We start from the raw sequence: 230,686 nt of genomic DNA on the forward strand, positions 1-230,686 counted from the left end.
CTCGTTGAGCTTTCAAATATGAAAGAAATGGTTATACAAAGAAAGGCAAACTTTCGAACACTTATGATCGCAGATCGGTTCTCTTTTATAGACACGGGTCGGCTATGCACAGGCCAGGCCTCAGACCCGCGCCAGTGGAGTGATCACAAAGTATAAAGCAGCCTTACTGAGAATAGGTTATTGAACTGGCCTTTTGTGCCCCAGCCATAGTTGTAGGGTACACGCTCTGCCGGGCGTATGGAGAGCACCGAATACTGGAAGCGCACATTGGCATGCAGGCGCTTGTATACATGCCTGCCCAGCCCGAAAACATAATTGATATCGGTGGTGTTGAAGCGGTTGTTGTCTTCGTGTATATACACCAGCGGATCTTGTATCCATTCGTTGGTGCGTACCAGTATGGCATAGGAGGCTCCTGCCTCGGCCGTGTACTCCTTGTAGGTGTAGCGGAACACCACAGGCGCTTCGATATAACCGAGACCTATGTGACACTGCGCGGTGTATGTACCTGTAAGGGGCGACCCCGTGACCGCAACACCATGGCTGCCCTTCTGGACATAGAGCAGTTCGGCCTGCAGGCCCAGTCGCTCTGTGAAATGCATGTTCACGAATGCGCCCACAACTATACCGGGCTTGTTGTAGCCAAAGTAGCGGTCGCCATCTACCTGCGCAAGGTTCAGCCCTGCTGCCAGGCCACCGGTAAATGTCTTGAATTCTTCATCGTAGCCGGTAGTGCGGGCAATAGCATGGCCGGCGGGTATGAGGCCAGCCATGAACATTGCCATGCAGGGTAATGCTGCGCGTATATGCTGTAAGAAGGACATTACTGCTCTTCTTTTTTCTCTACCTCTCCGGCATCGTTATAGTATTCCCATGTGCCTATCTTGCGCGGCACATATACCGACTTTGAGAAGGTGCTTTTCTTCTTGTCGCCGGTAACGGGGTCTTCTACGGTCTGGGTATCGGTGGTGCGGCGCCTGTCGGCAAGGTACAGGCCCGATGCCTTGATGGCGCCATCCTGGTAGTATTCGTTGTATTCGCCGCTCATGCAGGTATAGGTACCATCCTTATCGGCCAGTACAGCGTAGTGGTAACTGAGATGCCGGCGGCCATCGGGGTAGAACTCTTCCCACGCGCCTGCGGGCTTGCCCTTGAGGTACATGCCCGATGTACGCACTTTGCCATTGTTGTAGTAAAGCACACAGCGGCCATGCTGTACATAACCCTCACCCTCGGCCACTATGCCGCCCTCGGCTATCACTTTTTTCTTGTTGCGCCTGTTCACCAGCTTGTAGGTGAGCAGCTCTTCGTTTATGGCCACTGCAGCGCCCGTATCGCCGATGGCGGCATAGTAGCGCAGCGAGTCGTTCTCGGTGAGGAGCTTGTTATCGTCCTCGGACCTGTACCTGAATGGGATGAGCTCTTGCGCGGCAGCAGGCAGGGCCGCGGCGGCGAGTGTACATAGCAGCAGGAAACGATAGAGTGTGGTGTTAGGTATCATATATCAGGAGCGTTTTTTGGTAGGTTTGCCGGTAGCCACCAGAGCATAGGAATGGTCTATCTGTTCCAGCAGCATTTTTTTGTTCAGTGTGCCGTTCACCACTATGGTGTTCCAGTGTTTTTTGCTCATGTGGTAGCCGGGCAGTATGGTATTTTCGTACAGGCCGCGCAGCTCTATGGCCCGGTCGGGGTCGCACTTCACATTGAAGCTAAGAGGCGTATCGGTGAGGCTGAGCAGCAGGAACATCTTGCCGTTCACCTTGAATACCAGCGTATCCTCATCGAAGGGGAAGGTCTCTTCCACATTCTCTTTGGCTATGCAGTATTCGCGTATATCCTCTACGTTCATAGTGCAAAGATATAGATGGATGATATAGGCAGGTAAGAATGGTGCGGTGGCAGATATTTTGGCCTCTCCCCGATCATCTCTCAAGAAGCGGGGAGCACCAGTGTCCGCGCGGGATCAGGGGAGCAAAATTTGTACACTTTTCCCGCGATCTTAAATATATAATGGTGATTTTATTTGATAAAAGTCTTATTTTTATAGCTCCAAGACCGAACCCTTATGAGATACCCGCTATTTACCTTCCTGCTTTTTTGCAGTTTTTTGGGCAGCGCGCAAAGCTACCGCTGCGTTATACCCGGACAGATACCGTACTTCATCAATACCGATGGCTACCTGCGCGGTATGCGTATAGACTATATGGACCACATAGGAGGTACGTTCACCTTTTACCCCTATGAGACCCGCCGCGATATATATGGACCATCGACCAGTATGGGTAGCTGGTTCGGCGAAAGCATAGTGCAACTGGCAGATGGCACAACGCGTTTCAATACCATATGGAACGATACCGTAATGATAAGAACACAGGCCATGCCAGGCGATACATGGACCTTCTACTCTGACACCACTAGCCACTGGTACCAGGCCACTGTGCTATCGGAAGATACGATGACCTTTGCCGGCATAACAGACTCTGTGAAGACCATACGGATAACCTCTTATGCAGATACTACTATCGATACGGGGGATGTGATAAACGGTTTCGAGATAGTACTGAGCAAGAACAATGGCTTTGTACAAATATTCGACCTGCATCTTTTCCCCTACCACCCGCCTGCGGGCACATGGGCCGGCGACTTTTACCTGCGTCAACAGGACACCGCCAGTGCCGCTAACTTTATCTTCGGGCGTGTGGAATACCATGTGCCGCGCATTTCGGAGCTACACGACTTTGAGCCGGGTGATGTATTCGTAATGCATACATCTACATACAGGGAGTTCCCTGAAACATACAGATCGAGATATGACAGCATAATAAGCAAGACCGTATTGGCCCCGGGACATAGCGTATACAGGTGGCTGTCGGTAGAGAAGGTAACACAGGTATATCCGCCATCTGCCACTTCGCCGGGATCGAGTAGTACATCGATCTATGCAGGAGAGGGGGAAAACCTGGTAGGAGATACCTCTTATGCCTTTGCTACCAACATGATGCCCGAGGAAAAGATAGTGCCGAACAGGATATGGCGTTACAAACCGGCAGATACCGTGTGTGGCATAGTAAGCGCTTACTATAGTACAGACGATATAGTTCTTTTTGAAGGTGGGCCGAACACACATGTGTACAGAAAGGGATATCCTAAAGTGCTGGAGGCCACACATACGCCTCCCTGGCCCGATGATATGGGGTATCATTCTACAAGAACAACATCTCTTTCGTGCGCTAAAAAAGTAGGTGGCAGCTGCAGTGGCACATGTTACAGGCCTACTGCTGTAGAAGATGTGAACACACGCGTCGTGAACATAGCGCTGTGGCCCAACCCGGCCACTACCGATCTGCATGTAAGGTCGCCGCTACCTATAGCGCAACTGAACATAGTGGACATGACGGGCCGGGTAGTGTATACCTACACAGGCGGTAAGACCGATGTGGACATAGATGTACAAGACCTGCCGGGCGGTGTATATATGGTGCGTACACAAGATGCCGTACAGCGCTTTGTGAAACAGTAATGCCTTATAGCTCTTTGCGCAGGCGAGCCACAGGTATGTTCAGTTGCTCGCGGTACTTGGCCACGGTGCGGCGTGCTATGTTGTAGCCTTTTTCCATGAGCATATCCGTCAGGTGCTCGTCCGACAGGGGCTTGCGCTTGTTCTCGGCACTTATCAGGTCGTTCAGTATGGTCTTCACTTCGCGGGTAGATACTTCCTCGCCGTCCTCGGTATGCAGGGCCTCTGAGAAGAAGTATTTGAGTTTGTAGGTGCCATATTCCGTCTGCACGAATTTGCTATTGGCCACGCGCGATACGGTAGATATATCGAGGCTGGTGAGCTGGGCTATGTCTTTCAGTATCATGGGGCGCAGCATCGTTTCATCTCCGGTAATGAAGAATTCGCGCTGGAAGTCTATGATGGCCTGCATGGTATGCAGCAGGGTATGCTGGCGCTGCTTTATGGCATCTATGAACCACTTGGCGGCATCGAGCTTCTGCTTTATGAAAAGCACGGCCTCTTTCTGTGTCTTGTTCTTTTTCTCGCTGCGGTCGTATGCCTTCATCATTTCCCTGTAGCCTTCCGATACGCGCAACTCGGGCGCGTTCTTGGAATTGAGGGTGAGCTCGGGCACACCATTGTTGTTGAACACGAAGAAGTCGGGGATGATGTAGCTCTCGGCCTTGTTCACCACCGCAAAAGCGGCGCCCGGCCTGGGGTTCAGCTTCACTATCACACCTATTACCTGCTTCAGGTCGTCGCTGGTGAGGTTCAGGTGCTTCTGTATCTTATCGTAGTGTTTCTTGGTGAATTCGTCGAAGTATTTTTCCAGTATGGTGATGGCATCGCGCACGGGGCGGGTATCGGGCAGGCGTTTTAGCTGCAGTATCAGGCAATCCTGCAGGGTCCAGGCGCAAATGCCTGCGGGGTCCATCTGCTGTATCTTGTGTATGAGGGCGTTTATCTCCTCTACAGAGGTATCTATGTTCTGGCCGAAGGCGAGGTCGTCGGCTATGGCGCCGGCCTCGCGGCGCAGGTAGCCATCCTCGTCCAGGCTGCCTATTATCTGCTCGGCTATACGGTGGCGGCGCTCATCGAGCGCCAGCATACCCAGCTGATCGAGCAGGTGATCGTGGAAGCTGGTCTCTACGCGTGCGGGTGTTACCTGCATATCGTCGCCGCCGCTGCCGTAGTAGTCGTCGCCATGGTCGTAGCCACCGCCATCATCGTCCTCGTGGCGCAGAAAATCGTCCAGGTCCACCTTTTCGGCATTGTCATCGCTCAGTTCTACCTCCTCACCGGTGTTGCCATCACCATCCTCGTCATTGCGCGGGCCGTCCAGCTCATATGTATCGGTATCGTTGTTCACTATATCGTTACCTGCCTCCAGTGCGGGATTCTCTTCCAGTTCCTCCTTTATACGTTCCTCCAGATTGGCAGTAGGCACCTGCAGCAGCTTCATGAGCTGTATCTGCTGCGGTGATAGTTTCTGTAATAGTTTCTGCTGGTTCGCCTGTCTTAACATAGAATGCCCTTTATTATGCCCAGCACACCTCATAAAGACCCGAAGGCCATATGCGCCCGAACACACACGATGTGTACAAAAATAGAATTTAAAGCTACAAAACCAAGAGCTAAAACGGAAGCATCGGAACGAACAATTAATTTAAAGATGAGGGATCGTTAAAGTGTTTCTTTTCCACGAACTAATATCGTACATTGTCGGATATTTTCACATTGATCCCCGGTCGCGGGCATGAGTAAGAAACCATACATATCGCCATCATTCTCGTATGTGCCCCTGGAAGAGACACTGGAGATACCGCCAAGGCGCAAGCAGCTTTTCATAGGTATCCCGAAGGAGACGGCCTTCCAGGAGAACCGTGTGCCGCTGACACCGGATGCGGTATCGGTGCTGGTGAACGACGGGCATGATGTGGCCGTGGAACATGGCGCGGGCGATGGGTCTTTTTACTTCGATAACGACTACAGTGAGGCAGGGGCGCGTATAGTATACGACAAAACAGAGCTGTACAAGGCCACTACCATCATAAAGGCCGCACCGATATCGGAAGAGGAGGTAGCGCTGCTGCAGCCCAACCAGGTGGTGATATCGCCGATACACATGCCACTGCTGAAGGCCGAGATACTGGAGCAACTGCTGGCCAAGAAGATAGTGGCCATAGCTTTTGAATCGATAAAGGACGATGCGGGGGCCAACCCCATAGTACGCTCTATGAGCGAGATAGCTGGTAACTACGCCATACTTACCGCGGCCCGCTACTTGGGCAATACCGATAATGGCAAGGGTGTGCTGCTGGGTGGCATATCGGGCGTGGCGCCGGCACGGGTGCTGATAATAGGCGCCGGTGTGGTGGGCGAATTCGCGGCGAGGGCGTCCTTTGGCCTGGGGGCATCGGTGAAGATATTCGATAATTCGGTATACCGCCTGATGCGCCTGCAGAACAATATAGGCCGCCGTTGCTTCACATCGGTACTGGACCCCGTGATACTGGCCGAGGAGCTGCGCAGCGCCGATGTGGCCATAGGCGCGCTGAAACCGGTAGGCGGCATAACCCCCGTAGTGGTGACAGAGCAGATGGTGAGCAATATGAAAGCGGGATCGGTGATAATAGATGTGAGCATGGACAGGGGTGGATGCTTCGAGACATCGCGCCTTACATCGCACGAGAAACCTGTTTTCAAAAAATATGATGTGATACACTATTGTGTGCCCAATATAGCATCGGGGGTATCGCGCACGGCATCGAGGGCCATCAGCAATGTGCTGATGGGCATAATGCAGCAGAGCGCCGAGATGGGTGGGGTAGAGGGCATAATAATGGCCAAGAACGGTATAAGGCGTGGGGTATATGTATACAAAGGATGCATTACCAATGCGCCCATAGCCCGCCGTTTCGGATTCAAATACACAGACCTGGACCTGCTGCTGTCGTCGCACAGCTAAAAAAAACGACCATACTGCCTATGCCCAATAACCGAATGAACAAGACCATTGCCGGCTACCATCTGCTGATGATATTGTCGGCGGTGGACTTCAGGGTGAGCAGCAGGGAAGATATGGTGATACGCAACTACCTGGCAGAGGAATTCCCTTTTCATGTGAGCCTGGACAAGCAAATGGAGGTGATAAGCCACCTGAGGCCCGATGAATGGGAACGGCACTTCCGCAAGGCGATGGATGATTTTTATGACGATGCCACCCCGGCAGAGCGTAAAAAGCTGATACAGTTCGCCCTGCAACTGGCGAAGGCCGATGATGTGATAACCCGTAACGAGAACTATTACCTGGACCTGCTCTTTGAGCAATGGGAGGATATGGGCAATGCAAGGGGTTGATGCATGTTTGTTTCTATGGTCTATTCTTGTAAAGTGTGCGCCTGCAGATAGGTGCCCTATATTTTTTGAAAGCATTTCCGCTTATTTAATGAAATAGTAACCAATGACCTGTATACAGCATAGAAGCATGCGTGTATTTTTGAACTTGTATGGCGTACTAACAAAACTTCAGGAAAGTATGCCTAGTATTAACCACAGGTTGGTGCAAAAATGCATATGCAATAAAATGCATGTAAATATTATTTTTATTTGACATAGTTTGTGGGAGTCATATTATTTTTGTTAAATTTGCTTCCAAACTGTATTTTTATAACTGTACTATAACTATTTGAGTTAGAAAGAATAAGAAAACGAACGTTTCATGAGATACCGTTACAGCGGAGACAGGCTTATTTGTGCCTGTTATAGTTGTCTGTATATCAATGAGATGTAATTAAACCAGATCATTACGAAAAGTACCAATTTAAACACGAGTTTTATGAAGAGAACGTTTATTAGCTCTATTTCAGGATCACGATCTTTTGCAGGTGTGTCGCTGTTGCTTGCGCTGATGTTCGGCAGTATGCAGGCACAGGCCGTGGCCACAGGCACCTATACCTATGGTACGGGTGGTACCTATCCTACACTGGCCGCAGCTATAACCGCGCTGAACACTACGGGTATAACCGGTGGCGCCGTGATACTGAACGTGCAGCCCGGCTATACGGCAGAGACCGCACCGGCAGGCGGCTTTCGCCTGGGTAGCGCTATACTGAACGCCACCTTCAGCTCTACCAATACACTGACCATAAATGGTGCGCCTACCTTTACCATAACGGCGCAGGCGGGTACAGGTACATATGCAGCGGGCGCTGATGGTATACTGAACCTGGAGGGCGTGGACTATACCACGCTGAATGGGCTAAAATTGCAGGACGCCGTATCGAACAATACAGAGGTTCTGGCAATGGAATTCGGTATAAGCATGGTGAAAAGGAGCGCCGTATCTCCGTTCGATGGTTGCCAGAACAACACTATACAGAACTGTACCATAACACTGAACAGGAGTATACTAGCTCTGACCCTAGGTATAAACATGAACCACTGTACCTATGCATCTACTACTGCACTGGGTACGGTAACGCTTGCGGCGGATGCCAACAGCAACAATAAATTTTATTCCAATACCATATCGAACTGCCAAAGACCCATATATATACAGGGCTTCAATGCTGCTATTCCTTATACTTTCTACGACCAGAACAACGATATAGGTGGTACATCGGCAGCAACAGGTAATAACCTGACCAATTGGGGCGGGCTTACTACTATCCCTACTCCTTCGTTTTATTCGCAGGTATATGGCATTTTCGCATGGTACCAGAACAACCTGAACGTATCGTACAATATCGTAGATAATGTCGCGAATGGCGGTAGCATGGCATATGCAGGTATAATGGGTATATGGGTAAGTGCCAATAATGCCACATGTACCATCAACAATAATACTGTCAACATTGTAGAGACTCCGAACACTACAACGGCAGGATCGCCATCTGCATCTGCAAATGGTATCGTTCTGTCTGGTACCGGACAAATAAATACCTGTAACAATAACATTGTAAGTGTAACGACAATAGCCCCTAACAATAACACCAACCAGACATTTGGCATAATAAATCTTGGTGGTGGAAACTATACGGCGAACAACAATAATGTCACCATCAACCAGGGTGTGAATGTAATTACCAATGGTATGTATACCTCGGCAACTGGTGCTATAGTATTCAATGGTAATACAATAGATATATCAGCAGCAAGTACCAGTGCAGCTACCAACTGGATAATAAATGCTGCTACAGCGACATCGTTCACGGTTCAGAACTGTATCTTCAAATCGGCCACAGGTATAGCAACAACGAGCGGATCGGCCTTGATAATAAGCAATAATACAGGTACGCCTACCAACAACATACTTAACAACCGTACCCAAGGTACAATAGTAAAGAGTGGTAGCGGTGGCCAGATGTACGGTTACTTCAACTTTGGAACACCTACTACAAGCACAGAAACCATTACCGGAAACAACTTCTCTAACATCACAACTTCAGGTACTACGCAATTCATAGGTATCAGGACAGGTACGAATACCACTCATAACAGGATCATTACCTTCGATACCATCAGCAATGTGACATGCGGCTCTACGGCCTCTGCAGGTATAGCTGCAGATTATCTGTCATCTGCAAGCACAGTAAATAATAACAGGATAGTGAATGTAAGCGGTACAGGCAATGTATATGGTATACATTTGGGTAGTACCGCTACGCTGGGCACAGTGGGTAACTCTATAGGCGGTACCGTGCAGGGCAACTATATAAATGGCCTGAGCAGCTCGGGCGCATCGTCTACCATAACAGGTATATATAACCACCAGGCCAGCGGCACCATCACTACCAACCTGGACACGGTGCTGAACCTGACCTCTACGGGTGGTACATCACCCTTAGTGGTAGGTATACAGCAGCAGGCTGTAGGTACCAATAACGTTATCAGCCGTTGTATCATATCGGGCCTGGCCACATCGGGCGCCACCGGTAATGCTACCGTGAACGGTATACTGATGAACGGCAGCGTAACGCCATCTATATTCAAGAACAACATCAGCAACCTGAATGCGGGTCCGGGTACGGGTACTACACAGGTAGTGGGTATCAACCTGCTGGGTGCATCTACTGCATATAATGTACACAACAACTTCGTATCGGACCTGGTGGCCGGTTCATCGGCCAATGTGAACGGTATAGTAGGTATCAATGCGGCTACGACGGGTAGCAGCTGGGGCCTCTACTACAACACCATATATATAGGTGCAGGTACCCCGGTAGCGAGCAGCGGCGCCAACTTCGGCGCACAGGGTGTACTTTACCCCAATGGCGGTACCCTGCTGACGCTGAAGAACAACATCATCAATGTGAATGTTACCCCCAGCGGTACCGGTTTTGGTGCTGCGGTGGCCAGGAACTATGCATCTGCTACAGCATGTACGGCTCCTGCTACTACCAACTTCATAGCTGATAACAATATCTACTACACTAATCCGGGTACGAACAATTATCTGTATGTAGATGGTACCAACACAAGCAACCTGAAGAACGGTTTTGCACTGGGTGGTATCACTGCTAACGTGACCAACAACATAGTCGTAGATTCTGCATTCAACCTGACATGCAGCGGTTACAAGCTGTTCATGACCGCCAGCGGCCGTGAATCTATGACCTCTACAGAGAACAACCTTGTGGCAGGTTCTGTAGCCGGCACATATGCACCTTCGGGCGCTTCGCTGGCAGAGAGCAGGGGTGTTGCCATAACCAGCCCCAGCATAACCGATGACCACAGCGGTACTACCCGTACCGTGGCGGACATAGGCGCAATGCAGTTCTCAGGCACGGTGAACACTACTGCCCTGAACCCTGTGGTATCGGCCTTAGGCCCGCTCAATTTCTGTAACGGTGGTGATGTGACACTGGCTGTGTCGCCAAGCAGCCCTACACTGGGCTACCAGTGGCTGAAGGATGGCTCGGTGATACCCGGAGCTACGAACAGCACTTACTCTGCTACCCTGGCCGGTGTATACACTGCGTCGGTAGTGGTAACAGGTGCTTGTGCTGGTAGCTGCGCAATACTTTCCGGTAACAACGTAACAACTATCATAGACCCATCGCCTACAGTGGCCAGCCTTGGTGCGGTGCCATCTTCGGTGTGTGTGGGTACGCCTATAACATTCACTGCGGGTGCTATCGCAGGTCCCGGCACATTTGTTTCGTATAACTGGAGCGGTCCTGATGGTTTCAGCACTACAGGTACATCGAACACGGTAGGCCTGATACCTCCAAGCACCAGCGCTGCAGGTATATATAGTGTTACCGTTACTTATTCCGGCAGCGGCTGTACCAGCGCTGCAGCTGTAGCGAATGTGACCATAACATCGCCTCCCCCGGCCATAACAGGTTCATATAATACTTGTATAGGTACCACTACCACGCTCGGCAACGTTTCGCCAGGTGGTACATGGGCCAGTGCCAACACAGGCGTAGCTACCGTACATCCTTCTTCGGGTGCGGTAACAGGTGTATCTGCTGGAACGGTAGATATCACTTATACACTTACAGGCGGCTGTATAGCAGTGGCCAATGTGACGGTGAATCCTAATGCATTCGCAAATACGGGTCTGCAGTTCATGTGCGTGAATGCCGTGACCACACTGAGCAACCCCACTACTGGCGGTACCTGGAGCAGCAGCAATCCTGCAGTGGCCAGCATAGCCGATAATACAGTTGGCGATATACTGGGCGTGGCCAATGGTACTGCAAGAATAACTTATACCAATCCTACCGGCTGTATAGCTGTATCGGTAGTAACGGTGAACGGACTGCCTTATCCTATCGTAGGCCTTAACGAGGTATGTGAAGGTTATACCCTTTCCCTGACCACGGCAACGCCCGGCGGTACCTGGAGCAGCAGCAACCCTGCTGTGGGTACGGTATCTACATCGGGTACTATAACTAATATGGGTGGTGTTGCCAATGGTACGCTTACGGTAAGCTATACACTGTCTACAGGTTGCTACCGTACGCACGCAATGACGGTGAATGTGACCCCTACGGTGAACAGTGTGCCTGTTGCCGCGGCTGTGTGCGTGGAGTCGAGCATACCACTGACGGGTGTGCCTGCAGGTGGTACCTGGAACTCGAACGTGGCATTTGCCACTGTGGGAATAACAAGTGGTATAGTTACCGGTGTGAACGCCAGTTCGGGCACTACAGGTATCACATATACCCTGCCAACGGGTTGCCGCTCGGTGAAGATAGTAACGGTGAACCCCGTTCCATTCATCAGCACAGCACTGCCTCCTCTTTGTGTGGGCGCGAACAGCACGCAGACGGCCACGATAGCCGGTGGTGACTGGGTAAGCGATGATCCCACTATAGCCGATGTGACAATAGGCACCGGTTTTGTGACCGCTATGAGCCCTGGCACGACCACGATATCTTATATTCTTCCAACAGGTTGCTACCGTGCAAAAGTAGCTACAGTAAATGCAGTGCCTACGCCCATAACAGGTGGCAACACGGTATGTGTGGCGCAGACACTGGCACTGTCCAGCTCGCCTGCACTGGGTACATGGAGCAGCACTGTGACACCGATAGTGACCGTAAATTCTACTACAGGCGTGGTGACCGGTCTGAATGCCGGTACCTCTATAGTGACCTATACAGTGAACTATCCCGGCCCCAGCCAGTGCCGCACTACACTGCAGGTATCGGTGAACCCGCAGCCTGCCGCTATAACCGGTACTGCCAAGGCATGCCCCGGTACCACTACTACACTCAACTCTACCACTACCGGTGGTACATGGAGCACAAGCGATGCATCGGTAGCAGATATACTGGTACCTTCCTCGGGCGTTGTAACAGGCGTATCGGCGGGTACAGCTACCGTTACCTATACAATAGGCACAGGCTGCTTCCGTACGGTAACGGTGACCATCAACGCACTGCCTGCAGTAACTGCCGGCTCGCTGGCCATATGCCCGGGCACTACTACTGCATTTTCCAGCACTACCGGTGGTACATGGAGCAGCAGCAATACGGCTGTGGGTACCATAAATGCATCTACGGGTCTGGCAGCAGGTTTAACAGCAGGTACTACCAACATCACATACAAGCTGACAAGCACCGGATGTATGACGGTAACAGAGCTTACTGTTAACCCGACCCCTGCACCTATAGACGGATCGGCCGTATTGTGTGTAGGCAGCACTTCTGCCCTTTCCAATGTTGATGGCGGCGGTACATGGGTATCAAGCAATCCGCTTGTAGGTACCATAGATGGTGCAGGCGTTGTTACAGGTATCAACATGGGTACTACTACCATCACCTATACGCTGGGTACCGGCTGCAGGCGCACACTGCAAATGACCGTGAACGCTACACCGGGCCCGATAGGAGGCACACTGGAAGTATGTGAGGCGTCTACCGCTAACCTGATAGGCACGCCCGGCGGCGGTACCTGGAGCAGCAGCAATACTGCTGTAGGTACAGTTGGTTCCAGCACGGGTGTGGTGGCAGGTATAAGCGCAGGTACCACCGATATAACCTACAGCCTTGGCGGTGTTACCGGTTGCATGGCGATATCGACCGTGACCGTGAACCCACGTCCTCAGCCAATAACCGGCTTCCCCAGTGTTTGTATCGGTTCTGTGACCACACTCAGCAGCATTACCCTCGGCGGTACATGGAGCTCGGGTATGCCTACGCTTGCCACTGTCGATCCGTTCGGTAATGTGACAGGTCTGCTGAATGGTAATGCATCTATATCTTACACACTGAGCACCGGCTGTGCCAGGGTACAGGTAGTAGCGGTGAATCAACTGCCATTGGCTATATCCGGCGCCGATGTAGTGTGTGTCGGTTCTAACATAACTCTTACCAATTCTTCTACAGGCGGCACATGGAGCACGAGCGATGCTACCAAGGCTACTATAACTACCACAGGTGTGGTAACAGGTACCGGAGCAGGTACTGTGATAATGAGCTATATACTGCCTACAGGCTGCTTCCGTACAAAGGCATTGACGGTGAATGCGCTTCCTGCAGCTATATCGGCCCCGGCCACTGTGTGTGTGGGCTCTACGGTAACGCTTACCAGCACCCCTGCCAGCGTACCTGCGGGCACATGGAGCTCATCGGCAGCGGTGATAGGTTCGATAGATCCTGTGACGGGCGTACTGAGCGGCCTTGTAGGAGGAACTACAACAATATCTTATGTGAATGCCCAGGGCTGCCGTGTAACGAATGTGGTGACCGTATTGGCACGCCCAACTGTTATATCCGGCTCTGCTGTGGTATGCGTGGGGGGTACATCTACACTTAACAGCACACCGGCCGGTGGCTTGTGGAGCACAGATGATAATACCGTAGCAGATATACTGCCCGGTACCGGATATATGACCGGCATAAATGCAGGTACCACAGACATTACCTATACTGCGGTGAACGGCTGTACACGCAGTGTGACCGCTACCGTGAACCCACTGCCTGATGTGATAGGCGGTGTTACACACGAGGTGTGTGTGGGCTCGGCCATTATGCTTACGAACACTGTTGCAGGTGGTACATGGTCTACATCGCTGGCCACTGTGGCTACGGTGAACGCTACCTCGGGCCTTGTATACGGTGTGTCGGCAGGTACTGCCTACATCACATACAAGCTGTCGACAAGCTGCTTTGTTACCGACCTCGTAACAGTGAACCCACTGCCTACTGCCATAACAGGTTCTGCATCGGTATGTATGGGCTTCTCTACAGTACTTTCAACGTTGACACCGGGCGGCACATGGTCATCGGGTAATACCGGGGTGGCCACTGTGAGCCTGACGGGTGTTGTATCGTCTGTGGCACCAGGTACATCTACAATATCTTATACATCTACATCGGGTTGTATAGCTCTGAAAGTAGTAACGGTGCATGCGCTGCCAGCAGCCATAGCCGGCAGCCTTTCAGTATGCTCGGGTACTACTACCGTGTATACCAACACATCGGCACCTGGTACATGGAGCAGCAGCAATGTTGCTGTAGGTACCATATCGAGCCTGGGTGCATTCAATGCGCTTACAGCAGGTACCACTGCCATTACATATACTAATCCTACCGGCTGCTATACAGTAAGTATAGTAACGGTGAACACGCTGCCTGCCACTATAACAGGTGTTGCGATACTATGCTCAGGCGGTAGTACCAGCACACTGACCAGTGCTACTATGCCCGGTACATGGAGCAGCAGCAACCTTTCTGTAGCCACTATAGACGTTGGTACAGGTACAGTGACCTCGGGCGCTATCGGCACATCTACTATCTCGTATACCGGAGCCAATGGTTGTACCACTACCAGGATAGTGACAGTTGTACTCACTCCGTCTCCCATCGTTAGCCTGCCTAGTGTATGCCAGGGTTCCAGCATATCGATGATAAGCTCACCCGGCGGCGGTACCTGGAGCAGCACTGTACCTTCGGTAGGTACTATAACATCTACCACAGGCGCCTTCACAGGTGTTTCGGCAGGTGTTACCACAATATCATATGTGACATCCAATGGCTGCGGCAGAAGCACTACAGTTACCGTGTCTCCTACGGCTACGCTCACATCGGGCCCGGCGCTGGCATGCGTAGGCTCTACCATAACACTTACCTATGACCTGGCCGGTGGCTCATGGACAAGCGGTAGCACAGGTGTAGCTACAGTGGATCTTTCTACCGGTGTAGTGACAGGTGTGGCCGCAGGTGTAGCGAACATAACTTACCTGCTGCCAAGCGGTTGCCGCACTGTAACACAAGTGACCGTTAACGCACAGCCAAGTACTACAACAGGTACTGCTACCGTATGTCTGGGCCTTTCTACTACGCTTAGCAACAGCACTCCGGGTATAGTATGGAGCAGCGCTAATGCGGGTATCGCTACCGTTGGGTCGGCCACGGGCATCGTTGTAGGTACAGGTGTAGGCGCTGTGGATATAACCGCTACCAACCCACTTACAGGTTGTGCGCGTGTGACCACTGTTACCGTAAATTCTCTGCCTGCAGCTATCGCAGGTTCTCTGTCAATGTGTATCGGCAATACATCTACATTGTCTAACAGTGTACTGGGCGGTACCTGGAGCAGCAGCGCTACAAGCGTAGCTTCGGTAGGCATGCTGACAGGTGTAGTAACAGGTATAACTTCAGGTACCTCTACCATTACATACAAGCTGAGCACAGGTTGCCAGGCAACGCGCGTTGTGACGGTGCAGCCTGCGCCTACTGCCATTACCGGTGTGAACAATGTATGCGTGAATGGTACTACTACATACTTCACCCCCACACTGGGCGGTGTATGGAGCAGTAGCAACAATGCCATAGCCCAGGTAGGTACCAATGGTGTGGTGACCGGCTTCTCGCCAGGTGTTGCCAACATCAGCTATGTACTGGCCACAACATGTTTCGTTACCAAGACCGTGACAGTACTGCCAATGGTATCGCCGATAGCAGGTGTGACCGGTGTATGTGAAGGCTCACAGACAAACCTGAGCACCCTGACACCCGGTGGTACATGGAGCAGCGGCAATACGTTCGTAGCTATAGTAGGCCTGACAACAGGTCTTGTTACGGGCCAGGCCGCAGGTACATCCATCATTACCTACACTGCACCTACAGGCTGTACAGATACAGCACTGGTGACAGTGAACCCTGTGCCTAGCGCTATAATGGGTATACCCAATATGTGCCAGGGCTCTACAACTACGCTTTCTAACCTTACTATACCGGGCACCTGGAGCAGTGGCAACCCCATCATCGCATCTGTAGATGGCACTACGGGCGTTGTTACCGGCAACAGTGTAGGTACTGCAAGGATAACTTATACTATAGGCACAGGCTGCCGCACTACACAGATAGTATCTGTGACACCGCTTCCCGGTTCTATAACAGGTTCGGCCCAGGTGTGCGAAGGTTCTAACACATCACTCGGTATATCTACACCGGGTGGTACATGGAGCAGCGTTGATGAGACGATAGCCATCGTAGGAACGACAGGTGTAGTGAGCGGCATAGCTGCCGGTACCACTACCATAAGCTATACACTGCCTACAGGCTGTGCCAGCTCGGTGATAGTGACCGTGAACGCTGTACCTGATCCGATAGGAGGTGTAGCTGAAGTTTGTCTTGGTGCTACTACCACACTTACTGCTACACCAGCAGGCGGCGCATGGACCAGCGGCTCTATGACAGTGGCCACAATAGGGGTATCTACAGGCCTGCTTACCGGTACCGGTGTAGGTGTGAGTGTGATAACCTATACATTGCCTACCGGCTGCCGCGCATTCAAGATAGCTACTGTGCATGCACTGCCAGGTGCTATAGGCGGCGTGACCAATATATGCCAGGGCGGTTCTACCATCCTTACCAACCCTGTTCCGGGTGGTATATGGTCTAGCGACTTCATCAGCGTGGCCTACATAGACCCCGCTACCGGCGAGGTGACAGGTAACAGCATAGGCGTGGATACCATCAGGTATACACTTACCGGCGGTTGCTCTACCAAGATAACCATAACAGTGAACGAGGCACCGACCGCTATAACAGGCGACTTCGAGATATGCCTTGGCGAAACGACCACACTTACGCCGCCGGCAGTAGGTGGTACATGGAGCAGCAGCAACACTTCTGTAGCTACCATTGGTGCTACCAGCGGTATAGTTACGTCGCATTCTGCAGGTTCTACAGAGATATCTTACACTCTGGGTGCAGGTTGCATGGTGCATTCTACGTTCGTTGTTGACCCTTCTCCATCGGCCATCGTAGGTCCGCATGAGGTATGTTCGGGTCAGAGTATAACACTGCTGAACTCGATAGCAGGCGGTACATGGACAAGTACGAACTCGTCGGTAGCTACCGTAGACGGTACTACAGGTGTAGTAACGGGTGGAGCATCCGGTACTGCTACTATAGTGTACCAACTGCCCGGAAGCTGCTTCGCACAGTTCATAGTAACGGTGAACTCTCTGCCTGCGCCTATCACAGGTCTGGACAGCATATGCCAGGGCGCATCTGCTACATTCAGCAGCGTACCTACAGGCGGTATATGGACATCGAACGCACCTGCCATAGCCCCTGTGAACCTCGTATCTGGCGAGGTGACGGGTATATCGGTGGGTAATGCAGTGATATCGTATACCCTGTTGGGCACAGGCTGTTACCGTACGAAGAACGTAACGGTGAACCCTGTTCCGGCACCGATAACGGGTACATACAATACTTGCGTAGGTGCTACCACATTGCTAAGTACCACTACGGTGGGAGGTACATGGACCAGCAGCAATACCTCTGTAGCGCTGGTAGGTTCTACCACAGGCCTGGTACAGGGGCTGAGCGCAGGTACCGCTACCATAATGAACATACTGCCTACAGGGTGTTCGTCTTCGGCACTCATAGTTGTTAACCCGCAGCCTGCCAACATCACTGGTCCTTCAGAGATATGTGTAGGTTCGGCAGCCACTATGACCGATGCGACTCCGTTCGGCTCATGGAGCAGCAGCAATCCTTCTGTAGCAACGATAGATGCTGCAAGCGGATTGATAACAGGTGTGGTAAGTGGTAATACTACTATTACTTATACGCTCTTCGCTACAGGCTGTAGCGTTATCAAGCAGGTAACGGTGAACCCGCTGCCTCCGTCAATAACCGGTGTACAGTACATGTGTCTCGGCAGCATATCTTTCGTTGCCAACCCGATACCGGGCGGCACATGGAGCAGCAGCAACACTGCTGTGACCACGATAGATGGTTTCGGTAACGTGACGGCGACAGGCGTTGGTACATCTACCATCACTTACGAGCTCACTTCTGCATGCTACATCACCAGGATGCTGACAGTAGAGCCTACACTGAACCCGATCACAGGTCCGTCGACAGTGTGTGAGGGCGCTACCATCACCCTTGCCAATACTTATGTTGGCGGTAGCTGGAGCACAGGTACACCATCGGTAGCTACCGTAGGTACTACAGGTATAGTAACAGGTGTTACGGCCGGTGTTGCCAACATATCTTATGCTACACCGCTTGCTCACTGCTTTGTAGTGAAACAAGTGACCGTTGATCCTGTGCCTGCGGCCATATTCGGTGCCGATGAGGTATGCGTTGGCGCTACTACTGCACTGACAGTTAGCACACCGGGTGGTACATGGAGCAGCAGCGATGATGCTGTGGCTACAGTAGATGCATCGGGCGTGGTGATAGGTGTTGTTGCGAATACCGCAGTGATATCTTACATAGTAGGTTCGGGCTGCGCAGCTACACTGCCTATGACCGTGAAACCACTGGCCAATGCAGGTGCAGTGAGTGGTGCTACAGAAGTTTGCGTAGCGTCTACCATAGCGCTCACATCTTCGGGCGATGCAGGTGGTACATGGAGCAGCGCAGACATCACTATAGCTACAGTAGGTACATCGGGTGTAGTGACAGGTGTAGCAGTAGGTACTACTACCATATCTTATGTGGTAGAGAACGACTGCAGCATAGACACTGCTACCTATGTGGTGACCGTGAACCCACTGCCTGATGCAGGTACGCTGAGCGCGACAACAGCAGGCCTGTGTATCACATACACAACTACTGTATCATCTACCAAGACAGGTGGTGTATGGACAAGCAGCGCTCCTGCTGTGGCATCGATAGATGCGGCAGGTGTGGTAACGGCCCTCACTGCAGGTACTGTGACCATCAGCTACACTATGACATCGGGTTGCGGTGTGGATGTGGCTACGATAAACATCACAGTATACAGCAAGGCTCCTCATACCGCTATATCCATACATTCAGATTCGGTACTTTGTGCCGGTGCGATGTTCAGGAACTTTGGCGCTCAGGTGGCACCAGGCAGCGGCACATCGTTCATATGGACGGCAGTGAACGCCGAGATATATGCCCAGTCTGAAGGCAACAGGCAGAACGCCCTGGTGAACTTCCCTAACCCGGGTACAGCTATAGTGCGCCTCACTACGCAGATAACCAGCACCGGTTGCTATGTGGTAGATTCGTTCACCGTAGAGGTGGGTGCAGATACTGCCTTCACTCCTGAGGTGAAGTACTTCCAGAAAGAGTTCATCTGTACCGACAATACATCGAGCATGTACCAGTGGGGTTATGATGATGCCGCTTCGCTGGATTCTACAAGGATACCAGGTGGTATACAGCAGTCTTACTACCAGCCTAATCCTGACTTCACCAACAGGCGCTACTGGGTGATATCGGAGCACAATGGCTGCTTCCAGAAGACCTACTACAACGTGCCTACAGATGTAAGGCCGGAAGATGTGAACATGGTGGATGTACGCCTCTATCCTAACCCTGCCGATACAAGGGTGAACATAGAAGTAAGGGGTATCACCATGAACGACAACATCACCATCAAAGTGGTGGACATGCTGGGCAGGGAGATACAGAATGTGGCCCTGGTGAATGGCAAAGGCAGCATAGACGTTGCCAGCCTGGCCTCGGGTATGTACTCTGTCGTGTTCTTCAACAATGGCGACAAGGTAACTGCCAAGACCTTTGTTAAGAACTAAGCATTGAATAACTGATAGTACAGGCCGCCCCGGATATCCCGGGGCGGCCTTTTTTTGAGAGGATGCCGGGCCTGCAGGTTCCGCCAATGCCCTGGCCGGAATAATGGGTCGTATCTTTCTCTTTTAGACAGTTTTTTTATTATTTTGGCTGCGCATTGCTTTATCTTTACGATCACTGTACATAATACTGCACTCTATGTCTTTACCGAAAGGAAAAAACACTCTTAAGATCGCTGCCCTGCTGTTGACCACCGCCCTTGCCGGACCATTGTCGGCACAGGATAGGCTACCATGCAAGAACCAATATCCATGTGGCGATTGTGCTGTGCATGACAACAACGGTAACGACCTGGCGGGTTTTACCAGGAACTATGCCAAACAGTTCAACAGGAACGGGGACAAGGTGATAAGCAGCTCTAACGACGAGTGGGGGTACATGCTGATGCGCACGGCCAGTGTGCCCTCGGTAAGCAGCCGCTGGGAGACACAGGGCGAACTGAACTATTTTGCGGCCATACGCAGCGCACTGGCCATGGTGAAGACCAAAGATGCCAACGTGGCCACATGGTGGGCCAGAGAATGCAATATGGATAATGGGCCGCTGGTGCAGGTAAGGGCAAAATCGGCAGCTGGTAACGAGGAAGTGGAGATGACACAGCAGAAGTACGAAAAAGTGTTCCATGGCCTGGAGGCGAAGAAGATGACCCTGGTAGAGTACATAGATACCTTTAACATGAGGGACTATGATCACCTGCTGCGCAAGAACCACATAGTGGCCAAATGTGGTGGTATAAAAGATGAGGACTTCAAGAGCGTGGTAGATTACTTCAATAACTTCCTGGGCAAGTTCAGTTATACCGACGATCCGGTGCTGACGAAGATGTCTTTCATCACCTTTTGCACAGGCGCCAGCAACACCCAGTATATATGCTACTTCAATGTAGTGAACGACAAACTGTCGGGCACGCTGGAGCCGCTGAACATACAGTATGAGCGCGACCGCGACAGTGTAGTGAAGCACACCTTTGCGAAGCTGGCCACAAGAACGGTGTACATATATGGCGATGACAGCTACGGGCTGGACAAGACCATGATAAAGTATGCCAAAGCTAATGAGTACAAGCTGCGCCGCAGGCGTACCAATATCACCGGCAAGTTCAACGACGAACGCTAGGCCGTAAGGAGCATATCATTTGATGAGCCACACCATATGGTGTGGCTCTCTTGCATTAGGGGTGTGACAGCGAATGCCATTATCGCACTATCTTTACAGCAGACCCATGAAGGCCAAAAGAATAGTCTGCACCGTTACCAACGACCTGAATTACGACCAGCGCATGATACGCATATGCACCACGCTGGCAGAGGCCGGGCATGATGTGACACTGGTAGGTTTTCGCAGGAAGACGAGCAAGCCCCTCATAGACAGGCCATTCAAACAGGTGCGGCTGCCCATAATAGCAGAGCAGGGCAAGATCATGTATGCCCACTACTGGTTCAACCTTTTTTTCTTCCTCCTGTTCCGTAAAGCTGATGTCTTGTGTGCCATAGACCTCGATACCATTCTGCCGGTATATTATGTGTCGCGCATACGGGGGCTGAAGCGGGTACACGATGCGCACGAGATATTTACCGAGCTGCGCGAGGTGATAACACGCCCGGCAGTATACCGCATGTGGCACTGGATAGCGCGGCATACCGTGCCCCACTTCCCGGCAGGGTATACCATAGGTGAGTGCTATGCCGAGGATTTCAAGAAAAAATATGGTGTGAACTATGGGGTAGTGCGCAATGCCACAGTGCTGCGGCCCGTTATCATACCGGAGAAGAAGGAACGCTTTGTGCTGTACCAGGGCGCGGTGAACGTAGGCCGCTGCTTCGAGCAACTGATACCTGCCATGAAGCATGTGAACGCACGGCTGATAATATGCGGCGAGGGTAATTTCTCTGAACGGTCGCGGGAGATAGCAAGGGAACATGGTGTGGAGGATAAGGTGATATTCAAAGGGTATGTGCCACCTGCACAACTGGTGGAATATACCATACAGGCATGGGTGGGCGTGACCCTCTTCGAGGACACGAGCCTGAGCAATAGGTTATCACTTGCCAACCGCTTCTTCGATTATATGCACTCGGGCGTACCGCAGCTATGCAACAAGTACCCCGAGTATGAGCGAGTGAATGCAGAGTACGAGATAGGCACACTGGTAGCAGACCTGACGCCTGAGGCCATAGCCGCTGCGCTGAATCGCCTGCTGACCGATGATGCTTACTACTACCGCCTGCAGGAGAACTGTATGCGGGCGCGAGAAAAATACTGCTGGCAGGAGCAGGCAAAGACCCTGCTGGCCACCTACGAGAATTTGTAACAGTTACCGATGCCGTCACAGGATGGAAATATCGCTATCAGTGTCGTTATCCCGGTATACAATGGCAGGAATACCATTGGCCGGGCGCTGGATAGTGTATTGGCGCAAAGCCTGCCGGCGCACGAGGTGATAGTGGTAGATGATGCCAGCACCGATGATACGGTAAGCTACCTGCGGGCGCTGTACGGCGACAGGATAAAACTGATAGAAAGCAGGGTGAACAGCGGTAGCTCTGTGGCCCGCAACACAGGCTTGGATGCCGCCACCGGCACACACATAGCCCTGCTGGATGCCGATGATGCCTGGCACAAGGATAAGCTAGCGATAGCTGCCAGGATACTAAGCCAGGACAGAAAGATAGCCCTGCTGTACCACGACCATACACTGCGCGATATAATGCACGATGCGATCACCAAAAGCCCGCAGGTGCATGGGGTGTCGTTCGTGGGACTGGTGCTGCGCAATACCATATCAACATCATGCGTGGTACTGCGCAATGGGGCCGGTTTCAGGTTCGAGCGAACGATGCGGCATACCGAGGACCATGACCTGTGGCTGAGGATATGCTACAGGCACAAGGCGGCTTATATTCCTTACGAGCTCACAAGGCTTTTTCGCGGGGTGACAACAAAGGGCGGCGTGAGCGGCGACCGCTGGGCCATGCGCAAGGGCGAGCTACGCGCCTATGCACGGCTGGTGCGGCTGAACATACTATTTGCCCCGGTAGTGCCGCTGCTATGGGGGTATAGCCTGCTGAAGCATGTAGCGAAGCTGGCAGGTATACGCAAGTAAAAGACAATGTAACAATAGGTAAAACGAAAAATAGAAGCATATGATAAAGTATCTGGATAGTGCGCGGCGCCAGTTCGCTATGTATAAGCAACTGGGTGAAAAAGCAATGGCGCAGATGAGCGATGAGCAACTGCTATGGCAGGCCAACGAGGACAGCAACAGCGTGGCCGCCATAGTGAAACACATGTGGGGCAATATGATGAGCCGCTGGACGGACTTTCTGACGACAGATGGCGAGAAGCCATGGCGCCAGCGCGATGCGGAGTTCGATAACGACCTGGCCGGCCGCGAAGAGATAATGAAGAAATGGGAGGAAGGCTGGCAGTGCCTTTTCGATGCGCTCTCCATCATTACCGATAACGACCTGGACAAGATCATTTACATCCGCAACGAAGGGCATACCATACTGGAGGCCGTGAACAGGCAGATATCGCACTACTGCTACCATGTGGGGCAGATAGTGTACATAGCCAAGCTGCGCAGCACCGATAGCTGGAAGAGTCTTTCGATACCGCGCAATGCATCGGCACAGTACAATGCGGGTAAGTTCGCGCAGGATAAACAGGTGCGCCACTTTACCGAAGACTTGACGGATAAGACGGACGAACAGAAGTAACGAACGATATGAACAGGCGCTTCAACGTAAGGGTATACGGCATATGGGTACATGAGGGCAGGCTGCTGGTGAACGAGGAGCAGATACGCGGCCGGGTGGTAGTGAAGCTGCCCGGCGGCGGGCTGGAATGGGGCGAAGGCACCCGCGACTGCCTGGTGCGCGAATGGAAGGAAGAACTGGGGCTGGATGTGACCGTAACAGAACATTTCTACACCACAGACTTCTTTCAGCACTCCGCATTCGATGATTCGCAGGTGATAAGCATATACTACCGGGTGATGGCCAATGCTGTACGACCCATTGTGAACCATGTGCCGGGCGAGCGTACCTACTGGCTGCCGCTGGGCGAGGTGGGCGAGCATACCTTTACCCTGCCGATAGACAAAATAGTAGGCGGCATGATAGCCGCTGCCGGCAGGGTGCCGTTATAACCGATCATTATAGCGGTATCACAACAATAAGTACATACACGCATTACCTTTGCGGCTATGAAATTACTGATGCAGTACCTGTCGAGGTACAGGATGATGATAGTGCTGGCCATAGCGCTGGCCGCCATCAACCAGAGCTTTTCCCTGCTGGATCCCCTGATAGCAGGTAAGCTGCTGGACCGCTATGTGAACCATCCCCTCTCCTACGATAAGGACGGCCTGCTGCAGCGCGACCTTGGCGCATATATGCGCGGCGCGCTGGGGCTGATAGGCGCGCTGATAGGTGTGGCCATGGTATCGCGTATAGCCAAGAACTTCCAGGATTATGTGGTGAACGTGGTGATACAGAAGTATGGCGCGCAATTGTATACCGACGGCCTGCGCCATGCCCTGCGCCTGCCCTACCAGGACTTTGAGGACCAGAGCAGCGGCCAGACGCTGAACATACTGCAGAAGGTGCGTACCGACTGTGAGAAGTTCATACAGGCGTTCTTCAACGTGCTGCTGCCTACCATCATAGGTATAGTGTTCGTTATAGTATATGCTTTTGCCCTTAGCCCCCTGCTGCCCGTTATATATGTAGGTGGCGCCATAGTGCTTGCCCTCCTTACCAATGCGTTGAGCAAGCGTATAAAGACCGTGCAGAAGACGATAGTGAAGGAGACGAATGCACTGGCGGGATCGACCACGGAATCGCTGCGCAATATAGAGCTGGTGAAGAGCCTGGGCCTTACCCACCAGGAGATAAGGCGCCTCAATGCCACCACCATCAAGATACTGACACTGGAACTGAAGAAGGTTCGCAGCATACGCGCCATATCCTTTGTGCAGGGCACCTTTGTGAACCTGCTGCGCCAGGCTATTATCATGTGCCTGCTGTTCTTCATTTACAAAGGCACCATATCGGCAGGGCAGTACCTTACTCTTATCTTTTATTCGTTCTTCATTTTCGGCCCCATGCAGGAGATAGGCAATGTGATACTCTCTTACCGCGAGGCAGAGGCATCGCTGAACAATATGCAGGAACTGCTGAAGAAGCCCGTGGAGTATGTACCCGTGAAGCCGGAAGCGATAAACGATATAGAGAACATCCGTTTCGATAACGTGACCTTCAAGCACAGCAGCGCTACACGCCCCGCGCTGGATGGCATATCGTTCGATGTGCGCACGGGAGAGACCGTGGCCTTTGTAGGGCCATCGGGCAGTGGCAAGACCACACTGGTGAAACTGCTGGTAGGCCTGTACCAGCCGCATAAGGGCAGCATAGTGTATAACGGGCACAAGCAATCGGACATAGACTATGAGGAACTGCGCAGGCAGATGGGACTGGTGACACAGGACCCGCAACTGTTCTCGGGCACCATAAAGGAGAACATGCTCTTTGTGAACCCTACTGCCACATATGAGCAGATAAATGCAGTGCTGCAGCAGGCCGCCTGCCAGAACCTGCTGGTACGCGCCGAGAAGGGTATAGACACCATGATAGGAGAGGGTGGCCTGAAGCTATCGGGCGGGGAACGCCAGCGTATATCTATAGCGCGCGCACTGCTGCGCAGCCCACGGATGATGATATTCGACGAGGCCACCTCTGCGCTGGATTCGCTGACGGAGGACGAGATATCGCAGACCATACGCAATATTACATCCAAACGGCAGCACATCACCATCATGATAGCCCACAGGTTGTCTACCATCATGCATGCCGACAGAATATATGTACTGGAGAAAGGCAATGTGGTAGAGACGGGATCGCATGAGACCCTGCTGGAAGAAAAAGGACTTTACTATGCCATGTGGCGCCAGCAGATAGGGGAGCGCAAGGATGCACCCGCCGGCAAGGCAATGGCATAAAACGAACCAGAAAAGAGAACATAGAACAGGCCCCGCACATAGCGGGGCCTTTCTTTTTCGCCACGCCTGTGTAAGAGAATGGAGCCGCAAAAATGCTGTACCTTTCCCCACCGGCACAAATGGACCTTTACCGCATCATACCCGTACTACTGCACGCCATCGTACTGCTGCGAATAGGTGTAGACCTCTACATGCTGCATAGCGGCGTTATGACCAAAGCCGATATGGCAGGCATCAATCCCCTGTACGACAAGTTCTTTTACCTGGTGATCTTCAGTACCCTGGCATCGCTTTTCATAGGCGAAAAGAGGTTGCGGCTGTTCTCGGTAATAACGGGAGTGGTGGCCTTTGCGGCAATATGGTTCAGCGCGCCTGTTTTCACACCCGAATACCATACCGATCCCATGTATGGCCCCGTCAAGCAGGGCGACATGGAAGAGGAGCAGGAAGAAGAGGTGGAATAACTACAGTATCAGCTCAGGAAGGGGTTGTCGGCCTTCTCATCGCCTATGGTAGTGGCAGGGCCGTGACCAGAGAGTACCACCGTGCCATCGGGCAGTGGAAAAAGCTGTGTGCGTATGGACGATATGAGGGTATCGAAATTGCCCCCCGGCAGGTCGGTGCGGCCTATGCTGCCGTTGAAGAGCACATCGCCGGCTATCACCCAGTTGCCGGGTGCGTAGTAGAATGATATGCTGCCGGGCGAATGGCCGGGCGTGAGCAGTACCTCTATGGTATCGTCGCCCAGTTGCAGGGGTATGCCGTGGGGTATGTAGTTATCGGCTACAGGCACGCCAGAAAGCTGCATGCCGAACATGGCTGCCGTATCGGCCCCTCTTTGCAGCACAGGCAGTTCCTGCCGGTGTATGCCGAAGGGTATGTTGTACCGCTCCTTGAGGGCATTTACGCCAAAGATATGATCGAGGTGGGCATGGGTATTGATGATGCCCCTGGGGCGTAGCTGCTGTTTCTCGATGAATGAAATAAATTCGTCCGTTTCCCGTTGTTCATACATGCCGGGGTCTACTATCCAGCAGTCTTTCTTGTGATCGCTGATGATGTAGGTGTTCTCGGAAAAGGCGTTGAACGTGAAAAAATGGACATTTAACATACCGGATAGCTTTAATTTGTGTAATTTGTAGAGCAAATGTAGCGAAACCCGCTCACCCTATCCGGGTGGCGGAGCGGACATACCTGCCTTATCAGTAAAAGAAGGGAATTAGATGACGATAAGAAAGTTGCTGCGGGGACGTTTGCTGCCACTATTGGCAGCTATATGCGTTTGTGGAATGACAGAGCGGGCAGCAGCGCAGTCGAACATAGAGATCTTCGGGCAGAACAGGGTACAGGAGCGCAAATTCAGCTGGAAATTCTTCGATACGAAGCATTTCCGTATATACCACTACGACAAGATGGGGGTGCAACTGGGCCGCTATGTGGCCGAGGAGGCCGAATACGATATGGGCGTGGTGGAACGGCGCCTGGGCAGCCAGTTCCCCCAACGGTTCAATATCATACTGTATAACGACTATGACGACTACCGCCAGACGAACATAGGTCTGAAGGACCAGTCGCCCACAACGGGCAATATGCGGGCGGGATCGCTGAAGATAGTGGACGACAAGCTGGTACTATACTTCACCGGCGAGCACTCTGACCTGCGGCGGCAGATACGTTCCGGTATGTCGCTGGTGGTGATGCAGCGCATGCTGTTCGGCGAGAACGTGAAGAAAAAAGTGAAGAACTCGCTGACCATGAACCTGCCGGCATGGGTGAGCGATGGCTATATAGCCTACCTGGTAGATGGCTGGGACCAGAAGAGCAACAGCATGTGGAAGGGTGTACTGGAAGCAAACCCCGGCAAAGGCTTTTACGAGCTGGCCGAGGACCATCCGGAACTGGCCGGCAAGGCGTTCTGGAAGTTCATAGCCAACCAGTATGGGCCCGGCAAGGTAAAGACACTGCTGTACGACATACAATCGACAGGCAACCTGAACAAGGCCACCAAGGAAAGGCGCAACCTGAACATGAAGGTGACAAAGGCCTACGACTCGTGCATCAACTACTACAAGGTAGTGTACCGCTCGGACGAACTGCACCAGGAAAGGCCCGATAGCACCAGTGGCATACTGACGCTGAAGGTACCGAAGGACAAGAGCGTGCTGCGCAACATTCGCGTATCGCCAGATGGCACCAATGTGGCCTTTGTGATGTGGAAGAACGGACAATACAAGGTGATGCTGCAAAAGTCGGGCAGCGATGAGGGCGATGCCACCGTGCTGGTAGAGGGCGGGCAAAAGGATTTTGCCGACCAGGTGGATCCTAACTACCCTATGCTGGCATGGTCTAAGACAGGCAGCAGGCTGGCCGTGCTGTATATGAGAAAGGATGTGCCCCAGTTGCGGGTATACAACAATACAAAGGGGCGTGTAGAGAACTATGTGATACCCAAGAAACGTTTCGACAGGTTGCTGTCCATGTCATTTGCGGGAGATGATGGTACGTTGCTGTTCTCTGCCATAAAAAAGAGCCAGACCGACCTGTACCAGTTCACCATAAAGGGATCGAAGATGGTGAACATAACCGATGACGTATGGGACGACCTGTCTCCCGAATACGTTATCAGCCCCGAGTACAACGGAATACTCTTCGTATCGAACAGGCCGCGCCCCAATTTGAAGGTGCAGCAGCAGGTGAACGAGCTGCCCGTAGGGCCGCTCAATATGTTCTTCTACGATCCGCGCAAGGGTGGAGAGATGGTACAGTGTACCTATCTGCAAAAGGGCTTTGTATCGCAGCCCATACAATATGGCGATGATGCCTTTGCCTACCTGCACGACAGTAATGGTGTGAACAACCGCTATGTGGTGATACACAAGCATAAGGATGATGGCAGTGACTCGCTCTTTGTGCGCCCGGTGACCAACTATGCTACCAGCATACTGAATCACCAGTACAGCTACCTGACAGGTAATGTGGCCGATGTGGTGCTGCAGGGCAAAAAATATGTGGCATACTTCCACGAAAGGAAGATGCCTACCAATGACAGCAATGTGAAGGTGCTGCGGCCCACCATACTGTCGGAGGACAGAACGGAGCCTGCAGCGCCTGCGGCAATGGGAGATACCACAGCGGCAGCAACGCCTGCCGGAGCATGGCAGGACGATGCGCCTGAACCACCCAAGCCCGAGATAAAGGGAGGTAATGCGTTCCAGTCGGAATTTTCGGATAATGAGGACCAGCCAAGACCCAAGCCAAGACAGCGCAACAAGGCGGCAATAGCGAGCGAGGAGAACGAGGTGGATAATGGCATAGTGGCCGCCGATAGCTCTGTGCTGACAGTGATGACGGATAGCGCCTACCTGAAGATGAAGCCCGCACCCTACCGCGGCTGTTTCAAACCCGACTACCTGTCTGTGAAGCTGGATAATAGCATACTGTTCAATCAGTACCAGTCTACCGATGCCAATGGTGGCCGTTTCGCCAATCCTACATTGGGGGCCTTGTCTATGATAAACCTGAATGAGCTGTTCGAGAACCACAGGATAACGGGCGGTTTCCAGCTGCCGCTGCAGTCTCCATACTCGGCCTATTTTGTGCAGTACCAGAATTTTACCAATCGCTGGGACTGGGGCTTTTTCGTGTTTCGCAGGCAGCAGAAAGAGAGCCTGGGAGTGGGCTATACCGACCAGGCCGGCAATGTGCTGTTCGTGAAGGAGCAGCTTTTCAAAAGCACATCGGATATGGCACAGTTCGACCTGAGCTATCCCATAGACCGGCTGAAGAGCGTGCGCTTCCATACAGGGGTGAGGCACGATAAGATGGTGCAGAAGATAACCGATACACTGAGCCTGATCATAGACCCGATATCCAATAACGGGCCCGTGTCGTCCTTCAACAGGCTGGAGTTCGTGTTCGACAATACGATAAGCCCCACGATGAACATACTGTATGGTACCCGGTACAAAGTATATGCCGAGTATATGAGCGACCTGAGGAATACCGGTAACTACTGTTACAACATAGGCCTGGATGTGAGGAACTACCAGCGGCTGCATAAGCACTTCATACTGGCCACAAGGCTGGCCTATGCACACTCTGACGGTACCAAGAAAGTGCAATACCTGGTAGGTGGCGTGGACAACTGGCTGAGCCCCAAGGCAGGCCCGAAATCGCTGCAGGGAGCAGGCCCCGAATATGGGTTCCAGATGCTGGCCACATCGCTGCGCGGGTACAAGCAATATGCGCGTGTAGGCAACAACTTCTCTGTACTGTCCAATGAGCTGCGCCTGCCATTAGTGACCACCTTTGTGAAGCGCCCGGTACGGTCGGCCATATTGAAGAACCTTCAGGCCGTAGGCTTTGTGGATGTGGGCTATGGATGGACCGGCTTCCTGCCAAAGGATAAGGATTATGAATACAGGCTTCCTTTGATGCCTACCAGTAAGACACCCATAAAGATGACCCTTGTAGAGACCAACAATGTAGCTGCGGGATATGGTATAGGTATGCGTACATTGCTCTTCGGCTATTTCCTGCGGGTAGACTGTGCGTGGGATGTAGAAGAAGGCAAAATACCCATGTGGCACTTTGCCCTGGGTACCGATTTCTGATGATGTACCTGCAGGCTGCTTTCTTTTTGTTACTTTACACCCCTTTCGCGATACTGCTGCATGCGCGCTTTGCTGAGAACCGACATAGTTGTGGCCAGGCTGCTGGTAATGTGCATCTTTCTGCCAGACAGGCTGCAGGTGCTGGCATCGGTAGGCGCCTGTGTATACTTCGTGTTCCGTACGCTGGGAAGAAAGGAATGGCCGCCTAGGCAAAACTTCATAGCGGCCCTTGCGCTGGGTAGCAGTTTCCTGCTGTATATAGGTGCGGCTCTTATAACGCCCGCCTCGCACAGGCGAGAGGCTTTTTCGCTGTGCGAGCGTATGCTGTCCTTCCTGCTCATGCCGTTCGTGTTCGCCATTATGTCGCAGTACTTCAGGCAGCTCATAGCAGGGCAGCTGCGGTACTTCGTATATGGCTGCATCATAGTGAGCGCTATGGGCATAGCCGATTTTTTCTACCATCATTTCATAGTGAATGGTGGTAAAGTGCCTATGTCGCATGTAGAGCTCCGCAACATCTTTGAGAACTTCACCGGCATACACCCTACATATATGGGTGTATATCTTGGTTTTGCCATATGCATCACGGGCATCATGTGGGAGCCTGCTTCTAAAAGGCAGGCCATGCTGAAGAACGTGACCATATATACCCTGCTGCTGTTCCTGCTGTCGCTGTTCGCCAAGTCGCCTATCATAGCGCTGGGTATCATAGCCATACATTTCCTGTACGAGCGGCGGGGACAGTTGCGGCGTTTTGCAGTGCCGGGCGCGGTGCTGGCGGGTGTGGTAGGGGCGGCATGTGCCTTTATCCCCTTTGTACGGCAGCGTGCCGGCGAAATGCTGGGCCTGTTCGGTGAAAATACGGAGGACGACCTGATACAGAACTCGGTACACATGCGCCGCCTGATATGGAATACCGATGTGACCTTGCTGAAGCATTACTGGCTTACGGGCATAGGGCCGGGCAGGTTGCTTGAAGCCCTGCATCTGCGGTACTTTTTCCATTCGCTGTACAGTGGCTACTGGGTGGGTTACTTCGATCCGCACAACCAGTACCTCTCTCACTGGCTCTCTTTTGGTATACCGGGTATATTGGTTCTGGTCATCACCCTTATCATACACCTGCGCAGGGCAGTGGCCGCGGGCAACAGGCTGTATCTATACCTGCTGTTCATCATCGTCATCACCTTCTTCACCGAGACCATGCTTGCCCGCCAACAAGGGGTATTGTTCTACTCCATCTTCACGGCATTGTTCTTCTTTTTGTATAGCCCCTCGCCGGCTCTGCCTACCGGCAGGCAGGCTCCCCCGAGGAGAGGAGGTAAGTTTTGAAGGTGTTCTTCTATCATCAATATATTCGGTAGTATTTGCCGGGCAAGGCTTTTATTACGCCTTGCAGTTCCAGTTGCAGCAGCGTACCGGCCAGCATGGCGGTAGGCATGCCTGTGTGGTAGGATAGCTCATCTACATGGGCATTTTCGCGGGCCTGCAGCAGGTCTACTATCTTCTGCTCTTCGGGGGTCAGGTGCAGAAACAGTTGCGGCTGCACAGCGCGCGCCTTCATTTGCCCGTCCCAGTTCATGAGCTGCAGCAGGTCTTCGGTATTGGTGATCATGGCGGCCATATTGGAGCGAATGAGTGCATTGCAACCCGCACTGCGGCTATCGGTGACACGGCCCGGGAAGGCCGCCACCTCGCGGTTGTAACCTGCTGCCAGCGAGGCTGTGATGAGCGCCCCGCCCGATGCATGACTCTCTACTATGACCGTTACATCGCACATGCCGGCCACTATGCGGTTGCGCATGGGAAAGTTGCCCCTGTCCAGCGCAGTGCCGGAGGGGAACTCGGATAGTATGCCGCCGTTCTCCATCATCTGCGCGGCCAGGTTCTTGTTCGATGGCGGATATATCGTATCTACCCCATGGCCCAGTACGCCTATGGTGGGTATACCCGCCTGCACACATTTCTTGTGCGCTATGGCATCTATGCCCAGTGCCAGGCCACTTACTACCAGCAGGTCATCGAGCTGGCGCAGGCCGTCTACCAGTTCTTCGCACAGCTTCTGGCCATAATCGGTGTTCTTGCGGGTGCCTACTATGGCCACGGTCTTCTTTGCCTCGGGCCTTGCAGTGCCCTTGCAAAAAAGCAGCAGGGGTGCGTCGGCACAGGCGGCCAGGCGGGTGGGGTAGCCTTCGGCCTCTATGCTGTATACTTTTACATTGTTCTTCAGGATGAAGTCCAGCTCGGCCCCGGCCTTTTGCAATATGTCCGGCTCGCGAAAGGCTTTGGCCCTGGCATCAGATACACCGTCTATGGTGGTCAGTTCTTTCAGCGGGGCAGAGAAAACGGCTTTGGCACTTCCGAAGCGTGCCAGCAGCGCCCTGCCGGTCCTTACGCCTACGCCGGGTATGAAGCTAAGGGCAAGCAGGTAGAAAAGTTCTTCATTCTCAGTGGCAGGGTGCATGTATCATTCTGGTCTATATCGCCCGATACTATTATCTTTGGCACGCGTAAATTAAATAAAATGAAGAAACTCACCCTGCTTATTTTGATGCTTGCTGCCGTGGCAGGAGTACATGCGAAGACCGTTAAAAAGAAGAAAAAACAGGCCACATCGAAAGAGATAGTATCGGTGAGCATACACCGTACCGTATGCTTTGGCAAGTGCCCCGACTATATAGTAGAGATAAACAAAGATGGTACGGCCACCTATACGGGCAGGATGTTCGTGCAGGATACAGGCATCTTCAAAAAGAACATAGGCAAGCAGAAGGCAGGCGAGATAATAACCCTCTTCAAGACCTACAGGGTAGATACCTGCAGCGAAATGTACGAGAACCGCATACCCGACCTGCCGGGCCTGAACATGGTCATCAACTACAAGAAAGGCAAGAAGCAGATATATAACTGCAAATGGGGCCCTGCCTTCCTGGAAGAGATAGCTACCGCTATGGAAGAGGCAGGCAAAATGCCCGATGAGAGCAAAACGGGCTGGAAGAAAACAGGCATGCCCAAGAAACCATAAAGTATGCCGGGAGCACCCGGAAAGAGAAGAGGCTGTTCTGCCTACCACATGGTAGCCGGAACAGCCTCTTGAATATTGCAGAGTGCCTGTCTTAAAGGTGCATCTTATCTTTTTTTGCCAGCAGCTCATCTACTGTTTCGCGGTACATCTCGTCGGGTACACAGCAGTCTACGGGGCAAACGGCGGCGCACTGGGGCTCTTCGTGGAAGCCTTGGCACTCGGTACACTTATTGGCAGTGATGTAGTAGGTATCTACGGCAAGGGGCTCGTGGCGGGTGTTGGCATCGGTAGTAGAGCCGTCCATAAGAACGAAAGCGCCTTTTACCGAGGTGCCATCGGCAATGGCCCACTCCACGCCACCTTCATAGATAGCATTATTAGGACATTCGGGTTCGCAGGCCCCGCAGTTGATGCATTCGTCGGTTATCTTTATAGCCATATCAGGTCGTGATCAGTTAACGTATTTGGCTGCTAAGTTACAACTTCACTGCCAAATACGATAGAAGACCATGCATAGTAAATAGTAATAACTGCATAATGCGGGCGAAGACCGCTGCCATATGCGTCACCCCAACAGGGACATATTTGCAGAAAAGATCGCAACTTCGCACTCTGAAACTTATACATAGAATGGAACAAGTGCTGACACTGCAAAGACGCATAGAACTGATGGAGGATATGGGGCGATATATGCTGAGCGATGAGCCCGCCTGGCAGGAGGCCATGCAAATGGCCGGCCACAGGAACGCATGGTTCACCGCAGAGCATATAGCCCATGCAGTGGAAAGCATAGCCCGCCAATACCTGGCGCCCGGCAAGCTGCCCGCATGGGTAGGGCAGTACAAACTGCCCGCCGAGGCGTGCACTGTGGGTATAGTGATGGCGGGTAACATACCGCTGGTGGGGTTTCATGATATGCTGTGCGGCTTTATGAGCGGGCACAGGCTGATGCTGAAACTATCGACCAAGGACGAAGTGCTGATGCGCCACCTGCTGCACCGTATGGTGACACAGGAGTCCCTGGTAGCGGAGTGCATAACTGTGGCAGAAAGGCTGAACGGCTGCGATGCCTATATAGCCACAGGCAGCAATAATACGGCACGCTACTTCGAACAGTATTTCGGGAAGTATCCGCATATCATAAGGCAGAACAGGACATCGGTGGCCATACTGGATGGCAGCGAAACGGATAAGGAACTGGTCGCGCTGGCCGATGATGTGTACCTGTACTATGGCCTGGGCTGCCGCAATGTGACACAGGTATGTGTGCCGCACGGCTACGACTTCGAGCGGCTGCTGCGCATCTTTGCCCGGTACGACCACTATGCCGACCTGAACAAATACAAGAACAATTATGACTACCACCTGGCCCTGTACCTGCTGAACAGGGTACCCTATATGAGCACCCCGGCACTGCTGATGGTAGAGAACGAATTGCCGTTCTCTGCAGTGAGTGTGCTGCACTACAGGCACTATACCGATAGGGAACAACTGGTGCAGGAGCTGCAAGGCAGTACCGATATACAGGCCATAATAGGCCATGGCCTCATACCCTTTGGCAGTGCGCAGGTACCTACCCTCACCGACTATGCCGATGGGGTAGATACTATGGCTTTTCTCTGTAGCTTATAGGCTTACCACAAATGTACGCGCAGGCTGTCGGCAAGGTACATCTTGTCGCCGGGCTGTATGTTGAAGGCCTCGTAGAACTCAGGCACATTGGGGAAGGGGCCGTTCACCCTGTATTTGGCAGGCGAGTGTACATCGGTCAGCAGCTGGTTGGCCAGTACTTCGGGGCGCATCACCAGTTGCCAGCCCAAGGCATAGCCCAGGAAGTAGCGCTGCATCGGTGTATAGCCTGCTATCTTCTCTCCTTTCTTATATGCCTCTGTCTGCTTGAAGGCATCCAGGCCTATAAGTATACCGCCAAGGTCGGCCAGGTTCTCGCCCAGTGTAGCGCGGCCATTGATGTGTATGGTATCTATGGGCACCATTTTGTTGAACTGCTGTACCAGCACATTGGCCCTCTTGTTGAACTCTGTAGTGTCGGTAGGTACCCACCATGCGCTCAGGTTGCCCTTCTCATCGAACTGGCGGCCTTCGTCGTCGAAGCCATGCGTTATCTCGTGGCCCACGGTAGATGCTGCCATGTAGCCGTATACAAGCGCATCGTCCAGCTCTTCGTCCTTGTAGCCCGGTACGGTCATCATGGCCGCGGGCAGCACTATCTCGTTGTTCGATGGGTTGTAATATGCGTTGTAGGTCTGTGGCGTCATGTCCCACTCGGTGCGGTCCACGGGTTTGCCCAGCTTGTTCATGCTATAGTTATACCACCACTCGGCGCCGCGCATCACATTGGCAGCATATGGGCCGCGGTCTATCTTCAGCGATGAGAAGTCTTTCCATTTGTCGGGGTAACCTACCTTTTTGGTCATCACCATCAGCTTGTGTATGGCTCTCTGCTTGGTGTCGGGGCTCATCCAGTCCAGCTTTTCCATGCGGGCCTTATAGGCATTGCGCACATTCTCTACTATCTGCTCGTAGCGGGCCTTGGCCTTCTCGCTGAAGTATTCCTTTACAAAGAGCTGGCCCAGCACCTCGCCTATGAGGGTCTGCTCGGTCTCCAGCGCGCGCTTGGGGCGTGCCTGCTGCTCCTGCGCACCACGAATGAGCTTTTTGTAGAAATCGAAGTTGGCATCTACGAAGGGCTTGCTCAGGTAGTTGGCATACTCATTCACCAGGTGAAAGCTCATGTAGTCTTTCAGGGCTTCCATATCAGTAGTGGCCACTATCTTGTCCACGGCTTTGTAGAATTCAGGCTGGCCTACTATCACGCTGTCCACATGCTGCACGCCCAGCTTCTGCAGGTATACGGGCCAGTCTATGCCGGGTGTCAGTTTCTTCAGGTCTTTTATCGCATACTTATTGTAGTTCCTGTATGGATCGCGCAGGTCTTCCAGCTTGCGCGATGCCTTTGCCAGTTCGGTCTCTATACGCAGCACATTAGCGGCCTTCTTCTCGGCGGTCGCAGGGTCGCTGCCCATCAGGCCGAACATCTGTTTCAGGTAAGAGGGGTATTGCGCCAGTATCTTAGCCGCGCGCGGGTTGGTATTGAAGTAGTAGTCGCGGTTGGGCAGGCCCAGGCCGCCCTGCTCCATATAGTATGCCTGCGCATCGCTGTTCTTGGCATCTTGCGCCACATGCCCGCTGAAGAACACGCCCACACCGCGGGTATGCAGCAGCATGCTCTGGGCCAGAAGGTCCTCGCGCGTTTTTATACCTGCTATGGCCTCCAGTATGGGGCGCAGCGGGGCTATGCCTTGCTGCTCTATGTTCACGGTGTCCATAGCGCTGTACCAGAAGTCGCCTATGAGCTGCTCATTGCCGCTTTTAGCCGCTTTTTTCACGGCATCGTTGTTTATGGCCAGCAGCTTTTCGCGCAGCTCTTTCTCTACCAGCTCGCCTATGCCGTACGTCACTTCGTCGGCAGGTATGGGGTTGTTCTTTATCCAGGTGCCATGGGCATATGCAAAGAAGTCGTCGCGGGGGCTTACCGTGGTATCGGTATGTGCGGCCAGCACATCTTCTTTCTTGTTATCCTGTTGGGCAGTGCCACTGCACGATGCCAATGCTGCCATACAGGCAAATGAGGCTATGAACCGGCTATTCATATGGTATAAGTGAATTTTAAGGGACAAAAATAATTGAATTACAGGCGCAGAAAGGGTGATTTATTATATCTCTATCTTTTCGCCGTAGTATTTGGCCTGTTTGTTCAGCAGCAGGTCCAGCATCATTTTCACGCGGGCCAGCTTTTCGCGCAGTGTCACTTCTACATACATATCGCCGTCCTCGGCATTGAAGGCCACGGCCTGTATGCGTTTGTGGCCGGCTATGTATAGTGCCCGCTGGTTGTGCCAGCGCTGCGATATGATGGTGAAACTGCTCTGCCCGAAGACATCGCGACAGCGCAGTATGCTATCCAGCGTGCGCAGGCCTGCATTGTCCATTATGATGCGGCTGGCTGGTACGCCGCGGGCTATGAGGTCCTGCTTCATCATCAGGGGCTCGTTGTAGTAAAGGGTACTATTGTCGCCGCTCACTATTATGTAGTCTATCTTGCGGGCCATGTACAGGGCCACGGCAGCATCTATTCGGTTCTGGTAGTACAGGTTCACCTTGTTCCTGCCCTTGTCCTTGTATTTGGAGGTGCCCAGCAGCAGGCCCACCCTGTTGCGGGGTATCAGCTTCACGTCGTCGAACACGGAGGTGGCCGTAGCTTTTACCACGGCACGGTCTGCACCCCATATCACTGCAGCGATGAGCAGAACTGCTGCAAGAAAGATATAACGTAGCCGGGTTTTGCGCATTTCGCTAATAATAAATGCAATATAGCTTATTCTGGGTTATCTGCGTTGGGGGCCTTAATGCCGTTCTTATGTCGGATTTGTACAATGGCGCAATGACCGGCATAGCTATTTTTGCACCCAAAAAACGACAGAACAAATGAAGATGAACATCTTTTCGCGTGCTATAGCAGCCGTATCGGTGATGGGGATGATGGCCTGCGGCAGTAGCGCCGAGCAGCAGCCCACAACAGCAACAGACAGTGTACAGGCCGATGCGCCCCCGGCCGCAGCCAGCCTGAAAGACCTGCAATGGCTGAACGGCTGGTGGCAGAAAGTGACGCCTGATGGCATAGTATTTGAAATATGGAGCGCAGCAGGTGAGACCATGGCAGGCAAAAGCGGCTTCATAAAAGGCAAGGATACCATGCTTGCAGAGACCATGGTACTGGAGATGCGCGGTGCGGATATTTATTATATACCCACCGTAAAGGACCAGAACAACGGCCAGCCGGTGCCCTTCAGGCTGACCACTGCTGCGGCCGACAGCTTTGTGTTCGAGAATCCCGAGCACGATTTTCCATCGAAGATAGTATATCGCAAAACATCTGAAACAGCCCTTATAGCCACTATCTCGGGCAAGATACAGGGTAAGGACCAGGCCGAATCTTTCGAGCTGGCAAAGACCCAATAATATTACCCTTACTGCTGATATACACAGCGCCGGCCTGATCAGGCCGGCGCTGTGTACTTTATTCAGTGTGTGGATGATGCAGTAGTTATGCCTGGCGCTTTAGCATATGATCGTAGGCCAGCTTAGACAGGTCGCTCATTATAGCTGCCAGCCTCTGCGAATTCTTGCCCCTTGTCATTATGGTTATGAGGTATGGGCGGTCGTTGAGGTACACAATGGCCGACTCGTGCAGCTCCATCTTGCCCGGTTCGCCTGCCTCGCCGAACTTGTGTGCCACGGTGAGGCCACGGGGCAACTGCTTGGTAATGCCCTGGGCGAAATCGGACTCGCAGAGCAGCGATATGGCCGACTCTGATGCAGGCAGCGACAGATAGCCACCCTCATACAACACGCTCACAAAGCGCGAATACTCCTTTACCGAAAGCTGGTAGGTGGGGTCGGGTACGGATGCGGGCCTTTTGAGGCCAAGGTCTGAGAACACTTTGGTGAACACGCCCTTATCTATATGCTCGTGCAGCAGCAGTGTAGCATCATTGTCGGAGTACACTATCATGCGGTATATGAGATCGCGGATGGTGTACCTGGTGCCGGGCTTTATCTCTTGCGAGCGGAAGGTCTGCGTGGCTGTGGGAGTGGCATTTTTCGGATAGAGCACTTCCTTGCTCAGCAGGCTGGGCTGCGCCTCGGCCATACGGAAGAAGGATATCATGGTAATGACCTTGAAGAGCGAGCCGGGATGATAAGCGACCTCGGTATTATAGGCCATCCAGCCATCGCTGCTGAAATCTTTTATGTATACCGATGCGTTCTCTATATCTCCTGCGGCCTTCACCTTGTTCAGCATGGCGTCCATCTGGCCTTTCAGGGGAATGTAGAAGCCCGATTCGCATTTGGGTTCGGCCAGGTAAAGGGGTTGTACATATTTGTACCCTTCCAGCCGTGAGTAGCTGTACTCGCAGTTCTCTGAGGTATCGGGCAGGGCCGATACGGTGGACCGGTGATCGCGCACGGGCGACCGGTTGATGTAACCTACCGCTACTACGCTGGCCACGCAGCCCAGTATGATGGTAATGACCATGTAGATGACCGGTATCTTTCTCTTGAGCATAAAAATGGAAATTCTCTGCTTACTCTACGAAGTTAAGTACATTTTCTATGTGGATAAAATAAATGTGCTAAATGGCTTAACAAATAATGGGAAATTAGGCATATGTATTATTGAATGGTTAATGCAAATGGTTCTGAGGATGAATAATGATATTCCGAACATGTAATATCTGTTTGCCGGGCAGTATGGTTATCCCCGTGTTCTATAAGCTATAAGTTTCATTAATTAATATGTATATACATGCATGTACTAATGCAAGGCCGGCGCTGTGGCATGTTATAAAAAAACGGGTACTTTGAAGGCAAGGCAGTAATTTTGGAGGTGTAAAACAATTATAAAGCAATGTCGCAGAGCAAATTGATAACCATGGATGAGTTCACCATCCAGGAAACACGGAAATTCCCCCAGGCCACAGGAGACCTGTCCGCACTACTGAGAGATATAGGTCTTGCCGGCAAGATCATCAACAAGCAGGTACGCAAGGCCGGGCTTGTAGATATACTGGGCCAGCATGGCGCTACCAATGTGCAGGGCGAGGAGCAGATGAAGCTGGACGTGTATGCGAACGACACCCTTATAAATATACTGAAGAACTGTACCGAGTGTGCAGGTATAGCATCGGAAGAGAACGACGACCATATGTCTTATGAGGATACATTCTCGTTCAACTCGAAATATGTAGTGCTTTTCGACCCGCTGGATGGCTCTTCCAATATAGATGTGAATGCATCTATAGGTACCATATTCGCCATATACCGCCGCGTGAGCGAGCTGGGCAAGCCCTGTACCCAGGCCGATTTTCTGCAGCAGGGCCGCAACCTGGTGGCCGCCGGTTATATCATATACGGATCGAGCACGATGATGGTGTATGCCACACGCCTGGGCGTGAACGGCTTCACGCTGGAGCCATCGATAGGCGAGTTCTGCCTGTCGCACCCCAATATGAAGTGCCCTGAAAAAGGCAAGATCTATTCTATAAACCAGGGCAACAGCGTGAAGTATGACGATGGTATGCTCTCTTACCTGAGCTACTGCATGGAGAGCAATAAGGAAGAAGGCCGCCCCTACTCGCAGCGCTACATAGGCTCTATGGTGGCAGATATGCACCGCACACTTATAAAAGGTGGTATCTTCATATACCCCGGCGACAAGGGTGCGCCTAATGGCAAGCTGAGGCTGCAGTACGAATGCAACCCCATGGCCTTCATCATAGAGGCCGCAGGTGGCCGCGCCGTGAACGGCAATGGCGAGAACATACTGGACATTCGTCCCACAGAGCTGCACCAGCGTGTGCCGGTGTTCATAGGCTCAAAGAACATGGTAGATAAGGCCATGGAATTCGTAAAGACCAAAGAGACCGTAGCCTGATAGGGTAGGGTACTAAATATATATACATACCTGCCCTTGGCAGGTGCCACAGGCCGCTCCCCGAGCGGCCTGTATGAACTAAAGGAGATATTATGCTGCAATTCGAACGATCTGTATTGAACAATGGCCTGCGTGTGCTGGTGCATAAAGATACATCTACACCCATGGTGGCCGTGAACGTGCTGTACGATGTAGGCGCGCGCGATGAGGAGGCCGGCCGTACAGGTTTTGCCCACCTTTTCGAGCACCTGATGTTCGGCGGAAGCGTGAACATACCCGAGTATGACGAGCCGCTGCAGATGGCAGGTGGCGAGAACAATGCCTATACCACCAACGACCTCACCAATTACTACATTCAGCTACCGCTGCAGAACATAGAAACGGCCTTCTGGCTGGAGAGCGACCGCATGCTGTCGCTGGCCTTCAGCGAGAAGAGCCTGGACGTGCAGCGCAAGGTAGTGTGCGAGGAGTTCAAGGAGCATTACCTGAACAAGCCCTATGGCGATGCCTGGCACCTGCTGCGCAAGCTGTCTTACAAAAAGCATCCTTACCGCTGGCCTACCATAGGCGAAGACCTGCAGCAGATAGAGACCGCGCAACTGGAAGATGTGCGCAATTTCTTCTTCAAGCATTATACCCCCGCCAATGCCATACTGTGCGTGGCAGGGAATGTGACCACAGAGCAGGTGATGGCGCTGGCCGAGAAGTGGTTCGGCAATATACCAGCGGGCAAGCGATATGTAAGGGCCGTACCTACAGAGCCCCGCCAGGAAGAGGCGCGCATGCAGGAGGTGTCCGCCGATGTGCCGCTGGATGCCCTCTACAAGGCATGGCACATGGCCGGGCGCGGCTCTGATACCTACTATGCCGCCGACCTCATAACCGAGATAATGGGCAGCGGCATGTCATCGCGGCTGTACACGCGGCTGGTGAAGGAAGAACAGCTTTTCAGCAGCATCAGTTGCTACCATGTGGGCAGTATAGACCCCGGGCTGCTGGTGATAGAGGGCAAGGTGGTAGCGGGCCGTACCATAGAAGAGGCCAATGCCGCCGTAGAGCGCGAAGTGGCGCTGCTGGTGCAGGATGGGGTGACGGACATGGAGCTGGAGAAATCGAAGAACAAGATAGAGTCCCTGATGACCTTTGAGGAGATGGGCCTGCTGAACCGGGCCGAGAACCTGGCCTTCTACGAGCTGCTGGGCGATGCTGCCCTCATCAATAAGGTGTGGGACGACTATAACGCTGTTACTACCGGGCTGCTGCAGCGCACCGCTGCCCACATCTTCAGGCCCGGCAACAGCAATACACTATTTTACAGGAAGAATACCGATACGCAGATCAGCTAATGACAAAAATCACCGATACGGGTTTCGACAACCGTATAACAAGACTCTTCGGGGTGCGATACCCCATAGTGCAGGGAGGTATGATATGGGCCGCAGGCTGGCGGCTGGCATCGGCCGTGAGCAATGCCGGCGGGCTGGGCATGCTGGGCGCCGGCAGCATGTACCCCGATGTGCTACGGGAACACATAAACAAATGTAAGCAGGCCACAGACAAACCCTTTGCGGTGAACCTGCCCCTGCTGTACCCATCTATAGAGGAGCATGTAAAGACCATACTGGAAGAGAAGGTACCTATAGTGTTCACCTCGGCGGGCAATCCTAAAACATGGACACAAACACTGCGTTCGCACGGCATAAAAGTGGTGCATGTGGTTTCGAGCGCCAAATTCGCGCTGAAGAGCCAGGACGCAGGTGTGGATGCCGTAGTGGCCGAGGGTTTTGAGGCAGGTGGCCATAATGGCCGCGAGGAGACCACCACTCTGTGCCTGATACCCGCGGTACGCCAGGCGGTGCATATACCCCTTATAGCTGCAGGTGGCATAGCTACCGGCAGGGCCATGTATGCTACCATGGCGCTGGGCGCCGAGGGGGTGCAGATGGGCAGCCGCTTCGTATGCACGCCGGAGGCATCGAGCCACATGGCCTTCAAAGAGCGTATAGTGGCAGCGGGCGAGGGCGATACCATGCTGGCGCTGAAGAAGCTGACCCCCGTGCGCCTGATAAAGAACGACTTTTACCGCCAGGTAGAGCTGGCCGAGCAGGCAGGCGCTACCGATGCCTCCCTGAACGAGCTGCTGGGGCGCGGACGGGCAAAAAAAGGCATGTTCGAGGGAGATATGGCCATGGGCGAGCTGGAGATAGGGCAGGTGAGTGGCATCATCAACGACATAATACCTGCGGCACAGGTGGTAGATAACGTTTGGAACGAGTTCGTAGCGGCGCATAAGGCGCCGTTCTATGAATTATGAAATTAAATATTTTGTACGCCGCCAACATTGATGTTACTTTCGTCGTCTGTGAGTGTGTAGATAGTCATAAGTGTATGTTGCACAATTTGAAATGTGTGCAGCTAAATAAACTTTTGACTGTCGGCGTCTTTTGATATATTTGTATATTGTTTTTGTCCTTAGCTCATAATATTTTATGAAAAGACATTTATTTGCCCTGTTATTGATATTGGGAGTATATGGTGCGTTCGCGCAGGCGACAGCTCCCAAGCCTCGTTTTCCGGATAATACCTCGCTGGACCAGTGGTGGCCCTTTTGCAGCGCCACAGACCTGCTGGACCGTACCTTTACCGGTTTCGACCTGATAGGGTCGTCCGTAACCCCTACATCCGACCGTTTCCTTGTACCCAACAGGGCATACGAGTTCAATGGTTTCAACAGTGAGCTGCACTATACCACCACCCTTATCATACCCATGTTCGGTATAGCAGACTTTACCTACTCATGTCACATATTCCCTACTGCTGCGCAGCATGCCATCATCATGTATAATGGCGATCCGTCGAACGATGGCCTGGGCCTTATAATGACCAATGCCGCAGGTACCGGCGCCGGTACACAGATAGGCATTCTCTTTGGTGGCCTTACTACATATGTGCCCGCAGGCTCTACCGTTACCCTGGGGCAATGGCACCACCTGGTACTGAAGAGGAATGGTAACAGCTATATGCTTTATATAGACGGTACTTTTGTAGGTCCGGCCTACATTCCGGCAGGTTTCCCTGCCAGCGGCTATAATACACCTACTACTGTGTTCCAGCTGGGTCTGGACCTTACTGCCGGGGACAAGGCCTTCTCGGGCAAGATAGATGATGTGGCCACATACAGCAGGCAGCTATCGAACCTGGAAATAATGGCGCTTTATAATTTCGATCCCAATATCGTTTTCACCCTGGGCCCCGATACTGCTATATGCCCCAATGCCATACTGATAGGCGGCGCGCGCGATACCACCAGGCTGGATACCGTTCAGTACCCCAACTATGAAGTGAACTCTACTTATGGTTTCGATTATACATGGTCCAATGGCGATACGGTGAGCACCAGGCAGAACATCACCTTCCCTACTACACCCGTGCCACCTACCATACGCACCCTTACACTCAGCCGCAGGTATTCATGCCCGGCATCCAGTACCATACGCATCACGCACATCATACCTACGGTATACATAGGCCCCGACACTTCTATGTGCGATGGCGAATCTTTCCTGCTGAACCCCACACCCGGTACCGGGCTGATGAGGTACCTGTGGAATACAGGCGCTACCGTACCGTCTATAATAGCCGATACCACGGCCAGCTACTGGCTGCGGGTAGATAGCCTGGTGCCCTTCGTGAACCCAATAACCAACCTCAATGATACCACGCATTGTATAGGTACCGATACCGCACATGTGACCGTGACGCCCGAGATATTTGTGCATGTGGCAGAGTTCGATACCTCGTGCGATGGTACTCCTATCATACTGTACTCTTATGACGATACTGCCTATACGGCCCCCACATATTCCTGGGACGATGGTATCAATCCACCGGTGCTCACCCCGTCGCTGACGGTGACCACAAGTGGTGTATACACACTAACGGTGACGGATGGGGCATGTATACGATCGGACGTCTCTACCATCACTATCGTGAATGTGGCCACTACCGTACTATCGAACGATACGGCCATATGTAAGGGGGCATCGGTGCTGGCCAATGCCACGGGTACGCCGGGTGTACAGTACCAATGGACGCCATCGGCGGGTATAGCGGTCTCCAATATACCTACGCCTACCATCATCCCCGATACCTCGGCATGGTATGTGGTGACGGCCACCATATTGGACCCTGTATCGGGCGGGTTGCTGAATTGTGCCTCGCGCGACTCGTTCTTCATAGATGTGCAGCCGAACCCGACAGTGAAAATGGGAGGCAACCGTATGGTATGCCAGTACGACTCCATACGCATCAGTCCGATAGTAACGCCTTATTGGTATACGAATTATATCTACGACTGGACACCGGGTAGATACCTCGATGATTCTACTACATCTACAGTTATCTTCACCGCGGGCGATACCACCAAGCTGATATTGGTAGTGTCTACACCTGCCGGTTGCAAAAGCTCCGATTCGGCCATCATATACACCTTCAATGGCGACTTTATGACCATGGCCTCCGATACGGCGTTGTGCCCGGGAGACTCTGTACTTATTGGTGCTATATCTTCCGAGCCGGGTGTTACCAGCTATAGCTGGCAGCCGCCTACCTATGTCAATTACCCGGAAGCCACTACACCTATCACCATCAAGCCTATCAACAGTATCAATTACAAGCTCATAGGTACCAGTATGTATGGGTGTAGAGATACGCTTACCTATTCTATAAAGGTATTCCCGGCCGCCGTCGTCACGCTGGAAGATTCTGTCTCCATAAACCCGGGAGCATCTTACAACATAGAACCTATTACTAACTGTACTTACTTCTCGTGGTTCCCGCCTACGGGTCTTGATGATACTACCGCATCTACGCCTGTAGCCACGCCACCGGTAAGTACCCGATATGTGCTCACCGCCAGAACACAGGACAACTGTATCACAAAAGACTCCATCAGCATACGCCTCAATGATAACGCTATAATAGGAGTGCCCAACGCCTTTACCCCCGGTGGCGATAAGTACAATGTACTGAATGTGGCGCTGAAGGGTGTGGCCAGGCTCAGGTACTTCAGGATATACGACCGCTGGGGTAAGGTGGTATACGAAAGCAGGGACATCAATGCGGGTTGGGATGGCACCATAGGTGGTACGCCACAACCAATGGGCGTATATGTGTATGAGGTAGAGGCCATTACCGATAGAGGCAAGATATTGCACAAGCAAGGCAACGTGACACTGCTGCGCTAATAGTCATTTGTCATACCAAAAGAGGCCTGCCGTGAATACGGCAGGCCTCTTTGTATATACCTGCTATCCCCTGTTCTTTTAACGTTTGGATAATATGCACTATGTTATGTTAATGTAAATGTCGATAATTAATATTTCTTAATTATTGTTAATGTTCCATGCAATGCCGTTCGTGGTATATAAATTGCGGCAGATTTAAGAGAGTTACATGCTCTACACCCCCTTAGTAGAAACGGTAATTATGTAACATAAACAGTAACGTATGTTCACAGAATACCTTAACCTCATCAAGAACGATTTTGTACTGCTGAGCTTTATCACATTTGCTGTCCTCTATCTTGTATACATGGTGGTGATAAAGATGCATGTAGCCAAGTATGAACGCAAGAACAGCAAGCCTCCTATGCATTACAAGATGTTCAGGCTATACAGCAAGAACCTTGTGAACAATGCACCCTCCAAGAAGGAGAAGCAGTTCTATATAGCTACCAACAAGATAACCTGGTTCTTTAATACGCTTACTCTTGTCTTTTTCGTTGCCTACCTCATCATAGTGTTCAGGTAAAATGTGGATATAACTGTTGGCGCAGTATGTTTCGATCATATATATTTACATATGGCCGATAGCCCCATTATGAACGAAGCCCTCCTGTTATTTATCTGGCAGCACAGCCTTTATGATACTGTAGCGCTGCGCACTGCCGCCGGCGAACCACTGACCGTAATAGCGCCCGGCCGGGTGAACACCAATGCAGGCCCCGACCTTTCGGATGCTAAGATAAAGGTGGGCGATACCATACTTGTAGGCAATGTAGAGCTGCATGTGCGCACCAGCGACTGGTACAAACATGGCCACCAGCACGATGCCGCTTACCGCAGCCTGGCCCTGCATGTGGTGTACGAGCACGATGCACCTGCCATAGGCGGCAACATTCCCACACTGGAGCTAAAGGATCATATACCTGCCGGTATGATAGCCCGGTACTCTGGCCTGATGACGGGGCCCGGAAAGCTGCCATGCGGCACACAGCATAGCATAGTAAGGGACATAACAAAAGAAGGCTGGATGAGCCGCCTGCTGGCCGAACGCTGGGAGCAGAAGCTGGCCGAATGGGATGTGATGCTATCGGACTCGGCCGATGACTGGCGCAACCTGCTGTACTGGCGTATGGCGGCCAACTTTGGCTTCAAGACGAACGCCACTCCCTTCCTGATGCTGGCGCGGTCGCTGCCGCTGAATGTGGCCACCCGCCACAAGGACGACCTGATGCAACTGGAAGCTCTCTTCTTTGGCCAGGCGGGTATGCTGGATGGCGACTTTACCGACGATCATCCGCGCACGCTGCAGCGTGAATATGAATACCTGCGTAAGAAGTACAAGCTACACCCCATACCGGCAGAACTGTGGAAATTCATGCGCATGCGGCCGGTGAACTTTCCCTCTGTGCGCATAGCGCAGTTCGCGGCGCTGGTACACAGGTCGGTACACCTGTTCTCGCAGGTGATAGAAAGCCATACCGTGGCCGATATACGCACCCTGCTGGATGTAAAGGCGGGCGAATACTGGGATACGCATTACCGTTTCGATGTGCCGCAGGACAAGCCATCGGTAAAGACCCTGGGCAAGACATCTGTAGAGAACATCATCATCAACACCATAGCGCCCATACAGTTCCTGTACGCGGCACGGCAGGGTACGGCGGCCTTGCAGGAGCGCTCGCTGCAGCTATTGGAGAGCGTACCTGCCGAGCAGAACCACATAACTGCCCTGTGGGAAGAGAACAACTGGACCGTGCAAAATGCGGCAGGCTCGCAGGCGCTCATACAACTGTACAACAACTATTGCAGCCGTAAGCGCTGCCTCGACTGTACCATTGGCCTCGGCATCATGCGCCGCAAATAGTGTTTACCAACCATTAACATTACATGTACGTACCTTTGTATGATGCAAGTACATGAAATAGCAGAAATGATACCTGCGGGGTTCCCCGACAACGCGCGTGTATGGGTGTACCAGTGCAGCAGGGCATTCATAGAAAAGGAGGCAAGAGAAGTGAATGAGCAACTGCACCATTTCTATGCCGGCTGGCAAACGCATGGCAGCCCCGTAAAGGGCTGGGCCGGCCTGCTGTTCAGGCAGTTCGTGGTAGTGATAGCCGACGAAACGGACGAGCAGGTGAGCGGCTGCAGTACAGATAGCTCGGTGCGCGTTATAAAAAGCCTTGAGCGGCAGTATAATGTCAATTTCTTCGACCGCATGATGATCACTTTCCTGGTAAAGGGAAAGGCAGAGATGCTACCCTTTGCACAGGTGCAGTATGCTATAGAAAAGGGCTATATAACGCCCGATACCATGCTTTTCAACAATGTAGTGACCAACAAAAAAGAACTGTATACCAAATGGATGGTGCCGCTAAAAGATAGCTGGCTGGCCGGTAGGGTATCGTTCGGCAACGTGCCTGCCCAGAGGTAAGAGACTAGTTCTCCATTATGCGTATCTCTACGCGCCTGTTCTTATCGGCATCTTCTTCGGTCTGCTCGTTGGCTATCACAGGTCTGCGCCTGCCAAAGCCTACATAGCTGAGGCGATCGGCCTCTATACCCTTGTCCACAAGGTATTTGTATATGGCCTTGGCCCTGTTCACTGATAGGAATGGCTCGTAAGTATCTATATCCAGCGCATCGGGCGCATCGCGTATACAGCATACATGGCCCTCTATGCTTATCTTCATTTTGGGGTTGTTCTTCAGCACTGTATACAGTTTCTCCAGCGTCTCTTTCGATTCTTGCTTCATCACATGCCTGTCGGCAGGGAAGTACACATTGTTCAGCTTGAAGACCGAGCCCACCCGCAGCGCTTTCATATCATCTATATCGGTCACTGTTACGCGGCGTATGGTATCTTTTTTGCCCGGCTTGGGTTTGGGCGCATTGTGTACGGTGGCGCTGCGGTTGTTCACCACAATGTCCACCCTGCGGTCTGTGGGCGATCCGTCCTGTCCGTTCATGTCCTTCCTGTTCACCTTGCCGCGGCCTACACATAGCGTTATGTCCTTTTCGTTCATGCTGCCATACTTCACCAGGTAGTCCTTCACGCCCTGTGCGCGCTTCATAGACAGGTCCTGGTTGTAGGTCTCGGTGCCCAGGTAGTCGGCATAGCCTACTATGGTCACTTTACTGCCGCTGATTATCTTGTCGTTGTATATGAGCAGGTCTATCTTCTTCTGCATCTTCTCGTTGAGCGTGGGTACGTCCAGGTCGAAGTATAGCTTGAAGGTATCTGTGGCCCTTTGGGCGAACACAGGGCTTATGAAAAAGATGGAAGCTATATATAGTACTATTCTATACATGACGAAGCAAAAGGAAGTATAAAGTAACAGAATTTTTCGATAGAACGTATGTCTTTTTAGCGGGGCAAATTCATTTTCACCCTCCATCATCGGTCTCGGGCACCTTTTCGCGCTTGAACTGGGGGAGTGATAACCTGTATTTCACCGCCACCACCCTGATGCCGAATATGACCGATACCGATACCAGCAGGCACATGTTCCGGCTCAGGTCCATGGTGTTCAGCGCCAGGTATACCAGCGCACCTGCCAGGCAGGCCGATGCATATATCTCTTTGCGGAAGATGACCGGTATCTCGTTCGTAAGCACATCGCGCATCACCCCGCCCATAATGGCCGAGAACATACCCATGATGGCCGCTATAAAGGGCGCCACATGGTAGGCCAGCGCCTTTTCGGTGCCCAGAATGGTGAACATGGCTATGCCCAGGCTGTCGAAGATGAAGAGTGTTTTGCGCAGCCGCAGCAGCACATTGAAGAAAAGACTGGTGAACACGATACCGGCTATGATGACGTAGATACGCTTTTCATCGGCCACCCACGACAGGGGGTAGCTGCCCAGCAGTATATCGCGTATGCTACCGCCCCCTATAGATGTGATGAAACCTATGAACGTGACCCCGAACCAATCGGGCTTCGACTTTTTATTGGCCGCTATCGCGCCCGATATGGCAAAGAGCCCTGTGCCGGTAAGCTCAAGCAAGTACTGTATCTGCATGGTAAGATGTGTTTTTAATGGTCTCGCTCCTGTTGATGAAAATGAAATAGCCCGTGCATATGGTAATGGTCTGCCGTTTGCTGGTGCGGGTGATGTATACCTGCACCTGTAGCTGCCGCCTGCCGGTAAGGGTGTATAGTGATGTTATTCTCAGGTTGTCGCCTAGTATGGCTTTGCCGGTGAGGTCCATGCTGTAGTGGCGCGCACGTATGTGCGAAAGCCCGCTGATACCGAAAGCCTCCATGATGGTGACATCATTGGTGCGGGCCACCATCTGCAGCATATTGCAGGTGGTGTATATGCCTTGTTCGTCCACGTCGTTGCTGCCCACACTTACTGTGTCGGTGCGCATGTGTTGTGTATATAGCTGTTCCATTTTGTTCGTTGTGTTTTGTGAAAGGTGATGTTGAAAAAAAGCCCCGCCAACTGATGTTGCGGGGCTATTACACTATGGTAAAAGACATCTCCTCAACATCGGGCCCGGGAGCTGATGCAGCAGCAGAAATGCTTCTTCGTATGTATGGCTATCAGTATCATAAATGGTCTTAAAACAAAATATCCTTCAGCGGGGGCTGAAGGATACACAAATGCGGTCATTGCTCCGTCCTTCAGCAGGTGCGTAGTGTATGGCAGCATTTATGTTTCAGTGTCATCATTGCAGCACAAAGGTGATGAAGAAAACGGGAAACGCAAAAATATTTTTTTGTACGGCAGTATAGGCTAGTTGAAATAGTTCACCACGGGCGGCCTGTGGCGCTCTACCATCATGGGGTTCTCCATCTTGCGCACCCATGGCCTGCCGCCATAGCCGCGGCGCATAGAGTAAGTGAAGTAATATGCATAGGTCTTGCCCGCCGCCATATTCACCTTGAAGAACACCTCATCGAAACGGGATGTGCCCACACTCATCAGGTATTCGCCGGGCGGCAGGTAGCACGATATATACCTGCGTGGGCCCACCGTACCTACGAACTTGCCATTGGCAAATATCTTGGTGCCTACGGCAAACCCCACTATGCCCTTGCGGTAAATGATGAGGCGGGCATCATCTCTTTCTACTTTTTTGTTGCTCTCTACCTGGTAGGTAGCAACGCAGGAGGGCAGCAGCGTGGTAGCCAGTAATGCGAATAAGAGGATGAAGAGCCTGTGGCGCATAACGAGGAATGATATGACGTATTAACGTCATCGCCGTGTATTTAGTATATGCGTAGTGGCGGTTTTGTGTTTTTATTGGCTTTTTCATCACCGGACCTACTTGGGCCGCTTACCGCATTTCGCTTACTTTTACACCCATGTATCCCGATTTCAAGTACCTCTTACAGTCCCTTACGGGCATAGAGATGCCCGAGTGGCTGAGCCTCTTCAAAACATTCGGCTTCCTGGTGGCCATGTCGTTCCTGGGGGCGGCATGGGCCACGGCCAGCGAGCTGAAGCGAAAGGCCAAGCTGGGACTGCTGCATGCCGAGATACGCACTATAGAGGTAGGCAGACCTGCCAGCATGGCCGAGCTGGCCATGTCGGCGCTTACGGGGTTCATCATCGGGTTCAAGATAGGGGGTATGTTCGGCAACTTCGCCGAGATATCGCCCGATCCTATGGGCTACCTTTTCTCTGCCAAGGGCAACCTGCTGGCTGGCCTTGTGGTAGCAGCCATAATGGCTTATACGCGCTATGCCGAGAAGAAGAAGCAACAACTGCCCGAGCCCGAGATGCGCAAGGTATCGGTATACCCGCACGAGCTCATTACCGAAATAGTGGTGGTAGCGGCAGTGGCCGGCCTCATAGGCGCCAAGGTGTTCAATGCGCTGGAGACATGGGAAGACTTCGTGGAGGATCCCATACGCAGCCTTACCTCATCGGCGGGGCTCACCTTCCTGGGCGGGCTCATAATGGCCACAGCGGCTTTCTGGTTCTATACGCGCAAGCACAATATACCCTTCAAGCATATGTGCGATGCTGCTGCGCCGGGCATCATGCTGGCCTATGGTGTGGGTAGGCTGGGCTGCCAGTTCTCTGGCGATGGCGATTGGGGCATCTTCAATACCGCCTATGTAGCCAACCCCGATGGAAGTATGCGTGTGTCTACCGCTGCCGATGGCGAAATGATAACCCACATGATAGGCAAGGCCGAACATGCACACGCTGCAGCGCCATCGTGGCTGCCCGACTGGCTCTATGGTATGACCTACCCGCACAATGTGGGCCATGAGGGTATGGCCATAAAAGACTGTGTGGGCGAGTACTGCAATGTGCTGCCGGTGAGTGTTTTCCCTACGCCCATATACGAGTTCGTGGCCGGGGTAACGCTGTTCTTTATCATGTGGGCGCTGCGCCACAGGCTGAAGGGTACGCTGCAGATGTTCGGTATATACCTGGTGTTCGCAGGGGTGGAACGCTTCCTGGTAGAGCTGGTGCGTGTGAACTATAAATACGACCTTGGCTTCATTCATCCCAGCCAGGCCGAGATAATATCGGTACTCATGGTGATAGTGGGCAGCTACCTGCTGTTCTTTTACAAAGACAAGGACCAGCAGCATACTGCGGCCATTGCATAAATGCACTTTCGCAGCGCTTGTTTATTTCAGGTAATTTTGCACAAAAACCTCCTGTACTTTGGGTGTTAAAGTATTTCTTGCTACTCCGCCGTTCACGCAGCTCAATACGCCCTACCCGGCCACAGCTTACCTGAAGGGTTTCCTGAATACAAGAGGCATACCTGCCGCCCATGCCGACCTGGGTATAGAGGCCACTCTGGCGCTCTACAGCAAGGGAGGCCTGCAGCAGCTTTTCGGCCATATAGCCGCAAATGGCGGCGAGCTATCGGAGAATGCGCGGCGCATGGTAGCCCTGCAGCAGGAGTACATAGATACCATAGACAGCACCATACTTTTTTTGCAGGGCAAAGACCCTACACTGGCGCACCGCATCTGTGGCCGCAACTACCTGCCAGAGGCATCGCGCTTTGCACAGACGGCCGACCTGGTGTGGGCCTTCGGAGCCATGGGCATGCAAGACCATGCACGCCACCTGGCCACCCTGTACCTGGAGGATATAGCCGACCTGGTGCAGGAGTGTGCCGATCCGCACTTTGGCCTCAGCAGGTATGCCGAGCGGCTGGGCCGCAGCGCCAGCACATTCGATGAGCTGTATGCCGAGCTGTGCAAACCTCTTACCTATATAGACAAGATACTGGTGCGACTGTTGCAACAACATATGGACCGCCAGCAGCCTGCTATAGTCGCGCTCTCGGTTCCCTTCCCGGGCAACCTGTATTCGGCATTCCGGTGCGGGCAGTGGGTAAAGCAGAATTGCCCCGGTGTACATGTGGCCATGGGTGGTGGCTTTGCCAATACCGAGCTGCGCTCGCTATCGGATGTGCGCGTGTTCGAGTTCTTCGACTTCATAACGCTGGATGACGGAGAGGCGCCCATAGAGACGCTGGTAGCATATGCCGATGGACAAAAGACCATAGGCGAATTGAAGCGTACACTTACACTGGCAGATGGCAAGGTGGTGTATATGGACAATACAGAAGTGGCCGACTATAAGCAGGGACAGGTAGGCACGCCCGACTATACAGGCCTGCCGCTGGACAGATACATATCGGCCATAGAGGTGGCCAATCCTATGCACAGCCTGTGGAGCGATGGCCGCTGGAACAAACTGACCATGGCGCATGGCTGCTACTGGGGCAAATGTACTTTTTGCGATACTACGCTAGATTACATACAACGCTACGAACCCCTCACTGCCGCTGTGCTCTGCGACCGTATAGAGACCATCATAGAGCAGACGGGACAGACGGGTTTTCACTTTGTAGATGAGGCCGCGCCGCCGGTACTGATGCGCTCGCTGGCGCTGGAGCTCATTCGCAGGAAGATAAACATAACATGGTGGGCAAATGTGCGCTTCGAGAAAGCCTTTACCCGCGACCTCTGCCTGCTGCTGCGGGCATCGGGCTGCATAGCGGTCTCGGGTGGGCTGGAGGTGGCATCGGACAGGTTGCTGGCGCTGATACAGAAGGGCATCACCGTGGCTCAGGTGGCCAGGGTGAACAAACACTTTACCGAGGCGGGTATAATGGTACATGCCTACCTGATGTATGGCTTTCCCACGCAGACCGCGCAGGAGACCATAGATTCTATGGAGATGGTGCGGCAGATGTTCGCCGCAGGTATACTGCGCTCGGGCTTCTGGCACAGGTTCGCTATGACGGCGCACAGCCCGGTGGGTATGTACCCCGACCAGTTCAATGTGCGCAAGGACACGAATGCGATAGGCTCTTTTGCAAACAATGACATCACCTATACCGATCCCACAGGAGGCGATCATGATAGTTTTTCGCAGGGGCTCAAGACATCGCTCTACAACTATATGCATGGCGCCTGCCTCGATCATCCGCTGCATAAGTGGTTCGAGCATAAGACGCCCAAGACCACGGTGCAGCCGGGTTACATAATGGACATCCTCAACGAGCAGGAGTATACACAGGCCCGCGATACGGCCAAGGTAGTATGGCTGGGCAATACGCCTGAGGTAAGCTACTTTACCAAGACCCATAAGGGCGACCAATGGGAAATGTGTTCGCTCACATTCCATGGCAAGCGTGCACCATTTACCATAAAGGTGAGCAAGGAACAGGGTGCGTGGCTGGCAGATATATTGCCAAGGCTGTCTGTACAGCACATGAAGCTGCTGACAATGCAAGAGGTACGCGAGCGCTATGAAGCGGTCTGCACCGACGACTTTGCCCTCTTCTGGGACAATAAACCAATGAATACGATGTACAAAGCAGGATTGCTGGTACTGTAGTGCTCTTCCTGTATATAGATGCTCTTATTGCGTAACGGCGGCGCTGTCCACTATCACGCGCGACAGCATATCTTCCAGCAGTTCGCCACGCAGGTTGCGGGCCACTATCTTGCCGTCAGGCCCCACCAGGAAGTTGCTGGGTATCGATTTTATAGAGTAGATAACGGCAGCATCAGAAGACCAGCCTTTCAGGTCGCTTACCTGTATCCAGGGCAGGCCATCCTCTTTTATGGCACGTTCCCACTTTTCCTTGTCGTGGTCCAGCGACACGGCATAGATGGTAAAGTTGTGGTCTTTATACTTGTTGTATGCGGCCAGCACATTGGGGTTCTCTGCACGGCAGGGGCCGCACCACGATGCCCAGAAATCTACCAGCACATACTTGCCCCGCAGCGACGATAGCGCTATGTTCTCGCCCTCGGGCGTGGTAAGAGTTAGCTCAGGCGCCATTGTACCGGTCTCGGTAGACTGTGGCCTTGCCTGCGGTGCATTGTTCCTCAGGTTCATCTTTGCGAAATAGTCGGCAAAGTCTTTGGTCATGCGTGTACCGGGGAACCTGCGTGCAAGACTTTGGGTGAACGCCTCCAGGAAAACACCCTCGCTCTGTGGGTTCAGTATGCGGGCGGCAAAAATGGCATTGGGTTCGTAGGGTGTGGTATCGGCATAGTTCTCTATTATCTGGGTCAGGTCCTGGTTCATATCCTGGTAGTTCTTCTGCGCCAGGGCCACAAGGCTGTCATTGCCACGGGCGCGCAGGGTGTCCAGTACTATGTTCATGGTATTGAAATCGCGCACCTTCTCGCGGAATATCATCAGGAAGCGCTGCAGGTGATCGGATGCCGGAGAGCCGAATATAGTATATTTCTCTATAGACCTCCAGTCGGAATTGATCTTGATATTACCCTTGTCTATAGAAAGCAGTATGAATTTGTTCTCTTCGAAGTGAAGCCTGTACAGACCGGGCTCGGGCGACATGCCCGAAAGTACGAAATGACCTTCCTCATTGCTGCGGGCGGAATCGACGATAGAAATGATATCGTTGGCGCCCAACTGCTCCAGTACCACCGTTTGCGCCGGCATATTACTGATCTCGCCCGTGATGTTGAACTTGCGGTCACCGCTTTTGCAGGCCGCCAGTAGAGATATCAGTATGTAATAACAGAGTAAACGTTTTGACTTCATCAAGGGATCTTTATGCTGCTAAAAACCGGCGGTTGCAATAATAGTTACAAATTTCATACCGAGATCGCATTCACGGCTGAAATTTCTATCATACACAATTCCCCGAATGGTCAAAATTAGGGCCCCAAATGTCAATAAATACATAAAATTCCCCCGGTGGGACCGGGTACATATAATAAAAGATCCCGGCGCCTGTATGTGCAGGCGCCGGGATCGTATGTGATACAGTAGCGGTACTATGTATTATTCGGGCTGTACCTGCAGGGCCGCCCTTATCTTGCCTTCTATCTCATCGGTCACTTCGGGATTGTCGAAGAGGAACTGCTTCACCGCATCGCGGCCCTGGCCTATCTTGCTGTCGTTGTAGGCGAACCACGAACCGCTCTTCTGCAGTATGCCCAGCTCTACACCCATATCTATTATCTCGCCCACCTTGCTGATACCCTCGCCAAAGATGATGTCGAACTCTACCTGGCGGAAGGGTGGCGCTACCTTGTTCTTCACCACCTTCACACGGGTGCGGTTGCCGCTGGCCACATCGCCATCCTTTATCTGGCTCACGCGGCGTATGTCCAGGCGCACAGAGGCGTAGAACTTGAGGGCATTACCACCGGTGGTGGTCTCGGGGTTGCCGAACATCACACCTATCTTCTCGCGAAGCTGATTGATGAATATGCAGCAGCAGCCCGTACGCGATATGGTGGCCGTGAGCTTGCGCAGGGCCTGGCTCATCAGGCGGGCCTGCAGACCCATTTTGCTTTCACCCATCTCGCCTTCCAGTTCGCCCTTGGGCACCAGTGCGGCCACAGAGTCTATCACTACCACATCTATAGCGCCCGACGAGATGAGACGGTCGGCTATCTCCAGGCCCTGCTCGCCATAGTCGGGCTGGGAAATGATGAGGTTGTCCACGTCCACACCCAGTTTGCGGGCATAGCTGGCATCAAAGGCATGCTCGGCATCTATGATGGCGCATATGCCGCCCTTTTTCTGTGCCTGTGCTATGGTGTGTATGGCTATAGTGGTCTTACCCGAAGATTCTGGTCCATATATCTCTACTATACGGCCGGCAGGGAAGCCGCCTACGCCCAGCGCTATGTCCAGTCCCAGCGATCCGGTGCTGGTCACTTCCATCTGGTCCTTCTGCTTGTCGCCAAGCATCATTACCGAACCCTTGCCATAGTCTTTCTCGATCTTGTCGAGCGTCAGCTTCAATACTTTTAATTTGTCGTCTGCCATTTTATCTTACGTTTTTGAGTACATTATTTAATGGTTCAAAAGTAGCGGAAATATGATACGACTTTCCCGTGAGGGGGTAAAAGATATCCACAATTGGAAATAAGAGGAAGAGAGATAATATGCCAGCGATGGCCTATGAAATGAATGGGTTCACGATTCTGAGCTTCTCATTTATCACAAGACCGTGGTGCATATCTTCCGTTAATAACACTTGGCACTTGCTCTCGAGTGCCGCAGCTACTATGAGGCTGTCCCAATAGCTTAGCTCATATTTCACAGAAAGGTCGAATGCACTAGTGATGGTAGATGAGTAAATATTTACCACTCGGAAGATACTCATCAGATCTCTGCCATGCGCATAAGCCTGATCCTTGTTAAGGCGTAGCTTTCTAAGGCAAACGTTCACATTCTCATTTACTACTTGTGTGCTGATAGTGTAATGAGAAGAAAGCAATGATGTCGCTATTCTTTTCTTTGCCTGATCGTTGGTAAAAAGATAAAGAAGTACATTACTATCAATGAAAGTGTGTTTATCTTTCATTGATCTCGTCCCTATTGAATTTTATCGCTGAAACGGGAAATTCATAACGCGAATAATCTATACTCGGTCCATGATCATCGGGTGCATTCTTCTTGTTGATCGAAGGAATATGCAAAAGAGTTTTGATAGTATCTAACAACGACCTTTTCTGCTCGTTGCCAAGCATTGAGACATACTTTTTTATTTCTGCGTCCAGAGTTGTCATTTGTACAAAAATACGACTTTATAAGCAAGCACTGTTATTTTGCCCATCAATAGAACTGCGTAAGATAAGGATACCGCTCTTCGTACAGCTTCTTCACACGGCTCAGTATGGTGTTGCGCAGGCCGTCTATGTTGCGCCGCTCTGTAGCCGATACGAATATGGCCGAATTGTTGGTGAGCGACTGCCAGCGTGCCTCCAGATCGGTAAGCATTTCCTTCTTTACCGACTCTTCCAGCCAATCATCAAAGGTGTTCTTTTCGTACAGATCCATCTTGTTGAAGATGGTGAGTGTAGGCTTGTCGAAGGCCTTCAGGTCTTGCAGGGTCTTGTTCACCACGCCCATCTGCTCCTCGTAGCCGGGGTGCGATATGTCTACCACATGCAGCAGGCAGTCGGCCTCGCGCACTTCGTCCAGTGTGCTTTTGAAGCTCTCTACCAGGTGGTGCGGCAGCTTGCGTATGAAGCCCACAGTATCACTCAGCAAGAAGGGTGTCTGCTCGTATACCACCTTGCGCGTAGTGGTGTCCAGCGTAGCAAAGAGCTTGTTCTCGGCAAATACATCGGCCTTGCTCAGTATGTTCATCAGGGTGCTCTTGCCTACGTTGGTATAGCCTACCAGGGCTACGCGTATGTAAGTGCCGCGCTCCTTACGCTGGGTCATGGATTGCTTGTCTATCTCGCCCAGGCGCTTGCGCAGCAGGGCTATCTTGTCCTTCACTATACGGCGATCGGTCTCTATCTCGGTTTCGCCCGGGCCGCGACTGCCTATACCGCCACCCTGGCGTTCCAGGTGTTTCCACATACCCTTCAGTCGGGGCAGTATGTACTGGTACTGGGCCAGTTCTACCTGCACCTTGGCCTGTGCCGTCTTGGCGCGGCTGGCAAAAATGTCCAGTATCAGGTCGCTGCGGTCTATGGTGCGTATGCCCGTGGCATCGGTTATATTGCCTATCTGAGAGCCGGTAAGCTCGTCGTCGAATATGATGAGGGTGACGCCGCGCGCCTGTGCGTATTCGCGTATCTCTTCCAGCTTGCCCTTGCCCACAAAGGTCTTGCTGTCGGGGCGGGGCAGCTTCTGCAGAAAGGTCTTTACGGTAGTAGCACCCGCGGTCTCGGCAAGGAAGGCCAGCTCATTCAGGTATTCTTTGGCCAGTGTCTCGGTCTGCTCCTTGTATATGAGGCCTACCAGCACCGCCTTTTCTTCCTGTTGTATCTTATTGTTCTTGTCTAGCAAATCGTGTTGAGTATTTAATTATGCAAATCTATGGAAAGGACAGCAAGGGAATTTATATACTTCATTTCTTGCCTGCTGCAAGTACATTCCCCCTGTTGCGCAGCAGGGCTATGAAGAACATCACAAAACAAAGGAACATAGGCAGCCGTATGAGCGATTGCGATGTGCTCATGCCCATCACATCGCACAGGTGGCTCACCTCGTCAGACCGGTAGAATGCCTTTATAAAGGCCCCGTGTGAGGGGAAGAACGCATATTCGGTGATGTAGGTGAGCGCCACTATGCAATAACCCGCTACCATCATCCTGCGCAGGGCAGGTGTGGCCCGGGTATAGTATACCGGCAGCAGGGGCAGGAACCACAATATATAGGGCGGCGAATAGCCCGGCCCGAAGGTAGGCAGGAACACCAGCAGGATAAGCATGGTAACAAGTACCTGCGCAGGCAGCAGGGATGCCCTGATCCGTACCCGCCATGCGCACAGCAGCATGATGAGCAGCAGCAGCCATGGCGCTATGGCTCCATATGCTTCGTTGCCGCCCTTTACGCCGGCCACGTTCAGCAGGCCGGTGATGCCGTACCAGCCACCCATAGAGCGGTAGCCCAGCACATGCTCGCTCACCCCCGCAGGCGCCAAAGTATATATCACACCCATACCTATGGCAACGGGGGTAAGCAGTAGTACGCTGCCGAAAATATTGGTAGTGATACTACGCCTGCCCACACCTGCCAGCAGCAGGGGCGATAGTATGAGCGGTATGGTCTTGGTGAATATGCCCATACCCAGGCAGAAGCAGGCCGCCAGCCATGTTTCGGCGCTATGGTCCTCGTCATAGCTTATAAGGCAGTAGGCGAACAGCAGTATCCACAGCCCGGCAAACACATCGAAGTTGCAGTGCTGGCAACTGAGCAATATGCTGATGGGGTTGAGCGCAAGAGCAGCTATAAGTACACCCGTAGACGCCGCCTTGAAGAACCGGGTAATAAGCGTGTAGCAAATGGTAGCCGTTACCACCTCTGCCAGTACCAGTGTGGCCTGTATGAGGTGTATGGCCGATACAGAGGTAAGTTTTGCCAGCTTGCCTATACCGAAGAGCACCTGCATCCAGAAGGGTGGCCAGTTGAGCACCGGGGTGTCTTTGTAAGGGTTGCCGCCGGCATCCAGCACATCTATCACATGCAGCCATGCATATAGGTCTTTGGAGTATACCTGCGGCATAAAGGCAATGAAGAGCAGGCGCGCTGCTACCAGCACTGCAAGTATCACAAATAGCCTACCGGTATGGCGAGGTCCTTTCAAAATAAGGTGTCGATAATTTAATTGACGGTAAATTAATGAAACTTTAGGCGTTTTGAAGCCTGTGATATTATGGCGTGTTCCGAACAGCTAAGCTCTATGCTACACACATCTCCGCGCATCTTTCGCCATCTATGGCCGCCGATACTATGCCGCCTGCATAGCCTGCTCCCTCGGCACAGGGGTAGAGGCCCTTTATCTGCACATGCTGCAGTGTATCCTTGTGGCGGGGTATGCGCACCGGCGAGCTGGTACGGCTCTCTGTGGCCACCAGTACTGCCTCTTCTGTATAGTAGCCCTTCATTTTTTTGCCAAAGGTCAGCACTGCTTTTTTCAGGGCGGCGCTTACTTCCCGGGGCAGTACCTCGGCCAGCGGGGCGCTGTGTATGCCGGGCAGGTAAGAGCAATCGGGCAGGGTCTTGGATAGCCTGCCGGTGGCAAAGTCGGTCATGCGCTGGGCCGGGGCCACCAGCCTGCCACCACCTGCGCGGAAGGATGCACGCTCTACCATCTGCTGGTATTGCATGGCCGCCAGCGGGCCTTTGAATTTGTATGCATCGAAGTCGCGCTCATCTACTGCCACTACCGTGCCCGAGTTGGCATAGGGGTTGTTGCGTTTCGATGGGCTCCATCCGTTCACCACCAGTTCTCCCGGTGCAGTGGCGGCCGGGGCTATGATACCACCCGGGCACATGCAGAACGAGAACACGCCGCGCCCGTTCTCCTGTGTCACCAGCGAATAGCTGGCAGGTGGCAGAAAGGGATCGCGTATGGTGCAGTGGTAACGGGCAGTATCTACCAGCGATTGCGGATGCTCTATGCGCACACCCAGTGCAAAGGGCTTGGCTTCTATGAGTATGTTCCTGCGGTGCAGCAGCTCGAAGATGTCCCTGGCAGAGTGGCCTGTGGCCAGTATCACCTTATCGCAGGTGATGGTGTCGCCGGTATGCAGTTTTACGCCCTTTATGGTATCGCCGTTCAGCAGCAGGTCGGTAAGGCGGGTGTCGAAGCGTACCTCGCCGCCGCAGGCTATTATCTGCTGCCGCATGGCTGTTATTATCTGCGGCAGCTTGTTGGTGCCTATATGCGGGTGCGCATCGAAGAGTATATCCTCCTCGGTGCCAAAGTGATGAAAGAGCTGCAGTATGCGCTGCACATTGCCGCGCTTGGTAGACCGGGTGTAGAGCTTGCCATCGCTATAGGTGCCTGCACCGCCCTCGCCAAAGCAGTAGTTCGACTCAGGGTTCACCACGCCCTCCTTGTTGATGGCAGCAAGGTCGCGGCGGCGGCTGCGCACATCCTTGCCACGCTCTATGATGATGGGTTTGCGCCCCAACGCTATCAGCCGCAGTGCCGCGAACAGGCCCGCAGGCCCTGCGCCCACTATCACTATATGCGGGGCATTGCTCACGTTCTGCAGTTCGGGGTCGAAGGGTGTGGCCTCCGGAACCTTACCATCTATATACACCTCTAGCTGCAATATATACCGCGCCTGGCGCGACCGCGCGTCTATAGAGCGTTTCTCTATGCGGTAGCCGGTCACACGTTTTGTGGTCACACCGCATTCCTCTGCCGCAATGCGTTTTATGGCCCTTTCATCAAAGGCATCGGCAGGGGAAACAAGTATGGAAACGGTCTTTGTCATGAAGTATGCGGGCCACAATGGTGTATCACAAGTGCGGGTTGTGGCTGTCGAAGCTCATTTTCAGGTAGCTGAAGGCCAAAATGAGGGAGGCGGCTATGCTGACAACGCCCAGAGCCGTCATGGTGCCTATGAAGGCATCGAACCCTACCTTGCCACCCCACGACAGGAAATACAATGTGCCGAATATGGATGCAGGAAGTAATATGATGCCCACTACCAGGTTGGTCATACGGTGGTTGTAGTATGCCTGTACGCAGAATATGGCGAATGTGAACAAAGCGGTATAATTCAGTGTATGGCTCTCGTACAGCGCCACCACGAACCATGCCAGCGACAGCAGCAGGAAAAAGCCGTAGGCGGCATAGACGAATTTGCGGTAGGTGAGCTTTTTCAGCATAGTACAAAGGTAAATAAAAAGCCCCGTGTGGTCATCTATGTCCTATAGCGGTCCCTGCGCTTTTGACAATATGCTATATGCGCTCTATTTTTGACATTAGTTGACATACATTCGCATCAATGGCAAACAGACCGAATAAGAAGACCAACAGCCAGCCAGTCCCACGGCCGCAACAACCGGCGCCACGCCCGGCCGCTGCTGCCCCTGTGGCGGCTGCTACGGCCCCGGGCAAAGACCTGTTCTCTATACGCAACCTGTGCATCATACTGGGCCTGGTATCGTTCGCGGTATATTTCAATACCATATGGAACGGCTTTGTGATGGATGATGTGATGGTGCTGAAGGAGAACCGCATGGTGCTGAAGGGCGCCAGCGCCATACCCGAGCTGCTCACCACCCCGCACATGCGTGGCTACCTCATTATCCCAAACGACCTGTACCGCCCGCTTTCGCTGGTCATGTTCGCGCTGGAGTATAGCCTGTTCGGCCTGTCGCCTGCCATGCACCACTTGTTCAATATCCTCACTTTCGCCGGTTGCAGCATCATGCTGTTCATCTTCCTGCACAAGTTCTTCGATGGTAAAAGGGTTGCGCTGGCTTTTATCTCTGCCCTCATTTTTGCCGTTCATCCCGTACATACCGAGGTAGTGGCCAACATCAAGAGCCGCGACGAGCTTATGTGCTTCTTCTTTGCCTTCTGGTCTTTGAATGTGTATATGAACTATATGCGCGATGGCAAGATATTGCAACTGCTGCTGGGGGCTTTCCTGTTCTACCTTTCCATCATATCGAAGGAGACGGTCATAGCCTTCGTGGGGGTGATACCCGTGCTGTTCTTCATTTATAAGAACGATGATAAGAAGCGTGCCATGCTCATTACGGCGGCTACCCTTGTGGCCTTCGGTATATTCATGGGGGTACGCTCATCGGTGCTCAATGCCTACGATGCCAATAACCCCGCTGCCAATGTAGAGTTCATAGACAATGCCCTCTCGGGCGCGCCCGATATGCCTCTTACGGCCGTGCAGGTCTTTACTACCAAGATGGTAGTGATGGGGCATTACCTGAAGCTCATGTTCCTGCCCTATCCGCTGGTGAGCACTTATTCCTACAATGCCATACCCTTTGCCGACCTTGCCGATATCCGTTTCTGGGCATCGCTGCTGGTATATGGTGCGCTCATTTATTTCATGGTCACCCGTTTCATAAAGGATAGGAAAGATCCCTGGGCATTTGCCATCATGCTATACCTGGCCACTATATTCCTGTTCTCCAACTTCCCCTTCCTTATGGGTGCCGAGCTGGCAGAGCGTTTCGCTTTCTTTGCCTCGGCAGGTACCTGCCTGCTCATAGGGCTGGCCATAGAGCGCTGGATAATAAAGGGCATTGCCAACGATGTGAGCCAGCTAAAGACCGGCAAGGTGCTGGCCATACTGGCGCCCCTGTGCCTGCTGTACGGTGGCTGGGCCGCCGCGCGTAATGCCGAGTGGAAGGACAATGTGACCCTTTACAAGGCCGATGTGCAGCGAGCGCCCAACGACTGCCGCCTGTACCACAATGTAGGATCGGCACTGGCAGAGGAGGAGTATGAGAAAGAGCCCGACTCGCTGAAAAAGAGAGCGATAGACGACGAAGCCATAGGCTACCTGCGCAAGGGTGCCGAGATATACCCCGGCTATGCCGACCTGTATGTGGAGATAGGCCGTATATACGACCGCCAGAAACGGTACGACTCTGCCATAAAATACAACTCTATGGCGCTGAAGATGAACCCTACCAACTTCACTGCCAACAATAATATGGGTAGTGCGCTGCTGACCGCAGGCCGTTACCGCGATGCCATACCTTACTTCCAACTGGCATTGCAATACAACCCTACTTTCAAGTATGCTTACCTGAACATGGCACGCTGCTACCAGCAGTTGCAGCGATTCGATTCGTCACTTATAAACTTCCGCCACATGCTGGAGTTCGAGCCGCAGAACATAGACCTGTACACAGAGATAGGTACGGCGCACTTCATGATGCAGAACTATGACTCTGCCAACTACTACTACCAGTTGGTGATGAAGCAGAAACCCGAAGACCCCAATATAGTGAACAACATAGGCGCCGTACTGCTGAACCAGAAGAAGTATGCCGAGGCCATACCTTACTTCCAGAAGGCGGTGGCCATGAGCCCCGGCTACTTCAATGCTTATACCAACCTGGCGAGGTCTTATTACTTCGCAGGCCAGTACCAGGCGGCCATAGAGACCATCAATAAGGAGATACAGATAGACCAGCAGCAGTCTATAAAGGATATACCATACATAGCCCTCTCTTACCAGAAACTGGGCAATATGGCCGAGGCCAAACGCTACGAGGCCATATCCAGGCAGTATTGGTCCAACTTCAAGCTAGAGTAATGGCCATGTTCAGGTATTTTCTTACCCTCATATCAGTATGTGTGGTGACAGGGGTATATGCCGGGGATACGGTATCTGCGCCTGCATCATTGCCGCCCAGGAAAGGTGGCGTGGGGCTGGAGGTGAACCTTATAAGCGGGCGCATCATTCGCCACTCTGCCAGCTTCACAGCGCCCGTACCTGCTATGTCCTACGCGCTGGATGTGAACATAGTATGGCAGAGCTATGGCCAGAAGCCCTGGCAGCAGCCACTGGGTTACCCACTATATGGCGCGGGCATCACCCTTACAGACTATCGCAGCCCCCGGATATTCGGCAAATGCGCAGGAATATATCCCTATGTGCAGATACCACTGGTAAGGGTAGGCCAGTTCGAATGGACGTTCCGTTTCGGGGTGGGGGTGGCCTATGTGACCAAGCGCTACAGCCTGGGCCCTGATATAGATACCATCAATACTGCGGTGAGCACGCATGTGAACGCCTTTGCCTGCTTGTATACCGACCTTCGCTACCGCCTGAACGAGCAACTGGACCTACAGGCCGGTGGCAACCTCACGCACATCTCTAACGCCCTATACCGCGAGCCCAACCTGGGTGTGAACATGGTGGGGGCGCATGTGGGTATCCGTTATTTCCCCGGCACATCATCGCCCGACCGTATAATGCGCAAGATGCCGCCCGTGCGCAAGCGCTGGCTAGCCGAGGCGCGTGTGGGTATATCGCACAAGGAAGCGCGTGCCGAGGGCAGCCCTGTGAAGGCCGCCTATATAGGCGCACTATCGGTAAGCAGGCGTGTGAACGGGCACAACAAGGTATTTGCAGGCATAGATGCGGCCTATCATAAAGATGTATTGGCTTTTCTCATAAACTATGGCATAGAGATAGGTCACGAGAAAAAACATTCCTGGGATGGGGGCTTTTTCGTAGGCGATGAGTTCATAGTGGGCAGACTGGGCCTGATGGCGGCGGTAGGGGTGTACTACCGGCAGACCTTCCTCGATTTCGACCCCATATACCAGAGAATGGGGGGGAAATATTACATCCTCACCCGCGAGCGCGGACCCGTGAAGGAATTGTTCCTCTCTGCCCTGCTGAACACGCATGGCGTGGTAGCCGAATATGCCGAGTTCGGTATGGGAGTGAGTTTTTGATGCCACAGAGGCTCTGTTACTTCTATAGGAGGGCTCTGGCTAAATGAGATAAAATTTACTACTTTTGTTCATGACCTTCTTTAATATGCGTAGCGGTAAACGATCACTGAAAGCACTGGGCCTGTTGGCGGTAGCGGCAAGTATATGTGGCCAGGCAAGTGCACAGATATCTTTTGCCGATGCCGGAAGAAGAGGGTCCGTTTACCTGAGCGTAGGTAATGGTTCGCCCTCGCACAAGCCATCTACCATCAGTATAGTGCAGGGTACGCCGGGCAATATCAGCAATTACAAGCTCAGCAATGTAGAGGGAGATAACAGTACCACCAAGGCCATCAGCGGCATTTACAATTACAATATACGCCTGGGCTATTTCTTCGATTACAACCAGAACTATGCTTTCGAGCTCTGCTTCGATCCTGTGAAATACCATGTGTCCGAAGGGCAGATAGTGAACATGACCGGCACGCGCGAGAATAAGGATATAGATACTTCCTTTGCCTTCTCGCCTGCCAATGGCTACTTCTACAATATAGATGGCGCCAACTTCCTGTCGGTGAACCTGGTGAGGCGCATACAGATATACCAGATAAAGAGCCATAATGTGCGCATAGACGGCCTGGCCAAGGTGGGTATAGGCCCCTGTATGCCGCACACATACAGCAGCATAGCCGGGAAGGAGATAGAGAGGCCATCCTTTCAGTGGGGTGGCTGGAATGCCGGTGGCGAGGCCGCACTCAGACTCACCCTTATGCGCCATATATTCCTCGAGGCATCTTACAAATACTCTTACGCTTCTTACAAGGATATAGCGGTATACAATGGCACCGCTGCGCAAAAGCTGGTAACATCGCAAATGGTGTTCAGCCTGGGCTACTGGTTCTCTACTACAAAGCACAACCCGCTTTTCGAGAAGCCCGATAACAGGCCTGCGCCGCTCACCATCAAGCCCATCTATCCGCCCGACCCGGAAGAGGATTCGAAGAAGATGATGCAGGGCCAGCCTATGATGAAGGCCCCGGCCGCTCCGGCACAGCCTGTTGTACCTACTGAGCCTGCGCCTGCACCTACAGAACCCGCACCCGGCGAACCTACCCCCACGCCCGATGCACCACCTGCCCCGGCTCCCGAACCTGAACCCGGAAAATAATAGCCTGAACATTATTGTGTCTTCACTGCTTTTTTAACAAAGCTGTAGTGAATTACTGCATATCCTTGCCGCATGAAACACGTTCTACTATCCATATTGGCTGCAACAACGGTAGCTGCGCAGCTCTCTGCCCAGGATGCCCCGCAAAAGAAAGCCATCAATGAGCTGAGGCTGGACCTGACCGAAGACGGATCGAAGTACATAAAGGCCACCCTGCTGAACCAGACATGGGTGCGCTGGAACCAGAGCAACCCCGGTACCACTGTGAATGGAGACCCCAAGGACAATACATTCGATATAGGGCTGCGCCGTACACGCATGCAGCTATATGGCCAGTTGTCCGATCATACCTTTTTTTATGCCCAGTTCGGCATGAACAATTTCAACTTCCTGTCGCAGAACGCAGGCAACCGCAAGCTGCAGCCCTTCTTTCACGATGTGCTGGGCGAATACAAGGTCTTTAAGGACAACGACAAGCTGAAGATAGGCGGCGGCCTTACCATAGTCACCGGCCTTAGCCGCTTTACGCAGCCCAGCATATCTTCTATACTCACTACCGATGTGCCCGTTTTCCTGCAGTCTACCGTAGACCAGACGGACGAGTTCGCACGCAAGCTGGCCGTATATGCGCGCGGCCAGGTAGGAAAGATAGATTACCGTGTGGCCATATCGGACCCCTTCCCTATACAGACCAACGGGCAGGCCGTGCCTACCCCGGGCGCCGATGCCACCTTCACCACCTTTGGGCATAGCTACCAGTACTCGGGCATGTTCATCTACAATATACTGGACAAGGAACCGCATACCACGCCCTACCTGGCAGGTACCTACCTTGGCGAAAAAAAGATACTGAACATAGAGGCGGGCGCCATATACCACCCCAATGCCACCTGGACGGTCATAGGGGCCGATACCGCCTTTCACAATATGCTGCACTATGGGCTGGCCGTATATGCCGATATGCCCCTGCAGAACAACAAGTATGCCTTATCGGCCTATGCGGGCTATTTCTTTACCGATTATGGTCCTAACTACCTGCGCAACAGCGGCCAGATGAACCCTGCCAACGGTACCACCAGCACTACCCTGGCCAGTGGCTTTGGGAACTCGTATCCCATGTTCGGTACGGGAAGCAATATATACATGCAGGCAGGCCTGCGCCTGCCCAACGATCTGCTGGGCGATGCCGGTACACTGCTGCCCTATGTGTCTTACCGCACTTCTTCTTTCGATAAGCTGGACGACCCTATGAGCGTATACGATGCCGGAGTGAACTGGCTCATAGACAAGCACCGTTCCAAGATATCGCTCAACTACCAGCTTCGTCCGGTGTTCCGCAGGCAGACCAATGGCGATATCACTCATACCGTCAATGCCAGTTCGGCATGGGTGCAATACCAGGTGTATTTCTAGGTCACCGACCTTGGTCTAATACCAATTAGACAATGAAAACAGGCATGGTTTTTTGGCCCCTCCCGAACCTCCCCAAAGGGGAGGAGGTGAACTATGAGCGCTATAACGTGAAATTTTCCTGTGCCGAATTTTGAAGTCAAATTGGTATAATATATTATGGCGCACCTGTGGTGCGCCTTTTTTATGTGCCTGTTGGTAAGGTTCAATAAAATGTTAATGTATCTAGATGTATGCGCCTTGTTAACATATCTGCGCGTATATGGGTCGTAACTTTGATACAGACGTTATCATTCACACTTAAAACCTCATACTATGGCAAACGATCAGATAATACGAGAAGGCGGCTTCAATGCCGACCGCGGATTGCTCACTGTTATGTTCCCCGACAAAGAAAGTGCGGAAAAAGCATTCAACTTCCTGCTGGAAAAAGGCCATGCCCGCGAGGATATTACCCTGGCCATGTCTGAAGAGACACGCACCAGGTACTACCCGCCGGTAAAAGAAGTACCCACTACCGACTCTACCAATATAGTGCTGAAAGATGCCGCCATAGGCGGCGCTATAGGCGCGGGTATAGTAGGCGCCATAGCTGCCGTGGTAGCAGTAGGCACTACCATTCTCATACCCGGTATGGGCTTCATAATAGCGGGGCCGCTGGCTGCGGGGCTCACCGGTGCAGGCGCAGGTGGCATTACCGGCAGCATAGTAGGTGCGCTGGTGGGTGCAGGTATACCCGAGTCGCACGCGGTGATATATAAGGAAGGTATAGAAAGCGGCCGCATAATCATGAGCTTTCACCCAAGGCCCGATGAAGATATAGCCATGCTGGAGCGCCATTGGAAAGAGCAGGGAGGCGTAGTAGTATCGTGGCCCGGCAATTATCCGTTCGTAGGCGCTATCTAGCCTTACAGGCCCTATAGGAATTCATAACTGTGAATAAAGTAGCGGGGCGCATTCTGATGAATGCGCCCCGCTCTATTTTAAACCTTTTAGCTTTCTGGTTTAGTACTCCGTACCCTTATAGAACACGCGGAACATGTTCTGCCCCATCTGGTACATCAATACATCATAGTTCAGCTGCCAGTTGGTCAGCTCGGCATTGGTCACATCGTAGGTCTCGCCTTCAGAGAAGAGGCGCAGGGTATTGCCATAGTTCACATAGGCCAGTGAGTTGTACTGTATAACCATATTGTTCGGGTAGTAGTTGTCTATGGTGCTCACATCGCCTTTGTAGAATACCTTCAGGTAGTTGCTCTGGTCTTTGAAGGCCACTATATTGTCTACCACCTGGTAGTTGCCACTCATAAAGCCCATAGAGCGTGCGCTATCGTCGTAGAATACTTTGAAGTAGCCATCGGCCGTAAGGTAGGCCACTACATTGTCGCCCACCTTGTATGACTTGGGGGGGAAATCATCCAGCACAAATGTCCTGCCGCTGTGGAATACCTTGAACTTGCGGTCTATATCTACATAGGCCACGGTATTGCGTCCTACCTCGAAGCCGCTTACGGGGTAATCTTCCTGCGCTATGAGCTCGCCCAGGTAAAAGATGCGGAACTGGTTGGCAAAGTTGTTGTAGGCCACTATGTTGTCCGTTACCCTTATACTGGCCAGGCTGCTATCGGAGAAATAGCCCTCTATGTTGTAGGTCTTGCCCTTGTAATAGGCTTTGTAGGCGCCTTTATAACTATCGAGGAAGAATACCACGCTATCGGCCACAAAGTATTGGTCGCACACGGCGGTCAGGTTCTTTACCTCGCCGTTCTCGAAGACGTTCAGCGACTTCTGGTTCAGGAATACCACCAGGTTGTCGGTAGCATAGTAGTTGTTGGTAAAGCCTATGTTCACCGGGGTCACCCTGTTATTGGCATATACCTTGAACGAGCGGGAGTTGTCCAGGTAGGGTATGGCGCTGCGGCCTATCTTCATGCTGGTAGGCGCCAGGAAGTCTATTTTGCGTATCATGCCTTTGTCCCATACCATTACCTGGTTCTGGTTGTCGACATAAGAGGCAAGCTGTGCACTGGCACATAGGGAAAGGGTAAGCATCAAGCCCAGGAACAATGACCGCATTCTGTGAACTATTTCGGTGTAATTTATGAATTTCCCCGCATTCGCGGTGCGCGGGCGGGGTATATGTTCGCCGTGAATGCTGCGATATAAGCAACATACCTGTACTGTAAGTGACAATGAGTGAAGCGAATAGCAGGGTATATGCGGGGTAGAGGTATGTGCAAAAAAAAGCCAGCCTGAGAACAGGCCAGCCCCTATAAACCCTATCACTATGAAAACTTGTGCAAAGTTACGGACGATCGGGATATTTGCAAATAAATTTTTTTATTTTTTAAAACACATATTACCAATACCTGTACCCCGGGGCATGATAGGGAAGAGCAGGGGCAAAAAAAGCCAGCCTGAGAACAGGCCAGCCCCTATAAACCCTATCACCATGAAAACTTCTTTATCTATATAAAAGTAGAAAGTTCAAGCGTTTGTTAGGCAAATATAACATTCTGCCATCTTTTTTACAACTTTCGGAGGACGTTTTTTACATACATATTACTGCCCTCCACAGTATCACTATGTGTTATTTTTTCTTCTTCGGAGAGAACATGGCCAGCATCCTTCGTCCTTCCATCTTTGGCATAGACTCCAGCGCTCCATATTCGGCCATACGCTCTGCGAATTTCAGCAGCAGCAGCTCGCCCCTTTCCTGGAACATGATAGCGCGGCCTTTGAACTGCACATAGCATTTCACCTTGTTACCGTCCTGCAGAAACTTCTCGGCATGTTTTGCCTTGAAGTCGAAGTCATGATCGTCGGTATTGGGTGTGAAGCGTATCTCTTTTACTTCCGATTGTTTGGCCTTTGCCTTCTGTTCCTTGTCCTTTTTCTTTTTCTCGTACAGGAACTTCTTGTAGTCTATGAGGCGGCATACGGGCGGCACGGCATTGGGCGATATCTCTACAAGGTCCACTTCGCGCGCTATTGCCATTTTTATGGCCTCCGCTATGGGGTATACGCCCGGTTCCATGTCTTCGCCTACTACACGAACTTCCGGCGCTGTTATTTCATTGTTCAGCCTGTGCTCGTTCTGTGGCACTCTTGGCTTATAAAAAGGTTTTGGTCTTTTCTGCATTAACTGCTTTTATGGTTATCAGACAAAATTATACATATTTGTTCGTAAACAGGTATCCCCGATATTTTTTTCAAAAATATTGGGAAAAGTACCGCCTGCCATCCGCAGGCAGTACTTTCTTTATGTGCATCAGTTGCGTTTGCCCCTTAGTTGCTCGGCCACTATGCCGCGTATCTCGGTGCAGAAGTCGTCTATGCTCACAGCGCCCTTGTCGCCCTCGCCATGCTTGCGCACCGATACGGTACCCTCTGCGGCTTCTTTCTCGCCTACTATCAGCATGTATGGGGTCTTCATCAACTCTGTGTCGCGTATCTTGCGGCCTATCTTCTCGCTGCGCTCGTCCAGCTCTGCACGTATGTCTGCGGCTTTCAGCTTTGCGGCCACGCTGTGTGCATATTCGCTGTATTTGTCGCTTATGGGCAGTATCATCACCTGCAGCGGGGCCAGCCACAGCGGCAGGTTGCCGCCGCAGTGCTCCAGCAGCACGGCTATGAAGCGCTCCATGCTGCCGAATGGCGCACGGTGTATCATCACAGGGCGTTTGCGGGTATTGTCCACATCCACATATTCCAGCTCGAAGCGCTCCGGCAGGTTATAGTCTACCTGTATGGTGCCTAGCTGCCATTTGCGGCCTATCGCGTCGCGTACCATGAAGTCGAGCTTAGGGCCGTAGAAGGCCGCTTCGCCATATTCTGTCACGGTCTTCAGGCCTTTGTCGCGCGCGGCATCTATGATGGCCTGCTCTGCTATAGCCCAGTTCTCATCGCTGCCTATGTACTTACTGCGGTCTTCCTGGTCGCGTAGCGATATCTGTGCGGTATACTCTGTAAAGCCCAATGATTCGAACACATATAGCACGAGGTCTATCACTTTCTTGAACTCGTTCAGCACCTGCTCGGGCATACAGAAGAGGTGGGCATCATCTTGCGTGAAGCCGCGCACGCGGGTAAGGCCGTGCAGCTCGCCGCGCTGCTCGTAGCGGTACACAGTGCCGAACTCGGCCAGGCGCAGCGGCAGGTCTTTGTAAGACCTTGGCGACGACTTGTATATCTCGCAGTGGTGCGGACAGTTCATCGGTTTCAGCATGAACTCCTCGCCCTCCTGCGGTGTGCTTATGGGGCGGAAGCTGTCCTTTCCATACTTCTCCCAGTGGCCCGATGTGACATAGAGCTGCTTGCTGCCTATATGTGGTGTCATCACCGGCAGGTAGCCGGTCTCTATCTGTGCCCTTTGCAGGAATTGCTGCAGCCTTTCGCGCAGCATAGCGCCCTTGGGCAGCCACATGGGCAGGCCGCTGCCTACCTTCTCTGAGAAGGTGAACAGTTCCAGCTCTTTGCCCAGCTTGCGGTGGTCGCGTTTCTTGGCCTCTTCCAGCAGCACCAGGTATTCGTCCAGCTCTTTCTGCTGCGGAAAGGTGATGCCATATATGCGGGTGAGCATCTTGTTCTTCTCATTGCCACGCCAGTAGGCGCCCGCTATATTGGTGAGCTTCACGGCCTTTATGGCGCCGGTACTGGGTATGTGCGGGCCACGGCAGAGGTCGGTGAAATTGCCCTGTGTGTAGAAGGTGATGCTGCCATCCTCCAGTCCTTCCAGCAGTTCCAGCTTGTACTGGTCGCCCTTTTCGGTAAAGTAGGCTATGGCCTTGTCCTTAGGCATATCCTGCCTTACATAGGCGCTGTTGGTCTTGGCCAGTTCCTTCATCTTGTCTTCTATCTTCTTCAGGTCCTCGTCGCCAATGGTGCGGTCGCCGAGGTCTATATCGTAATAGAAGCCGCTCTCTATGGCAGGTCCTATACCGAATTTCGTACCGGGATAGAGTGCCTCCAGAGCCTCGGCCATCAGGTGTGCGCTAGAGTGCCAGAATGTGCTCTTGGCATTCGTGTCGTCCCACGTCAGCAGGCGCAGCGTAGCGTCGTTGTTAATAGGGCGGGCGGTATCCCATACCTCGCCGTTCACCTCAGCCGCCATCACTTTGCGTGCAAGGCCCTCGCTGATGGATCGTGCTACCTCTCCAGAGGTAGTTCCTGCGGCATACTCTCTTACAGAGCCGTCAGGCAGTGTGATCTTTATCATACATGAAAAAATTAACGGCAAAACATACAAACGTTTTGCCGGACACCAAATATAGTAAGTATCGGGAAGATGTGTATGAAATTGTGATGATGCTTTGTGCCGGAGGTGCTACCCTTCTCTTCGGAATAGTACTTTTCCTACCCTGTCCATATGATCTAGTAATGCATTGTCAGTTATAGATGCTATGTTCTGCAGGTCGAAGGAGTATAACATTCCCAGTCGTTCCAGGCTGGTATATATATCCGATATGTCGTTGAAGGTGATACCTTCTCCTGCTATCGCCAGGTCTATATCAGACCCGGCTCTGTATGTCCCCATTGCCCGTGAGCCGAACAATGTCACACAACTCACCTTTGGCATAGTTGCAATGGCCTTCACTATTTGTTCTATATCTTCATCTGGCAATCCGTATCTCATCCTTCGAATATTGTGGTCTGTTTCCCACCTCTCTCTTTTTCGAGCCGTTGCTCTAATGATGTGAGCAGGTCATAATATTCATCCACTATGTTCTGGGCTATTTCATCTGCTGTATCACTATTGTAGGTGTGTGATGTCAGTTCCCGAGACTTTTTCATTCTTCGCCATGCATTCTCTCCCGATATATATCCATCTTTCAATGACCGTTCCAGCACAGGGTTGGGGCCCGCTATATCTAAGTATCCTTTATAGCGCAGCAGGTCTTGCAGGGTCTTCCAGGCCAGTTCGAAGGTATACTCGAAACGTTGGATCATGCCTTCTTTCTCCAGGTCCGAAAGGTCATCTATATTTTCCTGCAGGGCTACTTCACCTAGCTTGGCCAATGCTTTTTTGAAGTTTGAGAACCGCTGTTCCCACCTTATATCCATTTCGCTCATTTATGTGAAGTGTTTTTGTGTTCCAAGATAGAAAAATGGGAAAAGGCAGCATCAGGTCTACCTGGTCTGTATATAGCCCCACTCCTTTAGCCAGGTCACTACTTTTTCGCGGTAGTCGCCCTGTATCAGTATCAGGCCGTCCTTGGCGCTGCCGCCGGCGCCGCATTTGGTCTTTAGCTGCTTGCCCAGCGCTTCCAGATCGTCGGCAGTACCAGTGAAGCCATCCACCAGTGTCACTACTTTGCCTGCACGCTGTTTGGTATCCAGGCGCACACGCAACCTCTGCTTGTCCTTGGGCAGGGTGTCTGTGGCCTCCTCCTGCGGAAAGTCGTTGAAAAAATCCTTATTGGTAGAATAGGCAAGACCATCAGGCCTTGCGGCATGTTTCTTTGACATGGTAGGTATGGTATCTGTTACTCGGGTTCGTTCGTCTCGGGCTCTTCGCCTGTTGTTTCGGCTACTTCTTTGGCTTGTTTCCTGCCATACTCGTTGTGTACGGCATCATATTTTTCGCGCAGGCGGCGCAGTTTCTGCTCGCCTTCCACCAGCAGTTTTTCCAGGTGTTCTTTCAGTTCGGCGGCTTTTTTGCCGGGTGTTATATTGTTCAGCGCCTCTTTGAAGTCGGCCAGTTTATCTTCTTCCTCCTGTATGTCGCGTAGCAGTCTGCCCACCATTTCTTTGGCCTGCTCGGTACGCACATGTTTCTGTACCTCGGCATGTTGTTTGCGCTGGTCGCGGTTGGCATCTTTGCGGGCAAAGAAATGCTTGCGCGCCGCCAGGAACTGCTCCCATATACGGTTAGAATGTTCGCGGGCCACAGGGCCTATCTTCTTCCATTCGTCCAGCAGGTCGTTCATCTCGCCTGTGGTCTCGCCCCAGTGGTTCGAATTCTTTATCTGTTCGGCACGTTCCAGCAGCTTCATCTTCGCATCATAGTTCTGCTCGTGCATGTTCTTCACGCCGGCGGCATGCTGTTTCTTGGCATTGAAGAACTGGTCTTGCGCCGCCAGGAACCTGCCCCACAGCTCTTCGCCCTTTTCGCCGTTCACCCTGCCTGTCTTTTTCCATTCCTCCATCAGGGCGGCGTATGCCAGGGCGGTATTGTTCCACTCGGTGCTGTCCTTCAGCGCTTCGGCCTTTTCTACCAGTGCGGTCTTGGCAGTTATGTTCACTTCCTGCTCCTGCTGTATCACGGCCGTATGCTCGCGCTTACGGTCGAAGAAAGCGCTCTTCGCCGTTATGAACCGTTGCCACAGCTCTTCGTTCTTCTTGCTCAGTGTATGGCCTATGGTCTTCCATTCATTGGTAAGGCGGTGAAAGGTATCGGCCGTCTTCTTCCATTCGGAAGATGAGGCCAGTGCCTCGGCCTGCTCTACCAGGTCCAGCTTCAGATCCAGGTTCTGCAGCATGTCCTTCTCCTGGTCGTCGTGGTGCTGTTTCTTGCGGTCGTAGAATTTTGTGCGTGCCGCCTCTATCCTCGCCCACAGCTTATCGCCGCGGTGCTTATCGGTATGCCCGGCATGTTTCCATTGCTCGGTCAGTTCTTTGAATGCATTGGTGGCCTCTTTCCATTCCGTGCTATCGGCAAGGGCCTCGGCCTGTTCGGCCAGTTTCAGCTTTGCCGCATAGTTCTCTTCCGTTCTTGCGTTTATGGCTTCCTGCCAGGGTTCTGTCTCGGCCAGCAGTTTGTCTAGGTTGCCCAAGGCTGCGGTGGTGCCCAGCATATTGCGCAGCCATGCCACCTTTTCGGCCATCTTCAGCTTGTCCGCGGTGGCTGCCCATTCGGCTGCTACTTCGGCCAGGCGGGCCTGCATCTGGTAATACTTTTCGCCCAGCGTGCTTATAACGGTAGCGCTGTTCTCTGCCGTTATCTCGGCTATGGTACGCTCTTTACCCGGCTCGCCGGCATGTATCACCAGCCTGCCATCATCATTGAGCGTGAATAATTCCTTTCCATCGAACGACACTCCATTCCACCATGTGCTGACATCGAAATTCTGTTCCTGAGACATAATTTAATTCTGTTTATGCTACTATATGGTCTATAGACGGATAAGGGCGCGATACGCGCTCCTCATACCATACCTCTGTGCAATTTACGGCTATTTTGCCTTAAAAGGCAAGCATGGTAACATGAATTAATTATCAGATCTCTTTATATGCCCTTAGCCAAATACTTTGCGCAGTATGTCCGATACGCGGGCGGCAGGGTTGGTACGGATCTTGGCCTCCTCGTCGGCTATGGTGAGGAAAAGGCCGCTGAGGGCACGTTCGGTCACATATGCGGTCAGGTCGGGGTTCACTTTCTGGCGTGTGGTGGGCAGCTTGTTGTATATGGTCACTATCTCGGTCCAGTACTTGGTGGCCTGTACCTTGTTCAGCGAGCTCTGTATCACCGGCCTGAAGGCGGTTGTCAGCGAGGTCGTGGTGCGGCCTTTCAGGTATTGGGTGGCCGCATCGTTGCTGCCTCGTAGTATGGACAGGCCATCCTGTATTGTGATGCCTGTTATGGCATCTACGAATATAGGTACTGCCTTGCCCGATGCATCCTCTGCCGCACGGTTCATAGACAGTATGGCTTTATCTACCTGTGCGCCCATGCCCATGGCGCGCAGCGTGGTCTCTATCTTCTTTGCCTCTGGCGGCATCAGTATCTTTATAAGCTGGTTGCCAAAGAAACCGTTCACGTTAGAGAGCTTGCCGCTGGCGTTCTGCGTGCCTACTTTCAGGGCTTCTTTCAGGCCTGCTGTTATCTCGCCATCGGTAAGGCTTCCCTTGGTGCCGGTGCCTGTTTTGGTCACACCACCAGCGGCTTTTTTGGTCTTGTCCCATATGTTTTTCAGGTCCTGTGCCTGCACATTGGTGGTGAGAGCGGCCACGGTAAGGGCCAGTATGCCTTTAGCAAGAATGTTCATGATATTATCTGATAAGGAAATAAAGGTACATGTATATTTCCACCTGCGTTCATCGTGGTGTCGTCACGCTATAAATGTTTGTTTTTCCTTAACACGCCCCGAGCCGAAAGCCCCGCCCAGCAGGGCCACGCTCACTACCACCGGCACAAAGAAGAGGTACTTGTACGGTATCTGTATAAAGGCATAGAACACCGCCAGGTATACCTTGAAGGAGAACAGCAGGTAGGGGTAGAGCGGGTAGCTGTGCGTGCGGCGCATATACACCAGCGCCAGTACCAGCACGGTAAGGATGCACATGGCTATATGTACGTTCTTGTACAGTAGCAACGCATGCCCCACATCGCCGGGCAGCAGCCTGATGGCAAAGGAGGTAAAGCCCAGTCCGTTGTTCAGGTATACCTGGCCCTGGTGGGTGGCCATATCGCGCAGCCACTCATCGCGGGCGGCATTGGTATGGTAGGTATAGCCGTTTATAAAAATGGAAGCATCCCTGCGCAGGAAGGGCAGCCAGTACAGCATCACGAAGAACACTATTGCCGTAATCGCTATTATCAGCACATCCCTGCGCTTGCCGGCCACAAAGTGCAGCAGCAGGCACAGCGGCACCCAGAACACTATGCTGTAGCGCGAAAGCAGGCATACCGCCACGGACAAGGCAATGGCCCATACCCGCTGCCACCGCAGGCTTTCTGCTACAAAGAAGTAATAGGCGGCTATCAGCCCCTCTACCGAGAAGAGGAACATCCTGTTGTCGTGAGGTATGAACACGGCCCATAAGACCAGCGGCCATATGGGCACCAGGAGGTCCCACAGCAGCCCGGCGCCCGTTTTGCGGTTTCGCAGGAAGAACCACAGCCCTGCACCCCACATGGCAAAGGTGGGTACCCATCGGTAGTCCTTATGCGCCAGCTCCAGCGGTATATAGGGTAACCACTGCAGGGGCAGGTAGGTAGGGTAGAGGGTATACTCTGCGAACTGTATGGCATAATATGGCTGCTCGCCGCGCAGGAAGCGCTGCACCAGCGCGGTTATCTGCGGTATCACATCAGAGCCGCCGTTCCTGCCCTCGTGATAGGTGATCTCGTACCACCATATATGCTTCAGCGATGCGAATATGTGGTAGGAGAGCGCAAAGAACAGCACCCATTGTACTATGACCAGCACGCGCGGCGGCAGGAGCACCTTTGGTGCCGGGCGTACCTCGCCTGCATTGGTGGCTATCTTTAGAAAAAGTATGGCTATACCTATGGACAGGCCGAAGAGTACAAGAGGAGACGCATAGGGCCCCAGTGTGCCTATGAGCCACGTCACAAAAAGCACTTCCAGTACGCAGAAGAGGAACAACAACTGTCTCATAGGTGCAATAACGCTACAAATTAAATAAATATGCGCAGGCGGTGCTGCTTTTATACAATAGCTGCAATGAAGTATATAACAATGGCCGATCCTGTAGCCGGTAACTTTGTAGTATGCGCTACTTCATGTTCATCATACTTGCCTCTCTTCTAATGACCTCTTGTTACAAGAACGAATGCCATTTGTGCATTACGCAGATAACGCGTAATGGCATCACCCAGCCACAGCAGGTAGAGAAGACCTATTGCGGCCTTACAAAAAAAGAGATACGGGCGAAAAAGACATCTTACGAACGTAGATATTACGATAGTACCGAGGGGCGCAATGTATACGAGCTTACCAAGACCGATTGCGATATACAGTAGTTATTATATGGCGCTCATTAGTGCCGATACTACAATTTCATGGCAAAAACGGGCTGTTAGTTGGCGTTTCTTCCGCTAATTTTGCGCAAAATCTCATTTAGCGGTGATCGATAGTAAAAGAAGGGCCGTGGCATGGTGGCTCATAGCCGGCATCATCATGATAGTCATAGAGTTCATCATGGGCGGTGTCACCCGCCTCACCGGTTCGGGCCTGTCCATCACCGAGTGGAAGCCTATAATGGGTTTCATTCCCCCGCTCAACGAGGCCGACTGGAACAAGGCTTTCGATGGCTATAAGAACATAGCCCAGTACAAATACGTCAACAGCCACTTCACCCTGCCCGATTTCAAGTTCATATTCTACTGGGAGTGGGCACACCGCCTGTGGGCGCGTATGCTGGGCGTTGTCTTTGCCATAGGTTTTGTGTACTTCTTCGTAAAAAAGTACTTCGACAAGGGTATGGTGCGGCCTTTCATCATCCTCTTCATACTGGGTGGCCTGCAGGGCTTCGTAGGCTGGAAGATGGTAGCAAGCGGCCTCAACGATACCGACCTTTATGTGAAGCACACTTGGCTGGCCGCACATTTCCTCTCGGCCATCACCCTTATGTGCTATACGCTGTGGTTCGCGCTGGTACTGCTTATACCTGCCGATAGGCGGGTGGCCGCGCCTGCTATGGTGCGGCAGCTGGTGGCCATCATCCTGCTTACTTATGTGCAGTTGGCATATGGGGCCTTTATGGCTGGTACACATGCATCGCGCGCTGTGCATACATGGCCCAGGATAGCCGATGAGTGGGTGCCCGGCACTCTTGGGAGCGAAAGCATGGTCACCAATGTCATGAACATACAGTTCGTACACCGTACACTGGCCTACCTGCTGCTCATTATCATTGTAGTATGGTATGTATGGGCCGGCAAGGCCGCCCGCCGCATGGGCAGCGTCCTGCTGCACAAGGCCCGTCGGTGGCCGTTCGTTATAGTGATGCTGCAGGTGGTACTGGGAGTGGTCACCCTCATCAGCGCGTCGCAGATAGTTTTCGGCACGTTCGGCTTTTATGAGACCCTCGCCGAGATACACCAACTGGTAGGTATGTTCCTGGTCATGGCCCTTGTTGCCAACCTATATATCATTTCAAAGAAGAAATAACAAAATTCAAATTCCAAAATTCAAATTCCAAACTTCAAATTCCAGATCAGAAATAAGGAAAGAATGTTTGAAGTTTGGAAATTGAAATTTTGAGATCTGGAATTTGAAGTTTGGAATTTGAATTTTGACCTTTTTTGAATTTTGGCCTTTGAAATTTGCTCTTTTTCCCCTCATCTATAGGCCCATAAGAAACAAAAATAATCAGGAAACGTTTCCTGATTGAAAATGTTTCCATAGTTTTGCCCGCGAATTCCGGCGTAAAATAGAAATGGAGACTTTAGAAAAAATACTCACATCTGCTATCGAGCTTTTTAGCCAGTACGGCTTTAAGTCCATAACGATGGATGATATTGCCAGGAGAGCGGGCATATCTAAGAAAACGCTATACCAACACTTCGCCAACAAGCAGGAGGTGGTGAACGAATCGGTGGCATGGTACAAGAACAATACCACCGAGAACTGTGTGGTGGTACTGAAAGATGCCGAGAACGCCGTAGAGGCCATGGTGAGGATACTTGCCTTCTTCGACGATCTGTACAAACGCCTCAACCCCATGGCCTTGTTCGAGATGCAGCGATTTTTCCCCGATGCTTACAAACAGTTCCGCGACCTGCTGGTAGAGCGCGATGTGCAACTGGTACGCGAGAACATAAAACAGGGCATGAAGGAAGGCCACTACCGCGAGAACCTGAATGCCGACCTGCTGGCACGCTACCGCATAGAGACCTCGCTGATGGCCCTGCACCCCAACCTGCTGGTGAGCGACCGAGCTAACCTTATGAGCGTGGCCCTGGAAATAGGCGAACACTTTATGTATGGCATGATGACCCCGCAGGGGACAGAGCTGTACCTCAAATACAAAGAACAATACTTAAAACAAGCAACAGCACCCACTATATGAGAAAAGTATATATAGCATTAACCAGTTTACTGCTATCGGCAACAATGGTATCTGCACAGCAGCCCTTGAGGCTGAGCCTGCAGGAGTGTATAGACTATGCCATAAAGAACAGCTATACCATGAAGAACGCACACATAGATGTGCTGATACAGGAGCAGCAGGTGAAGCAGACAACGGCCGCAGCCCTGCCACATGTGAATGGCAAGATAGAAGTGAACAACTTCATCATACCACAGTATTCATATATCGGTGCAGGATCGTTCTCGATACCCGGTATACCCCCTCCGCCCAAAGACTCGTTGATGAGGGCGCAGTTCACCATACCCTATACGGCCAACCTTTCTGCATCGGCCTCGCAGATACTGTTCGATGGGAGTGTGCTGGTGGCCCTGCAGGCACGCAGAACGGTAATGGAAATGGCAAAAGCCACCGAGAGGCTCACAGAGGAAGAGATAAGGTACAATGTACTGAAGTCGTACAACTCGCTGGTGATAGCTTACAAGCAGTTCGACATCATCAAAGGATCGCTTACCCTTCTGCGCAGCATGGAGCATGACCTGGACCTGATGCGCCAGGCAGGATTTGCCGAGAAGATAGATATAGACAGAACAACTGTACAGGTGAACAACCTGGCTACTGACAGTCTGAGGGTGGCCAATAACCTGGTAGTGGCCGAGCAGGTACTGAAGTATACACTGGGTATGAACATCAATACGCCCATCGTGCTTACCGATACTGCTATAGGCAAGTTCCAGAACGATGCCCTGAAGCTGGTGGCGGCAGAGGAAGATATAACGCGTGTGCCACAGTACAATGTGCTGATGTCTGGCCTGAAGCTGAACGAGTACAACCTGAAACGCTATAAGCTTTCAGCCATTCCTACCCTTGCGGCAGTGTATATGCTCGGTGTCAACTCGGGTGCGTACTATGGCAAAGACCTTTTCGATGGAGATAGGTACAGAGACAACAACTACTCTATGGTGGGCCTGTCGTTGAACATCCCCATATTCAATGGCCTGTCCCGCCAGCACCAGGTCACAGAGGCCAGGCTGAACATAGAAAAGACCCGGAACAATATAGACAACTTCAAACTCGCGGTCAGCTTCCAGGCAGCTACTGCGCGTACCAGCCTGAAGAACGCACTGCTGCAGGTGCAGAGCCAGAAGCGCAACCTGGACCTGTCCGGCAACGTACTGGATCTGGCACAGAGGAAATACAAGGAAGGCGTAGGCAGCAACCTGGAAGTGACCAATGCCCAGACAGAGCTCATGCGTGCCCAATCCAACTATTTCTCTGCACTTATGGAAGTGGTCACAGCCGAGGCCGATCTGAAGAAAGCACTCGGTACACTGAAATGACCTGATAATACCTGACCGAAACAAACAAACACATACATAAAATACAAAACATACCATAAAATGAAACGTTCATATTTATTCCTGGTACCTGCTATAGTGCTCGCATCATGTGGTGGTGGTAGCAAAGACCCCGCAGCCGAGCTTGCAGCCCTCAAGAAACAACGCGCCGACATAGATGCCCAGATCACCAAGCTGGAGGCCGGCAAAAAAGAAAAGAATGCCAAGGTGACCCCTGTATCTGTATGGGAACTGAAGCCGGGTACATTCAATGCCTTTATAGAGGTGCAGTCGCAGATCACCGGAGACGAGGTGGTAAGCGCAGGCGCCCGCGCACAGGGTACCGTTACGCAGGTACTGGTGCATGTAGGCCAGCAGGTACGCAAGGGCCAGGTACTGGCCACCCTGGACAATGCCATACCCGACCAGCAGATAAAGGCCATGGAGCCCCAGATAGAGCTGGCAAAGGCCCTCTACGAAAAACAGCAGAAGCTGTGGCAGCAGAACATAGGCACAGAGGTGCAACTGATGTCGGCCAAGACGAACTATGAGAACCTGCTGAAACAGAAGGCCGTAGCACAGGCAGGCAAAGACCTTTACAATGTGGTATCGCCCATCAATGGTGTGGTGGATGCCGTGGGCATGAAGGTGGGCGACCAGAGCATGTTCTCCAGCATACGCATCGTGAACACCAGCAAGCTGAAGGCCGAGGCCAACCTTGGCGAGAACTACCTGGGCAAAGTGAACGTAGGCGACAAGGCCACCCTCATCTTCCCCGATATGAACGACTCGCTGAACACGAAGGTGTCCTACGTTTCCAGGGCGGTAGACCCGCTGTCTCGCGCTTTCATGGTAGAGATAAAGCTTGGCGACAACAAAAAGCTGCACCCAAATATGTCCTGCATATTGCGCATATCCAACTACGAGAACTCATCGGCCCTGGTGATACCCGTATCTGTGATACAGAAGACGGCCGAAGGCGAAATGGTATATGTGGTAGAGGGTAATACTGCACGCTCGGTGATAGTGAAGACCGGCCGCAACTCTAATGGCAAGGTAGAGGTGCTCTCTGGCCTGAAGGCCGGCGACAAAGTGGTAGTGGCGGGCTTCGAAGACCTGGACAGTGGCGAGACCGTATCCATACAGTAATTCACAGACCCTACCGATACACACGAAAGCAGGCCCCGGTATGCCCTCGCATGCCATGGGTATAGTGAGAAGTGGATGTATACCATTATATCATTCGTAGCACAACAACACTAAAATGAAAGACAAATTCAAAGAGTTCAAATTATCTAGCTGGGCGGTAGACAACCGTACGGCAGTATACTTCATCACCGTATTCATCACCCTCATAGGCCTGATGACATACATCAATCTCCCCAAGGAGCAGTTCCCCGAGATAAAGCTGCCACAGATCATTGTGCAGACGGTATATCCCGGTACATCGCCCGAGAATATGGAGAACCTGGTGACCAAGCCCATAGAAAAGCAGGTGAAGAACCTGACCGGCGTTAAGAAGGTGACCAGCAATTCGTTCCAGGATTACTCGGTAGTAATAGTAGAGTTCAACACCGATGTGAAGGTGGACAAGGCCAAGCAGGATGTGAAGGATGGTGTGGACAAGGCCAAGCAGGACCTGCCGCAGAACCTCCCCTTCCAGCCCGAGGTGAAGGATATAGACTTCTCGGAGTTCCCTATACTGAACGTGAACGTATCGGGCAACTATGACATGAACCGCCTGAAGAAATATGCCGATAAGGTAAAGGATGAGATAGAGGCGGTAAAAGAGATAAAGCGTGTAGACCTGGTAGGCGCGCCTGAACGCGAGATACAGATCAACGTAGACCTCTTCAAGATGCAGGCCGCAGGCCTCACTTTCGATGACATAGACCGCACAGTGGCCATGGAGAACATATCTATGACGGCCGGTGAGGTAGCCATGAACGACCAGAAGCGCATACTGAGTGTAAAGCATGAATTCAAGGCGGCCGATGAGATAGGCGACATCATAGTGAAGAACCAGCAGGGCAAAAGTGTATACATCAAAGACATAGCCACTGTCATAGACACATTTGTAGAGCAGAAGAGCTTCGCCCGCCTGGATGGTCAGAACGTGATAACGCTGAACGTCATAAAGGCCAGCGGCGCCAACCTCATAGAGGCGTCTGAGAAGATTGATGCCCTGGTGAAGAAGATGCAGCAGGAAGACCTACCCAAGGACCTCACCGTGGTAGTTACCGGCGATCAGTCAGAATCTACCAAGACGACGCTTACCGACCTGGTGAACACCATCATCATCGGCTTCATACTCGTTACGGTCATACTCATGTTCTTCATGGGTGTTACTAATGCCCTTTTTGTGGCCATGTCGGTACCGCTGTCCTGCGCCATCGCCTTCCTGGTGATGCCCGGCATCGGCTTCACGCTCAATATGATCGTGCTGTTCTCCTTCCTCCTGGCCCTGGGTATAGTGGTAGATGATGCGATAGTGGTGATAGAGAACACCCACCGTATCTTCGACAATGGTAAGCGAGATATAAAGACGGCGGCCAAGATGGCCACCGGCGAGGTGTTCCTGCCGGTGCTTACAGGTACCATCACTACCCTCATGCCCTTCATTCCGCTTGCGTTCTGGAAGGGTGTTATCGGTAGTTTCATGTTCTTCCTGCCTGTTACCCTCATCATCACCCTGCTGGCATCGCTGCTGGTGGCCTACCTCATCAACCCCGTGTTCGCTGTCAGCTTCATGAAGCCCGAGAGCCACGAGGAGCACCATGCAAGGCGCCGCTTTACCCGCAGGGACAGTGTGCTGCTGGTCATATTCCTGGCCATAGCGGCGCTCTTCTACCTGGGTGGTAGCATAGGTTTCGGCAATTTCATTATCACGCTGTATCTCTTCATACTGCTGGAGAAATATGTGCTCTCTAAATGGATACACGCTTTCCAGCACAAAGCATGGCCTGCCTTCCAGAACTGGTATACACGCTGGCTGGAGCGCGCCCTGAAAAGGCCGGGACTGGTGCTGCTGGTCACCATCATACTGTTCCCTATCTCCATTTTTACCTATACTATGAGGAGCCCGCCTTTCACCTTCTTCCCCTCTGCCGATCCCAACTTCGTATATGTATACCTGAACATGCCGATAGGTACCGATCAGAAGCATACCGACGAGGTGCTGCAGAAACTGGAGGCCAAGGTGTACAAGGCGCTGGATATGGACCTGGCCACAGGTAAGAAGAACCCCATAGTGAAGTCGGTGATATCGAACGTGACCGTAGGCGCTGTGGATCCCACTACCAACGAGATAGGCGATTTCCCCAACAAGGGTAAGATAACAGTGGCCTTCGTAGGCTTTGAAAAACGCCATGGTGTATCATCGGCCAAATACCTGGATGCCATACGCGCCGTAGTGCGCGAGTATCCCGGTGCCGAGGTGACAGTGGACAAGGAGCAGGGTGGACCGCCGCTGCCAAAGCCAGTAGTGGTAGAGCTGACAGGCGATAACCTGGATTCGCTCATAGCCACATCTGACAGGCTGAAGAAATACCTGGAAGACAAGCAGGTGCCGGGTGTGGAAGAGCTGCGCAGCGATTTCCAGGCCAACAAGCCCGAGATCATCTTCGACCTGGACCGCAACCGCATGAACAACGAGAGCATCAGCACTATGGCAGTGGCCGGCGCTATGAGAACTGCCGTGTTCGGTAAAGAGGTGTCCCGCTTCCGCGATGCCAATGACGATTACCCCATCTACCTGCGCTATTCATCAGAGCAGCGCCGCGATGTGGAGGCCCTGCGCAACATGCCTGTCATATACCGCGATATGGGTATGGGCGGTATGATACGCACTGTGCCTATCAGCTCCTTTGCCGATATACGCTACTCTACCACCTATGGCGGCATCAAGCGCAAGGACCAGAAACGTATCATAGCCCTCTCGTCCAACGTACTGTCGGGCTACGAAGAGAATGCTGTGGTTGAAGCCGTGAAACACGAGATAGCCAACTTCCATGCACCGTCGGGCATCACTATAGTGATGAGCGGCCAGCAGGAAGAGCAGGCAGAGACCATGAGCTTCCTTGGTACTGCCATGATGATAGCTCTTGGCCTTATAGTACTGCTGCTCATACTACAGTTCAACTCTATCAGCCGCATGGTCATCATCATGAGCGAGGTGATGTTCTCTATCACAGGTGTGCTGCTCGGTTATAGTATGTTCGGCAATACCTTCTCGCTGGTGATGAGCGGTATAGGTATAGTGGCCCTCGCCGGTATAGTGGTAAGGAACGGTATCCTCCTCGTAGAGTTCATGGATATGATGCTGCACGAAGGCATGAGTCCATACGAGGCCATAGTAGAGGCAGGCCGCACGCGTATGACGCCTGTACTGCTTACCGCTACTGCGGCCATACTGGGCCTCATACCGCTGGCAGTAGGTCTCAATATCGACTTCGCGGGCCTGTTCACGCATTTCAACCCGCATATCTTCTTCGGTGGCGATAGCAATGCTTTCTGGGCACCGCTGGCATGGACCATGATATATGGCCTCAGCTTCGCTACATTCCTCACGCTGATAGTAGTACCTGCTATGTGCCTGTTGAGCTTCCGTTTCAAAGACTGGGTAAAGCGTACAAGAGCAAAGATGAGTGCACGAATAGACGGGAAATAGACCAATAGATGAACCGTAAGAGGCTGCCCCATAAAGGCAGCCTCTTTTGTTTTGCCCTCCGGAGAATGTGGATAAAATGCGTTCCTGTGTTCGCCCTGCCCATTGCAGATACGCTACATTTGTACTCTTCATTACATAGTGCCGCATATCATCTCCTCCCCTCGGGGGAGGGACGGGAGGGGCTCTTCATTAGATAGTACATGGCCAAGACACGTTCAGCTTTTTTCTGCCAGCAATGCGGCTACGAAACTCCCAAGTGGACGGGCAAATGCCCATCTTGCGGGGCATGGAATTCCTTTGTGGAAGAGGTGGTGCAGCGCGAGGAAAAGGGCCGCCCCGATGTGGCCAGCTGGGACGATAAGGACACCCGCGACAAGCAGAAGGCCCATAAGCTGGATGATGTGGTGCAGGTACAGGAGGCCCGTTTCTACAGCCCCGATAGCGAGCTGAACCGGGTGATGGGTGGTGGCATAGTGCCCGGCTCGGTGACCCTCATAGCAGGCGATCCGGGTATAGGTAAAAGTACCCTCTTCCTGCAGTGCGCCCTGCAGTGGAAGACCATCACCACGCTTTATGTATCGGGCGAGGAGAGTGCCCAGCAGATAAAGCTGCGAGCCGACCGCCTGGGCATCCGCAATAACAACCTCTACCTGCTGACCGCTACAGATACGGCTACCCTATTTGCCGAGGTAAAGAAGGTAAAGCCCAACCTGCTGATAATAGATTCTATACAAACGCTTGAGTCGCCCTATGTAGAGTCTGCTGCAGGCAGTGTATCGCAGGTGCGCGAATGTGCTGCCGAATTGCAGCGGTTCGCCAAGGCCAGCAATATACCTGTATGCATCATAGGCCATATCACCAAGGATGGTGCCATAGCAGGTCCCAAGGTGCTGGAGCATATGGTAGATACCGTATTGCAGTTCGAGGGCGACAGGCACTACGCCTACCGCATACTGCGCACCCTCAAGAACCGCTTCGGCTCTACCGCCGAGTTGGGTATATACGAAATGGTGCAGCAGGGCATGCGCCCCGTTTCCAACCCTTCCGAGATACTGCTCTCCCAGCACGATGAGCCCATCAGCGGCATAGCCATTGCCGCCACCATGGAGGCCTCTCGCCCACTGATGATAGAGGTACAGGCCCTTGTAACACAGGCCGTATATGGTACACCACAGCGCACCGTAAGCGGTATGGACCTGCGCCGCCTGCAACTGCTGCTGGCCGTGCTGGAGAAACGCGGTGGCTTCCACTTCGGCGCAAAAGATGTCTTTGTAAATATAGCCGGAGGTATCAAGGTAGAGGACCCCTCTATAGAGCTGGCCGTGGTGTGCGCCCTGCTATCATCGTACGAGGATAAGGCGCTGCCATCTAACATATGCCTGGTAGGCGAGATAGGCCTCAGTGGCGAGATACGCGCTGTGAACCGCATAGACCAGCGCATAGCCGAGGCCGACAAACTAGGCATGGATGTCATCTTCATTCCCAAGGCCAATGCCAAAGGGCTCAATACTGCCAGCTATAAGATACAGGTAAAGACCGTGAATAAGGTAGAAGATGTCTACCGCCTCCTTTTCTGACCGTTTTTTCCATTTTTCTCTTCACTGTATCGGTGCTGTCATATCGTGATGCGATAGGTATATTAACATAAATAATGTTATTCTTGTTGCTATATTATCTCGTCATAGTATATATTTGAGTATTGGAAAACCTCGAAAGAGGAGATCTTTCACCTAAAATATACCTTTATGAAAAGCAACTTTCCCACAGTTGGCTACGGGCATGTATTTGCCCGCTCAGGAAAATCTCTCAGGTCAGGCATCCTGCTGGCCACAGCCCTTGTGCTTGGCAACATTGCATCTGCCCAATGCTCTGTCGATCCCATTACGGGCACCACATCGGTATGCGTCAGCGCTACCACTACGCTCAACTGCGCTACACCCGGCGGCACATGGTCGTCAGACAATGACTTCATTGCCAGTGTCGATGCCTCGGGCGTGGTAAGCGGCGGCTGGATAGCCGGTACGGCCACCATCAGCTATGGCGTGAGCACAGGCTGCGGCATGGTCTATTCTACAACCGTCGTTACCGTAGAAGAACCTGCGTACATCCTTGTTGGTACCACCACTTCTCTTAGCCCCGCCAATGTATGCATAGGTGGCAACAATACACTCTCCGGCAATGTGCCCGGCGGTACATGGTCGTCTGCCAATTCTTCTATCGCCACAGTGGGTAGCAGCACCGGCATCGTCACCGGTGTAGATGGCGGTACGGTCAATATCACTTACCATGCAGGCAATTCCTGTGGCTCTACACCTGTGGTGCAGAATATGCTGGTAGAGGAACCTGTCATAGGGGGCAGCGAGTTCGCCTTCTGCCCGGGCAGTAACAGAAGCTATTATAATGTAGGTACGGGTATAGAAGCTACATGGTCATCAAGCGCACCTGCGGTGGCTGACTTCGCTTTCTTTAGCATAGGTTACCTGAGCGCTGTCAGTGCAGGCACGGCCACCATCACGCTTACTACAGACTTCGGCTGTACGGCCACTAAGGTGGTGACCGTAGATGCCAATCCCGTTGTGCCGCCCATAACAGGTGCATCATCGGTATGTGTGGGCAGCTCCATCACACTCGCCGACAGTGAAGAGGGTGGTGAATGGACCTCTTCCAATACCGGCGTAACCACTGTAGACCTTTATACCGGCGAGGTGACGGGTGTAGCCGCAGGCACTGCCAATATCACTTACTTCGTTGCGCATGAATGTGTCACTACACCTGCGGTAAAGACCGTTACTGTAAATGCCAATAGTACACCTGCAGCCATCACAGGCACTGCCACGGTATGTGTGGGCAGCACTACATCACTTTCGCATAGCGCACCGGGCGGCACATGGTCTTCGGGCAATGCTTCTGTGGCCACAGTAGGCAGCACAGGTATAGTTAGCGGTGTGGCGGCAGGCACAGCCACCATCAGCTATGCCATAGCCGATGTGTGTGGCACAGTATACGCCACAAAGACAGCCACTGTAAATGCCATTCCCGCATCTATCAGCGGTATAGCTACGGTATGTGTGGGTGGTACGCTCTCATTGTCCAGCGCCACAGGCGGTGGCACATGGGCCAGCAGCAATGGTAGTGTGGCCACTATAGGTACATCGGGTACACTCGCTGCTACAGGCGCGGGTACTGCCACCATCAGCTATACAGTTAGTGGTTGTGTACGCACTGCATCTGTGAATGTGAGCGCAGCGGTAGCAGCTATCACAGGCACTGCTGCCGTGTGCAATGGTACAGGGTCTACACTGGCATGCAGCACGGGAAGCGGTACATGGAGCAGCAGCGCTACAGGCGTTGCCACCGTAGGCTCCGGTACAGGTGTGGTAAGCAGCGTTAGCGCAGGTACTACCACCATTAGCTACAGGGTAAATGCAGGTTGCATCAGCACCCGCGTATATACGGTCAATGTTCAGCCGGGTACTATATCCGGTTCGTCGCTGGTCATAGGTTCTACTACGCTCTCCTGCAGCCCATCGGGTGGCACATGGAGCAGCAGCAATACTGCCCGCGCCACCGTAAATAGCTCTGGCGTGGTCACAGCGGTAAGCAGCGGCTCGGCAGTTATCACCTACCAGTTCAGCACAGGGTGCAGGTCTACCAAGAACATCTCCTGCCTTGCCCTGAGGCCGGGTGCCGATGCCGAAGAGAACACTATCCCTCAGCCGGTGCAGGTATCGGTATTCCCCAATCCTACACATGGAGCCATTACGGTAGAAAGCCCTGTTGCAGGTACATTCAGTATATATGCACTGGACGGCCGCATGGTGGCCCAGCACACCATAGATGCCCTACACCAGGCAGTATCTCTGCCACAGGGTCTTGCAGCGGCCACATACCTCTGCCGCTTCATAGGCAATGATGGTTCTGTATACACTACAAGGCTTGTTTACGAACCATAATAGTTCCAAACTATAGCAATGAAAAAGCTCCCGTGATGAACGGGAGCTTTTTCATTGTCTTGCCTTACACCGTCCGCTCTTTTGGGGAGGACAGGGGAGTGGTCCTATATACCGTTATGGGTAGGTGCCTGCCTTTGCTGGCTCCTCTTTTCTTCCAGTTCTTCCTCGCGTACCTGCTCCTTGTCGTAGGCGCGTATTATCTGTTTCACCAGGCGGTGGCGCACCACATCAGCCTCATCGAGCTGTATGTGTGCTATGCCATCTATGTTCTGCAATATGCGCGATGCCTTCAGCAGGCCCGACCGCTGGTTCTTCGGCAGGTCCACCTGCGACAGGTCGCCGGTGATGATTGCCTTTGCCGATGCGCCTATACGCGTCAGGAACATCTTCAGTTGCAGGTCTGTAGCGTTCTGTGCCTCATCCAGTATTATGTAGGCGTTATCCAGCGTACGACCGCGCATATATGCCAGCGGGGCTATCTCTATTATACGGTTGGCCATATAGTAGTTCAGCTTGTCGCTGGGTATCATGTCGTCCAGCGCGTCGTACAGCGGCCTCAGATAAGGATCTATCTTCTCCTTCAGGTCGCCGGGCAGAAAGCCCAGGCTTTCGCCTGCCTCTACCGCCGGGCGCGTCAGTATTATCTTACGCACGGCCTTGTTCTTCAGTGCGCGTACGGCCAGCGCTACCGCCGTATAGGTCTTACCTGTACCGGCAGGCCCCAGCGCAAAGATGATATCGTTCTTTTCCGATACCTGCGACATCAGCTGCTGGTTCTTGGTCTTGGCCCTTATTACGCGGCCATTCGGCCCAAATACCAGTATGTCGTTCGTAGCAGGGTCTTCCGTTATGGGTTCCTGTTCCTCATCGCCCAGTATGCGTGCAAAATAGTTCTCCGACAGGTGCCCATTGCGCTCCAGGTATTGTATCACCTGGCTTATTTTGGATTGCGCATTGGCCACCTCGTCGGGCTGGCCGGTTATCTTTATCTGAGATCCCCTGGAGAGCAGCTTCAGCAATGGGAATTTACGCTTCAGTATCTCAAATTTGCTGTTGTTGACCCCGAAGAATTCTATGGGGTTCACGGTTTCGAGGTTAATGATGGCTTCTGTCAAGGTGCTTGGTTTTAAAGGTCAGTAGATAATATTAAAACTACAAATTGCGTACCAGTAATGACATTAAGACTCTGTTAAATGCTACAGCGTCCGTTAACCTCGTGACACTCAGCTATATCCTGTAGTCGCCCGCCTTGAATTCCTCCAGTCGTGCGGCCACGGTGGGGTTGCTCAGTGCGAATATTCTTGCACACAATACTGCCGCATTGCGCGCGCCTGCCTTGCCTACTGCCAGTGTACCTACGGGCAGACCGGCGGGCATCTGCACTATGCTGTACAGTGCGTCTATGCCACCTGGAAGGCCACCATCAAGCGGCACACCCAGTACAGGCAGCGATGTGTAGGCAGCGCATACGCCGGGCAATGCTGCGGCCATACCTGCTGCGGCTATCACTGCGCCATAGCCGTTGTCCTTGGCGTTCACGATGATGTCCCTTACTTTGTCGGGGTTGCGGTGGGCCGATGCCACTACCATGTTGTTCTCAATGCCGAACCATGTAAGCCAATTGCTGCTTTCCTGCATTACTGCTTCGTCGGTCTTAGACCCCATGATGATCAGTACTTTCATTGTCTGTTCTTTTATTATTTGAATGTGAAATTAGATATATCATATGATAAAGATCAGGCAGAATTATCCACCCTTCTTTATAACTTTTTTCATGTTATGTGTATGGCGGGGAATGTATATCTCTCCTTTACTCATTGCCCAGTGCCTGTATGGCGCACCATGCCATCATGCCCATACCGGTCTCCATAGATGGCTCGTTTATGTCGAAGCGCGGGTTGTGTACCGGCGCCAGGAATTCCTTGTCATCCCTGTTGGTGCCTATACGGAAGAAGCAGCCCGGCATATGCAAGGTATAGAAGCTGAAATCCTCGGCCGCCATGCGCATATCCAGTTCATGTACGTTCTCCTTGCCCATATAGTCCTCGGCCCACTTTGTGGCTTTTTGTGTCAGCGGTACATCGTTGAAGAGCATGGGGTAGCCTATGGGTATCTCTACTGTGGCCTTGGCGCCATAGGCAGCGCAGGTCTGCTCGGTAAAGTCCTTTATCAGCTTGTGTGCCTCGTAGCGCCACTTTTCATCCATAGCGCGGAAGGTGCCCAGTATCTCTACCTTGCCCGGTATCACATTGGTGGCAAAGCCGCCTGCTATGCGGCCAAAGGTGAGTACCGATGGTATCAGGGGGTTGCTCCTGCGCGATATCACCTGCTGCAGCCCTGTTATCACCAGTGCCGATATGGCTATGGGGTCTACCGTCTGGTGGGGTAGTGCGGCATGGCCGCCCTTGCCCTCTATGGTTATATATATCTCATCGGCGCTGGCCATATACTGCCCCGCGCGAAAGCCCGTAGTGCCCGTGGGCATGTGCGGGTATACATGCAGCGCAAAGATGGCATCGGGCCGTGGGGCCTCTAGTGCACCATCGGCTATCATCAGGCTTGCCCCGCCGGGGTGTTTCTCCTCTCCCGGCTGAAATATCAGCTTCACGGTTCCCTCCCACTCATCGCGCAGGTGGTGCAGTATGTGTGCCGCACCCAGCAGGCAGCTCGTATGCACATCATGGCCGCAGGCATGCATCACGCCTGCGTTCTGCGACCGGTATTCGGTTTCGTTCTCTTCCTGTATAGGCAGAGCGTCCATATCGGCGCGCAGGGCTATGCAGCGCTTGCCGGGGTTGCGGCCCTTTATCAGGGCCACTATACCTGTACCGGCCACGGTGCGACGGTCGGTGATGCCTAACTTGTCCAGGCAGGCGGCCACATATGCCGATGTCTCATGCTCCTGGAACGATAGCTCGGGGTGCGAGTGTATGTGATGGCGTATGGTCTGCACTTCCGGGTAATATTCGGCAGCCTTGGCCTGTATTTTTTCTTTTATGGTCATGGTAGAAAAATGAGGAAGGCAAAGGTAAATATGTTCTTCCTGCGCACTTCGTATTTTTTGCATCTACCACACATTTCACATCTCATCTCCTCCCCTCGGGGGAGGTTGGGAGGGGCTATCCAATGTTATCTTTTTGCATTATGCAAATACTTAACATTATCTAATTGTTAAGTTTCAGTAACTTTATCTTAGCAGCAACACCGATGACATTCCGGGTAGCCATATTCCTCTTTCTTTTGCTGGTAGCAGGCCATGCTGCCGGTGCAAAGAGCGTACCCGTCAATACCATCCGTTTCGACTTCTATGGCGATACCATCTCCCTCAGCGACCTGGATGCACATTTGGTAGATACACAAGAGCCACTCACTCAGCAAAATGTAACGGCTTTTTACGAAGAGATGAACAATGCGGGTTTCGATGCCGTAGTGGCATCGCTGCTGCGCTACAAGCAGCAGCACAGACCCGATGACTGGATCTACTACCAGCTCATACGCCGCACAGCGCAGTACCTGAGCCCCAAGGATGATAACTATCACCGCTACACCCTGTACAAATGGTATTTCCTGGCAAAGACCGGTTATGATGCCACCCTGACCGTAGCCGGAGACCGGCTGCTTTTCTATGTACAGTGCGATGAGAATATCTACGACATACCCTCGCACATGCGCAATGGCAGGCAGTATGTATGCCTTAATTACCATGACTATAATGGCATAGACCTTGCCAATACCAGGTTCACCGTGCTGGATATACGGGTACCCGAGGCGCAGCACGGCTTTTCGTACAAGCTGACCCGAATGCCCGAGTTCAGTACCGGCGACTACGAAGAGAAAGAGCTTTCATTCGACCACAAGAACACCCGGTACACCTTTAAGGTAAAACTGAATACCAAGGTGAAGAACATCTTCACCAATTATCCTGTGGCCGATTACCAGTTGTATTTCAATACACCCCTCAGCAGCGAGACATATAACTCCCTGATACCGCAGCTAAAAGAGAGCGTATATAGCATGGGTACGCGCGAAGGGGTGGACTATCTTATGCGCTTCACCCGTTATGCATTTCTATACAAGCCCGATGGCGAACATTTCGGTAAGGAAAAACGCCTGCTGCCCGAGCAGACCCTGCTTTACGAAGGCAGCGACTGCGAAGACCGTGCTGCACTGTTCTTTTACCTGGTAAAGGAGATATATGCTCTGCCTATGATAGTGCTTGCCTATCCCGGGCATGTGAGCATAGCCGTGAAGTTCGATAAGCCCATAGGTACGCCCATCATCTATAATGGCGAAAAATACTCCCTGTGCGAGCCCACCCCACAAAGGGGTGATGTACCCATAGGCGCCATGCCCCGTGAGCTGCGCAGCGAGCCATACGAGGTGGCCCTTGTTTACGATCCCAAATAATGTTCTGTGCTATTGCTGTGCTGCTAATGCATACATCCCGTATACATCTGCGCCTCCCTTACAAATATCTTGGGGGCATGTGGCGCTATAAGTGCCCGTAACGAATCGGCGCTGGCGCGTGTCTCGTATTGCCCTGCTACCAGCGCTATGTTGTCTTCGGTGGTCCCTGTATTATCATATAGCGAGTAATATTCCAGGCTCAGGCTGGTGCCTGCCGTCCGGCGCGGGTAGTAGTCGCCACGGTACATCTCGTCCTCATCATCCTCGGCCAACACTATCTTGTTCTTCTGCTCGTCATAGTGCCTTCTCATGGTATCTACTACGATTCCGGTGGCCTTGTGCAGTGCATACATAGAGCGCTGTAGTATGTAGTAGTCCTTGGCAGTATCGGCCACTACTATATATAGTGTCTCATATTCGGTATCTGTGTCGTATACCTCGTCTGTTACCCGCATGGTATCTGCTATAGCAATAGCCGTATCCCGGGCAGCAGGTATGTTGTCCTGCGCAGCAGGGCCGCAGGCCACTATGGCTATGCTGGCTATTAGCCATATATATATCGCCGAAAGGTAGTTGCTCTTGCGCATCATGGTATGCCTACGGTTTCTTCGGTAGCGTTCGTTGTGTCTCCATCGTATAGTTTCCACTTGCGGGCCAGTTCGTCCCATCGTTCCGGCGGTAATTGTGCTGTGCCGTTGTAAAGGCCTGCATTATTGCGCTGGCGAAATGCCTCGTACAGTGTAATGGCACATGCCACCGATATGTTCAGCGACTGCACCATACCCATTTGCGGAATGATGAAATTGCCATCGCAATGTGCCAGGCACTCTTCTGTGACCCCATCTTTCTCATTGCCGAAGACAAGGGCTATGCGCTGCACCAGGTCCATTTCGTATAGCGAGCAGGAGCTTACGCCCAGGTGCGTGGCATATACCTTATCGCACACCTGGCGCACTGCTGCCATGCAGGCATCCGTATCGGTGAACTGGCGCACGGTAAGCCAGCCCAGTGCGCTTGCCGAACTGGTCTTTGCGAACTTCTTGTGGCGGGGAATACGGTTGTTCAGCACGAAAATGTCCTGCACACCCACCGCATCGCAGGTACGCATCACCGCCGATATATTGTGCGGGTCGTTCACATTTTCCATCACTACCACAAGCCCGTTCTGGCGGCGGTTCAGCACTTTTTTTATTTTGGCTTCCCTCTCAGGTGTCATAGGTGGCAAAGGTCTGCAATACCGCCGAACAAACAAACCGTCCTAGCTGCCTGTCTACCTACCTGTTTCAGCAGGGTATAACCTATCATTTTTCAATTATCGCGCCATCTACATCAACTATAAGTTGTGTTGATATGTAATTTCGATAAATGTATTTCCTTACATCCCCGATATTTGATAGCTTCGCCCCTGAAAGGAAATGATACATGAGCGACATTCGTAATAATTGGAACCGGGAAGAGATCCGTGCCATCTATGAAAGGCCACTGCTGCAATTGGTACTCGATGCTGCCGATATGCACCGCAGGCACCACAAATTCGGTGAAGTACAGATCAGCAGCCTGTTGTCCATTAAGACCGGAGGCTGTTCCGAGGATTGTGCCTACTGCCCGCAGGCGGCGCGTTTCCATACCGATGTAAAGGTACATGCCCTGATGAAGACCGATGAGGTGGTGAATGCTGCAAAGAACGCCAAGGCCGGTGGCGCATCGCGTTTCTGCATGGGCGCTGCGTGGCGCGAAGTGCGTGACAACCGCGATTTCGACCGTGTGATAGATATGGTGAAGGCCGTGAACGAGCTGGATATGGAGGTATGCTGCACACTGGGCATGCTTACCCCCCAGCAGGCCGATCGCCTGGCCGAGGCCGGCCTGTATGCATACAATCATAACGTAGATACTTCAGAAGAACATTATAACGAGGTGATAACCACCCGCACATACGACGACCGCCTCAATACACTGAACAATGTGCGCAAGGCAGGTATATCGGTATGCAGCGGCGGTATCATAGGCCTGGGAGAGACCGACGAAGACCGCATAGGTATGCTTCATACACTGTCCAACCTGCCACAGCATCCCGAATCGGTGCCCATAAACGTACTGGTGCCCGTAGCCGGTACGCCGCTGGCCAATAACGGCCGTGTACCCTTCGACGAACTGGTGCGCATGATAGCCACCGCACGCATAGTGATGCCGGCATCGGCCGTGCGCCTCTCTGCAGGCAGGCTGGAGCTTTCAGTTTCGGAGCAGGCCATGTGCTTCCTGGCAGGCGCCAATTCCATATTCGCAGGAGACAAGCTGCTCACTACGCCCAATCCCGAGTACAATGCCGATATGGATATGTTCCGTATGCTGGGCCTCACACCCAAGGCTGCTTTTGCCGATGGCCACCCACAGGCCCGCAAGAACGTGATGGAGCATGAACCGTGCTGAGTCATACCTTTCGGCCCGGCTCCAGGAAAGGGCTGACGCAGGCAACCTGCGCCGGCTGCCGGCCATACATGCGGGTGTAGACCTCTGTTCCAACGACTACCTGGGTATAGCTACCCATGGCCTGCCGCAGGCCTTCATGCCGTATGACCCGGGTACGGGCGCCACAGGATCGCGCCTCATATCGGGCAATAGTGCGTTTGCTGAGGAGACAGAGACCTTTATCGCGGCTTTTCATAGCGCAGAGGCTGCGCTTATTTTCAATTCCGGTTACGATGCCAATACCGGCCTGCTGTCCGCCATCGCAGGCCGCGATACTGTTTTCATTTATGACGAGCTGTGCCATGCCAGCATCATAGATGGTATGCGCCTTTCCCTGTGCAGGCACAAATACCGTTTTGCTCACAACGACCTTGTGCAACTGGAAGAGCTGTTACAAAAGCACTCCACAGCAGGGCAGGTGATAGTAGTGGTAGAGTCGGTATACTCTATGGATGGCGATACCGCACCGCTTGCTGCCATTGCAGACCTTTGCGATAGCTACGAAGCCCAGCTAGTGGTAGACGAGGCACATGCTACGGGTGTCATAGGCCCTCGTGGTGAGGGTCTTGTATGCGCTCTTGGTCTGCACGAAAGGGTCTTTGCCCGGGTACATACCTTTGGCAAGGCGCTGGGCTGCCATGGCGCTGCCATAGTAGGCAGTGCCGTGCTCAGGCAGTACCTCATCAATTTCGCACGCTCTTTCATATACACTACGGCATTGCCGCCACATGCCATATCGGTCATCGGTGCGGTATACCGCTACCTGGCATCGCCGGGGTTCAGCAATGCGGCTTTGCATGATAATATCGCTTACTTCCATCGGCAGGCAGATGAGACAGGTATACCCGGCCTTTTGCCCGGTGCATCTGCCATACAGGCAGTGGTGACAGGTGGCAACGAGCCTACCCGGCAGCTGGCCGCAGCATTGCGCGATGCAGGCCTGCTGGTACACCCTATATTGCACCCCACAGTGCCATTGGGTATGGAGCGGCTGCGCATATGCCTGCATAGCTTCAATACCCTGCAAGAGATAGACCTGCTGGTAAAAACACTGCAACAATGGGCCGGAAAATAGAGAATGCCATAGCCGTGGTCGGTATACATACCGGCATAGGTAAGACCATAGTATCGGCGGTACTGACACAGGCCCTCGATGCCGACTACTGGAAACCCATACAGGCAGGTACCGACGACCGCGATATGCTCACCGTGCAGCGGCTCATTGCCAAGGGCGCCGCACGCGTACACCCCGAGGCCATACTGTTGAAAATGCCAGCCTCGCCACATGTGGCAGCAGCAGCAGAGGGCATACAAATAGATCATACCACCTTTCAAAGGCCTGCCACCGACAGGCCGCTCATAGTAGAGACCGCCGGAGGTGTGCTCTCGCCGGTATCGGCCAGCCATACCGTTGCCGATCTTGTTGCTTACTATGGTCTGCCCACCATTTTGGTGTCGCAAAACTACCTTGGCAGTATCAATCATACACTTAGTGCCATAGAATGCCTGAGGAGTAGGGGTATCCTTATTTTAGGGATCATTATAAGTGGAGAAAAAAATGATATGTCTGAAGGTTTTATATCTAATTACAGCAAAGTACCCGTTCTTGCCCATGTGCCCGTTCTCAATACGACCAACAATACCGATGTTATTAATACTGCAAATAATATTTCCTCCTCTTTGCATGTTATCAGGCAGGTTTTAGGCACCGCCAATCGGTAATATTGTTGTTTTATCTCTATCGTAGTCATTTATAACCACCTGTAACGAAGATCTGGCATAATGTTTGTGACAACTAAAATGGATATTTCCATCAGGCAGAATTTATTCTCAGAAAGATCTATAATTGTAAATTGCACAGGATATTGAATACTATTACAACAATAATGAAAAGAACCCTACTGGCCTTTTTGCTGTTCACCGCCGTTCTTTGCCCGGGCATAGCCTCAGCGCAGGGGTGGCAGTGGGGTAAGACGGCCGAAATATGCAAGCCCTATGCCAGCGCTGCCTCTTCGGCACACGCATGGCCCATGGCCACCGATGCCGATGGCAACGTGTATGTAGCCATGTGGAGCAGCTTCGACTCCATAGGCTCTGCTGCATTCACCTCGCACAGTTCCATATACCAAACGCAGGTAATACTTACCAAATACGATAATGCAGGCAATGTTATCTGGAGCCGCTCCAGCACATCGGGCAATACCATGCCGATGGATATAACAGTAGATGCTAATAGCAACGTTTTCTTGTATGGCTATTTCTCCGGCGACGAGGTGAAGTTCGGCGCCCAGACCATAGTGCGTACTGCTGCTATGGGTAGCAATACCACTTACGTTATCAAATACGATAAGGAAGGTACCTTTCAGTGGAAGGTAAATGCCGGTACCGTGAGCCTGAACACCGAAAAACAATCGGCCGGCAGCATAGCCGCCGATGACCAGGGCAATGTGTACGCTGCTGCCACCTACTACAGTACTGTGAAGATAGGCACCTATACACTCGCCAACAGCGGTTCGGAAGATATATCAGTGGCCAAGTACAGCCCCGCCGGTGCCCTTATATGGGCAAAACGTTTCGGCGGCATAGGGTACGACAGGGTATCGTCCATCACCGTTAACAAGAACAATAAGATACTGCTGGCAGGCGAGTTCTCCTCGCCCTCTATGGCCTTCGGTTCTACCAGCCTCTCTTTTTCTGCTTCCTGTGCCTCTTCGGGCTACTCCTGCTTCAACATATATATAGCGCAGCTGGGTACCGATGGCTCTGTGGCCTGGGCGCGCCAGTCGCAGGGCAACAGCAGGGTGATGAGCATTGTCACCGATAGTCTCAACGACATTTACATTGGCGGCAGCCTGCTGGATGATATGGTGAGCTTCGGCGGTCATAGCATAGCAGATGGCCATAACGACCCCTTCCTGGCCAAATATTCCAGCACAGGTGATGTGATCCGTGTAATACCCTTTACGCAGACAATGCCTGTAGAGAGGCCCCATGCCATATGGGATGTGGCCATAGATGCCTGCAACAACGTATGGGTATCGGGTGGTATGGATACCCTCTTTGGCAATGGTGTCTACGTTGATACTTCTATCATTCTTCCCGTACCGCAGACCGGTATCGATCCGCTTTATATCGTTTCCTATACTCCTTCGGGCCTCCTCAATGACTATGCGGTGCTTTCCTCCGGCGGCCTCAGCAATTCCGGCCTTGCTGCCGACAGGCAGGGTACCATATTCCTCTGTGGCTATTACAATGCAGCTACTACCATGTATATGGGCGCCGACTCGCTCGCTGCCGTTGCCGATGTGTACAGGAACTTTTTCGTAGGCAGGTACAGGCCGCTCAGAAGCTGCATTGCCAATAGCGTTACCAGCTTTGCAGGTACAGAAACGCTGGATGTGTACCCAAACCCTACCAGTGGTAACATTTACCTCAGCGCTGCTGCCCCCATCGGCAATGTGACCATCACCGATATGCTGGGCCGCACAGTGCTCACTGCCACATATGCTGCTACGGCCGCCAGCATACAGGTGGACAATCTTGCCCCCGGCATGTACCTGTTGCGTACCGGCAATGGCCAGGTACACAAGCTGGTAAAGGAATAGCGAACTGTTTCTCCTGAATAACCACCCCATATCTCTTTTGCTCACAGAAAGAAGGTTAATTCTTTCATCCTGCCGTTGTTATGCAGGCCATACTTGTGGCGGGTTGTGACACATATACTAACTTCGCACCCATGTTGCAGCAATATTGTGCGTCCCTTACCAGTTACAGGCGTTTGCCCACCCGCGAGGTGCGCATAGGCGACCTTGCCATAGGCAATGGCAACCCCATTCGCATACAAACCATGACCACTACCGATACCATGGATACCATGGGTACCGTAGAGCAGACCATACGTTGTATAGAGGCCGGTGCCGAGCTGGTGCGTATCACTGCCCCCAGCAAAAAAGAGGCGGAGAACCTGCTGGTGATAAAGAACGAGCTGCGTGCCCGGGGCTATACCACTCCCCTTGTGGCCGATATACATTTTACCCCCAATGCCGCCGAGATAGCTGCCCGCATAGTAGAGAAGGTAAGGGTGAACCCCGGCAACTACATAGACAAGAAGAAGTTTGACATAATAGACTATACCGATGCCGAATATGCGGCAGAGGTAATGCGTATCCGCGAGCGCTTCACGCCCCTGGTGCGCATATGCAAAGAGTATGGCACTGCCATGCGCATAGGTACAAATCATGGCTCACTTAGCGATCGTATCATGAGCCGCTATGGCGATACGCCCATAGGCATGGTAGAGAGCGCTATGGAGTTCCTGCGTATAGCGCGCGGCGAAAGCTACCACCAGGTAGTGCTTAGCATGAAGAGCAGCAACCCGCTGGTGATGGTGCAGGCATACCGCCTGCTGGTGCAGAAGATGGATGAGGAGTTCGGCGAGTGCTACCCGCTGCACCTGGGTGTTACCGAGGCCGGCGATGGAGAGGATGGCCGCATAAAAAGCGCCATAGGTATAGGCACCCTGCTGGAAGACGGCATAGGCGATACCATTCGCGTATCGCTTACCGAGGATCCTGAGTTCGAGATACCTGTATGCCGCGATATAGTAAGGCGATACACCGGAAGGGATAATGAACCTGTAAAGCAGGAACGGATAGTACTACCTTACGATCCCTTTGCATACCAGCGCAGGCATACGGCATCGGTACACAATATAGGTGCTGCGCATGTGCCTGTGGTCATAGCCGATCACAGGGGCGAACCCACTACCGACCCTGCAGTACTGGAGCCCATAGGCTACCGCTACCATGCCGCCACCGATAAATGGACCATCAGCGATGCCGCTGCCGATCTTATCTATACCGGAGACGGTATATTCGGTTTCTCGCTGCCCGGCACGCTGCAGGTAATATGCGATCATGCCATATGGCATACCGTTGCCGACAAGAGCAAATATCATCCCCTGCTGTCGCAGAACGAATATGTGAGCAATGGCGCGCCACAGGACGCTGCCATCACCTTTGTGATGACGGATGTGCTGACCCCGCACGAAGCGCTTGCAGAGAAGCTGAAGAGTGATAGCAGTGTAGTACTGGTCACGGCCATAGAACCTATACCATCATCACTTACAAGGGTACGCAACTATCTGTCGGCGCTTATGGCAGCCGGGGTGCAATGCCCTGTGGTGCTGCGTACCGAAAGCAGGCACAGTACGGTAGATGAGCAGCTCATACATTTTGCTACAGAAGCCGGCGGCCTGCTGCTGGATGGTCTTGGCGATGGCATATGGCTTACCAACCGCAATGCCAGCCTGCAGAACACCAAGATGAGCGGCCGCACCTACCTGGAAGTAAAGAGCAATGCCCAATTCCTGAACAATACTGCGTTCTCTATACTGCAGGCCACGCGTACCCGCATCAGCAAGACCGAGTACATAAGCTGCCCCAGCTGCGGCCGCACACTGTTCGACCTGCAGGAGACAACGGCCAAGATACGCGCGGCCACACACCACCTGAAGGGTGTGAAGATCGCCATCATGGGCTGTATAGTGAATGGTCCCGGCGAAATGGCCGATGCCGATTTTGGCTATGTAGGCAGTGGCCCTGGCAAGATAACGCTCTATAAGGGCAAAGAAGTGGTGAAGCGCAACGTGCCCAGCGATATAGCCGTGAACGAGCTGATAACCCTACTGAAGGAGAACGATGCCTGGGTAGATGTGCCTGTGAATTAATGATATGGGGAGTAAAGCAAGCTATTAGTGCTTCACGGGAGCCGAATTAGCAGCGGGCTGGCCATTGCCCCACCTGGGTGTATAGTTCTTCGAATATTCATCGAACGAGCGGCGCCTGTACATATTATCGCCAAAGTATGTAAGGAATATCTCCATCTGCTGCACGCTCTGGTAGCCGGGTATGGGTGTTGGCGACTGGAAGTTCTCTAGCATGAACACTGTTTGCGGGTATGACATCTGGCCTTTCATCAGCTCTATCGCAAAGCCATTGGCCTTGTACTGTGGTGCAAAGAAAAAATCCTTGCCCTGGAAGTGTATGGTGTCCTGCCGCTCTGCATCGAACTTCACGGCATAGAAATTATTGTTGATGTATTTTACCAGTGCGGGGTTGGTATATGTGTCGGCATCCATTTTCTTGCACCAGCCACACCAACCGGTATACATGTCTATCAGTACCTTTTTGGGGGCCTGCTGCATTTTCATTTGCAGCTCCTCTATCGATGTTATCCAGTGTATCTCTTCAGCGGGTGCAGCTACAGGCGGATCTTTTTTGGCCATCATTGCCGGGCACATGGCGAACATCAGCAGAGCAAGCATCACAAGGCGTTTCATATACGAGTATTTTGATGAAACAAATTTACAAATAATCCATGTAGTTTTGCCTCGGGGTCACATTTTATGATAAAGATAGCAGTAGGGGTAACAGGCGCCAGCGGAGCCATATATGCAAAAATGCTGCTGGCCAGCCTGCAGGAAAGAAAAGATGTGGAAGTGGCTCTGGTAATGAGCGATAATGCCGCTACCGTATGGCAGCACGAGCTGGGCGATGACGATCATGAGCACCTCCCGTTCCCTGTTTGGGGCAAGAACGATTTCATGGCGCCCTTTGCCTCGGGTAGCTCTTCATACAGTGCGCTCATCATTTGCCCCTGCAGTATGGGTACACTGGGCCGTATAGCGGGCGGCATCAGCAACGACCTCATCACCCGTGCTGCCGATGTGATGCTGAAGGAACGCCGCAAGCTGATATGTGTAGTGCGCGAGACCCCGTACAACCTCATTCACCTGCGCAATATGGCCGCCGTTACCGAGGCCGGTGGTATCATTTGCCCTGCTACACCATCTTTTTACAGCCGCCCGCAAACAATAGAAGAGGCCGCCATGACGGTGATACACCGCGTGCTGCAACTGGCCGGTATAGATGACGGTGGGTATAAATGGGGAGAGGAATAACAAGAACAATGGTCTTTGGTGTGTGCATTCTAAACTGCAGATCGTATAAGGTCAGGTTTTTTGCCCCGTAGGGGCTTAATGTTTGTAGAAACACCGTAGCATACGATAGCTTTGCCCCGAATGCACCCGAATAGTAAAGGGTAGCCCCTGCGGGGCAACGTGATGCGCCTTCCATTTTTCTACAAACATTTCACCCCTACGGGGTTGTATCGTTATGTCAAAAGAGTTCATCAATGCTCTTCATACCCTATTTTTGCGCTTCTTAATACCGAATGATATGATGAACCTTGTAGCCGAATTACAGGAAAGGGGCCTGGTGCAGGATATAATGCCAGGTACCGAAGAGCAACTGATGAAGGAAATGACATCGGGCTATATAGGCTTCGACCCTACTGCCGATAGCCTGCATGTGGGCAGCTTGCTGCCCATAACCCTGCTGATGCGCCTGCAGCGTGCCGGGCATAAGCCCTATGCGCTGGTAGGTGGCGCTACAGGTATGGTGGGTGACCCCAGCGGTAAATCGGCAGAGCGCAATCTGCTGGACGTAGAGACCATTCAGCGAAACTGTGATGGCATCCGCAGGCAACTGGAACATTTCATCGACTTCAACAGCGATGCTGCCAACGCTGCCGTGATGGTGAACAACTACGACTGGTTCAGGGACTTCTCCTTCCTGGGCTTCATACGCGATGTAGGCAAGCACATTACCGTGAACTATATGATGGCAAAAGACTCTGTGCAGAAACGCCTGGAGAGTGGCGGTATGTCGTTCACAGAGTTCACATACCAGCTTATACAGGGGTACGATTTTTACCACCTTTTCAATACCCACAATGTATGCCTGCAAATGGGCGGGGCAGACCAGTGGGGCAATATGGTGACCGGCACCGAGCTCATTCGCCGCAAGGGCGGGGGCGATGCTTTCGCATTCACTTGCAGGCTCATTACCAAGAGCGATGGCAGCAAGTTCGGCAAGTCGGAGAGTGGCAATGTGTGGCTGGACCGTGAGCGTACATCGCCCTATGTGTTCTACCAGTTCTGGCTCAATCTGCCCGATGCCGATGCCGCAAAAATGGCTTTGATATTCTCTTTCAGACCTGTAGCAGAGATAAAAGCCCTGATAGCGGAACATGAGCAGGCTACACACCTGCGCAAACTGCAAAAGGCCCTTGCCGAAGAAATGACCATAATGGTGCACAGCGAGGCCGACCTGGATTTTGCGAAGCAGGCATCAGATATACTCTTCGGGCAGTCATCGGTAGAGGCGCTGCGCACGCTCAACGAGTGCCAGTTGCTGGAAGTGATGGATGGCGTACGCCAGGTGACCGGCGACAGAAAGACCCTGGGCGATGGTGCAGAGCTCGTGACCTTCCTTGCCGAGAGCGGCGTGTTCGCATCGAAAGGCGAGGCGCGCAAGATGGTACAGGGTGGTGGTATCAGCATCAATAAAGAAAAAGTGACCGCCACCGATGCCCGGCTGACCAGCGAGCATCTGCTGAACGATAAATATATACTGATACAGAAAGGCAAGAAAGACTATACACTGGCTATCTTCTCATAAATACCTGTTCCGGTATGGCATCTGTAGCAAAAGGTGGTGATATGCAACAACGGTCCACACCGCCTGTAAAGATGTATTGCCTGCTGCTGGCAATAGTGGCCATAGCGCTCTATGCCAATACCCTTCTGAACGATCATGCATTCGACGACCGCATGATGATACTGGAGAACGTATATGTGAAGAAGGGATTTGCCGGCATACCCGACCTGCTTACTACCACACATCTGCGAGGCTTCATACACCTGCCCAACGATAAATATCGCCCGCTGTCGCTGGTGATGTTCGCTATGGAATACGGCCTTTTCGGCCTCAGCCCCTTTATAGGTCATTTGGTGAACATACTGATCTTCGCGGGCTGTGTGGTGTTGCTGTTCCTATTCTTGCGGCGGTTGTTCGGGGAGGGTAGGACCAACATGGCGCTAATAGCTGCTTTGCTGTTCGTGGCACATCCCATACATACCGAGGTAGTGGCCAACATAAAGAGCCGTGATGAATTGCTTAGCTATTTCTTCGGGCTGCTTTCGCTACTGTCCTTTATGGCATACGCAAAGACCGGGAAGGCGATGCGGCTGGCAGGTGGTATGCTGCTATACCTGCTTGCATTGATGTCCAAAGAGAATGTCATTACCTTCCTGGGTATTATACCGCTGGTATTCCTGTGCTATGCCAATGAGCATCGCAGGCGTAGTATACATATCATCCTGGGTACGGTGGTCAGCGCAGCCGTCTTTGTAGGTATCGCATACACCATCATTCGCATCAATGGTACCGGCCTGCCACATGAGGCCAGCGATCTCACCCTAAATGCCCTTACTGCCGCGCCTGATGCGGCTACCCGTTTTGCCACTGCCTTCCTGGCACTGGGTATATACATCAAGTTACTGGTGATACCTTATCCGCTGCTGTGCAACTATTCTTATGCTGCCATCCCTTTTGTGGACTTTAGCAATGTATGGGTACTGCTCACGGTAGCAGTTCATGTATCGCTTATAGGTCTAGGTATATACCGCCTGGTAAAGCACCGTAAAGACCCATTGGCGTTCGCTATACTGTTCTACTTTATTGTCATGGCCATGTTCTCTAACCTGTTCGCTATGCTTGGCTCGCAGGTGGCAGAGCGTTTCCTGTTCCTGCCGTCCACAGGCTTTTGTATAGCGCTGGCACTTGGTGCAGAATGGATCATAGGCAAGGGTGGTACACAGGCACCGGTATTGAAGAAAGCGCTTCCCATACTTGTGCCGATACTGCTTGTTTTTGGCGGTATGACAATAGCCCGCAACAGCGAATGGAAGAACAATGCCACGCTTTTCGGCACAGATGTAGAACGGTCGCCCAACGATTGCAGGCTCAATTTCTTTATGGCAGGAGTAGTGGCGCCTGCACCGGGCACTACAGACCCCAATGCATATACCGAAGAGATAGGCTACCTGCACCGGGCACTGGCTATCTATCCCAATTTTATACAGGCACATACCTCTCTGGCGCAGCTATACGCCACCATCGGCCGGTACGACTCGGCCTACCTGCATGGTATAGCGGCGCTGCGCGAGAAACCCGACAATTCCCTTGCCACATATACCACAGGTACGGCATTGTATGCCCTAAGGCGATATCCCGAAGCTATACAGTGGCTGTCCGCCACCACCCGGCTGGCGCCCGACTATATGCTGGGTCACCTGAACCTGGCCCGCTGCTATGCCGATGTGAATGCTTTCGACTCTGCTATTGTCTATTACCGAAAGACACTGGTCATAGAGCCTAATTCGCTCATAGCGCTCAGGGGTATAGCTATCGCCTTTCTGCAGACCGGCAGGCACGACTCTGCCGCCGCGTACATGACGAACGTGGTGCAGCGCACAGGCGCCAGCGACGACAGGAACAACCTGGGCAGTATATATGTAGCTGCCCGGCGGTACCGGGATGCCATAGACCAGTTCGGCAGAATAATAAGGACGGATCCGTCATATACATCGGCATATATCAATATGGCCGTGGCCTACGAGCATATGGGGCAGAAGGATAGCGCCGCATTATACAGGGCAAAGGCCGGCCGTTGACCGGGGACGATAAATAATCCCTATTTTTGGCCTTCTATGAAGCATTTGCCAAACCTGCTTACACTCGGCAATCTTTTTTGCGGTTGTATAGCCATCGCATACGTCCTTACTGCCCAGCCATACACCAGCATGAACCTGCAGAACGGTATGCCTACATGGAGCTGGGTATATGGCGCCGAACAGATATACTGGGGTAGTGTGTTCCTGGCCATAGCCGGGGTCTGTGACCTGCTGGACGGCTTCACTGCGCGTGCGCTGAAGATACATTCGCCCATAGGCAAAGACCTCGATTCGCTGGCCGATGTGGTGTCCTTCGGTGTAGCGCCTTCGGTCATTATCTACAAATTTCTGTGGGATGCCCTTATGAGCGAGAAGAACGCTATGGATGTGAGTATGCTGGCCATGGCGCCTGCATTTCTCATAGCCTGCTTTGCCGCACTGCGTCTTGCCAAGTTCAATGTGACCACCAATGTGCCCAAGGGCTTCTTCTCGGGTATGCCCACGCCTGCGGTGGGTATGTTCGTAGCATCTTTTCCGCTGCTGGCATGGTACAACCCCTATGGTATAGGCAATTACCTGCACAACAAATGGGTGCTTTACATCATAATAGGGCTGCTGTGCTGGTTCATGGTGTCTACCATCAGCTTCATCAAGCTGATGCCCGCCAAATGGAACCTTGCCAGCGCATGGCCGCAGCTGATATTGGTAGTGTGTACGCTTGCCGCCATACCTATACTGGGTATAGCTACCATACCTTTCGCATTTGTATTATATATACTGCTTTCCCTGCTGAAGAAAAGGCCCGATGAGGAACTGGCACAATGATCGCTGTTGGTCATTTTTGTTCAAACTCATTACTTTCTGCCACATACTATCTACTTTCGACCAATTACTTTGTACTTTTGACGGATCATGAAATACACTGCTCACATAAACGTAATGCCGCTGAAAGAATTGCTGGACCCACAGGGTAAAGCGGTGAACAACAGTCTGCACAACCTGGGCCTGAACGGGGTTAGCGATGTGCGTATAGGAAAGTGCATAGCTATGCACATAGATGCCGCTAACAAGGAAGCCGCCGAGAACATAGCCCGCGAAGCCTGCAAGAAGCTGTTGGCAAACCCGGTGATGGAAGCATTCGACTATACTATCACCGAAGGCTAAACGCTTTTCGGCGCCGAAGAAATGTATGCCATGCCGAAAAGCATGGCATTTTGTTACCAACTTATATCATCACAGCCCATGCGCCTGTACCTGGTACCATCGCCGATAGGCAATCTCGGAGACATCACCTACCGTGCCGTGGAGACACTGCGCAATGCCGATGTGATACTGTGCGAGGATACGCGTACCAGCGGTGTACTGCTGCGTCACTATGGTATACAAAAGCCGCTTACCCCCTACCACGCGCACAACGAGCATAAGGTACTTGGTCATCTTATAGACCAGATACAGGCAGGTAAGGTCTTTGCTCTCATTACCGATGCGGGCACGCCGGGTATCTCCGACCCCGGTTTCCTGCTGGTGCGCGAGTGCCTGCGCAACGATATAAAGGTAGAATGCCTGCCGGGAGCCACGGCCTTTGTACCGGCAATGGTGCAATCGGGCCTTACCAGCAACAGGTTCGTTTTCGAGGGATTTCTGCCGCTGAAGAAGGGCCGCCATACCATGCTCACTACTCTTGCCGCTGAGCCACGCACTATAATACTCTACGAATCGCCGCACAGGCTGGTGAAGACCCTCAATGAGCTGGCCGCTCACCTGGGCGCCGAACGACAGGCTGCGGTATGCCGCGAGCTTACCAAGATGTTCGAAGAGACGAACAGGAATACGCTTGCGGCCCTTGCAGCCCACTACGAAAAACATCCGCCGAAGGGCGAGATAGTGATAGTAGTAGAGGGTGCTCCTGCCCGCAAAGGCAAACAAGAGCGGGAGGAGGAAGATGACGAAGAAGAGAACTGATCTCCTTTATCTGCTTCGCTAAATGCTGTTCACCACTGCTATGGCCATACCATCGTGGTCCTTTTCTCCTATGCTTTGTATGATAGTGGCCGTTACAGTAGCGGTTCGTGACAGCAGCTTGTTGAAACGCTGCACACCCTTTACAGCCTCATCGGTATGGTGCGGGTCCAGCACTTTGCCCTCGCGTATCACATTGTCGGCCACTATGATGGTGCCGGGGCGCGATATTTTCAGCGACAATTGCAAGTACTCGGCATAGGGGGGCTTATTGGCATCTATGAATATCATATCGAAAGGAGCTGCGCCCTCGTTGAATAGCTGTTCCAGCGTATCCAGCGCCTTGCCGATGCGTATTTCCACTTTTTCTGCCATGCCGGTGCGCTCCATGTTCTGCTGTGCTACTGCGGCAAAATGCGGATCAATTTCCAGTGTGACCACTTTACCATCCGACGGCAAGGCTCCGGCAAGCCATAACGTACTGTAGCCTCCCTGGGTTCCTATCTCCAGTATTCGCCTGGCATTACACATATGAGCGAATACCTGCAGCAATTTTCCCTGCCCGGCCGATATGTGCCATGCAGGTACACCAGATGCGGTGTTGTGTGCGAGCAGGGCCTCAAAAACATCACCACCTGTACCGAACAGACCATTTATATAGCGATCCACATCGCCGAAAATTTGTCTTTCCATGTGGTAAGAACGTAGAACTGGATGGACATATTGCAGGCGACACATCTCAGTGTTGAGGGTGGGTTACTTATCCACAAAATGTTGCATTTGGTCTGAAGCGTTGACAAATATTTGTAAACTTGTTGCCACTATCGCTATAACGAACGAAAATGAATAACATGAAAAGAATGATACTGCTGCTGCTGTGCCTGGGTACCCTGAGCGCCAGCGGACAGGGATGGAAGAGCAGTGCTTTGAAGAGCAGACCGGTAAGCAAGTTCCGCTACAAGGTAGATACGTTGCAGTATAAGGGGCAGCCTGTGGCCATACAGCGCTATGATATGGAAGAGCTGGGTATGTCTGTAGAGAACGGCGCTACCGACCATTTGCTAAAACTGCATTTGTACAGGTTGCAAAGCCAGATGGATCTGATGAAGGAATACATGCTGAAGGGAGAACCGGGCTATAGGGACGATGCTGAGGGAACACTGGAAAAAGTAATAGATGCAGATAAGAATTTCAACACCACGAACTATGAGCAGGAACTGGCATTCTACCGGAAAATATGTGGTGTAAAAAGCAAGATAGAAAATGCCGCGGACGAACGAAGAGAAAAAGAGCGGCAGGATAGCATAAGCAGAGAACTGGAAATGAAAAGGAAGCGCTTTGCACTGCGCGATCCGAATGTGATAGCCGATGAGGACCGGGAACTGGCAAGTTGGTATACGGGAGTAGAACCATACGGATCGGTAGAAAGAATGGCGTGGGAGAAGATAAACAGGATAGAAGAGGCCGAGGAGCGGAGGCAACTGGACTCTTATGTGAATGCGCGTATGGAGCAGATATACCTGCAACTGATGGAGGAAGAGAAAAAGCAGAAAGCAGAAGCACAGGCCGCGAAAAAGAAGCGGAAGGCCGACCTGATAGCCAAGTATGGCACTGAGGTAGGTGGTATGATAGCATCGGGCAAGGTGGCCATAGGCATGTCTACAGATATGTGTGCGGCCGCATGGGGCAGGCCTGCCGACATACGCAAGATAACCACTGCGAAAAAGGAACGCCAGCAATGGGTATATGGTAAGGGGAAATACCTGTACTTCGATAATAATGTACTGGCCAAGATACAGGAGTAGCATAGCATATCGGGCTCACAAGGTGCTGTAGTAAGATACGGCATTCTCATATGTGCATCGCCCCCATTTTCATTTACCTACCTTTGCGCTATGCAAGACCATGCCTACCCAATACAGAAGATACTGGACAACCTGAAAATAAAGGCGCTGAACGAGATGCAGCAGGCCGCGCTGGATGCCGGAACACGGCCCGGCGATGTGATACTGCTATCGGCCACGGGATCGGGTAAGACGCTGGCCTTTCTGCTGCCTGTACTGCAGGGGCTGGATGCCGCCAAACGCACCACGCAGGCGCTGATAGTAGTGCCATCGCGCGAATTGGCGCAGCAGATAGAGCAGGTGTTCCGCTCTATGGGCACGGGGCTGAAGATAACCGCATGCTATGGCGGCCACCTGCGTGAGACCGAGGAGAACAATCTGGTGGAGCCGCCGGCACTGATAGTAGGTACCCCCGGCCGCCTGTGCGACCATATACGCCGCGAGAACATAACAGTAGATACCATAACCACGCTGGTACTGGATGAATATGACAAGACACTGGAACTGGGCTTTGAGGAGGAGATGGAATTCCTGGTGCGGTCGCTGCAGGTGGTGGATAAACGCATCCTCACATCGGCCACACGCGCACCGGAGCTGCAGGGATTTGTAGGTCTGAACGAACCTGTGACACTGGACTTTTTGCCGGAAGAGGCATTGCCGGTGGAGAAGCTGGCAATAAAAATGGTGCGATCGGATGAGAGGGACAAGATAGATACGCTTTTTGCACTGCTGTGCCACCTGGGCAACAGGCCTTCCATCATCTTCTGCAATCACCGCGATGCCGTGGAGCGTACCAGCAAGCTGCTGGCAGAGCGGGGTATCATCAATACCTTTTACCATGGCGGTATGGAGCAGCAGCAGCGCGACAGCGCACTGTGCAAATTCAGGAATGGTACGGTGAGCTTCCTGGTGACCACCGACCTGGCAGCACGGGGACTGGACATACCGAACATCCGTTACATCATTCACTACCACCTGCCCGATACCGAGGCCAGCTATACGCACCGCAATGGCCGCACCGCACGCATGAATGCCACAGGTACCGCCATACTGATACTGGGCCCGGAGGAGGCAATGCCCGAATACATAACCGAAGAGGCAGAGGAGATAATACCGGGTGATGAGCTGCGCCTGCCGGATACTCCGCAATGGATAACGCTATTCATAGCCGCCGGGAAAAAGGATAAGGTGAACAAGGTGGACATAGTGGGCTTCCTATCGCATGTAGGAGGGCTGAAAAAGGAAGATATAGGGCTGATAGAGGTGAAGGACTCCTTCTCTTTTGTGGCCATACGCCGTTCTAAGGCCACACACACACTGCATGTGATAAAGAACGAAAAGATAAAGAACAAAAAGGTGATGATAGCCGTGGCGAAATAGATGCCGCAGGCTACTTATTTATCTTCACAGGCAGGTTTTGTGGGATGCCGTTCATCTTGCAGCCGTGCAATGATCTGACCTTGTCTTGCGGGCAGTTGCAGGAGAAAGTACTATAGCTGTAGTCGGTGAAACGATAGGTCCTGTTCACCGCAGGGACGTATACTTCCCATTCATACTGATCGGACAGGCCCTCATTGTAATAGGGGTAATAGGACCTGTTGCTGTCTACCTGTCCCAGATAGGTAGTATCCAGGCGCTGTTCGCGTGTCACCTTGGTAAAACCTGAACCCAATGCATAGCCCGTAGTATATACGGTATCGAGCTCGGTGGTATCGAACCCATAGAATTGCAGAGTGATGCGGTCGTTCTCCACACATGCTTTTTTGGTGCAGCAGGCCGAAAGAGTGAGCACAATGACAAAAAGGGCAAGAACGGCTTTCATAGGTATATCTTTCCTGTAAAGATATGGAAAGTAATTTGCCTATAAACCCCTGATGCGGTCTATGAGGGATGTAGTAGAGTAGCCCTCTACAAAGGGAATGATGTGTACCTGGCCGCCGTTCTGCTGCACGGTATCGGCACCTACTATCTTATCTATGGTATAGTCGCCGCCTTTTACAAGTATATCGGGCTTTACCAGCTCTATGAGTTCTTTGGGTGTATCCTCATCAAAGAGACAAATGGCATCGGTACAGAGGAGGGAGGCAAGCTGGAAAAGGCGGTCCTGCTCGTGTGTAACGGGGCGGGTAGGGCCTTTGAGGCGTTTTACCGATGCATCGGTATTGACGCCGATGACCAGCTTGTTGCCAAGGCTGGCGGCACGCGCCAGCAGGTCGAGGTGGCCGTGATGCAGAATATCGAAGCAGCCATTGGTGAACACTATCTTGTGCCCCAGCACACGCCAGCCATTGCACTCGCGCAGCAGCGCATCGCGTGTAAAGATCTTACGCTGTATCCATTGCAGCTTGTCCATAGCGTTTGCGATTATAAGGTTGAATGGCAAGAAGGGAGCCAAGCCCCAGTACCAGTATAACAGCCGTCTGTGCTACCCAGGCTATCCAGCCAAAGGCCTGTGCGGGCACCTCGGGCACACTGTATGCCACCAGCATCTGTGCCACCAGCAGCGTATAGAGGCCTATACCACCGGGTGTCACTATCATGCCTATGCTGCCGTATACCAGCACTACCAGTGCAGTGGTGAGGGACAGGCCGGCGGTCTCGGGCAGGCACCAGAAGCCGATCCAGAGCTGCAGCAGGTACATGGACCATATGAGGACCGTATAGCCGAGGAAGGCCCATCTTTTCTTCATGCGAATGATGGAGAAGATGCCGCCCAGCATCTCTTTTACGAACTGGCCTATTTTGGAGTTCTCATATTTCTTGTACAGCATGATGGCCACAGGTATGGCCACTACCGCACCTATGCCCAGTATGATGAGCAGTACCTTGCTATGCTCGAACTTTGCCTGCATATCGGCCGTCTTGGCCGATAGGTATGTACCCAGGAACTGGGCCTGCAGCACGAAGGCCAGCGCAGCTATGACCAGCAGGCACACCATATCGAAGGCGCGCTCTGCCACGATGGTGCCTATCATCTTGTGTACGGGCGCTTTTTCGTATTTGGCAAGCACGGTACATTTGGCCACTTCGCCGGCGCGGGGCAGTACCATATTGGCTATATAGCCTATGAGCACGGCAAAGGTGGTATTGGTGACCGATGGCTTGAGGTCTACGGTCTCCAGCAGGTAACGCCAGCGTATGGCCCTGAAAAAATGGGACAGGAAACCGATAAGGAATATGGGTATGAGGTACCAGGCATTGGCATTCTTTATGGCCTGTGTGAGCTCTATGCGCTGCTGATCGCTGAGCTGGTGCAGCATGTGGTATATGATCCATATGCCCAGGCCGAAGAACAGCAGGTATTTGAGTATGGTGAAGATGGTCTTCTTCATAAGGAAATAAAGATACGCAACAACAATGTTCAGGGATCGCTAAAAATGTACTGATCTCCGTTAGTTCACTTTTGCATAACAAATAATGTGTGATGCGCGGTGAATGCAGGGCCTGCTATTACAGGGTGTTACCTTCCTTGGGGAAGATGACCGAAGGCTTATATTTCTTTGCCTCCTCGAACTCCATGCTGGCATATGATATGATAATAACAGTGTCGCCTACGCCTATACGGCGGGCAGCGGGGCCGTTCATGCATATCATACCCGAGCCGCGTGTGCCTTTTATGACGTATGTTTCCAGTCGCTCGCCATTGTCCAGATCGAGTACCTGCACTTTTTCGTTCTCTATGAGGTTGGCGGCATCCATAAGGTCCTCATCGATGGTTATGCTGCCTATATAGTTCAGGTTGGCCTCGGTGATCTTTACCCTATGTATCTTGGATTTCAATATTTCTATGTGCATAGCGCCGCAAAGGTAGGAGGTTTAATTGAAAAACACGGCGGTAGCAGCATAGTGAGAATGAGTACAATAGCTCAGGGGTTTTACCCAACCCTATATAAAATACCATCATTCACCAAGCCTTTATGACGTGATCGCAGTTCCACGAAGCCTGACAGAATTAGCATGTGTGTGGTGAGCGGGTCAGAACCTGTATGTAAGACCGTAATTGAAGATGCCCTTATAGCCTATGCCCAGCTCTGCGAAGCCACCGAGCGCCCTGCCTACGCGTATGCCTATGGGTGTGGCCTGGAAAGTGGTATAGACCTTGGTAGAGGCCGGAGGAGGGGTAATGCTATACTCTGAGCCCGGGTTATCGAGGGTGGTGGTCTGTGCGCTGCGGGTGATGCCGAGCGCTACTACGCTGTAGAAGCGCAGCATGCCATGTGCGGTCTCGCCATAGTTGAAGGTGACCTCGGGCGCTACTGTGAACGTACTGCGCGAAAAACGACCATAGGCTATATCGTAAGGGTCGAAAATGCCGGTAAGGATGCCCTGGTGGGTCTGCCACTGACCGGTCTCGCGCTCCAGCACGCCTGTGACGCCCAGCGATACGACCCGGGATAAATGATACCTGTAGGTGAGCGATATAGCGCCACTGGCGGTGGTATTGCTGTAATCGACGTATTGCAGAAAGCCGGCGAACATCTGGTGCAGAGGCAGCAGGCCATGGCCAAAGATGATCTCGCTGCCTATGAAGGGTGCAGGTGTTTCGTCCTGCTCATTAGCGGGTGTTGCAGACTGTGCAAAGGCTGCAAATACGGTGCTTTGCAGCAGCAGGAGCGTACATAGGTATCTTTTCAGCATAAGGGTGGGTATTTCGGGTGTATATTATTTTTTGGCCGTCGGCTTAGCTATATCGGTGTAAGATATGGCAGAGTCGGTGGTGGGCTCACTGGTGGCTATATCTATCTGGGTGACCCTTAGTTTGCTGACAGGTACTCCATTGATAATGAGTCGTTTGGCCGATGGGTATACCAGCCGCAGGTTGTAGGTGCCGGGCAGTACATTATTGGTCTCGAAACGGCCCGATGCATCGGTATAGCCGGACGAATTGGTGGCCGAATCGTTGTAATAAATGAATGCCTGTACCTTGGGTATGGGCCTGTGACGGGCATCGGTGATGGTGCCGCCAATGGCGTTTTTGCGAATTTTTGCTTTTCCGGCAGGTTTGGCAGTGTTCTGTGCGTGTGATGCCCCGGCTATGAGGAGGCAGGCAATAACGGCTATTATCGGCTTCATAAGTTCTATCCGTTTGATGAATAAAAGTAAGTAATATTCTAAAATTTCGATACTTCCGGCAGTGTTATTTCATACCCTGCGTGTAATACAGTAATTTTGCGGCCGTAAATGAGTGCAGTTCTTATGAGTGATGCAGTGACGGCGGCGGCTACGCCCCTTTCGGCCAAAGACTTTGCCACCGACCAGGAAGTGAGGTGGTGTCCCGGTTGCGGCGACTATTCCATATTGAAGCAAGTACAGACCATATTGCCGCAGACGGGTATACCGCGCGAGCAGATAGTGATCATATCGGGCATAGGGTGCAGCTCGCGTTTCCCCTACTATATGAATACCTACGGCATGCACTCCATACATGGGCGTGCAACGGCCATAGCCAGCGGCCTGAAGGCCACGCGCCCCGAGCTGAGCGTATGGATAGTGACCGGCGACGGCGACGGCCTGAGCATAGGTGGCAACCATACCATTCACCTGCTGCGCCGCAACTTCGATGTGAACATACTGCTGTTCAACAACCAGATATATGGCCTTACCAAGGGGCAATACTCGCCCACATCGGAGGTGCATAAGGTGACCAAATCGACCCCGGCGGGCAGCCTGGACCACCCCTTCAACCCTATGGCGCTGGCCATGGGTGCAGAGGGTACCTTCCTGGCCCGCAGCATGGACCGCGACCCCAAGCACCTGCAGCAGATGCTGCTGCGCGCGAATGCACACCACGGGGCTTCCTTTTTGGAGATATACCAGAACTGCAACATATTTAACGATGGTGCGTTCGAGATATTCACAGAGAAAGGTACACGCGCTGCCGAGACCCTGGTGCTGGAGCAGGGCAAACCGCTGATATATGGCACTGCAAAGGACAAGGGTATACGCATGGATGGCTACAAGCCGCAGCTTGTGGACCTGAACGCAGGCGGCTATAGCGCCGACGACCTGTGGATACATGACGAGGCCGATATGTACAAGGCACAGATGATAACCCGTTTCTTTGACGACCCAACGGCAGAGGGACACTTCCCGAGGCCGTTCGGGGTGTTCTATGCAAAAGAGCGATCGACCTACGAAGACGACATGCAACTGCAGATACAGGAGATGGTGGCCACTAAAGGCAAGGGCAACCTGGACAAGCTGCTGAGCGGCAAGGAAACGTGGACGATAGGGTAGTTGGAGTTAGGTATTGGGTATTAGTTATTGGTTATTAGGTATTAGGCGACCGTGGTCACCTGTTAAGAGATAGAGGGACATTTGGTGATGCCAGATGTCCCTTCTTTTTTATCAATTCCCTAATTCCCAATACCTAATAACTAATTCCCAATTACCCCTTTACCTTATTGACCACCTCGCTGGGAGGGTAACCGAAATGATCGGTGAAACAGCGGGTGAAATAGGATTGTGATGTGAAGCCGGTGGCATAGGCGGTCTCGGTGATGTTCCCTTCTTTTTTCAGCAGCATCTCTTTTGCTTTCTCCAGGCGCAGGCTTTTGATGAGCTCGGAGGGAGAGAAGCCCGTAAGCGTTTTTATCTTTCGCTGGAAATGGCTGCGGTTCACGTTCATCAGCTCGGCCAGCCGCTCTACAGAGAATTGGGCATCATCGAGATGCTCTAGTATGATGGTATGACAGCGCTGGGTGAAAGGATCCGTATCCTGTATGCGCTGCTCTACGGCCTTCTCTTCGTTGGTGACCTGTGCCTGGTAGCGTGCCTTGTGGCGCTGCAGCAGATCTAGCTGGCTCTTGACGGTATTTTTGAGCTCGGCCGGGCTGAAAGGTTTGGGCAGGTATGCCTGCGCACCGCCTGCCATACCCTCGATACGGGTATCCTGCGCGGCGCGGGCGCTAAGGATGATGACGGGTATGTGGGCCGTCACCTCGTTGGCGCGTATCTCGCGCAGCAGTTCCATGCCATCTTTTACTGGCATCATCAGGTCTGTGACCACTATATCGGGCAGGGTGTCTTTTATGGCCGCCGAGGCTATGCTGCCATCACTGGCCGGTATCACTGTGTACCCCTCATTCCGCAGCAGGGTGGTGTTGAAGTCCAGTATATCCTTATCGTCCTCGGCCAGCAGTATGACAGATGTGTTCTCCCCGGCAGGTATGGCCTGTGCCTGTACGCTACCCGCGCGTTGCAGCAGGCATGTGACGGTAAAGACGGCACCCTTGCCCGGAGCGCTCTCTACCGTTATAGTGCCTTGCATGAGGGTGACCAGTTCTTTTACCAGTGCCAGGCCTATACCTGTGCCTTTTTCGCGGGCGGTCTGCTCGTTTCGCGAGCGATAGAAGCGTTCGAATATCTTTTGCTGCTCTGCTGCGGGTATGCCGGGGCCGCTGTCCCATACATTGATGGTGAGGGCTACTGCATCCTCGTGCTGCACTGATGCGACCTCTATACCTGCGGTGCCACCTTCGGGAGTGTACTTTATGGCATTGCCCACGAGGTTGCTGAGTATCTTCTCCCATGCATCGCCATCGAAGCTGGCCTGTATATGTGCATCGCACTCGCAGGTGAGCGTAATGCGCTTGGCCGCGGCCTGCTGGCGGTGGTGCTGGAACAGTTGCTGTACAAGCGCTCCCATATCGCCCACATGTACCTGTAGTGCGTAGCGGGCAGCATCGATCTTGGAAATGTCCAGCATCTGGTCCATAAGGTCGTTGAGGCGCTCTGTATTGCGGGCCGCGATATCCAGCTGGTGCAACATGGCCTTGTCGGTAATGGTATTCTGCAATACCTCTACGGGGCCTTTTATCATAGATAGCGGAGTGCGTATCTCGTGCGCTACATTGGCAAAGAACCTGCCCTTGGCCTCGTCTACCTTTTTGCGTACCCTGTTCCGGAAGGTGATGTAGGCGAATGCCCCTATGCCCAGCGCTACTACTACTATAGCTATGATGATGATGATAAGCATAGTGTTCTGCTGCTGTTTCAGCTCCAGCTGCTGCGCCTGTATGGTGGCCCTTGCTTTTTCAGACTGGTATTGCTTGTCTAGCTGAAGGGCGTAGTTGTTTATATCCTCGTGCGCAAAGGAGTCGTTGAGCGTAGCGTATAGGTGCAGGTACTTATAGGCGGTCTTGTGATCGCCGAGAGCGGCATAAGACTCTGCCATGGTGCCGTATACATGGGCCAGCTCGCGCTTCTGGCCGTATCGGCCCGCGGCCTCTTCAGAGAGGAGGTAGTATTTGATGGCCTCTTTGTAGTCTTTGTTCTGAAAGGCGTAAAAACCGAGATTGAAGGTGACACGGAACAACTGGGAGACATTGCCCAATGCCTTCCAGAGGTCGTATGCCTGCAGGTAGCAGATCTTGGCAGAATCGAGCCGGCCGGTGACGGTGTGATAGGCACCCATGTTCAGCAGGTAATATGCCTTCATAGAGCTATCATTGGTGCGGGCCACTATCTCGCCTACTTTGTTCAGCAGTATACGCGCGCTGTCGTATTCTGCCAGCATCTGGTGGGTAACGGATAGGTTTATGAACGCATTCCCCATACTGTCCATACCCTGTATGCGGCTTAGTATATCTATATGGTGGTGGTAGTATTCCTTTGCTTTTTGCCCCTGCCCTTGTGAATAGTAGTAGTAGCCAAGCTCGCCATACAGTATGCCCAGCTCTTTCTCGAACGCAGGAGACCGGCACAGGCGCAGCGCCGCGAAGAATGTCTCTGCGGATGCTTTCTCCTTTTTTAGTGCCAATAGTGATTTGCCCTTCATACGCATAGCCCTGAGCAGGGCGAGGGTGTCGCGGGTCTTCTGGCCAATGGTCATTGCCTGATCGGCATAGTATATAACGGAGTCGTGCTGTTTGGCAGCGGCGGCAAGGCGTGCTTTTTCTATCCATACAGGAGCCGATCCGTCCTGCGCCCATGACCGGGGTGAGATGCAGGTAAGCACAACGGCCAGGATAATGACCGGTAACATAGTGGCCCGTATGAATACTGCTTTGGATGATGGCATCCCGTATATGTGCTGTGGTGTGAGTGGCAAAATTAGGTGGTTATTGATAATGATATGATCTGGAGTGGGCAATGCATGGTTTTTTTATGGTATTCTCCCTGTTGCCATGTATAGGTCGCATATCGTAAATTTGCGACCTGATGCAATATCCGTTCAAGGTCTCGGCAGTGATATGCTCTTATAACAGGGCAAGGTTCATCATCAATGCTGTTGATAGCCTTTTCGCGCAAGACTATGACAAGCGCCTGTACGAGGTGATAGTGGTGGACAACAACAGCACCGATGAGACCGTGCAGTTGCTGGCCGCCTATAAGGCCGCGCACCCCGAACTGAACTTCAGCTACTATGTAGAGACCCAACAGGGCGTGGCCTATACCCGTACCCGCTGCGCACAAGAGGCAAAGGGAGAGATAGTGGCCTACCTGGACGACGACTCTACTGCGCAACCGGGCTGGCTATCTTCCATAGCATCTTTTTTCGATGCGCACCCGGCCACATGGTCGGTAGGGGGGAAGATAACGCCACGGTTCCTGACCGGCATACCAGACTGGTATTCCAAATATTTCTTCGGGCTGGTGGGAAACTTCGACCAGGGACCGAACATCAAGAAACTGACAGGGGCACGCTATCCATGCGGCGCCAATATGGCCTTCAGGAAAAAGGTATTCGACGAGATAGGGTATTTCAATACCGACCTGGGCAGAAAGGGAAAGGGCCTGCTGGCCAACGAGGAGAAGGATATATACCTGCGGATACTGGCACACCACCATGATGTGCATTACCTGCCGCATGTAGCGGTGCTGCACAGTGTAGAGGCCAACAAATTCGATAAAGCATATGTGCGCAGGCACAGCATGGGCATAGGTGGCGGAGAGCGGCTGCGGCTGAAGGGTAATGCCATGGCGCTGCTGCTGAAATTTGTGGAGTACATGGCCAAATGGGGCTATGCGGTAGTATATGGCATAGGCTTCCTGCTGCGCGGGCAGTGGAGCAAATTCGTGATGCTGGAGCGTTTCCGCTGGTGGGTGATAATGGGCTTCCTGGACCCGCATGGGGCCGAGTAGCCGGTCAGCCTTTTTGTAGCAGTTGCAGCAATTCCTTTACCAGCCGCTGCAATGTCTTCTTGTTCTTATTTACCTCTTTTATACTGCTAAATGATGCCAGCCGCCTGCCATCGGCATGGTCGCCTTGCAGGATGCCTGTAGCGCCATCATCTACCAAGACGCCCTTCAGGAAGACGAGGCGAACGGCGTCTTTCCTGAACAGGTTGAAGACCACTATGTGGCGTTTGTATTCCTTAGGTTTGAAGGGGGCATCTCGCCGGTATAGAAAAAAGCAGGGGCGTTCCAAGCTATCTCCTCGCCTACGGTACTGTGGGTGGCGAGTATGAGCCGGCGGAGCTCTTCCACCACATCCTTCAATGGGTGCTGGAGGGTGGCCATATAGCTATCGACCGCAGTGGTGTCGGATGGTTTGGTAGTGATCGCTTCTGTTTTCTTTGCAGGCATGGGGAGTAGTGTATCAAGGCGTACTAAGATACAAGAGATATTTGTTATGAAAAGAGCGCATTTCAGATCTTTGTATATAGGCCTCACCCCAGCCCTCTCCGGGAGAGAGGGAGATCTTATGTCCGCGCTGTCGCGCGGGTATTATTGTATATATCATGCAAGATCTGAAATGTACCCACAGGAAGTAGCAAGATGAGCGTAATGAGGATAATGCTGTAATTTTCGACACGGAACGGGCAAATAAAATGAAACAAGAGCAAGCATATAGTACAGGTATGATAGATGGGGTATGGAAAAAGCTGGCCCTGCTGCTGACTCTGGTGGCTTTTGTGGTATATGCGAATACGCTGGTGAATGACTTTGCCCTTGACGACTACCTGGTGATAAAGGATAATGCTTTTGTGGCAAAAGGACTTGGAGGTATATTCGATATACTGACCACTCCTTACCACAAAGGATTCAATAGTGCGGCCACGGAACTGTACAGGCCGCTGTCGCTGGTGGTATTCGCTATAGTACATCAGTTCTTTGGCGCTGCGCCTGCTGTGTATCACCTGGTGAATGTGCTGGTATATGCAGGTTGTGTGGTGGCGTTCTTCCTTTTCCTGAGCAGGCTGTTCAGGCGCAGGAGGGTGGTAATGCCCTTTGTTGCCGCACTGTTGTTCGCATTACACCCCATACATACCGAGGTGGTGGCCAATTGCAAGAGCCTGGACGAGCTGCTGTGTTTCCTGTTCTGCTTCTCTGCCATGAATATGTTACTGGCCTATACAGAACGAGGCAGGGCAGTGCAACTGGCAGGCAGTGCTGTACTATATCTGCTGGCATTCCTGGCAAAGGAGACGGCGGTAACAATGCTGGCCATAATACCCTTTGTACTGCTGGTATACAGGAACGAGGATAAGAAACGTACCATGACGGCCATAGCAGCCATAGTGGTGATGGCCGGGCTGGCGCTGGCAATGAGGTATATGGTACTGAGCCCCTATAGTACTGCAGCTACCGATATAAGCTTCATAGACAACCCACTTGCAGGTAAGCACATACCAGCCGCTACCCGCATGGCCACGGCCATACTGATACTGGGGAAATACCTGAAATTGTTGCTGTTGCCATATCCGCTTATTTGCGACTATTCGTACAATAGTATACCCTTTGCAGACTTTGGGAATATATGGGTGCTGCTATCTCTGGTAACATATATGGTACTTGCTGTAGTGTGTGTGCTGCGGCTACGCCGCTCCCGTACCGATATGTATGGGTTCGGTATTCTTTTTTACATGGTCACTTTGTCTTTGTTCACCAATATTCTGTTCCTGATAGGAGATAATATGGCAGAGCGATTTTTGTTCTTCCCATCGGTGGGGATATGCATTGTTGCAGCGCTGCTGGTAGAGCGCCTGGCGCAGCGCGATGATATGAGCGCATTGTACCGGCCACGAGTACTAGCCATACTGCTGCCGGTATGCCTGGCGTATGCCGGTATAGCAGTGGCGAGGAATGCAGAATGGAAGAACAATACAACGCTCTACACCGCAGATGTGCAGAAGGCACCCGAGGATAGCAGGCTCAATTTCTTTGTAGGGAACGAACTGTCGCAGACGGGAGACCTGAGAGGCGGGATAGCCTACATGCAAAAGGCAGTGGAGATATACCCGGAGTATGCAGCAGCACACCTGGAGCTGGGCAGGGCGGCATACGATGCAAAGATGCCCGATGTGGCCGAGGTGCATGCGCGCAAGGCGCTGGAACTACTACCGGGTAACGTAACAGCGGCCAACAGCCTTGGGGCCACATACCTTGCCAAAGGTAGGTATGATGAGGCTATAACTATATATGAGGGCGTGATACGCAGGGAACCGGGCAATGTGCTGGCCCACTTCAACCTGGGAGCCAGCTATGCCAACAAGCAGCAATATGCACAGGCGTTAGCGGCCCTGCGCGCTACGGTGATGCTGGACCCCGCTTATGGCAACTATACACCCTACGAATACATGGTGCGTATATACCAGAAGATGGGCATGCCCGATTCGGCGACTGTGTATGAAGGGGTGCTGCGCAGGGTAGGGAGAAGGTAAAAAAGCGAAAGGAGAGAGGCTTGACCCCTCTCCTTTCTTGTATGGAGTAGTTGTGATATGCTTACTTGTCCGCTACATTTACCTGTAGGGCGGTCCTGGGGCCATCGCCGCATTTCGGTGCAGTGGCAGCGGCGGCCTGCAGGGTGTTGAGGATGTTGCCACCCGGTACGCGGCGAGGTGCGCTGAGCCCGGTGCGAGGGGCCTCTTCGGCACCTGCTACTATGCCTTTCAGTATGGCGTTGCAGACATTGTTCATGCGCTCGTGGCCGGTCACCTGCTGCACATTGGGGAGGCTGCCCAATACTATGACCATACTGGCAGAGCGAACATTTTTCAGTACATATACCCCGTCTTTCTCTGTAGCACGGGTGCGTGCGGCCTTTTGCTGTGCAGCATTGGGATTGCAGTTGTCGCATGTTGTATTACCCGCATGGTCGCAGCGTGTACCCGGTATAGCACCATTTTGCTCCAGCGCCTGGAAGATGGCGCTGCCATAGGTTTTGCATTGCTCTGCATGTGCGTTCTTGCCGGATACATATATGTCTATATCGCCCTTCCCTTTCTGTGTGCCGGGCTCTTCGTCCACATGCAGCGATATGAAGACATCAGGCCGTATCTTATCGGACAACGCCACGCGTTCTGGTAGAGTAAGGTAACGATCGTCTTTGCGGGTGAGGCGCACTTCTACATTGTAGTAAGAGGCCAACTCTTTTATGCGCTGTGCATATTGCAGGCATACATCTTTTTCGGAGAGGCCATCGTGTTTGCCACCCATATCTTTTCCGCCGTGGGCGGCATCGAGCAGTATCACCAGTTTCTTTTTTGCCCGTGCTATATGGCTGCTGGGCACACCGCTGTGTACGCTGAACGAGAACAGCATAACTGTACCTGCAAGTATAGGCAGGGCAAGGAAGCGGCGCAGGGTAGCAAAAGAAGGTGTAGCTGCATTTTGCAGCATGGCAAGCCTGCGCCTGACCGGTGAGGTAGTAAAATGATGCTGGGGCGCCAGGAAACTGCCACTGCCGTATGAGTGCAGCAGCATCATAGAGAAGGTAGCGGTATCGCGGTCGGTGACGGCATGCTCATCGGCTATGAATTCGTGTACGAGGCCCAGCTCTTTCTGGATGAGCCAGTAGAAGGGATTGAACCAGAAGATGCAGGTGAGCGCCTGGCAGAACAGCTTGTCGTAGGTATGGCGCTGTACCACATGGGCGAGCTCGTGCTGCAGTATGAGGCGACCCATCTCATCGTCCAGAGGCATGGTCTTATTCCATACCAGGTAGTGAAGGAAGGTAAAGGGAGCATCGGCATGATCGGTAAGGATGAGCCGTGCGCCATATGCATCTTTTGCCTGGGCACGCTTGCAGAACAGCAGCAGACGCGACACCCTGAGCAATAACATAGCCAGCATGAAAAGGCTGACGCCTGCTACCAGGAAAGCCGTAAGCATGGGCCATGAGACCGATACCTGAGAGGCTGGCTGTACAAGGGGTAGGACACCGCCGCTATCGGTTGCTGCGCCTGCGATAAGCGACACCGGTGACAAGCGGCCGGAGGCAGGAACAGGGATATTGACAGACCGGAACTGCAGGAATGGGATGACCACACTGGCCACCAGCGCCGAGAGCAGGAAGAAACGATTGTAGCGGTGCAGCGATCTGCCACGAAGTACGAACATATACCATGCGGCCAGTATGCCGCTGATGGCGATGCTTTTCAGGATGTACAATGTGAGTGTTCCCATGGGTCGGTCATTTTTTCTTTTTTAATTGACGGAGGAGAAGTTCGAGGTCGTCTACCGATAGCTTTTTATCGTCGACAAGGAAGGATACCACACTGCTGAAGGAGCCATCGAAGTAGCCCTTTACGAAGTGGGTGAGCGATGAGCGGGAGTATTCTTCGCGGCTTACACTGGGGTGATACCTGTGTATACGCCCTACGGGTTCTATATGTACGAACTCTTTTTCTACCAGTGTTTTCAGTATGGTGGCCACGGTGTTCTTGTGCGGCTGCGGGGCGGGCATATTCTCCACTACCTCCATGAGCAGGCCATTGCCTAGCTGCCATAGCACCTTCATCACTTGTTCCTCTGCCTTGGTAAGTTGTTTCATTTAAAACTAAGATTGTAGTTCAAATGTAGAACTATAATGTTAGTTTGGCAAAAAAATGTTTAGAGATCTGTTGTGCAGGTATGCAGTGTGGCGGGTGCGATGCTAAGAACGATGTAGCGTGCGCTGGGGTTATTGTGTATATTTGATGATATTGGAAAATAGACAAAACGGAATATGTCGATAACTAAAGAAGCTGAACTGATAGGGATGAAGAGGGTAAGTGAGGCGGTGGCCTATACCCTGAAAGAAATGAGGAACTATGCACGGCCGGGTATGACCACAAAGCAGCTAGACGACCATGGGGCAAAGATACTGGCGGATATGGGGGCGAGGTCTGCGCCATACGTTACCTATGGTTTCCCGGGATATACCTGTATAAGTGTGAACAATGAGTTCTGCCACGGCATACCCAGCGACAGGAGAATACTAAGAGAAGGAGACCTGGTGAATATAGATGTATCGGCAGAGCTGGATGGCTTTTGGTCGGACAATGGAGGGTCGTTCGTGCTGGGGGAGGATGTGAATCGGCATCAACAATTGGTAGATGCATCGAAGGAGATACTGCGCAAGGCGATAGATAACATAAGAGGTGGTGTGCGGATAGCCGATATAGGCTACCTGATGGAGACCGAGGCCAGGAAACGTGGCTACAAAGTGATAAGGAACCTGACAGGGCATGGAGTAGGCAGAAGCCTGCACGAAGAGCCCAGCGAAATAGCGAACTACAGGGACCGGCTGAACCTGACGAGATTCAAGAAGAATTCGGTAGTGGCCATAGAGACATTCATATCGACAGCATCGACCTATGCAGAGACCCTGAGGGATGGATGGACGATGGTAGGGAACAAAGGCGGCTTTATGGCGCAGCATGAGCATACCATAGTGGTAACGGATGGCCTGCCTATGATACTGACAGAGATGAATGGTATATGGAACTGATAGGGCGGGATGTCAATGCTAATATTTTGTTAGAGCGTTGCTTTGCGCGTTAAAGTGCTGACACATAGCTACTTTTGTGTCCTTGTCCAAGTATTGAAGTGTGATGGATATATACAAGCGCGGAACACAGCGCCATATCATTGTAAGGCGTTTTTATGTATTTCTTTTGTTCGTGCTCGTAGCGCCCGATGTTATAGCCCAACAGAGCTTTTTTAATGTGCCCAGCTCTGATATAACCCCCAGGAGGAAACTGTTCTTCCAACAGCAGTTCAGCTTTTACAGGTCGGGTATCCAGTCAAATACTACTACTTCTTATGGCCTTGGGCATGGCTTTGAGGCTGGGCTGAACCTGCTGGGCGTGAGCGATGAGTTCGGCAAGAGGATTGCCTTCAACGACCATACTGAGCCATATGCACCGCTGCTGGCAGTAAATGCGCAGAAAAAATTCGAGCTGTCGCATGTTGTGTCTGTGGGGCTAGGCACCCAATTGGGCATGAACAGGGACCGTGAGTGTGGGGCATATGTGTATTCGAATGGAGTATACCTTGCCGAACGTACCAAAACAAAGCTGGTAGGAGGTGTATACTATGCATCTGACGGCTATTTTGGGCCAGAAACGCGTAACTGGAGCGAGGATAGGCTGCTAAGGAGGTTCGGGCTGCAGTGGGGCATAGAGCAGAACCTGTGGAAAGACAAATTGTTCTTTCAGACAGACTATATAAGCGGGAAGCATTCGCTGGGGCAGATAGTATTTGGCGGCGCATATTGTCTTACCAGGCAATGGGTGGTATCATCGGGTATTCAGCTGGCTACAGAGAACAGCAAGGCGCTGAACGAGCTGGTGTTCGAATTGACGTATGTGCCTAAGTGAGGCAGGACCTCGAACAACTGTTCCTGTTGTATCTACCTAAAATACGTTAGTGGTCTCAAGTCCACCTTTCCACGGCGGCTACGGTATCTGCCGGGTTGGTATTGAAGCAGATGCACGCCTGTGGCGCTTCTGTATGTATCACATTGATCAGTTGCTCGAACAGCATGAAGTTGTTTCCCGGAACGCGTATGCCGGCGCCTATAAGTACTATGTCGAACTGTACCTGTTGCAACTTGTCTTTCAGGGTGCTTGCTGCAGACAGCCCGAAGTCTGTCCAGCATAGGTCTGCGTCAAAGCCTTTTTCGTTGAGGTGCTGAATAGCCCCTTTTATTCCTGCTTCTACTTTTTGGGCAGTAAGGCCCGGGAAGGCGCTAAACTCCGGTGAGCTAAGATCGATGATATAGGGATCTATACCGACAATGAGCACTTTTTTTGCAGCCATGATGTTGTGTTTTTTATGACACAAAATTATTTAGGGCTATCCCGCTGTCCATTGACATTTGGTAAGTTCTTTCAGTTGCCTGCCAGCTTTTTGCGTATGCGGCTCAGACTTTCGGGCGTGAGACCGAGGTAGGAGGCAATATAATGCTGCGGCATTCGCCGGAAAAGTGATGGTCTTTTTTTGAGCAGGTCCAGATAGCGCTCCTCGCCCGATCTCAGTTGCATATCGGCCAACTGCTGCTGCATGGCGGCTGCCCATTTCTGATACCCTTTCATATGTGCCTCTGCCCACCATGGGAAGCGGGAAAATACTACTTCCCAGTTCTCCCTGCTTAGTGTCAGCAGTTGGGAGGCTTCTGTAGCCTGGTAGTTGTAAGCGCTTGCCAGATTATTTCTCATTGCAGGCAGGTCGCCCACAAAATGCCGTTCCTCGGCAAAATATACATTGGACTCTATGCCATTCTCGCTCACCAAGAACTGCCTGAGGCAGCCATCCAGCACGAACATGGAGAACCTTGGCACTGTGCCCGCCCTTTGGATAAATTCATTCCGCTTATATTCCCGGTGATCCCATAGCTGTGCAAACCGTTCTACTTCCCCGGTGCTTACGGTGACGCGCTTTTTCAGCTCCTCAATGAATATGGTGATATCGATATCCCTGTTCCCGAAGATCATCAGCATAAAAATAGGCCATTTCTCGATGATGCCGAGGGCATAAGTTGATAGCGAATGTGAGAGTGGCTGCGGAGAGAAATGAGCGCAAAACAAAGATGTATTTGGAAGAACAAGAAAGACAGGAGGTAAGATGACCGCTGCCGGTAAGTTCTTGTGCCAGAAACGGTGTGAGAGCAGAGGGAAAAGAAAAACGAAGGCGGAAGGGCCTTCGTTTTTCTTTTTTGGTCTCCTGCGCTGACGCTTCGGCGACCGATGTCGGGAAGACAGGATTCGAACCTGCGACCCCCTGGTCCCAAACCAGGTGCGCTACCGGCCTGCGCTACTTCCCGAACTTAACTGCCTGCATTGCTGCGGGCCGTACCGGTGTAAAAACCAGCGGTGAGGGCGGGATTCGAACCCGCGATACATGTTGACCACGTATGCCAGTTTAGCAAACTAGTGGATTCGGCCTCTCTCCCACCTCACCTTTATGGCCTTTTATTTTTCCTTATTTCTAAGGGACTGCAAAGATAATAGAATTGTGCGATCGTGCAAATGAAAAATTTCATTATTTATCGCTGTGGTCAAATGGGCGCTATATGCTGGCCATCTGCACCTTCTGCTGTATCTCCATCAGGTTCTCCTTGTATTCGGCATCGGTGGCCATCAGGTTCTCTACCGTTTGGCAGGAGTGTATGACCGTAGTATGATCGAAGCCGCCGAAGTGATCGCCTATGGTCTTGAGCGACTGCTTGGTGAACTTCTTGGCAAAATACATGGTTATCTGGCGGGCCAGCACTACCTCGCGCTTGCGCGTTTTGGTAAGCAGCTTATCATATGGCACATGGTAGTAGTCGCATACCATTTTCTGAATGTTCTCTATGGTCATTTCGCGCGCGGCCGTCTTCACGAAGTTCTTCATCACGCGCTTGGCTATGTCCAGGTCTATTTCTTTCTTGTTCAGCGTGGCCTGTGCAAAGAGGGCTATGAGCGCACCTTCCAGCTCGCGTACGTTGCTCTGCACATTGTATGCCACATAGCGTACCACCTCATCGGGTATCTCCAGGCCTTCCTGCTTCATCTTCACGCGCAGTATGGCTTGGCGTGTTTCGAAGTCGGGTGCCTGTATATCGGCATTGAGGCCCCAGCGGAAGCGGCTCAGCAGGCGTTCCTGCATACCTTCCAGGTCGCGCGGGGCGGTATCGCTGGTAAGTATTATCTGTTTGCCGTTCTGGTGCAGGTGGTTGAAGATGGCGAAGAACACATCCTGTGTCTTTATGGCCGATACGAAAAGGTGTATATCGTCCATGATGAGCACATCGATGAGCTGGTAGAAGTGAATGAAATCGTTCACTTCATTGTTCTTCGAGTGGTCTATGAACTGGTTGATGAATTTCTCGGCGCTTACATACAGTACCGACTTATTGGGGTGCAGCCTGCGCACCTCGTTGCCTATGGCCTGTACCAGGTGGGTCTTGCCCCAGCCCACACCACCGAACACTACCAGCGGATTGAAGGCAGTGGCACCGGGCTTCTGGGCCACATGTATGCCTGCAGAGCGGGCTACGCGGTTGCAATCGCCCTCTACATAATTATCGAAGATGTAATTGCTGTTCAGCTGCGGGTCTATCTGCATGCGCTTCAGGCCCGGTATGGCATATGGTGTCTTTATGCTGTGCGGGTCGTCCCACTTCAGCGGCATGTCCACATAGTTATTATCGCGCGCAGGCTTGCTCTGGGTACTACCCGGCATGTTCACCGATACCGGCTTGCGGGTACTGCTCTCCATCATTATCCTGTACTCCAGCCTGCCTTCCTTGCCTAATACCCTTTTTATGGTCTTGCCCAGTAGTTCTACATAGTGCTCCTCAAGCCATTCGTAAAAGAACTGGCTGGGCACCTGCAGTGTGAGCACATTGCCCGACAGGTTGACGGCCTTGATGGGCTCGAACCATGTCTGGTATGTACGCCAGCTAAGGTTATCTTTTATTATCACCAGACATTTTTCCCAAAGTTGTTCCGCCTCGGTAAGAAGATCGTTGTTGATAGTATTGTAATGATCGTTCGCCATGTTTTATATAAAGAGAACTGTCGTTGTTATTTTTAGTTTTCTGTTTTCTCATTTACCGGCAAAAGAGGTCGACAATGCACCAGCGAAATGTTATCTCGCTTCAAGTATCTTTTGTTTTCTCGTTTACCTAAAGTTATTGTTTTTTTTACGAAGCCTCAACTCTTTTTCACTGTCCATTTGTGGTTCCCTTCTGTCTTACAGCGGGAGGACGAAATTGCTAACAAATTGTTGAAAAAAAAAATCAGACCGTACTTGTTTGTTTAGCGAAACTTACAGAATGACATCTGGTGTTTTGGGGGCTATTGTGATGCTGCGATGATGGTGTGCAAGTACACAAGTGTGTGTGCATGAACGCAAGTGTGCCGGTGGTCTGAAATGCGCTGCTGTAGCGGTTTTTAGCACGTTTCATCATCTGTTGATGTGATATGGATAGGACTATTTTTTAACAAAACAAAATTATTAACAAAAAAGGAGCGCGTTGAAAAATGCCTGTTTCCCGTTAACAAAAACGAGTGTGCATAAGTAGGTGTAGTGCACATTTTTTTTGTCATTTTTTTGTGAGCGGAATGTGCTATTTTTTAACGGGAAAAGCAGCAATGTGATCTATGTAATGAAGGTGTGTATCACTGTTATTCACTCAGCATTCTCACGGCCTCATCCAGCACCTCGTCCTTGCCTGCGGCAATGCCTTTTATGGTAGGTCTTACTTCTTTGTCTATTCTTAGACCTTCTACTTGTGTGGCGGTACCATCGGGGTAGAAAATACCCACACCCGAAAGCCATGTGCGTATGCCGCCGGGCAGCACTATCTCTGCCGTGGCACCATTGGCGCCCGCTGTTCTGCTGCCTATTACTTGGGCGCCGTTCATAGACCGCAATGCCAGGGACTGGTACTCTGCACTGCTGTGCGTGGTCTCATCTACCAGTATCATCAGCTTGCCTGTATAGTGCTTTCCTTTTTCGCCACCGGTCAGTATGGGGTCGCCGAACTCGAACAGGCCGGGTATATCTATGTTCATAGTGGTCTGTTTTGCGAATGCAGAGGCCTCGGGCTTCAGCCATGCCGTATAACCTGCCATCATAGATACGGCAGGGTAGCAGCGCATATCTACTATTATGCCTTTTGCATTTTCGAAAGAAGCCTGTATGTTCTTCAGGTCGCTGCCTGCGAGACCGGCGGGGTATATATAGCCGATGTTGCCTGCCAGCATTCTGTACCCTTGCTCATTTGTGTGCCAGGCATCGGCCTTTCGCATCCACTCTGCTACGCGTATGCGGGGTACTGTTATATCCCTGCGTTCGCCATTGCGCGATATAGAGAGCTTTGCCGAAGCACCTGCACCGCGCAGCAGGAAGCCGTCTGCGCCCGCCATCGCAGCCAGTTTGGCCTGATGATTGGAGGCGGGTACGATATCGAGATACTTGCGTATGAGGTCTATCATGCCCATGCCATCTATCATTTCTATCACATCGCCGGGCTTTATGATGCCGGTTATGTTCAGGGTGTCTTTGTAATAACCCGTTACCACAAGCTGGTCTTCGACGAAACGTGCTTTGAAAGGAGTGATGTATATACCCTTGTGCGTCTCCAGGGCTTTGCTCCTGGCGTCCAGCCGGCCATGCCCGTCATTGATGCGGGTAAAGAGCCTGAGACAGGCAAGCTGGTAGGCCAGCGTATCGCCCGCATTGGCGAACTCCTGCACCATATCGGCCAGCATACGGCCACGGTTGCGGGTGGCGTGCCTGTTGGGGGCATAGTATTGTACTATGTTCCAGTAACGGTAAAGGGCCAGCAGACGCATACCTGCATCAGGGTAAGGAGTGGCATCATACGGGCGCTCGTTCAGGAACTCGGGGTTGCCCTCGGTGGCCATCTTCACATATTGCCTGTTCTTACTGCTTTCCCGGTTCTTTTTTATGCTATCCAGCTTGCTGCGCAGGCTTTGCGGCACGGTAGTGATGAACAGGCTTGCATAGTCGGGGCCGGTGAAGGTCTTTGCTTCGTTGGTATTGGTAACGCATTTACGGCATGCTGCAGGCACACCCATCCTATCGACCCAGCGCTCCATGATGGCATAGGAAGAGTCCATGTTCGCAGCGGCTATCACCTGTGGCATTACCCGGAACAGCTCGGCATCCATATCGACAGCGCCTGATGTGGCATCAGGATGGTGATATTTGAGGAAGCCCCATAACATACCTAGGTGAGCAAGCTCTGTAGCCTTGGTATCGTGCAGCCATACCTCTTTGATACCCGATCCGCTGCGGAAAGTGGTATCGCCGGCGGGGCGGCCGATAGCTACAGATGTAAATAAAAACATGCATACAGAGAAGGTAAGTAGAGATATGCGCATATGGGGTGTGGTTCCAGCGGCGAAAGTAAGACGATCTTGCCGCAAGTTATATGTATGCCATTGTTAATGCCTGTTAAGCACCGGGACCGTGAATGACAGGCCGGAACCAAGGAACAAAAAATGCAGCATACAGAGGTGCGTCCGTTCTTTTAGCTTTCGTGGATATATAGATGGGGTTTTACTATAAACTTAACAATTGGGGTGTTATTTTTGTTCAGCACATACCCGCATGAACGCCCGCAAGATCTATCCGCTCATAGTTGTGCTCATCACCCTTTCGGTGGTGGGTATACTGTTCATCCAGATGTCGTGGATAAACAATGCCATAAAGCTGAAGCATGAAGAGTTTCAGCGGTCGGTGGACAATGTGCTGAAACAGACCCGCGAAACTGTATTTGGCAAATACCTGACCAAACAGACAAACTATATACTGGACGAGGACTCCCGCCGTTTTTACCTTGCCAACCATTTTACAATAGAAGGTTCTTTTACCAAAGACGAGATAACCGAGATAATAAGGCGTGAGCTGAAGAATAGCAACATAAAGCAGAGTTCCTTCGAGTACTGCATCACCAATATATATAAGAACGTCATTCTGCACTCCGACCATTTCACTGCGGCCGATATGGAGGGTGCATACAGGGTAGAGCTGGCCCCCGAAGACTCTTACAGGGCCAGGGAGACGCTCTTCCTATCTATAAGAGAGGATAAGAATCTCATCATTCGCGAGATGGGGTGGATGATAGTGGCCTCTATAGTGTTCACCACCATCATAGTGCTGGCCTTTGCGGTAACGGTGCGCACGCTCTTCAACCAGAAGAAACTATCGGAAATAAAATCGGACTTTATCAATAATATGACGCATGAGCTGAAAACGCCTCTTGCCACTATATCGCTTGCCATAGATGCGCTCACCAATGAGAAGGTGATACATGATACGGACAAGATAAAGATATACAGCGGCATGATAAAGGAGGAGAACAAGCGCATGAACAAGCAGGTGGAGAAGATACTGCAGGCCGCAAGACTGGAGAAGGAGGAGATAAAACTGACGCTGCAGAAACTGGATGCACACCAGGTGATAAGCAAAGTGGCCCACAATATGGCCCTGCAGATACAGGAGAAGAACGGATCGATAGACCTGCGGCTGGCAGCTACCGATGCTGTGGTGGAGGCCGATGAGGTACACTTCTCGAACATCATCTTCAACCTGCTGGACAATGCCATGAAATACTCTACCGAGGCCCCGAAGATAGTAGTAGAGACCCTGAAGCATGGCAATGGCATGCTGACCATAAAGGTGAAGGACAATGGTATAGGTATGGACAGGGAGACGCAGGCGCGCATCTTTGAGAAATTCTACCGTGCACATACCGGGAACATACACAATGTAAAGGGCTTCGGCCTGGGCCTGAGCTATGTGAAAGCCATAGTAGAGGCGCATGACGGCCGTATAAAAGTAGAAAGTGCCCCCGGTAAAGGAAGCACTTTCACTATCACACTACCCGGAGGTATCAGGTAAAAAATATCACATCACGGTACAGAGGCCTTTGATGACCGCTGCGAGGCGCACGGCATCGTATATGCGCTGGTCGCTGGCACCCTGTTCCTTTACCGAATGCTCGTGCGAGGTAACACAGCGCTCGCAGCCATTGACGGCCGATATGGCCAGGCTCATGAGCTCGAACAGGGGCTTACCCATCACCGGATTCATCATTATGCTCATGCGTAGCCCGGCGGGTTGCTTGTTGTAGAACTCATTGGCGTGCATGTAGTGGCGGAAGCGGTAAAAGATATTGTTGAGGGCCATCATAGAGGCGCAGGCGTGTGTCTCGGCTATCTCTTCGGCGTTGGCACCCTCGGCGTTGGCTCTTTTCTCGAATGCGGCTATCAGTATATCGTTCTTCTCATTGGCGGCTATGGAAAGCGCCAGAATAGCAGCTTCTTTTTTGGTCATACTGGCACTGTTCAGCACGCCGTTCACGTTCAGTTTCATGTCGCGCAGGTAGCGCTGATTCACGGCGGCCATTGCCTCCAGGCTTTTGCTGGTATGGCCGGCATCTATACCCAGGTCCTGGAAGAAGGTCTGTATGGTCTCGTTGGTGGTGGTAGTATTCATGTTCGTTCGTTTATAATAATGTACTTGCAAGTAAAATGTTCAGCCCCTCCCATCCCTGCCTGCGGCAGGCAGGCTACCCCAAGGGGAGGTGAGGTAGAGTATTCGTGTTTTGAAAAACTATCCAAGTAAAAGGCCTTCCGCAGCATAGTACGCAGCAACGGAAGGCCTTCTTATATGGTTCAGTAATTAGCCTACTGCGGGTTCCAGTGTAGCCTCGCCTTTGCTCCAGTTGCAGGGGCACAGCTCATCTGTCTGCAGGGCATCCAGCACGCGCAGTACCTCTGCTACGTTACGGCCTACTGACAGGTCGTTAACGCATACCCAGCGTACTATACCATCGGGGTCTATGATGTAGGTAGCGCGGTAGGCCACCCTTTCATCGGCAGAAAGTATACCCAGCTCATCGGCCAGCGACTTGGATGTGTCGGCTATCATAGGGAAACGCAGGTCGCGAAGATCGTTGTGAGACATGCGCCAGGCGTGGTGTACATATTCGCTATCTGTAGATGCACCGAGGAGGATGGTATCGCGATCGGTGAAGTTGGTGTAGTTCTTATTGAACTCAGCTATCTCTGTAGGGCAAACGAAGGTAAAATCCTTTGGCCACCAGAACATCACAGCCCACCTGCCATCTATATCCTTGTTGCTGATCTCTTTGAATTCATTGCCTTTTTCGATACTTACTACCGATCGTTTTTCGAACTCGGGGAACTTCATGCCCACGGTCACAAAATTGTTTGCCATAGTTTCTTTTTCTTGTTGTTTTTAATTGCGGTGCAAATATCGGTCATTAGGAACAGTAATACCTGTTCCTGGTCATTGTGTTTGGCTATAAAAGAATAGGATAATTCAATCTCCCGGTAGCGCGAATTGATATTGCATATGCTACAGACGGTCAGTATCAGTTGAGAGAAATGCCCGGTATGGCAGCGGGTATGGTGTTGTGGAATAGCAAAGGATGGCATACTACCTCTGTAAAATACTGGTAGAGCGGGAAGCCCAGTACCAGTTCCATAGCCTCCTGTTCATCCTCGGCATTGATGACACACCATACCATATTGCGCGCGGCCGATACGCTGTAAGAAAGTACACGTCCCTCCGCTGACAGCTTATTGATATGCGCCCTGTGCAACGGTATGGTGGCCGCCATGCTATCGGTCATTTCGGGTAACTCCAGTTGAAAAAGAAAAGCAGCCAATGTTACCTATTTATAGTTAAATAATAGCAGACAGGGGCCGTTGTTCCGGCTTATCGCAGCAGCGTCACGTTCCCTTTCTTGTTTATGCGTTTACCACTTTTGCAGAAGCCGTCCGCCTCATATACATACACGCCTTCTTCTGCCAGCGAACCGTTGAACAGGCCGTCCCATTTCTGGTTGGGGTCGGTGGTGGTGAATACAAGCTGGCCATACCTGTTGTATACATGCAGGTAGTTCAGCTTAGACAAAGAGTTGTTAGAGACACCGAACCTGTTGCTTCCCGGGTGGGGGCTTGTGGGCGAGAAAGCGTTGGGGATGTTGAAGTCCTCGCAGCTTACGCGTACGGTTACGGTATCCATGGCCATACATGCGTAACCTTCGCCTATCTCTATCACCTTCAGGTAGTAGGTAAAATCATTAGGTGGGTTCACATAAGGATTGGCCACATTGCTGTCGCTCATATACTGGTAGGGCGACCAATGATAGACGTAATTGCCAACCGATGTGAAGGGGCCTCCTATGATAGAGATGGCGCCATCCTTTATCCACCTGTCGGGGCCTGCATCAGCATTCACCTTCACTACATTCACGCGTATGGCAGTGTCTACTATACAGCCGAAGGGGTAGTACAGTGTGTAGCGGTATGTGGTAGAGTGGTCGGGGTAGATGCGCACAGAATCGACATAGATATTGGTAGTGTCTATGTTGTGGCCTGCAGCCCACCTTATAGAGTCGGCAAGGGTAGATACCGCATAGAGGCGCAGCGTATCGCCCTGGCAGAGCGTGGTATCGTTATTGCGGTAAAGGGTAGGGGGCGCCAGTACTGTTATATCCTGGCAGTCTACACGCTGGGTAGGCATACCTTCGTCCACTACATAGTACACATTATACACGCCGGGGCTGGTGTAGGAGTATATGGGAGGATCGACCTCGGTGAAAGAAGGTATGGTAGCGCTGGTGCATTGGTTGAAAGATATGCGGGTGAGGCTGCTGTCGCGGCCATTGGTAACGAAGGCCGTTACAGTGTCCTTATCGCGCAGGAAGCCGGATATGGCAGTAGGGAAGTTCATGCCGCCTACTACGCTGTAGGTGATGCCTACATAGTCGGTAAGGAGGGGCATTCTTGCCTTGGGCATACGCACCTCTACGAGCTGTGAAGTGGTACTGTCGGTGATGTAGAGGTGGAAATAGTTACAATCGCGTACCAGCGACAGGGACGATGGTTTCAGTACCCTGAAGAGGAAGTCGCCGAGGTTGTAACCTACGGGAGTAAGTGTATCGAGCGTAGTGCCGAGGTCTATCCTGGCTATGGTGCTGTTGCCGAAGTTGGATATGAACAGGTGCCACTCGCCATTGTCGTATGCAGCGGCAAGGTCTGACGGGAAGTTCAGCACACCATCGGGGTTGTTGAAGTTCCTGGCAGTAGGGGTGATGGATGGATTGAAGGCAAAATCGAGCTGTACAAGGTTGCTGGAACCGTAGTTGACCACATAACCCAGCCAGCGACCACTGGCGTCTTTAGCTACAAAGAGACCTTTGGGGTGGAAGAGCGCATTTCCTGTATTGCCAAAGTTGGCGATGTTGGGCTTGGGGTTGTTGAGGTGGCGGCCGAAATCTACGCGGGCAAGCTCTGACGTAGCGGCTTCGAAACCACCTGCCACGAACAGGTGCCACTTGTGCGAAAAGGTATCATAAGCCATGTAGACCGTAGTAGGGTTCTCCGGCAGGCCACCGGCAAGGTTGCCGAAATTGGTGATGGACGGCACATTGCTGAGGCTATTGCCGAAGTTGAGGCGAAGCAGTTCTGTGGTCTTGGCATTGACAACGAAGCCGTAAAAATTGCCGCTGTCATTGGCTATTTCCATGCCGGCAGGTATACTGAAGTCGAAGTTGTCGCCCATATAGGTACCAGAGGGCGCATTGAAGAGGTAGCCGGAGCAGAAGCCCCAGAAGTAGGACCTGCCATCGAATACTTTGCTGGATAGTTTCACGGGTTGGTTGACACAGACCGTATCGGGAGAATTGAACAATGTCTGCGCGAACGAACCAGTGACCAGCGACACCATCAATATCGCTATAAGAAGCAAGCGTTTTTTCATAAACCTATCTGTATAAGATACTATAAGTGACGATGCAGCAATATGAACCGTGAGTTCGGGCAGTGTTTTTCAAAGAAAAATACTGTGCACGACCTACCGTGGCCTATTTTTGCAACGTGCCTAATATTCCGCTAATATAAACATCTTAGCCGGAATACTTTAATAGCAAAGGTGTATATTTATTTCCGCAAATCAAAACCGATATATGTTGCAAAAGTTTACTTTAAAGAGGTTGGTGGTCGTGTGTTCTGTGGCAGGTATAGCCACCATGACCGCCTTCCCCACCCATGCCAAGGAAGGTATGTGGCTGCCGCCCAACCTGAAAAACCAGGAAAGGGACATGAAGGCCGCAGGATTACAGATAGCTATAGATAAGATCTATAATGAAAATGGAACGGGCCTTAACAACGCCATAGTGCTTTTTGGTAAGGGATGTACGGGAGAGGTGATATCGCCCAAGGGGCTTATACTTACCAATCATCATTGCGGGTATGGCAGCGCCCAGGCGCTTAGCAGCCCCGAGAAGGACTATTTCGCCAATGGTTTCTGGGCAAAGAGTATGGCCGAGGAGCTTCCCTGTAAGGGCCTGACGGTGACCTTCATACGCCGTATAGAGAATGTGACCCAGAGAATACTGGATGGTGTGGCCGATACCCTGCGCGATGCCGTACGCGATAGTATAGTGAACGCACGCGTGGCCGCCGCCGAGAAGGAAATGGCGAAAACAACGGGTATGGATGTACTGATAAAGCCCTATTTCAAAGGCAATGAATTCTGGGCGGCCATATCGGAGACCTTCCGCGATATACGTTTCGTGGGTTTTCCGCCCAATGGGATAGGCGCCTTTGGCGGCGATGTGGAGAACTGGATGTGGCCCCGCCATACCGGGGATTTCAGCATATTCAGGGTATATGCAGGGCCTGATAATAAGCCTGCCGACCATTCGGCTAACAACAGGCCCTACGAGGCCCCGCAGTATTTCACCATCAATGCCAACGGCTATAAAGAGGGCGATATGACAATGGTATATGGTTTCCCCGGCACTACGAACCAGTATATCTCGTCGTTCGCGCTGAAGCATGTGTACAACATAATGGACCCGATAAGCATAGAGGCCCGTACCCGCAAACTGGACATATGGACAAAGTATATGAACAATGACAGGGACATATTTCTGAAATATACCGCCAAGCGTGCCACCGTGGCCAACGGCTGGAAGAAATGGCAGGGCGAGGTAGTAGGCCTGAAGCTGAACAATGCCACAGGTAAAAAGCAGGCATACGAGGCCACCTTCCGGAAATGGGCCGAAGCCGATAATACCCTGCCATGGGCCGATGTGCTGCTGCCTCGTATGCAGATAGCTGCCGAGGGCGCCGACAAGGTGGTGGCCGAAGAGCAATACATAAAAGAGGCGGTACTGGGCATAGAGCTGGTGCAGCAGGCCGGTATAGCAGAGAAACTGGTAGCCGTGATGCGCAGCAAGCTGAGCGCAGATACTGTAAAGGATTCACTAGGCAAGCTGGTGGCGGCGCAAGAGGCTTTTTACAAGAACTATGATGCCAATACCGATAAGGATGTGTTCAAGACACTGATGGCGCTTTACTTTGAGAAGAACAGCGCATCGCTGCCTGAATATTATACAACCGCATACAGGGCGCATGGGCAGGATATGGGTAAATGGGCCGATGATATATATACCTCATCGGTAATGGTGTCGCAAGACAGGCTAAAGGCATGGGCTGCACAGCCCGATAGTGCAAAACTGCAGAACGATGCGGCATACCGGCTGTATGATGCCATAAGCCGCATGCGCAAACAGCGCATACAGCCCGCACTTACTGTATACAATACAGATATGCGCTTTTATGAGCGGCTGTACATGAAGGCGCGTATGGCGCATGATAAGAAACGGGAGTTCTACCCCGATGCGAACCTGACCCTGCGCCTGACGTACGGACATGTAAAAGGCCTGGACCCGGATGGCCCTGCAAAATACGCTTACCAGACCACGCTGGGCGAGGTAGTGGCGCTGGATGACACAGCATCGGACGTGTTCAAGGTGCCGGCAAAGCTGAAGGAACTGTACGAACGCAAGGACTATGGCCGCTGGGGCGTGAACGGGGTGATGCCGGTAGCCTTTGTGGCATCGAATCATACATCGGGTGGCAACTCGGGTAGCCCGGTGCTGAACGCCAGGGGAGAGCTGATAGGTACCAACTTCGACCGAGCGTACGAGGGTACTATGAGCGACTATTACTTCGACCCCAACCGCTGCCGCAATATATCTGTAGATATACGTTATACGCTGTTCGTGATAGAGAAATTCGGCGATGCCGGCTGGTTGATAGATGAGATGAAAATAATAAAGAACAAGCCTGCGCCGAAGAAGTAATGGCATGTAGCTAATGGGAGAGGCGCTGATGCTATGCCATTGGCGCCTTTTGCTGTATATATCCTCTATGTTATTTCCCCGGGTCGTTATCGGCTATCTCGGGTTCATCGGCAGTGGCCGTCTTTTTTTCTATAAGGTCTATCACTAATGATAGAGAAGCTGCGAACAATAACAATACACCAGCCATAACACACCTCCGTTTTTAGTTTTAGGTAGGAGAGGCCTGGGGGCCTTTGATGTATATAGTGCAATGACCGTGCCAGATCTTACTTTACCCGGTATTAACAGATACTGATATTGTTAAAGCAGTACTAAAAACTGTTAGCTGTATGTGGAAACGCTATATCGGTATTTCGGTATTCTATTTACGAGTGGATATATAAAGGACTACCTTTGCTTTTCATCTTTAGAAAACAATTTTAAAACAATAAAACAATGGCAGCAGTATTCACTGATTCGAATTTTGATACCGAAGTGCTAAAGGCGGATAAACTCTCTGTAATAGATTTCTGGGCTCCATGGTGCGGTCCGTGCCTGGCGCTGGGCCCCACGATAGATGCACTGTCTGCAGAGTATGCAGGTAAGGTGAACGTAGGTAAGGTGAACGTGGACGAGAACCCCAACCTGAGCATCAACTATGGTGTGACCAGCATACCATGCGTGCTGTTCATAAAGGACGGTAAGGTAGTGGATAAGCAACTAGGCCTGGCCCCCAAGAACGTTTTTGACAAGAAGATACAGAAGATACTGGGTGTGTAAGCGAAATATTTGACAGCAAATTATAATAAAAGCGTCCCGGCATTGACCGGGACGCTTTTGTTTTACAAAGATCAGGATGGGGTCATTGCAGCTTTAGTGGTCTGCTGTTCTGAAAAAGGGAAGGTGTTATTTTCTGAGGGGTAGCATCTCCATTGTTCTTATTGTCAGAACGTATTCGGATAAAATATTCTTTTTGTGCTTTCTGATCGAACTGAAGAGATGTGGAAGCGGGCGTACCCCTGGCCAATATGTTCATATCCTCATCTATTATTTCTACAGTGCTATTCTCCGCTATGCCGTCCGGCAGTACCAGTTTGGTGGCAGCAAGTGGCTTTTCGTATGAGCAGTCGAAGCAGAACGGTATCTTTATCATGTCGTTCTCATGAACGATCATGTTCTGCCTTAATCTTCTGATATTAGCATTGTACTGTTGCAAACAGGATGAGAGGTGATCGTAGCATACGGCACAAAATGGCTTTTCAAGCTCTTTCATATGACAATGAAATTGTGGCCGGTAGATCTTTTTAGGATAATATCCACCACCTTCCACTGCGCCGACGACGCCGACTGGCACGTCAGTATATGTAGGTATCGGCACACCTGCGGTAACGAATCTTCGCCATTTGAGATCTTCTGACCGTATAGTGGCGGTGAGGTTCGGCTCTTCGGGCTCCCCTCCACTGTATACCCGCCCACCGTCGGTAGGGTCGTCACATATATAACATGTGTATTCATCGCCAAGTTTGCCGATCTTATGTCCCAGTTCGTGCGTTATCACTTTCTGAAAACCATCGTCGCCTATAGATGTGAAAACGATATCGCTTGCACATCCGCCACTTTCCGTATTGGCAAAGACCACTACCGCATTATATCCTGGGGCTATGCCGGCCACCTGGTAACATAAGGCTTTATTGTCTGAGGTTATGCATCTTTTAGCCTCGTTCCAAGAGGTGTTGCCTAACCTGCAAGACAGAGCAGTATTGCGATATATGCCAGCTTGCGGATCGCTGATGCCAGACTCTTCGGATATAACATTCACCCTCCAGATATTGAATGCCTTTATAGCTGTAGCATAAGGGGGTGTTGTTCTTAGTTCTTGTACGGCCTCATCGACCTTGCTATTGAAGAGTGCCTGCTGAGATGCTGTAAAACCATCTCCAATGAATACGATGTCATACTTGGCATCTGTAGCCCCATTGAGCATAATGCGGGTATATTTTTTGCCATCGGCAGTGGTGACGATACGCGGCTGCGCAAATGCTGCAGCCTGCGAAAGGAGCAAAAATGCAACGAGTATTATGTTGAAACTTGTTCTCATCGGTTGGAGATCAGGAAGGTGGAAGGTGCATGTTTGTCTATTATTTTCCTATCGAGGCTATCGGTATCATGTGGGAGCTTGTAAAGTTTCAGTTTGAAATCTCCCTTCTCGTTGGGGACAGTAACAGAGAACATGGAGACCGATGTATCCTTATACTTTGTGATGCTACCACCCGGGCCTCCGAAGACCTCTTTTTCTTCAGTAGAGAAGGACACCCCTGAGGCTACTTTTTTATTGTTCCTATCGAGCATGTCGAAAGCATAATGAGTAATGAACATATCGTAGCCGGGAGAGCCATCGGCTGTCATTTCTTCCCTGACCTTTATGACGCTGTCACCTTTCCTCTGAAAATAGATCTTCTTGGCGGGGTATGCCAGCATGGTAAAGGGCAGCCGCTCTTTTTTATTGTAGCCAGTGCTGACGGTAATAGTGAGTGGCCCTTCTTTGCCTTTGGGAACCAATACCCTTACAGAGTCGCCGGTCACTTCTATGATATCGGCTATGGTGCCTGCAAAACTTACCACTATACTATCTGCAGCTATGGGCCTGCCGGTGGTGATGAGGATCTCGTCTCCGGGCAGTGCTGCTTTATCTGACGACCTTACTTGTGCAAAGGTGGTGCACGCAAGTAAGATGAATATGGCCGATATTAAGGATCTGGTGCTCATGCCGGTCATTTTACGTTCCATGAAAGACCGAAGAGATAACTGATATCGCGGACCTTGTCTGTAGGTACATTGTCTATACGACCGTTGTACCATACTTCGGGCTCATATGGAGAACGAAGGCGTTCTACATCGGCCATGGCTATACCGAAGTTTATATTCAGGCGCTGGCTTTTACCAATGATAAGCGTAGGGCCCAGTGCCAGTGTGAACCTTGCCTGATCGTTGAAGAGCGCACCGAAGCCTATACTCATACCGTAATTGAAAAATGTAGCGTTCTGAGAGTGGGCATGCATATATATCATTCCTCCCAGGCTAGCCTTTTCGCCTTTTTTCTCGTATATAGAGCTGAAAGTTTCCTGTACGGTGGTATCGCGGGGTACACCATCTACCAGGTATTTCTTTGTGAATATAGAGTCTTTTGTCTTGAGGGTATATGCTTTGTCGTGCAGGCCGCTTATGAAAATGCCTCCTGCAAAGTCTATCTTGAATCCTTTTTTAGGCTCTATGTTTATGGTAGAGTACAGGCTTTTCTGGGTCTGATCCAAGGGCCTTTTGTATACCGAGATAACATGTATGTCTTTAGTGATGGTAACAGGGCTGGAAACAAAGCTAGGCTCTTCTTTGAGCCATATCCTTATTTGTGTATAGACAGACATCGTTTTGTTGAACGCGGGTAGTATCTTATCAACCCTGTTGGTGGCCATTTCGCTGGTCTTTTTGTCCAGCTCTGCCAGACCGTCGCTCAGCTTCTTGTATTTTTCTACGAATTTGTCGCAGTTGGTATTTTCGGCCTCTGCTTTTTTCCTGATGTCGGGTATTTCTTTCACAAGGTTGCTGATACCTTCATACATCTCATTCTCCAAGGCCGTTATATGCCTGCTTGTGACCTGTGCAGGCGCATTGCTCAGAGGGGTGGTCCTGTCCTCGAGGAACTTATTCATAGGTATAAGGAAAGTATTATTTATTTCTTCGTTTACAATGGTCGTAGATAGAGTGGGCAGCTGTTTCAAATTGGCCACCGCATCGTTTATGCGCTCTACATGAAGGAGGAATTCCTTGTACGTCCTGGTGCGGTTGTTTATATCATTGCTAAGCTCATTGAATCTTTTTGTAAGCGCATCGAGCGTATTGCAAGGAGGCAGAGGTGGCGGACCTTTTTTCTTTTTAGGTTTCGGCGCGACCGCAACAGCAGGGTCTGAACCTCCAGCTCCAGGCGATGGGGTTACAGGAGGCGCCGGAGTAGGAGCAGTAGCTGTTACAGCAGGTACATTGGGCAGTACTACGAACTTGGAGAAGGTGCTCTCCTGGTCCATGAAGAAGGATGCGGCGCTATCACCTACGCTTATTTCATATTGCAGCGGGTTGTAGTTATAGAATTCTATCTGTATATCCTGGTGCGATGGCCATTTATGCGGTGTGGAGACCCTGGTGTTTTTGGTGGTCTCCAGCCTTTTCTTAGACACATTGTAGTATACCCTTTCCTGGGCATACTGTTTCGTAGCCATTGCCAGCAATAAAAATATAAAAATGACTTTTTTCATATAAAAAATGTTTTATAACAAAAGTAATGTGCTATAACACCCTTTGTAAAGGGGATTTTTCCCGTATTATGCACCGTATTTTCCCCGGCAGAAAGGGGATAGATATTTTTTTTGTCCATGAGATGGGTCCTGGTGGTGCTATTCGCACCTTTTTTGTTATATTCACACATAATATAGTGTAGGACCCAACCTTTTTTGTGAAGGCGTGGTCTTATATATCGTGTAGTTGTATTAATAACCTATTATAGTTGTCGATCGCTTTGGCATATACTGTTACTGGCCAGGCCAGTGAGTTAGAGCAGCTCATCCATGGGTGCATTCGCAATGAGCGGAGCGCACAGGAGAAGCTATATAGGTTGTTCTATCCTAAGATGATGGCACTGGTACGCCGTTATATAGATAGCGATGCACAGGCCGAGGAAGTACTGAACAATGGTTACCTGAGGGCGTTCCAGAAGATAAAGCAGTACAATTTTCAGGGGTCATTCGAAGGATGGGTGAGGAAGATAATCTTTCATGCCGTAGCCGACCATGTGAAGCAGAACTCGAAATACGCTAACCAGATAGTGCTGGTAGAGAAGGACGAACTGGTGCATAAAGACCACGCCGACAGGCTGTATTACGATCAGCTGGTGCAGCTGGTACAGGCACTGCCGGAGGCTACGCGCACTGTTTTCAATATGTATGTGATGGAGGGTATGACCCATAAGGAGATAGGTGCACTGATAGGCATAAGTGAGGGAACATCGAAATGGCATTTGTCGGAAGGAAGAAGAATACTAAGAGAAAAAATAGAGAGGCTGGAGCTGCATGTGAAGTAGCTGCAGCGCTATGAGAACTAAAAAGTTATTTACAAAAAATAAAATTTATCCATATGGATAAAAATCTCATCAGAATAGACGACCTCGTCAGGCAGCACCTGGAGGGAGCCGAGGAGCAGGAGCGGGCAGGCGCGTGGCTGAATATGCGCGATCTGCTGGATAGGGAAATGCCTCAGAAAAAGCGCATAGCTGCGTTTTATTGGCGCAGGCTTTTCGGGGTAGTGGCGGCGGTATCGCTTGTGGGCACTCTGGCCGTAGGCGGGTACGAACTGTCATCGATATACAGGAGCAATGACAATGTTCCCGTAGTAGCCATGACGGGCGCCCCTGCAGCGTCAAAAGAGTCGGGCAGGGCGAATATGGAAGTGTCTTCGATGGACATGGAGAACGAACCCGCCACCGCAGGCAACATAACCGTAAGGGGCAACAGCCATATAGGCGGTGCGGCCCGCAATAACGAGAGCGCTGGTGCTGAAGCTGCTCTTGCTACCAACAACACTACTGCTACCAATAACAACAATACCACTAACTACAACAACACTGCTAACAACAACCCTACCAGTAATAATACTACAGGTAGCACCACTTCTACTACAGGGAATAACATACAGAATAACAATAACAATACAGAGCGCAGTAAGAACGTAACTACTAAGAATATAACTTCTGCCAATGACCGTAACAGTGAGCATGGTACTGCGAACAACAACAGAACGCAGATAGAGCGCATGGGCACAGCTTCTGCCAATGCTATGCATACAGATGCTGTGAGCAGCCACAACATAACCGCTAACGGTAATGCGGGTGGTACTGCTTATAGCGGTAACATAAGCGCACGCCGCACGGCACGCAAAGATGCTGCCACAGCGGGTAGCAAAGAGAACATTCCCGGTGTTGAGACACGCAAGCATATAATTGCAGATACGCGCAATGATGTTGTGACCACAGTAGGCAGCAGGGCTGTACCAGACAAGCCTGTGACCGGAGATGATGTAAGGGCAAGGAACAACAAGACCACTAACAACAATGGCCATAGCACCACGGGTAGCAGGCCACGCGCTACCGCTGCGACCACAGGCAGTGCATCGGTAAATGCTGATGGCTCGAAGCCTGTTGCTGTGAGCACTGCCGGCCGCAAGAATGGTACTGCATCGCATAATGTGAACAACAGCGAGACGCATAAGGGCAACACAGCCGGTGCTACTACAGGCAGAGAAGCAAGCGCGACCGCTACTGTGACCGGGCGCAGGCGTACGAGGACCGCAGCTACATCGGCAGCAACTCCTGCAGGCAGGGCTAACAATGACCAGGGTACCGCAGGTACTGTTGCCGCCAATGATAACAAGGCTGTGGCCACTAATGATATGCACAAGACCGCAGGAAACAATACCACTACACCTGCCGGCCGTGGCAATGACCGCAGCAGGCAGGATATAGGTGTGCTGAACAGTAGTGGGCCCGCTAGCATGGCTGCTGCTGCTACTACTGCAGACCCATCGGAAAAGAGTATAGCTAACAAAACTACAACTGCTACCAAGGCCGGTACCGTATCGTCTAACGCGAATGGTGCGCATGCGAAAGATGGTAGCGTGGCGAACAGCACAGGTGCAAAAAGTGGTGCAGCAAAAGCCAATACGACACGGGCAACTACAACCCAACAAAATGCTGCATCTGTCACCACAACGACCGCTGCAAAAGATAATAAGCAGGCGAACAGTGGGCGTGCTACAGCGGGTAGCAATAAGAGTGCTGTTGCATCTGCCGCCGGTAAGAAGAGCTCTGGCGTACCTAACAATACAGCAGCGGCTGCTAAGCAAACTAGCACTGCATCAGCAGGTAAAGAGACAAATGCTGCTACACCTGCAAATGCTAATACCTATGCTGCTGCCAAACAGAACAAGGCTGGCGTGACAGGTACTGATACTAAGAACGCAGGTACTAGATCTGCAGCGAATGAGGATGCACTGGCATCGGCCGATGGGGAAGAAGGTACTGCCCAGCAGAAACAGGACCCCGATCAGAAGATGATAACCAAGATGGTGGTGCGCGAGCGCGAAGTGAAGGACAATGACAACCAGATAACTACCAAGGTGGATACCCTGTCTATGGAGAAAATGAACAAAGAGGGTGTTGCGAAGAAGGATAAGGACCCTGCTGCGCCAACAGCGCCTGCAGGCAAAAAAGGTAGTAACACTGCTGCTGCACAGGAAGAAGAGACCCCTGCCGCTACAGCCGCTACTACCACTACCGAAGAGAACGAAGGTACCGGCCGCCGTGGCAGGAAGAGGGGCCGCCATCATGAGAATAATGTAGCTGCCGGAGAAGAAAATACACTTGCCGCATCGGCCGAGGGTATGGCCGAGGGCGAGGCAGTGCCTGCCGGTGCAGCATCGGCCACGCCTGCCGAAGAGGCAGCATCTACAGCAGCCACCACATCGGAAAGCAAAGCAAAGAAGAAGGCAAGCAAGCATTCGGGTGTGTCTGTACTGCAGCGCCTGAGCGCAGCGTTCAACGATGTGAAGACACATGCTACAGGTGCAAGGTTCACAGGTGGTATCACTGCCGGTGTGAACAGCAACTTCTTTGGCCCGAGCAAAATGAAAGGCTTCCAGTTCGGTATGACGGGCAACCTGGAGTTCAGCGAATCGTGGAATATAATGGCCGAGCTGAAATACTTCCACCGCCTGAACAATAATACAATAGATGACAGCTACTACGCCTATACACAGGTGGGTGGCCAGTACCGCAGGGAGCTGATACAGAACACCTATGATTTCGCAGCTATGCACAGTGTGGAAATGCCGCTCACCATCCGTTATGCGAAGGGCAACTTCAACTTCTATACCGGTGGTAATTTCCTGTACACATTCTCTATCAATACGGCTGCGGCCACTATGCCCAGCCTGACCACACAGCCTACATTCGTAAGCGCACCCGGCGAGGACAATACACCTAAGCTGAACGGTGAGACCGATTTCAGGAGCAGGTTCGGCCTCGGGTATATATTCGGCTTCTCTTACCAGGTGGCACCGAACACCAGCCTTGATCTGCGCAATGTGCAGACCATATGGGACAATGCGGCCACTACAGGCGCAAGGTCGCTGTCGGGCCAGCTATACAGGACACCATCGGTACAGCTTTCTATAATGTACCGCCTTGGTGGCAACAGGAACAAAGAATAAACTACAGTAAGGATATTTGTGACAGAGGCCGCTTTTGATAAGCGGCCTCTGTGCTATGTGAGGATGATGTAAGATACGATAGGCGTTTATTGCTTAATTTGTGCGCCATGGCGCGTGGACGCAAACGTGTAAGGGAGCAGTATACGACACATAATGCGGTACACCTGGTAAGGGGTGGCGCACACTATTTCGATACCCTGGTAGATATTGCGGGCAGGGCCAGGTATTCCCTGCATTTCCAGACCTATATATTCGATGCCAATGAGACGGGCTTCCTGGTGGCCGATGCGTTGATGGCCGCCGCGCAGCGCGGTGTGCATGTATACCTGATGCTGGATGGGTATGCATCTCAGCATTTACCCAAAGAATTCATCGGGAAGCTGCGGCAGGCTGGTGTACATTTCCGTTTCTTCGAACCACTGCTTTTTACCTATAAATATTACCTGGGCAGGCGCATGCATCATAAGATACTTGTGGCAGATGCCTATGAATGCCTGGTAGGAGGGCTGAATGTAAGCGATAGATATAATGACATGCCGGATGCGCCCGCCTGGCTAGACTGGGCGCTGCATGTAAAAGGTGAGGTGGCGCAAGACCTGCACAAGATATGTGTGCGCATGTGGCAGCGGTCTGTTTGGAAGCAGAAAAAATGCCTGCCGGATAGTATACCCTTGCCCCCAATGCCAAAAGAGGAGTGCATGGTGCGCATGAGCCGCAATGACTGGGTATATCGCCGTATAGATATATCGGTAAGTTATAGGCGCATGTTCACGGATGCGCGGCAGTATGCCACTATAATGACAAGCTACTTCTGGCCGCCGCGCAGGTTGCTGCTGCGTATGGAGGCCGCGGCCCGCAGAGGTGTAAAAGTAAGGGTGATACTAACAGGACAGGCAGATGTGCCGCTGGCCAAATATGCCGAGCGCTACCTGTATAGGCGGTTGTTCCGCAGCAATATAGAGATATACGAATACCAGCCCAATGTGCTTCATGCCAAGGTGGCCTTTCGCGATGATGAGTGGGCCACAATAGGCTCGTACAATGTGAACAACATAAGTGCATTTGCCAGTATAGAGATGAACCTGGACGTGTATGACAAGGATGTGGCCACCCAACTGCGTGATGCGGTGAAGCAGATAGTGGTGAACGATTGCATACAGGTGAGGAAGGAGTCATACGAAATAGCTACGAACCCCATAAGGATGTTCCTGTACTACCTGTCTTACCGTATAGTACACCTGCTGTTCTTCCTGTTCACATTCTACTTCGACCAGGTAAATAGGGAGCGCAGAGGCAGGGAGCGCTAGGTGGCTAGCTGCTTGTACAGCACCTCTATACCTGCTGCAAATACCAGTACGGCCGTAAGCCTGCGTATGAGCGCAGGGCTTAGTTTGGCGATGCCGAGGCGCGAACCCAGTTGCCCACCTGCAAGTACAGCAATAGCGAGTAGTGCGATGCGTGTAGTGTCTACCGATGTTTGCAGTGAACTAAGCTGCCCGGCCAGCCCGGCAATGGAATTGATGAGAATGAAGAAACTGGCGGTCGCAGCTATTTTCTTTGGCGTATCCCAATGCAGGAGGTTGAGCACAGGGGCAAGGAATATACCACCGCCTATACTTACCATACCCGATAGCAGGCCTATGCTGCCGCCCAGCAGCGCATCGCGCAGGTAATTGGGCTTTGTATCATGGTCTTTCAATGGTACATCGGTCTTTGATGGCTGCAGCCAAAGGAAGATACCTGCCATAATGAGGCATGTGCCCAGTAGCACAAAGAATGTGGCCTGGCTTACATGCAGCCGCGCCCCTATGAAAGACATAGGCACACTGGCAATAGCGATGGGTAGTACCTTGCTGAACTGTAGCTCCCTCCGGCGGATGAATAAGAATGTGCCGCCCGTGACCACAATGATGTTGCAGACAAGAGCCGTGAGCTTCATCTCGTACCTGGGCACTGCATAGAGCGCAAGGATGGCCAGGTAGCTGGAACCGCCACCAAAACCTACCGATGCATATATGAATGCAATGGTGAGGAAAAAGAAAAGTAGCTCGGGGTGTGGCATAGATACAGGGCCTTTGGTGTCGATGGCAAAGTATAGTGAACCATTATTGTGATGGCAGCAGCCTGCAGCACTCTTCCCGCAGCTTGTTCTTATCTATGGCCACTACGCCTGCTTCTTCGCATACTATACCACCTGCTATATTGGATATGGCGGCCATCAGTGCCGGGTCTTTCGTGAGGGTGTACACAAGAGTGGCCGTAGCTACTACGGTATCGCCCGCCCCGGAAACATCGGCTATATTGCGGATGTGCGACGGCAGTATGGCCGAATGACCCTCCTTGTTGTAATACACACCTTTTTCGGACAGGGTTATGAATGTCACCTCATGGCCCAGCTCTTTGTGCAGTATGGTATGTGCTTCGTCAAGCTCGGAGGTGGTAACATTGTTAATGTCCAGGTGCAGGCCCTCGCGTACTTCTTTCAGATTCGGTTTGAAGATGGTCACATCTTTGTACGATAGGAAGTTCCTGCGTTTGGGGTCTACTACGGTCACTATACCTATCTCACGGCAGTGAGCGGTTATGTGGCGTATCACATTTTCCTTCAGTACCCCTTTATTATAGTCTTCGAATATGAGCGCCTGTGGTTTTACCTTTTGCAGGTACTGCAGCACCTTGTCTATGAAGGGGTGCTCTTCCTCGGTATGCAGGTCGTCGGTCACTTCATCGTCCAGGCGCAGCATTTGCTGGTTGCGGCTCAGGATGCGTACCTTGGTAGTGGTGAGGCGTTTGCGGCTCTTTGCCACCAGCGATGTATCTATGCCTGCATCATTGGCCAGCGACACCAGGGTTTCACCGTTGGCGTCTTCACCCACTATACTGGCCAGTGTCACCTTTGCCCCCAGCGAGCGGCAGTTGAGCGCCACATTGGCCGCGCCACCCAGCCTGCTTTCCCTGCGCGATATAGCCACTACCGGCACGGGCGCCTCGGGCGATATGCGGTCCACATGTCCCCACCAGTAGTTATCCAGCATCACATCGCCTACCACTACTACATGCATATCCTGCATGCGGGCGAACAGTTCTTTCGATCTTTCTTTGTTCATTTTATGGTCCTTCTTTGCAGCATTTTGTATAGTGGCAGTCCCATCACTACTATCAACAGGCCGGGCCAGGTATACAAAGGCTTGTATTTGAGCAGCACTATGCATATGAACGATGCCAGCGCTATATAAACAGCAGGTATGACGGGGTAGCCAAAGGCCTTATAGGGCCTTGGGTGATGGGGCATGGTGCGCCTGAGCTTGAATATGCCGCCAATGGTAAGTATATAGAAGAGCAGCACCGTGAAGATGATGAAATCGAGCAGGTTGCCGTACTGGCCGCTAAGGCACAGCAGCGATGCCCATATGCACTGCATCCACAGGGCGCGGGCGGGTACATCCTTGCTATTGAGCGTACCTGCAGCAGGCAGGAAGAGGCCATCCTTTGCCATGGTATAGTATACCCTGGCGCCAGACAGTATAAGACCGTTGTTGCAGCCGAAGGTGGATATCATGATGAGGAGGGCTATGATCTTGGCACCATCGTCGCCGAATATCTTGAGGGCAGCGGCAGTGGCCACACGGTCGCTGGGGGCATGGGCTATCTCGGGTATGCTCATCACATTGAGGTACATGAGGTTCATGCACACATATATGAGGGTGACCACAAGAGTGCCTATGAAGAGGCTAAGGCCTATGTTGCGCTCGGGGCGTTTCATTTCCCCGGCTATGAAGGTGACACTGTTCCATGCATCGCTGGAGAAGAGCGAGCCTACCATAGCAGTGCAGATGGCTATGACCAATGTAAGGGGAGAGAGGCTTTGGTGCATGATGGCACCCATATCCTTACTGATGCTTTTGGCGCTCCAGGCATCGGTCCAGTTGTTGTTCCATATGCTGCCGTCTTTGAAAAGGAAGAAGCCGAACAATATGAGACCCGCCATAGCGGCCAGCTTGGCAAAAGTGAAGAAGAACTGTATCCATTTGCCGCTCTTTACGCCCCGGGTATTAATGTAGGTGAGCAATATCACGGTAGCGATACCCGTAAGCTGCGCGGCAGATATATGGAAGCCATCGGCAGTGCCCATCAGCAGGTTCTCGTCGCCAAGGGAAGGGAAAAGGTAGCCTGCGAATTTGCCGAAGGCCACACCTACCGCAGCTATAGTACCTGTTTGTATAACGGCGAAGAACGACCAGCCATATAGAAAGCCATAGAGCTTGCCAAAGGCCTCGCGAAGGTAGACGTACTGGCCACCTGCGTGGGGGAACATGCCACTGAGCTCGCCATAGCTGAGGGCGGCTGTAAGGGTGATGAAGCCCGAAAGCAGCCATACTACCACCAGCCAGCCCGCACTGCCCACATCGCGGGCTATACCTGCGCTAACTATGAATATGCCTGAGCCTATCATAGAGCCTATGACCAGCAGGGCGCCATCGAGCAGTGTGAGCGATCGTTGAAAACGGGTGTCTGTACCGGGTGCCTGGTCGTTCAAGGAATGATGTTTTCAGAAATATACTACATTCTTCCTTATTTCTTCTGTGCTTCTTTTTTCGCAGCCTCGTTCAGGCCGTTCACCACATCATCGGTAATGTTGTGCGCCGCACCCGCATAAAGTATAGAAGAGCCACTGCCTGCATAGGACATGATGAAATCGTAGTGGTGTGTCTTGTTGTATTCGGCCAGGTAGGCGTTGAGGCGTTTCTTGAGGTCGGTATTGAATTCTTCCTGCTCTTTCATGAGTTGCTCTGTAAGCGACTGTTTGCGCGATTCCAGTGTCTGCTGCATCTGCATCAGGCGTTTGTTGGCCGCTTCATATTCTGTCTGTGTCAGCGAGTTCGACTGGGCCTTTTTCTGTATCTCGTAGGCATCGTTCTGCATCTGGGCATAAGAGCGCTGCAGTTCGTTCTCCATCTGTGCCTGGCGCTTTTTGAAATCCTCGCTTCTTGTTTTCAGCAGGTCGTATTTCGCCTCCAGCGAGTCTATATCCACATAGGCTATATTAGAGCCGCCGGTGGTAGCAACAGGTGCGGTCTCTTTGGCGGGCTTTTCTTTTTGCGAGAAATGCATACCTGCAAGCGCCAGTACACCTATAAAAGATAATACGCTGAGTATGGTAGCTAAGTTTTTCATTCTGTATAAGAAGTGGCTTTTCAGTACGTTCAGGCCTCAAAAATATACGGTATGGCAAGACCATAACTGTATATGTCTCTTAAAATTGTCACAATAAATAATAGAGCGGGGATATCCGCCTATGGGTATATGTGGCAAAGGTAGCCGGCTGTTACACATTGCTACGGGTATAGACCCGGAATGTGTTGTGACCTAGTAAATGGTACAGTTCCATACTTCGCCGATAACGGTCGTGTCGTACTGGCTGCATATTTCCTGTGCTTTTGCCTCGCTCTGTATACCAAGATCTCTTGTAAGCCTTACCTGGTTGTTAAAAGTGCAATTGCAACGGTAAGACCTCTTGCAGGACGATACGGAGAGCAAAGTGCCCACCAGCATTGCAGAAACTATGTAAACAGCCTTTCTCATAATGGTCGATCGAAATGAAAAGCGAATTTAGTTTATTTATCTTTGAACAGGAAATCATTCGGCCTGTTTTTGGCCTCATACTTTCAGATCGTGATCATTTGGATATAACAGCAGCCCATACGGGGCATATACCCGTTATAATGGCCATTACCCATGAGGTATGGCCACCCACATATGTACCTATAATAGGCGAGGCGCAGGTAAGCTATATGCTGGGCCTGTTCTATACACCCGAGGCGCTGACCCGCCAGATAACAGAGGATGGGCACAGGTTCATAATAGGGTACAAAGAAGGCAGGGCAGTGGCATTCGCTTCTTACTCGGCAATAGAGCCCTGTATCTACAAGCTGCATAAGCTGTATATACTACCGGGCATGCAGGGGCAGGGAATAGGCCGCGGTATGATAGACCATATAGTGACCGAGATACGGCAAAAATGTATGGTGGCAGAATTGCGCCTGAATGTGAACATACACAATGCGCAGGCCATAACATTCTACAACAGGTATGGCTTTCGCCACCTGAGGGATGAGGACATAGATATAGGCGGCGGCTACTTTATGAACGACCATGTACTGTACCTGGCAATAAACACCGAAAGAAAATGATGACCAGAAATATAGCAGCACTATTGCTGGCAATGTGCGCGATGCACACAGCCTATGCCCAACTCCCTGCCAATGCTATGGCAACGATACCCACAGCCGATAATACGATATACGACACGGTGGATGTGGTGGCGAAACCACAGTTCGAGATGAACAGGTTTCTGGCGAACAGCATCAATTATCCGGATGTGGCAAGGGAGAATGATATACAAGGCAGGGTAATAGTGCGGTTCGTGGTGAATGTGGATAGCACTATAACAGATATTGAAATAATGCGCTCACCACATGAGCTATTGTCAGCCGAGGTCCTGCGGGTAGTGCATAATATGCCCGTATGGGAGCCGGCAAAGCTGAATGGAAGGCCGGTAAGGTCTCGTTTCTATCTGCCAGTGGTATTCAAGTTGGAAGGGGGCAGAAAAAAGAAACACAGTAAGCAGAAGGATACGGGGGAAGAGGGTGTGTGGGAGTAAAGTATAAAGTGCCGGATACTACAAAAGCAGAGGGCCGCGATCGCGGCCCTCTGCTTTTGTAACGAATATGTGCAGGTATGCAATTACTCTAGTGTGAACACGATAGGCAGGTTGAAGAAAACCTTTACAGGCTTACCGTTCTGCTTACCGGGTTTCCAAGGGGGCATGCTCTTTACCACGCGTACAGCTTCTTCATCGCAGCCGCCGCCTATGCCGCGTACTACAGATACTTCGCTGATCTTGCCGTCTTCGTTCACAACGAACTTCACCACTACGCGGCCTGAGATACCACCATCACGGGCTGCTGCAGGATAGTTCAGTTTATCCTGAAGATATTTGTTGATATCGCCCTCGAAAGTAGGCATCTGCTCCACATAAGTGAATATCTGTGGTGGTGGTGGCGCCTCTACCACACCGGTACCTGTAGATGGCTCTACTATACCCGGATCGAGCGCGTTAGGGTCGCCTTCCTGGGTAGTTTTGCCCGATGCTACTATCTCCTTCTGTGGTGGTGGTACTTCTTCTTCCTTCACTTCTTCGTCCTTCTTTATGACCGGCGGTGTGAATTTTACCGTCGGCTTCACCGGAGGTGGCGGGGGAGGAGGGGGCGGTGGTGGTGGCTTATTGGGGTCTATTGGCGGCGGTTCGGCCAGTGTTACCTGCTTGGGTATGTACACTTCCTTCTTCGGAGCCTTCATATTCTTGGCTATGAAAGCGTATGCACCTATGCCCATACCTATAGCCAGCAGCACCAGCATTGCACGACCCACCCGTTTGGGGTAGTTCTTACGCAGCTCATAGCCTCCGTATGTTTTATTGCGGCCATCGAATATGATATCGAGATAGTCGCTGGTGAGAATTTTATTGATATCCATTTTTACCTTTTGTTGTAAGTTATTTTCTGTGATAACTTAATTTGAATTACTGTACACCGTTGGCGGTCTCTGTGGCCTGTATAAAGCCCTGCTCGATATCGGAGATGTCGATGATGGCATATACCTTCACGTCATTGATGCTCATTTCGTCCAGCATGTTCACGAGGTCGCTGTAGGTGCTGGTGGTATCGGGCTTTATGAGCACGGTCATTTCGTCTTTTGCCGTAAGGGCGCCAGAGCGTTTCAGTCCGTCCACTATCTTCTTTTTGGCTATGATAGCGTCCCTTATACCGTCCTTTGCCTTGAAGCCTGTTACCTTGAGGTCTGGCGCCTGGTCGGGATTGTCGCCTATGCCTTCGTAGTAGTACACGCGGTGGTTCTTGCTCAGCAGCACCGTCATGGCCACGCTGGCCTTCAGCTTGTTCTTTTCGGCATCCGTAAGGTTCTCGTCCTTGTACGGCATGTTTATCTCCATGGTCTTGGGCTTGGCCAGCGTTGTTGTGAACATGAAGAATGTTATCAACAGAAAGCCAAGATCCACCATCGGAGTAAGGTCGATGCGCGTACTTAGTTTTTTCCCTTTTTTGACCCCAGGCCCTTTCTTTTTATGTCCTCCACCGGAGGTATCCATTTCTGCCATAGCGCAAATGTCTCTTGTTTGGTTCAGTGGGTTTCTCAGGCCCCCTGTAAATATTGTTTACTGGTGCCGTTGTTATTCGGCCTTAGCGAGCTTTTTCTGCTCGAAAGCGGCAGTGCCCGGAGGTACGGCCTTAAGATTGGTAATGAGGTTGAACTTGAATATCTTATAGCCTTCAAGCGTCCTGATTATCTTTTTTACATGTGGGTAGGCGGCCTCACCATCGGCCTTGATGCATATACGCAGCTTGGGGTTGGTGTAGCGGGCGCTTTTCACCCATTGTGCCAGTTCGTTGTTGGGCGACAGTACAGAAGTGTCTACGGGTATGCCCGGTGCTTGCTTCTCTATTTCGGCACGAGACTCAGGCGGCGTGTTGAGCAGTGATTTGAGCTGATTGAGCGGTACGCCTACGGAAGAACCGATGGCGAACGAGTTCATCTCGGCCTCGGTAAGACCGAGGTTGCGGTCGGTGTTCACGCTGGTGATGAGCTCTTTCCTTTTCAGCTTGTTGTCGATAGAAAAGAATATCCTTCCCTTGGTATCGACGGTAAGCAGCATGATATCAGCATCGGGCAGCGGTATCTCAGATATGGACGATGGTGTTTGTACTACTACGGGTTCTTCAGGTTTGAACTTTGTTGCAAGCATGAAGAAGGTAAGCAGCAGGAACGCCACGTCGCACATCGCCGTCATGTCGATGTTGGTGCTTTTGCGAGGTAATTTGGCTTTAGGCATTTTCTTTAGCTTCTCCTGTTAAATATTATTAAGATGCATTTCCGGTCATTTTCCATACAGCACGGCCACATATTTTATTTGGTCATACCGGTCCGCCATGTTGTGCGGCGAACCGGTATGAGAAATATTATTTGTACTGTGACGCGAAGCTCTGTGTAAGTGTGAAACCGCTCTCATCTATAGAGAAGGTGATGCCATCGATGATAGTAGTGAAGAAGTTGTAGAACACTATAGCGAAGAACGAGGTACCGATACCGAGGGCGGTATTGATAAGGGCCTCAGAGATACCTGCAGCAAGGGCAGCAGCATCAGGCGCACCTGCATTGGCCATGGCCGCGAATGAACGGATCATACCAAGTACCGTACCGAACAGACCGAGAAGGGTAGCGCACGATGCTATGGTAGAAAGGAACACGAGGTTCTTTTCGAGCATAGGCAGCTCCAGTGCGGTAGCTTCTTCTATCTCTTTCTGTATGCTCAGTACTTTCTGGTCGGTATCCAGTTCATGATTATTGGTCATTTCTTTGTACTTCATGAGGCCGGCACGCATTACGTTGCCTACAGAGCCTGCCTGCTTGTCGCACTCGGCTATAGCAGCGTCTATGCTCTTATTGGCCAGGTGGTACTGTACCTTGCGTACGAATTCGCCACCGTCCATTTTGCCTTTTGCTTTTATTATGGTAAGGGCACGCTCTATGATGAAGCATATCAGCGTAAGAAGGGTAGCCATAAGGATAGGTACCACAAAACCGCCCTGGTACATCGTACCCATTATGTTGGCCGGTTTCTCCCTGCTAGCACCATCGTGGAAGTTTCCTTCTGCACCCAGCACGAACTTCCAGATGATCTCACCTGCTACTACACAACCTACTACCAATGCCAGGTTGAGCCAAAAGTTGTTAGAGTTCTTTGGTTTACCTGCATTTCCGTGAGATGCTGCGGGTTTTGCTGCGGCTGTTTTTACGTCTGCCATAATTCTGATTTTAATTTTTGTGTTTGCTTATAATTGTTGGTCTAAGATAACTTAAAGGACATTTTTGAGTGTTTGCAAAGATATAGGTACAGTTCAAAAAAACAATTTCGGCCTGCAAAATATTTCCTAAATATAATAATACGTTTTTCCTTGTCTGTACTGATATTCACTGCATTGCAACGCATACGCGCGATATATTATTGCACAGATATTTTCAATGGTAAAAAGGGAGGGTATCGGTAGAGGTAGGGCGATAAGTTTTACCGGTTTTTTTGAGGTGTGCTTTTGATATAGACGTATATCCGTGCCATTTCCTTTGTAATTTTGGAAAATTTTTTTCCAACACTCCACATATATGAATTTCAATCCATGGCATGATGCCAGTTATGGCGACAATGTTCCCCACACCGTCAACGCTATCATAGAGATACCCCGCAACTCGAGGGCGAAATATGAGCTGGACAAAGAGACCGGCCTGCTGAAGCTGGACCGCGTACTGTACTCATCGGTATACTACCCTGCCAACTACGGGTTCATACCCCGTACCTATTGCGATGACCACGATCCGCTGGATATACTGGTGCTGTCGCAGATAGATATGCAACCCCTATGCCTGGTAGAGGCCAAGATAATAGGCGTGATGCGCATGCTGGACCAGGGCGAGGCCGATGACAAACTGATAGCCGTATGCGCCAACGATATGAGTGTAGCGCATGTGAACGACATAAGCGAGCTGTCGCCCCACTTCATAGAAGAGCTGCGCCACTTCTTTGAAGAGTACAAGAAGCTGGAAAAGAAGGAAGTGAAGGTAGAGGAGTTCCAGAACGCGCGCCTGGCAAAGAAGATACTGCAGCACAGCATAAACGACTACACCACAAAATTCGGTGCGAAGTAATTCCTTGTTGTAGCACCATTGCAAAGGGGCGGCCATGTATAGCATGGCCGCCCCTTTAATTCTATGTTATACCAATTAGACAATGAAAACATGCCTGTTTTTTGGCCCCTCCCGAACCTCTCCAAAGGGGAGGAGGTGAACTATGAGCGCTATAACGTGAAATTTTCCTGTGCCGAATTTTGAAGTCAAATTGGTATTATTAGGGTAGGGTGCAGACTCTCCCCAGCCGTCTCCAAAGGAGAAGGAGGAGTTATACCACACGGTCAGATGCCGAATTCAATGCCCGATCGATATTATCCGTTGGCAGCGCGTTCCAGCTCGGCTATGTCTATCTTTTGCATACCCAGCATGGCCATCATGGCACGCTGGGCGCGGGCACCGTCCTTATCGTTCAGCAGCTCGCCAAGGCGGTCGGGTATTATCTGCCACGAGAGGCCGAACCTGTCGCGCAGCCAGCCGCAGCGCTCTTCCGTGCCACCATCGGCCAGCAGGCTGTCCCAGAAGTAGTTCACCTCTTCCTGGTCCTTGCATTTGATGAACAGGGATATGGCCGGCGTGAACTGGAACATAGGGCCGCCATTTAGCGCCATGAATTCCTGCCCCTGTAGCCGGAATGTTGCCGTGATCATAGTGCCCTCGGGCATGGGGGCGCCTTTGCCATAGCGAGAGATAGATACTGTGGCTGAGTCTTTGAAAATGGAGGTATAAAAGTTGATGGCCTCTTCGCCATTACCATCGAACCAAAGGAATGGAGTGATCTTTTGCATAGTAGCCTGTTTTAGTAGTGAAAGACAGGAGACAAATGTACCATAGCCCAGCGCCGCAGACGGTACCTGTATGCGACGATAGTAAGTACGGATGCGACAGACCGGGAACGCCCTACGCCTTGTTGTTGCGTGCGTTCACTTTTTCGTATACTATGTTGTTGCTGATGAACTCGGGCACTATGTCCTTCATGAGCAGTACGGTCTCCAGCGTATAGTGCAGGCGGGCGCTGTTGATGAGCCTGTCCACCTTTTTCTCTACCGTAGCAAAATCGTACTGGCGCACATCGGCTATCAGTATCTTTTCGTGATAGGTGGGGCGCGTGTTCTCTGCGCTGCTCAGTAGTTCTTCGTATAGCTTTTCGCCCGGCCTCAGCCCGGTGTACTCTATCTTTATATCTATGTCGGGCTCTTTGCCTGCCAGCTTTATGATCTTGCGGGCGAGGTCGGCTATCTTGATGGGCTTGCCCATGTCGAACACGAATATCTCGCCGCCCTGGCCCATTACGCCGGCCTCTATCACCAGTTGGCAGGCCTCGGGTATGGTCATGAAGTAGCGCGTTATCTCGGGGTCGGTAACGGTTATGGGGCCGCCTTTTTCCAGTTGTTTCCTGAACCTGGGCAGAACCGAACCATTGGATCCCAGCACATTGCCGAAACGTGTGGTGACGAAACGGGTCACATTCATGTCCAGGTGGTCGTCGGTGCCGGTAAGCTGCCTGAAATAGCTCTGCGTGAATATCTCTGCTATGCGCTTTGATGCTCCCATCACATTGGTGGGGTTCACGGCCTTATCGGTAGATACCATCACGAATTTCTCCACACTGTTCAGTACGGCCAGCTCGGCAAGGTTCTTAGTGCCTGCTACATTGTTCAGTACGGCTATAGACGGGTTGTCTTCCATGAGGGGCACATGCTTGTAGGCCGCCGCATGGAAAACGATGTTGGGTGCATATACCTCGAAGAGATGCTCCATACGCTGCCTGTCGCAGATATCGCCCAGGTAGGATATGATATTGGGGGCCTTGTGCTTTTCCTGCAGCTCCAGCACGAACTCGTGCATGGGGGTCTCGGCCTTGTCGCATAGTATGATGACAGATGGTCTGTAGTTGAACAACTGGCGTACCAGCTCGCTGCCTATAGACCCGGCAGCGCCTGTTACCAGTATCTTCTTGCCCTTCAGCGCGCTGTATATGGCCTCGTTGTGTATCTTGATCACCTCACGCTCCAGCAGGTCCTCTATGTTTATGTTCTGCAGTTGCTGGGTGTCCAGCTTGTCGTTCAGCCAGTCTTTCATCACCGGCACCTGCTGCACCTTTATGTTGTGGGCCAGGCAGTTGTCCACCAGTTCGTTCAGTTTGGCGCTCTCTATATGGCGGGTGGCCAGTATCACTATCTCTACCCCTTCTGATGCCAGCCTGGCTATATTGCTTTCCTGTGTGCTGTAGATGGGAATACCTTCAAGCAGCTTGCCTGCGGTAGAGAAAGAATCGTCGAGGAAGGCAACTACCTGCATGTCTGCATCGGGCATGCTGCTCATCACTTTTTTGATATGCAGCCCCTCGGTAGAGGTGTCATATACCACTACCTTCTTTTTCTGCACCTTATTGCCGGGGTAGGAGAGCGAACGGTAGAAATTGAAGCAGTACCTTACCGCCAGCCTGTACGATATGATGACGAAACTGGTGATGAAAAAGTTGATGACCACTACCTGCAGGGTGAAGTAATTGCCCGATTTGAGGTAGAATATATTGAGGACCAGGTAAAAGAAAGCGGCCAGGGCGTTTACCATCACCAGGCGCGATGTGTCCTCGAGGTTGGTGTAGCGTACTATGCCGGCATAGCTTTTGAAGATGTAGAAGAGCGCACTGTTAAGCGCCAGTGCTACGCCTATCATCAGTTTGAGGCCTATAGCGGCCTGTTCCAGATTGAAGTTGAGCTTCAGCATCCTGGATAGGAAAATGCAGCAACATACCAGGAAAAGATCTAGCAGGAAAACAAGCCACCTGGGGAGTATGCGTATCTTTAGAGACATAGTTTTCGTTTCAGGGAGGTTTTCTGATCAAAGATTTTGTTAAAGAGCAAGGGGAACTGAATGACAATATTACGATCATTTGTTCAAAAAACTATGTATTTGAACCGAAAATTAATAAATACATCATTTATTAATAAGATGTTCTGAGCTCAAACACATTTTTTTATTACTGCCACATTTTACTATAATTGCAGTATGGGAAACTCTAACAACGGTCAGCAGAAGAAAGGACCATCTAAACTACCATCGAAACAAATAGTTTTCGGCAACCAGTCGGCAGGAAAGAAAGCAGGTAAGGCCGCCAATTCATCGGTAAGCACCGGTAAAAAGGGTGGGGTGAACATGATGCGCAAACTATCGGGCATGTAGAAAGGGGCTACCAGAGCCGCAGCATGGCATTGTCTATGGACTGGAAGAGGTCGCCGGGCTGGTGGGTACGCCAGTTGGGGTTATCCCAGAGGCGTACATACCGGTCTATGCGTGCCCTTTGTATCTCTGAGCGTGTCTGCTCGGGCGTGTTCATGAGCACTATCCAGCCGCCATCGTCCCTGATGTCCTCGTTCCATTCCTCGTAATAGTCGCGGTCGCCGCTGTGGAAATTGAGCACATTCTCGGCAATGAGGATGAACTTATTCACCTTGTGGTTTATCATATGGTCTATCACAGACCGTTTCAGTTGCATTATATCGTTCTCCACGGCATCGTTCCACTCGCCTATCAGCTCTATGATGGCAAAATTCAGGTCGTAATCTACGAAGAGCGCCTTCATATATAATGTACGCGACCCGAACTCGTCCCACTGAGGATGTATATAGTAATTGTATATGGTATTTGAATACTCGAATTCGCTGTGCTCGGCGCCAAAGAAGGGCGATATCTCGTCCTCTTCGGCGGTATACAGATGTCTCCAGTTATAGAACGGCTCTATTTGGTGCATAGCAATAGGTTTTGCCGGAAAAGCTGCAAAAATAAGCAAGAACAACTTTTTTTTAGTTGCCACGAAGAGTTATATAATTATCGGCTGGTGGCTTTATCTTTGCGGCGCATTTTTCACATCAAAGATGGGTAGCTGCAGAGGGGAAGGGACCGTTTTTTATTTTGCCACAAATTTTTTCGGTTAAATAAAAAAGTTTTTACTACCTTTGCAGTCCTTAAAAAAATATGGCTAAACAATCTCTCATTAAACAGGACGGAACGATCATCGAAGCGCTATCTAATGCTATGTTTCGTGTACGACTGGAAAATGGGCACGAGATACTGGCCACTATTTCGGGCAAGATGCGCATGCACTACATACGCATACTGCCCGGCGATAAGGTAGGTGTAGAGATGAGCCCATATGACCTGAGCAGGGGGCGCATCATTTACAGGTACAAATAACAGCCGCGGCAGCCGAAGGGCGACCGTGGTAACAAGAAGGGTTTAACGCATAGAAATATAAATAAAATGAAAGTAAGAGCATCTATCAAGAAACGTAGCGCAGATTGCAAGATCGTTCGCCGCAACGGTAAGCTTTATATCATCAACAAAAAGAACCCCCGCTACAAGCAGCGCCAGGGATAACCACCAACCCCCAAAGGGGCTTTTGCCATTTCGGGGAGCAAGACGGTAATTTTAAAGACAAACCAAGTATAAAAAGTACTCCGGCCGCCTCTGAAGAGGACCGGGGGTTAAAAAAAAGAATATGGCTCGTATAGCTGGTATCGACCTTCCTAAGAACAAACGCGGTGAGATAGCGCTCACTTACATCTATGGTATTGGCAACAGTACCGCCCGTTACATACTGGACAAAGCAGGCGTAAGCTATGACAAGAAGGCTTATGAATGGAACGACGATGAGCAGACCGCTATCCGTAACATCATCAATGCCGAATTCAAGGTAGAAGGTCAGCTGCGCTCTGAAGTGCAGATGAACATCAAGCGTCTTATGGATATAGCTTGCTACCGTGGCCTGCGTCATCGTAAAGGTCTTCCTTTGCGTGGCCAGCGTACGCGTACCAACAGCCGTACCCGTAAAGGTAAGCGCAAGACAGTTGCAGGTAAGAAAAAAGCACCGAAGAAATAATATCATTGCCACTGCCGGATCTGCACTGGTGCTGCGGGGAGGAGTGGTGATGGCAGGCACATGGCCGGGTGTTACTACCTTGGCCATAGCTTGTTAAATAAAATAATTGATCACCTTTTTCAAAAAGTAAAAAATGGCAAAAGCACAGGCCTCAGCGAAGACCGTAGCGAAAAAGCGCGTAGTGAAAGTGGACACGCATGGCGATGTACACATCAACGCTACATTCAACAACATCATCATCAGCATCACCAACAAGGCGGGCCAGGTGATATCTTGGTCATCGGCAGGTAAGATGGGTTTCCGTGGTTCTAAGAAGAACACGCCATATGCCGCCCAGATGGCAGCACAGGATTGCGCCAAGGTAGCAGTGGATGCAGGCATGAAACGTGCCGATGTATATGTAAAAGGACCGGGTTCGGGCCGTGAGGGCGCTATCCGTTCTATAAACAACAACGGTATAGAAGTTACCTCTATAAAGGACGTAACGCCAATGCCACACAACGGTTGCCGTCCTCCTAAGAAGCGTAGGGTATAACCCGCCCTTGGGGTACATGGCTACCTTGAAAGAACAAGTTTTAATTTTTATTTCTTAATAGACGTTGCTCTGGATCGGCTTTCACGATCTTTAAATGAGACGGGGCAACTAAAAAACAAAAGATCGACAGAAAATGGCACGTTATACAGGACCAAAGAACAGGATATGCCGCATCTTCGGCGAACCCATCCTCGGATCGGGCAAGAGCCTTGCAAAGAACAGCAATCCTCCCGGCCAGCATGGCCCTACGCGCAAGCGTAAAACAGCTAGCGAATACGCTATACAGCTGAAAGAAAAGCAGAAAGCCAAATACACTTACGGCCTGCTGGAAAAGCAGTTCGCCAACACATATGTAGAGGCTGCACGTCTGAAAGGCGCTACCGGTGAGAACCTTATAAAACTGCTGGAAGCCCGTCTGGACAATACCATCTACCGTATGGGTGTAGCACCTACACGCCCTGCTGCGCGCCAGCTGGTATCGCACAAGCATGTAATGGTGAACGGCCATGTAGTGAACATACCTTCATACTCTCTGAAGCCAGGTGATGTGATAGAGCTGAAGCCTAAGAGCAAAGCCAATACCACTGTTACCGGTATGATACGCCCGAAGAACACCCGTATAAGCTGGGTAGACTTCAACGAAAAGGACATGGTAGGTACTTACATAGCTCACCCAGAGCGTGAGTCGGTTCCGGAGAACATCAAGGAACAGCTTATCGTCGAGTTGTACTCTAAATAATAGCAATATCGGTGAGGCAGAGTATATTTACTCTGCCTTGCTTGTTCAGCTCGTCAAACTTTTAAGTAACAAACAAAAAATAAATAAATATCAATATGGCCATATTGAATTTTCAGAAACCGGATAAAATAGCTCTTCAGAAAACTACTGATTTCGAAGCACAGTTCGAGTTTCGCCCACTGGAGCCCGGCTATGGTGTTACTATAGGTAATGCCCTGCGCCGTGTGCTGCTGTCATCGCTGGAAGGCTACGCTATCACTGCCATCAGGATACCCGGCGCCGACCATGAGTTCGCTACCATAAAGGGTGTTTTCCAGGATGTTACCGAAATAATACTGAACCTGAAGCAGGTGCGTCTGAAAGCCATAGGCGAAACAGGCGACTTCACCGGCCACAAGGTAGACCTGAACGTGAAAGGTGTAGAGACCTTCACCGCAGGTATGATAGGTGAGGTGCTGCCCAACTTCCAGGTGATGAACCCCGAGCTGGTGATATGCAACCTGCATCCCGGTACTTCTTTCCAGATGGAGATGCACATAGGCAAGGGCCGTGGCTATGTGCCTGCCGAAGAGAACCGTCCTGAGGACGCACCTCTCGGTCTCATAGCTATCGACTCTATCTACACTCCCATCAAGAATGTAAAGTACAACATAGAGAATACCCGCGTAGAGCAGCGCACAGACTTCGAAAAGCTGGTGATGGAAGTGATCACCGATGGTACCATACATCCTGAAGAGGCTGTGAAGGAAGCATCGCGCATACTGATACAGCACCTGATGATCATCACTGATGAGAACATATCGCTGGATACCAAGCGCGAGGAGAAAGAAACGATAGTGGACGAAGAGACCCTGCTGGTACGCAAGGTGCTGAACACACCACTGGAAGACCTGGAACTGTCCGTACGCGCATTCAACTGCCTGAAAGCTGCGAAGATCAACTCTCTGAGCGAGCTGGTACAGTACACACAGGAAGAACTGATGAAGTTCCGCAACTTCGGCCAGAAGTCACTGTCGGAGATAGAGCAGGTACTGCACGAGCGTGGTCTGCACTTCGGTATGGACATCAACAAGTTCCGCAGGAGCGAAGACTAATACAGGAAATATCAAGGTCGAAATTCCAAATTCCAAAGACGGATATCGACCTTGGGATTTGGAATTTTACTTTTTTTGAACTTTTTTTTTCAACAAGTACCTCATAAATCCTGACACGGTATGGGGGAATTTAAAACACAAATGTCATGCGTCACGGAGACAAGATCAAAAACCTGAGCCGCACCGCCTCGCACCGCGCGTCGCTGCTGTCTAACCTCACTTGCCAGCTGATACAGCACAAGCGTATCACTACTACTCTTGCCAAGGCTAAAGCCCTGCGTGTATATGCAGAGCCCATCATCACCCGCAGCAAGACCGACAACATGCACAACCGTCGTATCGTGTTCAGCTACCTGCAGGACAAAGAAGCGATAAAGGAGCTGTTCGGTGTGATAAGCGATAAAGTAGCCGACCGCCCGGGTGGCTATACCCGTATCATAAAGCTGCCACGCCGTATGGGCGATGCCGCTGATATGGCAATGATAGAGCTGGTAGACTTCAATACCATATACGGTAAAGAAACAGAAGCTGCAGGCGCTAAGAAAACACGCCGTAGCCGCCGTAGCGGTGGTGCCACCAAGAAGGCAGCAACTGCTGCTGAGACCACCACTACTGAAGAGACAACACCTGCTGCTGATACTACAGAAGCAACTGAAGAGAACGCATAGTTCCCTTCGGATACTCCAAAGAATACCGAACGGCTGCACTACCTGCAGCCGTTCTTGTTTTTATGCCTGGATCTGCAACTATTTGGTTTTGAACGATGGATGGCTATTTTTGATGCATGCATTCCGGTCGTTTCTATACCTTGCCCGAATTCGTGCTGTGGACTCGGCGCGTTATCTATGCCCTTACTGCACTGGCCATAGTGCCTACGGTGCTTTACCAATACTTTCACTGGCACTGGCTGGCCATGCCATGGGTGCCTATAGCCCTGGTAGGTACTGCAGCGGCCTTCATAGCAGGTTTTAAGAACAATGCTACCTATGCGCGTGCGTGGGAGGCCCGGCAGATATATGGCGGTATAGTGAACGCAAGCCGCGCATGGGGTATAATGGTGAAAGACCATGTACGCCATGCCGATGCCGCAGCAGCTACTGCTGTACACAGGGAGCTGATATACCGCCATATAGGGTGGCTGACGGCACTGCGCTTTCAGCTAAGGGAGGCGCGGGAGTGGGAGCATATGAAGACCGAGGCCAACTATAGAGAGTACCGCCAGCGCTACAGCGTACCCGAATGGGAGACCAAGCTGGAAGACGAGATGGCGCCCTACCTGCCGGTAGAGGAGATGAACTACATAATGGGTAAGAAGAACCGGGCCACTCAGATAATAGCCACACAATCGCGCAGGCTGCGGGAGCTGCATGAGGCAGGTATGATAGAGACACTTTGCTATGTGGAGATGGAAGCACAATTACGGGAGTTCTACGACGGACAGGGCAAGTGTGAGCGCATAAAGGGTTTTCCGTACCCGCGGCAATTTGCAAGTATCAACCGCTATTTTATTCGCATGTTCGTGTTCATGGTGCCTTTCGGTATGCTGAAGGAATTCGAGAAGCTAAGCCATGAGGCCGTATGGCTGACGATACCTTTCAGCGTACTGGTATCGTGGGTATTCACATCGCTGGAGCAGATAGGCAGTAGTACCGAGAACCCCTTTGAAGGTAGCCCGAACGATGTGCCTATAACAGCCATAAGCCGTACCATAGAGATAGACCTGCGCGATATGCTGGATGAAAAGGACCTGCCAGCTCCCATACAGCCTGTGAATAAGATACTGATGTAAGACCTATCCCCGGCCCTCTCCTTTGGAGAGGGTGGTGGGTAGAACGATCGGATAGAAGTAATACCGATCGAACATTAGACATCGGCATTGCTACTAAGCCTCACCCCCAGCCCTCTCCAAAGGAGAGGGAGATGTTATCCTACACTTCTTTAATGACGAATTTTGATGTTCGATCGGTATAAAATATACTTTCGCCAGATAGGTGCAAACAAGAGAGCCGCAGTATCACTGCGGCTCTCTTGTTGTATGGTTCTTTTAATTGGTTACTTGATGTTGGGGTGTGGAGGGGGAACATTAGAGTCGCCGGGCTCATTGACACTGGCGGGGCGGCACTGCACTATGTTCTCATTCTCGTTCTCGCCGTACTTGAAGATGAAGCGATCGCGCGATATGCTGTGCTTATCGCCCATGTATTCTATAATGGCATTTACATGCTCCCAGGAGCGTTGTTCTTTTATCTTGCTGCCGCTGCCCCCACCTGTTATGACCACTTTGCAGAGTGGGTTGGCTTGCATCTGCGCGGCCAGTGTGGTGAGCTGTATCTCTATACCCTTGTTTATCTTGTTAGAGTTCTCGGGGAAGAGCAGGGTGCATGCGCCTATATTGCCGCAGGGGTTCTTTGGGTCGCTCTTATCGCCACCGTTGCTCACCATGTCCTTGCAGCCATCGGGGCATGGGCACTCACCTATACCATCGGCATTCACAGGCTGGCACTCTGTAGGTGTTATCAGTTGCTTATCCAGGTAGTCGGGCACGCCATCGTGATCGGAATCGAGCGGACAGCCATTGGCGTCTACCTTCAGGCCGGCAGGGGTCTTGGGACATTTATCGAACTGGTCGGTAACACCATCCTCATCCTTATCAGGCAGTACCGGGTTTGGCAGTATCATGTGGCGGGGGTAGGATAGCTCGTTGAATGCATTGTCGAGCGGGTTCATCCAGTAGAGCGGCTCTACGCACTGCTTATACTTTATGTTGTAGTTGAGGCTTACAGAGAAATAGTTGACCATATCGGTGCCGCGGCCGCTACTTACAGCGTTGCCCAGGGCAGCGCCATAGCGGGTACCATCCAGGTACTGGTCGGATGGGAATACGAAGCGCTCTTCCACCTGCACGTTCCACATCTTATTGATCTTGTACTGTGCGCCTATACCTACACTGGGTGCAAAGTCGAGGAACTTGTCGTCCATTATCTTGCGGGTGCCGGTATTGGCAGCAGGTGTTTCGAACGACTTGTCGAAGGCCTTCTGTATCTTCTTGCGGTCGTCTTTCTTTGGCTCGGGGGCAGTAGGGCTGGTAGCATTGGGCCCGGGGAGAACAGAGGCAAAATCGTACTGAGCGTATTTGTCGTTCAGCGCATTTACGCGGGTCTTGTAGGCAAGAGCGCCTATACCCAGGTAGCCAAAGAAAGCGACCTTATTGCGCGCGCGGTGAAAGCTGATATTGCCGGCATTGAACATAAGGTCTACATTGAGCATAGACGATTCCATGCGGGTAGAGCGGTATATATGGTCGGTAGGGTTCTGCGTAGTGGCCAGGTACACAGGAGTGTAGCCAAAACCATTGGGGTCGGTATAGGGGGCATCGTAGCTGCCGGTAAGCTGGCGGTCCATGTTGCGGGCAACACCGTAGATGTACTGCAGCCTCATGGAGAAGATATAGCCCAGCGATTTGCGCACATTGAGGCTGATGCCACCGCCACCCTTGTTCCAGAGCATGAGGGAGGGTATATCGCCTATGACATTGTAGAGGCCTACACCTGCGCCTACTTCCCACATATTGCGGGGCTTGGGCGGAAATGCCTCGAGATGTTCGATGTACCTGTGGAACTGCTTGCTGCGGAACTTAGGGTAATAGGCAGAGTCGCGGATGTCGTAACCTTTGCCATGATAGGTCATATCCCTGTTGGCCCATTGCAGGCCTGTAGGGCTGGGCGCCGCGGGTTTTGCAGGGGCTTCGGTCTTGGTATCTTTCTTCTCTTTACTGTTCTTCTGCTTCTTGCTTTGTGCGTGAAGAGAAGCTACTGCCATACACACTGCAAGACCTGTGAGCAATAGGAATTTTCTGTGGAACATATTCACAAATTTATATGGCAGATCTTCACAAATCAACTAAAGCAAAGGTATAGCCCAACATGTCAAAAAACAAGGCTACACAGGGTATTAACCCGCATTTTAGCGTTTTATTGCTATGGCAATGATGGCATCATAAAAAATATGTGGCAATTAGAACGGTTATGTCGATCTTCACACCCGCTTTCGCCTAGCCATCATGCAACAGGTACAAAAAGTAATAGGGAACGAGCTGGCGCTGTTCGAGAAAAAATTCGCCGACAGCGTAAAAAGCACCAATCCCCTGCTGGACCGCATCATGCGGTTCATAATCAAGCGCAAGGGCAAGCAGATGCGGCCCATGTTCGTGTTCCTGTCGGCACGGATAGCGGGCGAGGTGAGAGGATCGACCTACCGCGCGGCTTCCCTGATAGAACTGCTGCATACTGCATCTCTGGTACACGACGATGTGGTGGACAACTCTATAAAGCGCCGCAACTTCTTTTCGGTAAATGCATTGTGGAAGAACAAGATAGCCGTGCTGGTGGGCGACTACCTGCTGTCGAAGGGGTTGCTGCTGTCTATGGAGCATGGCGAGCATAAGATACTGGAGATAACATCGCGCGCAGTAAAGGAGATGAGCGAGGGCGAGCTGCTGCAGATGGAAAAGGCACGCAGGCTGGATATAGACGAAGGCCTGTACTTCGACATCATACGCGCAAAGACGGCATCGTTGCTGGCATCGGCATGCTCGTCGGGGGCGTACTCTGCAACGGGCGATGAGGGAGTGGCAGAGCAGTTCAGGCTGTTCGGCGAGAAGGTGGGCATAGCCTTCCAGATAAAGGATGACCTCTTCGATTATGGGCAGGATAACATAGGCAAACCCACAGGCATAGACATAAAGGAGAAGAAGATGACCCTGCCGCTGATATATGCCCTGCAGCATGCCGAAAAGGCCGATAAACGCCGCATAATATACACTGTAAAGAACAACAGCACCGACCGCAATAAGGTGAACGAGGTGATAGAGTATGTGCAGCGGTCCGGCGGCATAGAATATGCCCACGGCAAGATGCTACAATACAAGCAGGATGCGCTGCAACTGCTGGATACCTTCCCCGATACGCCGGCACTACAGGCCATGAGAGAGCTGGTAGACTATGTGATAGACCGGAAATACTAATGACAGATCTAGCGCTCGTCCAAAAGGCGCTGTTTATCTTCCTCAGTTACATCTAACCTGCCGAAAGAATACCAATAGAAGGCTTTATTGGTGTGGTCCCAAACAGTATAATTGTTCACCAACTGGTATGACTGGAACGCATTGAGCGTGATACAGCACGCAAAGATCACCAGCGTAATGATGCGCAGTGGCACCGGGCGTGTGAAGATCCATTGGATGAATGCAGCGAGGGGGATAGCCATAATGGCGAGGCTCTCTATCATGGCGCGCGAGCCGAAGCTGCCGCCATAGGACCATACACACCAACTGAATACGATGTAGACCGTAAACGCAAGGAAGGAGAGTACCAGCAGCGAGAGCTGCCTGTGCTGCCGGGCAAGCGGCAACAGCCCCAGGGTGGCTATGAAGGCTATGGGTGTATAGACATACCAGCCCTTCTGGTAGCTGAACAAACCTTTTATGATGTGCGGCTGCAGGAATTCGAAATGCTCTTTTTCGTAGGAGAAATGGAACCATTTGCCGGCAGTGTACCTGAAATAGCCGAACTGTATCATGGCTATGAGCAGGAAAAGTATGGCACCGGTGAGTAATGCCCATTTTTTCTGCGCTAGGAATTGGAGGCGTTGCGGGATAGTGCGGGTCTGCCCATAGGGCCAAAAGATGGGTATGAGGGCCACTACAATGTTGGTGGGGCGTGTTATGAGTACCATGCCCAGTATGGCCGCTGTGTATATGATGTAGCGGGTGTGGCCGGTGGCATAGAGCCTTTCGGTATGGTATAGCAGGAAGCAGAACAAGGTGAAAGAGAAGGGGTGCGACATGCCTATATTGAACACTGTATAGAAATACAGGTTGGTAGCGAACATGAGGAGCAATAGTGTGAGGGCAGTAGCGGTATCGCTGAAATACCTGAGCAGGAATTTGCGCAGCACATACAGCCCGGCCATCACCCAGAAGAGGATGGAGAATACCACCATCACCATATAGGGTGTACTGTAGCCGTCGGGGGGCATTTCCTTGTCATTCGCAAGCAGGCAGTAGCCATGTGCCAGCAGGAAAAAAGGTAGTTCGAAAAAGCTGGTGCCCACGGCATATTTATTGACCGTATGGCCGGTAGGCTGGGGATAGAGATTGAAATCCTTCTGCCCATTATTGAGGTAATAGGTCTCTACTATCTTGGGGTAGAACTTAAGATCGGCCAGGTCGTGGTAAATGAAAACCGCAGGCAGGTACATATAGTAGTTGCCACAGTCCCAGTAGAGCATATTCCTTTGCCGCCAGTTGCTGAGGTTGAATGTGATATAGAGCAACATCACAGCCGATACGATAAGGGATATCTTAGACCTGCTCATAGCTAATGGGGTATATTACCACTCCATGCCGGGATATGCGCGCTGCAAGTATTGCATCTCTGCCAGTATATAGCCCAGGTGCTCTGAGTGTATACCTTTTTTACCTCCCTTCTGCATCCAGGTGGCGGCGGGCATGGCTAGGGTAGCTTCGGCAAATATCTCTGCCACTTTTTCCGTCCATTTCGCTTCCAGCTTTGTGATGTCCACACCGCCGGCATTGGCTGCGGCCACTTCGGCATCGTTCGGCATGAACAGTTCGCCGGTGTACATCCACAGGTCGTTCACGGCCTGTTGCATTCTGCTGTGGCTTTCTTCGGTACCATCGCCCAGGCGTATCACCCATTCGCTGCTCCAACGCAGGTGGTAGGTGGCCTCTTTGAGCGACTTGCCCGCTATGGCTGCCAGTGTAGTATCGGCGCTACGTTCCAGCTCGGTCCAGAACAGCACATTGAAGGCATCGTAATAGAAAGAACGTGCTACGGTATAGGCCCAGTCATTATTGGGCTGCTCCAGCAGCAGCAGGTTGTAAAATTCGTTGCCATCGCGCAGGTAGGCAAGGTCGTCCTCGTCTATGGCGGCGCCTTTGCTCACAAAGTCGTTCAGCATTACAGACGCGAATGTACCTGCCTTCGCTTCGGCAGGCAGCGCATTGAACTGCGCTGCTGCGTACTGATAAAGGCTGCGTGCGCGACCTATATGATCGAGCGATGTATTGGTGAGCGCAATGTCCTGCTCCAGGATGGGGCCATGGCCGCACCACTCGCTGATGCGGTGTCCCAGTATCAGGGCGTCGTCGGCTAATCTGAGTGTATAAATGAGGTTCATTATTCTGTTATTGGGAATTGGGAATTAGGGATTAGGTTGTCTTTGTATGTTTCGCTCTTTAGTGACCTTGTCGAGATATGCTATATACCCATTTATCGTTTTTATGACCGTTTCGCATTGCTGTTCTATCTGCTCCAAGGTGTTTTCCGTTATATAACCTTCATCATGTGCTACTGATAGATGTTCCAGCGTTTCTACTGCGGAACCTCTTGACTGTATAAAGAAACGCCGGGTGTCTGTATAAGTATACCTTCCATATCCTTCAGCGATATTCGCAGTTACAGATCTTGCAGATCTTGTTATTTGGGACGTTAGTGCATATTTTTCAGCATCCGGAAAGGTTCTTACAAGTTCAGATATGGTCATTCGTAACTCCCTGCCTTTTTGCCAGCAGACCAACTCTTTGAATCCTTTATAAGAATTTTGATGTTCCATTTTGCCAAATACAATACATCATCGAGAACTGCGCCTAATTCCTAATAACTAATACCTTAATACTTATTCGCTACATATACTTTACTTCGTCGGGCAGGTCGTAGAAGGTGGGGTGCCTGTATACCTTGTCATTGGCGGGATCGTACATAGACTCGGCCTCGGCGGGGTCGGAAGCATGGATGTACCTGCTTTCTACCACCCATATGCTTACACCTTCCATGCGGCGGGTATATACATCGCGGGCATTCTCTATGGCCATTTGCGCATCTGCTGCGTGCAGGCTGCCCGCATGTTTATGATCGAGGCCAGCCTTGCTGCGTATGAATACTTCCCACAGCGGCCATTCGTTCCTGTTGCTATTCAGCTTATCGTTGGTCATTTCAGTTCTTGTTCTGTTGTTGTTAGAAGCGAATGCTATGCTGCCTTTGTTTCGCCGGTCCTGGCCTTGCGTTTGGCAGCATGTGCCAGTGCCGCGTCGCGTACCCACTGGCCATTCTCCCATGCATTGCGGCGGGCATCTATCCTTTGCTTGTTGCAGGGGCCGTTGCCTTTTACCACGTTCCAGAATTCGTTCCAGTCTATTTTGCCAAAGTCGTAATGGCCGCGCTCTTCGTTCCACTTGATGTCCTTATCGGGCATTTCCAGGCCCAGCACTTTGGCCTGCTCTGTGGTCACGTCTACGAATTTTTGCCTCAGTTCATCGTTAGTGAAGCGCTTGATGCGCCAGCGCACGCTCTGCTCTGTATTGGGGCTTTCGGCATCGGGTGGACCGAACATCATAAGCGAAGGCCACCACCAGCGGTCGAAGGCTTCCTGCGCCATTTTGCGCTGCGCCTCGGTACCCCTTGACAACGAGAGCATTATCTCGAACCCCTGCCTCTGGTGGAAGCTCTCTTCCTTGCATACGCGCACCATGGCGCGCGCATATGGACCGTAAGATGTGCGGCATAGGGGTACCTGGTTCATGATGGCGGCGCCATCTACCAGCCAGCCTATGGCGCCCATATCGGCCCAGGAGAGGGTAGGGTAATTGAATATAGATGAATATTTGGCCTTGCCGCTGTGCAGTTGATCGTACATCTGATCGCGGGTGATACCGAGGGTCTCGGCCGCGCTATAGAGATAAAGCCCATGGCCGGCCTCGTCCTGCACCTTTGCCAGCAATACGGCCTTGCGGCGCAGCGATGGGGCGCGGGTTATCCAGTTACCCTCGGGTAGCATACCTATTATCTCGCTATGGGCGTGCTGCGATATCTGGCGTATGAGTGTTTTGCGGTAGTCGTCGGGCATCCAGTCCCTTGGCTCTATGCTCACTTCACGGTCTATCTTGCTGTCGAAATGCTCCTGGAAAGAGTGTACCGTCATGTATATCTGAATTTTAAACTACAAATATACACTATTCTGCCTAGCTGTATACTGATATTGGTCAGAACAGTGCGGCCTTACCATAGCAATAACAGGCGACCATCAGAGAATGATCTCGACCCCTTCTTTTTTCACTGAATCGAGCAGGGGCGAGTCGTTATTGGAGAAAAATTGCTGTGCTCCTATGGCAAAAGGTTCTATCCGAATATCTACTTTTCTTGCCAAAAGCCAGGTTTTAGCTTTCTCATTCACGTTATTATCGTTGAAAGTATCTGAGACCAACATTACATCTATATCACTCCCTTTGTTCGCCTGGCCGCGTGCAAAACTACCATACAAAAATGCCTTCTGGATCTTTAACCCAGCCTCATTGAGTAAACGGATATATGCTTGTACCAGCCTTATTATTTCGCTTTGAGCCATAGGGTAACATGACGAATTTGGTTTTGTGAGCTAGCCGAACAGTTCGCCCTGGGCGGCCTTGCCGGAGTGCCTGCGCTCATGTTCCAGCAGCCATTTTTTGATGGGTAGCCCGCCGCCATAGCCGGTAAGGCTGCCATCCTCGCCAATGACGCGGTGGCAGGGTATGATGATGGCTATGCCGTTCTCGCCATTGGCACCGGCCACAGCGCGTATGGCTTTCTCATTGCCCAGGAATATGGATTGCTGCTTGTAAGAGCGGGTCTCGCCATAGGGGATCTGCAGCAGACCGTTCCAGACACTTTTCTGAAAATCGGTGCCGGCAAGGTGCAGCGGCAGATCGAAGTCTTTACGCGTACCCTGCCAGTACTCTTCCATCTGGGCTTCCAGCAGTGCAAAGTAGGGATGGTCGCCTTCTGCGAAATCCTTGCCGGTGTGGGTCTGTATGCGCCGCATGATACTGTCTATGCTGCGGCGGTACTGGAAGTCGAAGAGGCAGATACCATCATCGGTAGCGCCGATGCGCATCTGGCCTACGGGTGTCTTTATATGTTTCAGGGCTATCATGGCAGGATAAAGTTACCAATCCTTATCCGGCTTTACAGGAGCGCCCTTTTCTTTATTCATTTTTTCCTGCAGTTTCTTTTCTTCGTTCTGCAGGGCGTTCAGCAGTTGCTCGGCGGCCTGTTTCGATACTTTGCCGGGTTGTGGCTGTGGCTGGTCCTGTTTGTCCTTGTCCTGCTTGTTCTCGTTGGGCTGGTTCTGCTGGTCGTCTTTTTTGTCCTTTTTATCGTCTTTTTTGTCCTTGTCCTTATTCTTGTCGTCCTTTTTATCGTCCTTCTTATCCTTGTCGTTCTTTCCGCCTCCCTCACCCTGTGCTTTCATTTTCAGTGCATAGGAGAGGTTGTACTTGGCATCGGCATCCTGCGGGTTGTTGCGCAGGGTCTGCTTGAAGGCAGTGATGGCATCGTCCCATTTCTTTTCGGCCATATAGGTGTTACCTATGTTGTAGTCGGCAGCGGCGCGGCCCTGTTTGTTCTGCGATATCTTGCGCGCGGCATCCATCACCTTGCGCGATGAATCGAACTTCTGCTGCTGGTACAGGGTATTGCCGAGGTTGAACATGCCCGGTGTATAATTGGGGTTCTTGGCCAGGGCCTTGTTATATCTTTCGGCGGCCTCTTTGTACTTCTTCTGGTTGTAGAGGTCGTTACCATCGAGCATGTAGCGCGATACCTGCGCCTGTGCCGGTATGCCTGCCAGCAGCACAACGATACACACCAGCAGGCCGAACGCCTGCCGGACCCTCATATAGGCCGGTATGCCGGGATGGTTATATGGCCTGTTCATTCGTCCTCTTTTTTGAGATATTCCTGGCACCGGGTAGCAGCCACTCTACCAGCAGCAGCAGCAGGCCCACGCCCAGGAAGTATTGAAAATAACTGGTGAAATCGGTGAACATAATGCTACCAAGGTTCTTTTGCTCCATGCCTTCCAGCGCATTGTTCAGTTTTGCGGCCACGGCATCGGTATTATCCAGCAGGGAGTAGGTGCCATGGCCCGCGCGCGATATGGAGCGCAGCGCATCTTCATTGAGCTTGCTGATGACGGGGTTGCCGTTCTCATCGAGCTTGGCAGAGTTGGTGGCGGGATCGAAGAGGGTAGTACCCTGTGGAGAGCCTATGCCCACCGTGTGTATGACCACACCCTCGGCAGCGGCCTGTTTGGCAGCCTCTTCGGCCTGGGTATCGTGGTCCTCGCCGTCAGATATCACTATCATCGACTTGTACTTGCGCTCGTTGCGGGTAAAGGCATCGGTACCCATCTGTATGGCCTCTGATATGACGGTACCCTGGTAGGGCACCATATCGGGCGATACGCTCTGCAGTATCATCTTCAGCGCGCTATAGTCTATGGTGAGCGGTACTTGCATGTACGACCTGCCTGCGAATACCACCAGCGCCACACGGTCGTTGCTCATTTTGTCCGTGAGGCTCATTATCAGTTGTTTGGCGCGTGTGAGGCGGTCGGGCTGAATGTCCTTTGCCAGCATGCTCTTGCTCACGTCCAGCGCTATGACCACATCTACACCTTTGCGCTCGGTACGCTCGGTCTTGTCGCCCATGCGCAGGTTGGCCCAGCCAATGACCATGGCCGAGAAGGCTATGCACAGCAGTATGAACCGCAATGTATTGCGGCCGGGGATGTAGCCGAGTATCTGCCCGCCTACTACCTGCTCGTCGCCAATGCGCTGCAGGCGTTTTTTTCGCCAGTATACTATACCGGCGAACAGGCCTATGAGCACGGGCAGCAGTGCGAGAACGTATAGATATTCTATATGCTGGAACTGGAACATGATCGGGACACAAATTTAGTCGGGAGGTTCATAAATACACCATCAAAAAAAGAGATCTTTAATTTTTTTAACAAGTACTTTCCGATCTGACTGCAAAGGCAAATTTCGTATGCTGCCGGTAGGGGCATCGCCGTCAAGCCTCACCCCGGCCCTCTCCGGTTGGAGAGGGAGAGCCAATGTCCGCGCGGTCGCGCGGATGTTATTTGCACAAAAAAATACAAAGACCTGAAAATTATTGTCCCGTAGAAACGATCGTATCAGAGGCCCTTCATGTAGCTATACTTATTAATAACTATCTTCGCACTCCTTTTATAAAAAGTACATTTTATGTATCGTACACACACATGTGGTGAGCTGCGTATGCAGCATGTGGGCACAGAGGTGGCAATGGCAGGCTGGGTGCAGGCCGTGCGGAAATTCGGCAGTATAACCTTCGTGGACCTGCGCGACCGTTACGGGGTGACCCAGCTATACTTCAACGAGCAACTGAACACACAACTGGATAATAGCCCTCTGGGCCGCGAATTCGTACTGCAGGCCAAGGGCAAGGTAATAGAGCGTACCAATAAGAACAGTAAGATACCTACCGGGGATATAGAGATAGAGGTGACCGGCTTCTCTGTGCTGAACAGTGCGGTGACACCACCCTTCACGATAGAAGAAGATACCGATGGCGGCGACGAGCTGCGCATGAAGTACCGCTACCTGGACCTGCGCCGCCCTACGCTGCGCCGCAACCTGGAGCTGCGCTACAGGGTGAACCGCTCTGTACGCAATTACCTGGATACGCAGGGCTTCTGGGATATAGAGACCCCCTTCCTTATACGCAGCACGCCAGAGGGCGCGCGCGACTTCGTAGTACCGAGCCGCATGAACGAGGGGCAATTCTACGCCCTGCCGCAAAGCCCGCAGACCTTCAAGCAACTGCTGATGGTGAGCGGCTATGACCGGTACTACCAGGTAGTGAAGTGCTTCAGGGATGAGGACCTGCGCGCCGACCGCCAGCCAGAGTTCACACAGGTGGACTGTGAAATGAGCTTTGTAGAGCAGGAGGATATACTGAACATCTTCGAGGGGCTTTTCAAGCATGTCTTTAAGGATGTTAAAGGGCTGGAATTTCCCGAGGCATTTCCGCGTATGACGTGGGATGATGCGATGTGGAACTACGGCAACGACAAGCCGGACATTCGCTTCGGGATGAAGATAGGCAACCTGAAGACACCTGTAGCTGCCAAACGCAGTGATGCGACCGATACTGCTGCACTGTGGAACGGTGAGTTCCCCGTGTTCAATAATGCAGAGACCATACTGGCCATAAGCGTACCCGGCTGCAGCGAGTATACACGCAAGCAACTGGACGAGCTGACCGAATGGGTGAAACGCCCGCAGATAGGTATGACAGGCGTGGTGTACATAAAATGTAATGCCGATGGTACCTACAAGAGCAGTGTAGATAAATTCTTCAGCGAAGAAAGACTGAAAGCGATAGCTGCCTTCTGCAATGCACAGCCGGGTGACCTGGTACTGATGCTGGCAGGTAACGAGGCGCGTACCCGCAAGGCCATGAGCGAGCTGCGCCTGGAGATGGGCAATCGGCTGGGCCTGCGCGACCCTGATGTGTACCGCCCGCTGTGGGTGATAGATTTCCCCCTCTTCGAGCATGATGAGGATGCAGGACGCTGGGTGGCCCGCCATCACCCCTTCACATCGCCGAAGCCGGAGCATATAGAGTGGATGGGCGATATGAGCAAGTATGACGATATAAAGGCCAATGCCTATGATATGGTGCTGAACGGTACCGAGATAGGCGGTGGATCGATACGCATATTCCACCGCGAGCTGCAGGAGAAGATGTTCGCAGCGCTGGGTATGAGCAAAGAGGAGGCGCAGGAGAAATTCGGCTTCCTGCTGGGTGCGTTCGAATATGGCGCACCGCCACATGGCGGCATAGCCTTCGGTTTCGACCGTATGTGCGCCCTGCTGGGCGGGCAGGAGACGATACGCGACTTCATAGCTTTCCCCAAGAATAATGCAGGCAGGGATGTGATGCTGGACGCACCATCTTCTATAGACGATATACAGAAGAAAGAACTGGGGCTGTAACAACTGCACCCTATAGTATGGAACAGGCAGGTACATCAAAGTACCTGCCTGTTCTTATTTATACGCCCTGCCCGGTGGGGGATATTCAAAAAAATATTCGCCCGCCACTAACTTTATATAAATGTGCCGCGCCTTATTTACCAAGAGCATATAACACACGCTATTCTTTACACTCTTCCAGATCTGGAGCCTACCCTGTCAGGGTGTGTCTGTTGCTTTTCTCACCCATGAAGTGGTGGGGGTCATTTATTATGATCTATTTTCCAAACAACCTAAAGATCACATTTTATGAACAAGCCTGGACTTCTTTTATTCATTGTACTACTGCTATCGCTTGCAGCGAGATCGCAGACCATAACCGGCCCCGGAACGATATGTGGGGGAAGTATCATTACTTATGCCGGATCGCCAGGAGGTGGTACATGGAGCATCACTCCTTCGCCGGTGGCCACCGTGAACCCTGCCACGGGCGGTGTAGAGGGCTATAGCGCAGGTACTACCACGCTGACCTATACTATAGCAGGGGGAGCATTTACCACAATGCCCATAACTGTGCTGGCCGGCGCTACCATTACCACTACAGGCACCCGCAAAACATGTGTGGGCGGTACCATAACGCATGTGGGCGCCGGGCCCGGCGGTACATGGTCCATATCTCCGACGAGCGTAGCAAGTGTGTCTGGCGGCAGCGTACTGGGTATTTCGCCGGGTATAGCCACGGTGACATATTCGGTGTCATCGGGCTGTAGCGCTACGCTGACCGATACGATAGTGGCCGTACCAACGGCCATAGGTGGTACGCTAAGCCTATGCGACGGCTCTACCACTACGCTTACCAATACCGTAACAGGCGGTACATGGAGTAGCGCTACACCTGCGGTGGCTACTGTAGGCGCTTTTACGGGTATCGTTACCGGGCTGATGCCCGGTACGGCTACCATTACCTATACTGTAGCGAGCGGCTGTACGGCTACGGCCGTGGTGACGGTAACGGCATCGCCCACTATGACAGTAGGCAGTGGGGGCATGATATGCGTAGGCGCTACGGCTACAATAACAGGGTCGCCGACGGGTGGTGCGTGGACAGTAAGTCCTCTTTCGGTGGCTACGCCATCTATGGGTGGAGTAACCGGTGTGAGCGCAGGTACCGCTACAGTGACCTATAGTGTAAGCGGATGTAATACTACGTCTGTAGTGACCGTAATGCCTACCGCTACTGTTTCGGTGGGATCGGGCAACCTGTGCCTGGGCAGCCCATATACGGCATCGGCCACACCGGCCGGTGGTACATGGTCATCGTCCTCTTCTGCTGTGAGCATAGCTGCTGCTACCGGGGTGATGACGCCTGTGAGCGTAGGTACGGCCAGCATTACCTATACACTGGCATCGGGCTGCTTTGCTGTAGCCACTGTTACAGTGAATAGCCTTCCTACGGTATCGGCATCGGTGACACCGGCCGCCTGTGGCAATGGGTATACACTAAGCGGTAGCGGTGCATCTACCTATGTGTGGACGCCCGGTTTCGGCCTTTCGTGTTCGTCCTGCACATCGCCCACTACATCGCCCACCGGGCCTATGACCTATTATGTGACGGGCTATAGCGCAGCAGGCTGTACAGACTCGGCAAGTATCTCCATAAGCGGCAACCGAATATATGGTCACATCAGTTTCAGCGGTATGGCGCCGGCATCACCGGCCATGAAGGTATGGCTGATACAGTACAACCCAACGGATAGCTCTATAACTGCTACAGATTCTATGAACAGTTGCCTGGATGGCGGCTTTCCCTATTACCAGTTCGATGGCAAGCCCGCCGGGAACTACCTGGTGAAAGCAAAACTGAACAGCGCTGTACCGGGTACCAGCGACTATATACCTACCTATGGCGCATCTACGCCCAACTGGTATGCAGCAGCAACTGTAGCGCATGGTACAGGTACCAATGTGCAGGACATAACCATGATATATGGTACTGTACCATCGGGCCCGGGCTTCATAAGCGGTTATGTGTATTCGGGTGCAGGCAGGGGCACTGCTAGCGAGATACCTGTAGAGGGTATGATAGTGTTCCTGAAGAATGCGGCAGGCGATGTGCTGACCTATACCTATACCAATGCATTGGGTGCATACTCGTTCGGCAGCCTAGCATATGGGTCGTATGTTATTTATCCGGCAGAGCAGTCGTACTATACTACGCCGTCGGCCATCATAACGCTGAGCGCGGCAACACCATCTGCTACTGCAGTATCCTTCAAGCAATACACAACATCGGGCATTATACTCCCTTACATGTCGCCATCGGGCATCAATACCACTCTGCCAGACAATACGACAGGTGTATACCCTAATCCTGCGAGAGATCACCTGAACATAAAGACAGGTGTGGCCAGCGCAATGGAAGTGAGCCTGGTGCTTGCAGATGTGACAGGCAGGGTAGTATTTTCTTCCCTGGCCACCACGAATGAGAATGGTGAGCTGCGTGCAGATCTGACAAAGGTGCCTGCGGGGATGTATGTGATCCGTGTGACATCGGCACTGTATAACTATACCGGCAAGCTGCTGGTAGCCGAATAGAACATACTACGGAAATATACCTTGCTTCATAGATACAGGACGGGCCACCCATTTGGGCGGCCCGTTCCTGTATGTGTAGTGAAAAAAGTTCATTACTGCTGCCCCAGGTAAGTGGGTAGCGACCTGCCGATGATGTCCGTCCAGCCGGCCTCGAAGTTGTGGCGGGCAAGATCGGGGTTGGTGGTGCCGAATGTCTCCAACCCTGAGTGGGTAAGTTTTATTCGCGTGCCATTACCCTCCTCAGATAGCTCGAAGGTAACGAGCGACTCACCGGGATAACCATCGTAGCGCCAGGTGTAGGCTATCTTATGCCCGGGTACTACTTCTGTTATGCGGCATAGGTGCAGGTATTGGTGTTCTTCCGTACCGCCCGTGAAGCTGAATTCGTACCCCACTTCTGCCCTGAAGCCCGGCAGATCGAAGTACCAATGCTTCATTTTTTCGGCATCAGTTATTGCTTCCCATACGGTATCTATGGGGCTGTTCAGTGTTCTTTCTATTACGAATGGTGTGGTGTTCATATCAATTGTTTATCAGCTCCGTGGAAAGATATATTGTAAGTGCGTCGTCGAGGAATACTGCCCAGCCTTTCTCGAAGCTCTTCCTTTCGAGGTGGGGGTTGGTGGTGCCGAAAGTTTCCAGCCCTTCGTGGGTGAGCCGCAGGCGCGTCCTATCGCCCTCGGCAAAGAGCTCGAAGACGACATGCGATGTGCCGGGATGGCCATCGTACCGCCAGGTGTAGGAAAGTCTTTGTTCGGGTATGGCCTCTGTGACCTTGCAGATGTGCAGGTAGGTACTGCCTTCACAATCGGCATTGAAGCTGAATTCGTGCCCCTGTACGGGTCGGAAGTCGGCTATATCGAAGTACCATTGTTTCATGTGATCGCGATCGGCGATGGCCTGCCACAGCATACTCGCCGGGGCATTGAATGTTCTTTCGATGATGAATGGATGTGTGTTCATTTTTGTAAGGTTTAAAAAATATGAAACCAAAAGGTTTCACAAATGTATACCTATTTCGCATTTCGCCAAATAATATTGTTAAAACAGGCATAAATAGCATTTGCAGATGCACTCATAAGCATGTCATGCGGGATAGCTGCCGCAGATAACCCTTAATTTTGAAGTATATGAAAAAGCTGATCCGTAACATGCTGCTATTTATTTTTGTAACAATGCAGCTACAGGCATGTGGGCAGAAGGATAACCTCCATACATCAAAAGCATTTCAAGAGATGAATACTACCGCAGGTACAGATAAGACACATAAGGAAGAGACGGCCACATTTGGCGGAGGCTGCTACTGGTGCGTAGAGGCACAGTTCCAGATGCTGAAGGGTGTGCGGCATGTGGAGTCGGGCTTTAGCGGCGGCCAGGTAGACGACCCTACCTACAAGCAGGTATGTGCAGGCAATACCGGCCATGCCGAGGTGGTGAACGTATATTACGACCCTGCGGTAATAAGCTATGACGAGCTGCTGGCCGCATTCTGGACATCGCACGACCCTACGCAGCTGAACAGGCAGGGCAACGACATAGGTACACAGTACCGATCGGTGATATTCTACCACAACGAGGAGCAGAAACAAAAGGCCGAAGCCTACAAACAGAAACTGAACGAGGAGAAAGCATGGGACAAACCCGTGGTGACAGAGATATCGGCCTTCAAAAAGTTCTATGTAGCAGAGGACTATCACCAGAACTACTACAACGAGAACAAGGACCAGCCATACTGCAAATTTGTGGTGGGGCCGAAGGTAGAGAAGTTCAAAAAGGTGTTCAAAGACAAGTTAAAGTAATGCGGCTCAGGGGCTATTATATAGGTAATGCCTAATTTTGCGCTGCTATGAAGTCATTCAATGTGCCGGTACACTACCGGAGCCCGCTGGTGAGCGCCATAAAGAGGAAGCGTAAGGCCGACGATAAGATGAAGCGCGACCTGACGCCCACGGTACTGGACCTGGGTGCGCTGCAGGTGATACTGGCGCGCCATTTCGGGTTTTGCTACGGGGTGGAGAACGCTATAGAGATAGCCTTCAGAGCGGTAGAGGAGAACCCCGGCAAACGCATATTTCTGCTGAGCGAAATGATACACAACCCCGGCGTAAATGCCGACCTGGTGGCCCGTGGGGTGCGTTTCATAATGGATACCAAAGGAAAGATGCTGCTGAACTGGGATGAACTGACGGCCGATGATGTGGTGATAATACCCGCCTTTGGCACCACGCTGGAACTGGAACAGCAACTGCGCGATAAGGGCATAGATCCTACGCGATACGAGACCACCTGCCCCTTTGTAGAAAAAGTATGGAACCGCGCGGGAAAGATAGGAGACGATGGCTATACCATAGTGGTACACGGCAAGCCCGACCATGAAGAGACACGCGCTACCTTCTCGCACAGCAAGGCACATACGCCCACAGTAGTAGTGCGCGATATGGAGCAGGCCATGCTGCTGGGCAGGTATATAAAAGAGGAGCTGCCCGCAGCACAATTCTATACCGACCTGAGAGGACAGTATTCTGAGGGTTTTGACGTGGCAAAGGACCTGCAACGCATAGGTGTAGTAAACCAGACCACCATGCTGGCCAGCGAGACACAGGCCATAGCCGACCGGCTGAAACAGACCATACTGCAACACCATGGCCTGCCTGCCGACCGTGCTGCCGAGCGATTTGCCGATACACGCGATACGCTATGCTATGCCACCAACGATAACCAGGGCGCAGTGGAAGGTATGCTGGAGCAGCAGGCCGACCTGGCACTGGTGATAGGAGGGTACAACAGTTCTAATACATCGCACCTGGCAGAGCTGTGCGAGCTAAGGCTGCCTACCTACTACATAAACGATGAGCATTGCCTGCTGTCTGCCGATGAGGTGCGGCATTACGACCTGCATACACATTCCGAGAAGGTGACCACAGGTTACCTGCCACGGTCGCGGCCGCTAAGGGTGATGATAACATCGGGCGCATCGTGCCCTGATGCCCTTGTGGACAGGGTGATACAGCGCATGGCCCAGATAACGGGTAGTGAAAGTGCGCTGGCCGAGGTGACGCAGCAGTGGCAGATCAATTAGATCATTGAAGCTGTGATACGCGATAGTATGCGCGTATCACCGAACTGCCATCGGTACTCCTGATGGTGTCCCTGCGCACTATGTCGTTCACATGGTCCTGCAGCTTGAAGGTCTTATTGGTCTTATAGTTCACCGACAGCCATTTGTCTGCCCCCAGGCGGTCGTACCTGTATATGATCTTCGATACGGGCAGTGGCTGCAGTTTACCCGATGCATCTTTATAAGTATGTTCCCTGTCGGTATAGCTTTCCATCAGCGATACATAGCGCAGTAGTGTGTGATCGGTAAGCGTATCGGGGTTAATGATCTTGTGCGCTGCGTCGTAATGCTCGTACCAATACATGGTATCGGCCACGGTGCCGCCATGCATACAGAACTCGGGTAGGGTCACCGTTCTTGTCGGGGCCTGCTGCGGCTGTGGCTGTCGCCCGAAGGCATCCATAGGGTCGTCTATGACGTAGTTGTATACGGGTATCTTTTCTTCTTCCTTCTTACTGTGCTTTTTCCCCTTTTGCGCCAATGCAGGCAAGCCTGCCAGCAGAGCAAAGCAGATGCATACGGCCATAGGTATGCGAAGGGTAAGAGCGTGCGGTAGCATTTATTTCAGCAGCTTGAAGGAATTGAAGAACTTGCTCATGTCCTCGTTGATGGCATAGTCTTTCTTTGCTACTACCACCAGGTCGTACAGTTTGCCTTCGGCTATGCATATCTTCACCGATACGGTAGTGCTGCCTTTGGGGGTATCGTAGAAGAAAGCACGGCCCATAAAGCCGTTCAGCTCTATCTTCTGATAGTCTATGATGTCGTTCTCTGAGAAGTCTTTTATACGCATTTCCACCGCACTGTCCAATATCATGTTGAGGCGGAAGGTGTCTGTAAGTACATTGGCAGGACAATCGGTATAGCTTACTTCGAACAGTTTGAATTTGTCTATGGCGAAGCTTGAGGGTTTCCACCTAACGAAATGCCTTACCTGCTTGCCGAACACAGTGACCTCAGTTTTCTCTGCTTTCTGCACGGGAGAGGGCATGTCTGCCGAGAAGTTGCCTTCGGGTATGGTGTGGGTCTTCCATCCGGTATCATCACGAGAGCAGGATGGCAGCACTATAGCGAACAGTATGGAAAATAAGAAGTAGCGCATGATGCGAAAGCTTTTTGCAGGGCAAAAATAAAGAAAATGTACGGGGTAAGGCCGATGTAGGTATAATGGAATATAGATAACGAACAAGCATGGATAGCCCATGCCTGTTCGTTATGACCGTGGAAAGGTATTCTATTTCTTGGCTGGAGCGGCATCTTTTGCAGCGCCCTCTTTGTTGGCTTTGTACCTTTTGTCAGGTGTGCCGTCCTTTTTTGTAGGCCCTGCAGGTGCGGGTTCTTCCTTTTTGGCTTTGTTGTCTTTGTAGCGCATATCGGGCGTGCCATCCTTTTTTGTTTTAGGGGCATCTTTTGCTGCCTCTTTTTTTGCTGCCTCGCCTTTACCTGCAGCTTTCTTGTCTTGTGCGAATGAGCCGGTGCTGATGACCACCATTGCCAGCACGAGTAAGAATAATTTTTTCATTGTTGGGTGAATTTGATGCCAAGGTAGTGACTTTTAAAGATATATAGATGCTAGTAAGTTGTTAACAGTGAGCGTGTTGTGAGCCATTAGCGCGTGCATGTATCGGCTATAATAGATCGAGGAGCCATCTTCGATACATGAATAGATGTTACCGATCCTTGTTTTCTGCTATTTGTTGTGTATTGCTGTTACATTTGCAACCTCGAACGGTCAAAAAAAGACGCAGTGCCTTCCCGGCACACAGGCGTACAGGAAATATGAACAATTTAGGTGTAAAGGCTACAAACAGGCAGATATTAAAGCTCGCAGCTCCGATATCGCTTGCGTTGCTGATACCGCAACTGAATTTCTTTACCAATACCGTTTTCCTGGGAATGCTGGGTCAGCGCGAGTTGGGAGTGAACGGCATAACAGGTGTGTTCTACCTCATCCTCTCTATGATCAGCTATGGCCTGGCCAGTGGTGTGCAGATACAGATGGCGCGCAGGGCAGGCGAGGGTGATGAGAAAGGGTTGGGGCAGTTGTTTGCCAATGGGGCCATGCTATCGGTGATGTTCTCGCTGGGGCTTATGCTGCTGACACTGTGGCTGGTGCCGCTGCTGTTCGGCTTCAGCCTGCACGACAACCAGAATTTCGAGCTTAGTGTACATTTCATTTACATAAGAGTATGGGGATTGCCCTTCCTGGCCCTTACCCAGTTGCTTTACTCCTTCTTTATCTCCATCAGCATGTCGCGTATGCTGATATATGGCTCTGTAGCGGCCACGGCTATGAACATACTGATGGATTACCTGCTCATATTCGGCTATGGGGGCTTTCCGGAGATGGGCTTTTCCGGTGCGGCCGTGGCCTCGGTGATAGCAGAGATAGCAGGCTGCCTGGTAATGGTAGGTGTGCTGCTTTACAACAGGCTGCATATAAAATACCCGCTCTTGCGCTACCTGCGCTTCGACCCCGAGCTTTCGCAGCGATCGCTGCGGGTGGCCGCGCCACTGATAGTGCAATTCCTGTTCAGTATAGGGGGCTGGCTGGTGTTCTTCTTCTTTATAGAACACCTGGGCGGGCAGGCGCTGGCGGCATCGCAGGTGCTGCGCAACATATTCGGTATCATAAGCGTAGGCACATGGGCGCTGGCCACTACCTGCAATACCATGGTGAGCAATATAATAGGGCAGGGACGGCAGGATGAGGTGATACGCCTGATATGGAAGATAGCCAGGCTCAGTTTCCTGTATACCTTCGTTATATGTGCCGTGCTGCTGCTGTTCTCGCATACCTTCCTGTCGGTATATACGGGAGATGAGTCGCTGATACAGTTCGCCCTACCCAGCCTGCGGGTGATAGCGGTAGCTACGCTTATCATGTCGCTATCTACGGTGGTGTTCAATGGTGTGGTAGGTACGGGCAATACCATAGTGAACCTGACCATGGAGATGACCTGCGTGGGCATATACCTTGTGTATTGCCACTTCATCATAAGGCTGTGGCATAGCCCGCTCTACCTGTGCTGGGGCTCGGAGTTCGTATACTGGACGGCGCTGCTGGTGGGCGCAGTAGCCTACCTATACAGCGGCCGCTGGAAGAACAAGGAGATATAGGCCACCTAGGCCTGCGCGGCCATTTTGCTACGCCACTCGTTTATCTCATCCACTATCTCTTTTGCAGTGATGCCATTGTGGCTTTCGTCGTAGACGCATTCGCCATTGACTATGAGCAGGGCCTGTGGCGACTCGTGATGTACCTGGTATTGCTCTGCTATCTTCATAGATATGGGCCTGTCGCGCAGCACATCGATAATAAAAAATGCAGCCGTATCGTTGTCATTCAGCTGTTCCAGCCGGGCCATGGCCATGTTGCTGATAGAGCAGCGTGAGCTATGCTTGAATACAAGCACAGGTTTGCTGGCGCTTAGTGTCTTTATACTTTCTTCCTGAGCTTCTGTCGTTAGTTCTGTCCAGTTCATCATGGTGCAAAGATAGGCCGTACCGTGCAGGGGCGGGTTATATGCCTATCAGGCAGGGCTATACAACAAAATGGCCCGGAATAAGTTCCCGGGCCACCTATGTTATCAGTGTATATCAAAGTGCTTTTTGCGCAGCCAGGGAGTACACAAGGGGAAACATTCCTTCCTGCCCCTTTACCTGGTATTTGCCGGGGGCTACCTGCACCATATTGCCAAAGCAATCGTATGGGCAATGGTCGAACTCGTGAAAGGCAGTGAGCGTGAGGCCTGCGCCCAGCAGTGCGCCTATCACATCGGACAGGGTGTGGTTCCATGTCATAGATGGCAGCGATATATCGGCGCTGCGGTCGGCATAGGTGCCCTGCTCGGTCTCGTGTATGGTGCCGGTGTTGAAGTAGGGATATATGATGCCTTTGAAGTTGTCGTCATACATCAGTACCAGCGGATGTGTCTCTGCAAATACGAACCTGCCACCCGGCGCCAGGCAGCGGGCTATGCTACCGGCCCATCTGGGCATATCGGGCAGCCATACGATGGTGCCGTAGGATGAGAAAACGATATCGAACTGACCAAGGAGTTCTTGCGGGAGCTCATACACATCGGCGCAGATGAAGCTGGCATTGAGGCCTAGTTCATCATTCAATTGGCGGGCATAGGTAATGGCTGCGCCCGAGAGGTCTACCCCGGTAACTATGGCCCCCATACGCGCCAGCGAGAGGCTATCTTGCCCGAAGTGGCACTGCAGGTGCAGTATGCGCTTGCCGGCCATATCGCCCAGCAGGGCCAGTTCTATATCCTTCAGGGTAGAAGCGCCTGCTTTAAAGGCATCGTTCCTGTAGAATGCCGATGCTATGTGAAAGGGCGTTTTTTCGTCCCATAACTTGCGGTTCACCGCTACATGGTCTTGTGGAGAGGTATTCATGATAGTAAGGTGTGTTATTGGTTCAAAATAAAGAAGCCGGTATTCTCATACCGGCCTCCTGTGATAAAATAATTATCAGAAAGGTTATGAGCTCTTCTTTGCAGACTCTTTCTTGGTCTCTTCCTTAGCTTCTTTCTGCTCTTTTTCTTTTTTGTCTTTGCAGCAGGCATGGCCACCGGCTTCCTTAGCACATTTTTCGCCTTTCTTCTTGCAGCATGATTTGCCTTCTGCGAAAGCTACGCCAGACAGCATTACCACTGAGGCGAGCAATAAAGTTATTTTTTTCATTGTTTTCTTTTTTAGAGTTGTTCTGAACTTACGTCAAAATTAGGGAAATTCTGTTACCGGCGAACAGCACATCACCTTTTGTTGTGGGCTATAACGGTAACGCCACCCTTTACCACATCGCCTATCTTCACGTCTACCACGGTGCCAAGGGGCAAAAAGAGGTCGACACGCGAACCGAATTTGATGAAGCCGAACTCTTCGTTCTGCTTCACTACATCGCCCTCGCCTACATAGTAGCATATGCGCCTGGCAAGTGCGCCTGCTATCTGGCGCATGAGTATATCGCCATTGTCGTTGCCTATGACTATGGTAGTGCGCTCGTTCTCGGTAGATGATTTGGGGTGCCATGCCACCAGATATTTCCCCGCATGGTACTTCATGTACTTCACCACGCCGCTCACGGGGTTTCGATTGACATGCACGTTGATGGGCGACATGAAGACAGATACCTGCAGGCGTTTATCCTTGAAATACTCGGGCTCATAGGTCTCTTCTATCACTACTACCTTGCCATCGGCAGGGCATATTATCTTGTCCTCGCCATGTACCATGTTCCTGAGCGGGAGGCGGAAGAATATGACCACCCAGAACCACAGCAGGAACAGTATGAATGTAATGGCATCTGCTATCCACGATACGGAGTCGGGAATGAGGTATATGGCGGTCCAGGCGAGGCCTATCCACAGTATAGTAGCTATGACAATGTACCAATACCCTTCGCGGTGTATCTTCATAATGAAGGTTCTTTTTTGCTGCGCAAAGGTAGTGAGTTTGCGACAGCAAGAAGGGAATAAAATTCTGCAGGGTTATTTTACTTCTTTGTAGGCAGGCCTCACCCCGACCCTCTCCCGCCGGAGAGGGAGAGCTGATGTCCGCGCGGTCGCGCGGGTATTTTTATAATGTACGCTATGCGAAGATCTGAAAATGCTCTTCCGGAGAGCTATTTTACTTCTTTGCCGGCAGGAAGCGGCACGACATACCCAGGCTGAATATGCTGAGCTTATCGTAACCGGCATCGGCAAAGATGCTGAACATGGGGGAGATATAGTAGCGTGCGCCTGCGCGTAGCATGAAGGTAGCGGTATGGCCGGTGCTGGCTATGGTGCTGTCGCCCGATGGGGCCGCGGTCTCGGAGATATTATTGAGGCAGATACCGCCGCCCACAAAGGGATCGAGGCGGGGTATATGCAGCAGGTGGCCGAAATGATACCAGGCCAGCAGGTTGCCGCCGAACACCCGCCAGCGGTTGGTGGCGGTGCGGCGTATGATGCCGTTGTGACCGCTGTCGAGCCGGAAGGAGTTGAACATAATGGTATTGAACGAGAAGCCTATGCCTATGCTCACCCTATCGCTAACGGCGTATTCGCCGCGTATATATACGGGCACAAAGCCCGATGCATTTCCTTTTTCGAACCCGGCCGGTACCGAGTATTCATTGCGATAGCCATTGATGAAGCCTGCCGATATAGTGGCCATATAGTTGCCTCGCTGAAAAACAGGGCCATCTATGCGGGTATCGTGCGAGGTACTGTCCTGCGCATGCGCAGCTACTGCAGATATAAGAACAAGCAAGAGAATAAAATGACGCTTCATATACGGATGGCAAGCTACTAAAAGTAACGGTATCGGCGGTAGAATATTGTTCGGGATTATGGGCCTTACTGTAATGCGAAAGCCCCGCATTTGCGGGGCTTTCTATATTTTTCGGAGAGACCGGAACTACTTATTCATCTTCGTCCCTGCTCCTCTGCTTCCTCTTTGGTTTTGGAGCTGCATCGTCCTCATCTTCCATCTTGTCTATCTTCCTGCGGTGAACCTCATCGCCCGGCTCGTGGTGAGCGTGCATTTTGTGGCCACAGTTGAAATTTTTGCTCAGACCGAAGTTCATCTGCTGGCCGAAGGTCAGATCCAGTGAGTTGCGGCTGTAAGTAGCGTTATCACCCTTGGTAGTAGTGTAGCTAAGACCACCAACAGCGAAGTTGAGGGCGAGGCCACGGCCTACATTGATACCCAGTGCAGGGAAGAGGTTTGCGCGAATGCCATTGTATTTGTCGGTTGCGGGGTTACCATCGTTGGTAGTGTAGCCGCCGGTATATGCGAATTCGAACTGGCCGAACCAGAAGAATATCTCGCTCCTGCGTATGTACTGAGAATAACGTGCGAAAGCACCAGCAGCATACATATTGTCAGTGGTCTTGCTGCCGCTTGCGTCCTTTACGGCATCCTGGCCCCAGCTTATGTTACCACCTACTGTCCAGTTGTGGTTGAACTGGTAACCAACGCCTGGAGTAGCGTTCCACATTGTGTTCTTCTGGAGGTTAGGAAGCCTGTCCTGGTGTAAGCCAACATTGCCATAAACTAAGATACTCCTTGGTTCCTGTGCGTTCGCTGTTGCCACAGAACCCACAGCCAATAAAGCGAGGATCAGTTTTTTCATATTCTGAATGTGTTTTGTGAATTATTCATGCAAATATAGTCGCCATTTTTAAAAATCCATAACTTTCGTAAATATTCTTTTTGCACATATAACCGGCATGCTGTCATTAGCTGAAAGTTGCTAAAACGCAGCAGCGACGGGCCTTAGCGTGCATCGAAATCTATCACTACTCGTTCGGTACGGGGGTGTGCCTGGCAGGTGAGCACAAAACCTTTTTCTATTTCGTCGTGCTCCAGGGCGTAGTTCACCTCCATTTCCACCTCGCCCTCGGTCACTTTTGCACGGCATGTGCAGCATACGCCACCCTTGCAGGCATAGGGGAGGTCGGCGCCGGCCTTGAGGGCGGCATCGAGTATGGTCTCGCCATTAAAGCCTACCTCCATATCGAAGGTAGCGCCATCGAGCGTGATGCTGACCTTGCTTTTGGGCCCGTCATCGCCCTTGTGGGTCGATACCCATTTCTCGTGGCCCTGCTTCGGCTGATCGGGCGAGGTGAAGAGCTCTATATGTACCTTGCCGGTAGGCATCCCCATGTCTACCAATTGCTGGCGAATGGAAAGTATCATATCCTCGGGGCCGCAGATGAAGGCCTCGTCTATAGTGCTGAGGTCTATGATCTTATCGCAGAGGTCCTTGCATTTCTGTGCGCCCAGCCTGCCGCTGAACATAGGTATATCCATATACTCGCGGCTGAGCACATGGTACAGGCGCAGGCGCAGCATATACTTGTTCTTCAGGCCTTCTATGGCCTCGCGGAAGATGATGCTGTTGCGCGTGCGGTTGCCGTATATGAGGGTGAAGGTGCTTTCGGGGTCTTCTTCCAGCACGGCTTTCATAATGCTCATGACCGGGGTGATGCCACTGCCCGCTACAAAGGCCAGGTAGTTCCTGCGGCCAGTGCGGTCCCTGGGGGTGAAGTTGCCCATGGGGGGCATGGTATCTATGACATCGCCGGGGCGCAATGTACCATTGGCCCAGGTAGAGAATTTGCCCTGCTCTACTTTTTTTATGGCCACACGCAGGTCGCCCTCGCCGGGGCTGGCGCATATGGAGTAGGAGCGGCGCACCTCTGCACCATCGATGTGTGTGCGGAAGGTAAGATACTGCCCGGGACGGAAGGCAAAGGCCTCCTTCAGCTCGGCAGGTATATGGAACGATACCGAAACGCAATCGGCTGTTTCGGTGCGTACATCTTTTACTTTTAGCGGGTGGAACTTGAGCGCTGACATATGTGTTATGAACGGACAAAAGTACTTGTGAAAACCAAAATAAGAGTGCAAAAGTAAAAAGAATGTGTTTGGCAGCGATGACGGCGATCAGTAAAGACGGTAGCTGAACGATAACAAGATAGTGGGCTAGTGGCAACGGGATACATACCTGCAGTGCGCTGTACAGAAGCTTTTTGTGGCAGGGTACTTGTACTTTTCTGTTCTTTGCTTATTTTGCGCCACACTATTAGGAATTTCAAAGAAGGTTTTATTACTTTTACTCCCGAAGAAAAATATTTGTATGATAAAAACCATGCTCAAAAACATTTTCCTGACGTGCCTGATGGCGCTGCCTGTAGCTGCTATGGCGCAAAAGCCGCCCTTCCCCCCCAGCACTACCGATCCCATCAACCGTCATGAGCTATTTGATAAGACCTGGTATTTCGTAGGTATGAAATGCCCGGATAAAATAGGTTCTGAAGCGCACTATATACACTGGTTCTCTACGCTGGAGCTGACAGTAAGCAACAGCAACAACATAAACTACGGTACTTATGTGCGCACCTTCAGGGATATGCGTGACAACCCAAGGGAAACAGGTACATACACCATAAACAGCGATGAAGTGGGCAATGTGATACTGATACTGAAAAAAGGTAAGAAGGGCACTACGGCGCGCTACATAATACCGATGGTAGAAGCACACCACCTGACGCTGATACGCACCGACGACAATGAGAAATGCAACATCACTTATGCCATAGCGCCATAAGGATAGCAGATACTGAAAGTCTTTAAAAAAGCACCCCATGAGGGTGCTTTTTTGTTACTTGTTGAGAATGCTGCCCAGCTTGTCCGCCCTCTTGCCCCAGCCTTTGCCGGCGCTGAATCTGCTGCTCACGAAACGTATCTGGATATCGGCCTGGGTGGCTTTATCAACAAAAGTGATGCGGGTACGCGCTTCGGTACCATGGTCGGTGAAATACCACAGGCCCTCTTCCAGGTCTTTGCCTGCATCGTATTTGTTGGGCACCTTGTAGACATTGAGGTCCGCATCTGAGGCTTTATCTGTGACGAAGACCTTCAGGTCGGACGTACCACGGTTGTTGGTGGTATATACACGTTGGGCGTGCGCCAGGGTAGCGGCGCACAGCAGTAATGCGGATAATAGTTGTTTTTTCATAGCAGTACGAAGTTACCTTGTTCTGGGCGGTACTTCGTACAGAATGCAGGGAAGGATATCCACATTTTATGGCCCCGCCTAGTGCGAAAAAAAGAGGCTGTCTCAATGGGAGACAGCCTCTTGCTATGATGTAAAAAACTTTGTTCGTTTATTGCACTACTACTTTGCGGCTCCATTTGCCGGCAGGCGTAGATGCCTGCAGGAGATACAGGCCGGGTACGTTGCCTATGTTCAGTTCGGTGTCTTTGTTGGTGTAGGTGGTCATCTCTGCCACTTTTCTGCCGGCCATGTCGGTCACTATCACATCCACAGGTTCGGATACGGCAGAAGGAAGGCGGAAGGTGAAACGGCCATTGCTGGGGTCGGGATATACTGCGGGGCCTTCCTGGCTGTAGGTGTTCACAAAGGGGGCAGACACTACCTTGGCGCCACACAGCATGCTGTCGCGGGCCTTGGGCTTGGTAACGGTAATGGCCCTTACGTTGAACATAGAACTGCCAACATAGAGGTTGCCACAATCATCGAACGCGAGGCCATAAGGTACTATGCAGGCCGCTGTAGCGGGTCCGCCGTTGCCCAGCACATCGGGGCCGGTGAAGATGTCGCCATTACCTGCATAGGTAGTGATGATGCCCGTACCTGCGGCCACCTTGCGTATGCGCTGGTTTGCCACATCGGATATGTAAAGGTTCTTCGACTCGTCCATAGTGACGCGTACCGGCTGTGTAAGCAGGGCCGATGCAGCAGGGCCGCCATCGCCGCCATAGCCAAGCCCACTACCCGCTACGGTAGAGATATTGCCGTTGGCACCGCTCACCATACGCACGCGGTTGTTCATATAATCGGCTATGTATACGTTGTAGTCGGCATCTACATACAGGCCACGAGGCTGGTCCAGCTTGGCATTGATGGCAGGGCCGCCATCGCCAAAGAAGCCCGGCATATTTGCCCGGCCCGCAATGGTGGTAACAGCGCGTGTGCCACCATAATTGATGCGGCGTACCATATGGTTGCCTATCTCGGCTATATACAGGTTGCCCGACCTGTCCACAGCTACATCGTAAGGGCTGTTCAGCACCATACTCCAGTTCCATGTACCGGTGTCGCCCTTCACGCCTCTCCGGCCTGCTATTTTCTTGATGTAGCCTGTTTTGAGGTCCAGCTTCAGTACCATACTCACGCCGTCGGCTATTACGAGGTTGGTATCGCGGTCTATGCACATACCTGCACAGCCCTGCAGCTTGTATCGTATGCCGGGTATGCTGTCCTGGGTATTGCTGGCGCTATCGCCTACATTGCGCACACCGGCTATGGTGGTGATGATGCCATCGGGGGTTATTTTGCGTATACAGGCATCGTTATTGTAGCCCAGCGGGCCGCCATCGCCTATATAGAGGTTGCCAAATGGGTCTCTGGCCACGCTCATAGGGCAGCGCAGCGAGGCATTGAGCGCCTTGCCGCCGTCTCCGCCATGGTCGTAATAGTTGTTTCCGGCTATGTGGATGATATATTGCGCACCGGCAGTGCCGCCGCAAAGAGATACCAGTAAGCCCAGGATAAGTGATCGTAATGTTCTTTTCAAGACCGGGTATTTTAGAAAATGGATAATGGGTAAAAGTAAATGATCTTTTTGTATTTGGGAAACATAGATGGGGTGGGGAGGGCATATATTTGGCCCATATGTACATATGTACTACCTTTGCGCCCCGTTCGGAATGTGAGGTGGTAGGGGAGCAGGTATGGAGTAGGGATAGCACACGGAAAAAAATCCTGAAAAATATTTTGCTTTTCCAAAATGTTGCCTACCTTTGCAGTCCCAAATTTTTAAAGGGAAGAAGATATTTATAAGTATGTCACAGCGTATCAGAATAAAGCTAAAATCTTACGACCACAATCTGGTTGACAAATCGGCAGATAAGATCGTTAAGACGGTGCGCAACACAGGAGCAGTGGTAACAGGCCCTATTCCTTTGCCCACAGAGAAGAAGATCTTTACAGTACTGCGCTCGCCGCACGTTAACAAGAAAGCCCGTGAGCAGTTCCAGTTGTGCACGCACAAGCGCCTGCTGGACATATACACATCTTCTTCGCGCACAGTTGACGCTCTGTCGAAGCTAGACCTGCCCAGCGGTGTAGAAGTAGAGATAAAGGCGTGATAGACGCCTTAGCCCCTCCCAGCCCTGCCTATCGGCAGGCAGGCTCCCTCAAGGGGGAGGAGATGTAAAGAGAGGCAGAAGTGAAGTTCTTAAAATAGTGAAAGTACATCCTCCCGCTCTGCGAAGAGCGCGGTGCGATATAGTTCTTAATAGAATTGAAAAACAGTTGATCCCGGACCACACTCCTTTGATGTATCATCAGGAAAAGACCCGGGCGCTCGACTAAAATAATATAATAATAATGAAAGGTATTATTGGTAAAAAGATCGGTATGACCAGCATTTTTGAGCCTAATGGTAAGCAGACAGCCTGCACCATTATCGAAGCTGGACCTTGTGTGGTTACTCAAAAGAAGACCGTAGATACCGACGGTTACAGCTCTCTGCAGATCGCGTTCGGCGAGGCAAAAGCTAAAAATACGCCAGGCGCGCAGATCAATCACTTCGCAAAGGCGGGCACTACTCCCAAGAGTGTCGTAAAGGAAATTCGCAATTGTTCCATAGATAAGAATGTAGGTGAGAACATCACCTGTGAGATATTTACCGAAGGTGAGAAGGTAAGCGTTATAGGCACTTCGAAAGGTAAAGGTTTCCAGGGTGTTGTAAGGCGCCATGGTTTTAGCGGTGTGGGTGAAGCTACCCATGGCCAGCACGACCGTCAGCGCGCTCCGGGCTCGGTGGGTGGTTCATCTTACCCCAGCCGCGTGTTCAAAGGCATGCGCATGGCAGGCCGCATGGGCAACGAGCGTGTGAAGGTAAAGGCGCTGCGCGTGGTGAAAGTATTCCCCGAGCAGAACTACATATTGATAAGCGGTTCGGTTCCCGGCCATAATGGTTCTATTGTTTTAATTCAGAATTAAGTTCAGTCATGATAGTTGACGTATTAAATACTAAAGGCGAAAAGACAGGCCGTTCGGTAGAACTTCCTGATGATATTTTCGGAGCAGAGCCCAACGATCATTGTATTTACCTTGCGGTAAAGCAATACCTCGCAGCACAGCGCCAGGGCACGCACAAGACAAAGACCCGTGCCGAAGTGCATGGTTCTTCAAAGAAACTGCACAAGCAGAAGGGTACCGGAGGCTCTCGTAAGGGCAACATCCGCAACCCATTGTATAAAGGTGGTGGTACCGTTAACGGTCCTAAGCCACATGCCTACAGCTTTAAGCTGAACCGCAAGGTGAAAGACCTGGCAAAGGTATCGGCACTGGTATACAAGGCCCGCGAGAACAAGATAGTGATAGTAGAGGACCTGAACGTATCGGCTCCGAAGACCAGCACTTTCGCTTCTATGCTGGATGCACTGCGCGGCGACAACAGGAAGTCTATGCTGATACTGCCTGAGCACGACCAGAACGTGTACCTGAGCGGCCGTAACCTGCAGTCGAACAAGACAGTGGCCCTGAGCGATATGAACACATACGACATTACCAATGCCAGTGTGATCATCTTCACCGAGTCTGCTGCCAAAATGTTCAACGAGGAGCCTGCTGAAGTAGCTGCCTAAGTGTGGGCCGGCCTTGCCGGTAACAAATAAACAGACAATAACTAGGTGCGATGGCCCGGCCGCAGCACCAGCTAATAAATAAGAAAATGAAAGTTTCAGATATACTGGTAAGGCCGGTAATAACCGAAAAAGTGAATCGCCAGATGGAGCGCGCAGGCCGCTACACTTTCGTAGTGGGCAAGCAGGCCAATAAGCTGGAGATAAAGAAAGCTGTAGAAAGCTTCTATGGTGTACGCGTTGCTAATGTGAACACTATGGTGGTGCCTGCAAAGAGCAAAGCCCGCTTCACAAAGGCCGGTCTGCTGTCGGGTCGCAAGCCATCTTACAAAAAAGCGGTGGTAACACTTGTAGAGGGCGAAACAATAGATCTGTTCACTAACTAATCACCTCGGGGGCAGGTAATTTCCTGCCGATGAGCAGAAAGAGTAAACAATAATAAAACGATGCGAGTATCGGCTACTGTAGCTGATCGTCACATCAGCTAATATAAAGTAAAATGGCATTACGTAAATACAAACCGGTCACAGCCGGAACGCGTTGGAGGATAGGTAACGCTTACGCAGAGGTTACAACGAACGTACCTGAAAAGAGCCTGCTGGAAGCAAAGCCAGGCACAGGTGGACGTAACGTACAGGGTCGTCGTGCTATGCGCTATATAGGTGGCGGTAACAAGATAAAGTACCGTATAGTAGACTTCAAGCGCAACAAGAGCGATATAAAAGCTACTGTAAAGACCATAGAGTACGATCCGAACCGTACAGCCTTTATAGCTCTGCTGTCTTATGCAGATGGCGAAAAGCGCTACATCATAGCCCCTCAGGGTCTGGAAGTAGGTGCTACTGTTATCAGCGGTAGTACTGTGGCTCCGGAAGTTGGTAATGCTCTTCCTTTGAAGAACATGCCCCTGGGTACTGTGGTGCACAACATAGAGCTGCATCCTGGCCGCGGCGGTGCAATGGCCCGCTCTGCTGGTACCTATGCACAGCTGAACGCGAAAGAAGAAAAGTATTGCGTACTGAAAATGCCAAGCGGCGAGCTGCGCAAAGTGCTGAGCACTTGTATGGCCACTGTAGGTATAGTATCGAACAGCGATCACGGTCTTCAGTCTATGGGTAAGGCCGGCCGCAACCGTTGGAAAGGCATCAAGCCTCGCAACCGTGGTGTGGCGATGAACCCTGTGGATCACCCGATGGGTGGTGGTGAAGGTCGTTCTTCCGGCGGTCACCCACGCAGCCGTAAGGGTAAATACGCTAAGGGCGAGATCACACGCAGCAGGACGAAGGCTTCTAACAAGCTGATCATCCAGCGCAGGAACGGTAAGAAGCTTGCAGGTAAATAAGTAACGAAAGAATCTTAAGGGCCACGGCCCCTAACACAAAAAATAAATAGTCAATAAAATGGCTCGTTCAATAAGAAAAGGACCTTATGTAGACGCTAACCTTAGCAAAAAGGTAGACGCTATAAACGATGGTAAGGCAAAGAGGGGTGTAGTAAAAACATGGAGCCGTCGCAGCACCATCACTCCTGACTTCGTAGGCCACACCTTCGCGGTACATAATGGCAACAAGTTCATACCGGTATATGTTACCGAGTATATGGTGGGTCACAAACTCGGTGAGTTCTCTCCTACCCGCAACTTCAAAGGCCATAGCGGTACGAAGTAATAGACACTGCATGTCATGAGTGATCATGGCCCGTAGATGAATTATAATCGAATAACTAAAATAACATTGATGTGCATTGCAGGCGTGAGAGCCGAGTATCACATCAGCTAATTGAAAATAAAATGGAAGCTGTTGCCCGTTTAAGGAATGTACCGACCTCTCCCCGCAAGATGCGCCTGCTGGCCGATCTGGTACGCGGTATGGATGTTGAAAATGCGCTGAACACTCTGAAATTCAGCCCGAAGCACAATTCTGTGCCTATGGAGAAGCTGCTGGTAAGCGCTATCGCCAACTGGAGGGTAAAGAACGAAGGTGTGGATATAGCTGATGCTAACCTGTATGTAAAGACCATATTCGTAGATGGTGGCCGTATGCTGAAGCGTATGCGTCCTGCACCCCAGGGCCGCGCATACCGTGTGCGCAAGCGCAGCAACCACATAACTATAATTGTGGACAGCCGCAACCAGGCAGCTAACTAAGACCAATATATAACTAATATCATAATAGCTTAATAACGATCATAATGGGTCAAAAATGTAATCCTATAGGTAACAGGTTGGGCATCATCCGCGGATGGGACTCAATGTGGTATGGCGAAAAGAGGGACTTCGGCGGCAAGCTCGTTGAAGATCACAAGATCCGCAACTATCTCAATGCGCGTATCAACAAAGGAGGTATCTCCCGCATAGTGATAGAGCGCACATTGGGCAAGCTCATCGTTACCATACACACTTCAAAGCCCGGTATCATCATCGGTAAGGGCGGTACAGAAGTGGACCGTATAAAGGAGGAGCTGAAGAAGCTTACCAAGAAGGACGATGTGCAGATCAACATCATGGAGATACGCCGTCCTGAACTGGACTCTATGATAGTAGGAGAGACCATTGCCCGCCAGATAGAAGGCCGCGTTAGCTACAAGCGTGCTATAAAGATGGCTATATCTACCGCTATGCGCATGGGTGCAGAAGGTATCAAGATAAAGGCAGGTGGCCGTCTGAACGGTGCTGAGATAGCTCGTTCAGAGGAGTTCAAACAGGGCCGTACACCACTGCACACATACCGTATGGATATAGACTATGCTTCTGTATATGCTATGACCGTATATGGTAAGATAGGCCTGAAGGTGTGGATATGTAAAGGTGAAGTACTGGGCAAGCGCGATCTGAACCCCAACTTCTCTGCGAATTCTGACAGCCGTGGCAACCGTCCGACAGGTGGTTTCCAGGGTGGTGAAGGCCGCGGTGAACGTGGAGACAGGGGCGACCGTCGCGGTGGCGACCGCGGTGACCGCCGTGGTGGTGGCGATCGTCGTGGTGGCGGTGGTGACCGTCGTGGTGGCGACCGTGCAGGTGCAGGCAGCCGCAGATCATAATATTTTGTAAGGTATTTTAATAAAACGTGTAACAATGTTACAACCTAAGAAAGTAAAACATCGTAAAGCGCATAAAGGCAGGATCAAGGGTAATGCACAGCGTGGTGCAACTGTAGCCTTCGGTTCATTCGGCCTGAAAGCTCTTGAGCCAAAGTGGATAACGAACCGCCAGATAGAAGCTGCGCGCCAGGCAATGACCCGCCACATGAAACGTGAGGGTAATGTATGGATCCGCATATTCCCTGATAAGCCTATCACCCGCAAGCCGGCTGAAGTGCGTATGGGTAAAGGTAAGGGTAACCTGGAGTTCTGGGCTGCTGTAGTGAAACCCGGTATGATCATGTTCGAAGCTGAAGGCGTACCTATGAAGGTAGCCCAGGAAGCTCTGGAACTGGCCGCGCAGAAATTGCCTATCAAGACGAAGTTCGTTGTTCGTCATGACTATGCCGGTGCATAATACAAGTATAAAGTAGAGAGTATAAAGTAGAAAGCTGTTCTTCAGGAACAGTAGAATAATAAGAGGGGCCGGTCCCGGGTATGAGAGTGTGACTTTCGACATTCGGTCTGCGGCCTTCGACTAAAAAGTAAAACAATGGCAAATTCAAAAAAAGCGAAAGCTGACGAGTACCGCTCACTGGATGACCAGGCACTGAACGAAAAGATCGGTGAAGAGGAAATGCGCCTTAAAAGGACGAAGTTCAGCCATGCAGTTACACCGATAGAGAACCCGCTCTCTATTAAGACACTTCGCCGGCAGATAGCGCGTCTGAAAACTGAACAGCGTAAAAGAGCATTAGGTTTATAATCAATCATACTGTCAATTTATGACGACCGAAAGAAAAAGCAGGAAGACCCGTATAGGGGTAGTTAGCAGCAACAAGATGATGAAGACCATCACTGTTAACGTTGAGCGTAAAGTGAAACACCCCATTTACGGTAAGTTCCTTAAGAAAACATCCAGTTTCCATGCTCACGATGAGCAAAACACTGCCGGTATAGGCGATGTGGTGCGCATCATGGAAACTCGCCCGCTGAGCAAGACCAAACGCTGGCGCCTGGTAGAAATTATTGAAAAAGCTAAGTAACTTTTTAAGATGATACAACAAGAATCACGGCTGAATGTAGCCGATAACAGCGGTGCCAAAGAAGTACTTTGCATTCGCGTGTTGGGTAACTCGGGGCAGGACTATGCTGGTATCGGCGACAAGATCGTTGTTACCGTAAAGGACGCTCTTCCCGGCGGCGGTATGAAAAAGGGTACCGTGTCGAAAGCGGTCATCGTACGCACCAAGAACAAATTGCGCCGCAAGGACGGATCATATATCAGCTTTGACGACAACGCTGTAGTGTTGCTGAACAACTCTGACGATCCGCGCGGTACGCGTATCTTCGGCCCAGTGGCCCGCGAGCTGCGCGATAAGGGGTACATGAAAATTGTTTCCCTGGCACCGGAAGTATTGTAAAAATTGTTGTACCTTTGCAGCCCGTTTCAAAAGAGCGGCATTGATACAGCTCAAATATCATAACAGTGAACAAGAGATTCAAACCAAAGTTCAACATCAAGAAAGGCGACAGCGTTGTGGTGATAGCCGGCGACGACAAGAACCGCACAGAGCCCCGTACGGTGCTGGCTGTGATGCCTTCTGAAGCACGCATACTGGTAGAGGGCGTGAACATGGTGACCAAACACCTGAAGCCTAATGCACAGAACCCACAGGGTGGTATCGTGAAGGAGGAAGCTCCTATCAGCATATCTAATGTGCTACTGTGGGATGCCAAGTCCAAGAAAGGTACCCGTGTAAGGCGCGAGCGTACAGAAAAAGGTTTTATTCGCATATCTAAAACATCAGGGGAGGCGATCAAATAATGGCAACGAATACAACATATGCCCCACGTCTTCAGAAGAAGTACAGGGATGAAGTGGCACCCGCACTGATGAAGAAATTCGGGTACAAGTCTGTAATGCAGTGCCCACGCCTGGTAAAGGTGTGCCTGAACCAGGGTGTGAAGGGTTCTACATCGGACAAGAAGATGATAGATGACGCGGTGAACGAAATGACCATCATCACCGGTCAGAAGGCTGTGCCTACTATGTCTAAGAAAGATATATCTAACTTCAAGCTGCGTAAGAACATGCCTATCGGCTGTCGCGTTACACTGCGCCATATAAAGATGTTCGAGTTCATGGACCGTTTCATCTCTATATCACTGCCCCGCGTGCGTGACTTCAAAGGTATCAGCGAAAAGTCTTTCGATGGCCGTGGTAACTATACTATGGGTATCACAGAGCAGATCATCTACCCTGAGATAAACATAGACAAGCTGCCTCGCATCAGCGGTATGGACATCACCTTCGTTACTACTGCAAAGACCAACGAAGAGGCCTACGAACTGCTGAGGCTGATGGGTATGCCTTTCACCAACATGGAAAAAACAGGTACTAAAAACTAGTAGATAGCTGATAGTATTTAGTAGATAGTACATGGCCGATAGGACCATTCTTCCAAAGAGACATTGACCATATACTAATTACTACTTACCATCTACCAATATAAAAAACTATGGCAAGAGAATCAGTAAAAGCCCGCCAGCGCAAACGCGAATACCTGGTGGCAAAGTATGCCGCAAAGCGTGCAGCCCTGAAAGCTGAAGGTAACTACGAAGCCCTTGACAAACTGCCTAAGAACGCATCTCCGGTGCGTCTCAGGAACCGTTGCCAGCTCACAGGTCGCCCGCGTGGCTATATGCGCCACTTCGGCATCTGCCGCAACATATTCCGCGATATGGCACTGGACGGCAAGATACCAGGCGTTCGTAAAGCAAGCTGGTAACCGCCCTCCGGCCCGTGTACGAAAGTGTATACCGGTAGGCAATGTTTCAAAGTCGTCCCGCACTGATGCGAGGCCGATACTCGTAACAAATTTCTTTACAAATATCATCAAATAAAAAAATGGTAACAGATCCAATAGCAGACTTCCTTACCCGTATCCGTAATGCCCAGATGGCTCGCCATCGCATAGTTGAGATCCCGGCTTCAAATGTAAAGAAGCGCATGACGGAGATCCTTTACGACAAAGGTTATATACTGAAGTACAAGTTCGAAGACGATAACAAGCAGGGTCTTATCAAGATAGCTCTGAAATACGATCCTCAGACAAAAGAGCCTGCTATCCGCTCTCTGGAGCGTGTAAGCCGTCCGGGTCTGCGCCAGTACGCAAAGCCTTCTGAGATACGCAAAGTACAGAGTGGCCTGGGTATAGCTATCGTTTCTACATCTAAGGGCGTAATGACCGATAAGGAAGCGCGCGCACAGAATGTAGGTGGTGAAGTAATGGCCAACATATACTAGTAATTATCTGATCGGCTGATGTAATAGTTGGCTGATGAATAAATAAACGGCCGAGAATGTAAAGTTCTCTATACGGTAACTGAAAACGGCCACTATTTTTTTGAATAACTTTTTTTGAACATCATTTTATGTCTCGTATAGGAAAAAAGGCGGTGACTCTCGCAAAAGGCGTAACACTTACTGTTAGCCCCGCCAATGAAGTAGTAGTAAAAGGTCCTAAAGGCGAACTGCGCCAGGAACTGGACCGTGATATCATAGTGAAGGTAGAAGGCGACCAGGTGCTTATCACCCGTCCTACTGACCAGATACGTCATCGCGCACTGCATGGCCTGTATCGTTCACTCGTTGCCAACATGGTAACAGGTGTTACCGAAGGTTTCAGGAAGGACCTGGAGCTGGTAGGTGTGGGTTATCGTGCTGCCGTTACCGGTCAGCAGATAGATCTCGCACTCGGTTTCTCTCACAACATCATATTCGAACTTCCTAAGGAAATAAAGGCTTCTGCTACCGCTGAAAAAGGTAAGAACCCTACAATAACCCTGGAAGGTATAGACAAGCAACTGCTAGGCCAGGTAGCCGCAAAGCTGCGTAGCCTGCGTAAGCCAGAGCCTTACAAAGGTAAAGGTGTACGCTACATGGGTGAGGTGGTTCGTCGTAAGGCTGGTAAGTCTGCTGGTAAATAACCCCCGGCTCCTAAAAAGGGAGATAAGGTAAGCAAGCGATTTTTTTGAATAAAGAATAAATTTTACCCCGTTTTATGCCCTCAAAGGGTGGGGTTAACTCCGGTAGCCATCCTGTAAAAGGATGAGCCCGTAAAAAAGAAAAATAAAATGGCACAAGATCAAAAAGTGATACGTCGTCAGAAACTCCGTTGGCGTATACGTGCAAAGGTGAGCGGTACTGCCCAGAAGCCCAGGCTTTCTGTGTTCCGCAGCAATAGCGACATCTACGCACAGCTTATAGACGATGCTACCGGCACTACACTGGCCGCAGCAAATTCAAGGCAGAAAGATATAGCCGCTGTAAAAGGCACTAAGGTAGAGATGTCTTTCAACGTAGGTAAGGCACTGGCACAGAAAGCAACTGCACTGGGTGTTTCCGGTTGCGTGTTCGATCGTGGTGGTTACCTGTACCACGGCCGTGTGAAGGCTGTAGCTGAAGGCGCCCGCGAAGGTGGACTGAAATTCTAATTCTTCTGTGCGGCCGATGGCCGAAGAACGATACTAATAAGATCGCCCTTTGCAGGGCATTGAAAAACATAAAAAATGTGACATTGGCCGAGGAGCTGAGCACATTAGCTAATTTAAAAATAGTATGAAGACACAATTCAATCGTGTAAAAGGCGGCGACCTTGAGCTCCATGAAAAAGTAGTGGCTATCAACCGCGTGGTAAAGACCACAAAGGGTGGACGCGCTTTCAGCTTTTCGGCACTGGTAGTGGTAGGCAACGGTAATGGTGTTGTAGGCCATGGTCTGGGCAAGGCGAAGGAAGTTCAGGAGGCTATCACCAAGGGTATAGATGATGCCAAGAAGAACCTTATCAAAGTTCCGGTGATGCGCGGTACGATACCTCACGAGCAGTTCGCTAAAGATGGCGCTGCAAAGGTACTTATCAAACCAGCCGCTCACGGTACAGGTGTGATAGCAGGTGGTAGCATGCGTGCCGTGCTGGAGTCTGCAGGTATCACAGACGTTCTGTCGAAATCTCTGGGTTCTGCAAACCCGCACAACGTGGTGAAGGCTACTTTCACTGCACTGGGTATGCTGCGTGAGCCTGTACAGGTGGCCAAGCAGCGCAATGTAAGCCTGAAAAAGGTATTCAACGGTTAATTCCGAAAAAGTAAACGGGCCAGCCTTTTGCCGGCCCATCTATGAAATTCTTTGAATTCTGAAGTTATGTCCAAGATAAAGATAACACAGGTGAAAAGCGGTATAGACCGCATGGCGCGCCAGAAGCGCACCCTTATAGCATTGGGCCTGCGCCGCATGCATCACACTGTAGAGGTAGAGGCCACACCCCAGATAATGGGTATGGTGAAGGCTGTACACCACCTCGTAAAAGTGGAAGAAGTAAAATAATATTTTTTAACCGGATCTGCGAGCGGTTTTACATTCCGCGCAAGTTCAAAAATCGTAAGAGATGCAACTGCACAATCTGAAGCCTGCACAAGGCTCTGTAAAGAAACCAAAACGTATAGGCCGTGGTGAAGGTAGCGGTCATGGTGGAACAGCTACAAGGGGTAACAAAGGCCAGCAGGCCGATACCGGTTACCAGTCGAAGAGGGGTCATGAAGGTGGCCAGATGCCTATACAGCGCCGCATGCCGAAGCGTGGTTTCAAGAACCCGTTCCGTGTGGACTACAAAGTGTTCAACCTGGGCCAGGTGGACATGCTTGCTGAAAAATACAGCATCACAGAATTCACTCCCGATGTTCTGTACATCAATGGACTTATCAACCGCACCGACCAGGTGAAGATACTGGGCAGCGGCGAACTGAAATCCGCCATACCGTTCAAGGTGCATGCGGCCAGCGCCAAAGCAAAAGAGGCTATCACAGCAGCCGGCGGCTCGATAGAAATTCTTTAAGAACTATAAGACGCATTTTTGGTAAAATGCGTCTTTTATCGTTTATTCGCATTTCATTTTTTTAGAACAAATTACTGTGAAGAAATTTATTGACAAACTGAAGAATATCTGGAGCATTGATGAGCTGCGCAAGCGTATCGTTTATACGATACTCCTTGTGCTGGTATATCGTGTAGGCTGCAACATATCCCTGCCAGGTATAAACCCTACAGGTCTTATGGACCAGGCCGGCCCTAACGGCCTGCTGGGTCTGTTCAACATGTTCTCCGGTGGCGCATTCAGCCGTGCCTCTATCTTCGCACTGGGTGTGATGCCTTACATCTCTGCGTCTATCTTCATGCAGCTTGCCGGTATCGTTATACCCCAGATAGCCAAGATGCAGAAGGAAGACAGCGGTCGCCGTAAGATCAATTCATACACGCGTTACCTCACAGTTATCGTTACTGCTTTTCAGGCCAGCGCATATGTAGCTTACCTGCGTTCTCCACAGTATATCAATTCTATAGCTCCCGACTTCAGTCCGTTCATGTTCTGGCTTACTACCGTGGTAGTGCTTACTGCCGGTACTCTGTTCGTAATGTGGATGGGTGAGAAGATCACCGACCGTGGTATAGGTAATGGTACATCGCTCATCATCATGGTGGGTATCCTTGGCCGTTTCCCCGAGTCTATCATCAACGAATTCACCTCAAGGAACGTAGCCGGTACACTGGGTCTGCTGATATTCCTGGTAGAGATAGTGGTGTTCATAGCTGTGATAGTAGGTCTCATACTCCTTACACAGGGTGTGCGTAAGATACCGCTGAACTATGCCCGCCGTATAATAGGCAGTACCAATGCAGCCAACGAAGTGAGCGGCTCCCGCGATTTCATACCCCTGAAAGTGAACTCTGCAGGTGTGATGCCTATCATCTTCGCACAGGCCATGATGTTCATACCTACCATATTCACCGGTTTCACTACCAATGAAAAAGCGGCAGGTTTCGTTCAGGCACTGTCGGACAACCGTTCGCTGTGGTATAACCTCATCTATGCTGTGCTTGTAATAGCTTTCACTTACTTCTACACCGCGCTCATCTTCAACCCAACTGAGATGGCCGACAACCTGAAGCGCAATAACAGCTTCATACCAGGTGTGAAGCCAGGTGAGGATACTGCTAACTACATAGCTACCATCATGGACCGTATCACCCTGCCCGGCGCATTCTTCCTGGCCATAGCAGGTATACTGCCCAGTATAGCATCGGTGCTGCATGTGACCAGTGGTCTTGCTTCATTCTTCGGTGGTACATCAATGCTGATAGGTGTAGGTGTTATCCTTGATACGCTGCAACAGGTAGAAAGCTATCTGCTGATGAACCACTACGATGGTCTGATGAAGACCGGCCGTATCACAGGTCGCTCTGCAGTAGCCAGCGGCGCTACACGAAGTGTATCAGCCTAATTCAAATTCTTTATAAAAGGCCAGGGACCAACATCAGAACCGGTCCCTGGCTTTTTCTTTTTTCGTAATTTTGCAGATCCTATTGCCGAAAAGCAATAGTGGTGGACCGCACTATACCGGTCCTGCCAAAACTCATACTTGATATTTCATAGTTCAGAATGATACATATACGCAGTAAAGAAGAGATAGAGATAATACGCAAGAGCGCCCTGATGGTATCTGCTACGCTTACAGAGGTGGCAAAGATGCTGAGGCCGGGCATAACCACAAAGTCGCTGGATGTGATGGCCGAGACCTTCATCAGGGACAATGGTGGCGTGCCTTCTTTCAAGGGTTATGGTGGGTTCCCCGCCTCTTTGTGCATATCGGTGAATGATGTAGTGGTACACGGCTTCCCGAGCGACCATGTACTGAAAGATGGAGATATCATATCTGTGGATTGTGGTTTTTACAAGAACGGCTATCATGGCGATTCGGCCTATACATTCGCGATAGGCGATGTAAAGCCCGAAGTGCTACAACTGCTGAAGGTGACCAAAGAATCGCTGTATAAAGGCATAGAGCAGGCATGCGATAATAACAGGATAGGAGACATATCATTTGCAGTAGAGAACTATACTTCGCGCGTACACAACTATGGTGTAGTGCGCGAGCTGGTGGGACATGGCGTGGGCAAGCAGCTTCATGAAGATCCGCAGGTGCCGAACTATGGCCGCCGTGGCGAGGGCAAGCGCCTGCGCGAAGGCATGGTGCTGGCTATAGAGCCTATGATAAACATGGGCAAGAAAGAAGTATTCACCTGGGATGATGGCTGGACCGTAGCCACCAAGGATGGACTTCCTTCTGCACACTTCGAGCATACTACGGCCGTAGGGAGAAAGAGAGGAGAACCGCTTTCTTCTTTTGCCCCGATAGAGCAGGCCGAGACCGCTAACCCGGAGCTGAACAGCAGCTATTACACATTGGCTACAGAGGCAGCATCTGTGTAACTCGAGATATATTGAATGATATACGATGCCCGGGCGTTCTGCCCGGGCATTTTTCGTATCGAAAACGCCTGTTTCGGTCTTGTTATCGGCAGGTAAGTCGTTAGTGATCGATATGTTATTGTATGAAAATATCTTGCAGGTGTTTTTGCCTGTATCTACTTTAGATGTGTTATCGTTGAACCCAAAATAGTTCCCGTATGAAAATGAAATTTATAAAACTGATAGCTGCCGGTGTAGTACTGAGTTTGCCGCAGATGCTGAAAGCCCAATGTGGTCTTTCGGGCAATATACAGACCATTGCCGGCGACCATACAACGGGTTATACCGGCGACGGTGGTATAGGTACGGGCGCGCAGATGGGAAGCCCCTATAGTGTTGCCGTATCTCCTATAGATGAAGATCTTTACATAGCCGACCATTTCAATAACTGCATTCGCCGCGTATCTCATGTAGATGGTACCATCACTACTTATGCAGGTACAGGTGTGGCCGGTTATAATGGTGATGGCGGTGCAGCAGCGGCCACGCAGCTTAACGGTCCTACAGGTCTCACTTTTGATGCCGCAGGCAACTTGTATATAGCTGATAAATACAACGAGCGCATAAGGAAGGTAGATCATGTTACAGGCATCGTTACTACTGTAGCGGGTAATGGGTATCATGGCGGCTGGCAGGGACATGATTTTGGTAATGACGGCCCTGCGATAGCTGCAGCGCTCACATACCCTGTAGCTATGGCGTTCGACTGTGACGGTAATATGTACATAGCCGACCAGGGCAGCCATACGGTAAGGCGTATAGACAATGTGACACAGATAATAACCGAATTCGCAGGCAACCACGCGGGCGGCTACAGTGGTGATGGTATACCGGCAACTGCTGCCAGTATCAACCAGCCATCGGGCATCGCCATTGATTGTGCTACCAACAGTGTTTACTTTTCAGACACATGGAACAACCGCATACGCAAAGTGGACAATATGGGCATCATCACTACTGTAGTAGGTAATGGTACTGCAGGTTATACCGGCGATGGTGGTAGTGCGCTCTCTGCTTCTATCTTCGGCCCATGGGGCATCATGCTCGATGACTGCAACGACCTCTACATCTGCGATTATGACAACTATGTTGTTCGCAAGGTGTCGGGTGGTGTCATTACCACTGTTGCGGGTACAGGTGAGCGCGCATACACAGGCGATGGAGCCAGCCCGGCAGAGGCTGGTATGTACCTGCCTTCAAGCATTGCAAAAGGAGCTTCAGGCGCATACTATATAGCCGACTATGGCAATATAGTAGTGCGTTCGGTAGGTGGTCCTTCTTTTGCCGGAAGGGCTTTCAACGGAGGTACTACACAAACGGTGCATGTCTGCAGGAATTCTAAAGGTGTGTCTATAGACAAGCTGCTTGCTACCGCCGATGTGGCTGGACAGGCAGAGACATGGACGGTAAGCGTAGCTCCTGCAAATGGTACACTTATTACAGCCAATGGCGCAGTGTCTGAGAACGCAGTGGTCACTCCTGCGGGCTTCATGTATGTACCTAATGGTACTGCGAATAAGGACGAGTTCACAGTGCGTATGTCTGATGGTGCCAGCAATGCTTCTACCACCATTACCGTTATCATAGACGAAATGCCAGATGCAGGTACTGTTTCGCAGACCAGTGTTGCGGACAATGTAATATCGCTGGCCTCTTCAGGCGAGCAGGGCGGCGCATGGACCACCAGCGACCCCAGCATAGCCACTGTAGATGCCAATGGTAATGTGACCGCCATCACCAATGGTGTGGTGACCATAAACTACACCGTGACCGGCAAGTGCGGCGCCAGGTCGGCATCGGCCTCTATAGTGTCGCAGGTAACGGATATGCCTGCCAATAAGCTGGTGGTATTCCCCAACCCCAACAATGGTTCTTTCAGGTTCGACCTCATAGGCAAGCAGGACCAGGCAATGAAGCTGGTAGCTACCGATGTGACCGGACGTGTGGTGTATACCGAAGATCTGAAAGTGGTAGAGGGTATCAATACCTTTAATGTGACCCTGCCTTTGAGCATACCTCGTCCGTCGCTGCTGTGGCTGACACTGCGTGATGACAGCGGCCGCAAATATGGTACCATAGCTGTTACCGTACAGAAGTAACAACGAATAATTATCTTAAATGAAATAGCAAAAGGGTGCCTCTGAAAGGCACCCTTTTTTGTTCCGGTAGTAGTTAGTAAAACATCACAGATGTATCTAACTTTATGTGACACACTCATGTATATGGACAAGCGCACTTTTCTCAGGAACGTATCTCTTGCCGGCCTTGGTAGCATAGCAGCATTAACGCCACTCAGCAGGCTGGCCGCTGCAATGCCGCCGCAATTGCCCAAAGATGGCAGCAAAGAGGCATTCTGGGCCGCTGTACGCAATGGATACAAGCTCACTCCCGAGTTCATAAACCTGGAGAACGGCTTTTACTGCATCATGCCGCAGGAGATACTGGCAAAGTACGAGAGCCATATACGCGAGGTGAATATGGAGGGCGCACACTACATGCGTACCGTGCAGGCTACCAATAAAAAGGCCGCCGCAGCAAAGCTGGCCCAACTGGCCGGTTGTGCTGCAGATGAGCTTATCATAACGCGCAACACCACTGAATCGCTGGATATGATCATATCCGGCATGGACTGGAAGGAGGGAGATGAGGCCGTTATGGCCCACCAGGATTATGGCGCCATGCTGGATATGTTCAAACAGGTGGCACGGAGGCATGGAGTGGTGAACAAGCTGGTATCGGTACCGCAGGACCCCGAAAGTGATGAAGAGATAGTGAGGCTTTACGCCAATGCCATAACGCCGCGTACACGGCTGCTGATGGTAAGCCACATGATAAACATAACCGGCCAGATACTGCCTATACGCAAGATATGCGATATGGCGCACAGCCGTGGTGTACAGGTGATGGTAGATGGCGCTCATGCACTGGCACATATACAGTTCGCCATACGCGACCTGCATTGCGACTACTATGGCGCCAGCCTGCACAAGTGGCTCAGTGTGCCGCTGGGTGCAGGTATGCTGTATGTACGCAAAGACCATATAGGCAGGATATGGCCCCTCTTTGCGGAAGAAGGGCGGGAGAAGAACGATATACTGCGGCTGAACCATACCGGTACGCACCCGCCGGCCACAGACCTTACCATTGCCGATGCCATGAACTACTACCACAGCATAGGCGCTCACCGCAAAGAAGAGCGCCTGCGCTACCTGCGCAATTACTGGGTGAACAAGGTGCTGGACCTGCCGGGACTGGTGCTTAATTCGCCGCGCAACCCTATGCGCTCATGCGCCATAGCCAATGTGGGTGTAACGGGCATGAGACCTGCCGACCTTGCCACTACACTATTGCAGCGATACAAGATCTATACTGTGGCCATAGACAACAAGGCCGCAGGTGTGCACGGTGTGCGCATCACCCCCAATATATACACCTCTACCGCCGAACTGGATGAACTGGTACGAGCACTGCGTGAGCTGGCTGCATGATGGCGCAATTGCCAATGTTTTGCTAAAGCGCCCGCGCAGTAGCATGGAGGCATAATATTTGATAACAACTTACAAAACAGCAAATAATGAAACAACACATCACTACTATCGTTGTAGCGGCAGCATCCGCTTTGTGTACCATGGGTATCTTTTCGTTCAAGACCACAGCGCCCGATAATGGCGCCACACCGGTGAACTATATATACAAACAGATAACGGCTGTAGAGTCGGTAGTGCCGGGAGGCATGGGCCGCAGCCGCCTGCTGACCACCGATGATGGCGGCCAGATGCTGGAAAAAGAGCTCAAGAACTTTTACAGCATGGTGGGCATCAATTTTGAGAACATAGCCAATAACGACCGCGTGATAGTGGACCGGCTGAACGACTACAGTGCACAGGGCTGGGAACTGGTGCAGGTAAGCACTGCCACCAACCAGCAGAGCTCTAACGGTAGTAGCTCGGGCGGTATATTCATCACACGCTACATGCTGCGCAAGCTGAGGTAAGAAGGTATAAGGAAGTAGCTATCAGGGGTGCCGGGTATTTTTTTTCGGCACCCTATTTGTGCCTGTTGAAGGCTATCATCTTCAATGCTGTGAGTGCGGCCTCTTCGCCCTTGTGCCCATGAGGGCCACCAAGGCGTTCCCACGCCTGAGCTTCGCTATCCAGCGTCAGTACACCGAATATGGTGGGTATAGGTAGTGTGAGATTCAGTTGCAGTATACCCTCTGTGGCGGCCTGGCATACATAGTCGAAGTGCGGTGTGCCGCCGCGTATCACCGCGCCGAAGGCTATGATGGCCTCGGGGGCGCCATCCAGCTCGCGCAGGCGCTCCCATATGCGGCGACAGCCAAAAGGCAGCTCGAAAGCGCCGGGTACGGCATACTTGCCTGCTACCTTAGCATCGAATTGTGCCAGTATACGCTCACAGCCTTCCAACTGGGCATTTATGATGCTGTCGTTCCATTCGGTATATACTATGGCCACGCGTGCATTGGCGAGGGCGCTAAGTGTTTGTGTATCCAGCAAGCTGCTGCTATGTGTAGATATTGCCATTCGGGAGATAGTTCTTTCGCTGACCGCAAAAATACGATGCAGGGGCCAAGTATCACTCTTCCATAAAATTCAGGTCCTTGCCAAAGGTCTCTTCGGTCATGAATACTGCCGTGATGCTGATGCTCATGACGATGATACCTGTGATAGCGCCCGCATTTATATAGCTGAAGGTGGGTTGCAGGCCATTGAACAGCAGGATGATGATGGGCAGAGAGCCACGCACCATATTGGGCACTGTAGTGGCCGCTGTAGCGCGCAGGTTGGTACCGAAGTGCTCTGCCGCCATGGTAACGAAGAGCGCCCAGAAACCCGTGGCAAAACCCATGAACATACATATGGCATACATGCCAGTAGCGCTGCCTCCCTGCTGGAAGAAGAACAGGCCTATACTGAGTACCGTGAGCGAATAAAAAATGAACAATGCCTTTTTGCGGCTACCCAGCCAGTTGCTGACGAAGCCTATGAGCAGATCGCCGATGGATATGGCCACATAGGCCAGCATGATGGCCCGGCCCGGGTCTACAGGGTCTTTGATGCCGAAATGCTCTGCGAACTCTTTAGAGAACGTGATGAGCACGCCTATCACATACCATGTAGGCAGGCCCACCAGTATGGCCAGCAGGTATTTGCGGAAGCGGCGCTTGTTGTTGAAGAACATAAGGAAGTTGCCCTTCTGCACCTTGCTATGCTCTATACTTTTGTACATACCCGACTCGAATACGCTGATGCGCATCAGCAACAGCAGCAGGCCCAGCCCACCGCCTATGAAATAACATATGCGCCAGTCGTAGCCTGTAGCTACAATGTCTGCGGCCCAGGTATTGCCGCCCTGCGCCATCCATTCGAACGAGTGGGCCACGAAGTAGGCTGCTACGGCGCCTGTAAGCCCCACACCGGCCACTATGGATGTGGCCTTGCCCCTGTTCTCCTTGGGTACCAGCTCGCTTACCAGCGTTATACCCGCGCCAAGCTCGCCCGCCAAGCCTATACCCGCTATGAAGCGTGCCAGGGCATACTGGTTCACCGTTTGTACGAAGCCATTGGCTATATTGGCAAGGGAATATAATAGTATGGAACCGAAAAGTACGCTGAGCCTGCCCTTCTTATCGCCCATTATACCCCAGAGTATGCCACCCAGCAGCAGGCCATACATCTGTATGCTGATGATGAATTTGCCTTCGGTATCACATAGGGCATCGGTAAGGCCAAGGCTCTTCAGGCTTTTCATCCTGATGATGCTGAACAGCAGCAGATCGTATATATCTACGAAATAGCCCAGCGCGGCTACTATAACAGGGATACTGATGAGGCCTATCGCTTTGTGCTGTTTCATAAGGGGAGAAATGGTTGGGGACGGTCGGGCCTATCAGGATGCCTTGACCTCTTCTTTTTTCTTGCCGAAGAACATTTTGAAGATGACCGGGGCCGTAGTGACGATGATGATGAGTATCACTATCTTCTCCAGGTGGTGCTTCACGAATTCGTTGCTGCCCAGCAGGTAGCCCGCCATGGTCATACTGATGACCCAGGCCAGCGCACCTATGATGCTGTATGACATGAATTTTTTGTAGCTCATGTTCACTATACCAGCTATCAGGGGGGCAAAAGTGCGCACTATAGGCAGGAAGCGGCCCATGATGATGGCTAGGCTGCCTTTTTTCTCATAAAAATCGTGTGCCTGCACCAAGTGCTTGCGCTTGAAGATCCAGGATTCCTTTCTTTCGAACCACATATGGCCCGAGCGGCGGCCCAGCCAATAGCCTACCATATTGCCTACTATAGCTGCCAGGCTGATGAGGGTGAGCCAGTAGGGCAGGTTCAGCAGGTCGGTGCTGAAGGGGGCGGGGGTAGTAGTGGCCAGTATGATACCGGCTACGAACAGCAGCGAGTCGCCGGGAAGGAAAAAGCCCACGAAGAGGCCGGTCTCGGCAAATATTATTGCCATTACTATATAGAGGCCTCCATTATCGCGAATGAAAGCCATCAGTTTGTCGGGGTCGGCCAGGAGCGTCTTCAGCAGTTCTATTATATCGTGCATATCTTAGGTCTTCGAGGCCGTGAAAATAAGTAAAAAATAGCGAACCTCCACAGCATGAGGCAAGTAGACGCCGCATAAAATAACATTCATCAGGGGTGGTCTACCAGCTGTATGGAGAGCTCTCTTTCCTCGTCGCCCAGTATATCTATGGTCACCGCGGCATAGGGTGGGCGCAATAGCCGGGCAGCTTTTTCGGGCCATTCTACTATACATATGGCATCGCCTGAGCGGGCCTGTTCCAGGTGGTCTTCCATACCTGCATCTATGGCTTCGTCCACATTTTTCAGGCGGTACCAGTCCATATGGAAGACAGGTAGCTCTTTACCCTCCAATTGCAGCCTGTACTCGTTCACAAGGGCAAAGGTGGGGCTGCTGACGGCATCGGTGATACCCAGTGTATGGCACAGGTGCGATACCAGTGTGGTCTTGCCGGCGCCTAGCCCCCCTGATAGGGTGATGACAGGATATGACCGGCATTCCCGCCATAGTGCTGCGGCGGCTTCGTCTATATTGCTGAGTGTATATGTATGTTTCAAAATATCATTTGTCATATGAGCGTATAAAAAGCTGAAAAAGAGAAGAATAGCGCCAAATTTTTAACAATTTTTTGCCACGCAGGTCAAGATCCGTTAATTTGCGTAGTCGCCATATCCCACTGATACTGTAAAGATCATAAAGTCACAAAAAAACGACAATGAAAAAACTGTTCATTAATTTTTTGCTCTCTTCCCTCACATTGTGCCCCATGCTCGTGTCTGCCAGCAACTATTGGCAGCAAGTAGACGCGACCGGGGCTCCCAAAGAACTACAGCGTATGCACCCTACCAAATTCATGGTATATACGCTGAACGAAAGTACGTTGAAATTGCTGATGTGGAACCTATCGGAAGACCCTAACGAAGGTATGATAGTGGCCCTGCCGCTACCCGATGGCACTACGCGCGACTTTAAGGTATGGCAGACACCTATGATGCCGGCACAACTGGCACAGAAATACCCCGATATAAAGACATTCACGGCTTATGCCATAGACGACCCTATGGTGACCGCGAAGCTCGACTTTACGGTATATGGCTTCAGCGCTATGATATTTGATGGCGAGAACACCTCTTTCGTAGACCCTTATGATAACTTCCATGACGGGTTCTACATGGTGCATTACAAGCGTGATGAGACCCGTGATGCTGACAAGCGCATGAGGTGCGAATTCAGGAGCGAGGCAGACGAGCATCCCGGCGGCGAGCAGTTCATGACGGTGAACGGCGGTCTGCCCAAGCTGGGCCAGAAAACATTCAACGGTCATCAGAAACGTACCTACAGGCTGGCACTTTCGTGCTCTAACCAGTATGCGCAGGCGGCCACAGGGCTTCCTACGCCTACTATAACGCAGGTATTCTCGAAGATGACCACATCTATGAACCGTGTGAACGGGGTATACAACCGCGAATTCTCGGTACAGATGAATTTCTGTGCCAACGAGGATACCCTGATATGGCCTACGGCTACAGGCAGCATAAACGGTAACGACCCGTTCAATACCATCAATAGCAATGGTACGGCCTGCCTTAGCACCAACCAGACCACATGTACCAACCGTATAGGTTCTGCCAATTACGACTGCGGCCATGTGTTCACTACCGGCGGTGGTGGTGTATCGGGCCTGGGTATAGTATGTTCCAACTCTCAGAAGGCAAGAAGCGTTACCGGTCTGCCCTCACCTGTGGGCGATGGTTTTGATATAGACTATGTGGCGCACGAGATGGGGCATGAGTTCGGCTCGGAACATACATTCAATAATAACAGCGATGGTAGCTGCGGCGGCAATGCATCTACCAACTATGCATATGAGCCCGGTAGCGGCAGCAGCATACTGGCTTATGCAGGCATATGCCCTCCCGATAACCTGCAGCCACATAGCGATGCATATTTCCATGCATCGAGCCTGGTGCAGATAACCAATAAGCTGAACGGATCGGAAGATGTATGCGCGGCGAAGGTGGCCACCGCTAACAAGCTCGTTTACCTGCCTGCTTTCTCTGCATCGTACAAGATACCTTACAAAACACCATTCGAGCTGATAGCGCCTACCGCACAGGATTCTGTGGCCGATACGCTTATCTCTTACTGCTGGGAGCAGTGGAACAGGGGCGACTTTGGCGCCAGGCTGCAGAACACCTATTTCAGGGGCCCTATATTCCGCTCCTTCTCGCCAAAGTCTTATGACACGGTGCGTACCTTTCCCAAGATGAGCCTGATACTGGCGGGTACACTGAAGCAGGTGACCGTGAACAACAATATGGGTGAGAAAGCGCCTGATACCACACGTTACCTTACCTTCAAGCTCACTGTCCGTAATATCATCAATGGCCTGGGGTGCTTCCTCTTCCCCGATGATACAGTGCATATAGATGCCATTACCACAGGCGCTGCCAATAACTATGAAGGCTTCAAGGTGACCAGCCAGGGCACTACAGGCATTACATTCGATGCGGGTAGTACACAGACCATCACATGGAACAAGGTAGGTACCGACGGTGCGCCATATAATGTGAGCAATGTGATCATATACATGTCGAAAGATGGTGGCTATACATGGCCCTATGTAGTGGGTACCTTCCCCAATACAGGTACCGCCAGCATCACTGTGCCAGACCCCGGTGCGACCACCGCTACCGTACGCTTCAAGGTGAAGGCCGTGGGCAATGTGTTCTTCAACGTGAACCTGAAGAACGTGAAGGTGAACGGATCGGGCGTATCGGTGGCCAATGTAAGAGGCCCTCTTTCCAATACCGTGAAAGTATTCCCTGTGCCTGCGCACGATATGCTGCACATGACATCGGAAGGCAGCAACAACATACAAGTGTCGGTGTACAACACACTGGGACAGGAAGTATGGGGTGGCAACTTTACAGGTAGTGTACAGGTGCCTGTAGGCGACTGGGCAAGGGGTACCTACTTTGTGCGCTTTGCCGATATCAATGCTAAAGAGCAGGCAACAAAGACAATAGTGATAAACTAGTAAGCAATACCATAATGAACAAAGAGGCCATCCGACAGGGTGGCTTTTTTGTTATGTGCATGCATATGCCTATGTTGCTAAGGCGCTGATGCATGTATCCACATTCAATTGTGAAATAATATTAACATTTCTATGGCAGGCGGTAGATCTACATTTGCGACCGCCATAACGAGGCACGCACATCCTCATGACCACCAGATCGCTCATCTTCCTTTTCTTCCTCTGCATTCTATCTATACCATCGCTGGCCCAGCACATAACCATCAGCGGCTATGTAACTGACAAGAACAGCGGGGAACGGCTTACGGGGGCGGTGGTGTTCATACCATCGCTGCAGGTGGGCACCTCCAGCAACACTTTCGGGTTCTACTCCATTACCATACCTGCCGGTGCTGATAGTGTGGACATCAAGGCCGCATATGTAGGGTATGCGGGGTTCGAGCAACGTATAGGGCGCGGTCAGGGCATGTCTCTGGATATAGCTGTGGGTGAGACCAAAGAACTGAAGGAAGTAGTAGTAAGCGCAGCGAAAACGTTGCAGGAGCGTACACAGATGAGCGCCATAGACCTGCCTATACAGACCGTGAAATCGCTACCGGCCTTTCTGGGCGAGCCTGACATAATGAAGGCCATACAACTGCTGCCCGGTATACAGGGTGGCAACGAGGGCACATCGGGCCTGTATGTGCGCGGCGGCAGCCCCGACCAGAACCTGATATTGCTGGATGGTGTACCTGTGTATAACGCCAGCCACCTGTTCGGTTTCTTCAGTGTGTTCAATGCCGATGCCATACGCAATGTAGAGGTGATAAAAGGTGGTTTCCCGGCACGCTATGGTGGCAGGCTATCATCGGTGATAGACATAAACATGAAAGAGGGCGACAAGAACAAGATACATGGTGAAGGGGGTATAGGTCTGGTGGCCTCGCGCCTGACGCTGGAAGGACCTATAAAAAAGGACAAGGCATCGTTCATGGTATCGGGCAGGCGCACATATATAGATGTGCTTGCGGCGCCATTCATGAGGGGCAGCAGCAAGGGTGGCTACTACTTCTACGACCTGAATGGCAAGGCCAACTTCACGCTGGGCAAAAAGGACCACCTGTATGTGAGCGGCTATTTTGGCAACGACAAATTCTATTTCTCTGACAAGAGCAGCGAGAACGGCAATTCCTCTTCCTTTGCCGCGGGTATAAAGTGGGGCAATGCCACGGCCGTAGGCCGCTGGAACCATGAGTTCTCTCCCAAGACCTTTGGCAACCTTACTACATACTATAGCCAGTACCGCTTTTCGGTAACGGCAGAGAATGGCAGTGTGACGAATGGCGCAAGCGATGATTTTCTGCTGAAAATGGTATCGGGTATCAACGATGCGGCATTGAAGTATGACCTGGATATAATACCCTCGCCTAACCATTACCTGAAGACAGGTATAGGCGCCATAGCGCATACCTACACACCGGGTGCGCAGACCACGAAGGTGACCAATTCAGGCGGTATGAATATGGACACTACCATAGGCCAGAGTACCATACACAGTACAGAGCTGGATGCGTATGTGGAGGACGACATCCGTTTCTCGGCAAAGCTGAAAGCCAATATAGGCCTGCACCTGGCCGGCTTCCAGGTGCGCGATAAGTTCTATACATCGCTGCAGCCAAGAGTGGCCGTGAGGTACCTCATCAACGAAAAAATGAGCGCCAAGGCTTCCTTCGTGCAAATGAACCAGTATATCAACCTGCTTACCAATTCATCGGTGGGCCTACCTACCGACCTGTGGGTACCATCGACAGATAAGATACCGCCGCAGCTATCGCGCCAGGGCGCTGTGGGCATAGCCTATACCTACGACAAAGGATATGAGGTAAGTGTAGAAGGGTATTACAAGACGATGGACAACATCATAGAATATAAAGAGGGTGCGGGTTTCTTCAACAGTACTACGAGCTGGGAAGACAAGATAGAATGCGGCCGCGGTACCAGCTATGGTGGTGAGCTCTTTGTGCAGAAAAAGAAAGGGAAATTCACAGGTATGCTGGGCTATACACTATCGTGGACGAACCGCACCTTTGCCAACCTGAACAACGGAGAGACATTTCCCTACAAGTACGACCGCCGTCATGACTTTAAGGTGGCAGGCGTATATACATTGTCGAAAAGGATAGAGATGAGTGCTGAGTGGGTATATGGTACCGGCAATGCCATTACGCTGCCTATAGGGTATTACCAGGCCGGCAACGGACAGGAGATAACCATATATGGCAGCCGCAACGGCTACCGTATGCCATCGTACCACAGGGGTGATGTGAGCATACGTTTCTCTAAAGAGAAGACCCGCTATACTCGCTCGTGGATACTGGGCGCATACAATGTATACAACCGCAAGAATCCTTTCTTCATATACCAGGAGAACGGCAAGTTCAAACAGGTAAGCCTTTTCCCCATCATACCATCTATCAGTTATCAATTCAAATTCTAGTTCATGCGCAGCAATAGCCTTCTTATACTTTTTCTTCTGTCTATAGTTATCGGCATATCATCGTGCGAGAAGACGATAGACGTGAACGTGCCTCCGTACGACCGCAAGCTGGTAGTGAGCAGTGTGACGGCCGTAGGCGGAAAGATATATGCGCTGGCAGGGACCAGCGCAGCCATAAAGGACCGCAGCAGCAACCCCGACCTGTTCGTGACGAATGCCGAGATAAAACTGTATGTAGACGATGTGTACAAAGAGACAATGGTATACGATGGCACCTATGGCTACCCATCTACCATTGTTGCAGAGGCGGGCAAAAAGTACACCATCAAAATGACCGCCCCTACATATGTAGAATTAGAAGCATCGACCATGGCGCCATCGCCGGTAGCGCTTACTGCAGTAGAACGTATACCTGATATACGCAAGAACGAAGATGGCGACCTGCAGGATGCTATAGACATCACCTTTACGGACCCTGCTACGGCGGGCGATCACTATATAGTGAGGATACATGGGTCGCAGGACTCTATGATGGGGAATTATGATATTTGTGTCAATACATCCGACCCTTCTGTAGAGACCACTGCCGGTGGTATAGATGATGTGAATACCTGTTTTGATAACAAGGCCATGTTCGTACGCGATGACCTGTTCAACGGCAGGCAGAAGACCATCAGGTTCTATGTCAATTCCGATCTTATACGACCTGCCTATAATGGAGTAGATAGTATGTACTCCGGTATAGAGCTTTTTCATGTGCCTGAGGCTTATTTCAAATTCGTACAGACCTCGAGCCGTGCCCTGGATGTGAATGGCAATCCCTTTGCCGAGCCTGTGAACGTATATACAAATGCCACTAATGGTTATGGTATGTTCGCCATCATAACATGGGACACCAAAGAAATAAAATAATGTAGAAGCACTATATATAGTATCTAAATATCAAGAGCCATTCGTACCTACGAATGGCTCTTTTTTTGCTATTACATCCCTGGACGTGAACAGAGTATGTTATTGTGTAAAATAACATATATTATTGTTGATTACAAAATAATAACCCGATATTTTGCAGGTGTTTATAAAACACATATTGCATGATCTGTTTGATCGTTGTATCATTGTCTTTATTTGTTTCTAATATACTTCTTATGAAAAGGACAAATACCCGCCGATCGCATGTCTACAGTTGCATATGTATATGTGTAATGGCAATGGCTGCGAACAGGGCCAATGCACAGGGCATAGCCATGAATACAGATGGTTCGCCGGCGCATAGCTCGGCCATGCTGGACATCCAGTCGACCACGCGTGGTCTTTTGGCCCCTCGTATGACACAGATGCAGCGTGATGCGATAGCAGCGCCCGCTACGGGCCTGCTCATATACCAGGTAGACGGTACTGCGGGCTTTTACTACTACAATGGTATCGCATGGACCGCCTTCAGCAGTGGTGGTGGTAGCGGTGCGCATTGGGACCTTTCGGGAACCGACATATTCAATACTAACGAGGGTAATGTAAGGATAGGCAGCAGTGAACTGCTGCCGACCGCAAAACTGCATGTCTTTGGTACAACGGCGCTGGGCGAATATAGCACGGCGAGCGGAGGAAATTCGGTGGCTATGAGCGGCGGTACTACAAGTGCCGAGGCGGTAAATGCCGTAGCCATGAGTGGTGCTACGGCGAGTGCACCGGGCGCTGTGGCCATAGGCCGAGCTGATGATCATATGCCCGGCTCATTGGCCAGCGGGCTCAATTCTTTTGCGGCAATGGGTGGCCAGGCCACAGGGCAGAGGGCAGTAGCGATAGGTAATTTAAGCTCGGCATGGCCTTCTATAGCTTCCGGCATGTCTGCAACTGCACTGGGCGGCGGTAATGCTACCGGCGACTTTTCTGTGGCTATGGGTATGAGTGGCCCTTATTCTGTAGCATCGGGTATGTACTCAACTGCTTTTGGTGGTGGTAATGCCAGTGGAATGAGCGCTACGGCATTTATGGATGGTACTGCCAGTGGTGACCACTCATTTGCTGTAGGCGGCATCGCCAATGGAATCGGTGCATATGCCTTGAGCGGCGGCGCCAGTGGTAACTACTCATTTGCTTTTGGTGGTAGCGCCAGTGGTGATAACTCTATAGCTATAGGTACATCTATATATACAGTAGCTTCTTCATCTTTTGCACTAGCTATGGTAGGTGGTAATGCCAGTGGGCAAAGCTCTGTGGCCATAGGCAATGATGGAATATTCAATACATCCCGTGCTGAGGGTATGGGGTCTATAGCGCTGGGCGGTGGATATGCCTATGGCGCCGGGGCGATGGCACTGGGAGCAGGAGATATGTCAATGCCATCTACTGCAATGGGAAGTAATTCTTTGGCAGTAAGTGGCGGCCAGGCTTCCGGTGCCGGATCTTTTGCATTTGGTTCGTCGGGAAGCGCGAACGGAGTACATTCAGCAAGCATCTATGGCAGTGCTTCAGGGGAAGGCGCTTTTTCACTATGGGGTAGTGCTGCAGGCAATTATTCTATGGGCATGATGGGAACGGCCACTGGTAATTCTTCGGTGAGTATAAGAGGAACAGCATATGGAGAACAGTCTGTGGCGATAGCCGGTGGTGAGGCAGGTGGTGAAAGCTCAGTGGCCATAGGCCGTGCTTTATATTATAATTCGTCAGCCATGGGGACATCGTCACTGGCTATGATGGGTGGAAATACTACAGGCAACAATTCTGTGGCCATAGGTATGGGAGATATATTTACAGGTGGGGGAGTCTCATCAGCGTCGGGTGGTTTTGCTACTGCCATAGGTGGTGGTAGTGCAGGTGGCACTAATTCATTTGCCGCAGGCCAATTCAGCAATGCTGCCGGTGATGGCTCAGTTGCCATTCTTTATGGTAATGCCAATGGGCATCAGTCAATAGCTCTTAGGGGGAATGCCCTGGGAGACCATGCTACGGCAATTGGCGGCGGTAATGCATATGGGCATACCTCGGTATCGATAGGGCCAAGTTCTGCATATGGCGTTCAGTCTGTTGCGATTCAAGGAGCTCTTGCAAACGGATATTCTTCGTTCGCTGCAAATAATAGTACTGCGCATGGGCAATCCTCGACAGCAATAGGGCCATACAGTACTACATCGGAAATGGCAGAATTGGCCACAGCTATAGGTGGCGGACAGGCAGAGGGCGCATATGCAGTGGCTATAGGGATGGGTACCGGCTGGCCAGCATCATCAGTGGCAAGCGGGCAATACTCTACAGCCATTGGTGGTGGCAATGCATCCGGTATGGGAGCATTTGCAGTAGGCCAGTCGAGCACTGCCGCCGGTGAACGAGCTATAGCTATGAGCGGTGCCCAGGCCAACGCGCCTATGTCTTTTGCGGTACATAACGGGAGCAGTACAGGGCATGAGGCGAACTATGCAACTGCTATGAGTGGTGGCCAGGCCAACGGGCCATACTCTGTAGCCATAGGGCAGGTATCAACGCAATCTACAGCGGTAGGCTATGGCTCTACAGCTATGGGCGGTGGTGTGGCCATGGGCTATGGATCGGTGAGTATCGGAAGTTATATTTCATCTTCTTATGCTGTTGGCAGCGGGTCTGTGTCGATGATGGGTGGCCAGACCAATGGTGACTACTCTGTAGCAATAGGCTCTTCTATGGCGGCAGGCTCTAATGCTTCAGGCGCTAATGCTACAGCCCTGGGTGGCGGAAGTGCCGGTGGCACTGGTTCTTTTGCGGTAGGTTATGGCAGTAGTGCCGGTGGTGAGGGTGCAGTTGCGTTCCATGCCAGTACTGCAGCAGGTGGGGAGTCTGTAGCTATGAGCGGTGGGTTCACCTCGGGTAGCAGGGCTACCGCACTTAGTGGTGGGCAAGCATCGGGAGATAATTCGGTGGCTATAGGTAATACCTATTTCGGACCAGCTAATGCCAGTGGTATCAATGCTATCGCATTGGGCGGCTATGCTGCAGGCTTGGAAGCAATAGCTATCGGTAACCAGAGTGGATATGTGGCTTCGGCAAGTGGAGATCACTCCTTTGCTGCTGCCGGAGGCTGGGCTGCGGGCCCTGAATCCATTGCCATTGGGAATAGCTTCTTTGGTCGAGCTATAGCCTCGGGTGGCAATGCCATAGCCATGGGCGGGGCGCATGCCGAAGGACACAATTCATTTGCGGTAGGGCCAGGAGGTCATACTTTAGGTAATAGCTCTGTGTCTGTGGCGGGTGGCGATGCGACAGGGGATGGCTCTGTAGCTATAGGACGGTCGGGGAGTGGAATAGCCTCTTTAGCCGCTGGCAATGTTACAACAGCGATAGGCGGCGGGCGGGCCACAGGTGCGGAGTCTATTGTACTTGGCATGGGCTCTGCTGAAGCAAATTCATCGATAATTATCGGTGGCGGATGGGCGTACCCAACGGCTACCGGAACTATAATAATAGGTAGTTCACAGGCAGGAGGTGCGAACTCGCTGGCCATGCATGGTGGCTATACCGGTGGTTATAATTCGGTAGCTATAGGGACGGACATATATAGCAACGGTGCAGAAGCGAATGGTGCCAATTCGCTGGCACTTGGCGCTCATGTAACTGCAATGCACGAAGGATCTTTCGCATTCGGCGATCATTCATCATCTTATCCCGGTACCGCTACCACCAGTGACAACCAGATGATGATGCGCTTTGCAGGCGGCTACAAGCTGTATAGCGATGCCGATGCTACCGTGGGTGCGCAAATAGCACCCGGTGGCAATAGTTGGAGCACCATAAGCGACCGCAGGAAGAAGGAGAATTTCACGGTGGTGAACGGTGAAGAGTTCCTTGATAAGATATCGAAATTCAGGCTGACAAGCTGGAACTATAAGGGACAGGACCCTAAGCTATATAGGCACTATGGTCCTATGGCGCAGGATTTCTATGCGGCCTTTGGCCACGACAAATATGGTACTGTAGGTAATGATACCACCATCAACCAGGCCGATATGGAGGGCGTGAGCTTTGTGGCTATACAGGCACTGGAAAAACGTACCCGCGATATGCAGGCCGAGATAGACAGGCTGACGAAGGAGAACACT

Annotated in this window: 211 protein-coding genes and 2 tRNA genes (1 of these 213 cut by a window edge); 112 read left to right on the forward strand and 101 right to left on the reverse strand. The window is 51.6% G+C overall.

Annotated elements, in window-relative coordinates:
- Positions 1–143: 143 nt before the first annotated feature.
- The 3 genes from ABD843_RS09300 to ABD843_RS09310 are packed head-to-tail and all read right to left on the reverse strand — an operon-like array spanning position 144 to position 1,849.
- The gene (locus ABD843_RS09300; protein ID WP_345081967.1) at positions 144–824 is read right to left on the reverse strand and encodes a porin family protein; all 681 of its coding nucleotides are present in this window, start codon (positions 822–824) and stop codon (positions 144–146) included.
- Entirely contained in the window at positions 824–1,501 is a 678-nt protein-coding gene (locus tag ABD843_RS09305; protein WP_345081970.1) for a toxin-antitoxin system YwqK family antitoxin, read from the reverse strand. Before ABD843_RS09305 ends, ABD843_RS09300 begins: the two co-directional genes overlap by 1 nt.
- A gap of 3 nt (positions 1,502–1,504) precedes the next feature.
- Positions 1,505–1,849, reverse strand: coding sequence for an MmcQ/YjbR family DNA-binding protein (locus tag ABD843_RS09310; RefSeq protein WP_345081973.1), 345 nt, complete (start codon positions 1,847–1,849; stop codon positions 1,505–1,507).
- A 216-nt stretch (positions 1,850–2,065) separates the two neighbouring features.
- On the opposite strand from ABD843_RS09310, the gene ABD843_RS09315 reads away from it, so the two are divergent.
- Positions 2,066–3,520, forward strand: a complete 1,455-nt coding sequence (locus ABD843_RS09315) for a T9SS type A sorting domain-containing protein (RefSeq protein WP_345081976.1) — start codon at positions 2,066–2,068, stop codon at positions 3,518–3,520.
- A gap of 4 nt (positions 3,521–3,524) precedes the next feature.
- On the opposite strand, the gene rpoN is transcribed toward ABD843_RS09315, so the two are convergent.
- The gene (rpoN, locus tag ABD843_RS09320; protein WP_345081981.1) at positions 3,525–5,024 is read right to left on the reverse strand and encodes an RNA polymerase factor sigma-54; all 1,500 of its coding nucleotides are present in this window, start codon (positions 5,022–5,024) and stop codon (positions 3,525–3,527) included.
- Positions 5,025–5,255: 231 nt separating this feature from the next.
- Between rpoN and ABD843_RS09325 the strand changes: the two genes are divergently transcribed.
- The 10 genes from ABD843_RS09325 to ABD843_RS09370 all read left to right on the forward strand — a co-directional run bounded on the left by ABD843_RS09325 (position 5,256) and on the right by ABD843_RS09370 (position 26,520).
- On the forward strand, positions 5,256–6,467 hold the full coding sequence (locus tag ABD843_RS09325; RefSeq protein WP_345081984.1) for an alanine dehydrogenase: 1,212 nt from the start codon (positions 5,256–5,258) through the stop codon (positions 6,465–6,467).
- Between the two features lie 20 nt (positions 6,468–6,487).
- Positions 6,488–6,859 carry a TerB family tellurite resistance protein gene (locus ABD843_RS09330; protein WP_345081987.1) on the forward strand — a complete coding sequence of 124 codons (372 nt, stop codon included), beginning with the start codon at positions 6,488–6,490 and terminating at the stop codon, positions 6,857–6,859.
- A gap of 478 nt (positions 6,860–7,337) precedes the next feature.
- On the forward strand, positions 7,338–19,997 hold the full coding sequence (locus ABD843_RS09335) for an Ig-like domain-containing protein (RefSeq protein WP_345081990.1): 12,660 nt from the start codon (positions 7,338–7,340) through the stop codon (positions 19,995–19,997).
- Between the two features lie 196 nt (positions 19,998–20,193).
- Positions 20,194–21,171 carry a hypothetical protein gene (locus ABD843_RS09340; protein ID WP_345081993.1) on the forward strand — a complete coding sequence of 326 codons (978 nt, stop codon included), beginning with the start codon at positions 20,194–20,196 and terminating at the stop codon, positions 21,169–21,171.
- A 106-nt stretch (positions 21,172–21,277) separates the two neighbouring features.
- Positions 21,278–22,366, forward strand: coding sequence for a glycosyltransferase (locus ABD843_RS09345; RefSeq protein WP_345081996.1), 1,089 nt, complete (start codon positions 21,278–21,280; stop codon positions 22,364–22,366).
- A gap of 9 nt (positions 22,367–22,375) precedes the next feature.
- On the forward strand, positions 22,376–23,158 hold the full coding sequence (locus ABD843_RS09350) for a glycosyltransferase family 2 protein (RefSeq protein WP_345081999.1): 783 nt from the start codon (positions 22,376–22,378) through the stop codon (positions 23,156–23,158).
- Between the two features lie 40 nt (positions 23,159–23,198).
- On the forward strand, positions 23,199–23,774 hold the full coding sequence (locus tag ABD843_RS09355; RefSeq protein WP_345082002.1) for a DUF1572 family protein: 576 nt from the start codon (positions 23,199–23,201) through the stop codon (positions 23,772–23,774).
- Positions 23,775–23,782: 8 nt separating this feature from the next.
- The gene (locus tag ABD843_RS09360; protein ID WP_345082005.1) at positions 23,783–24,205 is read left to right on the forward strand and encodes an NUDIX domain-containing protein; all 423 of its coding nucleotides are present in this window, start codon (positions 23,783–23,785) and stop codon (positions 24,203–24,205) included.
- A 57-nt stretch (positions 24,206–24,262) separates the two neighbouring features.
- A complete protein-coding gene (locus ABD843_RS09365; protein ID WP_345082008.1) occupies positions 24,263–26,056 on the forward strand; it encodes an ABC transporter ATP-binding protein in 1,794 nt (597 codons plus the stop codon).
- 92 nt (positions 26,057–26,148) lie between these two features.
- Positions 26,149–26,520, forward strand: coding sequence for a hypothetical protein (locus ABD843_RS09370; protein WP_345082011.1), 372 nt, complete (start codon positions 26,149–26,151; stop codon positions 26,518–26,520).
- An 8-nt stretch (positions 26,521–26,528) separates the two neighbouring features.
- Here the strand turns inward: ABD843_RS09370 and ABD843_RS09375 are convergent, their stop codons facing one another.
- Complete coding sequence (locus ABD843_RS09375) at positions 26,529–27,167, reverse strand: MBL fold metallo-hydrolase (protein ID WP_345082013.1); 639 nt, start codon at positions 27,165–27,167, stop codon at positions 26,529–26,531.
- A gap of 112 nt (positions 27,168–27,279) precedes the next feature.
- Between ABD843_RS09375 and ABD843_RS09380 the strand changes: the two genes are divergently transcribed.
- Both ABD843_RS09380 and ABD843_RS09385 read left to right on the forward strand, forming a co-directional pair.
- Positions 27,280–30,669 carry a BamA/TamA family outer membrane protein gene (locus ABD843_RS09380; protein ID WP_345082015.1) on the forward strand — a complete coding sequence of 1,130 codons (3,390 nt, stop codon included), beginning with the start codon at positions 27,280–27,282 and terminating at the stop codon, positions 30,667–30,669.
- A 69-nt stretch (positions 30,670–30,738) separates the two neighbouring features.
- A complete protein-coding gene (locus tag ABD843_RS09385) occupies positions 30,739–32,001 on the forward strand; it encodes an O-antigen ligase family protein (protein WP_345082018.1) in 1,263 nt (420 codons plus the stop codon).
- A gap of 16 nt (positions 32,002–32,017) precedes the next feature.
- Here the strand turns inward: ABD843_RS09385 and dprA are convergent, their stop codons facing one another.
- A complete protein-coding gene (dprA, locus tag ABD843_RS09390) occupies positions 32,018–33,133 on the reverse strand; it encodes a DNA-processing protein DprA (protein WP_345082021.1) in 1,116 nt (371 codons plus the stop codon).
- A 60-nt stretch (positions 33,134–33,193) separates the two neighbouring features.
- On the opposite strand from dprA, the gene ABD843_RS09395 reads away from it, so the two are divergent.
- Positions 33,194–33,694: a DUF6438 domain-containing protein gene (locus tag ABD843_RS09395; RefSeq protein WP_345082024.1), complete on the forward strand. Its 501-nt coding sequence runs from the start codon at positions 33,194–33,196 to the stop codon at positions 33,692–33,694.
- Between the two features lie 91 nt (positions 33,695–33,785).
- Here the strand turns inward: ABD843_RS09395 and ABD843_RS09400 are convergent, their stop codons facing one another.
- The gene (locus ABD843_RS09400) at positions 33,786–34,133 is read right to left on the reverse strand and encodes a 4Fe-4S dicluster domain-containing protein (RefSeq protein WP_345082027.1); all 348 of its coding nucleotides are present in this window, start codon (positions 34,131–34,133) and stop codon (positions 33,786–33,788) included.
- 191 nt (positions 34,134–34,324) lie between these two features.
- Between ABD843_RS09400 and ABD843_RS09405 the strand changes: the two genes are divergently transcribed.
- Complete coding sequence (locus ABD843_RS09405) at positions 34,325–35,326, forward strand: acyl-CoA reductase (RefSeq protein ID WP_345082030.1); 1,002 nt, start codon at positions 34,325–34,327, stop codon at positions 35,324–35,326.
- Positions 35,327–35,328: 2 nt separating this feature from the next.
- Here the strand turns inward: ABD843_RS09405 and ABD843_RS09410 are convergent, their stop codons facing one another.
- Positions 35,329–37,365: a M13 family metallopeptidase gene (locus tag ABD843_RS09410; RefSeq protein WP_345082033.1), complete on the reverse strand. Its 2,037-nt coding sequence runs from the start codon at positions 37,363–37,365 to the stop codon at positions 35,329–35,331.
- 63 nt (positions 37,366–37,428) lie between these two features.
- Positions 37,429–38,064, reverse strand: a complete 636-nt coding sequence (locus ABD843_RS09415; protein WP_345082036.1) for a SanA/YdcF family protein — start codon at positions 38,062–38,064, stop codon at positions 37,429–37,431.
- 136 nt (positions 38,065–38,200) lie between these two features.
- On the opposite strand from ABD843_RS09415, the gene ABD843_RS09420 reads away from it, so the two are divergent.
- Positions 38,201–38,734 carry a DUF6265 family protein gene (locus ABD843_RS09420; RefSeq protein WP_345082039.1) on the forward strand — a complete coding sequence of 178 codons (534 nt, stop codon included), beginning with the start codon at positions 38,201–38,203 and terminating at the stop codon, positions 38,732–38,734.
- A gap of 85 nt (positions 38,735–38,819) precedes the next feature.
- Here ABD843_RS09420 and ABD843_RS09425 read toward each other — a convergent pair whose 3' ends face one another.
- The gene (locus ABD843_RS09425) at positions 38,820–39,842 is read right to left on the reverse strand and encodes a serine hydrolase (RefSeq protein ID WP_345082042.1); all 1,023 of its coding nucleotides are present in this window, start codon (positions 39,840–39,842) and stop codon (positions 38,820–38,822) included.
- A gap of 342 nt (positions 39,843–40,184) precedes the next feature.
- Here ABD843_RS09425 and fbp point away from each other — a divergent pair, with 342 nt between their 5' ends.
- The 7 genes from fbp to ABD843_RS09460 all read left to right on the forward strand — a co-directional run bounded on the left by fbp (position 40,185) and on the right by ABD843_RS09460 (position 48,929).
- Positions 40,185–41,210 (forward strand): class 1 fructose-bisphosphatase, encoded by a 1,026-nt coding sequence (gene fbp / locus ABD843_RS09430; protein ID WP_345082045.1) that lies wholly within the window; start codon positions 40,185–40,187, stop codon positions 41,208–41,210.
- A 92-nt stretch (positions 41,211–41,302) separates the two neighbouring features.
- Positions 41,303–42,556 carry a M16 family metallopeptidase gene (locus ABD843_RS09435; RefSeq protein WP_345082048.1) on the forward strand — a complete coding sequence of 418 codons (1,254 nt, stop codon included), beginning with the start codon at positions 41,303–41,305 and terminating at the stop codon, positions 42,554–42,556.
- A complete protein-coding gene (locus ABD843_RS09440) occupies positions 42,556–43,524 on the forward strand; it encodes an NAD(P)H-dependent flavin oxidoreductase (protein ID WP_345082051.1) in 969 nt (322 codons plus the stop codon). Before ABD843_RS09435 ends, ABD843_RS09440 begins: the two co-directional genes overlap by 1 nt.
- Before the next feature lie 175 nt (positions 43,525–43,699).
- Positions 43,700–46,456 carry a LamG-like jellyroll fold domain-containing protein gene (locus ABD843_RS09445; RefSeq protein ID WP_345082054.1) on the forward strand — a complete coding sequence of 919 codons (2,757 nt, stop codon included), beginning with the start codon at positions 43,700–43,702 and terminating at the stop codon, positions 46,454–46,456.
- 262 nt (positions 46,457–46,718) lie between these two features.
- Complete coding sequence (locus tag ABD843_RS09450) at positions 46,719–47,021, forward strand: hypothetical protein (RefSeq protein ID WP_345082056.1); 303 nt, start codon at positions 46,719–46,721, stop codon at positions 47,019–47,021.
- Positions 47,022–47,090: 69 nt separating this feature from the next.
- Entirely contained in the window at positions 47,091–48,359 is a 1,269-nt protein-coding gene (locus ABD843_RS09455; protein ID WP_345082058.1) for a DUF2851 family protein, read from the forward strand.
- A 39-nt stretch (positions 48,360–48,398) separates the two neighbouring features.
- Entirely contained in the window at positions 48,399–48,929 is a 531-nt protein-coding gene (locus ABD843_RS09460; RefSeq protein WP_345082061.1) for a hypothetical protein, read from the forward strand.
- Between the two features lie 4 nt (positions 48,930–48,933).
- On the opposite strand, the gene ABD843_RS09465 is transcribed toward ABD843_RS09460, so the two are convergent.
- The 4 genes from ABD843_RS09465 to ABD843_RS09480 all read right to left on the reverse strand — a co-directional run bounded on the left by ABD843_RS09465 (position 48,934) and on the right by ABD843_RS09480 (position 51,676).
- On the reverse strand, positions 48,934–49,806 hold the full coding sequence (locus ABD843_RS09465; RefSeq protein ID WP_345082064.1) for an OmpA family protein: 873 nt from the start codon (positions 49,804–49,806) through the stop codon (positions 48,934–48,936).
- Between the two features lie 76 nt (positions 49,807–49,882).
- Positions 49,883–50,521 (reverse strand): trimeric intracellular cation channel family protein, encoded by a 639-nt coding sequence (locus ABD843_RS09470; RefSeq protein WP_345082067.1) that lies wholly within the window; start codon positions 50,519–50,521, stop codon positions 49,883–49,885.
- Positions 50,499–50,873, reverse strand: coding sequence for a hypothetical protein (locus ABD843_RS09475; protein WP_345082070.1), 375 nt, complete (start codon positions 50,871–50,873; stop codon positions 50,499–50,501). The genes ABD843_RS09470 and ABD843_RS09475 overlap by 23 nt, the downstream gene beginning before the upstream one ends.
- A gap of 368 nt (positions 50,874–51,241) precedes the next feature.
- A complete protein-coding gene (locus tag ABD843_RS09480; protein WP_345082073.1) occupies positions 51,242–51,676 on the reverse strand; it encodes a hypothetical protein in 435 nt (144 codons plus the stop codon).
- A 137-nt stretch (positions 51,677–51,813) separates the two neighbouring features.
- Between ABD843_RS09480 and ABD843_RS09485 the strand changes: the two genes are divergently transcribed.
- Together ABD843_RS09485 and ABD843_RS09490 are read left to right on the forward strand one after the other, a co-directional pair.
- On the forward strand, positions 51,814–53,076 hold the full coding sequence (locus tag ABD843_RS09485; protein ID WP_345082076.1) for a prolipoprotein diacylglyceryl transferase: 1,263 nt from the start codon (positions 51,814–51,816) through the stop codon (positions 53,074–53,076).
- A 58-nt stretch (positions 53,077–53,134) separates the two neighbouring features.
- Positions 53,135–55,333 carry a B12-binding domain-containing radical SAM protein gene (locus ABD843_RS09490; protein WP_345082079.1) on the forward strand — a complete coding sequence of 733 codons (2,199 nt, stop codon included), beginning with the start codon at positions 53,135–53,137 and terminating at the stop codon, positions 55,331–55,333.
- A gap of 24 nt (positions 55,334–55,357) precedes the next feature.
- On the opposite strand, the gene ABD843_RS09495 is transcribed toward ABD843_RS09490, so the two are convergent.
- The 7 genes from ABD843_RS09495 to ABD843_RS09520 all read right to left on the reverse strand — a co-directional run bounded on the left by ABD843_RS09495 (position 55,358) and on the right by ABD843_RS09520 (position 63,073).
- A complete protein-coding gene (locus tag ABD843_RS09495; protein WP_345082082.1) occupies positions 55,358–56,515 on the reverse strand; it encodes a redoxin domain-containing protein in 1,158 nt (385 codons plus the stop codon).
- Between the two features lie 243 nt (positions 56,516–56,758).
- The gene (gene recA / locus ABD843_RS09500; RefSeq protein ID WP_345082085.1) at positions 56,759–57,754 is read right to left on the reverse strand and encodes a recombinase RecA; all 996 of its coding nucleotides are present in this window, start codon (positions 57,752–57,754) and stop codon (positions 56,759–56,761) included.
- 133 nt (positions 57,755–57,887) lie between these two features.
- Entirely contained in the window at positions 57,888–58,295 is a 408-nt protein-coding gene (locus ABD843_RS16410) for a PIN domain-containing protein (protein ID WP_425575720.1), read from the reverse strand.
- 251 nt (positions 58,296–58,546) lie between these two features.
- Positions 58,547–59,734, reverse strand: coding sequence for a GTPase HflX (gene hflX, locus ABD843_RS09505; RefSeq protein ID WP_345082088.1), 1,188 nt, complete (start codon positions 59,732–59,734; stop codon positions 58,547–58,549).
- A gap of 61 nt (positions 59,735–59,795) precedes the next feature.
- Complete coding sequence (locus tag ABD843_RS09510; RefSeq protein WP_345082091.1) at positions 59,796–61,001, reverse strand: glycosyltransferase family 39 protein; 1,206 nt, start codon at positions 60,999–61,001, stop codon at positions 59,796–59,798.
- Positions 61,002–61,128: 127 nt separating this feature from the next.
- The gene (locus ABD843_RS09515) at positions 61,129–62,676 is read right to left on the reverse strand and encodes an NAD(P)/FAD-dependent oxidoreductase (protein ID WP_345082094.1); all 1,548 of its coding nucleotides are present in this window, start codon (positions 62,674–62,676) and stop codon (positions 61,129–61,131) included.
- Between the two features lie 25 nt (positions 62,677–62,701).
- Positions 62,702–63,073, reverse strand: coding sequence for a hypothetical protein (locus tag ABD843_RS09520; RefSeq protein WP_345082097.1), 372 nt, complete (start codon positions 63,071–63,073; stop codon positions 62,702–62,704).
- 119 nt (positions 63,074–63,192) lie between these two features.
- Here ABD843_RS09520 and ABD843_RS09525 point away from each other — a divergent pair, with 119 nt between their 5' ends.
- The 5 genes from ABD843_RS09525 (at position 63,193) to ABD843_RS09545 (ending at position 70,095) form a co-directional block, all read left to right on the forward strand.
- Complete coding sequence (locus tag ABD843_RS09525; RefSeq protein ID WP_345082100.1) at positions 63,193–65,481, forward strand: tetratricopeptide repeat protein; 2,289 nt, start codon at positions 63,193–63,195, stop codon at positions 65,479–65,481.
- 5 nt (positions 65,482–65,486) lie between these two features.
- Positions 65,487–66,632: an acyloxyacyl hydrolase gene (locus ABD843_RS09530; protein WP_345082103.1), complete on the forward strand. Its 1,146-nt coding sequence runs from the start codon at positions 65,487–65,489 to the stop codon at positions 66,630–66,632.
- 70 nt (positions 66,633–66,702) lie between these two features.
- Positions 66,703–67,779, forward strand: coding sequence for a hypothetical protein (locus tag ABD843_RS09535; RefSeq protein ID WP_345082106.1), 1,077 nt, complete (start codon positions 66,703–66,705; stop codon positions 67,777–67,779).
- A 72-nt stretch (positions 67,780–67,851) separates the two neighbouring features.
- Entirely contained in the window at positions 67,852–69,192 is a 1,341-nt protein-coding gene (locus ABD843_RS09540) for a hypothetical protein (RefSeq protein ID WP_345082109.1), read from the forward strand.
- 312 nt (positions 69,193–69,504) lie between these two features.
- On the forward strand, positions 69,505–70,095 hold the full coding sequence (locus ABD843_RS09545) for a hypothetical protein (RefSeq protein WP_345082112.1): 591 nt from the start codon (positions 69,505–69,507) through the stop codon (positions 70,093–70,095).
- Positions 70,096–70,194: 99 nt separating this feature from the next.
- On the opposite strand, the gene ABD843_RS09550 is transcribed toward ABD843_RS09545, so the two are convergent.
- The 9 genes from ABD843_RS09550 to ABD843_RS09590 form a co-directional block, all read right to left on the reverse strand.
- Positions 70,195–71,265, reverse strand: a complete 1,071-nt coding sequence (locus ABD843_RS09550) for a hypothetical protein (protein WP_345082114.1) — start codon at positions 71,263–71,265, stop codon at positions 70,195–70,197.
- A 514-nt stretch (positions 71,266–71,779) separates the two neighbouring features.
- Positions 71,780–72,331 carry a translation initiation factor IF-3 gene (gene infC, locus ABD843_RS09555; protein WP_345082117.1) on the reverse strand — a complete coding sequence of 184 codons (552 nt, stop codon included), beginning with the start codon at positions 72,329–72,331 and terminating at the stop codon, positions 71,780–71,782.
- A 129-nt stretch (positions 72,332–72,460) separates the two neighbouring features.
- Complete coding sequence (gene thrS, locus ABD843_RS09560; protein ID WP_345082120.1) at positions 72,461–74,407, reverse strand: threonine--tRNA ligase; 1,947 nt, start codon at positions 74,405–74,407, stop codon at positions 72,461–72,463.
- A gap of 108 nt (positions 74,408–74,515) precedes the next feature.
- A complete protein-coding gene (locus ABD843_RS09565; RefSeq protein WP_345082123.1) occupies positions 74,516–74,824 on the reverse strand; it encodes a nucleotidyltransferase domain-containing protein in 309 nt (102 codons plus the stop codon).
- Positions 74,821–75,252, reverse strand: coding sequence for a nucleotidyltransferase substrate binding protein (locus ABD843_RS09570; RefSeq protein WP_345082126.1), 432 nt, complete (start codon positions 75,250–75,252; stop codon positions 74,821–74,823). Before ABD843_RS09570 ends, ABD843_RS09565 begins: the two co-directional genes overlap by 4 nt.
- A gap of 66 nt (positions 75,253–75,318) precedes the next feature.
- The gene (locus tag ABD843_RS09575) at positions 75,319–75,657 is read right to left on the reverse strand and encodes a translation initiation factor (protein WP_345082129.1); all 339 of its coding nucleotides are present in this window, start codon (positions 75,655–75,657) and stop codon (positions 75,319–75,321) included.
- A 17-nt stretch (positions 75,658–75,674) separates the two neighbouring features.
- Positions 75,675–77,273 (reverse strand): DUF349 domain-containing protein, encoded by a 1,599-nt coding sequence (locus ABD843_RS09580; RefSeq protein WP_345082132.1) that lies wholly within the window; start codon positions 77,271–77,273, stop codon positions 75,675–75,677.
- Between the two features lie 153 nt (positions 77,274–77,426).
- Positions 77,427–78,176, reverse strand: coding sequence for a DUF4197 domain-containing protein (locus ABD843_RS09585; protein ID WP_345082135.1), 750 nt, complete (start codon positions 78,174–78,176; stop codon positions 77,427–77,429).
- 63 nt (positions 78,177–78,239) lie between these two features.
- Complete coding sequence (locus ABD843_RS09590) at positions 78,240–79,532, reverse strand: hypothetical protein (protein WP_345082139.1); 1,293 nt, start codon at positions 79,530–79,532, stop codon at positions 78,240–78,242.
- A gap of 113 nt (positions 79,533–79,645) precedes the next feature.
- Between ABD843_RS09590 and ABD843_RS09595 the strand changes: the two genes are divergently transcribed.
- The 8 genes from ABD843_RS09595 (at position 79,646) to ABD843_RS09630 (ending at position 91,925) form a co-directional block, all read left to right on the forward strand.
- Positions 79,646–79,897 (forward strand): hypothetical protein, encoded by a 252-nt coding sequence (locus ABD843_RS09595; protein WP_345082141.1) that lies wholly within the window; start codon positions 79,646–79,648, stop codon positions 79,895–79,897.
- Between the two features lie 103 nt (positions 79,898–80,000).
- Positions 80,001–81,047, forward strand: a complete 1,047-nt coding sequence (locus ABD843_RS09600; RefSeq protein ID WP_345082144.1) for a COX15/CtaA family protein — start codon at positions 80,001–80,003, stop codon at positions 81,045–81,047.
- A 268-nt stretch (positions 81,048–81,315) separates the two neighbouring features.
- On the forward strand, positions 81,316–81,948 hold the full coding sequence (locus ABD843_RS09605) for a TetR/AcrR family transcriptional regulator (RefSeq protein WP_345082147.1): 633 nt from the start codon (positions 81,316–81,318) through the stop codon (positions 81,946–81,948).
- Complete coding sequence (locus tag ABD843_RS09610) at positions 81,945–83,306, forward strand: TolC family protein (RefSeq protein ID WP_345082150.1); 1,362 nt, start codon at positions 81,945–81,947, stop codon at positions 83,304–83,306. The genes ABD843_RS09605 and ABD843_RS09610 overlap by 4 nt, the downstream gene beginning before the upstream one ends.
- Positions 83,307–83,366: 60 nt before the next feature.
- Positions 83,367–84,452, forward strand: coding sequence for an efflux RND transporter periplasmic adaptor subunit (locus ABD843_RS09615; RefSeq protein WP_345082153.1), 1,086 nt, complete (start codon positions 83,367–83,369; stop codon positions 84,450–84,452).
- Positions 84,453–84,567: 115 nt separating this feature from the next.
- The gene (locus ABD843_RS09620; protein WP_345082156.1) at positions 84,568–87,972 is read left to right on the forward strand and encodes an efflux RND transporter permease subunit; all 3,405 of its coding nucleotides are present in this window, start codon (positions 84,568–84,570) and stop codon (positions 87,970–87,972) included.
- 200 nt (positions 87,973–88,172) lie between these two features.
- Positions 88,173–89,549, forward strand: a complete 1,377-nt coding sequence (gene radA / locus ABD843_RS09625; RefSeq protein WP_345082159.1) for a DNA repair protein RadA — start codon at positions 88,173–88,175, stop codon at positions 89,547–89,549.
- A gap of 168 nt (positions 89,550–89,717) precedes the next feature.
- Positions 89,718–91,925, forward strand: a complete 2,208-nt coding sequence (locus tag ABD843_RS09630; RefSeq protein WP_345082162.1) for an Ig-like domain-containing protein — start codon at positions 89,718–89,720, stop codon at positions 91,923–91,925.
- Positions 91,926–92,029: 104 nt separating this feature from the next.
- On the opposite strand, the gene ABD843_RS09635 is transcribed toward ABD843_RS09630, so the two are convergent.
- The 3 genes from ABD843_RS09635 to ABD843_RS09645 all read right to left on the reverse strand — a co-directional run bounded on the left by ABD843_RS09635 (position 92,030) and on the right by ABD843_RS09645 (position 94,929).
- On the reverse strand, positions 92,030–93,040 hold the full coding sequence (locus ABD843_RS09635; protein ID WP_345082165.1) for a PhoH family protein: 1,011 nt from the start codon (positions 93,038–93,040) through the stop codon (positions 92,030–92,032).
- 112 nt (positions 93,041–93,152) lie between these two features.
- Positions 93,153–93,608 carry a 5-(carboxyamino)imidazole ribonucleotide mutase gene (gene purE, locus ABD843_RS09640; protein WP_345082168.1) on the reverse strand — a complete coding sequence of 152 codons (456 nt, stop codon included), beginning with the start codon at positions 93,606–93,608 and terminating at the stop codon, positions 93,153–93,155.
- Between the two features lie 127 nt (positions 93,609–93,735).
- Entirely contained in the window at positions 93,736–94,929 is a 1,194-nt protein-coding gene (locus ABD843_RS09645) for a M20 metallopeptidase family protein (RefSeq protein WP_345082171.1), read from the reverse strand.
- 203 nt (positions 94,930–95,132) lie between these two features.
- On the opposite strand from ABD843_RS09645, the gene ABD843_RS09650 reads away from it, so the two are divergent.
- On the forward strand, positions 95,133–96,332 hold the full coding sequence (locus tag ABD843_RS09650) for a hypothetical protein (protein ID WP_345082174.1): 1,200 nt from the start codon (positions 95,133–95,135) through the stop codon (positions 96,330–96,332).
- 23 nt (positions 96,333–96,355) lie between these two features.
- Here the strand turns inward: ABD843_RS09650 and ABD843_RS09655 are convergent, their stop codons facing one another.
- Positions 96,356–96,922, reverse strand: coding sequence for a hypothetical protein (locus ABD843_RS09655; protein ID WP_345082177.1), 567 nt, complete (start codon positions 96,920–96,922; stop codon positions 96,356–96,358).
- A complete protein-coding gene (locus ABD843_RS09660) occupies positions 96,919–97,548 on the reverse strand; it encodes a TrmH family RNA methyltransferase (RefSeq protein ID WP_345082180.1) in 630 nt (209 codons plus the stop codon). Before ABD843_RS09660 ends, ABD843_RS09655 begins: the two co-directional genes overlap by 4 nt.
- Positions 97,549–97,754: 206 nt before the next feature.
- Between ABD843_RS09660 and bioB the strand changes: the two genes are divergently transcribed.
- The 5 genes from bioB (at position 97,755) to ispG (ending at position 104,529) form a co-directional block, all read left to right on the forward strand.
- The gene (gene bioB, locus ABD843_RS09665; RefSeq protein ID WP_345082183.1) at positions 97,755–98,762 is read left to right on the forward strand and encodes a biotin synthase BioB; all 1,008 of its coding nucleotides are present in this window, start codon (positions 97,755–97,757) and stop codon (positions 98,760–98,762) included.
- Complete coding sequence (locus ABD843_RS09670) at positions 98,749–99,876, forward strand: aminotransferase class I/II-fold pyridoxal phosphate-dependent enzyme (RefSeq protein WP_345082186.1); 1,128 nt, start codon at positions 98,749–98,751, stop codon at positions 99,874–99,876. The genes bioB and ABD843_RS09670 overlap by 14 nt, the downstream gene beginning before the upstream one ends.
- Positions 99,861–100,523, forward strand: coding sequence for a dethiobiotin synthase (gene bioD / locus ABD843_RS09675; RefSeq protein ID WP_345082189.1), 663 nt, complete (start codon positions 99,861–99,863; stop codon positions 100,521–100,523). Before ABD843_RS09670 ends, bioD begins: the two co-directional genes overlap by 16 nt.
- 164 nt (positions 100,524–100,687) lie before the next feature.
- Complete coding sequence (locus ABD843_RS09680) at positions 100,688–102,406, forward strand: T9SS type A sorting domain-containing protein (protein ID WP_345082192.1); 1,719 nt, start codon at positions 100,688–100,690, stop codon at positions 102,404–102,406.
- A gap of 80 nt (positions 102,407–102,486) precedes the next feature.
- Complete coding sequence (ispG, locus tag ABD843_RS09685; protein ID WP_345082195.1) at positions 102,487–104,529, forward strand: (E)-4-hydroxy-3-methylbut-2-enyl-diphosphate synthase; 2,043 nt, start codon at positions 102,487–102,489, stop codon at positions 104,527–104,529.
- A gap of 24 nt (positions 104,530–104,553) precedes the next feature.
- Here the strand turns inward: ispG and ABD843_RS09690 are convergent, their stop codons facing one another.
- Entirely contained in the window at positions 104,554–105,141 is a 588-nt protein-coding gene (locus ABD843_RS09690; protein ID WP_345082198.1) for a thioredoxin family protein, read from the reverse strand.
- Between the two features lie 66 nt (positions 105,142–105,207).
- On the opposite strand from ABD843_RS09690, the gene ABD843_RS09695 reads away from it, so the two are divergent.
- The 6 genes from ABD843_RS09695 (at position 105,208) to rsmI (ending at position 111,342) form a co-directional block, all read left to right on the forward strand.
- Positions 105,208–105,762, forward strand: coding sequence for a UbiX family flavin prenyltransferase (locus ABD843_RS09695; RefSeq protein ID WP_345082201.1), 555 nt, complete (start codon positions 105,208–105,210; stop codon positions 105,760–105,762).
- A gap of 277 nt (positions 105,763–106,039) precedes the next feature.
- A complete protein-coding gene (tyrS, locus tag ABD843_RS09700) occupies positions 106,040–107,323 on the forward strand; it encodes a tyrosine--tRNA ligase (RefSeq protein WP_345082204.1) in 1,284 nt (427 codons plus the stop codon).
- 14 nt (positions 107,324–107,337) lie between these two features.
- Positions 107,338–109,380: a tetratricopeptide repeat protein gene (locus ABD843_RS09705; protein ID WP_345082207.1), complete on the forward strand. Its 2,043-nt coding sequence runs from the start codon at positions 107,338–107,340 to the stop codon at positions 109,378–109,380.
- A gap of 36 nt (positions 109,381–109,416) precedes the next feature.
- On the forward strand, positions 109,417–110,205 hold the full coding sequence (locus ABD843_RS09710) for a CDP-alcohol phosphatidyltransferase family protein (RefSeq protein ID WP_345082210.1): 789 nt from the start codon (positions 109,417–109,419) through the stop codon (positions 110,203–110,205).
- An 87-nt stretch (positions 110,206–110,292) separates the two neighbouring features.
- Entirely contained in the window at positions 110,293–110,544 is a 252-nt protein-coding gene (gene purS, locus ABD843_RS09715; RefSeq protein ID WP_345082213.1) for a phosphoribosylformylglycinamidine synthase subunit PurS, read from the forward strand.
- 78 nt (positions 110,545–110,622) lie between these two features.
- A complete protein-coding gene (gene rsmI / locus ABD843_RS09720) occupies positions 110,623–111,342 on the forward strand; it encodes a 16S rRNA (cytidine(1402)-2'-O)-methyltransferase (protein ID WP_345082216.1) in 720 nt (239 codons plus the stop codon).
- An 18-nt stretch (positions 111,343–111,360) separates the two neighbouring features.
- Here the strand turns inward: rsmI and ABD843_RS09725 are convergent, their stop codons facing one another.
- A complete protein-coding gene (locus tag ABD843_RS09725) occupies positions 111,361–112,032 on the reverse strand; it encodes an O-methyltransferase (RefSeq protein ID WP_345082219.1) in 672 nt (223 codons plus the stop codon).
- Between the two features lie 158 nt (positions 112,033–112,190).
- On the opposite strand from ABD843_RS09725, the gene ABD843_RS09730 reads away from it, so the two are divergent.
- Entirely contained in the window at positions 112,191–113,144 is a 954-nt protein-coding gene (locus ABD843_RS09730; protein ID WP_345082222.1) for a hypothetical protein, read from the forward strand.
- A gap of 90 nt (positions 113,145–113,234) precedes the next feature.
- The gene (locus ABD843_RS09735) at positions 113,235–114,563 is read left to right on the forward strand and encodes a DEAD/DEAH box helicase (protein ID WP_345082225.1); all 1,329 of its coding nucleotides are present in this window, start codon (positions 113,235–113,237) and stop codon (positions 114,561–114,563) included.
- Positions 114,564–114,573: 10 nt separating this feature from the next.
- Here the strand turns inward: ABD843_RS09735 and ABD843_RS09740 are convergent, their stop codons facing one another.
- The 6 genes from ABD843_RS09740 to ABD843_RS09765 all read right to left on the reverse strand — a co-directional run bounded on the left by ABD843_RS09740 (position 114,574) and on the right by ABD843_RS09765 (position 118,256).
- A complete protein-coding gene (locus ABD843_RS09740) occupies positions 114,574–115,005 on the reverse strand; it encodes a hypothetical protein (RefSeq protein ID WP_345082228.1) in 432 nt (143 codons plus the stop codon).
- A 39-nt stretch (positions 115,006–115,044) separates the two neighbouring features.
- Positions 115,045–115,536, reverse strand: a complete 492-nt coding sequence (rfaE2, locus tag ABD843_RS09745) for a D-glycero-beta-D-manno-heptose 1-phosphate adenylyltransferase (RefSeq protein ID WP_345082231.1) — start codon at positions 115,534–115,536, stop codon at positions 115,045–115,047.
- Positions 115,508–116,515, reverse strand: a complete 1,008-nt coding sequence (locus ABD843_RS09750) for a lysylphosphatidylglycerol synthase transmembrane domain-containing protein (RefSeq protein WP_345082234.1) — start codon at positions 116,513–116,515, stop codon at positions 115,508–115,510. The genes rfaE2 and ABD843_RS09750 overlap by 29 nt, the downstream gene beginning before the upstream one ends.
- Positions 116,516–116,633: 118 nt before the next feature.
- Positions 116,634–116,978: an aspartate 1-decarboxylase gene (gene panD / locus ABD843_RS09755; protein ID WP_345082238.1), complete on the reverse strand. Its 345-nt coding sequence runs from the start codon at positions 116,976–116,978 to the stop codon at positions 116,634–116,636.
- 180 nt (positions 116,979–117,158) lie between these two features.
- Positions 117,159–117,821 carry a hypothetical protein gene (locus tag ABD843_RS09760; RefSeq protein ID WP_345082241.1) on the reverse strand — a complete coding sequence of 221 codons (663 nt, stop codon included), beginning with the start codon at positions 117,819–117,821 and terminating at the stop codon, positions 117,159–117,161.
- A gap of 24 nt (positions 117,822–117,845) precedes the next feature.
- Positions 117,846–118,256 (reverse strand): carboxypeptidase-like regulatory domain-containing protein, encoded by a 411-nt coding sequence (locus tag ABD843_RS09765; RefSeq protein WP_345082244.1) that lies wholly within the window; start codon positions 118,254–118,256, stop codon positions 117,846–117,848.
- Between the two features lie 108 nt (positions 118,257–118,364).
- Here ABD843_RS09765 and ABD843_RS09770 point away from each other — a divergent pair, with 108 nt between their 5' ends.
- A complete protein-coding gene (locus ABD843_RS09770; protein WP_345082247.1) occupies positions 118,365–119,420 on the forward strand; it encodes a 2-oxoacid:ferredoxin oxidoreductase subunit beta in 1,056 nt (351 codons plus the stop codon).
- A gap of 151 nt (positions 119,421–119,571) precedes the next feature.
- Here ABD843_RS09770 and ABD843_RS09775 read toward each other — a convergent pair whose 3' ends face one another.
- The gene (locus ABD843_RS09775; protein ID WP_345082250.1) at positions 119,572–122,169 is read right to left on the reverse strand and encodes a hybrid sensor histidine kinase/response regulator transcription factor; all 2,598 of its coding nucleotides are present in this window, start codon (positions 122,167–122,169) and stop codon (positions 119,572–119,574) included.
- Between the two features lie 176 nt (positions 122,170–122,345).
- On the opposite strand from ABD843_RS09775, the gene ABD843_RS09780 reads away from it, so the two are divergent.
- Positions 122,346–123,269 (forward strand): glycosyltransferase family 2 protein, encoded by a 924-nt coding sequence (locus ABD843_RS09780; protein WP_345082253.1) that lies wholly within the window; start codon positions 122,346–122,348, stop codon positions 123,267–123,269.
- 4 nt (positions 123,270–123,273) lie between these two features.
- Here ABD843_RS09780 and ABD843_RS09785 read toward each other — a convergent pair whose 3' ends face one another.
- Together ABD843_RS09785 and ABD843_RS09790 are read right to left on the reverse strand one after the other, a co-directional pair.
- Entirely contained in the window at positions 123,274–123,483 is a 210-nt protein-coding gene (locus tag ABD843_RS09785; RefSeq protein ID WP_345082256.1) for a hypothetical protein, read from the reverse strand.
- A complete protein-coding gene (locus tag ABD843_RS09790) occupies positions 123,483–123,713 on the reverse strand; it encodes a hypothetical protein (protein WP_345082258.1) in 231 nt (76 codons plus the stop codon). Before ABD843_RS09790 ends, ABD843_RS09785 begins: the two co-directional genes overlap by 1 nt.
- A 245-nt stretch (positions 123,714–123,958) precedes the next feature.
- Here ABD843_RS09790 and ABD843_RS09795 point away from each other — a divergent pair, with 245 nt between their 5' ends.
- Positions 123,959–125,791 carry a tetratricopeptide repeat protein gene (locus ABD843_RS09795; RefSeq protein WP_345082261.1) on the forward strand — a complete coding sequence of 611 codons (1,833 nt, stop codon included), beginning with the start codon at positions 123,959–123,961 and terminating at the stop codon, positions 125,789–125,791.
- Positions 125,792–125,852: 61 nt separating this feature from the next.
- Here ABD843_RS09795 and ABD843_RS09800 read toward each other — a convergent pair whose 3' ends face one another.
- Both ABD843_RS09800 and ABD843_RS09805 read right to left on the reverse strand, forming a co-directional pair.
- Positions 125,853–127,535 carry an N-acetylmuramoyl-L-alanine amidase gene (locus tag ABD843_RS09800; RefSeq protein ID WP_345082263.1) on the reverse strand — a complete coding sequence of 561 codons (1,683 nt, stop codon included), beginning with the start codon at positions 127,533–127,535 and terminating at the stop codon, positions 125,853–125,855.
- 7 nt (positions 127,536–127,542) lie between these two features.
- The gene (locus ABD843_RS09805; RefSeq protein WP_345082266.1) at positions 127,543–127,902 is read right to left on the reverse strand and encodes a BlaI/MecI/CopY family transcriptional regulator; all 360 of its coding nucleotides are present in this window, start codon (positions 127,900–127,902) and stop codon (positions 127,543–127,545) included.
- A gap of 174 nt (positions 127,903–128,076) precedes the next feature.
- On the opposite strand from ABD843_RS09805, the gene map (ABD843_RS09810) reads away from it, so the two are divergent.
- Both map (ABD843_RS09810) and ABD843_RS09815 read left to right on the forward strand, forming a co-directional pair.
- The gene (gene map / locus ABD843_RS09810) at positions 128,077–128,841 is read left to right on the forward strand and encodes a type I methionyl aminopeptidase (protein WP_345082268.1); all 765 of its coding nucleotides are present in this window, start codon (positions 128,077–128,079) and stop codon (positions 128,839–128,841) included.
- A gap of 103 nt (positions 128,842–128,944) precedes the next feature.
- Positions 128,945–129,712: a hypothetical protein gene (locus ABD843_RS09815; RefSeq protein WP_345082271.1), complete on the forward strand. Its 768-nt coding sequence runs from the start codon at positions 128,945–128,947 to the stop codon at positions 129,710–129,712.
- A gap of 55 nt (positions 129,713–129,767) precedes the next feature.
- Here the strand turns inward: ABD843_RS09815 and ABD843_RS09820 are convergent, their stop codons facing one another.
- From ABD843_RS09820 to ABD843_RS09845, 6 genes are all read right to left on the reverse strand, one after another.
- On the reverse strand, positions 129,768–130,154 hold the full coding sequence (locus ABD843_RS09820; RefSeq protein WP_345082274.1) for a hypothetical protein: 387 nt from the start codon (positions 130,152–130,154) through the stop codon (positions 129,768–129,770).
- A 71-nt stretch (positions 130,155–130,225) separates the two neighbouring features.
- Positions 130,226–130,834: a Crp/Fnr family transcriptional regulator gene (locus ABD843_RS09825; RefSeq protein ID WP_345082277.1), complete on the reverse strand. Its 609-nt coding sequence runs from the start codon at positions 130,832–130,834 to the stop codon at positions 130,226–130,228.
- A gap of 249 nt (positions 130,835–131,083) precedes the next feature.
- A tRNA-Pro gene (locus ABD843_RS09830) sits at positions 131,084–131,157 on the reverse strand.
- Positions 131,158–131,204: 47 nt separating this feature from the next.
- Positions 131,205–131,294: transfer RNA gene (locus ABD843_RS09835), tRNA-Ser, on the reverse strand.
- Between the two features lie 108 nt (positions 131,295–131,402).
- Complete coding sequence (gene dnaA / locus ABD843_RS09840; protein ID WP_345082280.1) at positions 131,403–132,878, reverse strand: chromosomal replication initiator protein DnaA; 1,476 nt, start codon at positions 132,876–132,878, stop codon at positions 131,403–131,405.
- 629 nt (positions 132,879–133,507) lie between these two features.
- Positions 133,508–135,199, reverse strand: coding sequence for a S41 family peptidase (locus tag ABD843_RS09845; protein ID WP_345082283.1), 1,692 nt, complete (start codon positions 135,197–135,199; stop codon positions 133,508–133,510).
- A 262-nt stretch (positions 135,200–135,461) separates the two neighbouring features.
- Between ABD843_RS09845 and ABD843_RS09850 the strand changes: the two genes are divergently transcribed.
- Positions 135,462–136,754 (forward strand): sensor histidine kinase, encoded by a 1,293-nt coding sequence (locus ABD843_RS09850; RefSeq protein WP_345082286.1) that lies wholly within the window; start codon positions 135,462–135,464, stop codon positions 136,752–136,754.
- Between the two features lie 6 nt (positions 136,755–136,760).
- Here ABD843_RS09850 and ABD843_RS09855 read toward each other — a convergent pair whose 3' ends face one another.
- From ABD843_RS09855 to ABD843_RS09870, 4 genes are all read right to left on the reverse strand, one after another.
- Positions 136,761–137,351, reverse strand: a complete 591-nt coding sequence (locus ABD843_RS09855; protein WP_345082289.1) for a carboxymuconolactone decarboxylase family protein — start codon at positions 137,349–137,351, stop codon at positions 136,761–136,763.
- Between the two features lie 186 nt (positions 137,352–137,537).
- A complete protein-coding gene (locus ABD843_RS09860) occupies positions 137,538–138,095 on the reverse strand; it encodes a peroxiredoxin (protein WP_345082292.1) in 558 nt (185 codons plus the stop codon).
- A 157-nt stretch (positions 138,096–138,252) separates the two neighbouring features.
- Positions 138,253–138,549, reverse strand: coding sequence for a muconolactone Delta-isomerase family protein (locus ABD843_RS09865; protein ID WP_345082295.1), 297 nt, complete (start codon positions 138,547–138,549; stop codon positions 138,253–138,255).
- A 50-nt stretch (positions 138,550–138,599) separates the two neighbouring features.
- On the reverse strand, positions 138,600–140,648 hold the full coding sequence (locus tag ABD843_RS09870) for a T9SS type B sorting domain-containing protein (protein ID WP_345082297.1): 2,049 nt from the start codon (positions 140,646–140,648) through the stop codon (positions 138,600–138,602).
- A 241-nt stretch (positions 140,649–140,889) separates the two neighbouring features.
- On the opposite strand from ABD843_RS09870, the gene ABD843_RS09875 reads away from it, so the two are divergent.
- Positions 140,890–143,040 (forward strand): S46 family peptidase, encoded by a 2,151-nt coding sequence (locus ABD843_RS09875; protein WP_345082300.1) that lies wholly within the window; start codon positions 140,890–140,892, stop codon positions 143,038–143,040.
- A gap of 435 nt (positions 143,041–143,475) precedes the next feature.
- The gene (gene trxA / locus ABD843_RS09880) at positions 143,476–143,799 is read left to right on the forward strand and encodes a thioredoxin (protein ID WP_345082303.1); all 324 of its coding nucleotides are present in this window, start codon (positions 143,476–143,478) and stop codon (positions 143,797–143,799) included.
- A gap of 82 nt (positions 143,800–143,881) precedes the next feature.
- Here trxA and ABD843_RS09885 read toward each other — a convergent pair whose 3' ends face one another.
- Genes ABD843_RS09885 through ABD843_RS09895 form a run of 3 tightly spaced genes read right to left on the reverse strand, consistent with a single transcriptional unit; the run spans position 143,882 to position 147,290 of the window.
- Positions 143,882–145,117: a M64 family metallopeptidase gene (locus tag ABD843_RS09885; RefSeq protein ID WP_345082306.1), complete on the reverse strand. Its 1,236-nt coding sequence runs from the start codon at positions 145,115–145,117 to the stop codon at positions 143,882–143,884.
- Positions 145,114–145,785, reverse strand: coding sequence for a hypothetical protein (locus ABD843_RS09890; RefSeq protein ID WP_345082309.1), 672 nt, complete (start codon positions 145,783–145,785; stop codon positions 145,114–145,116). The genes ABD843_RS09885 and ABD843_RS09890 overlap by 4 nt, the downstream gene beginning before the upstream one ends.
- Positions 145,786–145,790: 5 nt before the next feature.
- A complete protein-coding gene (locus ABD843_RS09895; protein WP_345082312.1) occupies positions 145,791–147,290 on the reverse strand; it encodes a hypothetical protein in 1,500 nt (499 codons plus the stop codon).
- Between the two features lie 284 nt (positions 147,291–147,574).
- Here ABD843_RS09895 and ABD843_RS09900 point away from each other — a divergent pair, with 284 nt between their 5' ends.
- The 3 genes from ABD843_RS09900 to ABD843_RS09910 all read left to right on the forward strand — a co-directional run bounded on the left by ABD843_RS09900 (position 147,575) and on the right by ABD843_RS09910 (position 152,636).
- Positions 147,575–148,147: an RNA polymerase sigma factor gene (locus ABD843_RS09900; RefSeq protein WP_345082315.1), complete on the forward strand. Its 573-nt coding sequence runs from the start codon at positions 147,575–147,577 to the stop codon at positions 148,145–148,147.
- A 53-nt stretch (positions 148,148–148,200) separates the two neighbouring features.
- The gene (locus tag ABD843_RS09905; protein WP_345082318.1) at positions 148,201–151,329 is read left to right on the forward strand and encodes a porin family protein; all 3,129 of its coding nucleotides are present in this window, start codon (positions 148,201–148,203) and stop codon (positions 151,327–151,329) included.
- Between the two features lie 107 nt (positions 151,330–151,436).
- Complete coding sequence (locus ABD843_RS09910; protein WP_345082321.1) at positions 151,437–152,636, forward strand: phospholipase D-like domain-containing protein; 1,200 nt, start codon at positions 151,437–151,439, stop codon at positions 152,634–152,636.
- On the opposite strand, the gene ABD843_RS09915 is transcribed toward ABD843_RS09910, so the two are convergent.
- The 5 genes from ABD843_RS09915 to ABD843_RS09935 form a co-directional block, all read right to left on the reverse strand.
- Positions 152,633–153,391, reverse strand: a complete 759-nt coding sequence (locus tag ABD843_RS09915) for a sulfite exporter TauE/SafE family protein (protein WP_345082324.1) — start codon at positions 153,389–153,391, stop codon at positions 152,633–152,635. The two genes, ABD843_RS09910 and ABD843_RS09915, sit on opposite strands and share 4 nt — an antisense overlap.
- 43 nt (positions 153,392–153,434) lie before the next feature.
- Entirely contained in the window at positions 153,435–154,436 is a 1,002-nt protein-coding gene (locus ABD843_RS09920; protein WP_345082327.1) for a bifunctional heptose 7-phosphate kinase/heptose 1-phosphate adenyltransferase, read from the reverse strand.
- On the reverse strand, positions 154,433–155,866 hold the full coding sequence (locus ABD843_RS09925; RefSeq protein WP_345082330.1) for an APC family permease: 1,434 nt from the start codon (positions 155,864–155,866) through the stop codon (positions 154,433–154,435). Before ABD843_RS09925 ends, ABD843_RS09920 begins: the two co-directional genes overlap by 4 nt.
- A gap of 35 nt (positions 155,867–155,901) precedes the next feature.
- Positions 155,902–156,504, reverse strand: coding sequence for an OmpH/Skp family outer membrane protein (locus ABD843_RS09930; RefSeq protein WP_345082333.1), 603 nt, complete (start codon positions 156,502–156,504; stop codon positions 155,902–155,904).
- Between the two features lie 192 nt (positions 156,505–156,696).
- Positions 156,697–156,912: a hypothetical protein gene (locus ABD843_RS09935; protein ID WP_345082336.1), complete on the reverse strand. Its 216-nt coding sequence runs from the start codon at positions 156,910–156,912 to the stop codon at positions 156,697–156,699.
- 98 nt (positions 156,913–157,010) lie between these two features.
- On the opposite strand from ABD843_RS09935, the gene ABD843_RS09940 reads away from it, so the two are divergent.
- Both ABD843_RS09940 and ABD843_RS09945 read left to right on the forward strand, forming a co-directional pair.
- The gene (locus ABD843_RS09940; RefSeq protein ID WP_345082339.1) at positions 157,011–157,520 is read left to right on the forward strand and encodes a GNAT family N-acetyltransferase; all 510 of its coding nucleotides are present in this window, start codon (positions 157,011–157,013) and stop codon (positions 157,518–157,520) included.
- Positions 157,517–157,990 (forward strand): energy transducer TonB, encoded by a 474-nt coding sequence (locus tag ABD843_RS09945; protein WP_345082342.1) that lies wholly within the window; start codon positions 157,517–157,519, stop codon positions 157,988–157,990. The genes ABD843_RS09940 and ABD843_RS09945 overlap by 4 nt, the downstream gene beginning before the upstream one ends.
- 83 nt (positions 157,991–158,073) lie before the next feature.
- Here the strand turns inward: ABD843_RS09945 and ABD843_RS09950 are convergent, their stop codons facing one another.
- From ABD843_RS09950 to ABD843_RS09965, 4 genes are all read right to left on the reverse strand, one after another.
- On the reverse strand, positions 158,074–158,865 hold the full coding sequence (locus tag ABD843_RS09950; RefSeq protein WP_345082345.1) for an energy transducer TonB: 792 nt from the start codon (positions 158,863–158,865) through the stop codon (positions 158,074–158,076).
- Positions 158,866–158,911: 46 nt separating this feature from the next.
- Positions 158,912–159,505 (reverse strand): ExbD/TolR family protein, encoded by a 594-nt coding sequence (locus ABD843_RS09955; protein ID WP_345082348.1) that lies wholly within the window; start codon positions 159,503–159,505, stop codon positions 158,912–158,914.
- A gap of 72 nt (positions 159,506–159,577) precedes the next feature.
- Positions 159,578–160,237: an ExbD/TolR family protein gene (locus ABD843_RS09960; protein ID WP_345082351.1), complete on the reverse strand. Its 660-nt coding sequence runs from the start codon at positions 160,235–160,237 to the stop codon at positions 159,578–159,580.
- A 127-nt stretch (positions 160,238–160,364) separates the two neighbouring features.
- Positions 160,365–161,210, reverse strand: coding sequence for a MotA/TolQ/ExbB proton channel family protein (locus ABD843_RS09965; protein WP_345082354.1), 846 nt, complete (start codon positions 161,208–161,210; stop codon positions 160,365–160,367).
- A 355-nt stretch (positions 161,211–161,565) separates the two neighbouring features.
- Here ABD843_RS09965 and ABD843_RS09970 point away from each other — a divergent pair, with 355 nt between their 5' ends.
- On the forward strand, positions 161,566–162,105 hold the full coding sequence (locus ABD843_RS09970; protein WP_345082357.1) for an inorganic diphosphatase: 540 nt from the start codon (positions 161,566–161,568) through the stop codon (positions 162,103–162,105).
- 293 nt (positions 162,106–162,398) lie between these two features.
- On the opposite strand, the gene ABD843_RS09975 is transcribed toward ABD843_RS09970, so the two are convergent.
- Positions 162,399–162,872, reverse strand: a complete 474-nt coding sequence (locus tag ABD843_RS09975; protein ID WP_345082360.1) for a VOC family protein — start codon at positions 162,870–162,872, stop codon at positions 162,399–162,401.
- Between the two features lie 112 nt (positions 162,873–162,984).
- Positions 162,985–164,904, reverse strand: a complete 1,920-nt coding sequence (locus ABD843_RS09980; RefSeq protein WP_345082363.1) for an SDR family NAD(P)-dependent oxidoreductase — start codon at positions 164,902–164,904, stop codon at positions 162,985–162,987.
- A gap of 195 nt (positions 164,905–165,099) precedes the next feature.
- Here ABD843_RS09980 and ABD843_RS09985 point away from each other — a divergent pair, with 195 nt between their 5' ends.
- On the forward strand, positions 165,100–165,273 hold the full coding sequence (locus ABD843_RS09985) for a hypothetical protein (RefSeq protein WP_345082366.1): 174 nt from the start codon (positions 165,100–165,102) through the stop codon (positions 165,271–165,273).
- A gap of 7 nt (positions 165,274–165,280) precedes the next feature.
- On the opposite strand, the gene ABD843_RS09990 is transcribed toward ABD843_RS09985, so the two are convergent.
- The gene (locus tag ABD843_RS09990; RefSeq protein WP_345082369.1) at positions 165,281–165,841 is read right to left on the reverse strand and encodes a hypothetical protein; all 561 of its coding nucleotides are present in this window, start codon (positions 165,839–165,841) and stop codon (positions 165,281–165,283) included.
- A gap of 224 nt (positions 165,842–166,065) precedes the next feature.
- Between ABD843_RS09990 and infA the strand changes: the two genes are divergently transcribed.
- The 8 genes from infA to ABD843_RS10030 all read left to right on the forward strand — a co-directional run bounded on the left by infA (position 166,066) and on the right by ABD843_RS10030 (position 171,126).
- Positions 166,066–166,284: a translation initiation factor IF-1 gene (gene infA / locus ABD843_RS09995; RefSeq protein WP_105040761.1), complete on the forward strand. Its 219-nt coding sequence runs from the start codon at positions 166,066–166,068 to the stop codon at positions 166,282–166,284.
- Between the two features lie 66 nt (positions 166,285–166,350).
- Positions 166,351–166,467 carry a type B 50S ribosomal protein L36 gene (gene ykgO / locus ABD843_RS10000; RefSeq protein ID WP_345082377.1) on the forward strand — a complete coding sequence of 39 codons (117 nt, stop codon included), beginning with the start codon at positions 166,351–166,353 and terminating at the stop codon, positions 166,465–166,467.
- A gap of 121 nt (positions 166,468–166,588) precedes the next feature.
- A complete protein-coding gene (rpsM, locus tag ABD843_RS10005; protein ID WP_345082380.1) occupies positions 166,589–166,969 on the forward strand; it encodes a 30S ribosomal protein S13 in 381 nt (126 codons plus the stop codon).
- 133 nt (positions 166,970–167,102) lie between these two features.
- Positions 167,103–167,504, forward strand: coding sequence for a 30S ribosomal protein S11 (gene rpsK, locus ABD843_RS10010; RefSeq protein ID WP_345082383.1), 402 nt, complete (start codon positions 167,103–167,105; stop codon positions 167,502–167,504).
- Positions 167,505–167,637: 133 nt separating this feature from the next.
- A complete protein-coding gene (gene rpsD / locus ABD843_RS10015; protein WP_345082386.1) occupies positions 167,638–168,243 on the forward strand; it encodes a 30S ribosomal protein S4 in 606 nt (201 codons plus the stop codon).
- A 95-nt stretch (positions 168,244–168,338) separates the two neighbouring features.
- Entirely contained in the window at positions 168,339–169,337 is a 999-nt protein-coding gene (locus ABD843_RS10020) for a DNA-directed RNA polymerase subunit alpha (RefSeq protein WP_345082389.1), read from the forward strand.
- Between the two features lie 146 nt (positions 169,338–169,483).
- On the forward strand, positions 169,484–170,005 hold the full coding sequence (gene rplQ, locus ABD843_RS10025) for a 50S ribosomal protein L17 (protein ID WP_345082392.1): 522 nt from the start codon (positions 169,484–169,486) through the stop codon (positions 170,003–170,005).
- A 116-nt stretch (positions 170,006–170,121) separates the two neighbouring features.
- Positions 170,122–171,126, forward strand: a complete 1,005-nt coding sequence (locus tag ABD843_RS10030; protein ID WP_345082396.1) for a bestrophin family protein — start codon at positions 170,122–170,124, stop codon at positions 171,124–171,126.
- A gap of 263 nt (positions 171,127–171,389) precedes the next feature.
- On the opposite strand, the gene ABD843_RS10035 is transcribed toward ABD843_RS10030, so the two are convergent.
- Positions 171,390–173,201, reverse strand: coding sequence for a hypothetical protein (locus tag ABD843_RS10035; RefSeq protein ID WP_345082398.1), 1,812 nt, complete (start codon positions 173,199–173,201; stop codon positions 171,390–171,392).
- A gap of 196 nt (positions 173,202–173,397) precedes the next feature.
- Between ABD843_RS10035 and ABD843_RS10040 the strand changes: the two genes are divergently transcribed.
- Positions 173,398–174,360: a polyprenyl synthetase family protein gene (locus ABD843_RS10040; protein WP_345082401.1), complete on the forward strand. Its 963-nt coding sequence runs from the start codon at positions 173,398–173,400 to the stop codon at positions 174,358–174,360.
- An 8-nt stretch (positions 174,361–174,368) separates the two neighbouring features.
- Here the strand turns inward: ABD843_RS10040 and ABD843_RS10045 are convergent, their stop codons facing one another.
- From ABD843_RS10045 to ABD843_RS10085, 9 genes are all read right to left on the reverse strand, one after another.
- Positions 174,369–175,712, reverse strand: coding sequence for a hypothetical protein (locus tag ABD843_RS10045; protein WP_345082404.1), 1,344 nt, complete (start codon positions 175,710–175,712; stop codon positions 174,369–174,371).
- A gap of 15 nt (positions 175,713–175,727) precedes the next feature.
- Positions 175,728–176,537, reverse strand: a complete 810-nt coding sequence (gene paaC / locus ABD843_RS10050) for a 1,2-phenylacetyl-CoA epoxidase subunit PaaC (RefSeq protein WP_345082407.1) — start codon at positions 176,535–176,537, stop codon at positions 175,728–175,730.
- 24 nt (positions 176,538–176,561) lie between these two features.
- A complete protein-coding gene (locus tag ABD843_RS10055; protein ID WP_345082410.1) occupies positions 176,562–176,972 on the reverse strand; it encodes a four helix bundle protein in 411 nt (136 codons plus the stop codon).
- A gap of 70 nt (positions 176,973–177,042) precedes the next feature.
- Positions 177,043–177,351 carry a 1,2-phenylacetyl-CoA epoxidase subunit PaaB gene (paaB, locus tag ABD843_RS10060; RefSeq protein ID WP_345082413.1) on the reverse strand — a complete coding sequence of 103 codons (309 nt, stop codon included), beginning with the start codon at positions 177,349–177,351 and terminating at the stop codon, positions 177,043–177,045.
- Positions 177,352–177,386: 35 nt separating this feature from the next.
- Complete coding sequence (paaA, locus tag ABD843_RS10065; protein WP_345082416.1) at positions 177,387–178,337, reverse strand: 1,2-phenylacetyl-CoA epoxidase subunit PaaA; 951 nt, start codon at positions 178,335–178,337, stop codon at positions 177,387–177,389.
- 102 nt (positions 178,338–178,439) lie between these two features.
- The gene (locus ABD843_RS10070; protein WP_345082419.1) at positions 178,440–178,760 is read right to left on the reverse strand and encodes a nucleotidyltransferase domain-containing protein; all 321 of its coding nucleotides are present in this window, start codon (positions 178,758–178,760) and stop codon (positions 178,440–178,442) included.
- 30 nt (positions 178,761–178,790) lie between these two features.
- Positions 178,791–179,324: a methylated-DNA--[protein]-cysteine S-methyltransferase gene (locus tag ABD843_RS10075; RefSeq protein WP_345082422.1), complete on the reverse strand. Its 534-nt coding sequence runs from the start codon at positions 179,322–179,324 to the stop codon at positions 178,791–178,793.
- A gap of 12 nt (positions 179,325–179,336) precedes the next feature.
- On the reverse strand, positions 179,337–180,107 hold the full coding sequence (locus tag ABD843_RS10080) for a tetratricopeptide repeat protein (RefSeq protein ID WP_345082425.1): 771 nt from the start codon (positions 180,105–180,107) through the stop codon (positions 179,337–179,339).
- A complete protein-coding gene (locus ABD843_RS10085; RefSeq protein ID WP_345082428.1) occupies positions 180,091–181,113 on the reverse strand; it encodes a VWA domain-containing protein in 1,023 nt (340 codons plus the stop codon). The genes ABD843_RS10080 and ABD843_RS10085 overlap by 17 nt, the downstream gene beginning before the upstream one ends.
- Positions 181,114–181,440: 327 nt before the next feature.
- Here ABD843_RS10085 and aspS point away from each other — a divergent pair, with 327 nt between their 5' ends.
- A complete protein-coding gene (gene aspS, locus ABD843_RS10090; RefSeq protein ID WP_345082431.1) occupies positions 181,441–183,216 on the forward strand; it encodes an aspartate--tRNA ligase in 1,776 nt (591 codons plus the stop codon).
- 288 nt (positions 183,217–183,504) lie between these two features.
- Complete coding sequence (locus tag ABD843_RS10095; RefSeq protein ID WP_345082434.1) at positions 183,505–185,790, forward strand: T9SS type A sorting domain-containing protein; 2,286 nt, start codon at positions 183,505–183,507, stop codon at positions 185,788–185,790.
- Between the two features lie 92 nt (positions 185,791–185,882).
- Here ABD843_RS10095 and ABD843_RS10100 read toward each other — a convergent pair whose 3' ends face one another.
- Complete coding sequence (locus ABD843_RS10100; RefSeq protein ID WP_345082437.1) at positions 185,883–186,311, reverse strand: SRPBCC family protein; 429 nt, start codon at positions 186,309–186,311, stop codon at positions 185,883–185,885.
- A gap of 1 nt (position 186,312) precedes the next feature.
- Positions 186,313–186,753: an SRPBCC family protein gene (locus ABD843_RS10105; RefSeq protein ID WP_345082440.1), complete on the reverse strand. Its 441-nt coding sequence runs from the start codon at positions 186,751–186,753 to the stop codon at positions 186,313–186,315.
- A gap of 167 nt (positions 186,754–186,920) precedes the next feature.
- On the opposite strand from ABD843_RS10105, the gene msrA reads away from it, so the two are divergent.
- Positions 186,921–187,589 (forward strand): peptide-methionine (S)-S-oxide reductase MsrA, encoded by a 669-nt coding sequence (gene msrA / locus ABD843_RS10110; RefSeq protein WP_345082443.1) that lies wholly within the window; start codon positions 186,921–186,923, stop codon positions 187,587–187,589.
- Positions 187,590–187,636: 47 nt separating this feature from the next.
- Positions 187,637–188,869, forward strand: a complete 1,233-nt coding sequence (locus tag ABD843_RS10115; protein ID WP_345082446.1) for a 4-hydroxy-3-methylbut-2-enyl diphosphate reductase — start codon at positions 187,637–187,639, stop codon at positions 188,867–188,869.
- 1 nt (position 188,870) lies between these two features.
- Here ABD843_RS10115 and ABD843_RS10120 read toward each other — a convergent pair whose 3' ends face one another.
- The 3 genes from ABD843_RS10120 to ABD843_RS10130 all read right to left on the reverse strand — a co-directional run bounded on the left by ABD843_RS10120 (position 188,871) and on the right by ABD843_RS10130 (position 190,430).
- Positions 188,871–189,467 carry a hypothetical protein gene (locus ABD843_RS10120; protein ID WP_345082449.1) on the reverse strand — a complete coding sequence of 199 codons (597 nt, stop codon included), beginning with the start codon at positions 189,465–189,467 and terminating at the stop codon, positions 188,871–188,873.
- Entirely contained in the window at positions 189,468–190,010 is a 543-nt protein-coding gene (locus tag ABD843_RS10125; RefSeq protein ID WP_345082452.1) for a hypothetical protein, read from the reverse strand.
- 132 nt (positions 190,011–190,142) lie between these two features.
- Complete coding sequence (locus ABD843_RS10130; protein WP_345082455.1) at positions 190,143–190,430, reverse strand: hypothetical protein; 288 nt, start codon at positions 190,428–190,430, stop codon at positions 190,143–190,145.
- 257 nt (positions 190,431–190,687) lie between these two features.
- Here ABD843_RS10130 and ABD843_RS10135 point away from each other — a divergent pair, with 257 nt between their 5' ends.
- The gene (locus tag ABD843_RS10135) at positions 190,688–192,028 is read left to right on the forward strand and encodes an MATE family efflux transporter (RefSeq protein WP_345082458.1); all 1,341 of its coding nucleotides are present in this window, start codon (positions 190,688–190,690) and stop codon (positions 192,026–192,028) included.
- Between the two features lie 5 nt (positions 192,029–192,033).
- Here the strand turns inward: ABD843_RS10135 and ytxJ are convergent, their stop codons facing one another.
- The 7 genes from ytxJ to paaE all read right to left on the reverse strand — a co-directional run bounded on the left by ytxJ (position 192,034) and on the right by paaE (position 197,269).
- Positions 192,034–192,396, reverse strand: a complete 363-nt coding sequence (ytxJ, locus tag ABD843_RS10140; protein ID WP_345082461.1) for a bacillithiol system redox-active protein YtxJ — start codon at positions 192,394–192,396, stop codon at positions 192,034–192,036.
- A gap of 112 nt (positions 192,397–192,508) precedes the next feature.
- Entirely contained in the window at positions 192,509–193,315 is an 807-nt protein-coding gene (locus tag ABD843_RS10145) for a class I SAM-dependent methyltransferase (RefSeq protein ID WP_345082464.1), read from the reverse strand.
- Between the two features lie 84 nt (positions 193,316–193,399).
- Positions 193,400–193,603: a hypothetical protein gene (locus tag ABD843_RS10150; protein WP_345082466.1), complete on the reverse strand. Its 204-nt coding sequence runs from the start codon at positions 193,601–193,603 to the stop codon at positions 193,400–193,402.
- Positions 193,604–193,674: 71 nt separating this feature from the next.
- Positions 193,675–194,337, reverse strand: a complete 663-nt coding sequence (locus ABD843_RS10155) for a phosphatidylserine decarboxylase family protein (protein ID WP_345082469.1) — start codon at positions 194,335–194,337, stop codon at positions 193,675–193,677.
- A 211-nt stretch (positions 194,338–194,548) separates the two neighbouring features.
- Positions 194,549–195,175, reverse strand: coding sequence for a hypothetical protein (locus ABD843_RS10160; protein ID WP_345082472.1), 627 nt, complete (start codon positions 195,173–195,175; stop codon positions 194,549–194,551).
- A 151-nt stretch (positions 195,176–195,326) separates the two neighbouring features.
- Positions 195,327–196,040, reverse strand: a complete 714-nt coding sequence (locus ABD843_RS10165) for an outer membrane beta-barrel protein (protein WP_345082475.1) — start codon at positions 196,038–196,040, stop codon at positions 195,327–195,329.
- A 143-nt stretch (positions 196,041–196,183) separates the two neighbouring features.
- Positions 196,184–197,269: a 1,2-phenylacetyl-CoA epoxidase subunit PaaE gene (paaE, locus tag ABD843_RS10170; protein ID WP_345082478.1), complete on the reverse strand. Its 1,086-nt coding sequence runs from the start codon at positions 197,267–197,269 to the stop codon at positions 196,184–196,186.
- A gap of 292 nt (positions 197,270–197,561) precedes the next feature.
- On the opposite strand from paaE, the gene ABD843_RS10175 reads away from it, so the two are divergent.
- The gene (locus ABD843_RS10175; RefSeq protein ID WP_345082481.1) at positions 197,562–198,020 is read left to right on the forward strand and encodes a hypothetical protein; all 459 of its coding nucleotides are present in this window, start codon (positions 197,562–197,564) and stop codon (positions 198,018–198,020) included.
- A 54-nt stretch (positions 198,021–198,074) separates the two neighbouring features.
- On the opposite strand, the gene ABD843_RS10180 is transcribed toward ABD843_RS10175, so the two are convergent.
- The gene (locus ABD843_RS10180; RefSeq protein ID WP_345082484.1) at positions 198,075–198,431 is read right to left on the reverse strand and encodes a 7(1) septoil knot domain-containing protein; all 357 of its coding nucleotides are present in this window, start codon (positions 198,429–198,431) and stop codon (positions 198,075–198,077) included.
- 148 nt (positions 198,432–198,579) lie between these two features.
- Complete coding sequence (locus ABD843_RS10185) at positions 198,580–200,013, reverse strand: NHL domain-containing protein (protein WP_345082487.1); 1,434 nt, start codon at positions 200,011–200,013, stop codon at positions 198,580–198,582.
- Between the two features lie 268 nt (positions 200,014–200,281).
- On the opposite strand from ABD843_RS10185, the gene rpsJ reads away from it, so the two are divergent.
- From rpsJ to ABD843_RS10315, 26 genes are all read left to right on the forward strand, one after another.
- Positions 200,282–200,587, forward strand: coding sequence for a 30S ribosomal protein S10 (gene rpsJ, locus ABD843_RS10190; protein ID WP_345082490.1), 306 nt, complete (start codon positions 200,282–200,284; stop codon positions 200,585–200,587).
- A 241-nt stretch (positions 200,588–200,828) separates the two neighbouring features.
- Positions 200,829–201,446, forward strand: coding sequence for a 50S ribosomal protein L3 (gene rplC, locus ABD843_RS10195; protein WP_345082493.1), 618 nt, complete (start codon positions 200,829–200,831; stop codon positions 201,444–201,446).
- A gap of 8 nt (positions 201,447–201,454) precedes the next feature.
- Positions 201,455–202,093 (forward strand): 50S ribosomal protein L4, encoded by a 639-nt coding sequence (gene rplD, locus ABD843_RS10200; RefSeq protein WP_345082496.1) that lies wholly within the window; start codon positions 201,455–201,457, stop codon positions 202,091–202,093.
- A gap of 86 nt (positions 202,094–202,179) precedes the next feature.
- Positions 202,180–202,476 carry a 50S ribosomal protein L23 gene (rplW, locus tag ABD843_RS10205; protein WP_345082498.1) on the forward strand — a complete coding sequence of 99 codons (297 nt, stop codon included), beginning with the start codon at positions 202,180–202,182 and terminating at the stop codon, positions 202,474–202,476.
- A 113-nt stretch (positions 202,477–202,589) separates the two neighbouring features.
- Complete coding sequence (gene rplB, locus ABD843_RS10210; protein ID WP_345082501.1) at positions 202,590–203,432, forward strand: 50S ribosomal protein L2; 843 nt, start codon at positions 202,590–202,592, stop codon at positions 203,430–203,432.
- Between the two features lie 58 nt (positions 203,433–203,490).
- Entirely contained in the window at positions 203,491–203,757 is a 267-nt protein-coding gene (rpsS, locus tag ABD843_RS10215; protein WP_345082504.1) for a 30S ribosomal protein S19, read from the forward strand.
- A gap of 122 nt (positions 203,758–203,879) precedes the next feature.
- Positions 203,880–204,236 carry a 50S ribosomal protein L22 gene (rplV, locus tag ABD843_RS10220; RefSeq protein WP_345082507.1) on the forward strand — a complete coding sequence of 119 codons (357 nt, stop codon included), beginning with the start codon at positions 203,880–203,882 and terminating at the stop codon, positions 204,234–204,236.
- A gap of 44 nt (positions 204,237–204,280) precedes the next feature.
- Entirely contained in the window at positions 204,281–205,129 is an 849-nt protein-coding gene (gene rpsC, locus ABD843_RS10225) for a 30S ribosomal protein S3 (protein ID WP_345082510.1), read from the forward strand.
- 34 nt (positions 205,130–205,163) lie between these two features.
- Complete coding sequence (gene rplP, locus ABD843_RS10230) at positions 205,164–205,586, forward strand: 50S ribosomal protein L16 (protein ID WP_345082513.1); 423 nt, start codon at positions 205,164–205,166, stop codon at positions 205,584–205,586.
- Positions 205,587–205,721: 135 nt separating this feature from the next.
- Positions 205,722–205,934, forward strand: coding sequence for a 50S ribosomal protein L29 (gene rpmC / locus ABD843_RS10235; RefSeq protein WP_345082516.1), 213 nt, complete (start codon positions 205,722–205,724; stop codon positions 205,932–205,934).
- 19 nt (positions 205,935–205,953) lie between these two features.
- A complete protein-coding gene (rpsQ, locus tag ABD843_RS10240; RefSeq protein ID WP_345082519.1) occupies positions 205,954–206,214 on the forward strand; it encodes a 30S ribosomal protein S17 in 261 nt (86 codons plus the stop codon).
- A 9-nt stretch (positions 206,215–206,223) separates the two neighbouring features.
- Entirely contained in the window at positions 206,224–206,592 is a 369-nt protein-coding gene (rplN, locus tag ABD843_RS10245; protein ID WP_345082522.1) for a 50S ribosomal protein L14, read from the forward strand.
- 65 nt (positions 206,593–206,657) lie between these two features.
- Positions 206,658–206,996 carry a 50S ribosomal protein L24 gene (rplX, locus tag ABD843_RS10250; protein ID WP_345082525.1) on the forward strand — a complete coding sequence of 113 codons (339 nt, stop codon included), beginning with the start codon at positions 206,658–206,660 and terminating at the stop codon, positions 206,994–206,996.
- Positions 206,996–207,580 (forward strand): 50S ribosomal protein L5, encoded by a 585-nt coding sequence (gene rplE / locus ABD843_RS10255; protein WP_345082528.1) that lies wholly within the window; start codon positions 206,996–206,998, stop codon positions 207,578–207,580. The genes rplX and rplE overlap by 1 nt, the downstream gene beginning before the upstream one ends.
- Before the next feature lie 110 nt (positions 207,581–207,690).
- Positions 207,691–207,960, forward strand: a complete 270-nt coding sequence (gene rpsN / locus ABD843_RS10260; protein WP_345082531.1) for a 30S ribosomal protein S14 — start codon at positions 207,691–207,693, stop codon at positions 207,958–207,960.
- A 119-nt stretch (positions 207,961–208,079) separates the two neighbouring features.
- Positions 208,080–208,478, forward strand: coding sequence for a 30S ribosomal protein S8 (gene rpsH, locus ABD843_RS10265; RefSeq protein ID WP_345082534.1), 399 nt, complete (start codon positions 208,080–208,082; stop codon positions 208,476–208,478).
- 128 nt (positions 208,479–208,606) lie between these two features.
- Positions 208,607–209,161 (forward strand): 50S ribosomal protein L6, encoded by a 555-nt coding sequence (rplF, locus tag ABD843_RS10270; RefSeq protein WP_345082537.1) that lies wholly within the window; start codon positions 208,607–208,609, stop codon positions 209,159–209,161.
- Between the two features lie 147 nt (positions 209,162–209,308).
- Positions 209,309–209,668 carry a 50S ribosomal protein L18 gene (gene rplR / locus ABD843_RS10275; RefSeq protein ID WP_345082540.1) on the forward strand — a complete coding sequence of 120 codons (360 nt, stop codon included), beginning with the start codon at positions 209,309–209,311 and terminating at the stop codon, positions 209,666–209,668.
- 124 nt (positions 209,669–209,792) lie between these two features.
- A complete protein-coding gene (gene rpsE, locus ABD843_RS10280; protein WP_345082543.1) occupies positions 209,793–210,308 on the forward strand; it encodes a 30S ribosomal protein S5 in 516 nt (171 codons plus the stop codon).
- 66 nt (positions 210,309–210,374) lie between these two features.
- Complete coding sequence (rpmD, locus tag ABD843_RS10285) at positions 210,375–210,557, forward strand: 50S ribosomal protein L30 (RefSeq protein WP_345082546.1); 183 nt, start codon at positions 210,375–210,377, stop codon at positions 210,555–210,557.
- Between the two features lie 61 nt (positions 210,558–210,618).
- Positions 210,619–211,065, forward strand: a complete 447-nt coding sequence (rplO, locus tag ABD843_RS10290) for a 50S ribosomal protein L15 (protein ID WP_345082549.1) — start codon at positions 210,619–210,621, stop codon at positions 211,063–211,065.
- A 76-nt stretch (positions 211,066–211,141) separates the two neighbouring features.
- Complete coding sequence (secY, locus tag ABD843_RS10295; protein WP_345082552.1) at positions 211,142–212,509, forward strand: preprotein translocase subunit SecY; 1,368 nt, start codon at positions 211,142–211,144, stop codon at positions 212,507–212,509.
- A 158-nt stretch (positions 212,510–212,667) separates the two neighbouring features.
- Positions 212,668–213,498 carry a type I methionyl aminopeptidase gene (map, locus tag ABD843_RS10300; RefSeq protein WP_345082555.1) on the forward strand — a complete coding sequence of 277 codons (831 nt, stop codon included), beginning with the start codon at positions 212,668–212,670 and terminating at the stop codon, positions 213,496–213,498.
- A 197-nt stretch (positions 213,499–213,695) separates the two neighbouring features.
- Positions 213,696–215,636: an NHL domain-containing protein gene (locus tag ABD843_RS10305; RefSeq protein ID WP_345082558.1), complete on the forward strand. Its 1,941-nt coding sequence runs from the start codon at positions 213,696–213,698 to the stop codon at positions 215,634–215,636.
- 123 nt (positions 215,637–215,759) lie between these two features.
- The gene (locus ABD843_RS10310) at positions 215,760–217,025 is read left to right on the forward strand and encodes an aminotransferase class V-fold PLP-dependent enzyme (protein ID WP_345082561.1); all 1,266 of its coding nucleotides are present in this window, start codon (positions 215,760–215,762) and stop codon (positions 217,023–217,025) included.
- Positions 217,026–217,111: 86 nt separating this feature from the next.
- Positions 217,112–217,531, forward strand: a complete 420-nt coding sequence (locus ABD843_RS10315; RefSeq protein WP_345082564.1) for a hypothetical protein — start codon at positions 217,112–217,114, stop codon at positions 217,529–217,531.
- A 52-nt stretch (positions 217,532–217,583) separates the two neighbouring features.
- Here the strand turns inward: ABD843_RS10315 and ribH are convergent, their stop codons facing one another.
- The 4 genes from ribH to tsaE all read right to left on the reverse strand — a co-directional run bounded on the left by ribH (position 217,584) and on the right by tsaE (position 220,655).
- Entirely contained in the window at positions 217,584–218,081 is a 498-nt protein-coding gene (gene ribH / locus ABD843_RS10320) for a 6,7-dimethyl-8-ribityllumazine synthase (RefSeq protein WP_345082567.1), read from the reverse strand.
- Positions 218,082–218,133: 52 nt separating this feature from the next.
- Positions 218,134–219,414 carry an MFS transporter gene (locus ABD843_RS10325; RefSeq protein ID WP_345082570.1) on the reverse strand — a complete coding sequence of 427 codons (1,281 nt, stop codon included), beginning with the start codon at positions 219,412–219,414 and terminating at the stop codon, positions 218,134–218,136.
- A gap of 33 nt (positions 219,415–219,447) precedes the next feature.
- Complete coding sequence (locus ABD843_RS10330) at positions 219,448–220,119, reverse strand: DedA family protein (protein WP_345082573.1); 672 nt, start codon at positions 220,117–220,119, stop codon at positions 219,448–219,450.
- Positions 220,120–220,208: 89 nt separating this feature from the next.
- Positions 220,209–220,655 carry a tRNA (adenosine(37)-N6)-threonylcarbamoyltransferase complex ATPase subunit type 1 TsaE gene (tsaE, locus tag ABD843_RS10335; RefSeq protein ID WP_345082576.1) on the reverse strand — a complete coding sequence of 149 codons (447 nt, stop codon included), beginning with the start codon at positions 220,653–220,655 and terminating at the stop codon, positions 220,209–220,211.
- Between the two features lie 158 nt (positions 220,656–220,813).
- Between tsaE and ABD843_RS10340 the strand changes: the two genes are divergently transcribed.
- The 4 genes from ABD843_RS10340 to ABD843_RS10355 all read left to right on the forward strand — a co-directional run.
- The gene (locus ABD843_RS10340) at positions 220,814–223,138 is read left to right on the forward strand and encodes a zinc-dependent metalloprotease (protein WP_345082579.1); all 2,325 of its coding nucleotides are present in this window, start codon (positions 220,814–220,816) and stop codon (positions 223,136–223,138) included.
- Between the two features lie 187 nt (positions 223,139–223,325).
- Positions 223,326–225,617, forward strand: a complete 2,292-nt coding sequence (locus tag ABD843_RS10345; protein ID WP_345082581.1) for a TonB-dependent receptor — start codon at positions 223,326–223,328, stop codon at positions 225,615–225,617.
- A 3-nt stretch (positions 225,618–225,620) separates the two neighbouring features.
- Complete coding sequence (locus ABD843_RS10350; protein ID WP_345082583.1) at positions 225,621–226,529, forward strand: DUF4249 family protein; 909 nt, start codon at positions 225,621–225,623, stop codon at positions 226,527–226,529.
- A gap of 299 nt (positions 226,530–226,828) precedes the next feature.
- A protein-coding gene (locus ABD843_RS10355; protein WP_345082585.1) for a tail fiber domain-containing protein crosses the window boundary here: on the forward strand, positions 226,829–230,686 show its 5' portion. Its footprint extends 141 nt past the window's final position; the window shows 3,858 of its 3,999 coding nt (coding positions 1–3,858); the start codon lies at positions 226,829–226,831; its stop codon lies beyond the right edge, outside the window.

Source organism: Nemorincola caseinilytica, from assembly GCF_039540515.1.
In the GTDB taxonomy this organism is placed as follows: Bacteria; Bacteroidota; Bacteroidia; order Chitinophagales; family Chitinophagaceae; genus Nemorincola; species Nemorincola caseinilytica.

Coding starts and splice junctions, on each gene's coding strand:
- ABD843_RS09300 (WP_345081967.1), bottom strand. CDS start 824: ATGTCCTTCTTACAGCATATACGCGCAGCATTACCCTGCATGGCAATG.
- ABD843_RS09305 (WP_345081970.1), bottom strand. CDS start 1,501: ATGATACCTAACACCACACTCTATCGTTTCCTGCTGCTATGTACACTC.
- ABD843_RS09310 (WP_345081973.1), bottom strand. CDS start 1,849: ATGAACGTAGAGGATATACGCGAATACTGCATAGCCAAAGAGAATGTG.
- ABD843_RS09315 (WP_345081976.1), top strand. CDS start 2,066: ATGAGATACCCGCTATTTACCTTCCTGCTTTTTTGCAGTTTTTTGGGC.
- rpoN (WP_345081981.1), bottom strand. CDS start 5,024: ATGTTAAGACAGGCGAACCAGCAGAAACTATTACAGAAACTATCACCG.
- ABD843_RS09325 (WP_345081984.1), top strand. CDS start 5,256: ATGAGTAAGAAACCATACATATCGCCATCATTCTCGTATGTGCCCCTG.
- ABD843_RS09330 (WP_345081987.1), top strand. CDS start 6,488: ATGCCCAATAACCGAATGAACAAGACCATTGCCGGCTACCATCTGCTG.
- ABD843_RS09335 (WP_345081990.1), top strand. CDS start 7,338: ATGAAGAGAACGTTTATTAGCTCTATTTCAGGATCACGATCTTTTGCA.
- ABD843_RS09340 (WP_345081993.1), top strand. CDS start 20,194: ATGTCTTTACCGAAAGGAAAAAACACTCTTAAGATCGCTGCCCTGCTG.
- ABD843_RS09345 (WP_345081996.1), top strand. CDS start 21,278: ATGAAGGCCAAAAGAATAGTCTGCACCGTTACCAACGACCTGAATTAC.
- ABD843_RS09350 (WP_345081999.1), top strand. CDS start 22,376: ATGCCGTCACAGGATGGAAATATCGCTATCAGTGTCGTTATCCCGGTA.
- ABD843_RS09355 (WP_345082002.1), top strand. CDS start 23,199: ATGATAAAGTATCTGGATAGTGCGCGGCGCCAGTTCGCTATGTATAAG.
- ABD843_RS09360 (WP_345082005.1), top strand. CDS start 23,783: ATGAACAGGCGCTTCAACGTAAGGGTATACGGCATATGGGTACATGAG.
- ABD843_RS09365 (WP_345082008.1), top strand. CDS start 24,263: ATGAAATTACTGATGCAGTACCTGTCGAGGTACAGGATGATGATAGTG.
- ABD843_RS09370 (WP_345082011.1), top strand. CDS start 26,149: ATGCTGTACCTTTCCCCACCGGCACAAATGGACCTTTACCGCATCATA.
- ABD843_RS09375 (WP_345082013.1), bottom strand. CDS start 27,167: ATGTTAAATGTCCATTTTTTCACGTTCAACGCCTTTTCCGAGAACACC.
- ABD843_RS09380 (WP_345082015.1), top strand. CDS start 27,280: ATGACGATAAGAAAGTTGCTGCGGGGACGTTTGCTGCCACTATTGGCA.
- dprA (WP_345082021.1), bottom strand. CDS start 33,133: ATGCACCCTGCCACTGAGAATGAAGAACTTTTCTACCTGCTTGCCCTT.
- ABD843_RS09395 (WP_345082024.1), top strand. CDS start 33,194: ATGAAGAAACTCACCCTGCTTATTTTGATGCTTGCTGCCGTGGCAGGA.
- ABD843_RS09400 (WP_345082027.1), bottom strand. CDS start 34,133: ATGGCTATAAAGATAACCGACGAATGCATCAACTGCGGGGCCTGCGAA.
- ABD843_RS09405 (WP_345082030.1), top strand. CDS start 34,325: ATGGAACAAGTGCTGACACTGCAAAGACGCATAGAACTGATGGAGGAT.
- ABD843_RS09410 (WP_345082033.1), bottom strand. CDS start 37,365: ATGAATAGCCGGTTCATAGCCTCATTTGCCTGTATGGCAGCATTGGCA.
- ABD843_RS09415 (WP_345082036.1), bottom strand. CDS start 38,064: ATGCGCAAAACCCGGCTACGTTATATCTTTCTTGCAGCAGTTCTGCTC.
- ABD843_RS09420 (WP_345082039.1), top strand. CDS start 38,201: ATGAAGATGAACATCTTTTCGCGTGCTATAGCAGCCGTATCGGTGATG.
- ABD843_RS09425 (WP_345082042.1), bottom strand. CDS start 39,842: ATGCTCAAGAGAAAGATACCGGTCATCTACATGGTCATTACCATCATA.
- fbp (WP_345082045.1), top strand. CDS start 40,185: ATGTCGCAGAGCAAATTGATAACCATGGATGAGTTCACCATCCAGGAA.
- ABD843_RS09435 (WP_345082048.1), top strand. CDS start 41,303: ATGCTGCAATTCGAACGATCTGTATTGAACAATGGCCTGCGTGTGCTG.
- ABD843_RS09440 (WP_345082051.1), top strand. CDS start 42,556: ATGACAAAAATCACCGATACGGGTTTCGACAACCGTATAACAAGACTC.
- ABD843_RS09445 (WP_345082054.1), top strand. CDS start 43,700: ATGAAAAGACATTTATTTGCCCTGTTATTGATATTGGGAGTATATGGT.
- ABD843_RS09450 (WP_345082056.1), top strand. CDS start 46,719: ATGTTCACAGAATACCTTAACCTCATCAAGAACGATTTTGTACTGCTG.
- ABD843_RS09455 (WP_345082058.1), top strand. CDS start 47,091: ATGAACGAAGCCCTCCTGTTATTTATCTGGCAGCACAGCCTTTATGAT.
- ABD843_RS09460 (WP_345082061.1), top strand. CDS start 48,399: ATGATGCAAGTACATGAAATAGCAGAAATGATACCTGCGGGGTTCCCC.
- ABD843_RS09465 (WP_345082064.1), bottom strand. CDS start 49,806: ATGTATAGAATAGTACTATATATAGCTTCCATCTTTTTCATAAGCCCT.
- ABD843_RS09470 (WP_345082067.1), bottom strand. CDS start 50,521: ATGCAGATACAGTACTTGCTTGAGCTTACCGGCACAGGGCTCTTTGCC.
- ABD843_RS09475 (WP_345082070.1), bottom strand. CDS start 50,873: ATGCGCACCGACACAGTAAGTGTGGGCAGCAACGACGTGGACGAACAA.
- ABD843_RS09480 (WP_345082073.1), bottom strand. CDS start 51,676: ATGCGCCACAGGCTCTTCATCCTCTTATTCGCATTACTGGCTACCACG.
- ABD843_RS09485 (WP_345082076.1), top strand. CDS start 51,814: ATGTATCCCGATTTCAAGTACCTCTTACAGTCCCTTACGGGCATAGAG.
- ABD843_RS09495 (WP_345082082.1), bottom strand. CDS start 56,515: ATGAAGTCAAAACGTTTACTCTGTTATTACATACTGATATCTCTACTG.
- recA (WP_345082085.1), bottom strand. CDS start 57,754: ATGGCAGACGACAAATTAAAAGTATTGAAGCTGACGCTCGACAAGATC.
- ABD843_RS16410 (WP_425575720.1), bottom strand. CDS start 58,295: ATGAAAGATAAACACACTTTCATTGATAGTAATGTACTTCTTTATCTT.
- ABD843_RS09515 (WP_345082094.1), bottom strand. CDS start 62,676: ATGACAAAGACCGTTTCCATACTTGTTTCCCCTGCCGATGCCTTTGAT.
- ABD843_RS09520 (WP_345082097.1), bottom strand. CDS start 63,073: ATGCTGAAAAAGCTCACCTACCGCAAATTCGTCTATGCCGCCTACGGC.
- ABD843_RS09525 (WP_345082100.1), top strand. CDS start 63,193: ATGGCAAACAGACCGAATAAGAAGACCAACAGCCAGCCAGTCCCACGG.
- ABD843_RS09530 (WP_345082103.1), top strand. CDS start 65,487: ATGTTCAGGTATTTTCTTACCCTCATATCAGTATGTGTGGTGACAGGG.
- ABD843_RS09535 (WP_345082106.1), top strand. CDS start 66,703: ATGACCTTCTTTAATATGCGTAGCGGTAAACGATCACTGAAAGCACTG.
- ABD843_RS09540 (WP_345082109.1), top strand. CDS start 67,852: ATGAAACACGTTCTACTATCCATATTGGCTGCAACAACGGTAGCTGCG.
- ABD843_RS09545 (WP_345082112.1), top strand. CDS start 69,505: ATGGCAAACGATCAGATAATACGAGAAGGCGGCTTCAATGCCGACCGC.
- ABD843_RS09550 (WP_345082114.1), bottom strand. CDS start 71,265: ATGCGGTCATTGTTCCTGGGCTTGATGCTTACCCTTTCCCTATGTGCC.
- infC (WP_345082117.1), bottom strand. CDS start 72,331: ATGCAGAAAAGACCAAAACCTTTTTATAAGCCAAGAGTGCCACAGAAC.
- thrS (WP_345082120.1), bottom strand. CDS start 74,407: ATGATAAAGATCACACTGCCTGACGGCTCTGTAAGAGAGTATGCCGCA.
- ABD843_RS09565 (WP_345082123.1), bottom strand. CDS start 74,824: ATGAGATACGGATTGCCAGATGAAGATATAGAACAAATAGTGAAGGCC.
- ABD843_RS09570 (WP_345082126.1), bottom strand. CDS start 75,252: ATGGATATAAGGTGGGAACAGCGGTTCTCAAACTTCAAAAAAGCATTG.
- ABD843_RS09575 (WP_345082129.1), bottom strand. CDS start 75,657: ATGTCAAAGAAACATGCCGCAAGGCCTGATGGTCTTGCCTATTCTACC.
- ABD843_RS09580 (WP_345082132.1), bottom strand. CDS start 77,273: ATGTCTCAGGAACAGAATTTCGATGTCAGCACATGGTGGAATGGAGTG.
- ABD843_RS09585 (WP_345082135.1), bottom strand. CDS start 78,176: ATGAACATTCTTGCTAAAGGCATACTGGCCCTTACCGTGGCCGCTCTC.
- ABD843_RS09590 (WP_345082139.1), bottom strand. CDS start 79,532: ATGAGACAGTTGTTGTTCCTCTTCTGCGTACTGGAAGTGCTTTTTGTG.
- ABD843_RS09595 (WP_345082141.1), top strand. CDS start 79,646: ATGCGCTACTTCATGTTCATCATACTTGCCTCTCTTCTAATGACCTCT.
- ABD843_RS09605 (WP_345082147.1), top strand. CDS start 81,316: ATGGAGACTTTAGAAAAAATACTCACATCTGCTATCGAGCTTTTTAGC.
- ABD843_RS09610 (WP_345082150.1), top strand. CDS start 81,945: ATGAGAAAAGTATATATAGCATTAACCAGTTTACTGCTATCGGCAACA.
- ABD843_RS09615 (WP_345082153.1), top strand. CDS start 83,367: ATGAAACGTTCATATTTATTCCTGGTACCTGCTATAGTGCTCGCATCA.
- ABD843_RS09620 (WP_345082156.1), top strand. CDS start 84,568: ATGAAAGACAAATTCAAAGAGTTCAAATTATCTAGCTGGGCGGTAGAC.
- radA (WP_345082159.1), top strand. CDS start 88,173: ATGGCCAAGACACGTTCAGCTTTTTTCTGCCAGCAATGCGGCTACGAA.
- ABD843_RS09630 (WP_345082162.1), top strand. CDS start 89,718: ATGAAAAGCAACTTTCCCACAGTTGGCTACGGGCATGTATTTGCCCGC.
- purE (WP_345082168.1), bottom strand. CDS start 93,608: ATGAAAGTACTGATCATCATGGGGTCTAAGACCGACGAAGCAGTAATG.
- ABD843_RS09645 (WP_345082171.1), bottom strand. CDS start 94,929: ATGACCATAAAAGAAAAAATACAGGCCAAGGCTGCCGAATATTACCCG.
- ABD843_RS09650 (WP_345082174.1), top strand. CDS start 95,133: ATGACATTCCGGGTAGCCATATTCCTCTTTCTTTTGCTGGTAGCAGGC.
- ABD843_RS09655 (WP_345082177.1), bottom strand. CDS start 96,922: ATGATGCGCAAGAGCAACTACCTTTCGGCGATATATATATGGCTAATA.
- ABD843_RS09660 (WP_345082180.1), bottom strand. CDS start 97,548: ATGACACCTGAGAGGGAAGCCAAAATAAAAAAAGTGCTGAACCGCCGC.
- bioB (WP_345082183.1), top strand. CDS start 97,755: ATGAGCGACATTCGTAATAATTGGAACCGGGAAGAGATCCGTGCCATC.
- ABD843_RS09670 (WP_345082186.1), top strand. CDS start 98,749: ATGAACCGTGCTGAGTCATACCTTTCGGCCCGGCTCCAGGAAAGGGCT.
- bioD (WP_345082189.1), top strand. CDS start 99,861: ATGGGCCGGAAAATAGAGAATGCCATAGCCGTGGTCGGTATACATACC.
- ABD843_RS09680 (WP_345082192.1), top strand. CDS start 100,688: ATGAAAAGAACCCTACTGGCCTTTTTGCTGTTCACCGCCGTTCTTTGC.
- ispG (WP_345082195.1), top strand. CDS start 102,487: ATGCAGGCCATACTTGTGGCGGGTTGTGACACATATACTAACTTCGCA.
- ABD843_RS09690 (WP_345082198.1), bottom strand. CDS start 105,141: ATGAAACGCCTTGTGATGCTTGCTCTGCTGATGTTCGCCATGTGCCCG.
- ABD843_RS09695 (WP_345082201.1), top strand. CDS start 105,208: ATGATAAAGATAGCAGTAGGGGTAACAGGCGCCAGCGGAGCCATATAT.
- tyrS (WP_345082204.1), top strand. CDS start 106,040: ATGATGAACCTTGTAGCCGAATTACAGGAAAGGGGCCTGGTGCAGGAT.
- ABD843_RS09705 (WP_345082207.1), top strand. CDS start 107,338: ATGGCATCTGTAGCAAAAGGTGGTGATATGCAACAACGGTCCACACCG.
- ABD843_RS09710 (WP_345082210.1), top strand. CDS start 109,417: ATGAAGCATTTGCCAAACCTGCTTACACTCGGCAATCTTTTTTGCGGT.
- purS (WP_345082213.1), top strand. CDS start 110,293: ATGAAATACACTGCTCACATAAACGTAATGCCGCTGAAAGAATTGCTG.
- rsmI (WP_345082216.1), top strand. CDS start 110,623: ATGCGCCTGTACCTGGTACCATCGCCGATAGGCAATCTCGGAGACATC.
- ABD843_RS09725 (WP_345082219.1), bottom strand. CDS start 112,032: ATGGAAAGACAAATTTTCGGCGATGTGGATCGCTATATAAATGGTCTG.
- ABD843_RS09730 (WP_345082222.1), top strand. CDS start 112,191: ATGAAAAGAATGATACTGCTGCTGCTGTGCCTGGGTACCCTGAGCGCC.
- ABD843_RS09735 (WP_345082225.1), top strand. CDS start 113,235: ATGCAAGACCATGCCTACCCAATACAGAAGATACTGGACAACCTGAAA.
- ABD843_RS09740 (WP_345082228.1), bottom strand. CDS start 115,005: ATGAAAGCCGTTCTTGCCCTTTTTGTCATTGTGCTCACTCTTTCGGCC.
- rfaE2 (WP_345082231.1), bottom strand. CDS start 115,536: ATGGACAAGCTGCAATGGATACAGCGTAAGATCTTTACACGCGATGCG.
- ABD843_RS09750 (WP_345082234.1), bottom strand. CDS start 116,515: ATGAAGAAGACCATCTTCACCATACTCAAATACCTGCTGTTCTTCGGC.
- panD (WP_345082238.1), bottom strand. CDS start 116,978: ATGCACATAGAAATATTGAAATCCAAGATACATAGGGTAAAGATCACC.
- ABD843_RS09760 (WP_345082241.1), bottom strand. CDS start 117,821: ATGCTGAAAAGATACCTATGTACGCTCCTGCTGCTGCAAAGCACCGTA.
- ABD843_RS09765 (WP_345082244.1), bottom strand. CDS start 118,256: ATGAAGCCGATAATAGCCGTTATTGCCTGCCTCCTCATAGCCGGGGCA.
- ABD843_RS09770 (WP_345082247.1), top strand. CDS start 118,365: ATGAGTGCAGTTCTTATGAGTGATGCAGTGACGGCGGCGGCTACGCCC.
- ABD843_RS09775 (WP_345082250.1), bottom strand. CDS start 122,169: ATGTTACCGGTCATTATCCTGGCCGTTGTGCTTACCTGCATCTCACCC.
- ABD843_RS09780 (WP_345082253.1), top strand. CDS start 122,346: ATGCAATATCCGTTCAAGGTCTCGGCAGTGATATGCTCTTATAACAGG.
- ABD843_RS09790 (WP_345082258.1), bottom strand. CDS start 123,713: ATGCCTGCAAAGAAAACAGAAGCGATCACTACCAAACCATCCGACACC.
- ABD843_RS09795 (WP_345082261.1), top strand. CDS start 123,959: ATGAAACAAGAGCAAGCATATAGTACAGGTATGATAGATGGGGTATGG.
- ABD843_RS09800 (WP_345082263.1), bottom strand. CDS start 127,535: ATGGGAACACTCACATTGTACATCCTGAAAAGCATCGCCATCAGCGGC.
- ABD843_RS09805 (WP_345082266.1), bottom strand. CDS start 127,902: ATGAAACAACTTACCAAGGCAGAGGAACAAGTGATGAAGGTGCTATGG.
- map (WP_345082268.1), top strand. CDS start 128,077: ATGTCGATAACTAAAGAAGCTGAACTGATAGGGATGAAGAGGGTAAGT.
- ABD843_RS09815 (WP_345082271.1), top strand. CDS start 128,945: ATGGATATATACAAGCGCGGAACACAGCGCCATATCATTGTAAGGCGT.
- ABD843_RS09820 (WP_345082274.1), bottom strand. CDS start 130,154: ATGGCTGCAAAAAAAGTGCTCATTGTCGGTATAGATCCCTATATCATC.
- ABD843_RS09825 (WP_345082277.1), bottom strand. CDS start 130,834: ATGCTGATGATCTTCGGGAACAGGGATATCGATATCACCATATTCATT.
- dnaA (WP_345082280.1), bottom strand. CDS start 132,878: ATGGCGAACGATCATTACAATACTATCAACAACGATCTTCTTACCGAG.
- ABD843_RS09845 (WP_345082283.1), bottom strand. CDS start 135,199: ATGTTTTTATTTACATCTGTAGCTATCGGCCGCCCCGCCGGCGATACC.
- ABD843_RS09850 (WP_345082286.1), top strand. CDS start 135,462: ATGAACGCCCGCAAGATCTATCCGCTCATAGTTGTGCTCATCACCCTT.
- ABD843_RS09855 (WP_345082289.1), bottom strand. CDS start 137,351: ATGAATACTACCACCACCAACGAGACCATACAGACCTTCTTCCAGGAC.
- ABD843_RS09860 (WP_345082292.1), bottom strand. CDS start 138,095: ATGGCAAACAATTTTGTGACCGTGGGCATGAAGTTCCCCGAGTTCGAA.
- ABD843_RS09870 (WP_345082297.1), bottom strand. CDS start 140,648: ATGAAAAAACGCTTGCTTCTTATAGCGATATTGATGGTGTCGCTGGTC.
- trxA (WP_345082303.1), top strand. CDS start 143,476: ATGGCAGCAGTATTCACTGATTCGAATTTTGATACCGAAGTGCTAAAG.
- ABD843_RS09885 (WP_345082306.1), bottom strand. CDS start 145,117: ATGAGAACAAGTTTCAACATAATACTCGTTGCATTTTTGCTCCTTTCG.
- ABD843_RS09890 (WP_345082309.1), bottom strand. CDS start 145,785: ATGAGCACCAGATCCTTAATATCGGCCATATTCATCTTACTTGCGTGC.
- ABD843_RS09895 (WP_345082312.1), bottom strand. CDS start 147,290: ATGGCTACGAAACAGTATGCCCAGGAAAGGGTATACTACAATGTGTCT.
- ABD843_RS09905 (WP_345082318.1), top strand. CDS start 148,201: ATGGATAAAAATCTCATCAGAATAGACGACCTCGTCAGGCAGCACCTG.
- ABD843_RS09910 (WP_345082321.1), top strand. CDS start 151,437: ATGGCGCGTGGACGCAAACGTGTAAGGGAGCAGTATACGACACATAAT.
- ABD843_RS09915 (WP_345082324.1), bottom strand. CDS start 153,391: ATGCCACACCCCGAGCTACTTTTCTTTTTCCTCACCATTGCATTCATA.
- ABD843_RS09920 (WP_345082327.1), bottom strand. CDS start 154,436: ATGAACAAAGAAAGATCGAAAGAACTGTTCGCCCGCATGCAGGATATG.
- ABD843_RS09930 (WP_345082333.1), bottom strand. CDS start 156,504: ATGAAAAACTTAGCTACCATACTCAGCGTATTATCTTTTATAGGTGTA.
- ABD843_RS09935 (WP_345082336.1), bottom strand. CDS start 156,912: ATGAGAAAGGCTGTTTACATAGTTTCTGCAATGCTGGTGGGCACTTTG.
- ABD843_RS09945 (WP_345082342.1), top strand. CDS start 157,517: ATGATGACCAGAAATATAGCAGCACTATTGCTGGCAATGTGCGCGATG.
- ABD843_RS09950 (WP_345082345.1), bottom strand. CDS start 158,865: ATGGATATCAATAAAATTCTCACCAGCGACTATCTCGATATCATATTC.
- ABD843_RS09955 (WP_345082348.1), bottom strand. CDS start 159,505: ATGGCAGAAATGGATACCTCCGGTGGAGGACATAAAAAGAAAGGGCCT.
- ABD843_RS09960 (WP_345082351.1), bottom strand. CDS start 160,237: ATGCCTAAAGCCAAATTACCTCGCAAAAGCACCAACATCGACATGACG.
- ABD843_RS09965 (WP_345082354.1), bottom strand. CDS start 161,210: ATGGCAGACGTAAAAACAGCCGCAGCAAAACCCGCAGCATCTCACGGA.
- ABD843_RS09970 (WP_345082357.1), top strand. CDS start 161,566: ATGAATTTCAATCCATGGCATGATGCCAGTTATGGCGACAATGTTCCC.
- ABD843_RS09975 (WP_345082360.1), bottom strand. CDS start 162,872: ATGCAAAAGATCACTCCATTCCTTTGGTTCGATGGTAATGGCGAAGAG.
- ABD843_RS09980 (WP_345082363.1), bottom strand. CDS start 164,904: ATGTCTCTAAAGATACGCATACTCCCCAGGTGGCTTGTTTTCCTGCTA.
- ABD843_RS09985 (WP_345082366.1), top strand. CDS start 165,100: ATGGGAAACTCTAACAACGGTCAGCAGAAGAAAGGACCATCTAAACTA.
- ABD843_RS09990 (WP_345082369.1), bottom strand. CDS start 165,841: ATGCACCAAATAGAGCCGTTCTATAACTGGAGACATCTGTATACCGCC.
- infA (WP_105040761.1), top strand. CDS start 166,066: ATGGCTAAACAATCTCTCATTAAACAGGACGGAACGATCATCGAAGCG.
- ykgO (WP_345082377.1), top strand. CDS start 166,351: ATGAAAGTAAGAGCATCTATCAAGAAACGTAGCGCAGATTGCAAGATC.
- rpsM (WP_345082380.1), top strand. CDS start 166,589: ATGGCTCGTATAGCTGGTATCGACCTTCCTAAGAACAAACGCGGTGAG.
- rpsK (WP_345082383.1), top strand. CDS start 167,103: ATGGCAAAAGCACAGGCCTCAGCGAAGACCGTAGCGAAAAAGCGCGTA.
- rpsD (WP_345082386.1), top strand. CDS start 167,638: ATGGCACGTTATACAGGACCAAAGAACAGGATATGCCGCATCTTCGGC.
- ABD843_RS10020 (WP_345082389.1), top strand. CDS start 168,339: ATGGCCATATTGAATTTTCAGAAACCGGATAAAATAGCTCTTCAGAAA.
- rplQ (WP_345082392.1), top strand. CDS start 169,484: ATGCGTCACGGAGACAAGATCAAAAACCTGAGCCGCACCGCCTCGCAC.
- ABD843_RS10030 (WP_345082396.1), top strand. CDS start 170,122: ATGCATTCCGGTCGTTTCTATACCTTGCCCGAATTCGTGCTGTGGACT.
- ABD843_RS10035 (WP_345082398.1), bottom strand. CDS start 173,201: ATGTTCCACAGAAAATTCCTATTGCTCACAGGTCTTGCAGTGTGTATG.
- ABD843_RS10040 (WP_345082401.1), top strand. CDS start 173,398: ATGCAACAGGTACAAAAAGTAATAGGGAACGAGCTGGCGCTGTTCGAG.
- ABD843_RS10045 (WP_345082404.1), bottom strand. CDS start 175,712: ATGAGCAGGTCTAAGATATCCCTTATCGTATCGGCTGTGATGTTGCTC.
- paaC (WP_345082407.1), bottom strand. CDS start 176,537: ATGAACCTCATTTATACACTCAGATTAGCCGACGACGCCCTGATACTG.
- ABD843_RS10055 (WP_345082410.1), bottom strand. CDS start 176,972: ATGGAACATCAAAATTCTTATAAAGGATTCAAAGAGTTGGTCTGCTGG.
- paaB (WP_345082413.1), bottom strand. CDS start 177,351: ATGACCAACGATAAGCTGAATAGCAACAGGAACGAATGGCCGCTGTGG.
- paaA (WP_345082416.1), bottom strand. CDS start 178,337: ATGACGGTACACTCTTTCCAGGAGCATTTCGACAGCAAGATAGACCGT.
- ABD843_RS10070 (WP_345082419.1), bottom strand. CDS start 178,760: ATGGCTCAAAGCGAAATAATAAGGCTGGTACAAGCATATATCCGTTTA.
- ABD843_RS10075 (WP_345082422.1), bottom strand. CDS start 179,324: ATGATAGCCCTGAAACATATAAAGACACCCGTAGGCCAGATGCGCATC.
- ABD843_RS10080 (WP_345082425.1), bottom strand. CDS start 180,107: ATGAACAGGCCATATAACCATCCCGGCATACCGGCCTATATGAGGGTC.
- ABD843_RS10085 (WP_345082428.1), bottom strand. CDS start 181,113: ATGTTCCAGTTCCAGCATATAGAATATCTATACGTTCTCGCACTGCTG.
- aspS (WP_345082431.1), top strand. CDS start 181,441: ATGTATCGTACACACACATGTGGTGAGCTGCGTATGCAGCATGTGGGC.
- ABD843_RS10095 (WP_345082434.1), top strand. CDS start 183,505: ATGAACAAGCCTGGACTTCTTTTATTCATTGTACTACTGCTATCGCTT.
- ABD843_RS10100 (WP_345082437.1), bottom strand. CDS start 186,311: ATGAACACCACACCATTCGTAATAGAAAGAACACTGAACAGCCCCATA.
- ABD843_RS10105 (WP_345082440.1), bottom strand. CDS start 186,753: ATGAACACACATCCATTCATCATCGAAAGAACATTCAATGCCCCGGCG.
- msrA (WP_345082443.1), top strand. CDS start 186,921: ATGAAAAAGCTGATCCGTAACATGCTGCTATTTATTTTTGTAACAATG.
- ABD843_RS10115 (WP_345082446.1), top strand. CDS start 187,637: ATGAAGTCATTCAATGTGCCGGTACACTACCGGAGCCCGCTGGTGAGC.
- ABD843_RS10120 (WP_345082449.1), bottom strand. CDS start 189,467: ATGCTACCGCACGCTCTTACCCTTCGCATACCTATGGCCGTATGCATC.
- ABD843_RS10125 (WP_345082452.1), bottom strand. CDS start 190,010: ATGCGCTACTTCTTATTTTCCATACTGTTCGCTATAGTGCTGCCATCC.
- ABD843_RS10130 (WP_345082455.1), bottom strand. CDS start 190,430: ATGAAAAAATTATTCTTACTCGTGCTGGCAATGGTGGTCATCAGCACC.
- ABD843_RS10135 (WP_345082458.1), top strand. CDS start 190,688: ATGAACAATTTAGGTGTAAAGGCTACAAACAGGCAGATATTAAAGCTC.
- ytxJ (WP_345082461.1), bottom strand. CDS start 192,396: ATGATGAACTGGACAGAACTAACGACAGAAGCTCAGGAAGAAAGTATA.
- ABD843_RS10145 (WP_345082464.1), bottom strand. CDS start 193,315: ATGAATACCTCTCCACAAGACCATGTAGCGGTGAACCGCAAGTTATGG.
- ABD843_RS10150 (WP_345082466.1), bottom strand. CDS start 193,603: ATGAAAAAAATAACTTTATTGCTCGCCTCAGTGGTAATGCTGTCTGGC.
- ABD843_RS10155 (WP_345082469.1), bottom strand. CDS start 194,337: ATGAAGATACACCGCGAAGGGTATTGGTACATTGTCATAGCTACTATA.
- ABD843_RS10165 (WP_345082475.1), bottom strand. CDS start 196,040: ATGAAAAAACTGATCCTCGCTTTATTGGCTGTGGGTTCTGTGGCAACA.
- paaE (WP_345082478.1), bottom strand. CDS start 197,269: ATGTCAGCGCTCAAGTTCCACCCGCTAAAAGTAAAAGATGTACGCACC.
- ABD843_RS10175 (WP_345082481.1), top strand. CDS start 197,562: ATGCTCAAAAACATTTTCCTGACGTGCCTGATGGCGCTGCCTGTAGCT.
- ABD843_RS10180 (WP_345082484.1), bottom strand. CDS start 198,431: ATGAAAAAACAACTATTATCCGCATTACTGCTGTGCGCCGCTACCCTG.
- rpsJ (WP_345082490.1), top strand. CDS start 200,282: ATGTCACAGCGTATCAGAATAAAGCTAAAATCTTACGACCACAATCTG.
- rplC (WP_345082493.1), top strand. CDS start 200,829: ATGAAAGGTATTATTGGTAAAAAGATCGGTATGACCAGCATTTTTGAG.
- rplD (WP_345082496.1), top strand. CDS start 201,455: ATGATAGTTGACGTATTAAATACTAAAGGCGAAAAGACAGGCCGTTCG.
- rplW (WP_345082498.1), top strand. CDS start 202,180: ATGAAAGTTTCAGATATACTGGTAAGGCCGGTAATAACCGAAAAAGTG.
- rplB (WP_345082501.1), top strand. CDS start 202,590: ATGGCATTACGTAAATACAAACCGGTCACAGCCGGAACGCGTTGGAGG.
- rpsS (WP_345082504.1), top strand. CDS start 203,491: ATGGCTCGTTCAATAAGAAAAGGACCTTATGTAGACGCTAACCTTAGC.
- rplV (WP_345082507.1), top strand. CDS start 203,880: ATGGAAGCTGTTGCCCGTTTAAGGAATGTACCGACCTCTCCCCGCAAG.
- rpsC (WP_345082510.1), top strand. CDS start 204,281: ATGGGTCAAAAATGTAATCCTATAGGTAACAGGTTGGGCATCATCCGC.
- rplP (WP_345082513.1), top strand. CDS start 205,164: ATGTTACAACCTAAGAAAGTAAAACATCGTAAAGCGCATAAAGGCAGG.
- rpmC (WP_345082516.1), top strand. CDS start 205,722: ATGGCAAATTCAAAAAAAGCGAAAGCTGACGAGTACCGCTCACTGGAT.
- rpsQ (WP_345082519.1), top strand. CDS start 205,954: ATGACGACCGAAAGAAAAAGCAGGAAGACCCGTATAGGGGTAGTTAGC.
- rplN (WP_345082522.1), top strand. CDS start 206,224: ATGATACAACAAGAATCACGGCTGAATGTAGCCGATAACAGCGGTGCC.
- rplE (WP_345082528.1), top strand. CDS start 206,996: ATGGCAACGAATACAACATATGCCCCACGTCTTCAGAAGAAGTACAGG.
- rpsN (WP_345082531.1), top strand. CDS start 207,691: ATGGCAAGAGAATCAGTAAAAGCCCGCCAGCGCAAACGCGAATACCTG.
- rpsH (WP_345082534.1), top strand. CDS start 208,080: ATGGTAACAGATCCAATAGCAGACTTCCTTACCCGTATCCGTAATGCC.
- rplF (WP_345082537.1), top strand. CDS start 208,607: ATGTCTCGTATAGGAAAAAAGGCGGTGACTCTCGCAAAAGGCGTAACA.
- rplR (WP_345082540.1), top strand. CDS start 209,309: ATGGCACAAGATCAAAAAGTGATACGTCGTCAGAAACTCCGTTGGCGT.
- rpsE (WP_345082543.1), top strand. CDS start 209,793: ATGAAGACACAATTCAATCGTGTAAAAGGCGGCGACCTTGAGCTCCAT.
- rpmD (WP_345082546.1), top strand. CDS start 210,375: ATGTCCAAGATAAAGATAACACAGGTGAAAAGCGGTATAGACCGCATG.
- rplO (WP_345082549.1), top strand. CDS start 210,619: ATGCAACTGCACAATCTGAAGCCTGCACAAGGCTCTGTAAAGAAACCA.
- map (WP_345082555.1), top strand. CDS start 212,668: ATGATACATATACGCAGTAAAGAAGAGATAGAGATAATACGCAAGAGC.
- ABD843_RS10305 (WP_345082558.1), top strand. CDS start 213,696: ATGAAAATGAAATTTATAAAACTGATAGCTGCCGGTGTAGTACTGAGT.
- ABD843_RS10310 (WP_345082561.1), top strand. CDS start 215,760: ATGGACAAGCGCACTTTTCTCAGGAACGTATCTCTTGCCGGCCTTGGT.
- ABD843_RS10315 (WP_345082564.1), top strand. CDS start 217,112: ATGAAACAACACATCACTACTATCGTTGTAGCGGCAGCATCCGCTTTG.
- ribH (WP_345082567.1), bottom strand. CDS start 218,081: ATGGCAATATCTACACATAGCAGCAGCTTGCTGGATACACAAACACTT.
- ABD843_RS10325 (WP_345082570.1), bottom strand. CDS start 219,414: ATGAAACAGCACAAAGCGATAGGCCTCATCAGTATCCCTGTTATAGTA.
- ABD843_RS10330 (WP_345082573.1), bottom strand. CDS start 220,119: ATGCACGATATAATAGAACTGCTGAAGACGCTCCTGGCCGACCCCGAC.
- ABD843_RS10340 (WP_345082579.1), top strand. CDS start 220,814: ATGAAAAAACTGTTCATTAATTTTTTGCTCTCTTCCCTCACATTGTGC.
- ABD843_RS10345 (WP_345082581.1), top strand. CDS start 223,326: ATGACCACCAGATCGCTCATCTTCCTTTTCTTCCTCTGCATTCTATCT.
- ABD843_RS10350 (WP_345082583.1), top strand. CDS start 225,621: ATGCGCAGCAATAGCCTTCTTATACTTTTTCTTCTGTCTATAGTTATC.